Source organism: Promicromonospora sp. MEB111 (genome assembly GCF_030209445.1).
GTDB lineage: Bacteria > Actinomycetota > Actinomycetes > Actinomycetales > Cellulomonadaceae > Promicromonospora.
This window is the reverse complement of record NZ_JARVSD010000012.1, coordinates 113,192-311,840: the sequence shown is the minus strand read 5'-3', so window position 1 is coordinate 311,840 and position 198,649 is coordinate 113,192. Positions and strand designations below refer to the sequence as shown.

Genomic DNA, 198,649 nt, shown 5'->3' with positions numbered 1-198,649 from the left:
CGCCGCAGGTGCAGCCCGTGGCGGGCGCGGTGGTGCGCGGCATGGCCTGCTCGCCCGTGCCCGTGCCCGTGCCCGTGCCCGTGCCCGTGCCCGTGCCCGTGCCCGTGCACTGCGGGGTGACGGTGGTGTCGGGGGCGCAGTCGGGTTGTGGCGGGACGATGATGCGGCCGGTGGTGATCGCGACGAGGGCGTCGGCGCGGGCCTGGGCCAGGGTGCGGGTGTTGCCGGGGGTGCGGCGCAGGGTGTGGGCGGTCTGTTCGATGGTGTCCCAGACGGCGGTGGCGTCGGTGGCGGGCAGGTTCGCGCTGATCCAGGCCATTGAGTTGTCGGCGGGGTCGAGGTAGACGGCGCGGCGGGTGGTGGCGTGCTTGGCGACCTCGTTGGTGCCGTGCAGGTTGGTGGCGTACTGGTTCATCTTGTCGCGTAGCCAGCGGCGGGTGTGGTCGGGGGCCTGGGGCAGGTAGCGGGTGATGGCGTGTTCGCGTTCGGTGGTGGTGAGGGGGTTGCCGGCGTGCAGCAGGATGTCGGCCTTGGCGGTGTCGATCGTGCTGGTGTGTAGGGCGTTCATGACTTGGGGGTGTTGGGTCAGGCTGGTGCCGCGGGCCATGAGCTTGTTCGCGTCGGTCTGGGGGATGCGCAGGCGGGCGCTGATCTCGGCTGCGGCGGTGGTGTGTTCGGTGGTCCAGCCGCGGCGTCGGGCGATCTCGCTGGTGGCGCGGGACTGCATGGCGGTGGCCCAGGAGATGATGTCCTGCCACCGCGCCGCGACATCCAGCAGCTCGGCGTCATCGGCATCCGCCACCTCGACACCGGTCAAGGCGGCGACCAGGCTCGCGCCGACAGGGAGTCGGGTCAGGTCTGTCAGCGCGTCTGGATCGATCGCGTCTGGATCGACCGCGTCTGGGTTGAGTTCGCCTGGGTCGAGTTCGTCTGAGTCGACGGCATCGCGCGCGACGACGTCGACGCCGAGACCATGGGCCGGTCGGTGCCCGCCGGCTCCGTGGCCGGTCCAGGTGACGACGGCCTCGGGCACGGGTCCCTTGTTGTCGAGGCGCGTCGACGGCCAGCCCAGGGAGATCGTCGTGGTGCCCAGGGGCGTGTCCGAGGCGGTGAGGAGCACGGTGTCGAGGGCGTACCGCAGTGACCGTTCCACAACGGTGAGAGGGTTCCGGCCTCCGCCCTGGGACTCGTCCATGTGTTCCTCCTCCGATCTGCCTCGTTCTGCTCAGCATCTCAAACACCATCGAGGCATCGAATATATGTTCGACGGAACGCAAGCGCATCTCCAGATCGGAAGGTGTGGAGAACCCACCTGACCACCCCCACGGATCCGGCGCGAGACACCACCTCACCCGCCAGGACACCGCTGCTAGCATCCCGTCCGTGACTCCGAACCGTTCCGTCCTGCCGCCTCCGGTCGTCTGACCGGAGCGGCACCACGACCGGCCCGTACGGGCCGGGCATGCGGCGTGCTCCGAGACGTCTCCCCATCCTTCCGGACGCCTGACGGAACCCAGGACCTCCTCGCGCGAGCTCCCGTCGGCCCTCCGGACCCCTCGGAACACGCCGGGACCTGCGGTCCCGGTCAGGAGCACACATGCCATCACCTCGAACCGGGCTGCTTCTCGTCTGCCTCGCCGGAGTCCTCTGGGGCACCGGCGGCCTCGCCCTGGAGATCCTGCGCGACCACTCGTCGATGTCCGTCCTCACGGTCAGTGCGTACCGCATGCTCATCGCCGCCCTCGTCCTGGTCGCCTCGTCGTTCGTGCTGCGCAGGGGGCAGCAGCTCGTGGCCCTGGTCCGCGCGCACCCGGCGCGCGCCGCCGTCGTCGGGCTGGGGACGGGCGCCTACCAGGCGCTGTACTTCGGGTCCGTCGCGACAGCGGGCGTCACCGTCGCCACGGTCGTCAGCCTGGGCCTCGCGCCGGTCCTGCTCGCCGCGGTGGACCTCCTCCGGGCCCGACGGCGCACGGCGGTCCGCCCCCGCTCCGCCCTGCGCCTCGGGCTGGTCATCTCCGCCGCGCTGTCCGGCCTCGTGCTGGTCAGCGCGGCGTCCGGGGCGGACGCCGTCGGGTCGCGTCCGGTGCTCGGCCTGCTGCTGGCCGTCGCCTCGGGCTCGGTCTACGCCGCGACGACGACGCTCGGCGGCACCCTGCTGGCGTCACCGGACGTGGACCCGCTCGCGCTGACCACGGTGGCGACGACGGCGGGCGCCGTCGGCCTCGTCCCGGCCGCGCTGGTCGGGGGAGGGCCGCTCGTCACGAGCGACCCGGTCGCACTCGGCACCCTCGCCTACCTCGGTGTGTTCACGATGGCCCTCGCGTACGGGCTGTTCTACGCGGGCCTGCGCACCACCCGCAGCGGCGCGGCCGTGGTCGCGACGCTGCTGGAACCCGTGACGGCGGCGGTCGCGGCCGCTGTCGTGCTGGGTGAGCGGCTCGGGCCGGCCGGGATCGTGGGCTCGGTGCTCATCCTGGCCGCGGTGGCCGGGCTGGACGAGGGGTAGCGCGGGCGGGGGGAGGTTGGCAGACCCCGCTCAGGCGTACGACCAGCGTCCGTCCTGCCGTGGTTTCTGCTGCGCCGGGACGGACGCGTCGTACTCGACGGCGGTCATCTGGCCGGTGTTGTACTGGTCGGCGATGTACTGGCTGAACTGGCCCGAGTCGAGCGTGTGCGCGTTGTCCTCGTAGTCGTACTCGTTGTAGCTGCCCTGGGCGCCGTAACCGCCCGGCGGGGCGGCAGGAGCGGCGGTCGGCGCCGGTGCGTGCAGCCCCGCGGGCGCGGCGTACGCGGTCTGCGCCGCGCCCGCGACGGGACCCGTGGCATGCGCACCCGGGTACGAGCCCGAGCCGTACGCCTGCTGACCTGACCCGTAGTCCAGCTCGGAACCCGCCGCGTACTGCGGCTGGTATCCCGCCCCGTGACCGGGCTGGGCGCCGCTCTGTGCCACGGCATCGGCAGCCGGCTGGTACGACGGGTAGGCGCCCGTGCTCACCTGCTGCGGGGCGGGCTGCCAGAGGTCTGCCGGTGGGTTCGGCGAGTCGAACGACGGCGTCGGCCCGGCGAGGCTGTGGGCCGCCTGGTTCTGTACGACCTGGTTCTGCGCAACCTGGTTCTGTACGACCTGGTTCTGCGTCGCCTGGTGCTGTGCCTGCGCCGCGAACAGCGCGGACGCTCCGGCGTCCGGCTGCACCCCGTTCAGCTCGCCGTGGATCCGGCCGGCGAGGTTCGCGGCGATGGCGAACCGCAGCGGGGCGAGGGAGTCCACCGACATCGTGCCCGTCACCGCGGGCGGGGGGAGGAACGCGAAGACCTCGTCGTCGCCGAGCCGCATCCCTTGGTCGAGCGCCGTGTTGAGCGTCTCCTCGAGGAGGTACTCGGCGCGTCCGTCCTCGCCCTCCAGGTCGGCGAACATGTCGTCCATCGAGTTCCAGCGGCGTTCCAGCGTGCCCTCGACCGTGTCGAGGAACCACCACCCGTCGTGCGACTCGAGGAACATGTCGCCAAAACAGGAGGCGAAGCGTGGCGTCTTGCCACCCGTTCCTATCCACGACCAGGACGACAGCGCGAACTCGTAGGCGTCAGGTGCGAATTCTCGGATCAGGTGCACCTTGCGAATGTTGCCATGCTCACACTCCGAGCAAAAGGGGCGTACTGGATATGTAACGATTCGGCTCCAACGAATCACCCAGTATTTTCCTCCCGGAAACACTTGGCCGTCGCACGCCGGGCATCGCTAGCGTCGGGCCATGGAGCGCACCGAGGGTGATACCAGGAAGAACGGCGGGCGCGGGCCCGGTCACGACCAGCTCGCGCTGGACGCGCGGGTCCAGGCGTACTACGCGGGCCTGACCGGCTGGGACGAGCATGCCCGGCTCACCGCGCGCTCGGCGCAGGGCCCGCTGGAGCACCGCAGGACCCAGGAGCTGGTGCGGCAGCGCCTCGCCCCGGGCGCGCGGGTGCTCGACGTCGGCGGCGCCACGGGCGTGCATGCCGCACCGCTCGCGGCGGACGGTTACGACGTGCTGCTCGTGGATCCCGTCGCCGAACAGGTCGCCCGCGCGGCGGAGCACGGCACCTTCGCCGCGCGCGTCGGTGACGCCCGGGATCTCGCGGCTCCGAGACTGGCGCTGGCGGACGACGCGTTCGACGCCGTCCTGCTGCTCGGCCCGCTCTACCACCTCGCGTCGCGCGTCGACCGGCTGCGGGCGCTGCGGGAGGCCGTGCGCGTGACCCGGCCCGGCGGCACAGTGGTCGCCGCGGGGATCACGCGGCTCGCGGCGCTGGTCGGCGGCGGGTACGAACAGTTCGGTCCGCTCGCCTGGCTGGCGGTCCTGGAGCGCGGCGAGGCGCCGTCGGACCTCGCCTTTCCCGCGGCGCACTTCCACGACGCCGCGGAGCTCGCAGGGGAGGCGGCGGAGGCGGGGCTGTCCGACGTCGTCGTGCACGGTGTCGAGGGACCGGCCGGCGGGGCACTGGAACGGGTGCCGCTTGCCGCCCCGGAGGCGCCAGCGCTGATCGACGCCGCGCTCACGCTCGCCCGCGCCCTGTCCACGACGCCGGGGGTCGCGGACATGAGCCAGCACGTCCTGGCGATCGGTACGGTCGCACCATGAGCACCGCTCCCGACACCCCGGCCGAGATCGCCCCGATCCCCAGGACCGACCCGCCCCTGGCCGCCGACGAGGTCACCATGCTGCGGTCGTTCGTCGACTTCTACCGCGCCACGATCCGGCGCCAGTGCGCGGGCCTGACGGCGGAGCAGCTCCGCACGCCCCACCCGCCGTCGACCATGACGCTCGCCGGGATGCTCAAGCACCTCGCGTACGTCGAGGACGTCTGGTTCTCGGTGCGGCTGCGGGGGAACGATCCCGCGCCGCCGTGGGACACGGTCGACTGGGACGCCGACCGCGACTGGGACTGGAACAGCGCCCTGACCGACTCCCCGGAGAGCCTGGCCACGCTGTTCGACGGCGCGGTGGCCGCCTCCGAGCGGATCCTGGACGAGGTGGTCGGGCAGGGCCTGGACCAGGAGGTCGTGCGCCCGGCCGGCCACGCGGGGCACGGCGGGCGCATCACGCTGCGCTGGATCCTGGTGCACATGGTCGAGGAGTACAGCCGGCACGCGGGGCACGCCGACCTGCTGCGCGAGGCCCTGGACGGCGCGACCGACCTGTAGGCCGGCACTGTAGGCCGGGCACTGTAGGCCGGGCACTGTAGGCCGGGCCCTGTAGGCCGGGCCCTGTAGGCCGGGCCCTGTAGGCCGGGCCCTGTAGAACGAACGCGGAGAACGAATGCGGGGAACGAACGCGGAGAACGCGCTCAGAACAGGAACCACGCGTAGTCGGCGGCCTCGAGCACGATCCAGAAGCGCAGGAACCGCCCGACCAGGCCCGTGCTCAGGAACAGCCACATCCGCACGCGCAGCACGCCCGCGACCACGGACATGACCATGAACGGCGGCAGCCCGGCGAACGCAGAGGCGAACAGCACCACGCCGAGGTAGACCGGGCGCCCGTCGGTGCGGTCGCGCCAGCGCGTCATCGCGGCGGCGGCCTTGGGCGAGTCCAGCTTGCGGCGCAGCCAGGGCAGGTGCGTGGTCCCGGCACCGGCCCAGTACCAGAGCAGCTTGCCGGTGATCTGTCCGACGGCGGCGACGGCGGCCAGCACCACGCTCGGGTACGTCTGGTCGGCGGCGGCGATCGCGAGATAGGCCTCCAGGGCCATGAACGCCGCGACGGCGGCACCCGCCGAGTAGAAGAACGTGGACAGCAGGAGCATCGGGCCGGGTCTGTCCTCAGCAGGAGGGTCGCGAGCCGGAGGGCCGCGAAACGGAGTGTCGCGAGAAGGAGAGGCCCGGCCGAGTGGCCGGGGTCACATCGAGACGGTAGCGCCTACGGCCACGAGCTGCCGAATCAGGGCCTCAGCGGGCGGCGCGGGCGGCCCCACGGTGAGCGCCATCACGCGGCGCAGCGCCCCGGGCAGGGGAGCGGTGGCGATCCCCGGGTGCCGGTGGGCGAGCAGCGTCAGCCCCGGCAGCAGGCTGACACCGGCCCCGGCGGCGACCAGGGCCTGCACGGCCACGTAGTCGTCGGTCTCGAACGCGATGCGGGGCGCGAAGCCGACGGCGGCGCAGCGGGCGACCATGTCCGCGCGGCAGCGCTCGCAGCCGGCGATCCAGTCGGCGTCGTCCAGCGCCCGCAGGTCAGGGGTGACGCCGGGCTCCGGCGCGGCGTCGAGGTCCGCGGCCGTCACGAGGTTGACCGGCTCCTCGAGGATGGTCGTCGACTCGAACCGCGACAGGTCGTCCATGGAGCGGGCGTGGCGCACGTCGACGTGCTCGAACACCAGCGCGACGTCGACCGCCCCGGACTGCAGCGCGGCGACGGCGTCCGGCGGCTCGTGCTCGACCAGGCCCACGGACAGGCCGGGGTGCTCCTGCACGAGCCGGGCGACGGCGTCCGGCACGAGGGTGGCCAGGGCGGAGGGGAAGGCGGCGAGGCGGGCCCGGCCCGCGCGCAGCCCGGCCAGGGCGTCGAGCTCGCGCCGCGCGCCCTCGACGCGCCCGAGGATCTCCTCGGCGCGGTTGGCGAGCAGGCGGCCGGCCTCGGTAAGGCGGACGCCGCGGCCGTGCCGCTGCAGCAGGGGGATGCCGGCGTCGGCCTCCAGGCGGGACAGGTGGTGGCTCACCGACGGCTGGGCGTAGTGCAGCTCCTTTGCCGCGGCCGTGACGGAGCCCGTACGGGCCACCGCCGCGAGCACCCGCAGCCGGGTGAGGTCGAGCTCTGCGGTCATGTCACCAGGCTAGCGCAGAAAGATAGGTGCTATCGATCGAAAGTCCAAGTAACAAGTATTGGACCTATGGGTCATGAGCGGGTCACGCTGGATTCATGATGGTCGCGCCCGCCCCAGACGCCACCCGCACCGACGCCACCCGAGTCGACGGCACCCGCACCGCCGTCTCGATCGCCGACGTGCTGGCCGCGCAGTCGCGCCTGGACGGCACCGTGGTCCGCACCCCGGTGGGCGAGTACCCCGACGTCGACCGGGCGGCCGGCACCACCGTCGTCGTCAAGCACGAGAACCAGCAGCGCACCGGAGCCTTCAAGGCCCGCGGCGCCAGCAACCTCCTGCTGTCCATGTCCGACGCCGAACGGGCCCGCGGCGTCGTCGCCTACTCCACGGGGAACCACGCACAGGGCGTCGCCTACGCCGCCCGCCTGACCGGCACCGCCTGCACCATCGTCATGCCTGACGACCCCAACCCCGTCAAGCTGCGGGCCGTGCTCGACCAGGGCGCCGACGTGCTGCTGCAGGGCGCCACGTTCGACGACGCCCGCGCGCACGCCACGGCGCTCGCGGCCGCCTCGGGGGCGCGCCTCGTGGGCGCCGCGAACGAGCCCGCGATCATCGCCGGCGTCGGCAGCCTCTACCTCGAGCTGTTCCAGCAGGCGCCCGGCCTCGACGTGCTCGTGGTCCCCGTCGGCGGCGGGTCCGGCGCCGCCGCGGCGGGCCTCGTCGCCTCCGCCGTCGCGCCCGGCACCGAGGTGATCGGCGTGCAGTCCGCGGCGTCGCCCGCGGCGCACGACTCCTGGCACGCCGGGACGCTCCTGGAGCGCGCCAACACCACCCGCGCCGAGGGCCTCGCCGTCGGCTGCGGGTTCGAGATCACCCAGGCCCTCATGCGCCGGCACCTGGCCGACTTCGTGCTCGTCACCGACGAGCAGATCAGCGCCGCCCAGCAGCTCTACCTCACCGGCGCGCACACGGTCGCCGAGGGTGCGGGGGCCGCCGCGCTCGCCGCCGTCCTGGCCGACCCGGAACGGTTTGCGGGCCGCCGCGTCGGCGTCGTCTGCACGGGCGGGAACGCGAGCGGGGACGAGCTGCGGCGCGCCCTGGGTCGCGCCGACGCACCCGCCCCCGACTAGGCTCGGCCGCATGGCCCGCTACTTCGACGTCCACCCCGTCGACCCTCAGCCGCGCGCGGTCGCGCAGGTGGTCGCGATGCTGCGCGACGACGCGCTGATCGCCTACCCGACCGACTCCTCCTACGCGTTGGGCTGTCGCATGGAGTACCACGACGGCGCGGACCGCATCCGCGCCATCCGGCGGCTCGACGACAAGCACCACTTCACGCTGGTCTGCTCGGACTTCGCCCAGCTCGGCCAGCTCGTCAGGCTGGACAACTCCGCGTTCCGCGCCATCAAGGCCGCCACGCCCGGGCCGTACACGTTCATCCTGCCCGCCACCGCGGAGGTGCCCCGCCGGCTCGCGCACCCCAAGAAGAAGACCGTGGGCGTGCGCATCCCCGAGTCCGCCGTCACCCAGGCGCTGCTCCGCGAGCTTGGCGAGCCCCTGCTGTCGTCCACCCTGATCCTGCCGGACCACGCCGAGCCCCTGACCGACGGCTGGACCATCAAGGAGGAGCTCGACCACGTGCTCGACGCCGTGGTCGACGGCGGCGACGCCGGGACCGAGCCGACCACCGTCGTCGACTGGTCCGACGGTTATCCACAGGTGGTCCGAGAAGGGGCCGGCGACCCCGCCCGTTTCGAATAGCCTGGGGGTCATGACCGACCCCACCGGGCTCGAGCAGGCCCGCACCAAGATGACCCAGGCAGGCGTGGCACCCGCCGCGATCGAGACGTTCACGCGCTTCTACCACCTGCTGGAGTCCGGCGAGACCGGCCTGATCCGCGAGAACGACGTCGACCCGCTCGTCGACATCCCCAACCGCGCCGAGCTGACCCTCAGCGACGACGACGCGGCCGCCGCCCTGGCGCAGACCGCCATGCTCAAGCTCAACGGCGGGCTCGGCACGTCCATGGGCATGGACCAGGCCAAGTCCCTGCTGCCCGTCCGGGAGGCGCCCGACGGCGCCGGTGAGCTGCTCACCTTCCTCGACATCATCGTCGGCCAGGTCCGCGCCGCCCGGCAGGCCACCGGTGCCCGCCTCCCGCTGCTGTTCATGAACTCCTTCCGCACCCGCGACGACTCGCTCGCCGCCCTGCAGCGGTACGCCGACATCGCCGTCGACGGGCTGCCCGTCGACTTCCTGCAGAACCGCGAGCCCAAGCTCCTCGCCTCGGACCTCACCCCCGTCACCTGGGAGAAGGACCCCGACCTCGAGTGGTGCCCGCCCGGGCACGGCGACCTCTACCCGGCGCTGCACGCCTCCGGCGTCGTCACCGCCCTCCTAGGCGCCGGCTTCCGGTACATGTGCGTCTCCAACTCCGACAACCTCGGCGCCACACCCGACGCCACGATCGCCGGCTGGTTCGCGGCGTCCGGCGCCCCGTACGCAGCCGAGCTCTGCCGCAAGACGGCCGCCGACGTCAAGGGCGGTCAGCTCGTCGTCCGCAAGGCCGACGGCCGCATCGTCCAGCGCGAGACCGCGCAGACCCACCCCGACGACGTCGCCGCCTCCCTGGACGCGACGCGCCACCCCTTCTTCCACACCAACAACCTCTGGTTCGACCTCCAGGCGCTGGCGGCGGAGCTGGAGCGGACGGGCGGCGTGCTCGAGCTGCCGCTGATCCGCAACGACAAGACGGTCGACCCGTCCGACTCGTCGTCGCCCGAGGTCGTGCAGATCGAGTCCGCGATGGGTGCGGCCGTCGCCGTCTTCGAGGGCGCGACCGCCATCGAGGTCGAGCGGTCCCGGTTCCTGCCGGTCAAGACCACGAACGACCTGCTGGTGCTGCGCTCGGACGTCTACACCCTGACGTCGGACTACCGGCTCGAGGCCCAGGCGCCCGCTCCGCTGGTGGACCTCGACAAGGCCCACTACAAGCTGATCGACGGCTTCACGCAGCGGTTCGCCGCGGGCGCACCGTCGCTGCGCGACGCCGACTCCCTCACCGTTCGCGGCGACTGGACCTTCGGGTCGGGCGTGCGCGCCGAGGGCAAGGCGACGCTGTCGGGCGAGGGCGGCACGGTGCCGGACGGCGCGACGGTCGGCGCCGAGGGGTTCTGACGGGCTGCACGGACTGACGCGGCTGCACGGACTGACGCGGCTGCCGGGGCGCACGGCGGGGGCGGTGTCGGATTGCGGTGTCCGCTGCGCCGTGGGCACGGCCGCGTGGTCGGTAGAACGTCCGGTGATCGGCATCTCGAGCTGCCGATCACCTGACGTTCTGCCGATCACGCGCCGTCCTGCCGGTGGTTCGTCGTGGCTGATCGCCAGGTCTCCTCGATGGCGACGATCCGTGCGCGCAGTGCCGTGGGGTCGGCGTCCGGCGGTACCGGACCGGCCGTGGCGGCGTCGGCGAGCCAGTCGGCCCAGGCCCGCCAGCGCGGCAGGTAGAGGTCGCGGACGAGGCCGTGCCAGTGCCGGCCGGAGTAGTCGTGCAGGCCGTTGTGCTGGCCGCCCCAGACGCTGACCAGGCTCCGTGCCTCGCGTTCCATCGCGTCCCGCTCTGCGGTGGTGTCGCCCCAGGCGCGGGCGGCGTCGATCCACGTCGACACCCGGGTCTCCGGACGTTCGGCGGTCAGGGTGTCCAGGGTCAGCAGGTCGGCGCGCAGGCGCCCCATGTGGTCGCGGACGCCGTCGGGGTCTCCGGCCCGCGCCGCCGCGAGGATGCCGCGCACGTGTACCCGCGTGCCCTGTGCCAGGACGTGCCCGGTGAGCTCGGCGATGTCGGCGGCCAGCACGTCGCGGGGTGTGGCCGGACCGTCCGGGTCGGCTCCCGATCGGTCGTCCGAAGGCCCTCGGGACAGCGCCTCGTGAACCGCGGTGAGGTCCTGGACCGCCCCGGCAAGGCGGGGGAGGGCGGCCGCGGTCGCGGGGTCGTTTTCGGCGTCCACGTTGGACGACGGCGTGGGCGGCTGAGGGCCGGAGATCGCCTCGCCGGCGCTGCGTTGGGCGGGGAACGGGAGCCCTGCGCTCCACGGTCGGGCGATGACGGGAGTCGGGATGGAGCGGGTACGCCCGGCACCGTAGAGCGTGGAATAAATAGTGTGCCAAGCGCGGAGCGCTGCTTCGGCAGCTCCCTGCACCGGATCGGGGATCAGCCCTGGCGTCCCAGCTGGTCCGGACATCCCAGCCTGTTCGGACGGTGGAGCCGGTTCCACCCGTTGGGTCGGTCGGGTCGGTTCTGCGGGCAGACCCGCCGGCCCAGCCAAGCCTGACGACCCGGCCAGCCCGTACCTGGTCAGCACGAAGCTCTCCAGCCAGACGTCGAGGTCTGCGGGGGAGCGCGGGGCGTCGTCCCAGGCGAGGTCGGTCGCGAGCTCGTAGAAGACCTCGTTGTTCTCGATCGCCTCGGGGGCGAGGCCCACGCCCCGCAGGTGGGCCACGCCGTCGGGCAGGGCGTGCACGTCCCGGACCAGCCCGGCGAGGTCGCCGAACAGCGCGGGCCGGCCGCCGAAGTTGTGCAGCGCGCACCAGACCCAGGGTCGGCCGGCGAGCGGGCCGCCGTCGGCGAGCAGGGCCGCGTGCAGCGGCACGTGCTCGCCCCAGAGGTCGAGGACGAGCGTCCGGTCGGCGGGAACGTCGTGCAGGTAGGCGGCCACACGGTCCGGCGTCCAGAACGCGCCCTTGTAGTGGAACGGCCAGCCCTGGAGCACCCAGACGGGCCCGGGCTCGGCGGCGGCCCGCGCAGCGGCGGCGAGGGCGCGGTACGTCCCGCGTCCGGCGGCCCGCAGGTAATCGACGTCGCCCGACGGCGGGACCGACTCGATGTACGGGTCCACCGCGTAGAAGCCCGTCCCGGGGCCGAGCAGCTCGCGTTGCACCGCCCCGAATGTCGCGTGCAGCTCCTGGAAGCGTGGGGACTCGGGGTGCAGCAGGGGGATGTGCCAGCCCTGCCACTCGATCTCGTCGACCGGCTGTCCCTGTTCCGGTCCCTGTTCCGATTCCTGCCCCGGCCCGTGCCCCGCACCCTGCCCCGGCCCGGCGAGGGCCCGCGGCACGTGCCCGCCGAACCCGGGCAGCACCGGCGTCATGCCCAGCTCGCGCATCCGCACCAGGATCCGCCGGGCGAGATCCACGCGGCGCTCCGCCCAGCGGGCAGGCAGCGGACCCCCGAACGAGTGCATGCCGCCCATGAACGTCCACGGGAAGTGCGCGGCACCGCCGATCCACTCGGCGGCCTCGGCGTCCGGCAGGCCGGCCCGGCGGAAGGTCTCGGCGAGCACGGCCTCGTGCGCCACCAGCATGAGCGGGTGCGTGACGCCGTGCAGCGCCATCCAGTCGATCTCCCGTTCCCAGCGGTCCCAGCCCCAGAACGGGGTCGAGTACCCGAAGGTCACCACGTTCAGGTAGTACCGCACGGCGTGCGGGGACGAGACTGAGGTGCGCGGGGCGTCGGGAAGGCGCCTCTCGCTCACCCGCGAGCGCGACCACGTGAGCCGCGTGCCCAGGTGCGTGCGCGCGTACCGGCCCAGGGCGACCGACGCCGCCACGGGGTCGGTCGCCCGGAGTGTCAGGCGTCCGCCGTCGGCCCGGAAGTCGGCCGCGCACGCCGGGCGGCCCGGACCGTCCTCGGGAAGTGGCTCCACCGTGATCCGCGCGGGTTCGAGCCCCGCGCGTCCGGCGACGCCGCGGACGGCGTCGGCCCACGGCGGACCCGTCATGCCGGCGCTCCCGGACGTGAGGAACCCGCCGGCCCCGCCGACCCCAACGCCGTCCTCGCCCATGCCGGAAAGTCCACCACGCCCCCACCCGTGCGCGACTCCTCGGCCGCGAACGCCATGAGGTGGCTGTCCAGCGCGGTGGCGTACGACAGCTCGCCCGTCCCGACGGAGCCGTCGGCCACGGCGCGGCAGAACGCGTCCATCAGCCCGTCGTCGCCCCCCGCGTGCCCGCGGTGGTCCGCGGCTGCCGTCTCGGCACGGGCGACCAGCGTCCAGGCCGGGTACCCGAGGGGTCCGGCGCCGCCCGAGGACACCACCTCGACCCCTGTCCCCGGAGCGAGCAGGGTCTCCGGCAGCCTGCCCGACGGCGAGAACAGGTCGACCCGGATCTCGCCCGACCCCATGTGCCCGTGGAGCTGCCCGCGCGTGCCGGTGATCGCGAGGTGGCGGGTGTTCTCGGCGGTGAACGCGCTGGCCGTGAGCGTCGCGGTGAGGCCGGAGGCGAACCGCAGGAGCGTCTGCTGGTGGTCGGCCACGTCGTTGTCGCAGCGGTAGACGCAGCGCCCGTACGGGCCGCGCCGCAGGGCAGCGATCCGGCCGGCGGGGGAGAGGTCGTCGCCCAGCATCGCGACCGGGTGGCTGGTGACGTCGCGCAGGGCGTCCACGTAGTACCGCGGCGCGTGGAACGGGCAGCTCGCCGCCGCGGGGCAGCCGTCGGTGCAGCGCCCGGGCGCGCCGGCGGGCGCGTTCTCCGGCCGGAAGTGCAGCAGCGAGCCCTGGCTGGAGACCGCCTGGGGTGCGGCGCCCGCGAGCCAGCGGATCAGGTCGAGGTCGTGGCACGTCTTCGCCAGCACCATCGGGCTCGACTCGGCGGCGTTGCGCCAGTTCCCGCGCACGAACGAGTGCGCGAAGTGCCAGAACCCGATGTTCTCCCGGACCTCGATCGTCGCGAGGTCGCCCAGCGTGCCGGACGCCACGACGGCGCGGACCGCGCGCCAGAAAGGTGCGAATCGCAGCACGTGCCCGACGGCGACCCGGGCGCCCGTCCGGCGCACCACGCGGGCCAGGTCGGTGAGCCCGGTGAGCGTCGGGGCGGCCGGCTTCTCCAGCAGCATCGGCAGACCGGCCTCCGCCACCGCGGCGGCAGCCTCGACGTGGAGGGCATCCGGCAGGGCGATCAGCACGGCGTCGGGGCGCAGGTGGTCGAGGTCGGCGACCAGGCCGCGCCAGTCGGGGTAGCGGGCCGCCGTCGTGCCTGCCAGCGCGTCCAGCCGGGCGGGCGCCGGGTCGGCGACGCCCACGATCCGGGCGCGGTCCGGGTGCGCCCGCACCCAGCGGCCGTAGGCGTCCGAACCTCGGCCGCCCGCGCCCAGCACGGCCAGGCGCAGGGGGACGCCCGGACGGAGGGGCACAGCCGAACGCGGCGGGACTGTCATCGCTCTGTCCTCATCGGGATCTCCTCATCGTTCTGCCCCCTGGACCAGCCCCGACACGATGTACCGCTGGGCGAGGAAGAACACGATCACCACGGGCACCGTCACCGCGATGGACCCGGCCAGCAGCACCGTGACCGGCACCTGGAAGTCGCCGAGCTGCGCGATGCCGAGCGGGGCCGTCCAGAGGTCACGGTGCTGCACCAGGAACAGCAGGGCGTAGAAGTACTCGTTCCAGGCGATCATGAACACGTAGATGGCGGTGGCCACGACACCCGGGACGGCGATCGGCAGCACGACCCGGACCAGGAGCTGGCTCAGGGTGCAGCCGTCCATGATCGCGGCCTCCTCGACGCTGGCCGGCAGCGCCAGGAAGAAGTTGCGCATCATGTACAGGGCCACGGGCACGGTGGCCGCCACGTACACGATCAGGAGGCCGACCAGGGAGCTCGTCAGCCCCAGCCGGGACAGGATCACGAACTTGGGCACCGCGAGCACGATCCCCGGGAAGAGGTAGACCGCCAGGATGATGCCGTTCGTGACGGCCCGGCCCCGGTACCGCAGGCGGGCGGCGGCGTAGGCGCCGAGCACGCAGACGACGATGCTCAGCACGACCGTCCCCAGGGCGACGCCCAGGGAGTTGAGCACGAACCGGCCGAGCCCGAAACCGCCGTCGGCCTCGTCCCGCATGGCCGTGGCGAACGCGGACAGGTCCAGGGCCGTCGGCAGCCCCAGCGGGTCGCGGGTCACTTCCGCGTACGGGCGCATCGAGAGCACGACGCCGTACGCGACCGGGCCCAGCGACCACAGCAGCGCGATCGCGACGACCACGGCGCGGCCGGCGCGTGCGGCGGGGGTGGGGCGGACGCCGCTCATGACGCTCCTCTCGTCCGGTGCCTCTGACGTGTCCGGTGCCTCATGACTCGTCCGTCCGGCGGGACAGCGCCACGTACCCCACCAGGAGCACGCCCAGGATCAGGCTCATGAGCAGCCCGAACGCGGCCGCGCTGCCGATGTCGGCCTTGGTCACCAGCTCGGTGTAGACCTGGATGGCCATGACCTGGGTGCTCCCGGCGCCCTCGGTGAGCAGGTAGACGTCGTCGAAGCTCTGGAACGACCAGATGAACCGCAGCAGCAGGAGCAGCAGGGCCACGGCCCGCAGCTGCGGCAGCAGGATGAACCGCAGGTTCTGGCGGCGGTTCGCGCCGTCGAGCGCCGCGGCCTCCTCGATCTCCCCGGGCACCGACTGCAGCCGGGCAGTGAGGAACAGGAACGCGAGCGGCGCCGACTTCCAGATGTCGAACAGCACCACCACCAGCAGCGCGACCGGCACGGGGATGCCCCAGACGTCCGCGGTGGTGGTGCTGAGGAAGCCCACCGGCGTGTCCCAGCCCAGGTAGGCCCGCCCGAACGCGTTCACGACGCCGTACTGCGGGTTCAGCATCGTCTTCCAGATGGTCGCCGCGGCCACCACGGGCAGCACGTACGGGACCAGCAGCAGTGCGCGGACGAGCCCGCGGCCGGCGAAGGGCCGCCGCAGCGCGAGCGCGAGCACCAGGCCCACGGCCAGCGACCCGGCCGCCGTCAGGCCCGCGTACAGCACGGTGGTCCACAGGGCGCCCCAGAACGCCTGCGACGCCGCCGCGCGCCGGAAGTTCTCCAGCGACCACTCGATCGGCTCGGTGCCGAGGTACGGGATGTCGACCAGCCGGATCTCGGAGAAGCCGAACACGACCACCAGCGCGAACGGCAGCAGCACCACGAGCCCGACCACCGCGAGGGACGGGGAGACGAGCAGCCAGCCCGAGCGGTTCTCGCGCCGGGCGCGCCCCGTCGAGGTCCGGCGCGGTGCAGCGGGGAACGGCCCCGCGCCGGACCGCTCGGCGCCGGACGCGCGGGCGATCCTCGCGCGGGCCGACGGCGGGCGCCCGGGCGTCACTGGTCCTGCTGCAGTGCCGTGACGTCGGCGGCCATCTGCCCGGTCACGTCGGCGGGGTCCGTGCCGCGGTACAGCGGGTCGAGCTGCTGCGCGAGCGTGCCCTGGGTGGCCACGAGGCCGGCGAGCGTCGCGTCCGGCGTGCCCTGGCCCCAGCGCGCGACGGCAGACATGCCCTCGCCCATGGCGGTGACCAGGTCGTCGCCGTACACCTCGGCGACCGAGGACTCGACCTTGGGCCCGAAGCCCAGGCCGCCCCAGGCGTCCAGGTACTCGGTCGGGTTCTCGGGCGTCCCGGTCCGCAGGGGAAGGCGGCCCTCCGTCGCGACGGCCAGGGTGTCGGCGTAGCCCTCGCCCAGCACGAACTCGACGTACTGCCGGGCCTCGTCGGCGTTCGCGTGGGCCGGGACGGCGTAGGCGAGGGTGGCGCCGAACTGGGCGGGCGTGGCGGAGTCGTCGGCGGAGTTGTCGGCGGAGGACGCCGAGGCACCCGGCGGATCCAGGACCGTGATGAAGCCCGAGTTCTTCGCGAGGAACTCGGGGTCGTCGGTGCACTGCTCGCACGACGGCGGCACCGCCTCGTCGAGGTTCGCGAGCTCGTCCAGGATGTGGGTCGAGAACAGCAGCATGGCGGCGTCGCCCGCGAGGTACGCGGCGCGGGCGGACTCGACGTCGTAGTCGCCCGCGACCGACGAGTCGCGCAGCTCCTTGAACAGCCCGGCGGCCTCGGTGCACTCGGGCGAGTCGATGGTCACCTCGCCGTCGGACACGAGCCGGCAGCCCGCGGACTGGAAGATCGACTCGATCCCCTCCGTGCCCGACGCCGTGCCGGACTGCGTGCCCAGGGCGATGCCGGTGACGTCCAGCTCCTCCTTGACCGTGGTCGCGGCCTGCGCCAGCTCGGCGACCGTGGTGGGTACCTCGACGCCCGCCGCCTCCAGCAGATCGGTGCGGTAGGCGATGAGGTGCACCCAGCCGTCGCTGGGGACGGCGGCGATCGTGCTCTCGCCGGTGTCGGCGTCCTGCACCGTGACCGCGCCGAGCGCGTTCTCGTTGAACGTGGCGGGGTCCAGGGTGTCGAGGGTCTCCTGGACGACGTCGGTGTCCAGGAGGCCCTGGGACTGCCAGGAGGTGACCTGCGAGGCGCCCGCGAGGATCACGTCGGGTACCTCGCCCGAGGCCGCGCCGGTCACCAGGGACTGGTCCTGGTCGGCCGCGGCGAGCGGGACGACGTCGACCTCGATCCCGGTCTCCTGCGTGAAGCGTTCGGCGACCGCCTCCTGGGCGGCGACCCGTTCGGGCGTGGACTGCGGCGTCCAGAAGGTGATGGACCCGGCCTGCTCCTCGGCGGGCGCGCCGCACGCGGCGAGCAGGGCGGCGGTGGTCAGTGCGACGACGGACGGGCGGATGCGACGGTGCATGGTCGGTCCCTCCACGGTGCGGGCCTTGCTTGCGCGGGTCTTGCCTGGCGAGCCTTGCTTGCGGGCACGTGCTGGGTGCCCCAGACAATTCACCCCGCCGTGGGACCAGTCAAGGACGACGCGCCGGGGACGCCGGGACGGGCACGTCGACGACGCGGGCGTCACCGACGACGGGGGAGAGGGTGCCCGCCGAGGCGGCGGCGACGTCGGCGACCAGGGTCTCGACCTGGTCCTGGGGCACGAGGAGCCGCAGCCGGGCGACGGCGTCGTAGGCCGGTTGCTCCATGACCGAACCGTGCGTGGAGGCCCAGTCGCGCAGCATGTTGTCGATCCGGCCGGCGTCGGCGTGGGGGACCGGGACCTCGGTCTCCAGGAGCAGCTCGCGGCGCAGCAGGGCGCCGGTCGCGGCGGCCTCGTCCAGGACGGCGGCGACCGCGCCCGAGTAGGCGCGCACCAGCCCGCCCGCCCCCAGCTTCACGCCGCCGAAGTACCGTGTGACGACGGCGACCAGGTCCGTGAGGCCGCGGTGCCGCAGGACCTCCAGCATCGGGACGCCGGCGGTGCCGCTCGGCTCCCCGTCGTCGGAGGAGCGGGCCTGGTCGGCATGCGTCCCGAGGACAATGGCGACGCAGTGGTGCCGCGCGTCCCAGAGCTCCTTGCGGAGGCGCGCGATGACGGCGTCGGCCTCCGCGACGCTGCGGGCGGGCGCGAGGTGGGCCAGGAACCGGGACTTCTTGATGACCAGCTCGTGGTCGACGGGGCGGGCGATCGTGCCGGGGAGGTCCACCGGAAGAGCCTATGAGACCGCCCGCTCTCTTCGCGCGTCCCCTTGATTAATAGTGTGCCAAGCGTAGATTGACACCCATGACCAGTGACGACGTCGTCTCACCACCAGCACGGACCGGGGAGCCGGGCCGGTACCCGCGGCCGCCGGTGACCCTCGAGGAGGCCGAGTGGGTGTGGCGTGAGCTGTCCACGGAGGCGATGCGGCCGGGGGCCAAGCCGGAGGCGGCGCGCCTGGCGGTGATCACGGGGCTGGTGCGGGCAACCGGCTCCCGGTACGGCGACCTGCTGCGCGTGCGGGTCGAGGACATCGACCTGGGGCCGGCGCGCGCCAAGGCGACCGAGGGCAGCGTGCTGGTGCGGCACGGCAAGCACCGCACGCCGCGGCGGCACCTGCTGCCGGCCGACCTCGTGGTGCTGCTCAAGCACTGGATGGTGGTGCGGGAGGAGCTCGCCGCGGAGCTGGAGGGCTCGGTGCCGCGGGCGCTGCTGCTCACGGTGCACCACACGCACGACAACGGGACCACCGTCGCGTCCGGACTGCCGATCACGCGGCAGGGCCTGGTGCTGTCGTGGCGGAGGTTCGTGCACCGGACCAACGCCCGGTACGGCGCGCTGCGCCCGCCGCTGCCGACCCGCTTCGAGCAGGTCCGCCGCGCCTGGACGGACGCCGCCCAGGAAGGCTGACCCTCGTTGAGTGCTGGGTATTCGCCCTTTTGGCACGCGAAAAAGGGCGAATACCCAGCACTCAACGAGGGGTTCAGGAGGTGGCGATGCCTACGAGCGGGGACCGCGGGGTCGAGGACGGGAGCTCCGTGAAGCCGTACCGGTCGTAGAACTTGGCGGCCGCGGTGTTCTCCGACGCGTAGCCGAGGTGCACGCCCGGCACGCCCCGTTCCGCGAGCGCCGCGCGGAGCGTGTCGATGAGCCGGGAGCCCAGGCCGCGGCGCTGCAGCACGGGCAGCAGGTCGATGTGCAGGTGGGCCGGGTGTGTCGTCAGCTCGCCGTGGCGCAGGCCGCGGACCATGCGCTCGGGGTCCGCTCCGTCGCGCAGGAGCTGGGCCTCGGTGTAGCCGGGGTTGTGCCCGGTGGCCGGGCCGGGTGCGGGGTGGCGCTCGACGAAGCCCGGTGTCCACTCGCGCGCCCACCATGCGGCGAAGGCCTGGGTGTCGGCGACGGCGACGATGTACCCGGCGGCGCGGCCCTCGTGCTCGACGACCCAGGCGAGGTCGGGGGAGTGGTCCACGTAAGGCAAGGCGTAGACGTCGGGCATGATCAGGTCGGACGAGTAGATGCCGCGCGCGTCGGTCCCGGCCGCGGCGGTGCGGACGCAGATGTCGGCGACGTCGGCTCGGTCGGCGACGCGGTACTGACGGATGAATGGCTCGCTCACCGCGTCAGACTAGCGCGCCGGAGTGCACTGGCGGCGTTACCCCGAGTTTGCCGCGCGATCATGCCGGTCACGAGATCGTCACGGGTTCGCAATGTGCAATTATCACCCAAGTTCGTTACGGTCGATTTGTCATGCAGAACCTCGAAGAGGAACTCAAGCACATCCATCCGACCGAGACCACGGTGGCGCTGAGGGAGCCCACCGTCGATGACGGAGCAGCGATGTGGCGCCTGGCGCGCGACAGCAAGACGCTGGACCTCAACTCGTCCTACGCGTACCTCCTCTGGGCACGTGACTTCGCCCGGACGTCGGTCGTCGTGACCGTGGACGGCGAACCCGCGGGGTTCGTCACGGGGTACGTTCGGCCCGACGAGCCGACCACGCTGATGGTCTGGCAGGTGGCCGTGGACCACGCCTACCGCGGACAGCGGCTGGCGTCCCGGATGCTCGCGCACCTCGCGGGGCAGCATCCCGGGTGCACCCACGTCGAGACCACCATCACCTCGGACAACACGGCGTCGATCGCCCTGTTCATGTCCTTCGCGTCGGCCCAGGGTGCGCCCGTCGACGTGCGGACCGTCTTCCCCACGGAGGCGTTCCCGGACGGCCATGACGCGGAGCTCGTGTTCCGCATCGGCCCCCTCTCCTGACCTTGGTCCCGGTCAGCCTCCCCGGCACGACCTGAAGCAGCACCACACCACCGATCAACCCCAGCCGAGTCCGGCCAGCAGGGCCGGACCGCAGAAGGAGCCATGCGCCCGAACACCGCCATGCCCACCGGCCCGTCGACCAGCAGCACCGGCAGCACCAGCAGCACCGGCCCCACGAGCATCTTCGACGACCTCGAGTCCCAGGTGCGCAGCTACTGCCGCAGCTGGCCCACGACCTTCACCACGGCGTCCGGCAGCACGATCCAGGCCGAGGACGGGCGAAGTTATCTCGACTTCTTCGCCGGAGCGGGTGCCCTCAACTACGGGCACAACCACCCGGTGCTGCTGGAGGCGTTGATCGACTACCTGCGCAGCGGCGGGATCGTGCACGCGCTCGACATGCACACGGTGCCCAAACGGGAGTTCCTGACGACGTTCCGGGACCGGATCCTGGCGCCCCGCGACCTCGACTACAAGGTCATGTTCCCCGGCCCGACCGGGACCAACTCGGTGGAGAGCGCCCTCAAGCTGGCCCGCAAGGTGACGGGCCGGCAGCACATCCTGTCGTTCACCAACGCGTTCCACGGCATGACGCTGGGCGCGCTGTCGGTGACTGGCAACTCGATGAAGCGCAACGGCGCGGGCCTGCCGCTGACCAACAGCTCGAAGATCCCGTACGACGACTACTTCTCGGGCGCCACGGAGGACTTCCTCTGGCTCGAACGGGTGCTGAGCGACAGCGGGTCCGGGGTCGACAAGCCCGGGGCGATCATCGTGGAGTCCGTGCAGGGCGAGGGCGGTCTCAGCGCCGCGCGGCCGGAGTGGCTGCGGGCCCTGTCCGAGCTGTGCCGTGCCCACGGGATCCTGCTGATCCTGGACGACGTGCAGGCCGGCTGTGGCCGCACGGGCGAGTTCTTCAGCTTCGAGGAGTCGGGCATCGTGCCCGACATCGTGTGCCTGTCGAAGTCGATCTCCGGCTTCGGGCTGTCGATGGCGCTCACCCTGATCCGCCCCGAGCTGGACCAGTGGGAGCCCGGCGAGCACAACGGCACCTTCCGCGGGCAGAACACCTCGTTCGTCACGGCCACCGCGGCACTGAACCAGTTCTGGGCCAACGACGCCTTCGCCGAGGGGGTCAGGGGCGCGCCGCCGAGCTGCGCGACGGCCTGACCCAGATCGCGAACGGGTACGACGGCGCCGTCGTCAAGGGCCGGGGATTCCTGACCGGCATCAAGTTCCCCGACCCGTCGGCGGCGTCGAAGATCGCCGCGGCGTCCTACGAGCGCGGCCTGCTGGTCGAGACGTCCGGGCCCGAGGACGAGGTGCTCAAGACGATGCCCGCGCTGACCATCGGCCCGGACGAGCTGCGTTCCGGGGTGGACGTCATCGCGGCGGCGACGGCCGAGGTGCTGGGCGCGCCGGCCGTGCACGACAGCGCTGTCCGTCAGACCGACCCCCGAGGAGAGGAAGACAAGTGATCGTGACGCGACTGGCCGACCTGGAGGGCACCGACCGCGACGTGCGGTCCGAGACCTGGCGGAGCCGCCGCCTGGTGCTCGCCAAGGAGGGCGTGGGCTTCTCGTTCCACGAGACCACCATGTACGCCGGCACGGAGACCGAGATGTGGTACGCCAACCACGTCGAGGCGGTGTACTGCGTGGGCGGCACCGGTGAGCTGGAGAACCGGGAGACCGGCGAGCGCCACCAGATCTCGGACGGCACGATGTACCTGCTGGACGGCAACGAGAAGCACACGATGCGGCCGACGGCGGACCTGCGGCTGATCTGCACGTTCAACCCGCCCGTCACGGGGCGGGAGGTGCATGACGCCGACGGCGTGTACCCGCTGGTGACCGAGGAGTAGCTCCCTGCCTGACGCGCGCCGCCGTCGAACGTGTCAGACGCCCAGGTCACCGGAGTGACCTGGGCGTCTGACACGTGTGCGGGGGTCAGGACTCCGTGAGGGCGCCCGACGTCGACTCCAGGTGGGCGCGGACGAACCAGTGGAACTGCTCGAGCTCGTGCAGGTGCCCGATGAGCAGGTCGTTGGTGACGTCGTCGAGCTTCTCGGTGGCGTCGGCGGCGTTGCGGTGCGCGGTGATGACGCCGGCGTAGACGTCGTCGAGCGCCGCGAGGTGCTGGATGGCGGGCGCGCGGCCCAGGGCGTAGTCGTCCCAGGTGCGGGACGCGACGAGCGCCCCGGGGGTGCCCACGGGCACGACGCCGAGGGTGGCGATGCGTTCGGCGATCTGGTCGACCATGGCGCGGACGGCGTCGACCTGCGGGTCGAGCATCTCGTGGACGCCGATGAAGTGCGGCCCTACCACGTTCCAGTGCACGTGCTTGAGGGTCAGGTGCAGGTCGTTCAGCGCGTGCAGGCGCTGCTGGAGGATCTCGGCGACCTCCGCCCCCTGCTCGGGTGTGAGGGACGGGACGGTGTAGCGGGGCAGCTTCGGGGACATCGGGGGTCCTCCTGTTCCGGCCGGCGGTGGGACGCGTCCATCGTCACGCGGTCAGCGGTGAGTCGCCAGCGCGACGAACGCGATGCCGGCCACGCCGAGGGCGGCGAGCAGGACGGCGCCCGGCAGGGTCGCCCCGGAGACGAGCATCGCGAACGCCGCGAGGACTGCGGTGCCGCCCAGGACGACGAGGTCGCGTCGCCAGTCGGTGAGCAGTGCGGCGATCTCCGCGCGGCCGCGGAGCGGGACGTGGGCGGCCCACCAGGTGAGGCGGGCGACGAGGTAGCCCAGGAGCGTGACGAGGAGGGACCAGGGGTCGAACGCCCCGCCGTCGTCCGGGCCCGGGGACGGGCCCCAGAAGAGGACGGCGGCCAGGACGAGCGCGCCGGCTGCCGTCGCGGGGGTGGGGCGTGCCGTCAGGAGGATCGTGAAGAGGGCGGCCAGGGTCCAGACGATCCCGGTCGACAGGTCGGGGGTGCGGGAGGCGGCGGTGAGGAACAGCGCGGGGACGAGCAGGAGGAGGGCGAGGCGGAGGGTCCAGCCACGCAGGGTGGGGCCGGTCTCGACGGTGATCTCGGGCAGGGGTCGCGCGGTGGGGTCGTTGGTCAGGCGCTGGCGGGTCCGCTGCAGGAGGTGGGACCAGTCGGCGGGTCGGGTGGGGTTCATGGGGTGCCCGTCCGTCCGGGGACGTGTCGTTCGGCGGCGCGGGTGAGGGTCTCGAACCTGATGGCGGCCTGGTCGCGTGCGGAGCCGGCCCAGCGGATGACGGGTACGCCCTCTCCGGTGAGGGCGGCGAGCCGGTCGTCGCGTTCCAGGCGGGCGATGCGCCAGGCGATGCGGAGGTGGCTCTCGGTGACGGGGTGGACGTCGGGCAGGGTGTCGATGACGACGACGGGGTGGCCCTTGGTGCGCCAGGTGCGCACGAGGTGCAGGGGTTCGTCGTCGAGCACGGTGGTGAAGAGGTAGACGATGGCGTCGGCGGGGACCTGGGGTGGGCGGACCCGGTGGACGGACGCGCGGTCCTTGGGGTGGGCGAGGGCGAGGCCGTGCACGATGCGGCGCAGGTGGCGGCGCCCGGAGGCGGGCGGCAGGGGGCGGCGTCGGCGGGCGAGGTCTTCCAGGCCGACGCGGTCGCCGCCCTCGACGAGGGCGCGGGCCACGGAGGCGGCGGCGTGCCGGGCGAGGTCGAGGGAGGTGGGTTCGTCGACGCGGAGGGTGCCGTAGCCCCGCCAGGTGTGCAGGTCGGGTCCGACGTCGTCGCGGGAGTCGACGACGAGCACCGCGGTGGCCTCCGCGGTGGCGTAGGTGCGCCGGACGTAGAGGGTGTCGAGGTCGGGGGAGCGGCGGGCGGTGGTGCGCCAGTCGATGCGGCGCAGGCGGTCGCCCGGGGTGAAGGGGTGGATGTCGCGCAGCTCGGCGCCGTCGCCCAGGCGGCGCGAGGAGTGGGGGCCGGTGAGGCCGCGCAGGCGCTGCGGGAGGGGCAGCCTGCCGAGCGGTGCGGCGGCGGGCAGCACGAGGCGGCGCGTGCCGCCGACCTGGACGGGTTCCTGCTCCCAGGTGGCGTGGAGCGAGCCGCGCAGGTCGACGGCGAAGGTGTCCTGCGGGCCGGTGCGTACGGACGACAGGCGCAGCGGGACGTCGCGGGCCGGTGTCGCACGCGCCGCGAGCGTCACCTCGGTGGTGCGGTGGCCGGCCGCCGCGATGCGCAGGTGGACGACGTCGGCGGCGCCGGGGGCGACGTGGAGCGTGGCGGTGAGCTCGCCGGCGGCGGCCGAGCCCTCGGGTTCCCGGAGGGTGCCGCGCGGCTCAGCGGCGGGTCCGGCTTCAGCTTCGGCTCCGGCTTCAGCGACGGAGCCGGGACCGGGACCGGGACCGGGACCGGCGACGGTGCCGGGGCGCCCGGACCGTGCCCAGGCCGCGGCGAGCAGTCCGGGCACGCCGATCAGGGCGAGGTCGGCCCGCCCGGCGAGCACGCCCAGGGCGAGCAGGATGACGCCGGCGACGACGGCGGCGGTGTACGCGGACGTGAGCTGCCAGCCCGGGGCGCCGTCGGGCCGCTCGCCCCGGGAGGAGCGGTCGTCGGGGACGATGACGCCGCCGGCCGTCATCGTGACCGGACCGTGGTGGGGGTCGGCACGGCCCGCAGGAGGTCGGCGACGACGGTCTCGGGGCGGGTCGCGGAGGCCCAGGCGGTCGGGGTGAGCGTGATGCGGTGCGCGAGCACGGGCACCGCGACGCGCTTGACGTCCTCGGGCAGCACGTAGTCGCGCCCGTCCAGGACCGCGATGGCGCGGGCCAGCAGCACGAGGTTCTGCGAACCGCGGGGTGAGGCCCCGACCTCCAGGGCGGTGTGCCCGCGGGTCGACGCGGCCAGGTCGACGCAGTAGCGCACGACGTCGGGGTCCACGGGCACGGCCTCCGTGCCGGCCTGCATGGCGAGCACCGTCGCGGGCTCGACGACCTTGCGCACGTGCGCGGCCTCCTGCCGGCGGGCGAGCCGGCGGGTCAGCACCTCGGCCTCCTGGCCGGCGTCGGGGTAGCCGACGGCGAGCCGCACCATGAACCGGTCGAGCTGCGCCTCGGGCAGGGGGTAGGTGCCCTCGTACTCGACGGGGTTGGAGGTGGCCAGCACGTGGAACGGGCTGGGCAGGGGACGGCTGGTGCCCTCGATGGAGACCTGCCGCTCGGCCATCGCCTCCAGCAGCGCGGACTGGGTCTTGGGGGCGGTGCGGTTGATCTCGTCGGCGAGGAACAGGCCGGTGAACACCGGTCCGGGCCGGAACTCGAACGTGCGGGTGGCCGGGTCGAACACCGACGAGCCGGTGATGTCGGCCGGCAGCAGGTCCGGGGTGCACTGCAGACGGGCGAAGTCGAGGCCCAGCGCGGCGGCCAGCGACCGGGCCGCGAGGGTCTTGCCGAGCCCGGGCACGTCCTCGAACAGCACGTGCCCGCCCGCGAGGATGGTCGCCAGGGCGATCTGGAGCGCGTCCCGCATGCCGACGACGGCGGTGCCGACCTCGGCGAGGACCTGCTCCCCGAGCGCGGCGACGTCGGCGACGGCAAGGGGTTCGGTGGCTTCGTTCAGGTCAGGCACGGTTCTCCTCGGTGGTGGGCGCGGAAGGGGCGGGCCCCAGGCGTTCGATCGCGTCGAGCCAGGACTGCAGGGTCCGGGCCGTCGGCGCCTCGCGGGACGTGAGCTGCCGCACCACACGTGCGCCGAGCAGCCGTTCGACGTCGGGCAGCGCGTCCGGGTCGGTGGGGTCCACGCCGTGGGCGCGGACCCGGTCGGCCGCGAGCGCCCGGACGCGGCGGACGACGCGTTCGGTGACGCGGCCGTCGCGGGTGAAGGTGGACCAGCTCAGGTCGGAGACGTCGTGCCGTCCGCCGGCGCGGGCCTCGGTGACGACGTGGGGCCACTCGGGGTCGGCGACGGCGTTATCGGTCCTGGCCCAGAGGGCGGCCAGGGCGACGGTGACGGCGGTGGCCGCCGCGGCGTGCCAGGGGTCGATGACCTGCCAGAACGCGAGTCCGCCGGCGGCGATCCCGGCGGTGACCGTGATCGCGGTGAGTCGCTGCCAGTTCCAGTGCCGGTTCATCGGGGTCCGGGCTCCTCTCCGGGCTCGGTGTCGGGCCGGTGGACGTCGGGCCGGTCGACGTCGAGCGTGCGCGCGATGTCCGCGAGCGCCGCGCGGGCCTGGGTGACGGCGGTGGTGTCGACGGGTCGGTCGGTGAAGCGGGCGCGCTGGTAGAGGGTGCGCAGCCGGGTGACGGCGTCGGGTGGGGCGGGGGTGGCGGCCAGGACGGTGCTGGTGAACTCGGTGGGGGTCTGGGCGGGGTCGCGGCGGGTGCCGGCGCGGTCTGCCGCTTCTTCGAGGGCTACCCAGGCGGCGACGACGGCGTCGCGGGGGCGGGCGTGTCCTTCGAGGTGGGCGAGGGCCCGGGTGACGGCGTCCTGCAGCTCGGGGAGGTCGATGTCGTCGCCGAGGGTGGTGGTGCCGGTGCCGGCGGCGAGGGTGTCGGGGTCGGTGTCGGTGGGTTCCCGGCGGATGGCGAGGAGCTTGCGGGCGGCGAGGGTGAGCAGGACGGCGATCAGCAGGCCGAGGAGGGTGACGAGGACCAGGACGACCCAGCGGTTGTCTGCCGGTTCGGTCTGCTGGCCGGGGGGTGCTTCGGGGGTGCCGGAGGCGACGGGCTGGGACGGCGGTGCCTGGGAGATCTGGACGGTGGGCAGCCGGGGTGGGCTGGTGGTCCAGGGGGTGGCGGTGGCCGCGCCGAGCACTGCGACGACGACGAGCAAGCAGATCAGCGCGAGGCGTGCTCGGGGTGCTGTGCGTGGTGTCGGCTGTGGCATCCCGTGCTGGTTCCCGTGGGTCATCCGGTGGTGAGCTGGTGGGCGTGGACGCCCGCGACGGCGGCCGCGACGAAGGAGGCGGGGTCGGCGTCGAGGCCGCGGCCCATGGTGCGCAGCCCGGCCGGGGAGGTGCGCAGGGTGTCGAGGAGGGTGGTGTCGGCGGGGACGTCGACGAGGGTGTGTGGTGTGGTGTCGGCCAGGGTGCGGGCCTGGTCGTGGACGCGGCTGGTCAGGGGTGCGCCCCAGGCGGGCAGGTTCTCGACGTCGGCGGTGGGGACGGGTACGGGGAGGTCGGCGGGGGCGAGGGCGACGCGTCCGTAGGCGGTCAGGGAGTGGTGGGAGACGCCGAGGTGGCGGTCGCGGGGGTCGGCGCCGGAGACACGCAGGGAGGCGACGGGGCGGCCGCCGAGGGTGGCGGTGGCGTTGACGGCGTCGCCGGCGGCGACGCCGGAGTAGCCCCAGCGGGTGCCGGTGCCGAGGTTGCCGGGTCCCTGGGTGACGACGGCGACGTCGCACCCGGCGACGTGCCGGGCTGCCAGGAGCCCGGTGTGCACGGTGACGGCCTCGAGGTCGCCGCCGTAGGCCTGGCCGACGGTGACGCAGGTGGTCAGCCAGTCGGTCTCCCGCAGGGCGGCGACGGTGCGGGAGAACGCGGCGGGCAGGGCGCCGCCGTCGGTCATGACGTAGGCGACCTTGAGGTCGCCGGGTGCGCGTCCGGCCGCGGTGGCGGCGTGGCGCAGCCCGGCGACGACGGCGGGCAGGGCGGAGTGCAGGTCGGCGACGACGACGGGCATGCCGTCGAGGCTGTCGGCGTCGGCCAGGGTGGTGTGGTGGGGCGACTCCTGCTCGTCGACGCCGAGCACCATGGTCTGCAGGGGCGTGTACCGGGCCTTGACGAGGTGGCCGGGCCCGACGGCGGGGTCGGCCGGGAGCGTGGTGCCGGGGGCGGCCGGGCCGACGACGAGGGCGTACCCGCCGGTGCCGAGCCCGCGGGCGAGCGCGGACACGTTGAGCAGCAGCGCGTCGCCGGGGGCGGGCTCGCCGACGAGGTCGGTGTAGGCCAGGGCGCGGACCGTCAGCGGTCCGGTCGTGCCGTCATACCCGTCGGACGCACCGCCGGACGCACCGTCGACCGGTCCGTCGGCCGCCCGGCCAGGCAGGGGCCGGTCGAGCGTCACCTGGAGCTCGAGGGCTCCTCGCCACGACTTGCCTGTGGAAATCACGGTCCCGATCCGCCACGTCATCACACGGTGGAGGTTACCGCCCGATACCGTTGTCCTGATGTCCAGCGACCTGCCCCCCACCTCATCTCCCACGGTGCCACCCGGTGCGTCATCCGGCACGCCGTCGGCCCAGCCGCCGAACCAACCGCCGAACCAGCCGGCCGGCCCCGCGCTGAACCCGGCCGAGCGGCTCCTGAATCTCGTCATCGCGCTCGTGAACACGAATGCGGCCATGACCAAGCAGCAGGTGCGCACCGCCGTGGCCGGCTACTCGGACGCGCCCAGCGACGAGGCGTTCGAGCGGATGTTCGAGCGGGACAAGGACATGCTGCGGGCCCTGGGCATCCCCGTGGTCACCGTCGGCACCGGCGGGCACACCGACGAGCTCGGGTACCGGATCGACCAGGACGCCTACGCGCTGCCGTCGATCGACCTGACGCCCGCCGAGCTCGGCGTGCTGTCCCTGGCCGCGCAGTTCTGGCAGGACAAGACGCTGCAGACCGACATCACGCGCGCCATGGTCAAGCTGCGCGCCGCCGGGGCGGGGGACCCGTCGGCCGACGCCCTGGCGGGGCTCGCGCCGTCCGTGCGCGCCGTCGGCGACGCCTACGGCCCCCTGATGGAGGCGATCGAGGCCCGGCGCGTCGTGACGTTCAGCTACCGCGCCGCCTACAACGGGGCCGTGCTGACCCGGCACGTCGAGCCGTGGCGCATCGCCGCGCGCGACGGCGGCTGGTACCTCATGTGCTTCGACCGCGACCGGCAGGCCCCCCGCGTGTTCCGCATGTCGCGCATCGAGTCCCGGGTGCGGGTGATCGGCCCCGCGAACGCCTACGACGTGCCCGAGTTCGACACCGACGCCATGCTGGGCGGCGGGCCGCACGGCGAGATGCGGCAGGCCGTGGTCGCCGTCCGCCCCGAGCGTGCCAGCGCGCTGCGTGCCCGCGCCAAGGCCGTGCCCGACGGCGAGCGCACCGCCTACGACGCCCGCCTGGCCCGCACCACCCGGTCCGGTGCCGGTTCTGGTGCCGGTGAACCCGCCGGCTGGGACATCCTGCAGGTGCCCTACCGGTCGCTGACGGGCATGGCGTCCGAGGCCGCCGGGTACGGTGCCGCGCTGGTCGTCCTGGAACCCGAGTCCGTGCGGGAGGAGACCGTGCGGCGGCTCACCGCCGCCGCGGCGCTGGGCACACGGAACGTCCGTGCGGAGGTGTCCCGTGGCTGAGCGTGCCGACGACAGGCTCCTGCGCCTGCTGGGCATCGTCGCCTACCTCGACGGCGCCGGGCCCGTGTCCGTGGCCGACCTGGCCGGCCGCTTCGGCACCACACCCGCGCAGATCCAGAAGGACGTCGACGCCCTGTGGGTCTCCGGCACCCCCGGGTACTGGCCCGACGACCTCATCGACTTCGACGCCGCCTCCATCGACCGCGGCGTCGTGCACCTGACCGAGGCGCGCGGCATGACCCGGCCCCTGCGGCTCGGCACCCGGGAGGCCGTCGCGCTGGTCGCGGCGCTGCGGGCCATGAAGGCGACCGACGCCGTCCAGGCCGACCCCGCCCGGTCCGCCGTCGTCGAGTCCGCGCTGCGCAAGCTCACCGACGCCACCGGCGAGGCCGCGAGCGCCGTCGACGTACGGCTCGCGCCGGGCGGTGACAAGCAGGTCGTCGCGGCGATCTCGTCGGCGCTGACGAACCGGCACCGGCTGCGGATCCGGTACGTGACGTCCTCGGACGTGGTCAGCGAGCGGGAGGTGGACCCCGTGCGGCTGCACACGCAGGACGAGTTCGCCTACCTCGCGGCCTGGTGCTACCGGGCGCAGGCGCCGCGCACGTTCCGCGTGGACCGCATCCTGGAGGCCACGGAGACGGACGTTCCGGTGCAGGCGCATCCCGGGCAGGAGCCGGAGATAGATTTCGGTGCGCTGTTCGCGGGCGGCTCCTCGCCGCTGGCGACCATCCGGTTCGCACCGCGGGCGCGCTGGTTCGCGGAGGAGGTACCGGTCGAGTCGGTGCGCAACCTGCCCGACGGCGACTTCGAGGTCACGCTGCGGGTCACGAACCCGGGGTGGCTGCGCAGCACGCTGATCCGGCTCGCGCCGCTGGTGCGGTCGGTCTCGCCCGAGATCCTGGCCGACGACGTCGCGGGTGCGGCCACGGCCGCGCTGGCCCTGTACGGGGACGGTGACGGAGCGGGCGACGGAGCGGGTCACGGAGCCGGTGGCGTGCGCGACGCAGCCACATCGGCCGATCAGCACTAGGCTGGGCGACCATGTGGTTCTGGGTATGGACCCTCTTGATCGTGGGCACCCTCGTCGGGGCGTTCTTTCTGGCCCGTTCGCTGTGGCGTTCGGCCAGGGGGCTCCTGGAGGAGCTGGGCCGGGCCTCGGCCCGGTTCGGCGAGTCGGCCGACCGGCTGCAGGAGGCGTCCGACCGGGCGCACGAGGCGGCGGGCACGCAGCACGCCGGACCGAGCCTGTTCGACGACGTGACGATCCACTACGAGCGCGTGCACGCGCAGCGGGTGGCCCGCGCGGGGCGCAGGGACGCGCGCCGGGCGCGGAACGTCGCGACGTGGCAGAAGTGGAAGCACTTCAACGAGTAGGAGCCCGTCCTTCGGGGGTGTTCTTCCCTGTTCTTCCCTGTTCCGCCCAGTGCTGCGGCCGGTTTCGGGTGCCGCGCCACCCGCCGTCCACCGGGGGGCTACCAATTCGCCCCCCAGATCCGCGTAGGATCGGGCATATCCGCACCGCGTATCAGCACCGCACCGTAAGGAGTCACCATGGGCGCCATGCAGCCGTGGCACTGGATCGTCCTGCTCGTCGTCGTCCTGCTGCTCTTCGGGTCCACCCGTCTGCCGGGTCTGGCCAAGAGCGTGGGTCAGTCGATGAAGATCTTCAAGAAGGAGATCAAGGACATGCGCGAGGACCGGTCCGACGCTGACGGCAGTGCTGCCGACAACGCGCCGGGCGCCTCGACCACCACGACCACCGGATCGACCACCGGAACGGGTACCGGTTCGGGCTCGACCCCCGGCTTGATCGACCACAAGGACCGCGACATCCCCAAGGCCTGATCCGTGGCACGAACGAGACGGGCGTCCGACGGCCGGATGCCACTGCTCGAGCACCTGCTCGAGCTGCGCAAGAGGTTTGTCCTGATCGCCGTCGGCCTGGCGGTCGGCGCCATCGCCGGCTGGTTGCTCTACGACCCGCTGCTGGTCCTGCTCCAGCGACCGCTCGTCGTCGCGGAGGAGATGCGGGGCAACGAGATGACCCTGAACTTCGCCGGGCCGATGGCGGCACTGGACCTGAAGATCAAGTCGTCCCTGTTCCTCGCCGTGTTCCTCACCTGCCCCTGGTGGCTCTACCAGGTGTGGGCGTTCATCACGCCGGGCCTGAACAAGAACGAGAAGAAGTACGCGTACGGGTTCGTCGGTGCGGCGTTCCCGCTGTTCCTCGGCGGGGCGTACATGGCCTGGCTCGTGTTCCCGCACGCGATCCAGATCCTGTCCGGGTTCCTGCCCGACGACGCGACCGCGTTCACCAACGCCCAGGAGTACCTGTCGCTGGTGATGCGGCTCCTGATCGCGTTCGGTCTCGCGTTCCTGTCGCCGGTGCTGCTCGTCGGCCTCAACTTCGCCGGCCTGCTGTCGGGCAAGGCACTGCTGGGCGGCTGGCGGTGGGCCATCCTGGTCGCGTTCACGTTCGCGGCGATCATCACGCCGACGCCGGACGCGCTCACGATGATCCTCGTGGCGCTGCCGATCTGCGTGCTCTACTTCGCCGCCGTCGGCGTGTCGTTCCTGCACGACCGGCGCGTCGAGAAGCGGTTCGCCGACGCCGAGGTCTGACGGAACGGGAGCCCTGTGCGGCACCGGGGCGTGACACACGGGTGTCACGCCCCGGTGTCATACCGGTGTGTCACACAGTGACCGTAGGCTGTGCACCATGAACGACCTGAGCCCCGCCGAGCGGTACTCGGCCTTTCGGTCCCAACGTCGTTTGGAAGCAGAGGGCCGTTCGGTGGCCGGACCCGAGCTGACCCTCTTCCGGGAGGTCATCGGCTTCGAGCTCGACGACTTCCAGGTCGCTGCCTGCGAGGCGCTCGAACAGGGGCGTGGCGTGCTCGTCGCGGCCCCGACCGGGGCAGGCAAGACCGTCGTGGGCGAGTTCGCCGTGCACCTGGCCCTCGCGTCGGGCCGCAAGGCCTTCTACACGACACCGATCAAGGCCCTGTCCAACCAGAAGTACGCCGACCTCGTACGCCGGCACGGCCCCGAGAACGTCGGGCTGCTCACCGGCGACTCCACGATCAACGGCGAGGCACCCGTGGTGGTCATGACCACCGAGGTGCTGCGCAACATGCTGTACGCCGGGTCCGCCACCCTGGACGGGCTCGCGTACGTCGTCATGGACGAGGTGCACTACCTGGCCGACCGCTTCCGCGGCCCCGTCTGGGAAGAGGTCATCATCCACCTCTCCGACGACGTGCAGCTCGTCTCCCTGAGCGCCACCGTGTCCAACGCCGAGGAGTTCGGCGACTGGCTGGAGATGGTGCGCGGCGACACCGCCGTCGTCGTCTCCGAGCGGCGGCCCGTGCCCCTGTGGCAGCACGTGCTCATGTCCTCGCCCGAGCCGCGCGGCAAGCCGCGCCTGCTGGACCTGTACGCCGGGCACGTCGACCCGACCGACCCCGGCACCAGCCCGCCCATCAACCCCGACCTGACCGCTGCCTTCCGGTCCGGGCGCGGCGGCAACCGCCCCGGCGACCATGCTGGTGGACCGGGCGGCGGGCGGGGTCGCGGGCGCGGACGGGGCGACCGCGGGTACCGCGGCAACGGACGGCGCGCCGACGACCGCCCCGGCGGCGCCGTCGGGCCCGGACGGCGCACCCCGCCGCGGTTCATCGTCATCGACGCCCTGAACGCGGACGCCCTGCTGCCCGCCATCTACTTCGTGTTCTCCCGTGCGGGCTGCGAGGCCGCCGTCGACCAGTGCCTCAAGGCCGGGCTCCGGCTGACCACACCGCAGGAGGAGGCCACGATCCGCTCGGTCGTGGAGGAGCGCACCGCCGCCATCCCGCCCGAGGACCTGGACGTGCTCGGGTACTGGGCCTGGTCGCAGGCCCTGGCGCGCGGCATCGCCGCGCACCACGCCGGCATGCTGCCCGTGTTCAAGGAGACCGTCGAGGACCTGTTCGAGCGCGGCCTGGTCAAGGTCGTGTTCGCCACCGAGACCCTCGCGCTCGGCATCAACATGCCCGCCCGGTCCGTCGTGCTGGACAAGCTCGTCAAGTGGGACGGCTCCAGCCACGTCCCGGTCACCCCCGGCGAGTTCACCCAGCTCACCGGTCGCGCCGGGCGCCGCGGCATCGACGTCGAGGGGCACGCCGTCGTCGTCGACCACCCGGCCCTGGACCCCGTGGCCCTGGCCGGCCTCGCGTCCAAGCGCCTCTACCCGCTCAAGTCCAGCTTCCGGCCCACCTACAACATGGCCGTCAACCTCGTCGCCCAGGTCGGCCGCGACCGCGCCCGCGAGGTCCTGGAGACCTCGTTCGCGCAGTTCCAGGCCGACCGCGGCGTCGTCGGCCTGGCCAAGCAGGCCCAGGCGCACGCTGAGGCCCTCGACGGGTACGCCAAGGCCATGTCCTGCGACGTCGGTGACTTCGCCGAGTACATGGACCTGCGCCGGGCCATCAAGGACCGCGAGCGCGAGCTGTCCCGTGCGGCCACCGGCGCGCGCCGCGCCGAGGTCGTCGCGTCCCTGGAGAACCTGCGGCGCGGCGACGTCGTCGAGGTGCCCTCCGGGCGCCGGCGCGGGTACGTGCTCGTGCTCGACCCGGGGGAGCCGGGCGGGTTCGACGGGCCGCGGCCCACGGTGCTGACCCAGGAGCGGCAGGTCAAGAAGCTGACCCTGGCCGACGCGCCCGACGGCCTGGAGACCGTCACCACGGTCAAGATCCCCAAGGCGTTCAACCCGCGCAAGCCCGACGCGCGCCGTGACCTGGTCTCGACCATGCGCAACGCCCTGGGTGTGCTGGCGGACGACGTGCCGTCGGCCCACTCCACGACCTCGCCGTCGCGCAGCGCGGCGAGCCGGGCCGCGCGCGGTGGCCGGCCGGTGGTCAGCCGCCGTTCGGACGCCGCGACCGACGCCGAGCTCGCGCGCCTGCGCAAGGCCCTCAAGGCCCACCCGTGCCACGCCTGCCCCGAACGGGACGACCACGCCCGCTGGGCCGAGCGCTGGAACAAGCTCAAGCGCGAGCACGACCAGCTCGTGCGGCGTGTCGAGGGCCGTACCGGGTCGATCGCCCGCACCTTCGACCGCACGCTCGACGTGCTGCTCACCCTCGGGTACCTGCAGCGCACCGGCGGCGACACGAGCGCGGGCACCGGCGCGGGCACCAGTGGGAGCACCGGTGGGAGGATCCGCGTGACCGACGACGGCCGGTGGCTGCGTCGCCTGTACGCGGAGAACGACCTGCTGCTGGCCGAGTGCCTGCGCCGCGGGGTGTGGGACGGGCTCGACGCCGCGGGTCTGGCCGCCGTCGTGTCCACGGTCGTCTACCAGGGGCGGCGCGACGATGCCCCCGACCCGTACATCCCGGGCGGGCCGACGGGCCGGCTCGCGGGCGTCCTGGACGACACGCAGCGGGTGTGGTCCGAGGTGGACGACCTGGAGGAGGCGCACGGCATCGACGCGACCGGGCCGCTCGACCTGGGCCTGGTCGGCGCGATGTACCGGTGGGCGTCGGGCAAGGGCCTGGACAGCGTGCTGCGCGGTTCCGACCTGGCCGCCGGCGACTTCGTGCGGTGGTGCAAGCAGGTCGTGGACGTCCTGGACCAGCTCGGCGGCGCGGCGCCGTCGGACCGGCTGCGCGCCACGGCACGCAAGGCGCAGGACGCCGTCCTGCGCGGCGTGGTGGCCTACTCCAGCCTGTGAGCCGGCCTCCGAAGCCGGCCCCGAGCGGGTGACTGTGCGGGTCCACGCCCTGCTGACCAGGGCGTGGATCCGTCGGATCGCATACAGTTCCCACCGTGAGCCAGCCTGTCCGATCCATCCTGTACCGCAACGGCGTCGTGCACTCCGGGGCAGACCCGTTCGCCGAGGCGATCCTCGTGGACGACGGCGTGGTGGCCTGGCTCGGCGCCGACGACACCGCCGCCGGGCTGGCGGCCCGCGCCGACCGCGTGATCGACCTCGACGGCGCGCTCGTCACCCCCGGGTTCGTCGACGCGCACGCCCACGTGCTGGAGACCGGCCTGTCGGCCGATTCCGTGGACCTCACGCCCGCCGGCGGCGTGCACTCCCTGGCCGACGCGCTGGCCGCCCTCCACCAGGCCTCACGCCGGCTCGCGGCGGCCGACCCGTCCGGCGACCAGGTGCTGCTGGCCTTCGGCTGGGACGAGCAGGCCTGGCCCGAGCGGCGCGCCTTCACACGCCAGGAGCTGGACGCCGTGTGCGGCGGCCGCCCCGTGTACGCGGCGCGGGTCGACGTGCACTCGGCGGTCATCTCGTCCGCGCTGGCCGCCCGTGCGGGCATCGACCACGACCCGGCCTGGACGGGTACGGGCCTGGCCGGCTCCGGCTGGTCCGACGCGCCCGCCGACACCGGCCTGGTCACCGCCGACCTGCACCACACCGTGCGCGACGTCGCGCACGCCCTGTCACCCGAGCGCCGCACCCGCCTGTACCGCGAGACGCTGACGGCCTGGGCCGCCCGCGGCATCGTGTCCGTGCACGAGATGAGCGGCGAGCACCTCGACACCCGCGCGGGCCTGGCCGAGCTGTACGCCATGTCGGCGGAGTCCGTCACCGCCGACGCGCTGGCCGACCCGGACGCACTCGCCCTGCCGCACCTGGCCGCCTACCGCGGCGAGCTGTGCGCCACGCCCGACGACGCCCGCGCCCTCCTGGCGGAGCTGCCCTTCCTGACCGGGATCGGCGGCGACCTCAACGTCGACGGGTCGATCGGGTCGCGCACCGCGGCCATGCGCAGCCCGTACTCCGACCTCCCCGCGGACCCGTCCTCCGCGTCGTTCACCGGCGCCCTGACCAACCCCGACGGCTCGCCGTGGACCGGGAACCTGTACCTGGCCGCCGACCAGATCGCGAGCCACCTGAGCGCCGTGCAGAGCGTCGGACGACCGGCCGCGTTCCACGTCATCGGCGACCGCGCCATGGACGAGATGGTGCTCGGGCTGCAGATCGCCGCCCAGACCAGCGGCGAGAGCGCCCTGCGCGCCGGGCACCACCGCATCGAGCACGCCCTGTTCGTGGACGCCGTCACCCTCGCCGCGCTCCTCGTGCACGGGATCGGCCTGTCGGTGCAGCCCGCGTTCGAGTCCGCGTTCGGCGGCGCCAAGGGCGTCTACGCCTCCCGGCTCGGCGCCATGCGCGCCGGGTCGATCATGCCGTTCGCCGACCTCGCGCAGGCGGGCGTTCCGCTCGCGTTCGGCTCCGACACCCCCGTCACCCCCGTCGACCCCTGGCAGGGCGTGCGCGCCGCGACCCGCCACGAGGACCCCGACCAGCGCATCTCCGCAGGCGCGGCGTTCCGCGCCCACACCCGCGGCGGCTGGCGCCTGGCGGGCCTGGACCACACCGGCGCCGGACAGCTCCGCGTGGGCGCACCGGCGCACCTCGCCGTCTGGCGGGCCGAGCACCTCGGCGTGCAGGCCGCCCCCGGGCGGCTCAGCTCCTGGAGCGAGGAGGCCCGCGCGGGAACACCGCTCCTGCCCGACCTCTCGCCCGACGCCGTCGAGCCCGAGTGCCTGCACACCCTGCGCGACGGCGTGGTCCTGCACGACACGCTCTGAGAGGCCCACGCACGCCGGTAGGCTGCGACCGTGCGCTTGCGTGAGCCGTCCCGGCTGCTGTCCTTGTTCCTCGCGGTGGCCGGTGGCCTCGTCCTCTGGTCCGCGTTCCCCGACGCCGGGGTGTGGCCCGCCGCGTTCGTCGCCGTCGCCGTCCTGTACTGGGCCCTCGGTCGCGACAACGCCTGGTGGAACCTGCTGATCGGGTTCCTGTTCGGCATCTCGTTCTTCCTGCCCCACCTGTGGTGGGCCCACGAGTCCACCGAGACCGCGCCGTGGATCGCGCTGTCCGCGCTGGAGGCGCTGTTCATCGGCGGCTTCGGCGTGCTGTGGACCTGGGTGCGCCGCGCGCGGTTCCTGCGGCGGCGCGGCTGGCGGCTGGCCGCCGCGTTCGCCGTGCTGTTCGTCGCCGTCGAGCAGTGGCGCGCCGAGATCCCGTACGGCGGGTTCCCCTGGGGCCGCCTCGCCTGGACCATGGCCGGCACCCCGACCGGCCGCGCCGCCTGGCTTGGCGGCACCGTCGCTGTCAGCCTCCTGGTCGCCTTCGCCGGCGCGCTGCTCGCGCTGGCCGTGGCGGGCCTGGTCCGAGCCGTCCGTACGGCCCGCGCGGCGCGCGCGACGCGGGTGTCGCCGGCCGGCCAGTCAGGGCAGCCCGCCCGCGTGGCAGGGAACGGCACCGTGACCGTCCGGTCCTCGGTGGGCCGTTCCGTCGGAGCCCTCGCGCTGGGCGTCGCGGTCGCCGTCGTGCCACTGGTGCTGCCGCTGCCGACGTCCGCGAGCGCCGGTCCCGTCGAGACGCCGGAGGGCCAGGAGGTGTACGACGCCGGGAGCGACCTGGCGGAGGACGGGCAGCTGTGGGCGGGCGCGGTGCAGGGCAACGTGGGGGAGCCAGGCCTGGGGGCGTTCGCCAACCGGGCCGAGGTGCTGAACAACCACCTGGAGGGCACGTACGTGCTGGCGGAGGACTTCGCCGGTGAGCTGGACGTGGTGCTGTGGCCGGAGAACGGCAGCGACCTGGACCCGCAGACGACGCCGGACGTGGCGCGCGGGCTGGACGCGGCCTCGACGGCGGTGGGTGCGCCGATCCTGGTGGGGGCGCAGGAGTTCCCGGAGACCGGCGGCCGGTACAACGTGTCGCTGCTGTGGCAGGCGGGTCAGGGGGTGATCGCCCGGTACGCGAAGCAGCACCCGGCGCCGTTCGGTGAGTACATCCCGCTGCGGTCGATCCTGCGGCTGTTCTCGGACCAGGTGGACCGGGTGACCACGGACATGATCCCGGGGGTCAACCCGCCCTACGTGGACGTGCCGAGCCGGCTGGGTCAGGACGCGTACCGGCTGGGCACCATCATCTGCTTCGAGGTGGCGTACGACGAGATCATCCGGGACGCGGTGCAGGAGGGTGCGCAGGTGCTGGTGATCCCGACGAACAACGCGTCGTTCGGGTGGACGGCGGAGTCGACGCAGCAGCTCGCGATGTCGCGGCTGCAGGCGATCACGACGGGGCGAGCCGCGGTGCAGATCTCCACGGTGGGCGTCTCGGGCGTGATCACGCCGGACGGGACCGTGGTGCGGGACACTGAGCTGTTCACGGCCGACCAGTTCGTGGTGAACCTGCCGCTGCGGTCCTCGATCACGCCGGCGGTGGCGGCCGGGTACTGGCCGGGCTGGATCGTCGGCGGGCTCGCGCTCGCCCTCGTGGTGGCGGGCGTCGTGGGCGGGATCGGTGCGCGGCGTCGGGCGCGCGGCTAGGGGTCACCCGCCACGAGACGGGTCCGCGACCCCACACGTCCGGACCCGCACGTACGAAAAAAAGACCGCCGGTCCGAACCCTGAGGTTCGGACCGGCGGTCTCTCTGCTGTCCTGCTTGTGTCGCTGTCCTGCGTGTCTGCTTGCTCGCCGGCTCAGGCCGAGCGGCGGAGCTTGCCGGCGCGCAGCAGCTCGAGGCGCTCGTCGAGCAGGTCCTCGAGCTCCTTCACCGTGCGGCGCTCGAGCAGCATGTCCCAGTGGGTGCGCTGCGGCTTGGTCGCCTTCGGCTCGGGCTTCTCGGCGTCGCGCAGGAGCGCCTCCTCGCCGCAGCGGCACTCCCAGATCGGGGGTACGTCCGCGTCGGTGGCGAAGGGCAGGATGATGGTGTGGCCGTTGGGGCAGTCGTAGTAGGCCTGGAACCGAGGGGCGAAGTCCACGCCCTCGTCGGACTCCATGCTCTTACTACCGATGCTCATACCGCGCAGGGACCGGTCAGGCACGATGTCCTCCAGAGGGTTGTCGGGATAGGTGGCGGAAAAAGGTCCGTATAGCCAACGCAGGGACCCTCTGTGATGTTCCAGCCCATGTTTCAGCGGTCTGACGACCAGCCGTGCCAATCCAGGCTACCGACCGGACGTGCGCTCGCAAGCGCACTCCGGGCAAACTGGGTGTGGATGTGCGCGATCTCACGTACGTCGCGGCAGGTGGGAGCATGTCGGCCGGGAACAATCGGCACGAGCCGCCGGTTAGGACCCATGTTCATGCAGATGCATGAACAGCGTGGGTGGCACACAGCACGTGCGGCAACCAGCTCAGCACCACGATCGAGGAGCACAGCATCATGCAGTTCGGGATCTTCAGTGTCAGCGACGTGACGACGGACCCGACCACCGGGCACACCCCGGACGACACCGAGCGCGTCCGGGCCATGCTCACCATCGCGAAGCACGCGGACGAGGCAGGCCTCGACGTCTTCGCCACCGGTGAGCACCACAACCCGCCGTTCGTGGCCTCGAGCCCGACGACGATGCTCGGCTACCTCGCGGGCGTGACCAAGGACATCACCCTGTCCACGGCCACCACGCTCATCACGACCAACGACCCGGTCCGCATCGCCGAGGAGTACGCGATGCTCCAGGTCATCAGCGACGGTCGCATGGACCTCATGATGGGCCGCGGCAACACCGGCCCCGTCTACCCCTGGTTCGGGCAGGACATCCGCCAGGGCATCCCGCTGGCCATCGAGAACTACGCGCTCGTGCGGCGCCTGTGGACCGAGGACGTCGTGGACTGGGAGGGCAAGTTCCGCACCCCGCTGCAGGGCTTCACCGCCACGCCGCGCCCGCTGGACGGCGTCCCGCCGTTCGTGTGGCACGGGTCGATCCGCAGCCCCGAGATCGCCGAGCAGGCCGCCTACTACGGTGACGGGTTCCTGCACAACAACATCTTCTGGCCGATGAGCCACACCAAGCAGATGGTGCAGTTCTACCGGCAGCGGTTCGAGCACTACGGCCACGGCCGTGCGGACCAGGCGATCGTGGGCCTCGGCGGCCAGGTCTTCATGCGCAAGAACAGCCAGGACGCGATCGCTGAGTTCCGGCCGTACTTCGACAACGCGCCCGTCTACGGGCACGGCCCCACCATGGAGGACTTCACGCGGGACACCCCGCTGACCGTCGGCTCCCCGCAGGAGGTCGTCGACCGGTACGGCTCGTTCATCGACGAGGTCGGCTACTACCAGCGCCAGATGTTCCTCATGGACCACGCCGGGCTGCCGCTCAAGACGGTCCTGGAGCAGATCGACATCCTCGCCTCCGACGTCGTGCCGGAGCTGCGCAAGATCGCCGACGCCAAGCTGCCGCAGGACGTCCCGGCCAACCCGCCGACGCACGCCGAGCGCGTCGCCGCAGCCCGCGCCAAGGGCGAGGCCGGCGCCACGCACGTGGGCGACGGCGGCGACGAGTACACCGGCACGCTGGCCGAGGAGGCACTCTGAGATGACAGACCGTGAGATGACAGACCGCGCGATGACAGACCGCACCGCCTCCCTCGTCCCTCCCGTCGAGGACCGGCCCCGCCGCACGATCGCCGTCGTGCACGCGGGGCTGGGGCAGCCCTCGTCCACGCGACTGCTGGCGGACCGCCTGGCGGACGCCACGGTGCGCGAGCTGGAAGCCCTGGGCCACGAGGTGACCGTCGAGGTCGTCGAGCTGCGCGACCACGGTCACGCGATCATCGACGCGATGCTCACCGGGTTCCCCACGGGCGCCCTGGCCGACGACATCGAGACGATCACCCGGGCCGACGGCGTCATCGCCGTCACGCCGCTGTTCACCACCACCTACTCGGGGCTGTTCAAGTCGTTCGTCGACATCCTCGACAAGGAGGTGCTCACGGGCATGCCCGTGCTGCTCGGCGCGACCGGCGGCACGCCGCGGCACTCGCTCGCGCTGGAGTACTCGATGCGCCCGCTGTTCACCTACCTGCGGGCCGACGTCGTCACGACGTCGGTCTTCGCGGCCACGGACGACTGGGCGCAGGCGGGCGACCGCGCCCGGCACGACGACGGTGCGAGCTCCCTGCCCGAGCGCATCGAGCGGGCGGGCCGGTCGCTGGCCGCGATCGTCTCCGCACGCGGGGAGCACGCCAAGCCGGACGACCCGTTCTCCACGACGCCCAGCTTCCTGGACATGCTGGGCGGGGACTGACGACGGGGTCGGCCTGCACCGGGCGGGCCGGCCTGAGGCGATCGCCCGCCTCGCCGGCTCTGGTGCACCGGGCCGGCGTGCCGGGCCAGTCGCGCGAGGTCTGTCGTGGCAGGTCCGGGGCTTGCACGCTCAGGGCGTGGCAGGGAACATATGGGACAGCCACCGCAACGGGTCGTGGGCAGGTCGATGGTGAGGGAGCGCGGTCATGGCGGACGACACACAGGACCAGGTCTCGAACGACCCGGACAGCACGGACTCACACCCGGCGGCCGATCCGGACGCGGACGCGACGGGCGCGACGGACATGAACGCGACCGACACGAACCCGACGGACACGGGCGCGACCGACACGGACACGGGCGCGAGGGCAGCGGCTGCACCCGAAGCGGGAGCGTCGCCGGCAGACGAGGACGTGCCGTCGTCCCCGGAGAGCACCGTCGCCGCTGGTTCGGCTGACGCGACCGTGCCGCAGGCCGACACCGGGCGGGTCGCCCGGATCGTCGCGGCGCTCCGGAAGGCGCACACCGAGCAGGCAGCCCGTACCGCTGAACCCGCAGACCCTGGTACCGAGACCAGCGAGTCGGAGCCGCCTGCGCCCCGCCGCGCGACCAGCGGGGTGCGGCCCGCGGCACCGCGCACACCGACCCTGCACTGGAACCCCGGTGCCCGCTACCGCGCGTCGCAGCTCGCGAACCAGCCAGCTCCGCTGCCGCCGGCACCGACTCCGCCGGTACCCATGCCGCCGGTACCCGTGCCGCCAGAACCCACACCTGCCGTGCCCCCGCCGCCAGGATCCGCGGCGCACGTGCCCGCTCCTCCGGTCGCGGGACCTCCGGTCGCGGGACCTCCGGCACTGGCCGGACGACTGTTCCGCGGCCCGGCCCGGCGGACCGCCGTCTTCGAGCGGGAGATCTGGCACCCGTCGGCGCGGTCGTCGCGCGTGCCGAGCGACGTGGGCGAGGCGCTCGTCGCCGCCGTCGAGCGGTATCGCAAGGGCTCGATCTCGACGTCAGGCCTCGTGCGGGCGATCGCCAACACCCACGCCGCCTGACGACTGGCTGACACGGGACGTTCCAACACCCGAACTTCAACAACCAACAGTCGAGAGCCAAGAGCTGAACATCTGACCGTCAGGACACCTGACAGCAGGACCGGCTGAGACGGCCGGGTGGCGCCGCAGGTTCGCGGCGCCCCCCGGCCGTCTTTCGTTCGTCTTCCGTCTGCTTCCGCGGTTCTTCGCCGAGTTTCCAGATGGCGGCAAAAAAATGGGCCCCATCCACCTGGGTTCGCCCTGGTGGGGCCTTGTCCCGGGTTCTTGCCACCGGGAGCATTCGTTGCACTGCAGGTGAGTACATGAAGCAGGCGCACCACGCGCCGCGACCTGTCGCTCTCTATCAGTGGGTGCCGACCGGGCATTCGACGGGACCGGCAATCCGACGGGACAGACCCTCCGACGGGACCAGGCATCCGATGACAGGACAAGGGGGCGGGAGCGGCTGATGCGTACGGACACGCGGGCCAGGTTCGGCTTCCTCGTCATGAGCGGGGTCGTCGTGAGCGGCGTCGTCGCCGGCCTGCTCAGCGGCTGCGGCCAGGGCGCGAGCGTCGCCAACTTCACGGTGCCGGAGGAGTACGGGTCGGTCGAGCAGCTCGTCGCGGACGCCGACGTCGTCGCACTGGTGCAGGCGGGCCGCTCCGGGGTCGACGTCGTCGACCGGGTGCCGTACACCCGCACCGAGCTGGAGCTGCGGAAGGTGCTGCTGGGTGCGGTCGGCCAGGACACCGCGCTCGCCGTCACGCAGGTCGGTTCGGCGTCGTCGCCCCCGGGGGCCGAGCTGCCGTCCATCCTGCGCAGTGGTCGCGAGTACGTGGTGGTTCTGCACCTGAACGACGCGGGGGAGTTCGAGGTGGTGGGGCCTGGCGTCTGGCGGGCGGACAGCCTCGGGGCCAGCCTGACGCTGCACACGGGCAAGCCGTCCTGCGTGACGTCCGACATCCCGCACGTGACCACGCCCTGGGAGCTCGAGGTGGCGCTCGGCAAGGCGCGGGCCGTGCTCGGCACGAGCGTCGTCGGAGAGACATGAGCCGACCGTCCCGGAAGGCACAGCACAGCAGAGCAGTCTGAGCTGAGCCGAGAACGTTCCAGGTCAGGGGCCTGGGACGGGCCCTGATCCCCGGTTCGCTGCGCCAGACTGGGCGCATGACGCGCAGCCTCGTCCTCACCGCAGACGACGCCGGGACCGACCCCGACGCAGACCGCGAGATCGCCGCCCTCCTGGTCGGATCGCCGCTGACGGCGGTGGGGGTGATCACCACGGAGCCGGACGACGAGGTTCAACGGAACGACGGGGGCAGACCGGCAAGCCCTGTGCAGAGCGAGATCCAGAGCGAGATCCAGAGTCGGAGTCAGGTCCCGAGCCAGAACCCGAGTGCGGGGGCACTCCGCGCCGTCGAGCTCATCGCCCGGTCCGCGCCCGACGTCGCGCCCGGGGTGCACGTGGTGCTCCCGACGCCGGGTCCGGCGGGCGGCTTCGACGACGTCGTCGACCGCATCACGGCCCAGGTCGACGCGCTCACGCGGGCCACCGCCGCCGTCGGTGCGCCGCGGCCCCGGCGGATCGACTCGCACCAGGGCACCCTGTACGGCCTGCAGGGCCGCTCCTATCTCGGCGAGTCGATCGGGTTCTGCGCGCGGCGCGGGCTGGCCTTCCGCCTGCCCCGCAGCCTGGACCTGTACGGCGACGGCGACCCGGTGCTGGCCACCGCCGACGTCCAGGCGCGGCACGCGACCGCCGTCGCCGGCGCGGACGCGGCGGGGGTGCGCCTGCCCGAGGTGATCGCCACGCATCGCGGCGGTGACGCGGAGGCCCGGGACTACGGTTCGCTGCGGGACCACTACCTGCGCCTGCTGGGGCGGCTGCCCGAGGGGACGAGCGAGATCTTCCTGCACCCGGCGCCCGACACCGCGCGCCTGCGCGAGCAGTCGGCGACGTGGTGGCGCAAGCGGACATGGGAGCTGCGGCTGCTGGGCGACCCGGTTTTCATCCGGGAGATCGAGCGGGAGGGCATCGACCTGGTCGGCGGGTGGTGAGTAGGCTCACCGGCGTGGAGGCCGAGGACGCCGTGGACGCGCCGCAGGCAGGAGCCCCGTCGCGGTCCGCCGGACGGGGTCCGACGCCGGGCGGTGGTGCGGGCAGCGGCGCGGGAAGCGCTGCGGGCGGCGCCGTCGGGAGCGGCGCGGGCCGGACGTCGCCGCTGCGCTACGGCGTCGGCATGTTCGGCACCTCGCTGCCGATCAACCTGGTCAAGGGCTCGATGCTCTACGTGTACGTGGAGCTGCTCGGCCTGGACGCCGTCGTCTACGCGACGGTGTACGCGGTGTACGGGGTGCTGGACGCGCTGGACAACCCTGTGTTCGGTCACCTGTCGGACCGGACGCGCTCGCGCTGGGGGCGGCGTCGGCCGTACCTCGTGGTGGGCGCGCTGGTGCTGACGGCGACGACGATCGCGCTGTTCTCCGTCCCGGGCGCCGTGGCGGACTCCGCGGTGGGACTGGCGGTGTGGTTCGCCGTCTTCGCGATCACCACCGAGATGGCCGACTCCCTGATCAACGCCAGCTACGGGGCGCTGCTGCCGGAGCTGTTCACCGACGAGCGGCGCCGCGCCACGGCGAACGCGGTGCGGCAGGGCGCCCAGCTCGTCGCGCTGGTCATCGCCCTGGCGCTGACGCCAGTCCTGGCGCGGAACGTGCTGGGCACCGAGGGCTCCGCCGTCGGGTACGGGCGGCTCGCGGTGATCTTCGGCGTGGTCGCGGCCGCGGTGATCCTGTGGACCGCGTTCGGCGTGCGGGAGGACCCGGCGCTCGACGCCGAGCCCAAGCCGCAGTTCTTCCGTTCGGTGGGGCAGATCCTGTCGACGGCGCACTTCTGGACGGTCGGCCTGGTCAACGCCTGCTACGGCGCGGCGATGGCGCTGGTGCTGGGCGGGCTGCAGCTGTACGTGGAGCACACGCTGGGCGGCTCGGCGCTGGACGCCAGCATCCTGCAGCTCGTGGTGATCGCCGTCTCGATCGGCATGCTGAGCGTGTGGGCCGCCGTCGTGCGCCGCAGGGGCGCGGCCTGGACGTGGCGGCTCGCACTGCCGGTCGCGGCCGTCGGGTTCGTGCCGCTGTACTTCGCGACCGACCTGCTCACCGGGATTCTTGCCGGGCTCGCGGTCGCCGTCGGGTACTCGGGCGTGCTGGCGACGAACGACCTGGTGATCGCCCGCGTGCTCGACGCCGACGCCGCCCGCCATGGCACGCACCGCAGCGGTCTGTTCCTGGCGGCGTTCGGCGCGCTGGGCCGGCTCAACGGCCTGATCACGGCGGCGGCGCTGGCGTCGCTCGCGCTGTGGTTCGGGTACCGGTCGGGCGCGGACCCCGGCCCCGACCCGGGACAGGCGTTCCGCGTGTACCTGTCCGTGTACCCGTTCGCGCTGCTCGTCGTCGGTACGGCGGTGTCGCGGTTCATCCGACTGCCGGCGGCGCCGGAGGAGGCCGGCGCGGCGTCGGGCGACGCGCCCGTCACGCGCTGATCGCGAGCCTCCTCACGCGCTGATCGCGAGCAGGGTCCGGTCGGCCGCCTCCAGGCGGTAGGGGCCGTGCTCGGGCGGTGCGGAGAACGTCACGCGGTCCCCGCGGACCCGGCGACGACGGTCCGTGCCGCCGTCGGGCACGCCCTCCACCAGCACGGTGCCGTCCGCGTCGACGGCGACCAGGTCGTCGCCGACGCGCACCAGGACGGGCTCGCCCGGTCCGGGGAACCTGCTGAGGGCGGTCCGTCCCCGCCGGACGGCGTCCAGGATCGCCTCCGGAGTGCGGTCCTCGGCGGCGACCCAGGTCGTGGGCGTGCCGGGCGGGTAGCCCTGGTCGGGCGTGTGGAAGTCGCTGCCGCCCAGGAACACGGGAATACCGGCGGCTCCGGCGGCCGACCCTCCCGACAACCGGGCGGCCGACCCGGCCTCCGCTCGATCAGCCGCCGGCCCGCCGACGCCTCGCAGGTAGGCCCACGGTCCCGTCGCGGTCAGGTCGAGGAACCACGAGATGTGCCACAGCTCCAGGAATCCGGTGCGCACGGGGTACTGCCAGCCGCAGTCGTCCTGGAGCGGGTGGTTCACGGACAGCAGGCCGCCGCGCTCCTCGACGTCGGACAACCACAGTGCCGCCGGACGGCGGAAGTCCACCCAGCCGATCTCGCCGAACGCGTTGGCGTGGCCCGCGTGCGTGGTGACCTCCTGTCCGGGCAGGAGGCAGAGGTCGTACGCGGCGCCGACCCCGGGCAGGTGCGCGTGGTGCGAGACCGTGTTGTGGTCGGTCACGGCGAGAAAGTCCAGCCCCCGGCCGACGGCGGCCGCCGCGAGCTGGGCGATGCTCAGCGTCCCGTCCGAGTGCGTCGTGTGTGCGTGCAGGTCGCCCGCGTACCAGGTCAGACCGCCGGGCGCGGGCAGGTCCCGCCCCAGGCGGGTGCCGCCGTGGGCGCCGCCGCCACCCGGACGACTCGGCCCGGTTGTCGGTGAACCGGACCCCGTGCCCGACGGCGGGGGCGGCGCCGGCGGCTCGTCCTCGACCGGGCCGGCGTCGGCCCCGGTGGCGATCGTGACGGTCACGTCGATCGGTTCGGCCGGCAGCCCGTGCAGGCCGAGCACCACCGCCCACCTGCCCGGGACGATCTCGCCCGGCTCGTACCCGGGCGTGGCGGTGCCTCGCCGGTCGCGCCCGGCGGCGCCGGGGCTCGCGTTCGGGGTGATCGCGAACCGCGACCGGGCGCCTCCGGACCAGCCGCGCCACCGCTCAGGGTCGTAGCACCCCAGGTCGATGACGGCGGCGTCCCGGTCGTACGCGAGGGTGACCTCCAGGGCGTCGGTGCCGCGCCCCGTCGGTATCTCGAAGGGCACCTCGAGGTACCGGTTCTCGATCTGGTCGTCGATCGACAGGCGCAGGCGGCGCTCCTCGCGGGTCACGCACCGAGGTTAGCTGCGGGTCCGGGCGAGGCACAGGGCCCGCGCCCGGATCCGCCGAAGCCGGGATGTCCTGGACCCGCGGGGCTCGTGGCGTCACGGCTGCCCCGCTGCCCTGGCGCCCCGTTGCCATGACGCCGTGCTGGCTCATGGCCCGCGGGCCTATGCGCCTGCGGGTCTACGCGTCTGCGGGTCTACGCGTCTGCGGGTCTACGCGTCTGCGGGCCTGCGGGCCTGCGGGCCTGCGGGCCTGCGGGTCAGGCTTCTCAGCGCGCCAGGATCTCCGTGAGGAACTCGATCGCCGCCGGGTAGGCGTCCTTGCGGTTCGCCCGCTTGGCCAGGCCGTGCCCCTCGTCGTGGTAGACCCGCAGCTCGTGCCGGATGCCACGGTCCGCGAGCGCCGCGGCGATCTGCTCCGCCTCGGACAGCGGGACCCGCGGGTCGTTGGCGCCGTGGATCACGAAGAGCGGCGCGCGGAGCTGGTCGAGGTAGGTGATGGGGGACGCGGTGACGAGGAAGTCGCGGTCGTGCGCGAGGCTGCCGTACTCGCGTTCGCGGGCGGCGCGGCGGTACTCGGAGGTGTTCTCGAGGAAGGTCACGAGCGAAGACATGCCGACGATGTCGACTCCGGCGGCCCACAGGTCCGGCTGCATGGTCGTACCGGCGAGCACCATGTAGCCGCCGTAGGAGCCGCCCCAGAGGGCGCTGCGGTCGGCGTCGAGGCCGAGCTCGGGCAGCCAGGCGCGGAGGGTCGCGAGGTCGGCCACGGAGTCGAGGCGCTTTTCGACGTCGTCCAGGCTGACCCAGCGCTTGCCGTAGCCGGCCGAGCCGCGGACGTTCGGGACCAGGACGGTGAACCCGGCGCCGGCGAGCGCCTGGATGACGGGGGAGAACAGCCGGGTCGCCTCGCCCTCGGGTCCGCCGTGCACGAGGACCACGGAGGCGCCCGCGACGGTCGCGCCATTGGCGTACTCGGGGGCGGAGCTCGGGACGTGGTCGTGCTCGTCGCCGGAGTGCTCAGCGCCGGAGTGCTCGTCGCCGGCGTGCTTGTCGGCAGCGTGCTTGTCGGCAGCGTGCTCAGTGCCGGCGTGCTCAGTGCCGGCCGGCCGGTACACGAAGCAGGGGATCTGCTCGCGGTCCGGGGTGGGGACGCGGTGCACCGTGGGCAGCGAGATCGGCAGGCCGTCGGGGATCTGGGCGCGGCCGTCGACCAGGGTGTTGACGGTGCCGGTGGCGGCGTCGACGAGGTGGATCGAGCCGGGGTCGCCGGAGGCGGTCACGTGCACGGCGAACCGTGAGGAGTCCGGGGCCCAGATGACGGTGGGCACGCCGTCGTCCGGAAGCGCGACGTCGCAGCGGTGGGTGCCGTCGTGCTCGTGGACGGCCAGCGTGGTGACGCCGTCCTGGTGGTGGCCCACGACCATCGCGGAGCCGTCGGGGGACAGGACCACCTCGAGGTCGTGGTCGTCGGCCTCGACCAGGGTCTCCCAGACGGTCCCGTCGGCTCCGGCAGGCGCACCATCGAGAGCACCGGCACCGGCACCGGCACCGGTGCCGGGGTCAGGGTTGGGGTCGGCGGAAGCCGGGTGGACGTTGCCGGTACGCACACGAACGACGGCGGCGAACTCCCGCTCGTGGTCCGAGGCCATGACCAGTGCCTCGTCGCCCGCCGTCCAGGCGACGTGGGTGTGGTGGGCGTGCTCGTCGGCCGCAGTGACGGCGACGGGACGGGCTGTTCCGGTATGCGGCTCCGGGGTCTCGCTCGTCGTCCCGTGGGCTGCGGTGGTCGAGCTCGCGGCGATCTCACCTCCGGCGACGAGAACCTGTGTGGAGCGCGGGCGGCTGCTCAGCGTCGTGATCGCCACGGAGTGCCGGTCGTGGGAGGCGACGGCGTCGACGAGGTACCCGCCGCCGTCGTACAGCGTGGTCTCGGTGCCGGTCGCCAGGTCGTGCACCACGACGTCGAAGTCTACGCCGTCGCGCCGGTTGGTCAGGAACACCACGGACTCGGCGGAGACGTCGGCGAGGTCGTGCTTGTACGCGGGGTCGTGGACCAGGGGAGTCAGGTCGGCGAGTGTGGCGGGCAGACGGGCGGGCGGGCCGGAAGGTAGACCGGCACGCGACGCGGTGCGTTCGACGTCCGGCAGGTCGACGGCCAGCAGGTCGACATCCAGCGTCTCGATGTCCAGCAGGCTGAGCTGCATCTGCTCGTCGCCGCCGTTGTCGTGCTGCACCACCACCCGGCGCATGCCCGGCACGTAACGGCCGGAGCAGCGCGAGGGCAGCGCGGTGAGCTGTGTCCGGGTGCCGTCAGACGCGATCTCGACGAGCTGCATGCTGCCCGACTCGTCGTTCCCTGCGAGGATCCGGCCTTCCGGGTCGACGTCGAAGACGGTCCAGGCCGTCAGGTCGAGCAGGGCGCCGATGATCTCTGGCGCGGAGGTCGGAGGCACGGAAGGCGAGGGCACGGACGGCGAGGGCACTGGTGCAGAAGTCACTGACGCAACCTAGCGGGGGACCGCACGCAGCGGTTGTCAGGCAGCCCTGTCACGGGTCCACGGCAACCCGACTCGGCGACCGTGGCGGTTGGTGAACCTCCACCGCCCCGGCTGATCCGGTGTCGCGCTCGGATCCCACGCCATCGTGATCCCGGTGGTGTCCACGAGCGTGTGGTGATGCCAGCACAACAGGGCCGAGTTTGCGACGGACGTCTCCCCGCCGTCGGCCCAGTGCCGTAGCGCATGGTGCACCTCGCACCGGCTGGGCGGCTGGTCGCAGCCGGGGTAGACACAATGCTGGTCCCGAGCGATCACAGCCTTCCGCATCTGCCCGGTCACCGTGCGCTGGGCACGTCCCACGTCGATCGCGGTCCCGTCGGGCCCGAACACGACGCGCGTGACCTCGGCGTCGCACAGGAGCCGCCGCAGGAGGTCACGCGGGACGACGCTCCCCGTCGTGGAGGCCCCCGTGAACGTCGCGGGCTGAGCGGTCAGCGCCGTCAGGTCGCCGGGACGGAGCCCGCCACGGCCTCCGGTGCGACCGCCCACGAGATCCTGCTCGACACCGACACCGACACCGACACCGACGCTGCCCTGCTCCATCCCTGTCGCGTCAGGAATCTGACTCGATCCGACACCGCTTGATCCCGGGCCGGACGACCCGGCACCGCTGAGTCCCGCACCACTCAGTCCGGTGTTTCCGTTGGCCCGACCGCTCCGGACCAGCTCCGTCAGGGAGACAGTGACGTGGACGTGCGGACGCACCGCGGCACCCGAGCCCACGCGGCCGTTGTCCAGGACGTCCCGTGCGAGATCGGCGAGTGCCTGCGCCCGGCGCTGGGTCGGCGTGCGGTCGTCGCCGACGGCCGAAGCGCCCATCATCGAGCCGAGCGCCGTCGAGAGCAGGTGTCCGTGCTCGTCGGTGAGGAATCCGTTGACGTGCCAGCCCCCGAACGTCGGCGAGACCTCCAGGTGCTCCCGTTCGGTCGCCTGCCGGTAGCCGCGGTCGTCCGCGTCGGGATCCGCGACCTGGCCGAACCGCTTCAGCACCCGACGAAAGCGCGCCGGGTCGCAGGCACCGGCCAGCCCGGTCAGGTACTCCTCACCGGTGATCGCCGGGGGAGCAGGACGAGTGTCGCCAGCTGTTTCGAGGTCATCGTCCGCAGCGCCACCGCCGCCGTCCGGCGCATCCAGGGCTGCAGCAGAAGGCTCCGGCAGCTCCTCCGGCTCGATCGGCGCCGCCTGCGCCGCCTTGCGTGCGTCGCTGGTGGGCGCGACGTCCACGAGGGCGCGGACGTGGTCGACGCCGATACCACCCGAGAGCGCCACCGCCCGGGTCGTGGGCAGGTGATCACGCAGCGCCCGGCCCGTACGGGCCTCACGCTTGGCGGTCGTCGTGCTGATGTTCTCGGTCCTCGCCAGCCAGGCCGAGAACGTCCGCGCACCCGTGGCCTGCCAGGGGTGTTCGGCCTCGATCACGGGCAGCCACGTCAGCCGGACCGTATCCAGGCGGGCGCTGAGCGCTCGCAGCCTCGGCGCGGCCGCGACGAGCCGGGGTGCCGCCACGCCGCCGGTGCCGGAGGACTCGCCGACACCGGCGACCGCATCCGGTCCGGCAGACGCCACCAGCTCGTCGGTGAGCACGTCCAGATCGCTCAGCACGGCTTCGAGGGCGCGTGGTCCGCACGCCTGACGGGGCTCGGGTGGAGGCACTGGCATGCAGTCCATCTCGCGTCACCCCCGCCCGGTTCCGTTGCTGTGCCGACCCTCCGATTCTATCGAACATACATTCGATGCGCTTGGCCGGTTTTGAATCTGTGGATAACACTTGACCCGGCGACACGTCCGCTAGCAGGCAGCCTGCTCGCGATCACGACGTCCCGGCTGCCGCGCCGAACTTCTCGACGTAGTGCGGGTTGTACATGACCCCGAGCAGGTTCCCGAACGGGTCCACCACCGAGGCGGTCACGAAGTCGTGCCCGCGCACGGTGACGGGCTCGAACTCGGTGGCGCCGAGGTCGAGCAGCCGGGCCACGGTGCCCTCCAGGTCGTCGACGTGCCAGTACATGAGCGCGCCCCCGGGCTGGTCGGGCAGGCCCGGGGGCGCGAACGCCCGGCTGACGAGGCCGAGCTCGGCCTCGTTGTCACCGATCCGGAACTCGGCGTAGGCCAGCTTGCCGTCCGGCCCGGGGCGCTGGAAGTACGGCTCGACGCCGAGCGCCTCGGCGTACCAGGCAGCGGCCGCGACGACGTCGTCGGCCCAGTAGTTGATGGTGGCGAATCCTCGAAGGCTCATGCCGCCATCTCAGCACCAGCCACTGACACTCGCCGGGCCGGTGCATCTGCATCGGCCCGGCTCCGCCGTCCCGAGAACGGCGGCCCCGAGAACGGCGCGCCCCCTCAGGAGCCCGCCGTCCCCTTGTCCGGCTCGGCGGTCGCGGGAACCGCCGCGGCCAGCGCCTCCCGCAGCCCCGCGGCGGCGCCCTCGGCCTGCGCCTGGCCGGCGATCGCCGCGATGCGCGCCTGCTCGGCCTCCGTCGCCTGCCTGCGCGCGGACTCCAGCGCGTCACGCGACGCGGAGAGCTCACCCTCCAGCCGTGCGACGGAGGCCTCGGCGCCGGCTCGTGCCGCATCGGCGGCGGTGCGGTCCCGGTTGGCCTGCGCGACGTCGCCCCGCGCGGCCTCGAGCGCACCGCGCACGTCCGTCAGGGACTCGCGCAGGCCCACGGCGGCACCGTCCGCCTGTGCGCGGGCCGACTCCGCCTCGGAGCGCGCCCGCTCGGCGGCAGCAGCCCCCGCCCGGGCCTCGGTGAGCTCCTCACGCACCGCCTCGAGCGCTCGCTGCGCGGCGGCGAGCTCGCCCTCCAGCCGGGCGGCCGACGCCGCGGCGTCGGCCCGGGCCTCCTCGGCCGCGTCGCGCTCGTCCTGGACGGACCGTGCATGCTCGCGCGAAGTCTCCAGCAGGGCACGGAACTGGGCGAGCTCGGCGTCGGCCTCGTCCACGCGTGCGGCCAGGGCGTCCGCCTCGCCGACGACGGCGGTCAGCGCCTCGTCCGACGCCGCGGCGCCCGCCTCGTGCTCCGCCCGTGCTGCCTCGACCGCCGCACCCCACAGGGCCTCCAGACCGCGTTCCGCCAGCGCGTTCACCGCGGTGGGCAGCTCGGGGAGCGCGCTGCGCGCGTCGTTCTCGGCTGCCCTCGCGTCGCGCCACTCCCGCAGATACTTCGTGGCCGTGGCGTTCGAGCAGCCGGCGCGCTCGCGCACGTTCGTCACGGTCAGCGCCGCACCCTCGGCCGCCAGCGCGTCTGCCGCCTGGAAGACCCGTTCCTTGTCCCGCACGTCGTTCCCCACGTCGTTGTTTCCGCTGCCCTTGCTTCCGCTCGTAGTAGTACGAGTAGTAGCGCGATACTACTCCTACTTTCACTCCACACAGTGCGCACCCGCTTTCCTGAAGCGGGTGCGCACTGAGAGCAGAATCGGCTAGATAGCAGGCATTCGGGGTGCCATAGGCGTCACTACTCGACCGGCAGAGAGCAGATGGTGAGCATCGATTCCGTGGCGCGCCGGTCTCAGATCCACGCGACCTCGGCCGACGATCCGACAGGACCGACGCTCTGACGCAGGATCAGTCCTCAGGAACGTCCTGGAGAAACACGACCCCGTCCAGGTCGGCGAGCTGGGCCGGGTCCAGCGGCGCGTAACCGAACCAGGGGGACACGCGCGCCACAAGCGGCGCTCCGCTGGAGAGACCTGAAGCGTCGACGACGCACCGGTCCGCACCGAGCGCGGACAGGAGACCCTCGACGCTGTCCGACGGCGGGGCGTCCACGCCCTGGTGCCGGATGGTGCCGACCGCCGAGGCCAGGAACCCGTACCGATCGCCCAGCCGGGCGCTCACCAGCGCGCCGGCGCCCCACCACTCCAGCCGCGGGTGGTCCCACATGCTCATCGTGCTCATGCCGCGCTGCAGGTGGCTGTTGTGGGCATTGACCAGCACGGGGCCCCGCTCCGCGAGGGCGAGCAGGTTGTCGGCCATCATCGCGTCGCGGACCGCGAGCAGCCGCGTCATGCGGGCGGGCGAGGGGTCGGCCATCCAGAAGTGGTAGCGCAGCAGGCCGGTCGCGGTCCGGCCTGCCAGGCGTGCCCGATCCCACTCCTGCGGCGTGGAGGTGGCGATGAGGCGCGGGGCGTGCGTGTCGAGGAGCGTCGCCAGGTCGTCGGCGAGCAGGCGCAGCTCCCGGGCCTCGGCGGACTGCCCCACGGACCGGGCGGGGTCCGTCATGGCGGCGGGTTCGGTCCAGCGGGCGTCCGCGCCGATCAACCGGTCGAGCACGTCCGCGCTGCAGGGCAGCAGCTCCGCGTCCACGCGCGCGGACAGGTACTCGTACAGGGCCGCGAGCGCGGCCCGAGGGCTCGCCGCCGCCGAGATCTCCAGCGGCCCGTCGAAGCCTGCGAACCGGAGCCGGTCGGCGTCGGGCCGGCCCTCCTCGCCGGCACGCACGTTCCAGGCACGCATCCAGCGCACCAGCTCACGGTTGGCCGGGAACGCGCCCCACTCGTGGCTGAACCCGCGCGCCATAACGTCGTCGAGCACGGCATCGTCAAGCACGGCATCGTCAAGCACGGCATCATCGAGCACGGCATCGTCGAGATCGCCGACGCCGGTCGCGACGTAGTCGTCCACGACCTGCCCCGCGAGACAGTCGGTCTCCAGGGCGATCGTGCGGTAGCCCTCCTGCTCGACGAGCTCCCGGAACAGCTCGTTGCGCAGCCTCAGCAGGGCGTCCGCGCCATGAGTGGGCTCGCCCAGGGCGAGGATCCGCGGCCGGCCCGGGAACAGGCGCATGACGGAGGCGGCATCAAGGGGATGAACGGTGTGCTCGAGGTCTCTCACCATTCCCTCAACGGTATCGTTGACGTCCCGGTTGAGACCTGGGCTTCGACGAGCCCAGAATAAGGCCCAGAACAGGCGGATCGATGGGGCACAACCTTCAAAGTGCCGTGCGGCTGCGGCCGGTCGACCTGGCACGCGGGCACGGCCTGTCCACGCAGGCGGTCCGCAACTACGAGGACGCCGGCATCCTCCCGGCCGCCGTCCGCACGCCGTCCGGATATCGCGTCTACACGCCTCGGCACGCGCGCGCCCTGCGCGCTTTCCTCGCCCTGGTCCCCGGGCACGGCCATCGGACGGCGGCCGCGATCATGCGCGCCGTGCACGACGGCGCGACCGGCGAGGCGTTCCGCCTGATCGACGAGAGCCACGCCCAGCTCCTGGACGACCGCAGGACGCTCCGCGCCGTCGAGCAGGCGCTGCGCGACCTCGACTCCACCGGGCCGTCACCGGGCCCCCGGCCCGGCGACACCTTCGTCGGCCCCCTTGCCGCCAGGCTCCGGATCCGGCCCGCGACCCTGCGCACGTGGGAGCGCGCCGGGCTCGTGCGCCCGCGGCGCGATCCGCAGACCGGCTACCGCCTCTACGACGAGGCCGCGCAGCGCGATGCCCAGCTGACCCACCAGCTCCGGCGTGGCGGGTACCTCCTGGAGCAGATCGGCCCGCTGATCGACCGGGTGCGGACTGCGGGCGGGCTGGAGCCACTGGAGGCGACCCTGCAGGAGTGGCACGGGCGCCTGACCGACCGCGGACGGGCCATGCTCGCGGGCGCCGCCGCCCTGGAGGCCTGCCTCCGTGCCGACGAGGGCTCCGGGGACGGGCAGCAACCCTGTCTCAGCGAGCCGCCCGCAGCCGCGCCGCCTGCTTGATGAGGTGCGTGCGCTCGGCCGAGCTGGTGGCCCGGTCGGCCGCGGCGGTGTAGTGGTCGATCGCCGCGGCGGCGTCGTCGGCGCGCTCGTGGAGGTGGGCCGCCACGGCGTCCCACCGGGACAGCCCCGGGTCGATCTCGGCCAGGGCCGCCAGGCCCGCCCGCGGCCCGTCGACCTGCCCGACGGCGACGGCCCGGTTCAGCGCGACGACCGGGTTGTCGGTGAGACCGGCCAGCTCGTCGTACCACTCGAGGATCTGCGGCCAGTCGGTCTCCCCCGCGGTGGGGGCGTCGTCGTGCAGGGCGGCGATGGCGGCCTGCACCTGGTACTGCCCCAGCCGGTCCTGTGCCAGGGCGTCCTGCAGCACCTCCACCCCCTCGCGGATCATCGCGGTGTCCCACCGGGAGCGGTCCTGCTCGTCGAGCGGCACCAGCTCGCCCGAGGCGGTGTAGCGGGCGGCCCGGCGGGCGTGGTGCAGCAGCATGAGGGCCAGCAGCCCGGAGATCTCGGGGTCTGCCCCGTCCGGGCGGCCCGGCCCGGCCGGGGCAGACGGTGCGGACGCGGCGAGCTGCCGGGTCAGCCGGATCGCCTCGTCCGCGAGGGAGATCTCGCCGGTGAACCCCTCGTTGAAGATCAGGTACAGCACGTGCAGCACCGCGCGGGCGTCCCCGGGCCGGTCGAACCGCTGGCCGCTGATGGTGCGCTTGGCACGCGAGATCCGCTGCGCCATCGTCGCCTCGGGGACCAGGAAGGCCCGCGCGATCTGGGCCGTGGTCAGCCCGCCGACGGCCCGGAGTGTCAGTGCGATCGCGGACGCCGGGCTCAGCGCCGGGTGACAGCAGCGGCTCAGCAGGAGCAGCGTGTCGTCCGACTGCTCGGTGGGCCCAGGCGGCGGCTCGTCGTGGACCCGCTCCTCCCGCCGTCGCCGGGTGGCCTCGGACCGCTGGGCATCGATCAGCTTGCGGCCCGCGACGCGCAGGAGCCAGGCCTTCGGGTCGTCCGGCGGGTCGTCGGGCCAGTGGCGGACGGCCTCGATGAGGGCCTCCTGGACGGCGTCCTCGGCCGTCGCGAAGTCTGCTCCGCGACGGACGAGGACGCCGAGGACCTGCGGCGCCAGCGTCCGCATCTGGTCGTTCACCGCGTCGTGGTCCACACCAGGCCCCTCATTCGCCGATGGTCAGTCGCCGACCGTCATACGCCGACGGTCACTCGCTGATGGTCAGGTCCTCGCCGAGGAACGGCCGCACCTCGAGCCACTCGTAGATGGGCCGACCGCCCTTGCCGGGTGCCGCGGACAGCTCGGCCGCCGCCTCGTAGGCCCGCTCCTGGGACTCGACGTCGATGATCATCCAGCCGGCGATGAGGTCCTTGGTCTCCGCGAACGGGCCGTCGGTCACGGGCGGGCGGCCTTCGCCGTCGTACCGGACGAACGTGCCCTCGGGGGACAGCGCGCCCTCGCCGACGAACTCGCCGGACTCGGTGAGCTTGTCGGCGAACCGGCGCATGTAGTCGATGTGCTCCGTGATCTCCTCGGGTGACCACTGGTCCATCGGGACGTCGGTGCCCGGCACCCACTCCGGACCGCCGCGCCGGTAGTGCTTCAGCAGCAGGTACTTCGCCATGGTTCTCTCCCTGGGTCACGGGCCCCGTGGGGCCCTGCGTCGTGGACGCGGTACGGACGCCGTCTTGCGCCCTCGACCCTAGGACGGAGCCCTCTTCCCGTTCTCGACATCAGGATCGCCGATTCCCGAGAAAAAAGTTCGGGACGCCTGGACGCGCAGGTCAGCGGCTTGCGCCGGGTCAGCCCACTCGGCTCCGCACGGCCCGGATCGGCGTGACCGCCGCCGGCCCCTCGGGCGCACCCTCGTCGGCCCTCGGTACGACGGCGGTCGCCTGGAACGCCGCGCTCATCGTCTCACCCAGGGCGTCGAGGTCGTCCTCGAAGAGCCCGGCGTAGGTGGACAGCGTCAGGACCGGCGACTCGTGCCCCAGCATCCGCTGCACCGCCTTGACGGTCGCCCCGCCCGAGATCGCCAGGGAGGCCGCGGTGTGGCGCAGGTCGTGCAGCGTGAGCGTGTCGAAGTCCTCGGCGCCCGGCCCCAGGGTGGTGCGCGACAGCGCCGTCAGCAGCCGGGTGCGGCTCACCTTCTCGCCCCGCGTCATCGTCTCGCGCGCCCGGTCCGCGTCGGCCACCAGCGCCCACGTCGCCGGGTCGCAGATGCCGGTGGCCTCCCGGCCGCCGTCCGACTGGAGCCGGCGCACCGCGGCGACCACACCGGCGTCGTACAGGCCGGTGGCGCGCAGGCCGTCCTCGTACAGTCCCAGTGCCTCGCGCAGGGTGCGGACGGCGCGGCCGGCGGCCAGGACGGCGGGCCGGAACGCCGACCGGTCGAAGCTCTCGCGCCGTAGCGCGGTGCCCCGTGCGCCGGTGAACAGCAGGTCTCCGCGTGCCCGCCCCGCCGCCTGCTCGGCCACGGCCGTGACCAGAGACGACGGCAGGGGCACCTCGCGGCGCGCGTGCGTCTTGGTGTCGCCGAGCAGGAGCGTGCCGTCGTCCAGCCGGGAGTACGCCTTGGTGACGTGCACCCGGCGGCGCAGCGGGTCGACGTCGGCCACCCTCAGCGCGCTGACCTCGCCCCAGCGCAGGCCGGTCAGGGCGGTGAGCAGCACCAGGGTGCGCGTCTGGGCCGACGCGGTCGCGTCCGCGACGCGCCGGAGCTGCTCGTGCGACAGGTAGCGGTGCGGCTTGGTCTTCGGGGCGCGCGGCAGGGCGGGCACCTTGCCCGACGGCGTCCGCGCGGGGTTGGTGCGCAGGCGGCGCGCGTCGACGGCGGCGTCGAGCAGGGCCACCAGGAGGCGGGCCGCGTCCCGGCGCCGGGCGGGCGAGGCGGTCTGTCCGGTGGTGGGTGAGACCATGGTGGCGGCCCAGCGGGCGACGTCCTCGTGGGTGACCTGCCGCAGCGGCCGGTCGCCGAAGGCCGGGGCGACCAGCGAGCGGAAGCGTTCGCGCTCGGCCTCGATGGTGCGGGGCGCACGGTCGACCCGGGCCTCCTGCCAGGTCTCGAACCACTCGGCGACGGTGACCCGGCCGGCGGACGGGTCGATCCACTCGGCGTGCTTGCCCGCCTCCTCCTGCCGGCGCGCCTCCGCGAGCGCCTCGCGCCGCACGGTGAAGCGGCGGGTGCTGCGCAGGCGGCCGTCGACCCGGTATCGGCCGATGTAGCCGGTGCGGCCCTCGGAGTCGGTGCGCTGCTCGGTGTACGCCACGGGGGCAGCGTAGTCGCGGCGTTCGGCCTGGTCGTGGTCGTGCGGGGCGTGTCGACGACGGCGCCCCGGCACGGGTCACGGACGACCGGTCACGCACGCACGACCGGTCACGGTGTGACGGGCTGCGGGACGCTCTCGTGGTCCTCCAGGTTCCGCAGCCGTCGTACGGGGCTCGCCGCGAGGATCGCGGGCCCGGCGAGCATGACGAAGGCCGACCCGAGCAGCACCGCACGGGTCCCGGCGGCCTCCGCGACTGCGCCGGCGATCAGGCCGCCCAGGGGGATGCAGCCCCAGGACACGAAGCGCACGGTGCCCATGACGCGGGACAGGAGCTCGGGCGGGCTCGCGACCTGCCGGTAGGTGCGCGTGACGACGCTGCCGGGGACCACGCTGGCCGCGAAGAGGAGGTTGCCGGCGGCGAAGCAGATCCAGCCCCAGTGGCCGACTCCCGCGGGGATCAGCAGCGCCCCCGCGAACCCGACGAGCCCGTCGAACAGCACGACGCGCGCCGAGCCGAACCGCCGCACGAGCCAGGGTGTGGCCGCCGCGGCGAGCAGCGCCCCGACGCCCTCAGTCGCCAGCAGCAGCCCGACGACGGCGGCCGGAGCGTCCAGCTCCCGGACCAGGTAGATCGCGAACAGGGCGTGCTGGGCGCCGCAGACCGTGTTGACCACGCACGCCCACCAGGTGCACGGCGCCAGGACGGGGTGGGTCGTCACGAACCGCCAGCCCTCGGCGATCCGGCGGCGCAGCGGGGTCGGGTCGTCGTCGCCCGGCTGGCGCCGTTCGGGCAGGGCGCGCAGCAGCACGGCGGAGGCGACGTAGGACACCGCGTCGAGCAGCAGCGCGGGTGCGGCGCCGACGAGCTGGACGACCAGCCCGCCCAGCGAGGGTCCGCCGAGCTCGGTCACGGCGTGCGTCCCGGACATGAGCGAGTTGCGGCTGGTGAGCTGGTCGCGCGGCACCACGGAGGTGATGAACGTGGTGCTGGCGCTGAAGAAGAGCACCTCGGCGAAGTTGAGCGTGAGCGCCACGACGAACAGCTGGGCCAGGGTCAGGTGACCGGTCCACCAGGCGAGGGGCACCGACACGATGGCGGCGGCCCGGACGAGGTCGGTGACGATCTGGGTGGCGCGCAGCGGCCAGCGCTGCACGATCGCGCCGGCGGGCAGCCCGATGACGATCCAGGCCAGGTAGGACGCCGCGGCGAGCAGTCCCGTCTCGAACGGTCCGGCGTCGAGCACGAGCACAGCGGTCAGGGGCAGGGCGATCTTCGTGACCGCCGAGCCCATGTTGCTGGTCGTCGTGGCCGCCCAGAAGGTCCAGAAGGAGCGTGCGGCGGTCGGGGCCGTCGTCGTCATGGGTCTGCCTCCACGGTGAGCCGATGGGTTCGAGAGTGAGTTCCATTGTGGAACTCACTGGCGGTACAGTGGCAGAAGGACGGCGGCGGGCGCAACGCGGCCCGGGTGCCGGGGGGATGGGCAACGGCATGGGCATGGGCTTGGGCGAGGACGTACGAGAGGATGGCGCGCATGCGCAAGGAGGACCTGGCCGACGCCGACTGCGGGATCGCGCAGTCGCTCGGCGTCGTGGGTGACTGGCAGAGCCTGCTGATCGTGCGCGAGGCCGCGGCCGGCGTCTCACGCTTCGACGCGCTCGCCCACGAGCTCGGGTTCAGCAGACGAGCCCTGACCGAGCGGCTCGGCCGGCTCGTGGACGACGGCGTCCTGGAGCGGGTCCCGTACTCGGCGCACCCGCCCCGGTTCGACTACCGGCTCACCCGCCGCGGCGAGGGGCTCGTGCCCGTGCTCGTCGCGCTGCAGGAGTGGGGGACGCGCTACGTGATGGGCGACGGCGCCGTCTCGGGCGCCGTCGGCGACGCCGAGGCGCGGCGCGTGCACGCGCTCGTGGGGACGCGGGTGCCGGACGTGACGCTCACGGCCCACGACGGCACCGCCGTCGGCCTCGTGGACCCCCACCGCTGGACCGTGCTGTTCCTCTTCCCGGGCGCCTACGCCCCCGGCACGGACGGGTACCCCACCGGCTGGAGCGACATCCCCGGCACCCGCGGCTGCACGCTCGAGTGCGTCACGTACGCCGGGCGCACCGCGGCGCTCGCCGACGCCGGCGCCCGGGTGCTCGGCGTGTCCACCCAGCGCCCCGACCAGCTCGCGGCCTTCGCCGCGCACGCCGAGCTGCCCTATGCGCTGGCCTCGGACCAGGACGGCCTGGCGGCGTCGGCCCTGCGCCTGCCGGTGTTCCGGGCCGCCGGGACGGACCGGCTCAAGCGGACCACGCTCCTGATCGCGCCCGACGGCACCGTCCGCCGGGTCCAGGCACCGGTGACCGACCCGGCGGGTTCCGTGGACGACATGCTCGACGCCGTGCGCGCCGAGGCCGGCCGCGCGGAGACCGGGCAGCCCGCGCGCGGCTAGGTCCGTGCTGCGCGGCCAGGTCCGTGCGGAACCGTCAGATCGCCCGGGCCTGCCCTGTCAGCGCGTTCCAGCCGATGCGTCCGCCGAGGGCCAGCAGCACGACGCCGGTCACCCGGTCGGTCACCCGCGCGATCGCGCGCCCGGACAGCCACCGCTTCGCCAGGCCCGCGGCGTTGATCAGCAGCGCGAGCCAGGCCAGCCCGAGCACGTCGTGCTCCACAGCCAGGAGCAGGCCCATCAGGAGGTGCGGCACGCCGTCGGGCAGGAACTGGGGGATCGTGGCCAGGTAGAAGACGCCGACCTTGGGGTTCAGCAGGTTCGTCGTGGCGCCGAGCGCGAAGGAGCGCCAGGTCGAACGCCCGACCCCCGGTACAGCGCCGGGCAGGACGCCAGCCACAGCACCGGGCACAGCACCGGGCAGAGCGCCGTCGACGCCGTCGGGCAGCGCGTCGTACCGCCCGGCGCGGAAGCTCGACCACAGCATCCGGCCGCCGAGCCACGCGAGGTAGGCCGCGCCCGCCAGGGTGAGCGCCCGGTAGGCCGTCTCGGAGGCGGCGAGCACCGCCGTCGCGCCGACGGCGGCCGCGACTCCCCAGGCCAGGACGCCCGCGTTGATGCCGAGCGCCGTGGCGTAGGCGTGCCTGCGGCCGCTGACGACGGCGGTCCGCAGCACCAGCGCGCTGTCCAGGCCCGGCATGATCGTCAGGGGGATCGCGACCAGCGCGAACAGGAGCATCGCCTCAAGGACCGTCACGCGCGCGAACGTACCAGTGCCCGCCCCGCCGTTCCCCGCCCCGCCAGCGTCTGTCCCGCCAGCGTCTGTCCCGCTCCTGCCTGTCTCACCGATGACCGGCACGTGCGGACGAGCCGGTAGTTTGGAGGCATGCGCGTTCTCGTCTCCGGTGGAGCCGGCTACATCGGCTCACACACCGTCCTTGCCCTGGTAGCCGCCGGTCACGACGTCATCGTGGTCGACGACTTCTCGAACTCGAAGCCCTCGGTGCAGGGCCGCCTGGAGGCGCTCGCGGGTCGCGCGATCCCCTTCCACGGGTTCGACCTGACCGACGCCGACAAGACCGAGCGGCTGTTCGCGCACGAGCGGATCGACGCCGTGATCCACTTCGCGGGCTTCAAGGCCGTGGGGGAGTCGGTGACGAAGCCGCTGGAGTACTACCGCAACAACCTCGACTCGACGTTCGCCCTGGCCGCGTCGATGGCGAAGTACGGGGTCACCAAGCTGGTGTTCTCGTCGTCGGCCACGGTGTACGGCGAGAAGGCCCCCGTGCCCTACCGGGAGGACTACGAGCACCTGTCCTCCTCGTCGCCGTACGGGCAGACCAAGGTGATGATCGAGCGGGTCCTGTCGGACATCGCGCAGATCTCCGAGGGCTGGAAGGTCGCGCTGCTGCGCTACTTCAACCCGGTCGGGGCGCACCCGAGCGGTGACATCGGCGAGGACCCGCAGGGCATCCCGAACAACCTGATGCCGTTCATCGCGCAGGTCGCGGTGGGCCGGCGCGAGCGGCTGACCGTCTTCGGGGACGACTACCCGACGGCGGACGGCACGGCCGAGCGCGACTACCTGCACGTCACCGACCTCGCCGCCGGGCACGTCGCCGCCCTGGAGCACCTGGACGACATGGTGGAGCCCGCCCGCGCGTTCAACCTCGGGACCGGTACCGGTACGTCGGTGCTGGAGCTGCTGAAGGCGTTCGAGCGCGCGGTCGGCCGCGAGCTGCCCTACGAGATCGGCCCGCGCCGCGCCGGGGACCTGCCCGCCTTCTGGGCCGACCCGACGCGGGCCAACACCGAGCTGGGCTGGCACGCGACCAAGACCATCGACGACATGTGCGCCGACACCTGGCGCTGGCAGTCCCGGAACCCCGAGGGGTTCCCGGGCAGCTGAGCCCTGCCGTCGCTGGTCGGGTCCCTGGCGACGCTGCCAGGGCACCCGACCGGTTGGGCGTGACCGGACCGGTCAGACCAGCGGGTTGCCGATCGGCGGCGTCTCCAGCCGGTCGAAGTCGAGCTGCGGCACGCCCTCGTCCGGGTCCGGACCGAGCGGCGGCCTGGACCCGGCGCGAGAGTCAGCGCGAGATTCCGTCCGCGGAGCCGGCATCAGGATGGGCCGCAGCTCCGGGCCGAGCGCGGACCGCGAGTCCTGGCGGGAGGTGCGCTCGTTCGCCGCCGGCTCCTCGCGCACCGTCTGGCGCATCGTGCGGTCCACCGGCTCGGCGTGCGCCTCCTCGAAGGCCCGCACGATGGACCAGGGCAGGCGGATGTAGCCCTCGACGTCGAACCCGTTGGCGATGGCCCAGGCGCGCATCTGCGCGGGGGTCGCCCGGCCGCGGCCGTCGGTGGGCTTCTTCGACCCCGACTCGTCCACCAGCTTGGGGAAGTCCACCGGCGTCGCCTCGACGATCGGCTCGATCACCGAGTCCCGGGCGCAGCCGATCGTGTCGGCGACCCGCCACAGCTCCTGACGGGCCTCCAGGTGGTAGCGGTCGGCCTCGATCGCCTGGCGCACCAGCGCGTCGAAGAACGCCTTGCGGGCGGCGGCCGCCGCCTCGGGCGTCAGCCGGTACAGCGGCTCGGCCTCGGCCAGCCCCGCGGCGGTCTCGATCGTCAGCCGGCCGTCCTGGAGCGTCTCGGCCAGGAGCGACAGGTAGCCGTTGGTGCGCACGTCCGCGACGGCGGCGATCGCGTCGGCCAGCGGCTGGCCGCCGAGCGTCGTCAGCACGCCCGGACCGCGACGGCCGGGCCACGGCCGCGGGGCGTCGGCGGCCCGCGTGGGCCCCTCCGGCCACGGGTAGACCCAGGCGCGCAGCGTGACCTGCAGCAGCTCGGGCAGGTCCGGCAGGCCGGTCGCGCTCTGCACGAACCGGGCCAGGAGCCCGGCCACGGCCCGCGCCTCGCTGAGCGGGCTGGAGTTCGGCAGACCGCCCTCGTACGGGACCCCTGCGGCGGTGCAGCAGTCCGACAGCCGGCGGTGCACCAGGCCGGGCAGGTAGTGGTAGCTCGCGTCGATGATCGTGAGCTGGGCGAGCGTGGGCAGCTCCCAGCCCAGGTGGGACAGCTCGTTGCGCAGCACCTCGATGCCGAGCCGGCCGTTGTGGGTGACGATCGCCATCTGCGACAGGCGCTCGCGCAGGGTGGCGGCGACGTCGGCCAGCGCGATCCACGCGCCGTCGGGGTGCAGCACCGCGGACCACTCGTCGACCACCCCGCCGCGCTCGTCGACGCGCACGACGGCTATCTCTCGCAGGCGTGCCCCAGCAAGCTGGATCCCGGTGATCCGGGTCGACACCGCTGCGTACGCGGGCTTGCCCACGCGTTCGTCCCTCGCCATGCGCGTCCTTTCTCGACAGCCGTGCCGCCGTTGGCGCTACGACGCGCCACAGGGTGCCATCTGCGCGAGAGTCCTGAAAGTGGAGATCGTACGAATATGTCGGATTCTGTGAAAATCACTACCAAAGATAGCGGACCGCCCCCCGATTATTAACACTTGCGGTGGGTGTTTGGCCACCGTCCGGGGCAGGGCAAAAGGGGAGGTCATGATGCTGGCGAAGCTTTCGGTCATGGACTGGCGCGCCATCGCGGCGCTCGCGTTCGCTCTTCCGTACGTCGCGCTGACACTGGTCGGTGATCGGTTCGGGTGGCTGCAGCTCTCGACTTCCGACGCTCTGACCAGCCCAGTCACCATTGTGGCACTGGGCTGTCTGCTTGCCGGAGCAGGCCTCGCGCTGACTCCGGTGCTGCAGGGCGGGGCGTACCCGGTGCTGAACATCCTGGTGGGTGGCGCGATGCTGGCGGGCTTCGGCTGGGCCGTGCTGGTGCTGGCCCAGGCGCGGTACGGATGCGACCCGCTGAACGTCTTGCCCGGCTGCGGGTGATCTTTAGAAAGTTAAGACCCTCGCCGCTATCGGGTGATATCGGGCAGGTGTCAGATGGCTTGCCGGACGCTCCGCGGGGAGATTTCCCGTGCCGACGACCGCTCGCCGGGACACAATGCGAGCGTGTTCCAGCGTCCAGCCCACCATCGTGTCTCGAGCCGCGAGCTCGTCGCGCTCGGCACCGCGAGCCAGGTGCCCACCAGGACCCGCAACCACAACGGCTACGTGCTGTTCTGGGACGACGAGGTCATCCTGTTCGACCCGGGCGAGGGGTCCCAGCGCCAGATGCTGCACGCGGGGATCTCCGCGACGGCGCTGACCCGGATCGCGCTCACGCACCTGCACGGCGACCACAGCCTGGGCCTGGCCGGCGTGGTGCAGCGCATCAGCCTGGACGCGGTGCCACAGACGGTGCCGGTGACCTTCCCGGCGTCGGGCCGCCGCTGGGTCGAGCGCCTGTGCGACGCCACCGCCTTCTACCACCAGGAGCGGCTCGCGCTGCAGGGGCTGAGCCGGGACGGCGTCGTGCCCCGCGTGCCGGGGGAGCTGCACGGCCCCGCGGTGCTGCGGGCGGCCCGGCTGGACCACTCGCTGGAGGCGTACGGGTACCGGCTCGACGAGCCGGACGGCCGCCGCATGGTCCCGGAGCGGCTGGCCGCCGCGGGCATCCATGGGCCCGACGTCGGCCGCCTCGCCCAGGAGGGCACGATCGGCACGCCCCACGGCACGGTCCGGCTGGAGGACGTCAGCGAGCCGCGGCCCGGCCAGTCGTTCGCGTTCGTCATGGACACCCGGATGTGCGACGCCGTGCCGAGCCTGGCTGACGGCGTGGACCTGCTCGTCATCGAGTCGACCTACCTGGACCGCGACCGGCACCTCGCGCACGACCACGGGCACCTGACCGCGCTGGAGGCGGCGACGGTGGCCGCGCGGTGCGGGGTCCGGAGCCTGGTGCTGACCCACTTCTCGCAGCGGTACACCGATCCGACCGAGTTCGAGAGGGAGGCACGCACGGTGTTCGACGGCGAGCTCACGGTCGCGTCCGACCTGGACCGGGTGGCGGTACCGCGGCGGCGGTGAAGCGCCGGCAGTGTGTCAGGTAGCGGCACTTCGCATGCCTTGACGCAACCTGTTGCTTCTACGCAACGGCATCTCGATCCCCTTGACCTTCACCCTGGGGGAACCGCCAGTCTCCTGAGCACCGGCGACCCGCGCCGGGGACGAGGATGACGACGTGGAGCACCTGAGCATCGGCGAGTTCGCCCGGACGTCCGGCCTGACGCCCAAGGCGTTGCGCCTGTACGACGAGCTCGACCTGCTGCGGCCGGATCGGGTGGACCCGCTGACCGGCTACCGCTGGTACGCGCCGGCCCAGCTCGACCGGGCCCGCCTGGTCGCACGGCTGCGGCTGATCGGCATGCCCCTGGCCCGCATCCGTGCGGTCGCCTCCGCGCCGGCAGGTGTGGCGGCCGACCAGGTGCGGGCGTACTGGCGTCAGGTCGAGGCCGACACGGCCTCACGCCGCGACATCGTCGCCTCCGTCGTCGAACACCTGCGCACGAAGGAGACGATCATGCAGATCTCAGGCCCCACGCTTACCGCCCGTAGCGCCTGGCGACTCGGCCAGGGCGCCCGCGCGGCCCAGCAGGACGCGCTCTACGCGGGCGGCTCCCTGTTCGTCGTCGCCGACGGGTTCGGGCCGCACGGCAGCCCCGTCCCGGCCGGTCTGGCCGTCGACGCCTTCGCCGCGATGGATGCCCCTGTGGGCACCACCACGGGCACCACGGTGGACGCCCCCTGGACGACGGCGGACGGCGACCCCGCGGCCGCGCTCCTGGCGGCAACGGCCGAGGCGAGCCGGGCGATCACCGCCGAGGCGGCCACCCTGCCCGACCCGCACCACTTCGGCACCACCGTGACCGCCGCGCTGCTGGTCGGCTCGACGCTGTTCAGCGCGCACGTCGGCGACTCGCGCCTGTGGCTCGTGCGGGACAGCCGGGCGGAGCGGCTCACCCGGGATCACACGGTGGTCGCGGCGCTGATCGAGGAGGGCCGGCTGACCGAGGACGAGGCGCGCTCCCACGAGGACCGCAACCTCCTGAACCAGGCGCTCGTCCCGGTCGGGACCGGCGGGCACTCCGACGCAGGGCCCGACCTGGCCACGACCGAGGTACGGGCGGGTGACCGGTTCGTCCTGACCGGCGACGGCGTCCACGCGGTCCTGGCGGCGGACCACCTCGCGGCCCTCCTGACGCGTGAGGGCGACCCCGACGCCGTCGGGCAGGAGATCGCCTGCGCCGTGGAGGCGGCGGGCGCCCCCGACAACTACGCGCTGGTCGTCGTCGACCTCGACGCCTGAGTTGGACGCGCGACCTGGACACCTGACCAGGACGCGCTGTCCACGGGCAGTTCTACCCGTTGACCTGCCCGTGGACCCCCAACCACGATGCCGCACATGAGCAACCCGGTGAACCTCCAGGTCTGGGACGGCGCCGTCAACCTCCGCGATCTCGGTGGCCTCCCGCTGGAGGACGGCGGGACCACCGCCGCAGGGCGCGTCTGGCGCTCGGGCGCTCCCGAACCCATGACGCAGACCGGCTGGGCGGAGGCCGTCGACGTCGGGCTCACGACCGTCGTCGACCTGCGCAACCCCGCCGAGGTCAAGCAGGCGCACGACCTCATGCCCGACGCCGTGCGGCCCCGGGAGCTCGTCACGCACAACACCCCGACCGAGGACCCCGGCGACCCGCACTTCCTGGAGACCTGCGGCCCCTGGCTCGACCACCCGCGCTCCTACGCGCCGAACACCGCGATGTACCCGCACCTGTTCGGCGGCGTGTTCCGGGTGATCGCCGACGCCCCCGGGCCCGTGCTGGTGCACTGCGCGGCCGGCCGCGACCGCACCGGGATGATCACCGCCCTGCTGCTGTCGCTGACGGGTGTCGAGCACGAGGCGATCGCGCAGGACTACGAGCGCGCCTTCCGCGGCACCACGCACCGCGGCGGCGGCGTGGCCTACGACGTCGAACGCGGCGCCTGGGTGCAGCACCGCGGCGAGACGTGGACCGCCCGGCAGCTCGACGAACGCGTCGGCGAGCGCCGTGCGGCACTGCTGGACTGGCTGGCGGAGCTGGACCCGGTGGCCTACCTGCGGTACGCCGGGCTGGACGAGGGCCGCATCACGAGCCTGCGGGGGCTCCTGCGGAAGCAGAGCCGGCAGTCGAGCCTGCCACCGGCAGCCCGGCAGACGGCGCCGCCGGCAGCTCCAGGGTCATGAACACGCTGTGCGGGTCCAGGGTGTAGCTCCCGAACGGCCCGCACTCGACGAACCCGTGCCGGGCGTAGAGGCGGCGGGCGGCCGCGAAGTAGTCCTGCGACCCGGTCTCCAGGCTCACGCGCGCGTACCCGCGTCGCGTGGCCTCGGCCAGGACGGCGTCGAGCAGCGCCGAGGCGACGCCCCGGCCGCGGGCGTGGCCGGCGGTGCGCATGGACTTGATCTCGCCCTCCGGCTTCGCGTCGTCCCCGCCGATCTGGCCGTGCCCGCCGATCTCGCTGAGCGCACCGCACCCCAGCAGCGCACCGTCGTCGTCCCGGGCGGTCCAGAAGGTGATCGTCGGGGCGAGCAGCGCCGTGTGGTCCAGCGCGTGGACGCTCTCGGCCGGGGAGGTGGCGAACATGTCGGTGAGGTGCTCGTCGAGCAGGCGCAGCACGTCGTCGCGGGCGGGGGAGTCGGGGGAGACGTTCACGCTCATATCCTGCACGCCCCATTCCTGCGCGAAGCTCGCCGGTGCGCCGTCCGCATGGCGGGCTCGTGTGGCGCACGTCACGTCGCGGGGGTAGGAATCTCCAGGTGCGCGCACGCCCGCGCGCCGCGTGCCGGCCGATGAGGGCCGGAGGATCGAGGAGAACAACGATGTCGCTGCCCAGCCCGAGCTACACGATCACCCTGCGCGTGGAGGTGGCCGCGTCGCAGCGCGCCACGAGCACGGTGGTAGCGGCGGTAGCCGACGCCGGGGCGGCGGTCATGGGCGTGGACATCGCGCACTCGACGTCGCACGGACTGGTCGTGGACGTCACGTGCGACACGATCGACGCGGAGCATGGGGAGCGGGTCGTGGCAGCGGTCAACGCCGTGGAGGGCGCGGAGGTGCTCAAGTCGAGCGACTCGACGTTCCTGATGCACCTGGGCGGCAAGATCGAGGTCACGAACAAGGTGCCGCTCAAGACGCGCCGCGACCTGTCGCGCGCGTACACGCCCGGGGTGGCGCGGGTGTGCCTGGCGATCGCGGACAAGCCCGAGGACGCGCGCCGGCTGACGATCAAGCGCAACACCGTCGCCGTGGTCACGGACGGCACGGCGGTGCTGGGCCTGGGCGACATCGGCCCGGCCGCCGCGCTGCCTGTGATGGAGGGCAAGGCGGCGCTGTTCAAGGAGTTCGGCGGGGTGGACGCCTGGCCGGTGTGCCTGGACACGACCGACACGGACGAGATCGTGCGCATCGTCAAGGCGATCGCGCCCGTCTACGGGGGCGTCAACCTGGAGGACATCGCCGCGCCGCGGTGCTTCGAGATCGAGGCGCGGCTGCGCGAGGAGCTGGACATCCCGGTGTTCCACGACGACCAGCACGGCACGGCGATCGTGGTGCTGGCGGCGCTGGTCAACGCCCTGAAGGTGGTCGGCAAGGACCTGGGGGACGTGCGGATCGTCGTGTCCGGCGTCGGGGCCGCGGGCAACGCGATCATCCGGCTGCTCAAGGCGCAGGGCGCGCGGCACATCGTGGCGTTCGGCCGGGACGGCGCGCTGCACCCGGGCGTGGTCACCGACGACCCGCACCGGCGCTGGCTGGTCGACAACACCAACGTCGACGGGTTCTCGGGCACGCTGCAGGAGGGCCTCAAGGGCGCGGACGTGTTCATCGGGGTCTCGGCGGGCGGGATCCTGTCCGGTGCGGACGTGGCGCAGATGGCCCAGGACGCGATCGTGTTCGCGCTGGCCAACCCGACCCCGGAGGTGGACCCGCTGGAGGCGGCCGAGTCTGCGGCGGTGGTGGCGACCGGACGCAGCGACTACCCGAACCAGATCAACAACGTGCTGGCGTTCCCGGGCCTGTTCCGGGGGCTGCTCGACACGGGGGCCACGGACATCACCACGGAGCTGCTGCGGGTGGCCGCGGTGGCGATCGCCGAGGTGGTCGCGCCGGACGAGCTGAACAGCGCGTACATCATCCCGGGGGTGTTCGACCACCGGGTCGCGGACGCCGTGGCGGACGCGGTGCGCAAGCAGGTGTGAGCTCCTGCCGGGCCACGCCTGTCGGTGTGGCCCGGCAGGCGTGTCAGCCGATGCTGCCGATCGTCGAGTTCACGATGCCGCTGACGACGGCAGCGGTGCCCAGGACGAGGACGAGCAGCGCGCCGGTGGAGGCCACCAGGGGGATCCACCAGCGCACGGTCTCCGGCTGGGTGCGACCGTAGAAGTGGTCGGGCTGCGCGGAGGTGGTGCGGTCGAGGAAGGCGTCGTTGTTGCTCACACTGATAGAGACGTCCGACGGGCTCGAAACGATGCCCGCGTGCCGATAACGGTTCGGGAACGGTCGTACCGTCCCGGGACGGGACGAGCACCCCGGGAGAGTTGAGGTCAGCGTGAAGAACATCGGGTTCCTGTCCTTCGGTCACTGGACGCCGCATCCGCAGTCGGGCACCCGCTCGGCGTCGGACGCGTTGCTGCAGTCGATCGACCTGGCCGTGGCCGCCGAGGAGCTGGGTGCCGACGGCGCCTACTTCCGGGTGCACCACTTCGCGCGGCAGCTCGCCTCGCCGTTCCCGCTGCTGGCGGCGATCGGTGCGCGCACCAGCCGCATCGAGATCGGCACGGGCGTGATCGACATGCGCTACGAGAACCCGCTGTACATGGCGGAGGACGCCGGTTCGGCGGACCTGATCTCCGGCGGGCGGCTGCAGCTCGGCATCAGCCGTGGGTCACCCGAGCAGGTCATCGAGGGCTACCGGCACTTCGGGTACGAGCCGGCGCCGAAGGACGCCGGCGGCGCGGACCTGGCCCGGGAGCACACCGCCCGGTTCCTGGAGCTGCTCGACGGCGAGGGCTTCGCCGAACCGAACCCGCGCCCCATGTTCCCCAACCCGCCGGGGCTGCTGCGCGTCGAGCCGCACTCCGACGGGCTGCGCCGGCGGATCTGGTGGGGCGCCGGCTCCCGCGCGACGGCCGAGTGGACGGCCGCCCAGGGCATGAACCTCATGTCGTCCACGCTGCTCACCGAGGACACCGGCGTGCCGTTCCACCGGCTGCAGGCCGAGCAGATCAAGCGGTTCCGCGACGCCTGGGCCGAGGCCGGGCACGAGCACGAGCCGCGCGTGTCCGTCAGCCGCAGCATCTTCCCGATCACCGACCAGCGCGACCGGCAGTACTTCGGCATGGAGGTCTACAGCGAGGATCAGGTGGGCCACCTCGACACCGGCCCCGCCCGGTTCGGCAAGACGTATGCGGGCGAGCCCGACGCACTGGTCGAGGACCTGCGCGAGGACGAGGCGGTCGCGGCCGCCGACACGCTGCTGCTGACCGTGCCCAACCAGCTCGGCGTCGACTACAACGCGCACGTCATCGAGAACATCATCAAGCACGTGGCGCCGGCGCTCGGGTGGCGGTGACCCGGCTGCGGCTCTGACGGGGACGCCGGTGGGCGGGCGACGATCTCACCCGCCCACCGGCTGTCGGGCCGACGACGGCGGTGGGACGCTGCAAAGATGACCATCATCAGGACTCCCGAGCCCGCCGAGGCCACCGGCGCCTGCGCCGAGGGGTACGCCGGGGATCTCCGCGAGCTCGGCTACGTGCCGAGCCACACCCGGGTCATGGCCGTCAACCCGCAGGCGCAGCGCGCGTTCGAGGACCTGACCGGCGCGATCGTGCCCAGCATCGGCCTGCGCCTGTACGAGCTGGTCACTCTCGCCGCCGCAGGCGCCCTGCGGTCGCAGGCGTGCCGCCTGGCCCACGGGCGCAAGTCCCGCACCGTGTTCGACGACGCCCAGCTCGAACGCATCGCCCTCGACTACCACGCCGCCGGACTCAGCGAGCTCGAGGTCACCGCCATGGAGCTCGCCGAGCGCATCAGCCGCGACTCAACCGCGCTGACCGAGCAGGACACCCGGCGGCTGCGCGACCTCGGGCTCACCGACCGGCAGATCGTCGACGTCGTGCTGGCCGCCGCCGCCCGGAACTACTTCAGCCGCGCCCTGCACGCCCTCGCCGTGCCACCCGACGTCCCGCCCGACCTGCCCGAAAGCCTCCGGGAGGCGCTCCTGACCGGCACGTGAGCTAGGCCGCGCAGGGGTTGGCGGCCCGGGCGCCGGCCGGCGCCGGCTCCGGGCGGCGCGCAGCCACCACGACCGAACGCCGCCGGACCAGGTCACGTACCTGCCCGAACGCGTCGCACCGCTCCATCAGGTGCACCGCCGACCACGGGCCCCGCGGACCGCCGGCCGCCGCCGCGAGCAGCGAACGCTGCGCCGTCCACCGCTCCCAGTGCCGCACGAACTCGTCCGGCTGCACCACGCGGCCCCGGTCCAGCTGCCCGTCCAGGGCCTCCGCCAGCGACACGTCCACGGCCACCAGCACCGGGTCCCACCCGCACCGCCGCGCCAGCAGGCCCAGCAGCTCCCGACGGCGTTCGCGGGTGGCGGTGTCGTGCACCAGCAGGGGCCGGCCCGAACGCGGCCCGGCCAGGAGGCTCAGCACGGTCGCGACGGCGTGCAGGGTGTGCGCCACCCAGCGGTAGGCGACGTACGGCACCCAGGACGGGAGGCGGGCGGCGATCCGACGCCGGTAGCGGTCGGGGTCGAGCACCACCGCGCGAGGGACGTCCGCGGCGACGTTGGCGAGCAGGGTGCTCTTGCCGGCGCCCGGGACGCCGCCCACGACGATCATCAGCGGGCCGGCGGGGCTGGCGGCGGAGTGTTCGGGAGCGTGGTCAGGAACGGGTTCCGGGGCGCGGCCGCGAGCGCCGTCGGAGGTGTCAGGGGAGTCGGGGACAGGACGCAGGAGTGGGGCGGGTGTTGTCACGTGGTCCTCCATACGTAGGGGGCCGGGTGAGCAGCATCGCGCGAGCCGATCCAGGATCACCGGGAGCGCCCTGAGAGGGTGCTGGACCGGGTTCACGGACCGGGATGTCGAGCCAGGGAGATTCGTGTGCGCCGACGCACGTCAAGGGTTGGGGAGCACCCTGGGTCACAGACATCGGACAGTTGCTCATTGCTGCTTCCATAACGTGCGACGAGGCCCGATTTGTTCCCGGTCGGGCGCTCCGACCTGCGGCGTTCCTACGGAGCTGGTGTGGTGTTCCTGCGTTGACCCTGCTGCGTCCATCCGGCGGAGTTCACCCGGTCCCACGGGCCCGTCCGGGAGCGGCCCGGGCTAACCTCGGCTGGGAAGACCGCCAAGAAAGACCGCCGACAGGACGACGAAGCCCCGAGGAAGGCGAGCCCGGATGCGACGACGAATCGTGGGCGCCCTGGCAGCAGCGCTGGTGCTGGCGGCGACACCCCTGCCCGCGCACGCCGCGCCCGGCGACCCCGCACCCGGCTGGCCCACGCAGCGCAGCGGCGGCACCTGGTCGGCGGCGGTCTCCCAGTCGGGCCGGGTGCACACCGTCGCGCACCCCGTGCCGGGCGAGGGTTACGAGGTCCTCAGCCTGGGCTCGACGTACAACGGGACCTGGCCCGTCCCGACCGAGATCCCCGGGTACGGCGGCAGCGTCCGTGCCGGGTCCGGCGCGTACGGGATCGCCGTCTCCTCCGGGCCCGACTCGTCCCTGGTGTCCCGCGAGTTCGTCGGCGGACGGTGGACCGCGCCCGAGACGATCGGTGAGCTCGACCACGCCACCAGCTTCGTCACCACCACCGACGGCGACGCCGTCGTCGTCTGGCGGGCTCCCGACGGCCTCATGGCGGGCCTGCACCCGCGGGGCGGGACCTGGACGACGCTCCCGGTCACCGGTGTGCCCGAGAACGGGTACTTCGCCGCGACCATCAACGACGCCGGCAAGGTGACCGTCGTCTGGGCCGAGGCCACCGGCACCACCACCCAGGCCGTCCGGCGCACCGTGCTCCGCCCCGGCGCCACCACCTGGACCGCACCACAGACCCTCGGCACCGTCTCGCCCACCGGCGGGGCACCCCGCATCGTGAGCGACGGCCAGGGCCGCGAGACGATCACCGCGGGCGACAAGCTCTGGCGGCAGCAGACCACGAGCTCCACGCCCTCCTACGCCTTCGCCGTGGGCCGGGACGCCGAGCTCGCCGCGGGCACCACCCACACCCGCGTCGTCTGGCCCTACCGGAACGGCCGCTACCTGTCCGTCCGCACCCGCCACTTCACGCAGACCTCCACCACGCAGGGCTGGGGCCCCACCACCACCGTGTGGGCCACGACCTTCCCCACCACCGTGCCCGTGCGCTGCCGGGAGCACATCAACCTCGGCCTCGGCATGGCACCCGCAGGCCGCTCCTACGTCGCCCTCGGTGTCGTCGCCGACTCCAGCAGCACCGCGTGCAGCGGCAACAAGGCCCGCCTGGTGACCCTCGACCGCACCAGCACACCCCTGAACGACGTCGCCATCGGGGGCTACTTCAACGGCACCGGGTTCGGCGTCACGGTCAACGCCCGCGGCCCCGTCGCCGTCAGCCACCAGGCCGACGGCGCGGACAACGGCTGGGGCGACACCAACTACCTGCAGTTCTTCAGCCGCTGAGCCGCTCGGCGAGCTCCCGGGCCCGCCGACGGATACGAGCTGTACCGGCTGGACCGTTGTAGGCCGCGTACGACGGCCACTGGAAGACCAGGATCGCCAGCTCCTCCAACGCCAGGCACCTACGGAACTCGTCGACGTCCTGCGCGCCACCTCGTCGGGCGGTCCGCGCCAGGTACTCCTCGACGAGGGCGGCCGGGACACGAGCACCCGACGGGGTAGCCCGGACACTGAGCAACGCGAGGTCCGACGTCGCCCGCCCGATACCGGCCGCCTGCCAGTCGCAGAACACCGGAGTGTCGTGCCCGCCAGCCTGTTCGTGCACGACGTTCCCGGTATGACAGTCACCGTGGACGAACACCGAAGGCACAGTCCGGAGGCGGTCAACCACCGCGGTCCTGCCTTCGAGCAGGTCATCGAGCTGCGGAAGATGACCGGACCAGAACTCGACGACAGGGCCGAGGTCCGAGACCGCGAGCGCCGACAACAGGTCGTCAGCGCGTCCCCAGTCGCCCGCGGGAAGTGGCATCCCGTGCAGCCGGGCCAGCTCCCGGCCGAGCAATCGCCACCGGTCCCGGGACCAGGCAGTGACGGCCAGCTGTTCGCCGGCGTCCTCGAGAAGGAGCGCGACGCCCTCGTCGAGGATCAGCACGTCCAGCAGCGCAGGCGTGGACACGGGGGCAGCCGGTGCCACGCCGCGGTAGAACCTCAGCTCCCGCTCCGCCTCGGCGCGGGAGCGACCGACGTCGGCGGCGGTGACCTTCAGATACGCCCGGCCACCACCCGTCAGCCCCACACGATGAACGCCCGCACCCGAACGAGCGTCGGCGGGCGATGCGCCATCTGACAGGCGCAGGCCGAACCTCTCGAGGGCCGAGGCCAACACATCCTGCTGCGACCGATCTCGCGACGGGGGAGGCATCCGGTCAACGTACATTGACCCACTGACAAGCCGGGCGGAGCGCTGTCGGCCGCGATCAAGGCGGCACGACATGACAGCATCACGTGCGTGACGAACAACGCCGACGACGCCGAGCACCTGCGCACCCTCGCGCTCCTGCGACGCGTCCGCGACCGCATGGACCGCGAGTACACCCAGCCCCTGGACGTCGCGGCGCTCGCGGCCGGGGTGCACATGTCGGCCGGGCACCTGTCGCGCCAGTTCAAGGCCGCCTACGGTGAGTCCCCGTACAGCTACCTGATGACCCGGCGGATCGAGCGCGCCATGATGCTCCTGCGCCGGGGCGACCTGAGCGTGACCGAGGTCTGCTTCGCGGTGGGCTGCTCGTCGCTGGGGACGTTCAGCACGCGGTTCACCGAGCTGGTCGGGGTGCCGCCGAGCGTGTACCGCGCCGACCCCGTGCTCGCGGGCGCACAGGTCGACACCGGGGGCCTGCCGGCGTGCATCGCCAAGCAGGTGACCAGGCCCGTCAGGAATCGAGAAGCGCGACCCCCGGGTCGGGACCTAGCGTGACCGTCATGAGCACACAGACGAGCAAGAGCACGGGGCTGACGATCCACCAGACCTTCCTGCCGCACACCGACCCGGAGGCGTCCCTGGCGTTCTACCGGGACGCGCTGGGCTTCGAGGTCTTCCTCGACGTCGGGCAGGGTGACATGCGCTGGATCACGGTCGGCCCGGCGGACCAGCCGGACACCTCGATCGTGCTGACGCCGCCGGGGGCCGACCCGGGCGTCACCGAGGACGAGCGCCGCACGGTCGCCGAGATGATGGCCAAGGGCACCTACGCCGCCGTCATCCTGGGCGCCACCGACCTGGAGGCGACGTTCGAGCGGGTGCAGGCCAGCGGTGCGGAGGTCATGCAGGAGCCGGTCGACCAGCCGTACGGGTTCCGCGACTGCGCGTTCCGCGACCCGGCGGGCAACACCGTCCGCATCAAGCAGCTCTGAGCGGGCCGCCATGTGCGTCCCCGGGCTGGCGGCCTACCTCCGGGCGGCCGGGACCCACCTGTCCGACATCGAGCTGACTGACATCGAGCTGACTGACACGGACTTGACCGACACCGCGCCGACGAGCACCGCGCCGGCCGGCACCGGAGCATCCGAGGGACCCCGGCCCGTGCTGGTGTCCGCCTCAGGTACCACTGCCACGGAAGGCCGAGCATGAACACGGCGAGCACTGCCACCAGCACCACCGCCCGCACCGGCACGGACGCACCGTCGTCCGGTGCCCACCCGGCGGACACCCACGACCTGATCCGGGTGCACGGCGCGCGGGAGAACAACCTGCGGGACGTGGACCTGGAGATCCCCAAGCGCCGGCTGACGGTGTTCACCGGGGTCTCGGGCTCGGGCAAGAGCTCGCTGGTGTTCGCGACCATCGCCGCCGAGTCGCAGCGGATGATCAACGAGACCTACAGCGCGTTCGTGCAGGGCCTCATGCCGTCGCTGTCGCGGCCGGACGTGGACCTCCTGGAGGGGCTGACGACGGCGATCGTCGTGGGCCAGGAGCGGCTGGGCGCCAACCCGCGATCCACGCTCGGCACGGTGACCGACACCAACGCGCTGCTGCGGCTGCTGTTCAGCCGCCTGGGTACGCCGTCGGCCGGACCGGCGGTCGCGTACTCGTTCAACATCCCGGCCCGTACGGCGAGCGGGGTGATGACGTCGTCCACGGGCGAGAAGCAGATCGTGCGCGAGGCGACGTACCACGGCGGGATGTGCCCGCGCTGCGAGGGCCGGGGCACGGTGTCGGACATCGACCTGGGCGAGCTCGTCGACGAGGACAAGTCGCTCAACGAGGGCGCGATCACCGTGCCCGGGTACAAGGCGGGCGGCTGGTCGGTGCGGTTCTTCACGGAGTCGGGGTACCTCGACGGTGACAAGCCGGTCCGCGACTACAACGAGACCGAGCGGCACGACTTCCTGTACCGGGACGCGACCAAGCGCAAGATCGGCGGCGCCAACCTGACCTACGAGGGCCTGGTCCCGCAGGTGCGGCGCTCGATGCTCGCCAAGGACCGCGACGCGCTGCAGCCGCACCTGCGCGCCTTCGTGGACCGGGCGGTCACGTTCATCACCTGCCCCGACTGCGGCGGCACCCGCCTGGCCGAGGCCGCGCTGGCATCGAAGATCAAGGGCGTCAACATCGCCGACGCGTGCGCCATGCAGATCGGCGACCTGGCCGACTGGGTGCGCGGCCTGGACGAGCCGTCCGTCGCGCCGCTGCTGGGCAACCTGCAGAACCTGCTGGACAAGTTCGTCGAGATCGGGCTGGGCTACCTGTCGCTGGACCGGCCCTCGGGCACGCTGTCCGGCGGCGAGGCGCAGCGCACCAAGCTGATCAGCCACCTCGGCTCGGCGCTCACGGACATCACCTACGTGTTCGACGAGCCCACGATCGGCCTGCACCCGCACGACATCCAGCGGATGAACGACCTGCTGCTCCAGCTGCGGGACAAGGGCAACACCGTGCTGGTCGTGGAGCACAAGCCGGAGACGATCACGATCGCCGACCACGTCGTCGACCTCGGGCCGGGCGCGGGCAGCGCGGGTGGCACAGTGTGCTTCGAGGGCAGCGTCGAGGAGCTGCTCTCCAGCGGCACGCTGACCGGCCGGCACCTGGAGGACCGGGCCTCGCTCAAGGAGTCCCCGCGCGCCGCCACGGGCGCCCTGGAGATCCGCGGCGCGAACACCCACAACCTGCGCGACGTCGACGTCGACGTGCCGCTGGGCGTGCTGTGCGTCGTGACCGGTGTCGCGGGGTCGGGCAAGAGCTCCCTGATCCACGGCAGCCTCGCGGGACGCGACGGCGTGGTCGTGGTGGACCAGGCCGCGATCAAGGGCTCGCGCCGGTCAAACCCCGCCACGTACACCGGGCTGCTGGAGCCGATCCGCAAGGCGTTCGCCAAGGCCAACGGCGTCAAGCCCGCGCTGTTCAGCGCCAACTCCGAGGGCGCGTGCCCCACCTGCAACGGTGCGGGCGTGGTCTACACCCAGCTCGGCTTCATGGACACCGTGGCCACCACGTGCGAGGAGTGCGAGGGCAAGCGGTTCCAGGCGGCGGTGCTGGAGTACAAGCTGGGCGGCTCGGGCGACGGCCCTGACGGCGACGGCGGGACCGACGGCGGGAAGGACATCGCCGAGGTGCTGGCGATGTCGGTGGCCGAGGCCGAGGAGTTCTTCGGGTCCGGTTCCGCTCGTACCCCGGCGGCGCACAAGATCCTGGAGCGCCTGTCCGACGTCGGGCTGGGGTACCTGAAGATCGGCCAGCCCCTGACCACGCTGTCCGGGGGTGAGCGGCAGCGCCTCAAGCTCGCCACGTACCTGGGCGAGGACGGCGGCGTCTACGTGCTGGACGAGCCCACGGCGGGCCTGCACCTGGCCGACGTCGAGAACCTCCTGGCCCTGCTGGACCGCCTGGTCGCGTCGGGCAAGTCCGTCGTGGTCATCGAGCACCACCAGGCCGTCATGGCGCACGCCGACTGGATCATCGACCTGGGCCCGGGCGCGGGGCACGACGGCGGCCGGGTCGTCTTCGAGGGCACGCCCACCGACCTGGTGGCCCGGGCCAAGGCCGGTGAGCCGACCCTGACCGGTCAGCACCTGGCCGAGTACGTCCGCACCTCCTGACACGCCCTCAGCGGCCGGCGCGCACCAGGCCGGACTCGTAGGCGCAGACCACCATCTGCGTCCGGTCGCGCAGGGCGAGCTTGTTCAGGATGCGCGAGACGTGCGTCTTGACCGTCTGCTCGGCGAGGTGCAGCTCGGTCGCGATCTCGGCGTTGGACCGTCCGGCGGCCACGGCCTTCATGACGTCGAGCTCACGGTCGGTCAGCCCGCCCAGGGTGGCCGCCACCGAGGCGGGCGTGGCCGGGCGCGCGGCATAGTCCGCGATCAGGGCCCGGGTGATCCTGGGGGACAGGAGCGCCTCGCCGGCCGCCACGATCCGGACGGCGTGGGTGAGCTCCTCGGGCGGCGAGTCCTTGAGCAGGAACCCGCTCGCACCCGCGCGCAGCGCCGAGAACACGTACTCGTCGGCGTCGAACGTGGTCAGCATGATCACCTTGGGCGGGGTGCCGGGCATCGCCAGGATCGTGCGGGCGGCGTCCAGGCCGTTGACCTTGGGCATGCGGATGTCCATCAGCACCACGTCGGGCTGCACCCGCCGCACGACGTCGCCGATCCCGGCGCCGTCGTCGCTCGTGCCGACCACCGTGATCCCCTCGTGCGCGTTCAGGAGGGCCTCGAACCCGGCGCGGATCATCGACTGGTCGTCGACGATGAGCACCCGGATGTCGCGCCCGGCGACGTCGGGAGGTGGTGGCATGGGGACAACCTAACCGGAAGGCCGACCACGACCCGAAAGCACGACCCGAAAACGCGGCCCGAAAACGATCCCCGGAGGGCGGGAGACACGGGGTGGCGGACACCCGAAAGTATGACGCCGGGTCCGTCGTACGGGTGACGCGCCGCGGGGCACGACCGCATAGCCTGCGGGTGATGGATCACCCACCCGAGACGCCGCCGCGGCCGCGTTCCCTCAACCGGCTGCGCTCGCTGACCCGCCTGGACGTCAGCGCGGCCTCGATCGCCCGGCGCGAGGTCGTGTGGCTGTGGTCGCTGGTGTCGATCGCGGCCGTCACGCTGGTCGCCGTCGGCTGGCCCGTGACCGCGTCCGGGTACGGCACCCACCCGGCAGCCGCCATGGCCTTCACGCTGGTCAACTGCGCCGCCGCGATCCTGGCGGTGCGGTGGCCGTGGGCCGGGCTAGGCGCCTCGGTCGCGGGCGCCCTGCCCCTGATGATCGTCACCGCCGGCGCCGGCCCCGAGTGGCCCTGGCCGTGGCCGGTCACGGTGCTGCTCGCACACTGCCTGACGGTGTTCGTGCTGGCCTTGCGCCACTCCTGGTACTGGGCGGCCTCCCTGTGGTCGGCCGGGGCGATGCTGACCGTGTGGGCGCCCGCGGTCCTCGACGACGGCGGGCACCCGTCGGCCTTCGCGAACGGCGTCGTGCTGGTCTCCCTGAGCGGCGGCTTCGCGCTGGTCGGTGTGATCGTGCGGCTGTGGAGCCTGAGCGTGCTGCGCATGGAGCAGGCCGAGCGGCTCAGCGCCGCCGAGAAGAGCCGGCGCCGGGAGCTGGAGGAACGCAACCGGATCGCGCGCGAGCTGCACGACGTCGTCGCGCACAGCATGTCGGTCATCACCGTCCAGGCGTCCACGGCGCGCTACCGGCAGCCCGGCCTCGACGAGGCGGTGCAGCGTGAGTTCGAGGAGATCGCCTCCTCCTCCCGGCGTGCGCTGGGGGAGATGCGCGGGCTGCTCGGCATCCTGCGCGGCCACGACACGGCGCCCACCGCGCCCCTGCCGGGCCTGTCCGACGTCACGGGGCTGGTCGAGTCCACCCGCGCCTCCGGCGTGGCGATCACCTACGACGCCGACGACCCGGAGGCACAGGCCGGCACGGAGGTGCCCGAGGTCGTCGGGCTCACGGCGTTCCGCGTGGTCCAGGAGGCGCTGAGCAACGCCCTGCGGCACGCCCCGGGCTCCGCGATCGCCGTGACCATCACCGGCGACGGGCACAAGCTGCGGGTCGCCGTCACCAACACGCCCCCCGACCGCGACGACGAGCCCACCCCGGGTGCCCGCCTGGGCCTGGCCGGTATCCGCGAGCGCGTCGCGGCGCTCGGCGGCACGGTCACGGCCGGCCCCACGCTCGACGGCGGCTTCGAGCTCACCGCGACCCTGCCCGTCGAGGACCCTGACCCACTACCTGCGTAGGGGGTGAGATTGGCTCCTGCGGGGGACGCGCGGTGCACGACCGTGTTCCTAGGTTGACGCCCATGACGACCGAAGCCCCGCCCCGCCCGGCCCGCCAACGACGCACGGCCCGCAACGCGCAGACCAACGACTACTTCGAGCTCGTCGAACGCGCCAACGCCGCGGGCCTGATGGGACGTCGCGTCGGCTGGTACGTCGGCCGCACCCTCGCGTTCACGGCGGCCCTCGCGGTCGCGTTCGTGCTGCTGCTCACCCTGGGCGACACGTGGTGGCAGCTCGCGGTGGCGGCGCTGTTCGGCGTCGTGTTCACCCAGGGTGCCTTCCTCGCCCACGACGGCGGCCACCAGCAGATCTTCAGCTCCGGGCGGCGCAACGAGTGGTTCTCCCGGATCATCGGCAACCTCGGCGTCGGGCTCAGCATCGGCTGGTGGAACCGCAAGCACAACAAGCACCACGGCAACCCCAACGTGATCGGCAAGGACGGCGACATCGCCACGGGAGCGCTCGTGTTCGTACCGGGGGAGGAGGCCGGGCGCACCGGGTTCCTCGGCTGGGTCACCCGGCGGCAGGGCTGGCTGTTCTTCCCGATGCTGGCGCTGTTCGGCCCGGTGCTCCACGCGAACTCGGTCCAGACGCTCGCCACGACCCCGGCGATCAAGCACCGCGCGGCGGAGAGCGTGCTCCTGGGCGTCCGGCTCATCGGGTTCCCCACCCTCGTGCTGCTCACCCTCGGCCCGGTGCTCGGCACGGCCTTCATGCTGGTCCAGCTCGCCACCTTCGGCGTGTACATGGGCGCCACCTTCGCCCCCAACCACAAGGGCATGCCGCTGCTGCCCAAGGACCTCGAGATCGACTTCCTGCGCCGCCAGGTCCTCACATCGCGCAACATCCGCGGCGGACGGTTCGTCGCATGGGCCATGGGCGGCCTGAACTACCAGGTCGAGCACCACGTCTTCCCGCGGATGCCCAGCGTCAACCTCCGCCAGGTCCGCCCCATCGTGCAGGAGTTCTGCGCCGAGCGCGGCATCCCCTACACCGAGACCGGGCTGTTCGAGTCGTACGGGATCATCGTCGAGTACCTCAACCGCGTCGGCCTCGGCCACGCCGACCCCATGGACTGCCCGATCGTCGCGCAGTACCGGTAGCCCGTCGGACAGGTAGCGCCGGGTGGTGCGGACCGGCTCAGGCGGTCGCGCGGACGACGTCGTCCACCGACAACGGCGCCCGGCCCGTGAGCCGCAGCACCTCGTGCGACACCCCGCCCCAGCGGTCCTCACGGATCGAGGCGAACATGCTGCAGTACGCGTATGTCCACCACGGGTCCTCGCCGGCCCTGGCCAGCTCCTCGGCCAGGGCCGGCGGCGGCACGTCGGTGTACCGCACCGGCCGCCCCGCGATCCCGCTCAGCACCTGGGCCACGCCGTCGAGGGTGGACGATTCCGGCCCGGTCAGGTCATGGTGCCGCCCGCTCGGCGGCAGCAGCGCCAGCGCCGCCAGGCAGCGTCCGACGTCCGACCGCGAGACCAGCGACACCCGACCGCCCCCGGCGGGGACCCGCAGCTCACCCGAACGCAGCGCCGGACGCAGGAACGCCGCGAAGAACTCCGTGAACAACGACGCCCGAGCGAACGAGAACGGCAGCCCGCTGCCCTCCAGCAGCCGCTCCGTCCACCCGTTGGTGAACGCGTAGCAGAACGGCGAGACCAGGTCGGCGTCCACCCCGCTCAGGTACACCACGTGCCCCACCCCGGCGTCGACGGCGGCCCGCACCACGTTCCGGTGCTGCACCATCATCCGGGCGGCCTCACCGTCCCCGGACACGAACACCAGCACGTCGACCCCGCCCAGCGCCGCCACCAGCGACCCCGGCTCGTCGTAGTCCGCACGCACCGCGGTCACCACGCCCGACCGCCGCACCCGCTCGGTCAACCTCGCCGGCACCACCTCCGGACGACGCGCCAGCGCCACGACATGGTGCCCGGCGCTCGCGGCCAGGAGATTGACGACCTGACTGCCGAGCGTGCCGGTCGAGCCGGTGACCGCGATCCTCACGGCGGTCACGCTACCCGGCCCCAGGTGCCGGACTAGGCGATCCCGTCCAGCACCGCCAGCTCCTCCCCGGTGAGCCGCAGGGCGCTCGCGGCGACGTTCTCCTCCAGGTGCGCCACGCTGCCCGTGCCGGGAATCGCCAGGACGTGTGGGCCGCGGTGCAGGGTCCAGGCCAGCCGGACCTGCGCCGGGGTGGCACCGTGCGCCGCGGCGACCGCCTCGACCTCTGCCCGGCCCGTGTCGTCGTGGCCACCCGCCGGCGAGGCACCCGGGACCGCCGCCCCGACGGCGAAGAACGGCACGAACGCGATGCCGCGCTCGCCGCAGAGGGTGACCAGGTCGTCGTCCTCCCGGTGCGTGAGGCCGTACTGGTTCTGCACGCACACCACCGGCGCGATGGTCAGCGCCTCGGTGAGCTGCTCGGCCAGGACGTTGGAGACGCCGAGGTGCCGGATCAGACCCGCCTCGCGCAGCTCCGCGAGGGCACCGAAGTGCTCCGCGACCGACTCGACCGCGCGTCCCTCGCCCGCCATCCGCGTGCCCCAGCGCAGGTTCACGACGTCGAGGTGGTCGCGGCCGAGCTGGCGCAGGTTCTCCTCGACCTGGCCACGGAGCTGGTCGGGGCGCGCCATGGGCTCCATCTGCCCGTCACGCGACCGGGCGGGGCCCACCTTCGTGGTGATCACCAGGTCGTCGCCGTAGGGCTGCAGGGCGGTGCTGATCAGCTCGTTCGCCGAGCGGGTGGGCGTGAAGTAGAACGCGGCGGTGTCGATGTGGTTCACGCCGAGCTCCACGGCCCGGCGCAGCACGGCGAGCGCCGAGCCGCGCTCGCGGGGCTTCTCGTCCCAGGGCATGCCCATCAGCCGCATGGCGCCCAGCCCGATCCGGTTGACCGTGCGGTCGCCGAGCTGCCAGGTGGTGGGGGCGGTCGTCTCAGTGGTCATCTCTGTGCTCATGGAGCCAGCCTCACGCCGCGCCCACCCGATCCCGCGGCGATGGCAGGTTGTTGCCGCTCCGGCGTCCGCGCCTGGTGCGGTGCCGCGCCGCCAGGCATGATCGACGTCATGCAGACGGGCGAGGTGGTCACCATCGTGCACGGCGAGCGCGAGCTCATGGAGCGCACCGCGCACCTGATGGCCTCCGCCACCGACGTCGCCTGCGCAGCCAACGACCTCGCCACCTGGGCCAGGGCGCAGGCGTCGGGCGAGCTCGCCGAGGCGATGAGGATCCGCCGACCCGGCGACGTCCGCATCCGCAAGGTGTACCGCTCCGCGCTGCTGCTGGACCCCGTCGCCGCCCAGGGCCTGGCCCGGGACCGCGACCGCCACGGCGCGCAGGTTCGCATCACGAGCGACGAGATCAACGAGACGATCATCCTCGACCGCCGCCTCGTCGTCCTCGCCGGCGACGTCCGCGCCGGGCAGCGCAGCTACAGCGTGATCACCCAGCGCGAGACCGTCCAGGGCGTCACGTCCCTGTTCGAGGCCGCATGGCGGTCCGCCACCGAGCTGGACGTCTACGACAACCGGATCGCCGAGATCCGCCAGCTCGCACCCCAGGTCCTGGACCTGCTCAGCCAGGGGGTCAAGGACGAGACCGCCGCCCGCACGCTCGGACTGGGCGTACGCACCTACCGCCGCCGCGTCGCCGAGCTCATGGACGCCCTCGGCGCCGGGTCCCGCTTCCAGGCCGGGGTCCGCGCCCGGGAGCTCGGGCTCGTCTGACACCCGCCGTCACCGACACCCGCCGCCACTGACACCGCCCTGGCGGGCGTGTCAGTGGCAGGTGCAAGACTCACGCACGTGACCGAACGCGCACCCGTCCCCGTCGACGTCGTCCAGCGGCTCGCCGCGATCCTCGAACGCCTGCCCGAGTGCCACGAGCACGACGCCTGGACGGGCGTCGCCTGGAAGACCAGGGACGCCACCGTCGCCCACGTGTTCGGCGGCGAGGACGGCCTGGTCCGGATCACCCTGCGCGCCGAGCCCGACGAGGTCGCGGCATTCCAGCACCTCGGCCCGCAGTACTTCAAGGCCGACTGGGGCAGCAACGTCGTCGGCCTGATCCTCGACCAGCACACCGACTGGGACGAGCTCACCGAGCTGCTCACCGACTCCTACTGCATCCAGGCCCCACAGCACCTCGCCGACCAGATCGACCGACCCGCACCCCAGCCCACGAACCCGGACCTACCCCAGGCCTCGACCGCACCTGCTGAGTAACCTCGACAGATGACCCGACGCACCACGGTCGAGACGTGGATCCGCGACTACGAACGGCTCTGGCGCACGGCCGGCACCGCCGGCCTCGCCGACCTCTTCACCCCGGACGCCACCTACCAGCCCTCACCCTGGGCACCACCCGTCGTCGGGCTCCCGGCGCTCGCGGAGTTCTGGGAGAGCCACCGCGACGGGCCGGACGAGGAGTTCACGCTGACGGCACAGGTGATCGCCGTCGACGGGCCCACGGCGGTGGTCCGGGTGAACGTGGAGTACCTGGAGCCGGGGGACCGCTGGCGGGACCTGTGGATCCTGGAGCTCGACGACGACGGGCGGTGCAGCGCCTTCGAGGAATGGCCGTTCGCGCCGGGTCAGGACAGCGGGTCCGGTCAGGACGGCCAGTAGCGGCCGTCGGCAGTCCCGTCAGTAGCCGCGGTCCCGGGCGACCGCCGACTCCGGACGCGCACCTGCCCGGATCGCGGTCAGCGCCGCGTCCAGGCCGGCCACGACGTCGGACGGCAGGGTGAGCCCGGAGACATGGGGCGTGATCGTGACGTCGGGCCGCCGCCACAGGGGCGACGACGCCTCCAGCGGCTCCCGCTCGACGACGTCCAGGGTGGCGTGCCGTACCCGGCCGGAGTCGAGTGCGTCCAGGAGCGTGGCGGTGCGGACGGCGGAGCCGCGGCCGATGTTGACCAGGTGCACCCGCTCGAAGGCCCGCAGCAGCCCGGGCGTGATCAGGCCGTCGGTCTGCGGGGTGTGGGGGAGTGCGAGCACCAGGACGTCCGCCTGCGCGGTGTCGAACACCTGTTCGGTGGGCGACGGCGCGCGGGATGTCGTGGGTTCGGGTGATGTCGCGTCGAACGCCTGGGCGAGGGGGAGCACCGCGTCGAAGGCGCGGGCGGGGCGGCCGGTCCGGCTCAGGCCGACGACGCGGTACCCGAGGGTCGCCAGCGTCCCGGCGATCGCCGCGCCCATGGCGCCGGTGCCCACCACGACGGCTGTGCGACGGTCGGGCGACGCGGGTGGCTTCGACGCGTCCCAGGTCGCCGTCGTCGACTGCGCGAGGTAGCGGGCCACCTGCCAGCGTTCGGCGAGGACCCAAGTCAGCACGTACTCGGCGATCCGCCCGGGCATGGTGCCGGTGGTGCGGGTCAGGAGCACGTCGTCCGGCAACGCCGGCGCCAGGTGCTCGACGCCCGCGAAGGGGGAGTGGACCCAGGCAGCGTTCACCACCTGGCCCGGATCCGTCGTGATCGCGAGGGTCGCGTCCCCGTCGGTGACCTCCAGCCCGTGCGAGCGCGCCCATGCGGTGAGCGCGTCGCGCCAGCCCGGGTCGACGTCGTCACCGAGGCGCACGGTGGGACGACGGCGGAGCGTGTCGGCCAGGTCAGGGACGACGGATCGAGAGGTCACCCGGCGATTGTGCCGGTACGGGCAGCCTGGCCGTCGTGGGAACGGTGCCGTCCTGAGAATCGTGGCCCGTGCCGCCGAGGGCTTCGTTATGTCAGCGGGCCTGGTGAACGCCAGGTTCTGGTGCGCGCCACGTACGGGCATCGTCCATGAGCTCGCCGATCAGCGGCGCCTTGCCGGACGGGTGCGACCAGGCGGCCGGCCAGCACGGGCTCGAGCGCGACCCGCCGGGTGTCGAACTCACGCCGCCAGCGGGGGCGTGAGGCTGGCGAGATCGGTGCACGTGCTGAGATCCAGGACCTACCGTGCCAGATCCTCGCTAGATCCGATAATGTACATTATGTCATTTCGGCGCGGAGACAGCCTGGAACCCCCACCTCCAGGCGTGGTGCATCGAGGCACCGACCGGCCCAACGCGACCACCAGCCTCTGAGGCAGCCCACCGAGCCGCGGGCGGACGACCCTTCCCTTTCGAGGCCCGACTTTCTTCGCTTTGAGCCCCGTCAAAGCGAAGAAAGTCGGGCCTCAAAGGTGATCGGGCGACGAGATCAGCGACGAGATCAGCAACCACACCGCGTGCGACCGGCGGTCGGCGGTCGGCGGCGCGTCGATCTCCGATGGGACGTCTCACGCCCAAGCAGAACGCTCCGTCGGCAGGTTCCTCAGCTCACCCAAGGCAGCCCCGCCCCTACCGGCATCCGACGCACAAGAGACTTAAAGCACTGTGTATAGCGCAACACAACTGTCTTCACACAGCAACGAAGATCAACACGGTAGCACCCCGGGAATTAAGCGGCGATCCCCCGCGGCCGAGGCATACGCTCCGAGACGATGAACCTTGCCGGGATACTCGCCGCCTCCACGAGCACCGCCGTGCTCGTGGAGGGCGAGAGCGACCGGGTCGCCGTCGAGACCCTCGCCGCACGGCTGAGCCTCCCCCTCGCCGGCCTCGGCGTGCAGGTCGTCGCCATGGGCGGGATCACCAACATCGGCCACCACCTGGTCGCACTGTCCGGTGAGCACCCGGCGCGCGAGCACGCGGCCGGCCCGCCGGACGTCAGCCCACCCGACACAGATCGCACCGTGCGGGTGGGCGGCCTGTACGACGCCGCCGAGGAGCGCTTCGTGATCAAGGGACTCGACCGCGTCGGCCTCCGCCCTGAGGTCGCGACCACTCCCCTGTCCGAGCACGGATTCTTCCGGTGCGACCGGGACCTCGAGGACGAGCTCATGCAGGCGGTCGGCACCGACGGCTTCCTGGCCCTGATCGAGGCGGAAGGCGAGCTGCGCAGCTTCGAGCGGCTCCGTGGGCAGCCCGCACAGCGCGAGCGCACCACCACCCAGCAGCTGCACCGGTTCATCGGCTCCAAGGGCGGCCGCAAGGAACGCTACGGCCGCCGCCTCGCCGAGGCGCTCCCCCTGGACCGGGTGCCGGCCCCGCTCGACGCGCTGCTGCGCTGGGCCACCTGAGCCGGAGCCGCCTGACGGAGCCCCGCCAGTTGTACGAGCCGCTTGGACGAGCCGCTTGGACGAGCCACGCCAGCCGCGAGCCGCGAGCGCCCCGGTCACGCCCGCCGTGGGTCGAGCACCACCATCCCGGCACGGGGTGCGGAGTCCATCGTCGGCACGAGTGCGGCCGCCTCGGCCATGCCGACGACGCGGTCGAGGAGGTCCTGGGGCCGTAGCGCGCCGGAGGCGACGAGGTCGAGCATCTCCGGGTAGTCGACGGCGGCCATGCCGTGGCTGCCGAGCACGTCGAGCTCCCAGCCGATCACCCGCCCCATCGGTACGCGCGGGCCGCCGTCGACGGGCGGGAAGAGCCCGACCTGGACGTGGCGGCCGCGTCGGCGCAGGCTCAGGATCGCGTCGGCGCAGGTCTGCTCGCTGCCGACGGCGTCGACCGCGACGTGGGCGCCGCCGTCGATCATCTGGTGGACGACGGCGGGGACGTCGAGGCCGTCGGCCAGCACGGTGTGTTCGGCGCCGGCGCGGCGGGCGGCGTCCAGGGCCCCTGCGGAGCGGTCGACGGCGATGACGTGCGCACCGCGGGCCACCGCGATCATGACGGCGCTGAGCCCAACACCGCCCGCGCCGACGACCACCACCCACTCCCCTGCGCGGACCTGTGCGCGCCCGGCCACGGCCCGGTAGGCGGTGGCGAACCGGCAGCCGAGGCTCGCGGCCGCCTCGAACGTGACGTCCTCGGGGATGGCGACGAGGTTGGCGTCGGCCGCGTTGAGCACGACGAGCTCGGCGTACGACCCCCAGTGCGTGAAGCCGGGCTGGGTCTGGTCGGGGCAGACCTGGGCCTGGCCGGTGCGGCACCACTCGCAGGTGCCGCAGCCGCTGACGAACGGCACGGTGACGCGGTCACCCTCGCGCCACCGGGTGACGCCGGCGCCCACCTGGGCGACGGTGCCCGCGAGCTCGTGGCCCGGGACGTGCGGCAGGGCGGGGATGTCGGGGTCGTGGCCGGCCCAGGCGTGCCAGTCGCTCAGGCACAGACCGGTGGCGTGGACGCGGACGACGACGCCGCCGTCGGGGGCCGTCACGTCGGGGACCTCTCGGACGGAGGTGGGGCCCTGGAACTCGTCGAAGAGGATCGCTCGCACGAGCGGATTCAACCACGCGGGGCTGACACGCGACCCGCGTTGCTCACGCCCCCGTCGGCCTCCATCGTGGTGGGGCCGTGCGCCGTGGTGCTGGTGGTGACGCGCCGCCGCGACCTCGCGTGAGGACCGCGGGTCGTGGGGCCTGCTCGGGTCCAGGCCGCGCCGGCTGGCGGCGGTGGTCCCGTCGCAGGTCAGCGGCATATTCCGGCATATCGGGAGTGTCAGTGGTCCCGCTTAGGGTGGCGGTCATGGTCGCTCCTCCGCGCCTCGAGCGCATCACCGTCGACGAAGCCGCCCGCCGCTACCTGGCGGCGGTCGAGGTCGAGACGATCCGCGGTGTCCTGTCCCCCGCCACGGCGCGCAGCTACACGCGTGACGTGACGGAGTTCGGGCGCCTGACGGGCCGCGAGCGGATCCTCGACGACGTCACGGGTGCCGACGTCGACTCCGTGCTGGTGCGGTACCAGTCCGCGCCCGACGCCCGGTACACCGACCCGGACCGCAAGGCCGGGCCCGGGCGCAGCACCGCGACCGTCAACCGGTTCCGGCAGTCGGTCACCCGGTTCTTCGCCTACGCCGCACGGGAGTGCTGGGTGCAGGCCGACCCCATGCAGTGGGCGGCGCCGCCCGCCAAGGTGCGCGGCACCCTGCGCACCGCCCGCACGGCCCTGTCCGCGAGCGCCGCGCGCAGCCTGCTGGCCACCCGCCCGGCGGAGACGCCCGCGCGGACCGACCAGGACCTCGCGCTGCGGGACCGGCTCGTGGTGGCGCTCCTACTGGTCCTGGGGCCGCGCGTGTCGGAGCTGGCCCGCACGGACGTCGACGACGTCGCGCGGGAGCCCGAACGCACGACCTGGCGCATCCGCGGCAAGGGTGGCAACACCCGCACGGTGACCCTGTCCCCGCCGCTGGCGCGCGCCCTGGAGGACTACCTGACGCGCCTGCGGCCCACCCTGGCCGCCAAGCGCCCTCACGACGACGACGCGCAGCGTGCGCTCCTGCTGTCGTGGCGCGGACGGCGCATCGACACCCAGGCCATCCGTGCGCTGCTGGCCCGTGCCGTGAGGCGCATGCCGGCGCCCTACCAGCGCGAGGCCACACCGCACGCCCTGCGGCACACCACCGCGACCCTGCTCGTGGCGGACGGGTGGGACGTGAAGGTGGTCGCCGAGCTGCTCGGGCACGCGTCGATCGCCACCACCGGCGTCTACCTCGACCGCATCGAGGGCGAGCTCGCCGCCGCGATCCGGTCGCATCCCCTGGCGGCCGCCATCGAATGAGGCACGGCACCCTTCCCCGACGCGGTGGTGGGCCGTCATCTGCCCTTCGGCGGAGCGCGGGCACTCACCACCCGTGGCACGATGAGAGCCCGCGAGAAGGACGAACGGCACATGGTGAGGACACTCGGTCCGACGGCATCCGGCACGGCCGCCACGGCGGTCGGGCGTTGAACCGCCGGATACTGGTCGTCGACGACGACGAGGCGATCCGGGACGTCGTGCGTACCGGCCTCGAGGCGGTCGCGGGGTGGTCGGTGCGTGTCGCCTCCAACGGGGCGCAGGCCATCACCCTGTGCAGCGCGGACCCGCCGGACGCCGTCCTGCTGGACGTCATGATGCCCACCATGGACGGACCGACCACGTTCGCCCGGCTGCAGGACGACCCCCGCACGCGCAGCGTCCCCGTGATCCTGCTGACCGCCAAGGTCCAGCCCGTGGAGCGGCGGCAGTACGAGGACCTCGGCGTCGCCGGGGTGCTGGCCAAGCCGTTCGACCCGCTCACGCTGCCCGACCAGATCGCAGACCTCCTCGGCTGGCGCCGCTGACCCGGTCGTCGGGCACCACGCTGATCTGCGGGTTCGGCCTGGGTGAATTACTCTCTGGCACATGGTGTCGCAGCGCGGTGCTGCGCAGTCACGAGACAGGTTTCTGCGCTGGTGCTGGGTCTCCGGCACCGCAGTGGTGCTGCTCGTCCTCGCTCTCCTGAGCCCTCTGGACCAGGCGACGCGCGAGCAGATCTCCATGGTGGCGATCGCCGGCGCCGGTGTCGCCGCGGCCCTCAGCTGCGCGCAGCGCGCGACCCGGTCCACGGGCCGGCGTCGGCGCGCCTGGTTCCTGCTGTCCCTCGGCGCGGTCGTCGGCCTGGCCGGCAACGTCTACTCGGGGCTGGTCGGCGACCCCGAGACCGGCGACGCCGCCTACATCGCGGCCCTGCTGCTCGGCGTCGTCGGCCTCTCGCTCTTCCCCGCCGTCCGCCCGCGCGGCCAGGAGCTCGTCCGCATGCTGCTGGACAGCGTCGTGGTCGGCGGCTCCGTGCTCTACATCGCGCTGTTCGCCCTCGCCCTGCAGGCGGACACACCGCAGGCCGAGCCCGCGCTGACCGCCTACGCGCTCCCCGTGGTCGACGCGCTGCTCGCCACCCTCGCCGTCCAGGTCATGACCCGCTCGAACACCGCGGAACGCGTACCGCTCGTGCTCGTCGGCGGCGGGTTCGTGCTCTACGCCGTCGCCGACGTCGCCTTCGCGCTCCTGTCGGCCGCGGGCGGCTTCACCTTCGGCAGCCCCGTCGACGCCGCCTGGGCCGGCGGCTACATCGCCATCGCGCTCGCCGCCCGCCACCCCGCCGCGTCCGGCAGCCCCGTCGCCGGCCGCGCCGACGCCGGCACGCCCGTGCTCGGCACCGTCGTGACGTTCTGCCTGTTCCTCGCCGCGGCCCTCGTCCGCGTCGTCCAGACCGGCAACCAGGCACTGCCCGCGGTCGCCAACGCACTCTGGGTCGCCGTGCTCGTCGCGGTCGTCGCACGCCAGATCCTCGTCGTCGTGGACAACGAGTCGCTGCGCCACGGCCTCGAACGACGCGTCCGGGAACGCACCACCCAGCTGCGCTCCCTCGCGAGCGAACGAGAACGCACCCTCGAGTCCGTCGCCGACGGCATCTACGGCGTCGACCCGGACGGCCACGTCACCTTCGTCAACACCGCCGCCGCCTACACCCTCGGGGCCTCCGCGGGCGACCTGGTGGGACGCGACGCCCACGCCACCTTCCACGCACCGGCCGACGACGGCAGCCCGCTGCCCGCCGAGGGCTGCTACATCACCGAGGCCCTGCGCGACGGCATCACGGTCACCGCCGAGCAGGACGTCTACCTCCGCCCCGACGGCAAGAAGGTCCCCGTCGAGGTCACCGCCAGCCCGCTGCGCGACGACAAGGCCATCCGCGGCGCCGTCGTCGTCTTCCGCGACGTCACCGAACGCCGCGAGATGGAACGGATCAAGGACGAGTTCGTGTCCGTCGTCAGCCACGAGCTGCGCACCCCGCTCACCGCCATCCGCGGCGCGCTCTCCCTGCTGGACAGCGACGCCCTGGACGACTCGCCCGAACAGGCCGCGCGCATGGTCCGCGTCGCGCTCACCAGCAGCGAACGCCTCGGCCGCCTCGTCGACGACATCCTGGACACCGAACGCCTCGAAGCCGGCACCACCCAGCTCGAGATGGCCGACCACCCCGTCGACGCCCTGGTCGCCGCCGCCGTCGAACAGGTCGCCGTCCTCGCCGACGACGCCGGGATCACGCTCGAACCCATCACCTCCCCCGAGATCGTCCGGGCCGACCCCGAACGCATCGTGCAGACACTGACCAACCTGCTCGGCAACGCCGTCCGGTTCTCCCCGCCCGACAGCACCGTCCGCGTGACCGCCGCCCCCGTCGGCGACCTCGTCGAGATCCGCGTGGACGACGAAGGCCGCGGCATCCCGCCCGACAAGCTCGAAGCCGTCTTCCGGCGCTTCGAGCAGGTCGACGCGTCCGACACCCGCGAACGCGGCGGCTCAGGACTCGGCCTGACCATCGCCCGCAGCATCGTCGAACGCCACGGCGGCCGGCTCTGGGCCGTCAGCCAGGGCGAGGGCACCGGCTCCAGCTTCCGGTTCACCCTGCGGCGCGCCACCCCTCGCCCCGCCCAGGCACCCGGGCGAGCACCCGACGACGCCGCCACCCGCGTCATCGTCGTCGACGACGACCAGTACGTCGTCGACGTCCTGCGCACCGTCCTCGAGGAACGCGGGTACGACGTCATCGGCCTCACCGACGGACGCGCGGCGCTCGCCGCCGTCGAGGCCGAGCACCCCGCCGCGATCGTCCTCGACCTCGCGATGCCCGGCACCAGCGGCGCCGAGGTCCTCAGCCGGCTGCGCCAGTCCGCCGCCACCGCCGACGTCCCCGTCGTCGTCCTGTCCGGCACCCGCCCCCACGACGCCCTGGAGACCGCGGCGCTCGCGGACGACTGGCTCGTCAAGCCCGTGGACCCCGACCGCATCGTGGAGACCGTCCGGGACGTCATCCGGCGCCAGCCGCACCACAGCCGGGTCCTGCTGGTCGAGGACCACGAGGAGCTGCGGACCGTCGTGGCGACCGTCCTGCGCAACGCCGGTCTGGTGGTCACGACCGCGAGCTCCGTGGACGCGGCGCGCGACGCCCTGAGCCAGGGCGCCGACCCGGACCTCGTCGTGCTCGACCTCACGCTGCCCGACGGCAGCGGGCGCGAGCTCGTGGCCGACCTGCGCCGGGACGGACGCCTGCGGCGCGTGCCGCTGGTGGTCTACACGGGCGCGGAGGTCAGCCGGACCGACCGGGCGGACCTCCGCCTGGGCCGCACCGTCTTCCTGACCAAGGGCCGTGCGGCACCCGACGCCGTGCTGCGCTCGGTGCTCGATCTCCTGGACGTCGCGGCGGGCCGGGCCGGCGACGTCGGCCGGCCCGGACAGAACCCCTCGGTGAGGAACACATGACGCAACCCCTGACGATCCGCGTGAGCGCGGGCAGCGGATCGGGGCGCACACCCCTGGCCGCGTTCGACGCCGCCCTGGCGGCAGCGGGCGTGAGCGACTTCAACCTCGTGCGGCTCAGCTCGATCGTCCCGCCCGGCAGCCGGGTCGTGGAGGTCGAGGGCCCCGCGCAGCTGCGCGGCGACCACGGCGACCTCCTGTACTGCGTGTACGCGAGGGCGCACGCGTCGCTGCCGGGGCACGAGGCCTGGGCCGGGGTCGCGTGGTCGCGGCGCGACGACGGCACCGGTGCGGGCCTGTTCGTCGAGCACGAGGGCCCGTCGCACGAACAGGTCTCGGCCGACCTCACGCACAGTCTGGAGGACCTCTCGGCGACGCGCGGCGGCCGGTACCGCGCCGAGGGCCGCCGGGTCACGGGCATCACCTGCGTCACGCTGCCCGTGTGCGCGGTCGTGGTCGCGACGTTCCGGCGCACCGGGTGGCAGGAGACCGACGGTGAGCGCTGACGTCACCTTCGAACAGGTCGTGGAGGGCCACGACGCCGAACGCTTCTGGAACCTCTACCTCGACGCCTTCGAGCCGCTGCGCACCCGGGCCGCTGCCCGCCACGTGCTGTACCGGGAGGAGTTCGACGCGGAGATGGCCGACCCGCGCGTGACCAAGCTCCTCGTGCGCGACGACCAGGGGGACGCGGTCGGGCTGACGACGCTCGCGACGGACCTCGCCGCGGTGCCCTGGGTCAGTCCCGAGTTCTTCGCCGCCCGCTACCCCGAGCACGCCGCGCGCGGCGCGCTGTGGTACATCGGGTTCACGCTCGCGCATCCCGGCCGGCGCGCGACGCGCACGTTCATGGACATGATCGACGCCCTCGTCGGCCACCTCGCAAAGCACCGGGTCGTGTGCGCCTACGACGTGTCGCGGTTCAACGACGACTCGCTGCGGTTCGCCGACAACCTGCGCCGCCACCTCGAGCGCACGCAGGACGTCACCGTCGAGACCGTGGACCGCCAGTCGTACTACGCGACGACGTTCCACTGACCCGTACGCCACCCGCGCGACGCTTCCGTGGCACCCGGGCGGGGCCACCCCGTTCGATATCCCAGGTCCGAGCAGGTGAGACCGGGTACCGTGAGCGGGTGGCCTCACGTAAGATCCCCGGCAACCTTCCGAAGCTCACGCTGGACATCCCGTCCGACTTCATGCAGCGTGCCCGCTCGCTCGCGACCCGCGCGGCGATCGTCGCGGCCGCCGTCCCGGTAGGCGCGGCCGTCGCGCTGACCGTGACCGACATGGTCCGACGGCGCATCCACCCGCTCACGTCGAAGTTCCCCACGGAGAAGCCGCTCACCGAGAACATCGACGAGACGGCCACCACGGTCTACACCTACGGGGCCGACCTGTACGAGGCGATGCTCGACGCCGTCCGCGGGGCCCGCAAGTCCGTGATGCTGGAGTCGTACATCTGGAAGAACGACGAGGTGGGGCAGCAGTTCAAGCAGGAGCTGATCGACGCCGCCGCCCGCGGCGTCGACGTCTACGTCATCGTCGACGGCTTCGCCAACCTGGTGGTCCCCTACTCGTTCTTCCGCTTCCCGCCCAGCGTGCACATGCTGCGCTTCCCCGCGCTGCGCCCCGGCATGGCCTACCTCAACGTCCGCAAGTCCGGGCGTGACCACCGCAAGATCCTCGTGGTCGACGACGAGATCGGGTTCGTCGGCGGGTACAACATCGGCTCCCTGTACGCCACGCAGTGGCGCGACACCCACGTACGGCTGGAGGGCCCGTCGGTGTGGGAGCTGCGCAACGCGTTCGTCGACTTCTGGAACCGGCACCGCAAGCCGCGCCACCCCATCCTGGCCGACATCGGCTCCGGCACCTGGCTGCCGCACCTGAAGGCCGCACGCAACGCGCCGTCCGAGCTCGTGTTCCCGATCCGCGGCATCTACCTCGACGCGATCGACCGCGCCACGCACCACGTCTACATCACCCAGGCCTACTTCATCCCGGACCACGACATCCACGCCGCGCTGCTCGCCGCGGCCGCCCGCGGCGTCGACGTCCGGGTCCTGGTGCCGCACCGCTCCAACCACGTCGTGGCCGACTGGCTCGCCCGCGGCCAGTACGCCTCCCTGCTGCGCGGCGGCGTGCGGATCTTCCTGTACCAGGGCGCCATGGTGCACGCCAAGACCGCCACCATCGACGGCCGCTGGACCACCATCGGCACCGCGAACATCGACCGCCTCAGCCTCACCGGCAACTACGAGGTCAACCTCGAGATCGTCGACCCGGGCCTCGCCTCCCGCATGGAGGACGTGTTCGCGATGGACCTGTCCAACGCGCAGGAACTGACCCTCGCCCAGTGGGAGGAGCGGGGCGCGGTGGCCAAGATCGGCGAGTACCTGCTGATCCCGCTGCGACCCCTGCTGTAAAGCAGTACCCCGCCGCGACAGACCCGCCAGCCCTCGCCCAGGACGCCCGGCACCGATAGCGTGCTCCCGACGTGCACGGGGCGGGTGGACGAGGGGTTGCGGCATGGGGGCAGGGCCGGGCGTGCTGCGCGCTGCGTCTCGTGCACCTTCACGGCGTGAGGCCGTGCAGCACGAACAGGCGCGGGAGTGGTGGCAGCACCTCGCCGAGCGCCGGTCCCGCTGGCTGACGGCGCACCCCCGCCTCGCCCGCACCTGGGCGGTGACCCGCACGGTCGCCCTGGCCGGGTCGCTCCTGTGGCTCGCCGGACTGTGGCTGTTCCTGCCCGAGCTGCGGTCAGGCCTGCGCGCCTACCTCGGCTGCCTCTGGGTCGTCGTCGCCTGGTTCGCCCTGTCCCGCACCACGTCCCTGACCTGGTCCGGGTACCTGGGCTTCTTCACCGCCTGCGTCCCCTGGTCCGTCGGCATCGGCGCGCTGACCACCACGCTCGCCACCCAGGTCGCCCGGCTCGACGTGCTCGGGGTGTCCGAGGCCGGCGCCGAGATCGCCATCGCGGGCATCGTCGAAGAGGTCGGCAAGCTCGTCCCCGTCGTCGTCCTGACCCTGCTCGCACCACGCCGCGCCGCCCGGTTCGCCACCATCGACTGGCTCCTGCTCGGCCTCGCGTCCGGCACCGCGTTCCTCGCCGTCGAGGAGAGCCTGCGCCGCACCGCGCTCGCCACCGGCAACGCCGGCCTCGGCGGCTTCCTCCAGACGTCACCCACCGACGTCGTCCTCCCGCCCGGCTACGCCACCTTCGGCCTTGTGCCGATCCCCAGCACCATGAACGCCGACGGCGCCCTCCTGGCACCCACGACCGCCGCCGAGTTCGGCGGCCACGCCATCATCACCGCCCTGGTCACCGCCCTGTTCGGACTGGCGCTCGCAGCCTGGCAGGCCCGGCGACGCCTGACCGGGATCTGCCTCGGCGTCCTGCCGGTGGTGGCCCTGTGGTCCGCGATCGCCGACCACGCGATGTACAACGCGGGCCAGGACCTGTTCAGCGCCCTGCCCGGCGACGACGGCACCCCCGCCTGGCTCGACCCGGACACCACGACCATCCCGTGGTGGCTCCGCGTGCCCTGGTCGCTCCTGGGCCACGGGCACGGACGGGTCGCGGTCTTCCTCACCCTGGTCGTCCTGTGCCTCCTGGTCGACGCCGCCCGGCTCGCCACCCGTCCTGCAGCCGGCCTCACCGGGCGCCCCGCACCAGGCTGGGTCACCCGGCCCGCCCCGACGGCGCCCGCGGCCGTCCAGGTGGTCCTCGGCGCCGTCACGGCGCTGGTCTGGGTCGTGGTGCGGGACCTGGGGCTAGCGCTCGCGGGCTTCGCGCGGCGGCCTGTGCAGGGGCTTCTCGCGCCGGCAGGCGGCGTACCGGGCGCCCCGGAGCCGCGCCGTGTCGCCGCGGCCCGGGGTGCCGCGCTCGTCTCCGGTCAGCGGGCGCTGCGTGAGCTCGCCTACGAGCACGCCTCCGCGCGCACCCATCCCTGGGCGCGGAGGCTGGCCGCCGCCGTCGTCCTCGCCGGGCTGGGCTGGCTCGTGTTCGCCGCGGCGCCCGCAACCGCCCGCGAGATCGGGACCACGACCAACAACGTCTTCGACCTCGGACCCGGCCCCGGCCCCGGAGAGCTGCCCAGCGACGACCTACCGACGTTCGACCCGGACGGCTTCCCGTCCCTGGACCCGGACTTCGAGTTCCCGAGCCTCGACCCCACCACCGAGCCGGACGCCGCTCCGGACGCCGTCCCCGACAGCGGCGACTGGCTCGCCGGCGTCCTCGACTCCCTGGCCGACTGGTGGCACGACCAGCCCTTGATCACCCAGCTCGCCATCGGTGCGGGCATCGCTGCCCTGGTGGTCCTGTCCGGCGGGTCCCTCGGCCTGGCCCTCGGCATCTCAGGCGTCCTGACCTGGGGCCTGGACAAGTCCGCGGGCATCGCGACCTTCGTCCGGAACCCCAACCAGGCCACCCGCGACTACTTCGCCACCGCGACACCGGCCCAGCTCGCCGCCGACACCGCCGGCGTCGCCCTGACGTTCCTGCCGGGCAACTTCGCGGGCGCCGCCACGGGCCGCATCCTGCGCACCACGGCCGACGACCTGATGGCAGACCCGGCCGCATGGGCGGCCGCCCGGCGCAAGACCTTCACCCCGAATGCGACAACCGACAGGACGGCCGCGGCCGCTCACAGCGGTGGGTACGCGATCACCGGGGCGACCGTGGTGTCAGGGCGGTTCCCTCGCGGAGCCGGGGCCGGAGAAATCCTCGTCAGACGTGGAGCTGACGGTAAGGTCACCAACTATCAGGTGTACGGATCAGACGGGCTTCCGCTCAAGCGGATTGATGTCACCGGAAGACCACACGGCGGCGTCGCAACACCGCACGTCGTCGAGTTCGAGCGCCACATCAATCCAACGACCGGCGAGACATTTGTCCGACCTTCCACGGCCGTTCGACCAGCCACTCCCGAGGAGCTGATGGGTCTTTGAGTGAACTTCGAGCGACGGACCTGCCCGCGTTCCAGCAGTGGAGCAGAAGCTTTGAACCACCAGCGGACGCCGCCGCATACCTGAGCCAGAACCTGAGCGTCACGAGCGCCGCGCTCTTCGCGGATCTCCTCTTCCCCCGCATGGTGGTGGTCCGCCACTGCGTACTCCTTGAGGACCGTTACGACGCCGCCACCTTCGATCAATGGTGGGAGAGCACGGGAGGCGACCCGGTCGCTGTCGAAAGGGCGCTCAACCATCTGCACCTGTGGGATGTTTTCGAGCCCGAGGGCGACCCTGAAGAGCGTGCGTTGGAACAGCTGGCGCACCAAGTGGCGAATGCCTGGACGGCGCATGCCCAACGGCAATTCCCGGACCGGGCCTTTATCAGCGAGGTCACCGACGAATACGGTCCGACCGTCGTACTGACGACGCGGCCCACCGGATCGTCCTCCGAATCTGACCGCTGATGGGCGAGGGCTCGGTTGCTGTGAGTAGACACTGTCGACTCACAGCAACACGCCTCCGTTGAGCAAGCACCGTCCCCGCCTCACGGGCCGGGCCGGCCCGGCACCGTCACACCGTCAGCGACTCCCCCACCGCAAGCCGCGTGTACGTGTAGTCCCCGCCGAGCCGCGCCGTGTCCAGCCACCGCCCCACGGCGCCGTGCCCGATCTCGGACAGGAACACGTCGTGGATCGGCACCGCGACACGCGTCGGTACCGACCGGGCGAAGTCGATGAACTCCCCCGTCTTCAGCCAGGGCGCCGACACAGGCACCAGCAGCACGTCCAGACCGCCGTCGGGCAGCGCCGCAGGCACGTCGAACGAGTCGCCCGGGTGGTACACGCTCCCGCCGTCGACCTCCACCAGGTAGGTCACGTTCACCGCACGCGGGATCTCGGCGTGGATCAGTGCGTGGTCACCACCACCCACCGTGACCCGCGCGCCCGCGGCGTCGAGCACCTGCCCGGGCGTGACCTCGTGGACCCGGTCAGCCGGGGCGCCCGCCTCGCGCAGGGCGCTCGCCGCGGGGCCCGTGGCCCATACCCGGGCGTCGGGCGCGGCGGTCAGGTGGTCGACGACGGCGGGCGCGTCGACGTGGTCGAAGTGGTCATGGGTGATCAGGACCGCCCGGGCGCCCGTGAGCGCGGTGACGCTGTCGCTGAAGGTGCCGGGGTCGATGACGAGCGTGCCTGCGTCGTCGGGTCGATCCCCGGGCAGGTCGAGGGAGACACACGCGTGTCCGTGGAAGGTGAGCTGCATGCTCGCAGGCTACGCCCGCCCGGGTGCGTGAGCAGGCCGCGACGACAGCAGGCCGCCTGGTCGGGGTGCGGTGGCAGCCCCGTGCCAGACGGCAGGGTCAGGAGCGGGTCAGGAAGGGGCGGTTCGGTCGGGTGTCACACGGCGGACCGGGCGGCCCTGCGCTGGGCGAGCTCGTCGCCCTCGACCTCGGGGACCTCGCCGGGCTCGCCCGGGTCCAGGGTCTCGGTCGGCATCTCGGCCAGGGTGCCCTCGATCTCGCGCCAGACGCGCCCGACGGCGATGCCGAAGACGCCTTGTCCGCCGGCGACCAGGTCGACGACCTCGTCCGGTGAGGTGCACTCGTAGACGCTGGCGCCGTCGGACATCAAGGTGATCTGGGCCAGGTCCTCGACGCCGCGTTCCCGGAGGGCCGTGACGGCGGTGCGGATCTGCTGGAGGGAGACGCCGGTGTCGAGGAGGCGTTTGACCACCTTGAGCACGAGGATGTCGCGGAAGCTGTACAACCGGTGGGTGCCGGACCCGGTGGCGGGCTTGATGCTCGGCTCCACGAGTCCGGTGCGTGCCCAGTAGTCGAGCTGCCGGTAGGTGATCCCGGCGATGTGGCACGCGGTGGTGCCCCGGTAGCCGGTCGTGGCGTCCTGTTCCGTCAGGTCCTCACCGAAGAGGAGACCCTGCGCGCCGTGCGGGACCGTAGCGCGTGTGGCTCTCTCACCGCTGGTGTTCACTGTGCCTCCTGGGGTGTCGTGACCACGCTATGGCGCGTCGAAGGTGATTTCAAAGATGCGCGCCGTGAAACGTCTCGGCGTGTCGCGGTGCAGCCGCGTTTCAGCCGGCCCGCCCACCCCCCTGGGACCCGCCGCCGGGTGGGCCGGAGAAGTCCTCGGGTGTGACGTGGTCGAGGAAGTCGCGGAACCGTTCGACCTCCGCCTGCTGGTCGACGTCGACGATCTCGACGCCGGCCAGGGCGACGATCTCCGCCGAGCACAGGACGGGACTGCCGGTGCGGACGGCCAGCGCGATCGCGTCCGAGGCGCGCGAGTCGAGGTGCACGCCGTTGCTCAGGACGAGCTCGGCGAAGTAGATGCCGCCCTCCAGGGCGACGATCTCGACCCGTTCGAGCGCCACGCCGACGGCGCCCAGGACGTCGCGCAGCAGGTCATGGGTCATGGGGCGGGGAGTGGCCAGGCCGGCCTGCGCCATGGCGATGGCGCTGGCCTCGCGCGCCCCGATGACGATCGGGATGGCCAGGTCTGCGGCACTGTCCAGCAGCAGCACGACGATCTCCTGATCGCGTTGCTGCTGTCGAACGCCGAGGATCTCCACGGGGACCATCGGCACGTCGTCCGGCCTCACGCTTTCACCGTACGGCGTCCTGCCACCGCTCGTCGCGCGCTCGGGTCAAGTTCCTGGTCACGGGCGGGTGCGCCGACGGCAAAACTTACGGTCGCGTCGCTCAGCCTCTGCTTGTTGCCGGCTGAGCCTGCGGTTCCGCTCCGGGCGCGTGCCTCGTCCCCCGGCCCGCACGCTGCACTGCGCCTCCGGCTCAGCCGAGGTCTTCGACGCCCTGCCGGACCCACGCGGTGTGCAGGCGGGTGAACAGCTCGGCCATCTCGCCGGCCATGCTCGCGGCGCGGCCGCGGCCCGCGCTGGCCTGCTGGCTGCGCAGCGGGGCGACGACCTGGTCCACGAGGGTGACCTGCCGGTCGGCTGCGGTGCGGAAGGTACGCAGGTGGCGGGGCTCGACGCCGAACTCGGCGAGCGCTCCCGCGATGCGTGCGACCTCGACGGCGCCGGGCCCGAACGTGCTGCCCGACGTGGGCAGGAGCCCGGCCTGGGCCAGGCTCTGCACGAACTCCTCGGTGACGCCCGCTGCCTCGGCCACGGCGGGGGCGGTCCAGCGGCGGCGCGCCGGTGACCCGTTCGCGGCGAGCCGTGGTGCGGGGTGCTCGGCAGAGTCGGGGTCGGCGTCCATCGCCGCCAGGCGCTCCTTGATGACCTTCAGCGGCATGTAGCTGTCGCGCTGCTCGGTCAGGACGAACCGCAGCCGCTCGACGTCGGCCTGGCTGTACTGGCGGTAGCCCGACGGTGTCCGCACGGGCTCGATCAGGCCCTGCTCCTCCAGGAAGCGGAGCTTGGAGTGCGAGACGGAGGGGAACTCCTGGCCCAGGGCACGCAGGACGTCGCTGATCCGCATCGTGGCCTGCCGGGAGATTCCCCGGGGCCAGGGCGCGTCGAGGTCCGCGTCATGACCGTGCGCACGGTCACGGTCATGGTCGCGTGCGGCGCCGGTGGTCACGGGGCGGGCGTTCCCGGGCCCCACTGGGCCGGCGACTGCGGGCTGGCGTGGAAGGTCAGGCGGAACTTGCCGATCTGCACCTCGTCGCCCGTCACGAGTGTCGCGGCGTCGATCCGGCCCCGGTTGACGTAGGTCCCGTTCAGGGAGCCGATGTCACGCACGACGAACGAGTCGCCCTCCCGGACGAACTCGGCGTGCTTGCGCGACACGGTGACGTCGTCGAGGAAGATGTCCGCCTGCTCGCTGCGGCCCGCGACAGAACGGCCGGTGTCCAGCAGGAACCGGGCACCGAACCCGGGGCCGCGCTGCACGATGAGCAGTGCGGAGTGCCGGGGCAGAGCGGCGACCGCTGCCGCCTCCTCCGGGCTCAGGGCCGTGCGCGGCGCCTGCTCGTCGGAGGTCGGGAACGCGATGCGACCCAGGTTGGCCGTGGTATCGGGCCCGACCGGATGGGCGCTGGGGTCCGTCATCAGGTCTCCTCGGGTGCGATGTTGATGGAACTGGGTGACTACGTTGGGACAACGGCCGGGGCATCGTCCGGGTTCCACTCAACCTACCCCGATCGGGGTAGCGGCGAAAACCAATGTCGGGAACCAACCCGGATAAAACTACCTACCTGCGGGCGGTTCCGCATGCCGGTTCAGCAGGTTGGCCCACAGCCGGTGTCCGAGCAGGTCAGGAACGTGGCGGGGGTCACTTTTCGTCGCCCGGCGCCACGGGTTCCGCGTGCTCGGGCTGACCCGGGATGCGGACGGCGTCGACCAGTACCTCGTCGGAGGTGGTGGTGGTCGCCTCGCCGCCCTCCTCACGGATCCGGGGCAGGGCGCCGCCGGGGATCTCCAGGGCGCGGTCGATCGTGTCGGGGTCGCCGATGGCCGTCCACTCGTACGGGGAGGCGATCGCGGCGCCGTCGAGCACGATGCCGCCGCCGGAGTCCACGAAGTAGCTGGTGGTCACCAGGCGGACGCCGTTGACCTGGATCGCCTCGGCCCCGGCGTTGCGCAGCTCCTCGAGCAGGTTGAACAACGCCTGCGCCTCCAGCGGCTTGGCGCCGTCGGCCACGTGGATCTGCACGCCCGGTCCCTGTGCCGGGAGACGACCCGACAGGATGCCCTCCTGCTCCGCGCGCTGCTGCGCGAGATCCCGCGCCGCCTGGTCGCGCCCGTCCTCCGACTGCAGGTCGTCCCGGATCTCCTCCAGGTCCGACACCTCGGCGTCGAGCTGCTCGGCACGCTGCGTGACCTCGTCCAGGAGCCGCACCAGCTCGTCCTGCCGCAGGCTGCTGAGCTGGTCGCCCGTGGACTGCCCCACCTGCACCGCCAGGGCGAACCCCAGGGCCAGGCACAGCAGACCCGTCAGCAGCTCCGAGCGCGTACCGCGCGGGCGCAGGAGCTGCCCCACCCGCTTCCAGCCGGACGCCGGCTCGGGAGCCGAGTCCGAGGTCGAGTCAGGGACTGCCGCGGGTTCGTCGTCCGCGGGGACGTCCGAGACAGGAGCGTCGTCGAGCGGTTCGTCAGCAACAGGACCGTCAGCAACAGGACCGTCAGCAACAGGCTTCGGCCCGGCCGCCGCCGACCCGGAGACCTTCGACCCGGGCTTGTTCGACCCGCTCTTGTCGGGCTTCGCGCCCGCCCCGTTCTTGTCCCGGCCCATGCTCACGCCTTGAAGATGTGCCGACGGATCGAGGCCGCGTTCGAGAAGATCCGGATCCCGAGCACCACCACGACCGCCGTGGAGAGCTGGCTGCCCACGCCGAGCTGGTCGCCGAGGAACACGATGAACGCGGCCACCACCACGTTCGACAGGAACGACACCAGGAACACCTTGTCGTCGAACAGCCCGTCGAGCATCGCGCGCAGCCCGCCGAACAGGGCATCCAGCGCGGCCACCACCGCGATCGGCAGGTAGGGCTGCAGGAACAGCGGAACGGTCGGCTGCAGCACCAACCCCGCAACCACACCGATCACCAGCCCGACGATCGCGATCATCCGTTGTCCTCCTCGGATCGGTCCTGTTCCGTGCCTGCTGGACTACCTGCCGTGCTGCTCGGTGTCGTGCTCGCGTCCGGCTCCGTGCCCGATGGCACCCGCGCCCACCGCAACGTCGGGGAGCCCGCACCCGGCAGGTACATCCCCTCGCTCGTGCGCACGTCGTTCTTGATGTCGTACTCCGCGCTCAGCAGCTGCAGGAACCCCAGCCCGGCCGACCGCGCGAACTCCACCTGCATGTCCTCCGGGTCCCCGATCGCCTCGATCGTGTACGTCGGACCGTTCAACGGCTGCAGGTCCACCAGGATCGCGTCCCCCGCGTTCCGGATCGCCGACAACGACGTCAGCCGCTCGTCGTTGACCGCGATCGCCTCCGCGCCCGCCGCCCACAGCTCGTTGACCACGAACTGCACGTCCGCGTCCCGCACCCGCGACTCCGCCGGCGCGTCACCCGGCTCCACCAGCCCACCACCCGAACCATCGGTCAGCGACACCACCATCCCCGGACCCTCCACCGGCACCGCACCACTGACCAACCGGTCCAGCTCGTTGACCTCCTGCAGCGCCGACGGCAGCAGCCCACTGCTCTGCAACCCGTCCACCTGCACATCCAGCGCCGTCGCCCGCGCCGACAACGCCTCCACCTGCGCACTGCGGTCCTGGATCTGCTCCATCAGCACCGACCGCCCCTTCGTGACCGTCGGCTGCGGCGCTCGCAGGTCACGAACCGCCACCGCTGTCACCGCACCCAGCAGCATCGCCACCAGCAGCATCGTCACCACGCTCCGCACGCTGCGCCCCGCGAACGGGCCGGACGTCTGGCCCGCCTCCGCGCGCCGCCGCGCCATCTCCGCGTACCCCGGGTCGAGCGGCCGCTCGGTGACCTCCCGCAGGAGGGTCATCGACTCGTCCGGACGACGTCGCGCCGTGCGGTCGGTCGCGTCGCCGGCCACCGGGGTCGTCATCCCTGCGCCACCAGCCGGCGCACCTGCGCCACGTACTGCAGACCCGCCAGCCAGTACAGGCCCACACCCCACCAGGTGAACGCCCAGCCCACCACGTGCGCACCGGCACCCACCCAGCCTGGCACCTCGGCGAGCAGCAGCAACGGGAACGCGTACAGCAGCGCGAACGTGGCCACCTTGCCCACCATCGTCACGTTGAGCGTCCCGTACCCCAGGCGGGCCAGGACCGGCACCGTCAGCGCCAGCAGCACGTCACGTGCCACGATCGCCAGCACCAGCCACAGCGGCACCACCTCACGCCAGGCCAGGCCGATCAGGGTCACGAAGATGAAGAGCCGGTCCGCGAAGGGGTCCAGCATCTGCCCCAGCCGCGTGACCTGGTTCAGGCGACGGGCCAGCACACCGTCGAGCCAGTCCGACACACCCGAGACCGCGAGGACCACCAGTGCCCAGCCGTCCTCGCCCACGACGATCAGCACGGCGAAGACCGGCACGAGCGCCAGCCGCACCATGCTGATCACGTTGGGCACGGTCAGGACCCGGGAGCTCATCTCCGCCCCAGTGGACACGCACACCGCCCTTGCTCACGCCGGTTCGTCTCGGCCGCCATCCTACGGCGCGACCGTTGCGTATACGCACGGGCGCGCCGTCCGCACGGCCAGGACCACCCTGCGCACCACCCCGGCCACCACCCGCCAGACACCCCGGCACCAGCCCCCGACACACCCCACCAGCCACGTCCCGGACCCCGCCCGCAACGCCCTCACCACGGACGACATCACCCGGGTGCTGCACGTCACGCCCCCCGCCTCTGTGCTCAGGGCGCCCACAACCGATACAGTGGTGCCACATCCCCTTGGAGTTCGTCGTCTTCCCGTGTGTGCACGCAACGTGCGAGACAGGCCCGCAGCCTCGGCTGCGGGGAAGGTGTGTCGGGAGCGAGCGACGCGAGGGCCCTCACCTCGGCCCTGACTCCCCCACCCGACGACGAACGGTGCAGCACTGCATGTCTATCGACACCCCTGACCTGATCGCGCCTGCCGAGCAGGAGACCGACCAGGTCACCGCCGACTCCGGCGACCGGACGGCCCCCGCGGCCGCCACCACCTCCGAGACCACGAGCTCCAGCGCGGACTCCGAGACCCCGGCTGACCCCACCCCGGCGCAGCCGGCCGAGCCCACCGGCCCCACCTTCGCGAGCCTCGACCTGCCCGCGCCGCTCATGGCCGCCATCGCCGAGCTCGGCTTCGTCACGCCCTCGGCCATCCAGGCCCGCGCGATCCCCGAGCTGCTGGCCGGCCGCGACATCACCGGCGTCGCCCAGACCGGAACCGGCAAGACCGCCGCCTTCGGCCTGCCCCTGCTGGCCGCCGTCGACCCCGCCCTCCGCGCGGTCCAGGCCCTCGTCCTGACCCCCACCCGCGAGCTCGCCATGCAGGTCGCCGACGCGATCGAGTCCTTCGCGAGCAAGCTCGACGACGTCCGCGTCCTGCCCGTCTACGGCGGCGCGCCCTACGTGCCCCAGCAGCGCGCCCTGCGCGACGGCGTCCACGTCGTGGTCGGCACCCCCGGCCGCATCAAGGACCACCTCGAGCGCGGCGCCCTCAAGCTCGACGACATCCGCTTCCTCGTCCTCGACGAGGCCGACGAGATGCTCCGCATGGGCTTCGCCGAGGACGTCGAGGAGATCTTCGGCCAGGCCCCGGTCAAGCGCCAGGTCGCCCTCTTCTCCGCGACCATGCCCCCCGCCATCCGCAAGGTCGCAGACCAGCACCTCACCGACCCGGTCCAGATCGCCGTCACCCGGCAGGCCTCGACCGTCACCGCGGTGCGCCAGACCTACGCCGTCGTGCCCTTCCGCCACAAGGTCGGCTCCCTGGCCCGCGTCCTGGCCACCTCCGACGCCGACGCCGCCATCGTCTTCACCCGCACCCGCGGCGCGGCCGAGGACGTCGGCTCCGCCCTCATCGAGAAGGGCATCTCCGCCGCCACCATCTCCGGCGACGTCGCCCAGAAGGAACGCGAGAAGATCGTCGAGCGCCTCCGCTCCGGCGCCCTCGACGTCCTCGTCGCCACCGACGTCGCCGCCCGCGGCCTCGACGTCGACCGCATCGGACTCGTCGTCAACTTCGACGTCCCCGGCGAGCCCGAGGCCTACGTCCACCGCATCGGCCGCACCGGCCGCGCCGGACGCACCGGCGAGGCCCTCACCTTCGTCACCCCGCACGAGCGCGGCAAGCTCCGCTCCATCGAGCGCACCATCCGCGCCCAGCTCGAAGAGGTCGAGATCCCCTCCCCCCGGGACGTCTCCGCCCACCAGGTCAAGCGCACCCTCGGCAAGGTCGCAGCCCGCCGCGAGGCCGGCCGCCTCGAGCTCTACACCGAGCTCATCCGCGCCTACGCCGACGAGACCGGCACCGACCCCATCGACATCGCAGCCGCCATGGCGGCGCTCGCGGTGGGCGACGACGGCCCGCGTGCCCGCGCCGAGCAGGAGGAGTACGAGCGCGAGCGGGCCGAGGCCAAGGCCGCTGCCGCCCGGCGCAACACCCGCGAGGGCGACCGGCACGACCGGTCCGGCGACCGCTCCGCACGCGGCCGCTCCGAGGGCGACCGCGGCATCCGCCGTCCGGCACGGGGCACGCGGTACCGCATCGCCGTCGGCCACACGCACGGTGTGCAGCCGGGCGGGATCGTCGGCGCCCTGACGGGCGAGGGCGGCATCACCGGGGCCGACGTCGGCAAGATCGACATCTTCGGCAACTTCTCGCTGGTGGACATCATCGCGCCGCTGGACAACGAGGCGCTCGACCGCCTGGCCCGCGCCCGCGTGGCCGGCAAGCCGCTGCGCATCACCCTGGACCGTGGCGCACCGCGCGGCGGCGAGCGGGGTCCGCGCAGCGGTGGCGACCACCGTCGTCCGGACGGCGAGCGCGGCCCCCGCGGCCGCGGCCCGGCCCACTGGGAGGCGCGCAGCAGCCGCTGACGCTCCCTGACCCAAGAGCAGAGCGCCTGTCCGTCGGGACAGGCGCTCTGCTCTTTCTCTTCCCGGGCTCGCGCTTCCCGGGGCTACCGCTGGTCGGGCTCCACGGCCTCGCCCAGCTCCGCGATCAGGGCGACCAGACGCCGCGCCTCGGCCATGCCGTGCTCGCCGTCGGCGCGCTGGATGCCCATGACGGCGAGCACGTCGCCGTCGGCCAGGTCGAGGTGCACCCACGGGTCGTTGGGCCCGAACCGGACCGTCACGATCTCGGGCCAGGTGAGCCGGCGGCTGGTCGCGTAGTTGACCACGGTGAGCCCGGACCGGTCCGGGACCGCGCGCACGGCACCGAACCGCCAGGCGATCAGAGCACCCAGCAGCCCGAACACGATGATCGCTATCCGGTTGGCGGCGTCCGCCCCGGGGCCGCTCGCCGCCAGCGCGACGAACGTGCACCCGCCGGCGAACAGCACCGCGATCCCGTACGCCGTGGGCGTGCCGAAGCGGCCGCGAAAGGTGCGGAAGTGGTCGTCGCGCCGGCCGCGGCCGATCGCGCTGCTCCCCGACCCGGCACCCATCGGTCCTACAGCCGGGAGGCGTGGATGGAGGTCACGATGATGGCGCGCGCCCCGACGTCATACAGCGCGTCCATGATCCGGTTGGTCTCGCTGCGCGGCACCATGACCCGCACCGCGCAGGCATCGCTGTGGTGCTGCGCCGAGACCGTCGGGGACTCCTTGCCCGGCGTGATCGCCACGGCCTCCTCGAGCCGGGCCGCGGGGACCACGTAGTCCATCAGCACGTACTCGCGGGCGGTGATCACGCCCTCCAGGCGGCGGGTCAGCACGTCCAGGCCGGCCGGCGGCTCGGCGTCGGACTGCCGGATCAGCACGGCCTCGGAGCGCAGGATCGGGTCGCCGAAGACCTCCAGGCCCGCGGCCCGCAGGGTCGTGCCGGTCTCCACGACGTCCGCGATCACGTCCGCGACGCCGAGGCGCACGCTCGACTCGACGGCGCCGTCCAGGTGCACGATGGCGGCGGGCTCGACGCCCTGCTTCGCCAGGTGCTGGGCCACGAGCGTGGTGTACGACGACGCCACACGGCGCCCGGCGATGTCGGCGATCTCGGTCACCGGGTCGGTCGCACCGGGCCCGGCGGGGGCGGCGTAGCGGAAGGTCGAGCGGGCGAACCCGAGGCCGAGGTGCTCGACGGCGTCCGCGCCCGAGTCGAGCATCAGGTCGCGGCCGGTGATACCGACGTCGACCGTGCCGGTGCCCACGTAGACCGCGACGTCACGCGGGCGCAGGAAGAAGAACTCGACGTCGTTCTCGGGGTCGGCGAGCACGAGTTCGCGGGTGTCACGGCGCTGGCGGTAGCCCGCCTCGCGCAGCATCTCGGAGGCGGGGCCGGACAGGGCACCCTTGTTGGGGACGGCGATGCGCAGCATGTGGTTGGTTCCTCTCTGGGGTGTACGACGGATCGGTGGACCCGGGTCTCCCGGGAGGGCTCGACCGGTCGTGGTCGAGCCCTCCCGGGGCCGGGTCACAGATGCGTGTACACGTCCTCGAGGGTCAGTCCCTTGGCGACCATCAGGACCTGCAGGTGGTACAGGAGCTGCGAGATCTCCTCCGCGGTCTCGCTGTCCGACTGGTACTCGGCCGCCATCCAGACCTCTGCGGCCTCCTCCACGACCTTCTTGCCGATGGCATGGACTCCCGCATCCAGCTGGGCCACGGTGCCCGAACCCGCGGGACGGGTCTCGGCCTTCTCGGTCAGCTCGGCGAACAGGGTCTCGAAGGTCTTCACCTGCTCAGCGTAGTCGGGCGAGGGGGGCACTACCGCTCGCCGTCCCACGTTGTGGCCAGACTCTCGTTCGGCGCGGGTACCGGAGGGACGCAGGCCAGGTCGCTCACGGGGTCGCGGGCCACTCCGCCGGCAGCGATCCGTCGGCCTCCGGGACCACGACGCCCTGGTACGGCGTGATCAGGTGGAAGCCCACGGGCTCGTCGGTCGACCCGTCGTCCGTCGAACCGGACAGGAGGACGATCACGCTGCCCGTGCCGTTGTCCGTACCCCCGCCGGTCCCGGCGCCGGTGCCGGCGCCCGTGGCCGGGTCGAGCGGGTCGCCACCGGGATACGGGTTGTCCGCTCCCCCGCACGTCTCCGGCGTCGAGACGATCGAGATCTGCTCCCCTGCCGAGACCTCGAGCTCGGGCGGCGGCTCCGCGGCCGGGTTCACGCGCGAGCTCCCGGGGTCGGGCCGCTCCAGCACCTCGTCCACCTCGAACAGCCAGCGGTGCGCCTCGACGCCGAACATCTGCGCCGTGCCGTCCCGCTCCACCACGGTTCCCCGCAGCACGGCGCCGGCGTCGGAGGCCGCCTCGACCGGATCGAGGAAGCGCACCCAGTCGACGCACGCCACGCCGCCCTGGGGCAACCCTTCGAGCAGGTCGTCGGAGGTCTCCTCGGCCGCGGCCTCAGGTGCTTCCTCCGGCGCTCCCCCGGCGGCGCCCTCGGCCGGGGTCGCCGAGCCGCCGGCCGAGCCCGCGTCGGCACAGCCCACGAGCCCGCCCGCCATCGCTCCCGTCAGAGCCGCCGTCATCAGTACTGCTGCTGCCCGCCGGGCACGTGAAGTCCTCATGCCCGGTCAATGTGCCGACCGGGCCGACTCTTTCGCGTGCGCCAGCTCTTTCGTGTGCGCCGACCTCCAGGCCCTTTGTCGGGGCTGGTTGGTTCGGTGTGGTTCCAGGTCCGGGGTGGTCTTCCAGCCGCTTGGCACACTATTAATTCTGGTGGGAACAGCTCGGGAAGAGCTGCGGGCGCCGTCCGACGGGTTCGGCCGGCCCCCGGGCACGTCAGCCGGCCGCGTCGGACGGCGACACCCGAGGGCCGTGCCGGACGACGTCAGACCGCGGTCCCCGCGAGGCTCCGCAGCGTCACCGCCGTCGCGATCGCCGCCTCGACGGCCTCCGCGCCCTTGTCCTCGCCGGACCCCTCCAGCCCGGCCCGGTCCAGCGCCTGCTGCTCCGTGTCGCACGTCAGCACACCGAAGCCCACCGGCACCCCCGTCCGCACGCTCACGTCCGTCAGGCCCGACGTCGCCGCCGAGCACACGTACTCGAAGTGCGGCGTCCCCCCGCGGATCACGACGCCCAGCGCGACGACGGCGTCCGCGGCCGGTCCCCCGCCGACACCGGCCGCCCGCGCCGCTGCCACCGGCAGCTCGAACGAGCCAGGGACCCGCAGCTCCGTCCACTCGGCGCCCGACGCCACCAGCGCGCGACGGGCGCCCGCCAGCAGACCGTCCATCACCTGCTCGTGCCAGCTCGCCGCGACGACGACCACCCGCAGGCCCGTTCCGTCGACCGTCACCTTCGGTGCTCCTGCCCCGCTCATGCGCATGCTCCTTCGTTCTGGTTCTGGCTCTCGTTCTGCTTCTCGTGGCGGTTCTGGTGGTGCTTGTCGCTCAGCTCCGCGACGTCGGCCCCGCCGAGGCGGTGCCCCATCACCAGCCGCTTGGTCTCCAGGTAGCGGTGGTTGTGCGCGCCGTGCCCCACCACGAGCCCGCGCCGCCCGACGACGTCCGTGCCCGCCGCTCGCAGGCCCGTCACCTTCTCCGGGTTGTTCGTCAGCAGCGTCACGCCGTCCAGGCCGAGGTCCGCCAGGATCGCCGACGCCGCGCCGTACTCGCGCGCGTCCACCGGCAGCCCCAGCTCGACGTTTGCCTCCACGGTGTCCAGCCCGGCGTCCTGCAGCGCGTACGCCTGGATCTTGGCCGCCAGGCCGATCCCGCGGCCCTCGTGCCCGCGGAGGTAGACGACGGCGCCGCCCTCGGCGGCCACGGCCCGGAGCGACGCCTCGAGCTGCGGGCCGCAGTCGCAGCGCAGCGAGCCCAGGCCGTCGCCGGTGAGGCACTCGGAGTGCACCCGCACCAGCGGGGCCCGGTCGCCGCCCAGGCCCGGTTCGCCGCGCCGCGCCGCGGACGCCGGGGCCACCGGCGTCAGGGCCAGGTGCTCCGCACCCGACCGCAGGTCGCGGTAGGCCACCACCCGGAAGTCGCCGTACGCCGTCGGCAGGGCGGCCTCCGCGACGCGCTCCACCCAGGGATCCGTGGGCGAGTCCGCGAGCACCGGCTCCTCGGCTGCGGCCGGGGGAACCTCGTCGTGCGCCCGCCGCCAAGCGACCAGGTCGGCGACCGTCAGCACCACGAGCCCGTACTCCTGCGCCAGCTCCTGCGCCTCCGGCAGGCGCATCATGGCGCCGTCGTCCCGGACCAGCTCGGCGATGGCACCCACCTCGCCGGAACCGCCCGCCAGCCGCACCAGGTCCACCGCGGCCTCGGTGTGCCCCGCCCGCTCCAGCACGCCGCCGGGGCGGGCCCGCAGCGGCAGCACGTGCCCGGGCCGGATCAGGTCGCGCGCGCCCGAGCCCGGGTCACCGAGCACCCGCAGCGTCAGCGCCCGGTCGGCCGCCGAGATGCCCGTGGACACGCCCACGGCGTCCACCGACACCGTGTAGGCCGTGCCGCGCGGGTCCTCGCTGCGCTCCACCATGAGCGGGAGCCCCAGGGCGTCGGCCCGGCGCGCCGGCATGGGCGCGCACAGGTAGCCGGACGAGTGCCGCACGGTCCACGCGACCCACTCCGTCGTCGCGACGCCGGCGGCCAGGACGGCGTCCACCTCGTTCTCCCGGCCGGCGTCGTCCGCCACCAGCACGGGGCGCCCGGCGGCGAGCTCGGCGAAGGCCCGCTCCACGAGACCCGTGCCCGCGACGTCAGTGCTGGTGACGTCGGTGCTGGTGACGTCAGCGCCCGCGGGATCCGCCACCCGCACGCCGGTCATCGGGCCGCCCCGCTCGCCAGGAGCCGTTCGACGTACTTCGCGAGCACGTCGACCTCCACGTTGACCGGGTCGCCCGGAGCCAGCCCGCCCAGCGTGGTGGCGGCGAGCGTGGTCGGGATGAGCGAGACGCCGAACCCGTCGTCCGACACCCACGTGACGGTGAGCGAGACCCCGGACAACGCCACCGAGCCCTTCTCCGCGACGTACCGGGTCAGCGCGGCGGGCGCGGAGAACTCGAGGTCGTCCCAGCGCGGGCCGGGCGTGCGCCGCACGAGCGTGGCCACGCCGTCGACGTGCCCCTGGACCACGTGCCCGCCCAGGCGGCCGTTCGCCGGCAGCGCCCGCTCCAGGTTGACCCGGGCGCCGGGCACGAGGCCGCCGAGCGACGTGCGCCGCAGGGTCTCCGGCATCACCTCGGCCACGAACGCGCCGTCGGCCACGGAGGTGACGGTCAGGCACACGCCGTCGACGGCGATCGAGTCGCCGGGACGCGCGTCGGACGTGGCGAGCGGCCCCGCGACGGTCAGGACGGCGTCGGGCGCGACGACGTCGGGGTCGGCGACGGTGTCGGCAGCGGCCGGGCCGTCGGGACGGACGAGCGCGACGACGGAGCCGAGCTCCTCGACGATTCCGGTGAACATCAGATCTCCTCCTGGGCGCGCCGGCCGGGTCGGCCGTCCTGAGTGGAAAGGGCTGCGGTCTGGACTGCTGCTGACGGGCCTGCTGCTGACCGGCCTGCTGCTGACCGGTCCTCGACGGACATGTCTTCGGCGGGCTTGAGGCGACGCGCGACCAGCAGCACGTCGTCGCCCAGCCGGGTCACGTCCTCGGTCGCGAAGCGGGCGGCCTCGCCGATGGTGGTCACGCCGAGGTCGCCGACGGCGGTGGCGCCCGCACCGAGCAGCACCGGGGCGACGTAGGCGTGCAGCTCGTCGACGAGGTCCGCGGCCAACAGCGCGGTCGCCAGCTTGGGGCCGCCCTCCACGAGCACATGGCGTACCTCCCGGCCGCCGAGCTCACGCAGCGCGGCGTCGAGGTCGTGGGTGGGCAGCTGCAGCAGCGGCCCACCGGGCCCGCGCAGGCGGGCGTCGTCGGGCACCTCGCGACGGCCGAGGACCACGCGGAGCGGCTGGTGCTCGAACAGGCCGCCGTCGGCCCGGCGGGCGGTCAGCGACGGGTCGTCGACCAGGGCGGTCCCCGAGCCGACGGCGATCGCGTCGACCTGCGCACGGACCGTGTGGGCGTGCGCGCGGGCCTGGGGGCCGGTGATCCAGCGGCTGGTCCCGTCCACGGCGGCGACCCGGCCGTCCAGGCTGGTGGCGAGCTTGAGGGTCACGTAGGGACGGCCGGTGCGGACGGCGTGCAGCCAGGGCCGCAGGAGCTCCTCGCCGTCGTCGGCGAGGAGGCCGACGGACACCGGGATGCCCGCGTCCCGGAGCCTGGTCGCCCCGCCCGTCGCGACGGGGTTCGGATCGCCGACCGCGACGTGCACGGCGACGACGCCGGCCTCGATCAGGGCGTCCGCGCAGGGGCCGGTGCGGCCGTGGTGCGCGCAAGGCTCCAGGGTCACGACCGCCGTCGTGCCGCGTGGGTCCACGCCGTGGGACCGGGCGTCCGCCAGGGCGGCGGCCTCGGCGTGCGGGGTGCCGGCGCCACGGTGGTAGCCCTCGGCGACGGTGCGGCCGTCGGGGTCCAGGAGCACGCAGCCGACGCGCGGGTTGGGCCCGTGCGCCGGGCCCAGCCGCGCCAGCGCGAGGGCGCGGCGCATCGCTCTCTCACGACCAGCGGCCTGGAGACCGTCTGGCGCGGTCGGTACCTGGTTCATGCCGTCCTCCCCGAGCGTCGGCGCTCCGGGGGTGGACGACGGGTACGCGGGCCGGGAGCCACGAAGGCCCTGCCCGCGCGCACGACGTCACGACGTCGCACGTCCCGAGGGACGGCTCCGCCGCACGTGCTTCCTCCCATCCGGACTTTCACCGTCGGTCCTGGAGTTCCACCAGGTCAACCGGCCCGTCCTTGCGGACGGACGCGGGTCGCGGACTGTCACCGCCGGCTCGGAATTACACCGACCCCGGAGCACGTGTGTGCGTACTGCTGCTCGTCAGCATGCCACAGGTCGCCAGGTCGGCGGCCATGGCCTGCGTCACATCCGCCGCCGGCTCCCCCGCTCTGGGCCCGGTGAGCCGTTCCGCTGTGGTGAGCGGGTTGCGCAACGCGCTTGGCACACTATTTTCAAGTTGAGTGCTGGATATCTGCCCTTCTGGCACACGAAAAAGGGCGAAGATCCAGCACTCAACGAGCGCCGGTCAGTGGGTGTGCTTGGCCGCCAGCTCGCGGAGCGTCGCGATCTCCGCCGGGATGTCCTCGGCCCCGTACACGGCCGAGCCCGCCACGAAGACGTTCGCGCCGGCGTCGGCCGCGCGCTCGATCGTGTCCCGCGACACTCCCCCGTCGACCTGGATCCACACGTCCAGGCCGGACTCGCTCACGGCCTGCCGCGCGCGCCGGATCTTGGGCAGCGTGCCCTCGATGAACGACTGCCCGCCGAACCCCGGCTCGACCGTCATCACGAGGATCATGTCGATCTCGGCCAGCAGGTCGAGGAACGGCTCCACCGGCGTGGCCGGGCGCAGCGCCACCCCGGCGCGCGCGCCGAGCCGGTGCAGCTCGCGGGCCAGGCGGACGGGCGCCTGCGCGGCCTCCGCGTGGAAGGTGACCGACGCCGCCCCCGCCTCCGCGAACGCCGGCGCCCACCGGTCCGGGTTCTCGATCATGAGGTGGGCGTCGAGCGGGATCGGCGACACCTTCGCGAGCCGCTCGAAGATCGGCAGCCCCAGCGTCAGGTTGGGCACGAAGTGGTTGTCCATCACATCGACGTGCGCGTAGTCGGCGGAGGCGATCCGGCCGAGGTCGCGCTCGAGGTTGGCGAAGTCGGCGGACAGGATGCTGGGGGCGATGAGTGCTGCCATGATGCCAGCGTAGAGCCCGGTTCTCCGCGCCACCGAACACGGCACCACACCTTGGCACCAGCCCCTGGCACCGCACCTCGCCACCCCCGACAGACCGGGAGCACCGATGATCCCCGACGTGAACTACTGGGCCGTGATCGTGGCCACGCTGTCCACGCTCGTCGTGGGCTCGATCTGGTACACCCCGCGGGTGTTCGGCACCCGCTGGATGCGGCTGGCGAAGGTGGACCCGAAGGCGGCCGAGGCGGCAGGCATCTGGCCCATCGTCGTGACGGTGATCGTCAGCTTCCTGACGGCGTGGGTGCTGGCCGGCGCCGTCTACATCTCGTGGGTCTTCTACGAGGGCAGCTTCCTCACAGCGTCGGTCGTGACGGCCGTGCTGCTCTGGATCGGCTTCACCGCGGCCCGCTTCATCACCCACGACGCCTTCGAGGGCCGCCCGCCTCAGCTCACCACGCTGAACCTGGCGCACGAGCTGGTCACGATCCTGGTCATGGCCGTGATCCTCGGGGTGTGGCCGCCGGCGGGCGTGTAGAAGTTCACCCGACCGTCCGGCCGGGTCCCGTGGGGCCGGCAGGAATGGGCCGCCACTGCCGTGCTCGTCGCCTCCGGAGCGTTCGGCGCCGTCAGCGTGCCGGTCGCTGTCGTCCGCCTGGGCGCGCGCCGGATTGTCCGTGCGCGCCCGGAGAGCGAGTAGCTCTGCTGCGGGTGTTGCGGAGAGTGGACGCCGTCTACTCTCCGCAACCTGACCCCTGCGCGAGGGCTCGCACCCTGGGGGCCCGACGCACCGCTGCTGCTACGCCGTGCGCCGCAGCAACGTCAGGTGCATCGCATCCGTCCCGTGCACGTGCGGCCAGAGCTGCACGTCGTCGCGGTCTGACAGCGGGATGTCCGCGCCCGGGCGCAGCACGGACCGCACCGCGGCCGGGGCGTCCAGCCGCTCGACGTCGTCGCGCTTCTTCAGCACGTCGGTGACCACGAGCTGCGTCTCGGCCAGGTGCGGCGAGCACGTCACGTACGCCACCACTCCCCCGGGCCGGACGGCGTCCAGCGCCGAGGCGAGCAGCTCGCGCTGCAGCCCGGTCAGGGCAGCGAGGTCCGACGGCGTCCGCCGCCACCGGCTCTCCGGCCGACGGCGCAGTGCGCCCAGTCCGGTGCACGGCGCGTCGACCAGCACGCGGTCGTAGGCCCCGGGCTCCTCCGTGCCGACCTCGCGGCCGTCGCCGGTGCGCACCTCCTCGACCGCGCCGTCGGGCAGCGCGGCCAGGGCGCCCGCGACCAGGCGTGCCCGGTGCGGTGCCACCTCGTTGGCGACCAGGGCCGCACCCCGCTGGGCGGCCAGCGCGCCGAGCAGCGCGGCCTTGCCGCCGGGGCCCGCGCACAGGTCCAGCCAGCGCGCGTCCCGGCCCTCGACCGGAACGCCCGCCAGGGCGAGCGTGACGAGCTGCGAGCCCTCGTCCTGCACGCCCGCGAGACCCTCCCGGATCGCGGGGATGCCGGACGGGTCCGAACCCTCCAGGCGCAGCGCCGTGGGCGCCCAGCGCCCGGCGACCAGGTCGACGTCGCCCCAGGCATCCTCGTCGGATGCCTCGACCAGGCCCGGCCGGGCCACGAGGGTGACGCGCGGGGCGGCGTTGTCGGCGGCCAGCAGGTCGCCCAGCTCGTCGACGCCGCGGCCGTTGCCGGCCAGCGCCTCCCGCAGCGCGCGGACGATCCACAGCGGGTGCGACTCGGTGGTCGCGAGGCCGCTCAGGGCGTCCGGCGCCTCCTTCTCCAGCACCGACAGCCACTCGTCGAGCGGCCGCTCGGAGACCCGGCGCAGCACGGCGTTCACCATCTGCGCGGGCCCGGCGCCCACCCGGTTGCGCGCGAGCCCGACCGTCTCCGAGACCGCGGCGTGCCCGGGCACGCGCATGCCGAGAAGCTGGTGGGTGCCGAGCCGCAGCACGTCGAGCAGCGCCGAGTCGAGGCCCGACAGCGGACGGTCGACGCACGTCGCCAGGATCGCGTCGTACCGGCCGCGCAGCCGCAGCGTGCCGTAGGTGAGCTCGGTCGCGAAGCCGGCGTCGCGACCGCGGATGCGTCGCTCGCGGAGCAGCGGGGGCAGCACCAGGTTCGCGTACGCGTCGGACTCGTCGACCTCGCGCAGCACGTCGAAGGCGGCCATACGGGCCGGGTCGGTGCGCTTGCGGCGCTCCGAGGGCGCCTGCGACGTGCGGGACCGATCACCCCGGGACCGCGACGCGGAGCGCTGCCGGCCCGCGGAGCTGCGGCGCTCGTCGCCGAAGTCGCGGCCTCCGCCGCCTCCACCGCCTCCGCTGGCCCCGCGGCGGTCGCCGTCGTAGCCGCTCATGCGGAGGCTCCCGTCGTGCTCTCCGACGTGCCAGTGGTCGCTGACGTGCCCGCCGTCGTCCCGCCCAGCACGAGCCCCGCCTCGACGAGCGTCCTGCCGCCGCCGCGGGCCCAGTCGGGCGCGGGCATGGCCTTCTTGCCGACCGGCCGCACCTCCCCCAGCGCGACGGCGTGCGTCGCGGTGCCGACCAGCACCTCGTGCTTGAGCGCGCGCACCTCGCCCGCCCGCAGGTCGGTGACGTCGGGGCGCGGCGAGACGGGCCCGAGGCCCAGGCGGGAACCGTCCGGGAGCACGGTCCACGCGCCCGGCGCGGGCGTGCAGCCGCGCACGAGGCGGTCGACCGCGAGCCCCGGGTCCGTCCAGGTCACGCGGGCGTCCTCGGTGGTGAGCTTGGGCGCCACCGAGACGCCGTCGGCAGGCTGCGCCTGGGGCTGGAGCGTGCCGTCCTCCAGGGCGTCGAGCGTCGCCACCAGGAGCTCCGCGCCGGAGACGGCGAGCCGGCCCAGCAGGTCGCCCGAGGTGTCGGTGGGCCGGATCGTCTCGGTGGCCGTGCCGAGCACGGGGCCGGTGTCCATGCCCTCGTCGAGCAGGAAGGTGGTGGCGCCGGTGACCTCGTCGCCGGCGATGAGGGCGCGCTGCACCGGGGCGGCGCCGCGCCAGGCGGGGAGCACGGAGAAGTGCAGGTTGATCCAGCCGAGGCGCGGAACGGCCAGGACGGCCGGGCGCAGGATGTGCCCGTAGGCGACCACGGGGGCGGCGTCGATCTCGAGCTCGGTGAGCATCGCGACGAACTCGTCCCCGCGCGGCACGTCGGTGATGACGCGCAGGCCGGCCTCCTCGGCCCGGGCCCGCACCGGGCTCGGCGTGAGCTTGCGGCCGCGGCCCGACGGCGCGTCGGCGCGGGTCAGGACGGCGACGACCTCGTGGCGCGAGGCGAGCAGGGCCTCCAGGGAGGCGACGGCGGGTTCGGGGGTTCCGGCGAAGAGAAGACGCACCGGGTCAGTCTAGGTGTGCGCCAGACGTGCGGCTCTGTCGGGGCGGCGCAGCCTGCAAGGTCGGCGCTCCTCGGCACACATGCCCGGTACCAGGTGCCGCACCGTTCGGAGGACCCCGATGCGCCGATCCATGCTCGTCCCAGCAGGGCCCCTCAGGACGGTGCTCACAGCAGGGCTCATCGCGGGGCTCACGGCAGGGTGCGCGGCGGGCACACCGGGTGCGAGCCCCGACGACGCCGACCGCGCCCACCCCACCGACCGCACCAACCGGACCGACGGAACAGGCGCCGAATTCGCCGAGGTGCTCGCCCGGCCCGCCCCCACCGCCGACTACGCCTGGTACCCGGAGACGGTCTCAGCGGCCCTGCCGTCGGTCCCGTACCTCGACGGCGGCGAGGCGCACGCCTCCGAGCTGGCCGCGGTCGGACGGTTCACGGGCTGGGCGGCCGGCGAACCAGCAGGTCCGGCAGATTCGGACCACGAGATGATCGACCTGACGTTCGCGGTCGACGAGGTCGTCGACTCGCTCGGCGACCTGACGATGCTCGAGGGCGGCACGGTCACGGTGCACGTCGGCGTCGACGGCTCCGCCGACCGCGACACCGACCGCGACACCGACCGCGACCGGGTGGCCGAGGAGCTGCTCGCGCTGGACGACGTCGTGCTGTTCCTGAACCACGTGGGACCCGAGCCCTGGCCGCCGCCGGAGTGGGTCGTCGTGTTCGACAACGCATTCCTGGGGGACGTGCACGACGACGACGCGATCACCTGGCCCGTGGCGGAGGCGATCGCGGCCAACAACCCCGCCGACTCCCACCCGGAGGCCGACGTGACCACGCTCGACGAGCTGCGAGCGTCGGCGGCGTCGGCGGCGTCGTCGTCGTCCGAAGCTACGGCAACGGCGGGGGGCTAGCCGGCGACCGGGAGCCCCAGGGCGCGGAGGTCGTGGCGCAGGGCCTCGGTGTCCGTGAACACCACGCCGTGGAACCCGACGCCACGCGCCGCGTCCACGTTCACCTGCTTGTCGTCCACGAACACGGCGCGCGACGGGTCGACGCCGAACCGCTCGACCACGAGCTCGAAGATGCGCCGGTCCGGCTTGGCCATGCCCTCTCGGCCCGAGACGATGACGTCCTCCATGAGCCCGATCGCCGGCGCGGCGGGCGCGGCGCTGTGGAAGGTCTCGGCCTGCCAGTTGGTCAGCCCGTACAGGCGCAGCCCCAGGCCCTTCAGCTCCGCGACCAGCTCCGCCGAGCCCTCGATCGGGCCGGTCAGCGACAGCTCGTAGTGCTCGACGTACCGCCGCAGGTCCTCGACGTGGTCGGGGTGGGTGCGCGCCACGCGCTCCAGGAGCACGGAGTACGCGGTCCCGGCGTCGGCGGCGTGGTTGAGGGAGCCGAAGTCCACGGCCTCGAAGAACGCCTCGACCTCGGCCCTCGGGCGCCCCTCGTACGGGCCGAAGGGGTCCCAGCCGATGAGCACGTTGCCGAAGTCGTACACGACCGTGTCGATAGCGGTTTCGTCGGGGCGGTCGGCTGCGGTCACAGCATCTCCTTCGGGTCGAGCTGAACACGGACGGTGCCGCCCTCGCGGCGCGCGGAGCGGACGGCCAGGCTGGCCTTGAGCCTACGGGCGAGCTCGTCGCCCTGGGCGAGCGGTACGCGCAGCACGGTCCGCACGGGCAGGTCGAGCGCCTGGACGCCGCTGTCCCTGCCGCTTCCCGAGCGGCTTCCCGCGCCGGCGCCCCGGCGGGCCGACGGCGCCCCGGTCCCCCGGCCACCCGGCCCCCTCCCGGGTGTTTCCGGGTCGATCTCGACGGGTCCCAGCACGCCCGAGCCCGCACCCAGGTCCTCGCGCAGCCCCACCCGGCCGACGACGGCGTCCACCGCCGTCCGGTCCCCGGTCACGGCGGCGACCCGGACGGCGGGCGGCAGGTGCAGCTCGGCGCGCTCGTCGAGCTCGCGCCCCGCGAAGCCGGCCGGGTCCCAGCGCACCAGCGCCTGGGTGGGTCCGGGGGCGCCGTCGCCCACGAGCAGCACCTGTCCTCCCGGCCCCGGGCGGACCAGCGACGACGCCGCGAGCCAGCGGTGCAGCGCCTCCGTCCCGGCGGCGAGGCCGGTGCCGCCGGTCATCACGGCGGCATCGAGCAGGAGCGCGATGGCGTAGCCGCCGTCCGCGACGGGCTCGGCCCCGGGGGTCGCCACGATCAGCGCGGGGGTGGCCGGGACGGCGTCGATCACGCCCCCCGGGGCCGACGCGGCCGAGAGCCGCACCGGCACCCCCGTGAACGCGCGGCCGAGCTCCTCCGCGGTGCGCGCCGAGCCCACGCGGACCGACCGCAGGCCCGTCCACCCGCACTCCTCGCACCGCCAGCCGCCAGCCAGGCGGCCGCACCACGTGCACTGCGGGGCGCCGTCGGCGTGCGGCAGCCCGAGGGGACCGTGGCAGTGCCCGCAGCGGGCGGCGACGCGGCAGCGTGAGCACGCGACGACCGGCAGGTACCCGGAGCGGGGTACCTGCACCAGCACCGGGCCCCGGTCCAGGGCCTCGCGCGCGGCACGCCACGCGGTGGACGGGAGCCGGGCCGCGGCGGCGGCGCCCTCGCGCGCCAGCTCGACGGACGTCAGCGCCCGCACCCGCGGCGCCCGGGCTCGGACGACGTCCCGGGGCGCCGCCAGCTCGCGCGCCCAGCCGGACGCGAGCATTGCCTGCGCCTGCACCGTGCGCCCGGGCGAGCCCAGCAGGAACGCCGCGTCCTCGCGCTCGGCCCGCAGCGCCAGCACGTCGCGCGCGTGCGGGTACGGGGCGTGCGGCTCGGCCAGCGTCTCCTCGCCGTCGCCCCACAGGACCACCAGGCCGAGGTCGGCCACCGGAGCGAACATCGCGGCCCGGGTCCCCACCACCACCCGCGCGTCGCCCCGCGACGCCCGCAGGAACGCACGGTACCGGGGCGCGGGGCCGTCGTCGGCGAGCAGCCGCACCACGTCGTCGTCGGCGATCCCGGCGCCCTCCAGGGCGGCGGTCACGCGCTCCACGTCCCGCGCGTCCGGCACCACGACGAGCACCCCCCGCCCGCCCGCCGTGCACGCCCGCACGACCTGCGCGACGGCGGCCGCCCAGTGCGGGGTCCGCGTGCCCGAGCCGGAGCCGCCGTGAGAGCCCGCGTCCACGCCCACGCCCGGCAGCGCCGACCACACGGCCCGGGGCGCCTCTCCCGCCAGGATCCGGCGCAGGTAGGCCTCGCCCCCGCGGTACGGGACCCAGGCGGACGACGACGGCGGCGCGAGGGCCGGCTCGTCGGAGACAGGAACGTCAGGTGCAGGACCGTCGACGGCTGCCGGGCCGGAGGCTGCATCCTCGGGGGGTGCTTCTTCGGAGGACACTTCTTCGGAGGACACTTCTTCGGAGGACACGGCGTCCGAGTCGGCCGGACCGGAGCTCGCTCCGACAGAACCTGGCTCCTTCTCCACGCGCGCGTGCCGTGGCGGCAGCGCCAGGCGCAGCACGTCGGCGAGCGTGCCGGCGTACCGGTCGGCCACGGCGCGGCACAGGTCGAGCACCTGCGGGGTCAGCACCCGCTCGCCGGACACCACGCGGCGCAGGGGCACGAGGCGGCCGTCGTGGTCCGAGGTCTCCTGGCGCGCGACGACGTAGCCGGCCACGTCCTGCCGCCCGAACCGCGCCTTGATCCGCACACCGGGCTGGGCGTCGTCGGCCATGGTGGCGGGGACGAGGTAGTCGTACGGCTGGTCGAGGTGCGCGGGCTGCAGGTCCAGCACGACACGCGCGACCGGCAGGGTCTCCGCGATGGGGATGCCGTTGGTCTCGGCGTTGTCGAGCGGGTCCCGGCTCCTGGCCTTGCCCCGGCCGCGCGCGGGCACACCGCCCACCTCGTCCAGCCCGAGCAGCGCCCCGTCGTCCGACGCGCCGTCCTCCACCCTGCCGTCCTCTGCGACACCGCCCTCCGCCGCGCCGTGCTGCACGGCCTGGTCCACGTCCCCGTTCACGTGCCTATCCCATCACGCGCCACCCACACGCCGCGGCGCACGCCGGCCCCGGCCAGCTGCCGCGTGAGGTCGGCACCGCGAGGTCGGCACCGCGAGGTCGGCACTCCGCACTCAGGTCGGCACCCTGCATCGAGATCGGCACAGGCCTGGACCGATCTCGATGCAGAGTGCCGACCTCAAGGCATGCCGGTCAGCGGGCTGCCGACCCCGGCGCCCAGGACACCAGCCCTCAGGACACCAGCCCTCAGAACAGGCTCAGCAGGTCCTCGACCCGGTCCGTCCGCTCCCACGTGAAGTTGGGCAGGTCGCGACCGAAGTGCCCGTAGGTGGAGGTGGCCCGGTAGATGGGGCGCAGCAGGTCGAGGTCGCGCACGATCGCGGCGGGGCGCAGGTCGAACACCTCGTGGATCGCCGCGGTGATCTTCTCGACCGGCACGGTCTCGGTGCCGAACGTCTCGACGTAGAGGCCCACGGGGTGCGCCTTGCCGATCGCGTAGGCGACCTGGACCTCGCAGCGCCGCGCGAGCCCGGCGGCCACGACGTTCTTGGCCACCCAGCGCATGGCGTACGCGCCCGACCGGTCCACCTTCGACGGGTCCTTGCCGGAGAAGGCGCCCCCGCCGTGCCGCGCCATGCCGCCGTAGGTGTCCACGATGATCTTGCGGCCCGTCAGGCCGGCGTCGCCCTGGGGCCCGCCGATGACGAACTTGCCGGTCGGGTTCACGAACTGCCGGGCGCCGGTCCAGTCGAGGCCCGCGGACTCCAGCACGGGGGCGATGACGATCTCGGCCACCTCGACGTGCAGCTTCTCCTGCAGCACGTCGGCGTCGTGCTGGGTGGAGAGCACCACCGTGTCGACGGCGACGGGCCGGTCGCCGTCGTACCCGATGGTGACCTGGGTCTTGCCGTCGGGGCGCAGGCCAAGCAGCTCGCCCGACTTGCGGACGGCGGCCAGTCGCTCCGAGAGCCGGTGCGCGAGCCAGCCGGCCACGGGCATGAAGGCGGGCGTCTCGTCGGACGCGTAGCCGAACATCAGGCCCTGGTCGCCGGCGCCCTGGGCGTCCAGCGGGTCGAGGTCGCTGGTGTCGTCACGCATCTCGAGGGCCTTGTCGACGCCCTGCGCGATGTCGGGCGACTGCTGCCCGATGGAGACGGACACACCGCACGAGTCGCCGTCGAACCCGATGGCCGAGGAGGTGTAGCCGATCCCGCGCACCACGTCGCGCACGATCTGCGGGATCTCGACGTAGGCCTCGGTGGTGACCTCGCCCGCGACATGGACCAGGCCGGTGGTGACCATGGTCTCCACCGCGACGCGCGACGTCGGGTCCTGCTCCAGCAGGGCGTCGAGGATGGCGTCGCTGATCTGATCACAGACCTTGTCCGGATGACCCTCGGTCACGGACTCGGACGTGAAAAGGCGCAGCTCGCTCATGGGTACCAGCCTACGGTCTCGCACAGTGGGAAGTCGATCCTGGCAGGTGAGACGGGGGTCACGGGAGGAGCTTGGCGACGGCATCCCACAGGGCGTCCGCCACCTCACGCTTCGTCCCGGAGGCCAGGCCGACGACGTCGCCGGCCCCGTCCAGGATCGTGACCTCGTTGCTCTCGGTGCCGAACCCGCGCCCCGAACCGACCGCGTTCACCGCGATCAGGTCGGCTCCCTTGCGCCGGGCCTTGGCCCGCCCGTGCTCCAGCACGCTGCCGCCGGCGTCGCCCGTCTCTGCGGCGAAGCCCACCACGACCTGGCCGGGACGCAGCCGGTCGTGCGCGATCTCCGCGAGGATGTCGGGGTTCTCGACGAGCTCGATGGGTGCGGGACCCTGTCCCGGCACCTTCTTGATCTTGGCGTCCGGCGTGACGGCGGGGCGGAAGTCCGCCACGGCGGCGGCCATGACCACGACGTCCGCCTCCGCGCCCACGGCCCGGACGGCGTCACGCAGCTCCGTCGTGGACTCCACCTGCACGACGGAGCAGGCCCGCGGACCGGCCAGCACCTGGTCGGTGACGTCCTGCGCGAGGTTGGCCGCCACGAGCGTCACGTCGGCGCCGCGCGCGGCGGCGGCCTGCGCCAGCGCCACGCCCTGCCGGCCGCTGGACCGGTTGCCGATGAACCGCACCGGGTCGATGGCCTCGCGCGTGCCGCCCGCGGACACGACGACCCGCCGGCCGGCGAGGTCGAGGTTCTCGGCCGGAGGGCCGTCGACCAGCGAGAGCGCCTCGCGTGCGATGTCCTCGGGGTCGGGCAGCCGCCCGGGGCCGGTGTCGGCGCCGGTCAGGCGGCCCGAGGCGGGCTCGATCACGTGCACGCCCCGCTCGCGCAGGGTCGCCACGTTCGCCCGGGTGGCGGGGTGGTCCCACATCTCGGTGTGCATCGCCGGGGCGAGCACCACCGGGCAGCGGGCCGCCAGCAGCGTGGTGGTCAGCAGGTCGTCCGCGAGTCCCGCGGCGGCACGCGCCATGAGGTCAGCGGTGGCCGGCGCGACGATCACGAGGTCGGCGTGCTGCCCCAGCGAGACGTGCTGCACGCCGGGGACGTCGTCGAACACCTCGGTGCTGACCGGCTCGCCCGACAGCGCCTCGAACGTCGGGGCGCCCACGAACTCCAGCGCCGCGCGCGTGGGGATCACGCGCACGGCGTGCCCCTGCTCGCGCAGCAGCCGCAGCAGGAGCACCGCCTTGTACGCGGCGATCCCACCGGAGACGCCGAGGAGGATCCTCATCGGTGGTCGCCCTCCAGGACCAGCGGGCTGCCGGTCACGTCCGGTCAGGCCGGGAACTCGGGCAGCGACTGCTCGGCCTTCGCGGCGGCAGCGGCGTCAGCCTGCGCCTGCACCTCGGCCGGGTCGACCTCCTCGATGGTGAGGAGGCCCTGGGTGATCTCGCGCATCGCGATGGAGAGCGGCTTCTCCTGGTTGCGGGTCTCGACGAGCGGGCCCACGTTCTCCAGGAGGCCCTCGTTGAGCTGCGAGTAGTACGCGTTGATCTGACGGGCGCGCATGGACGCGTACAGCACGAGGCCGTACTTCGAGTCGATGCGCTCGAGCAGCTCGTCGATCGGCGGGTCGGTGATGCCCTCAGGGGCGGCGACGGTTCCGGCCATGGTGAAGCTCCAGAAGTCTTGGGTGACGGGGGAAAGTCCGAGGGACGAGTCTACCTGCTCTGTCACCCGGAGGTGGCAGGCAGCGCGCCGGGTCAGCCGACCGGTGTGGTGGAACCCACACCCATCACGGCGACGAGCGCGTCCGTGGCGCGGTGCACGTCGTCGTTCACGATGGTGACGTCGAACTCCTCCTCGGCGGCGAGCTCGACGCGCGCCGTGGCGAGGCGCCGCTCCCGCTCCTCCGAGTCCTCGGTGCCGCGACCGACAAGCCGCCGGACGAGCTCGTCGAAGCTCGGCGGGGCGAGGAAGACGAACCGGGCCTCCAGGCCCGAGGCCGTCACCGCGTCGCGCACCTGGCGCGCGCCCTGGAGGTCGATCTCCAGGAGCACGGGGACCCCGGCGGCGAGCTTCTGCTCGACCGGTCGCCGTGGCGTCCCGTACCGGTTACGACCGTGCACCACTGCCCACTCGAGCATCTCGTCGGAGGCGACCATGCGGTCGAACTCCTCCGGCGACACGAACAGGTAGTGCACTCCGTCCACCTCGCCCGGGCGCGGCGACCGGGTGGTCGCCGACACGGAGAGCCAGACCTGCGGATAACGGTCCCGCACGTCGGCGGAGACCGTGCCCTTGCCCACCGCGGTGGGTCCTGCGAGCACGGTCAGCCGTGCGGGTTGTGTCGTACTGATCAGCCAAACCTCTCGATGAGCGCCGCCGACTGGTGCGGTCCGAGGCCTCGGACGCGGCGGGTCTCGGCGATCCCGATCTCTTCCATGATCGCCCTGGCCTTAACCTTACCGACCCCGGGCAGCGACTCGAGCAACGAGACGACCTTGAGCTTGCCCACGACGTCGTCCTTCTGGCCCTGCTCGATGACCTCCCTCAGGGAACCTTGCGAGTACTTGAGCTTGTTCTTGATCTCTGCCCGCGCGCGTCGCGCCTCGGCTGCCTTCTCGAGTGCTGCCGCACGCTGCTCGGGTGTGAGGGGTGGTAGTGCCACGCAAGTCACCTACTCGTCTCTCGACCGGTCTTCTGACTCGGGACGTCCGGTCCTCGCTCGGGCCCGATGCCCAAGTCCGTGACCTGGCCCGCAACCGGTCTGGTGTGAACTGCTGCATCGAAAGTAGCCATCGCCTCAGTGGTCGGCAATCGCAGAACGCCACTTCGTGAAAACTCATGCACATGCGCTTTTAGGCATTTAGTGCATTCCACGACAAAGCGCCCACGATCCATAGGGATCGTGGGCGCTTTGTCCAAGACGCGGTTCACGGCGAGAATCAGCCCCGCAACGCCTTCGTGGCCTCCTTCGCGGCCGTGCGCGCGGCGCTCACCAGCGCCTGAGGGTCGGGTCCAGCGGCGAGCACTCCCCGGGACGACGACGCCAGCACGTTCCGCCGGGCGCCGCCGAACGTCGTGGCGAGCTCGCGCTCCCCCGCGCCCTGCGCGCCGACGCCAGGGGCCAGCAGCGGGCCGTTCACGGCCACCAGGTCCGTCCCCGTCGCGGCCACCGCGTCGCCGATCGTGGCGCCCACCACGAGGCCCACCGAGCCCATGGGCTCGGCGCCCGCGTTGAGCACCGCGGCGTGCGCCGCCATGAGGGCGGCGACCGAGGTACCCCGCCCCTCGCCCCCGGCCCCGCCCTGGCCCTCGACGCGCCGGACCGCGTGCTGCACCTCGAAGCCCTCCTTGTTGGAGGTGAGGCACAGCACGAACAGGCCCCGGCCCGTGGCCGTGGCGAGCTCGACGGCGGGCTCCAGGGAGCCGAAGCCGAGGTACGGCGAGACCGTCAGGGCGTCGCCGGCCAGGGGCGAACCGTCCGCCAGGAAGGCGTCGGCGTAGGCGCCCATGGTCGAGCCGATGTCGCCCCGCTTGGCGTCGACGATCGTCAGCGTGCCCGTGCTGCCGGACCCGCTGCCCGACCCCGTCGCCCGGGCCGCCGCGATCACCTCCTCCAGCACCGCGAGGCCGCGCGAGCCGTGCCGCTCGAAGAACGCCGCCTGCGGCTTGAACGCCGCGACCCTGCCCCCGAGCGCGTCGACGACGCGCAGGGAGAACTCCCGCAGGCCGTCGACGTCGTCGGACAGGCCCCAGGCGTGCAGGAGCGACGCGTGCGGGTCGATGCCCACGCAGAGCGGCCCGTGCTCGTCCATGGCGGCGGCCAGGCGCGCCCCGAACGGCACCACGTCGTTCGACGACGCCGTGCCGCTCGCGGACCCGGTGCCGTTCGCGGAGCCCTCCGGCGACCCGCCGCTCACGCGTGCGCCCCCGCCGGGGACGCCACGGCGCCAGCCTGCGCGGCCGCACGGCGCGCCGACGTGGCCGCCGTGTGCTCCTGGAGGCTCGCCACCTCGAACGGGCCCGCCAGCACCGCCTCGATGCCCTGCACCGCTGCCGCGAGCTGGTCCACCGTGGTCGCGATCGGCTTGTCCGCCGCCGTCGTGGCCGCGCGGATCTCGTAGCCGTCGGCGCGGGCGCCCTGGCCGGACGGCGAGTTCACCACCAGGTCGATCTGCCCCTCGGTGATGAGCCCGACGACGGTGAGCTCGCCGTCCGGCCCACGGCCCTCGGTGTGCTTGCGCACCTCGGTGGCCTCGATGCCGTTGCGGCGCAGCACGTTCGCGGTGCCGGCCGTGGCCAGCACCTTGAACCCGAGCTCCACCAGTCGCTTGACCGGGAAGACGACGTGCCGCTTGTCGCTGTCGGCCACGGAGACGAACACCGTGCCCGACGTCGGCAGCCCGCCGAACGCCGCCGCCTGCGACTTGGCGAACGCGTGCGGGAAGTCCTTGTCGAAGCCCATGACCTCGCCCGTGGAGCGCATCTCCGGGCCGAGCACGGAGTCCACGACGAGGCCCTCGCGGGTGCGGAACCGCTTGAACGGCAGCACGGCCTCCTTGACGGCCAGCGGCGCGCCCAGGTCGAGCGTGGCGCCGTCGTGCTCCGGGAGCACGCCCGCCGCACGCAGGTCGGCGATGGACTCGCCCACCATCACGCGCGCCGCGGCCTTGGCCAGCGGCGTGCCCGTCGCCTTGGAGACGAACGGCACGGTGCGCGACGCGCGGGGGTTGGCCTCCAGGACGTACAGGACGTCGCTGACGAGCGCGTACTGGACGTTGAGCAGGCCGCGCACGCCCACGCCCCTGGCGATCGCCTCGGTGGAGCGCCGGATGCGCGCGATCTCGGCCTCGGAGAGCGACACCGGGGGCAGCACGCACGCCGAGTCGCCGGAGTGGATGCCGGCCTCCTCGATGTGCTCCATGACGCCGCCCAGGAACAGCTCCTCGCCGTCGTACAGCGCGTCGACGTCGATCTCCATCGCGTCGTCCAGGAAGCGGTCGATGAGCAGCGGGGCGGCCAGGGTGCCGGTCGCACCCGAGTCCGCGTGCGTCGCCGCGGCCGCCTCGAGGGCGCGCTCGACGTAGCCCGTGAGCTGGTCCTCGCTGTAGACGATCTCCATGCCGCGGCCGCCGAGCACGTAGGACGGGCGCACCAGCACGGGGTAGCCGATGCCCTCGGCGACGTCGCGGGCCTGGGCCAGCGACCGGGCCGTGCCGAACGCGGGGGCCGGCAGACCGGCGTCGAGCAGCACCTGGCCGAAGATGCCGCGGTCCTCCGCGGCGTCGATCGCCTCGGGGCTGGTGCCCAGGATCGGCAGCCCGGCCTCGGCGAGGCGTCGCGCGAGGCTCAGCGGCGTCTGCCCGCCGAGCTGGACGATGATGCCCTTGACGGGACCGGCCGCGAGCTCGGCCTGGTAGACCTCCAGGACGTCCTCGAAGGTCAGCGGCTCGAAGTACAGGCGGTCGGACGTGTCGTAGTCCGTCGAGACCGTCTCCGGGTTGCAGTTGACCATGACGGTCTCGTACTTGTCCGCCAGCGCCAGGGTGGCGTGCACGCACGAGTAGTCGAACTCGATGCCCTGGCCGATGCGGTTGGGCCCGGAGCCGAGGATGATCACGGCCTCCCGCTCGCGGGGCGCGACCTCGGTCTCGGAGTCGTAGCTCGAGTAGTGGTACGGGGTCTTGGCCGCGAACTCGGCCGCGCAGGTGTCCACGGTCTTGTAGACCGGGCGGACGCCCAGGGCGTGCCGGATCTCGCGCACCGTGGCCTCGCCGGAGGTGCCCATGCCGCGCAGGCGCGCGACCTGGGCGTCGGACAGGCCGTGCCGCTTGGCGTGGCGCAGCAGGTCCTCGGTGACCGTGGGCGACGCCGCGACGTCGGCGGCGACCTCGTTGACGAGCTGGATCTGGTCGAGGAACCAGGGGTCGATCTTGGTGGCGTCGAAGACCTGCTCGAGCGTGGTGCCGCCGGGCGTGCCGACCGAGCGCAGGGCCTGCTGGACCTGGACCAGGCGCTGCTCGGTGGGCCGCTCGATCTCCTTGAGCAGCGTGGCGAGCGCGTCGCCCGTCGGGGCGTCGCCGTCCCAGTGGAACTGCACGCCGCCCTTGTCGATGGAGCGCAGGGCCTTGCCGAGCGCCTCGGTGAAGTTGCGGCCCAGCGCCATGGCCTCGCCCACCGACTTCATGGTGGTGGTCAGGGTGTCGTCGGCGGCGGGGAACTTCTCGAACGCGAACCGCGGGACCTTGACCACCACGTAGTCGAGCGTGGGCTCGAAGCTCGCGGGGGTCACCTTGGTGATGTCGTTCGGGATCTCGTCCAGCGTGTAGCCGACGGCGAGCTTGGCCGCGATCTTCGCGATCGGGAAGCCGGTCGCCTTGGAGGCCAGCGCCGAGGAGCGGGAGACGCGGGGGTTCATCTCGATGACGATGATGCGCCCGTCGGCCGGGTCGATGGCGAACTGGATGTTGCAGCCACCCGTGTCGACGCCGACCTCGCGGATCACGGCGATCCCGATGTCGCGCAGCTTCTGGTACTCGCGGTCGGTGAGCGTCAGCGCGGGCGCGACGGTCACCGAGTCGCCGGTGTGCACGCCCACGGGGTCCACGTTCTCGATGGAGCAGACGACCACGACGTTGTCGTCCTTGTCGCGCATGAGCTCCAGCTCGTACTCCTTCCACCCCAGGATGGACTCCTCCAGGAGCACCTCCGTGGTGGGCGAGTAGTGCAGGCCCTGCCCGACGATGCGGTGCAGGTCCGCCTCGTCGTAGGCCAGGCCGGAGCCGAGGCCACCCATGGTGAACGACGGGCGCACGACCATGGGGTAACCGAGGATCTCGGCCGCCTTGAGGGCCTCGTCGATCGTGTGCACGATCTCCGAGCGCGCCGACTCGCCACCGCACTTCTCGACGACGTCCTTGAACTGCTGGCGGTCCTCGCCCTTCTGGATGGCGGGGATGTTGGCGCCGATGAGCTCGACGCCGTACTTCTCCAGCACGCCGGCCTCGTCGAGCGCGATGGCGGCGTTCAGCGCCGTCTGCCCGCCCAGGGTGGGCAGCAGGGCGTCGGGGCGCTCCTTGGCGATGATGGTGGTCAGCACCTCGGTGGTGATGGGCTCCACGTAGGTCGCGTCGGCGAACTCGGGGTCCGTCATGATCGTGGCCGGGTTCGAGTTGACCAGGATGACCCGCAGGCCCTCCTCCTTGAGCACCCGGCAGGCCTGGGTGCCGGAGTAGTCGAACTCGCACGCCTGGCCGATGACGATCGGGCCGGACCCGATGACCAGGACCGAGGAGAGGTCGTTACGGCGAGGCATCAGTGGTTCTCCTCGGTGTCGTTCTGGATCGTGTTCTGGGTCTTGTTCTGGGTCTTGAGGGCCGGCGGCCACGCCGCCGGGTTCGTCAGCAGGCCGACGAACCGGTCGAACAGGTACGCGGCGTCGTGCGGGCCGGCGGCTGCCTCGGGGTGGTACTGCACCGAGAAGGCGGGCAGGTCGAGGCAGGTCAGCCCCTCCACGACCTGGTCGTTGAGGCCCACGTGGGAGACCACGACGCGGCCGTAGCGGCCGCCGTCGTGCGGCGCCTGCGAGACGGCGGGGGCGCCGGCGCCGTCCACCACGGGCGCGTCGACCGCGAAGCCGTGGTTGTGCGCGGTGACCTCGACCTTGCCGGTCGTCCGGTCGAGCACGGGCTGGTTGATGCCCCGGTGCCCGTAGCCGAGCTTGTACGTGCCGTAGCCGAGCGCCCGGCCGAGGAGCTGGTTGCCGAAGCAGATGCCGAAGAACGGGATGCGCCGGTCCAGGACGGCGCGCAGCAGCTCGACCTCGTGGCCGGCGGCGCCGGGGTCGCCCGGGCCGTTGGAGAAGAACACGCCGCGGGGCGCGTCGTCGGGCAGGTCCGCGAAGGCGCCCAGGACGTCGTCGATCGTCGAGGACTGGGGCACGACGACGACCCGCACGCCGCGCTCGGCCAGCCGCGCCGGCGTCATGGACTTGATGCCGAGGTCCACGGCGACGACGGTCGCGACCGGGGTGCGCCCGGCGTGCTCGCCGGCCGGCTCCACCGTGTAGGCCTCCTTCGTGGAGACCTCCGGGGCGAGGTTCGCGCCCGCCATCTGCGGCGAGGCCTGCACCTCGGCCACGAGCTCCTCGACGGGGCGCGGGTAGCCGCCGCGCACCAGGTCGTCGCCGGAGAAGATCCCGGCGCGCATCACGCCCTCCTCGCGCAGGCGGCGCGTCAGGGCGCGGGTGTCGATGTCGGAGATGCCGACGACGCCCTGCGCGGCGAGCTCCTCACCGAGCGAGCGCTGCGCGCGCCAGTTCGAGACCCGGCGCGCGGGGTCGCGCACCACGTAGCCGGAGACCCAGATCCGGCCCGACTCGGGGTCCTCGTCGTTGACGCCGGTGTTGCCGACGTGCGGCGCCGTCATGACGACGATCTGGCGGTGGTAGGACGGGTCGGTCAGCGTCTCCTGGTAACCGGTCATGCCGGTGGAGAAGACGATCTCGCCGAACGTCGTGCCGGTGGCGCCGTAGGCGCGGCCGCGGTAGGTGGTGCCGTCCTCGAGGACCAGCGCTGCGGTAGTTACGGACGGCTGTGCTGCCGCCTCTGCGGACATCTCTGCGGACGTCGTCGGGATGGTCACCGGGCCTCCTGCTGGTGCGGGTACTGCTGGTGCGGGTACTGCTGTTCGGGATGCTGCTGGGCCTGCGGGTGCTGAGCCTGGTGGCCGGTCTGCTGCTGGTCCTGCTGACCCGGCTGCTGCCGGTCGGCGAGCAGGTGGCGGACGGCGTCCACCAGGCCGCCGCGGTCCTGCGCGCGACGCGGGCGCAGCCCCGTGTCGACCAGGGCCGCCGGGACGCCGTCGGCCTCCGGGACGGCCCAGGTGAGGACGACGAGGCCGTCTGCGCCGACGTACTTGCCCGCCATGCCCGGGGCCAGGCCCGCGCTGCGGATGGTGCTCACGGGGAGCCACAGGTCGTCGGTGCCGTCGCGCTCGATGAGAACGCCCGTCCGGTGCACCGTGACGACCGCGTGCGAGCGGTCGCCCAGCCCGTGTGCGCCCACCCGGGCGAGCCAGTCGCCGTGCAGGGTCGTGGAGACGTAGATCGCCTCCACGGGTCCGAAGCGCACGGCGCCCGGGGAATCCGCGGGCGGCGACGGCGGCACCGGCACGACCGTGGTGGTGCGCTGCGCGAGCCGGCGCCGGCCGATGAGCGTCACGTACAGCACGAGGAAGATCGCCAGTGCGACCAGCACGGCGACGGACAGGGCCGTCATCGGGTGGCTCCTTCGAGAGTGCCGCCGACAGGAGTGCCGTCGACGGGCGCGCCGTCCAGGACCGTCGCGCGGCCCCGGAGGAACGTGGCGACCACGCGGCCGGGGAGCTCCATGCCCTGGAACGGGGTGTTGTCGCTCGCGGTGACCTGGCTGCGGCCGTCGATCGCGCGGGTCGCGGCGGGGTCCACCAGGACCAGGTTGGCGGGCTCGCCGACGGCGATCGGGCGGCCCTGGGTCTCGCCGATCCGGCCGATCCGCGCGGGGTTCTCCGAGAGCACGCGGGCGACGTCGGCCCAGGTCAGGCGGCCGGTGTCGACCATGGTCTGCTGCACCACGGACAGCGCCGTCTCCAGGCCGGTCATGCCGAAAGCGGCCGAGGACCACTCGCAGTCCTTGTCCTCGACCGGGTGCGGCGCGTGGTCCGTGGCGACGATGTCGATCGTGCCGTCGGCCAGGCCCTCGCGGACCGCCTCGACGTCCTTGGCCGTGCGCAGCGGCGGGTTCACCTTGAACACCGGGTCGTAGTCACGGGCCAGCTCGTCCGTGAGCACGAGGTGGTGCGGCGTCACCTCGGCGGTGACGTCGATGCCCCGGCCCTTGGCCCAGCGGATGATCTCCACGGAGCCCGCGGTGGACAGGTGGCAGACGTGCAGGCGCGAGCCCACGTGCTCCGCCAGCAACACGTCGCGGGCGATGATCGACTCCTCGGCCACGGCGGGCCAGCCGGTCAGCCCGATCTGCGCGGAGACGACGCCCTCGTTCATCTGCGCGCCCTCGGTCAGGCGCGGCTCCTGCGCGTGCTGGGCCACGACGCCGTCGAACGCCTTGACGTACTCCAGCGCGCGGCGCATCAGGACCGGGTCGTGCACGCACTTGCCGTCGTCGGAGAAGACGCGCACGCGGGCGGCGGAGTCGGCCATGGCGCCCAGCTCGGCGAGCCTCTCGCCGCCCAGGCCCACGGTGACGGCGCCCACGGGGTGCACGTCCACCCAGCCGGCCTGCTCGCCCAGCCGGTGCACCTGCTCGACGACGCCCGCGGTGTCCTGCGTCGGTGTCGTGTTGGCCATGGCGTGCACGGCCGTGAACCCGCCCGCGGCGGCGGCGCGGGTGCCGGAGAACACCGTCTCGGCGTCCTCCCGGCCCGGCTCGCGCAGGTGGGTGTGCAGGTCGACGAGGCCAGGAAGAAGGACCAGGCCGTCCTCGTCCGTACCCGTCGAGGTGATCTCGTGCGCGCCGTCCGGCACCTCGACCGTGCCGGGCGCCCCGAGGGCGGCGATCACGCCGTCCGCCAGCACGACGTCGACCGGGTCCGTGCCGTAGGGACGGACCCCTCGCAGGACAAAGGTCTGCGGTCTCGCGGTGCTCACAGGACGTTCCTCTCGTCGGTGCTGGTCTGCTGGGTGCTGGCACCCGAGTCGCCGCTGTCGGTGCCGGACAGCAGCAGGTACAGGGCGGCCATCCGGACGGCGACGCCGTTGGCCACCTGCTCCACGATCACGGAGCGGGGGTGGTCCGCGGCGGCCGCCGAGATCTCCAGGCCGCGGTTCATCGGCCCGGGGTGCATCACGATCGCGTGGTCCGGCAGGACCGCGAGGCGGCGGGCGTCGAACCCGAACTTGCGGCTGTACTCCATCGGGCTCGGGAAGAACGCCCCCGAACCGCCCGACATCCGCTCACGCTGCACCCGAAGCATCATGACCGCATCCGGCTGCCACCGCTCGAGCGTCTCGTCCAGGTGGTAGGAGACGCGGCACGGCCAGGTCTCCACGCCCACCGGCACGAGCGTGGGCGGCGCGACCAGGGTCACCTCGGCGCCCAGCGTGTGCAGCAGGTAGACGTTCGAGCGCGCGACCCGGGAGTGCAGGACGTCGCCGACGATCGCGATGCGCAGGCCGGCCAGGTCGGCGCCGACGGAGGTGTCGGTGCCGCGACCGTCATCACCCACATGGCCCACCAGGTGCCTGCGGATCGTGAACGCGTCCAGCAGGGCCTGCGTGGGGTGCTGGTGCATGCCGTCGCCCGCGTTGAGCACGCCCGCGTCGAGCCAGCCGGCGTGCGCGAGCTGGTGCGCCGCGCCGGAGGCCGAGTGCCGCACGACCACGGCGTCGGCCCCCATGGCGTGCAGCGTCAGCGCGGTGTCCTTGAGCGACTCGCCCTTGGACACGCTCGACCCCTTGGCCGAGAAGTTGATGACGTCCGCCGACAGGCGCTTGGCCGCGGTCTCGAAGGAGATCCGGGTGCGCGTGGAGTCCTCGTAGAACAGGTTCACGACGGTGCGGCCGCGCAGCGTGGGCAGCTTCTTGTTCTCGCGCGACTGGGTCGCGGCCATCTGCGCGGAGGTGTCCAGGAGCAGGATCGCGTCGTCCTTGGACATGTCCTGGGTGGTCAGGAGGTGCTTCATCGGGCGCCCCTCTCAGTGCTCGCGGGGGCAGGGCTGGTGGTCGGGGCGCTGGTGGTCGGGGCCGCCTCGCTGATCACCACGGCGTCCGCCCCGCCGTCGACGTCGGCCAGCCGGACCCGGACACGCTCGCTGCGCGACGTGGGCAGGTTCTTGCCCACGTAGTCCGCGCGGATCGGGAGCTCACGGTGCCCGCGGTCCACGAGGGCGGCGAGCTGCACCACGCGGGGGCGGCCGAGGTCGTTCAGGGCGTCGAGCGCGGCGCGGATGGTGCGGCCGGAGAAGAGGACGTCGTCCACGAGGACGACCACCTTGTCGTCGATCGTGCCGTCCAGGCTGCCCGGGAGCACCGTCTGCCCGACGGCGCGCGTGGGCTGACGACGCAGGTCGTCGCGGTACATGGTCACGTCGAGCGTGCCGTGCTCGCCGCTGAAGGTGGGCTCGATCTGCGCGAGGCGCTCGGCGAGCCGGCGGGCGAGCTGCACGCCGCGCGTCGGGATGCCGAGCAGGAGCAGGTCGGCGGCGCCCTTGTTGCGCTCCACGATCTCGTGGGCGATGCGGGTCAGCGCCCGGGCGATGTCGGCCTCGCCGAGCACCGTCCTCTCGGCGGCGGTGCCGGGGGTGCTGTTCGGGGACTCGCTGGATTCGGGCATGCGGGTGCCAGGGTTCATCTGGCGACCTCCTTCTCCGCCTCACTGGACGGGATTAAAGGGAGTCTGACAGCCACCACCATAACGCGCCGTACCTGTGCCGGATGCCGACGTCCGCGCCCGCCGGGAGGGGCGTTGCTCACATCCCGGGCGGGCGCGGCGCGGGTGCCCGTCGTCAGCCGCGCGCCATGCGTCAGCCGCGTGCGAGGCGTCAGCCGCGCTCCAGGCGTTCCGCGATCCCGGCGATGCGACCCAGCCGTGCCTCCCACGCGTCCCCGATGCGCTCGAGCCGACGCCCCAGCGCCGTCAGCTCCGCGCCGAGCGCGCGATACCGGCGCTCACGACCGACGACCCAGGACTCCACCAGCCCCGCGGCCTCCAGCACCGCGAGGTGCTTGGCGATCGCCTGCCGCGTCACCGGCAGTCGTGCGGCGAGGGCGGAGGCGGTCAGGCCCGACGCGGGGTCGAAGGCGCCTTCGGCGGCACGCTGCTCCAGGTGCTGCTCCAGGTGCTGCTCCGGGTGCTCACCTGAGTGCTCGCCGCCCGACAGCGCCTGGAGCACGGCCCAGCGGGTCTCGTCGCCGAGCGCCGCGAACGCGGCGACCGGCGAGGCTGCCGACGTCACCACGTGCGGGACTCGACGTACTCGACGAGCTCGTCCAGCTCGCCGTCCCAGCCCTCGCGGTTGCCGTCCAGCGCGGCGCGCACCGCGTCGTCGGTGTCGCCGGTGAAGCCGGTCTCGTGCACCGTGAGGTAGGTGCCGGCACCGTCGGGCTCCAGGGTGAACGTGGCCTCGGTCATGCGCTCGGGCTCGTCGGCCGACTGGCCCCAGCGGTAGGCGAGCAGGCGGCCGGCCTCCGCCCGGGTGACCTCGAAGGCGAACCAGCCGTAGCCCTCGAAGTGCAGCCGGCCCCGGGTGCCGACGGCGAGCGGGCCGCCGTCGTCGGTCTCGCAGCCGTCGCCGAACCAGCCGGCGACGTGCTCGGGCTCGGAGAGGGCGCGCCAGACCGCGTCGGGTCCGGCGGCGACCCGGACGGTGCGTGTGACCGAGCGTGCGGCGAGGTCGATGCTGGCACGGGGCTGGGTGGTGGTCATGGTTCCTCCGGGAGCGGCTCGATCGGCTGGCGAACGCAACCATCTGGTTGCACTTCTACGATGCACCCAGACCCGCCAATGCGCAACCCTTTGGTTGCATTGTGTTCCGGGGCAGCACCGGTCCCCCGACTTCGCTCGATCCGCGCCTAGTCCCGCAGCACCGCCGCCGCCAGTCCTGCCGCGACCGCGACCAGCGCGAGCACCATCCCGACCGTCCCGGGCCAGCCCGCCAGCGCGAACCCGATCCCGCCGAGCCAGCCGAACAGGCTGGATCCCGCGTAGTAGGCCAGGTTGTACACGGCGGCGGCCTGGGTCCGGGCCTGGGGCGCCGCGACCGGCGTCCACCCGCTCGCCACGGCGTGCGCGCCGAAGAAGCCGGCGGTCAGCACGATGAGCCCGGCCAGCACCAGCGGCAGCCAGCCCGACAGCGTGGCCGTCACCCCGAGCGCCATCACGCCGGCCGACACGATCAGCACCCGGCGCCGGCCGTGCCGGAGCACGAGCCGTCCCGTCCGCGCCGACGACCAGGTCCCGGCCAGGTAGGCGAGGAACACGAGGCTCACCACGCCGGGCGAGAGGTCGAAGGGCGCGGCCGCGAGGCGGAAGCCCAGGTAGTTGTAGACGGCGACGAACCCGCCCATGAGCAGCAGCCCCTGCGCGTCGAGCACGAGCAGGCGCGGGTTCAGCAGCGCGCGGAACCGCCCGAGCCGGCCGCGGGGAGCCCTGCGGTCGGGGGCGGCGGCGGGCGCGGGGTCGGGGGCCGCGTCACCGCCGTCGGGCAAACCCGCGGGCTCGGCCACGGACGCGGCGCGCGGCCCTCGGTCGCGGGGGGCGAGCCAGATGAACGCGCCCGTGGCGACCAGGCACGCCACGGCGACGGCGCCCACGCCCGCGCGCCAGCCGAACAGCTCGGCGACGCCGCCGGACACGAGCCGCCCCAGCAGCCCGCCCATCGATGTGCCCGCCACGTACGTCCCGGCGGCGCGCGGGACCGCGGCCGCGGCGCCCGACTCGATCAGCATCTCCGTCAGGTAGGCCATCGCGACGGCGGGCACGCCCGCGACGAACAGCCCCTGGACGGCGCGCCCGGCCACGAGCAGCTCGAAGGACGGCGCGAACGGGACCGCGAGGCCGACGGCGGTGGCGCCGAGCATCGCGACGGTCATCGCCCGTACCCGCCCGACGCGGTCGGCCACCCACGCCCAGGGCAGCACCCCCACGGCCAGGCCGAGGGTGGCGGCGGAGACGAGGAGCGAGGTCGCGGACGCCGACGTCGCGAGCTCGCGGGCGGCGTCGGGCAGGACGGACTGCGGTGCGTAGAGCTGGGCGAACGCAGCGGTCCCGGCGCCGAACAGGGCGACGAGCAGACGTCGCTCGTCGAACCGTCCAGCGCCGGGACCGGTGCTCACAGTGCGTGCCGGCTTGCGTGCCGGCTCAGGCCAGCAGGGTCGGCTTCAGGTCCTTGACCCGGCCGAGCAGGCCGTTCACGAAGGCCGGGGAGTCGTCAGTGGACAGGTCGCCGGCGAGGTCGACCGCCTCGTCCAGCGCGACGGCGTCGGGCACGTCGTCGTTGAAGAGGACCTCCCACGAGCCGATCCGCAGCAGCGCGCGGTCGACGGCGGGCATGCGGTCGAGCGTCCAGCCCTGCGAGTAGGTCTCCAGCACCTCGTCGATGCGGTCGCGGTGGGCGACCACGCCCTCCACGATGTCGACGGCGTACTGCGGAACTGCCGCCTCGGTGTGCGGCACGGCCACGCGGTCGGCGAGGAGCGTCAGCGGGTCGATGCCGCGCTGCTCCGCCTCGAAGAGGATGTCGGCGGCGCGCTTGCGCGCCTTGGTGCGTGCGCCCATGGTCTCTCTCTGTTGCGGAAAACTCGGCGGATAGCTCGGTTGGGTTGCTCAGCCAGGAACCCAGCTGGGGAACTCGTGTCGCGCGGCTCGGCCACGAGCCGCGCGACACGAACTGCGGCCGACCCGGTACGGGCCGGCCGCCGGTGGGTCACTCGGTGACGCGACCGAGGTAGTCGCCCGTGCGGGTGTCGACCTTGACCTTGACGCCCTGCTCGAGGAACAGCGGGACCTGGATCTCGGCGCCCGTCTCGAGCGTCGCCGGCTTGGTACCACCGGTGGAGCGGTCGCCCTGCAGGCCCGGCTCCGTGTAGGTGATCTCCAGCACGACGGACGCCGGCAGCTCGATGTACAGCGGGGTGCCGTCGTTCGAGGCGAGCATGACGCTCATGCCCTCGAGCATGTAGTCCTTCGCGTCGCCGACGGTCGCGGCCGACACGTTGATCTGGTCGTACGTGTCGTTGTCCATGAAGACGAAGTCCTCGCCGTCCATGTACAGGTACTGGAAGTCGCGACGGTCCACGTTGGCCGTCTCGACCTTGATGCCCGCGTTGAACGTCTTGTCGACGACCTTGCCGGACAGCACGTTCTTCATCTTCGTGCGGACGAACGCTCCACCCTTGCCCGGCTTGACATGCTGGAACTCGATGACGGACCAGAGGTTGCCGTCGATGCGGAGCACGGTGCCGTTCTTGATGTCGTTGGAGGTAGCCACGTTCGTCTTCCTGTGTCGGGTGAAGGGTGTACCCCGGGGCACGCCGACGAGAGGCCGGCGGCTGGGGTGATCAAGCGAGGTGTCGAGCAGCAGCGGTCAAGTCTACCGGACTACGGCGACGACATCGCTTAACCACCCGCACTGCGTACCACGATACCGATCGCGGCAGAGACGATCATCAGGGCGACGGACACCGGGTAGTAAGTTAGCGCACGCCGGATGTGGGCATGCTTCTGGGCCGAGATGTCAGCAAGGTTCTTGACCTGGACCCAGGCCTCACGCCGATCATCCTCCGGAGTCGTCGATACCAGCTCGTCGACCGAAGCCTTGGCGATGTCCGGCAAGGAGTACCTGGAGAACTCGCGCTGCTTCATCCTGGGTCGAAGAGACAGCACCAAGTGCATGCCCGCGGTTCCGCAATACACGATGGCGACGACGCCCACCACCGCACCGGTCAAGGCGAGCCACGCGCCGGGTACGAGGGCCTGGTAGAACGGGATGGCGGTCGTTCCGACGCCGAACGTCAGCGCAATGGCCGCCACCAGGACGCTCGTCTTGACGTCGGCATTCGTGATCGTGAGCTGGAGCATTGACTGGACGAACTGTGCGTCCGTCGCGCTGCCCTCCTGGTCAGGCATGCGCGTCAGCCGACTCGCGTCACGCTGCACCCGCCCCGCACCCCACCAGCTCATCCAGCCCCCTGACCTCGGCCAATACCGCCCTGAGGAACCCTACCTGCGTGTGCGGACCCTAGCTATTGGTTAAGCGGATAACTGAACTGATGTGAAATTCAGCCTTACACTTAACCCATGTATACCGTCATCGGGGACATCGTCGGGTCGAGGAACCTCACCGATCGAGCCCGAGCCCAGCAGGCGATCGTCGCCACACTCGGACGCGTCAGCATGGCGATTCCACTGGCGCAGCGCCTTGAGCCGACGTTCGGTGACGAGGTTCAAGGCGGGTTCAAGACCATCGGGGACGCTTCGCTCGCGACGCTGCTGATCAGGCTCGAACTCAACCAACTAGCCAACCCTTCGCCCGCGGGTCGGCCCTCGGCCGGTCCACTACCCGATCTGATCGTCATGAGATTTGGTATCGGGCAAGGGGACGTTGGGGTCTTCGATCTCGAATCTCAGCCGATTCGCCAGGATGGTCCCGGCTGGCACGCCGCCCGCGACGCCATCGACTCACTCGGCAAGAGGGCTGGCGCACGATACGTCGGCCCGGTGGGCGCCGGGTGGCCGGAACCTGAGGTCGTGAACGCATTCCTCGTTGCGCGCGACGGGCTCGTCGATACACTCAACCACCGCCAACAGCGGATGCTCCTCTCCGCACTTCACGGTGAGTCCCAGAAATCCATCGCCGAGCAGGAAGGCATCTCCGAGTCGGCGGTAAGCCAAGCGTTCGCGAGGGGCGTCAGCGCCGCGCGAGACGCACAGTTCTTGTTCGGAAAGGCGTGATGCACGGATGGCGGTACTTGGTGCGTTTCTCGCAGCGCTGGGCGTGGCAGATGCGTTCAGGGACACGACCTCCGCGGGCGTCTCCCCTGCCCGCCGCTACGCCGCACTCGCTGCCGGCCTGCTCACTCTCGTTGCTCTGTTGGCCGCTACCGGCACGGGTACCCCCACGTCGATCGGCATCGGGATAACGCTTGCAGCACTGCTCGCGGTCTGGACCCTCTTCGACGTGATTGCACGCATAGTCGGCAAGGTGGCAGCACGCAGCGCTGCGTTCCTGGCAATCAGCGTGGGCATCACGATCACGCTTCTCTTTGCGGACAGCGGAACAACCGTGTGGCCGGCCTGGGTTCCGGGCCCACTGTCAGAGTTCCCCCCTGCACGCGTGATTCTCATCGGTGGCATCGCACTCGCCCAGGTCACCACCGCCAACGTGCTGGTCCGACTCATCCTGGATGCGGTCAACGTCCCCACAAAGGAAGGCTCCGACCGACTGCGGAGCGGACGCGTGCTCGGGCCGATGGAGCGACTGTTCATCGTTGGGCTGGGACTGGCAGGCAACCTGACTGCCGCGGCGGTCGTCGTCGGAGCGAAGGGACTACTTCGCTTTCCGGAACTGGCCGCAAGCGAGTCGAGCTCGAGGGCAGCATCGCCGATCATTATCCAGACCGCCTCAAGTGGTGACCCGAGCAACGTCATCGAGCCGGGGAAGGCCGCACCGGCCCACCAGGGGCCAAATCCGGTCACCGAGTATTTCCTCATCGGCAGCTTCGCCAGTTGGCTCATTGCACTCGGAGGGCTAGGACTGGCGATGCTCGTCCTGGCTTAATGCCCCGGCTTAAGAGCTGGCGAGTTAAGTTCGGCGATTAAACCTCAAGTCGCTCCGCGATCGCCGAGAGGGCGAGCCGGTACGAGTCGAACCCGAATCCCGCGACCGTCCCGGTCGCGATGCCGGCGACGACCGAGTAGTGCCGGAACGACTCCCGCGTCGCGGGGTTCGACAGGTGCACCTCGACCAGGAGCAGCCCCGCCGTGGTGACCTGCGCGGCGGCGTCGCGCAGCGCGTACGAGTAGTGCGTGAACGCGGCGGGGTTGAGCACGACGTGGGCACCGGCGTCCACGGCCTCGTGCAGCCAGCCCACGATCTCGGACTCGCCGTCGGTCTGCCGCACCTCGACTGCCAGGCCGAGCTCGTCGCCCCACCTCGCCGCAGCGACCTTGAGGTCCGCCATCGAGGCGTGCCCGTAGATCTCGGGCTCGCGGACGCCGAGCCGGCCGAGGTTGGGACCGTTGAGCACCAGGACGCTGGGCAGTGCAGAAGCCATGGCCGCGAGCCTAGTGGCCCGCCACGGCTGACGTCGCCGGATCTCAGACGCGCCGGTCTCGGACTCACCGGCCTCGGACGCGGGACCTCACACCTTGCCGCTGCCGTGCACGATCCGGTGACCACCCGTCGCCTCGGCGATCCAGTCGGTCACCTCCGGGCGCAGCTCGCCCCAGCTCCAGAAGGTGAAGCCGAGGCAGGCCAGCGCAGCGTCGTCGGCCGACCACTGCGTGACCGGGGACGCGGCGCCGCACTCCCGGCACACCAGGTCGACTGCTCCGTCACCGTCACCGTCACCATCACCGTCACCGAGGTCACCGCCGCCGACGCCGCCCTCGCGCCAGGAGGCCGCCGCGTCGTAGAACCAGCGCAGCCCGTCCTCGTCGGAGCAGGTGGGGCCGAACTCCTCGGGCGGCCCGAAGAACGACCTGCGGACCGAGCACCGGGGACAGGTCACCGCGTCGACGCCGCCCCGCCCTCCGTCGTACACCTCACGCCCCACCCCGACCGCCATGCCCCACGGGGCCTCCCCGGAGACGGCCCCGGCCACAGACACGGCCAGGGTGTCCGCCCACGCCGGACCCGGCGGGTGCCCGACGCCGCCCAGTGCCGCGTCCTGGGATACCTCCGGCAACAGCACTCCGCGCGCGACGAGCGCGTCCACGACCCGTTGCCCCAGCTCACGAGCGTCGGCCTCGGTCGCGTCCAGATCGGCGACCCACTCGAAGTACGTACCCACGGCATCCCCCTCGCCTGACTGTTGTCCATACCGCCGGCACCCGATCTCAGTGCCCGGCGTCGCGCACGCTACCCCCGACCACTGACACGCCCTGCCGGGCTCACGCCCCGTCAGGCCCCAGCCCGTCGACCAGCAGCGTCCGCGGGCCGGGCCCGGCCTCGGCGAGGGCGTCGTGCGGGTTGGTCAGCGCGCACCGGCGCAGCGAGAGACAGCCGCAGCCGATGCAGTCGGTGAGGTGGTCGCGCAGCCGGGAGAGCTGCTCGATCCGCGCGTCGAGGTCGTCGTGCCAGGCCTGCGAGATGCGGCGCCAGTCCTTCGCCGTGGGCGTCCGGTCCCCCGGCAGGGTGTCGAGCGCCGCGCCGATGTCGGCGAGCGGGATCCCGACCCGCTGGGACACCCGGATGAACGCGACCCGGCGCAGTGTCTCGCGCCGGTAGCGCCGCTGGTTGCCCGACGTCCGCCGGCTCGTGATCAGGCCCTTGCGCTCGTAGAAGTGCAGCGCGGACACCGCCACACCGCTGCGGGCGGCGAGATCGCCGACGGTAAGCTCGTCACGATCCCAGGGGACGGCGGGGTTGGGCGCTTCCATGCGTGGCCTCCAACGACTCACGAGAAACTCGGGAACTCCGGTCAGAGGGACTCTGCCAGCCGACTCGGACCGATATTGACCTCAACTTTGGTTCAGGTTAAAGGATGAGCGCATGGACGCGATCAGACACCACTCCTTCGGACCTCCTGAGGTCCTCGTGCTCGAGCAGGTCCCGGACCCCGTTCCCGGCCCCGGCGACGTGCTCGTGGACGCCGTCGCGCACGGGGTGCACCTCCTGGACACCAGCCTCCGGCGCGGCGAGGCCGGCCCGCCGCTCCCGCTGCCCAGCCTGCCGACGGTGCCGGGCCGCGAGATCGCGGGCACCGTGGCCGCCGTCGGGCCCGGCGTCGACCCCTCGTGGATCGGACGGCCCGTGGCGGCACACCTCGGCCCGGTGCCCGACGGCGGTGGGTACGCCCGGCGCGTCGTCGTCGGCGCGGAGAAGCTGCACGCCGTACCCGACGGCGCTGACGGCGCCCCGCTCGACCCGGCGGACGCGATCACCATGATCGGCACCGGCCGGATGGCCGTGTACACCCTCGACCTCGCCGGGGTGACGGCAGACGACGTCGTCGTCGTGACGGGCGCGGCCGGCGGGCTCGGCACGCTCTTCGTCCAGGAGGCGCTGCATGCAGGGGCGCACGTCGTCGCGCTCGCCGGCGGCGCCGCGAAGCTGCAGGTCCTGCGCGACCTTCTGCCGGACACGGACCGGCTCGCCCTGGTGGACTACTCGGTCCCCGGCTGGCCCGACGCGGCACGCGCGGCGCTCGGCGGCTCCCCCGCGACCCTCGTGCTCGACGGCGTGGGTGGCGATCTCGGCACGGCCGCCACGGGTCTCCTGCGCGGAGCGGGCGGCGAACCGTTCGACGGCGCGGGCCAGAGCGGCGGAGCGGACGACGGCGCCCTGGCCGCCGAGCCGGGCAACACCAATCTGCCCGGCCGGCTCGTCGCGTACGGCTGGGCGTCCGGGACGGCCAACCGCTACACGTCGTGGGCGGAGGCCGACCGGATCGAGTCGACGATCGAGGTGCGCTACGCCGTCGGACCGGAGGCTCCCCCGATGGGCGACCAGCGGCCGTACCAGGAGCGCGCGCTGGCGCACGCGGCGTCGGGCCGCTGGCGGGTGGCCACGCACCGCGTGCCGTTCGCGGAGGCCGCACGCGCTCACCGCGAGCTCGAGGAGCGCCGCACGACCGGCAAGGTGGTGCTGGTGTGACCGCGGCAGTCTCCACCCAACCGACGGTCGCCGCCCCCGGTGCCCTGAGCCCCGGTGCGCAGCGCCTCGTCCTGATCGGGATGGTCGCGCTCTGCTCGCTCGGGGCGTTCGAGGCCCTCGCCGTGGCGACCGCGATGCCCACCATCGCCGTGGACCTGGACGGGCTGCGGCACTACACGTTCGCCTTCGCGGTGGTATTTGCCACCAGCGTGGTGGGCATGCTCACGGCGGGACGCTGGTGCGACCGCACCGGTCCGGCACCGGCGATGTGGACCGGCGTGGCGCTCTTCGTGATCGGTCTCGTGGTCGCGGGGACCGCCACCGGGATGGGCGCGCTCATCGCGGGGCGCGCGGTCCAGGGAGTGGGCAGCGGGCTCTTCGGCGTCGCGCTGTACGTCCTGGTGGCGCGTGTCTTCGTCGCGGAACGGCGTCCGGCGGTCTTCTCGGCGTTCGCCGCCGCATGGGTGGTGCCCGCGATCGTGGGGCCGGGGCTGGCCGGTCTCGTCGTGGACCACGTGGGCTGGCGCTGGGTCTTCCTCGGCGCGGCCGCACTCACCGTCCCGGCAGCGATCCTGATGCGCCCCGGCCTGACGGCGGCCCAGGGCGCGGGGCAGGAGCCGGACGACGGGCGGGAGCCGGACGACAACTCCGTGGAGGCAGTCGTGTCGGACGACGGCCTCGACGTCGGCCTGCTCGGCGACGCCGGCGAGGGCGCCGCCCGGGGACACACGTCCGACGTCGGACAACCCGATCGACCGCTGATGCACGCGCTGCGCCTGGCCCTGTCCGTGCTGCGTGCGGGACGCGGGCTGCCCGCCGTCGTGTCGGTGCGCGCACTGGTCTCGGCGGCGTTCACGGGTGCCGAGGTGCTGCTGCCGCTGCTCCTGGTGCACGAGCGGCACCTGAGCCCCGGCGGTGCCGGGCTGATCCTGACGGTCGGGGCGCTGGGCTGGTCCGCGGCGTCCTGGGTGCGGGGGCGCAACCTGCTGCACCTGAGCCACGCCGGGTACGTGCGGCTGGGCGGCGGTCTGCTCGCCCTCGGGATGGTCGGCGCGGCGATGCTCGTGCTCCCGGACGTGCCGGCCGGGGTCGGGATGGCGTTCTGGGTGCTCTCGGGCAGCGGGATGGGCCTGGTCTACCCGACGCTGTCGGTCCTCACGCTGGAGCTGGCACCACCGCACGAGCACGGTTCGGCGTCGTCCACCCTCCAGGTGGCCGACGCCGTCGCGGCCGCGATCGCGTCGTCCGTGACCGGCGCCCTGCTCTGGGCCTTGTACGACGTCGCCGGGCTGCCCGCCTACGCCGTCGTGCTGGGACTCACGGGACTGCTGGCGGCGGCCGCGCTCGCGCTCGCGGGGAGGACCCGCGCCGCGGTTCCGCAGGGTGCGGCGTGATCGTGGGAGGGCCACGGGGTACAGCCGAGGTGGGCGAACTCGGCCAGCGGCAACCCGCCTCCGGTCTCTGGCGCGCTTGATCGGGCCACGGCTGCTGTTGACAGGAGCAGCCGTGGCCCGTGAGCCGGCAGATCGCCCGGCCGGGCGTGGCGGTGCCCGGCAAGCATGCCCATGGAGGACCAAAGCTGTCGGACCAGGTCCGCCGGATCTCATCCGTCATGCCGCCGTTGCGGGTGGCATGGCGGACGGGTCGTCGGGGTCGGCAGCCTCGACGGGTGCAGGTGCTGGGTCGACCGTCCGCCGTCCGCCGCCCCAGCCCTCGCGGAACGCACCGGACCTCGCGAGGCTGTGCTCATGGGCGAGTTCACCGAGTACATCGCCGGCTTGGACGGGCCGGCCAAGGACGCCGTCGAACACGTGCGGTTACGGGCGCTGGAGCTCGTGCCCGACGCCGAGGAGGGCATGAGCTACGGCATGGCCGCACTGCGCTACCGGGGCAGCCCGCTGGTCTCGGCGCGCGCGACCGCGAAGCACATCGGGCTGTACCCGTTCAGCCCACCCGCGATCGACGCGCTCGCACCCGACCTGGCGGACTTCTCGACGTCCAAGGGCACCGTGCGGTTCACGCCGGACCGGCCGTTGCCCGACGACGTCCTGGACCGCCTCGTCCTGTTTCGCCGCGACGAGATCGACGCCATGCGGTCACGCTGACCAGTCACGCCGGCCTGTCACGCCGGCCTGTCACGCCGGCCTGTCACGCCGTCGCGCCGAGCGATCACGCCAAGCAGTCACGCCGCCTCACCGCGGCCCGGTGCCGCGCTCGGGCTCGAGGACACTGGGCCGGTCTCGGGTCAGCCACAGCACCAGGCGGTCGACCGCCCACACCGCCGCGAGCGCCACGCCGGCGGCGGGGGCTCCCGCGCGCCAGCACAGGTATCCGATGCCGCCGAAGAGGGCCGCTTCCGTGGCGACCTGCGCCCAGGCCGGGACGGCCACTGGTGCCTTCGGCGAGAGGAACGTCGCCCAGAGCGCGATCACGACGGCCGGCGCGAGCAGGACGGCGGCGAGGCGCCATCCGCCGTCGGCGAGGTTCCAGGCGGCGTAGCCCGCGCCCGCGGCGAGTGCGAGCTCGAGCAGGAAGCGCAGGACGAGGGCGGTTGTTCTCACGCGCGCAAGACTATGACCACGAAAGCAGAGCTCACGCACCATTTCCAGGTTCCCTGGGAGTCGGGCTGCGAGCTGCGGGAGCGCCCTTCGATCCGGACCAGTTCTCGCGGAAGTGTCACGTCTGCCGTCCCTGTCCCGTCGTAGGGGTATGACGCGAGAGCATGTCCGCATGACCGAGTCCCCGACCTCGCCGTCCGGCACCGCCCCCACCGCCGGCGCCTTCCTGGACGACGCCGCGCTCGGCCGGCTGCGCCCGCTCTCGTTCGCGGTCGCCTACCGGATGCTGGGCAGCGTGGCCGAGGCGGAGGACGTGGTGCAGGAGGCGTTGACGCGCGTCTCGCAGTCGCCTGACGTGCGCAATCCCGACGCGTTCGTCACCACGGTCACGACGCGCATCGCCATCGACGTGCTGCGCTCGGCGCGGGTCCGGCGGGAGCAGTACGTGGGCGAGTGGCTGCCGGAGCCGCTGGTCGGCCCCGGCTCGTCGTTGCCGGTCGCGATGGCCGCGCCGTCGCCCGACGTCGCGCGGCACGCCGAGCTGGCCGACGATCTCTCCACCGCGTTCCTGGTGCTCCTGGAGACCCTCACCCCGACCGAGCGCGCGGCGTTCCTGCTGCACGACGTGCTCGGCTTTCCGCACAGCGAGGCCGCCGACGTGATCGGCACCAGCGAGGTGGCGGCCCGGCAGCTGGCCTCCCGCGCCCGACGGCGGATCGCCCGGCACGTAGCGCCGCAGCAGGTAGCAACACAAGACGAAGCACCCCAGCATGCAGCGCCCCGGCCCCCAGGGCAGGATGACCCCGCGCCCGACGCCCTGACCTCCCGGCCGCGCACCGCGAGCGACCGGGCCCGCGCCGAGGAGCTCGTGTCCCGCTTCCTCGCCGCGTGCGAGGAGGGTGCGGTCGACTCGTTCCTGGAGCTGCTGGCCGAGGACGTGGTGCTCGCGGGCGACGGCGGTGGGAAGGTGCCGCTGGGCATGTCGATCGCCCGGCCGGTCGCGGGCCGGGTGACGGTCGCCCGGATGCTGGCGTCCTTCGTCGGCCGGGGCGCGCCGCTCCACTTCGAGCGTGCGCTCGTGGGCGGCGAGCCGGGCCTGCTCATCGTGGCGGACGACGTCGTGGGCGGCGGCCTGATCGGCACCTGGTCGTTCGAGGTCTCCGATGGTCTGCTCGCGGGTATCCGCGGCGTGATCAACCCGGAGAAGCTCGGGCACCTGGGGCAGCTCGCGGATCTCGACCGGCTCCAGGCCGCCCTCCGGAGCGCCCTGGAGGCGCGGACGGCGGCCCGGCGCACCGCAGCGCGCCAGACCGCCGACCAGGAACCCACCGAAAACTAGGCCACCGACCGGTCGCCTGTCGGTTCCGCCGTGGTACCGGCGTCGGCCAGGGGTGCCTCCCGCACGAACCACATCATCACGAGGCCGATGAGCACCACCGCGACGATGCCGAGGGTGCCCCAGATGGTCGCGCCCGTCGCGGCGATGGTGATCGTCCACAGGGCGCTCGACATCCAGGACGTGGCGCGGCCGGTTGTGGCGTAGAGGCCGAAGATCTCCGACTCCTTGCCCGCCGGCGCCACCCGGGCCAGGTAGGACCGAGACGCGGCCTGTGCCGGGCCGACGCAGGCCGAGAGGATCAGGCCGCCCACCCAGTAGACGACGGGGCCGAGGTCGCGCAGGAACACGACGGCGAGCCCGGCCACGACGATGACGCTGAGCGTGCTGAGGATGACGGAGCGCGGGCCGAAGCGGTCGTCGGCGAAGCCCACGAGCACCGTGCTCGCCCCGGCCACGAGGTTGGCGGCGATGCCGAAGATGATGACCTGGTCGGCGGAGAACCCGAAGCTGACGCCGCCGATGATCGCGCCGAAGGCGAAGACGCCGCTCAGGCCGTCGCGGAAGACGGCGCTGGCCAGCAGGAACCAGAAGGTGCGGCGCGAGGTGTGCCACAGGCCCTTGATGTCGTGGAACAGCACCACGTAGCTGGCGAAGAACCCGACCGTGGCGCGGCCCTTGGTGGGCGGAAGCTCCGGCACGAAGGCCAGGATCGGCCAGGCGAACGCCAGCGCCCAGAGCGCACAGCCCACGGCGATCACCCGGAAGGCGAGGCCGTTGTCGGTGGGCATGCCCCACCACTCCGCCCCGTTCGCGATCACCACGAACAGGAGTGCCAGGATGCCGCCGACGTAGCCGAGTCCCCAGCCGAGCCCGGACACCTTGCCGACCGTCCTCGGCGTGGCGACCGACACCATCATGGCGTTGTAGTTCACGCCCGCGATCTCGTTGAGCACGCTGCCCAGGCCGATGAGCGCGGCACCGAGCACGAAGTAGGCCGGGTCGGCCTCGACGAACCACAGCGCGAGCATGCACAGCACCATGCCGGCCGTCCCGCCGGCGAGCCACGCCTTGCGCCGCCCGGTGGCGTCGGCGCGCTGCCCGAGCACGGGTGCGAGGAAGAGGATGAGCAGACCCGCGAGGGTGTTCCACAGACCCACGCCGCTGCTCAGCTCGGCGAGGCCGTGCTGGTAGGCGGGGTCGTCCTTGCCCAGCGCCGCGACGGCCGGGTCCAGGAACGCCTCCGTGGTCAGGTACAGCGCGGTGAACACGAACGTGAGGATCACCGTGTTGAAGGGTTGGGTACCCCAGTCCCACAGCGCCCAGGAGAACACCTGACGGCGCGGGACCCGCACCCCCTCCTGCAGCTCGAGGCCCATCTTCGGGGGCGTCGGTGTCTCGCCGGCAGAGCGCGCCTGCGAGTCGGGTCCGGGTACGGCGTCGGTCATGGCCGCAGTCTGCCCGCGTCGCATGAATCGTGGGTGCTGGAGCGGTCACGATCTCATACCGACCCACCTGTCAGGCGTCGGCCCACCTGTCAGACGTACAGGTCAGGCGTGCAGGTCAGAGCGCCAGGTTGTGCCGGCCGATCTGCTCCGTGCCGGAGACACCCGCGAGCGCCATGGTGAGGTCGAGCTCGGCCAGGACGTGCTCGGCGACGGCGCGGACGCCGTCGGACCCGGCGAGCGCGAGGCCGTAGACCCAGGGGCGGCCCAGGAGGACGGCGTCGGCGCCGAGGGCGAGCGCGGTGAAGACGTCGGCCCCGGTACGGACGCCGGAGTCGAACAGCACGGGGACGAAGGCAGCGCCGGCGCCGTCCGCACGAGCGCCCGCTCCCGAACCGGACGCCCCGGACCACGTGCGCACGGCGTCGACCACGGGCCCGAGGGCGTCGATCGAGGCGACGGCGTTGTCGATCTGCCGGCCGCCGTGGTTGGAGACCACGATGCCGTCGGCGCCGTGGTCGAGGGCGGCGCGGGCGTCGTCGGGGTGCTGGATGCCCTTGACGAGGATCGGCAGGGTGGTGCGCTCGCGCAGCCAGGCGAGGTCGGCCCAGGTGAGGGTCGAGCGGGAGAACACCTCCAGGAAGGTCTCCACGGCGGCGCGGGCGTGGGGCTGGGTCAGGTTGCGCAGGGTGGGGCCCGGGTGGTGGCGCGCCATGGACAGCAGCGAGCGGACGGCGGCGGCGGTGGGCCGGTTGGACGACGGCGCGCCGCCTCCGGAGCCGGACGACGCTGTCGCCTGGACCCGGGCCTCGACGAGAGCGCGGAACACGGGGTCGCTCAGGTACTGGGCGATGCCCTCGGCACGGGCGAACGGGAGGTAGCCCAGGTCGAGGTCGGCGGTGCGCCAGCCGAGCACGTGGGTGTCCAGGGTGACGACGATTGCCTCGCAGCCGCTCGCCTCGGCGCGGGAGACGAAGGACTCGACCAGGGCGTCGTCGGACGACCAGTAGAGCTGGAACCAGCGTGGGCTGTCGCCGAGGACGGCGGCCGTGTCCTCCATGGGGGTGGACGCCTGGGACGAGATGACGACGGGCAGGCCGAGGTCCCGGGCGGCGCGGGCCAGGGCGGGCTCGGCGTTGCGTGGTGCGGCGGCCCGGCCCCCGCGCTGGTGCTGCACGGCGAGCTCCAGCGCCCCGATCGGCCCGAACAGCACGGGGGCGGGCAGCTCGCGACCGAGCAGGGTCGTGGCCGGCGACCGCTCGCCGACGTCGACCATCTGGCGGGGCACGATCCGGTACCCGCCGAACGCCTCGCGGTTGGCCGCCACGGTGCGCTGCGCGCCGGCGCCGCCGGCCACGTAGGACCAGCCGGTGCGGGTCATGCGGCGGCGGGCGGCGGCGGCGAGCGCGTCGGGGTCGGTGGGCACCGTGGGCCGGTGGCCGTAGACACCGTTGCGGTAGATCGCCGACTGCACCGTCCGGCCGATACTGATCCCGCCATTGGTAGGCATGCCGGACATCTTGCCATGTCGTTATCGGCTGGGTCGTTGTCGGCCGGGCCGCTGTCGGCCGGGCCGACAACGGCGAGCACCTACCCCCGAGCCTGCTTCTCGCCTGCTCCGGCGGGAATCCGCAGCGCCGTCCCCGCGAGCTCCTCGACCTGGTCCCACACGCGCGCCGCGAGGTCGCCCTCGGGCGACGCCGTCCGGGCGGTCGGGTCCACGCGCACCGGGACGCCGCGCAGGCGTCCGGCCGGGGCGTAGTAGTCGCCGTTGCGCGCCTGCGGGTCGGTCAGGGCGCGCACCGCCGACCAGGCGGCGGCGTCCTTGCCCTGGGCCCAGAGCGTGTAGGGGTTGCGCTGGTACGGCGTGGTCGCGTCGCGGATCCCGGGGCGGTGCGGCGTCCGGGCGTCCACGCCCACACCAGGGCGCGTGACCAGCGAGACGACCGGCGTCCCGGCGGCCTCCAGCCGGCGGGCCAGCTCGAACGCGAGCACCTCGGTCACGGTCTTCGCCTTCGTGTAGGCGCCGACGGCGACGCGCGGCACCCGCCGGACGTCGTCGACGGCCACCGGGAACTGCGTGACGAACCCCGTGGAGGTGTGCACAACCCGCGACGGCGTACCGGTCCGCTCGCCCGTGGCCGCGAGCGCCGGGAGCACGCCCGCCAGGAGCGCGGCGTTCGCGACCACGTGGGTGCCGAGCAGCAGGGGCAGCCCGTCGGCGGTCGTCGCGCTCCCCTTCAGGGCCATGGCCCCGCCGTTGAGCAGCAGCCCGTCGACGCGGGGCAGGGCGGCGATGCGCGCGGCGGCGTCGGCCACGGACGCCAGGGAGGCGAGGTCCACGACGACGGTGTCGAGGCGCGCGCCGGGCACCTCCCGCCCGATCGAGGCAACGGCGGTCTCGAGCTTGGACGCGGAGCGAGAGGCGAGCACGACGTGCGCACCGGCCGCGGCGAGCTGCTCGGCGGCGAAGTAGCCGATGCCGGCGGTCGCGCCGGTCACGACGAGCGTGCGGCCGGTCTGGTCGGGGAGGTGGGCGGGGTCCCAGGTCGGGTCGGCGGTCGAGCTGGTGGCGTGCTCGGCGGCGTCGCCGCGGGCGTGGTTACGGGCGGAGCTGCAGGCGGACTTGGCGGTCATGACGGCCCTCATGTCTCTGGGCATGCCTCGGGGGCACACATCCGGATGATGTATCCGTTTGAGCGTAGCACCAGAAACGGATCATCCATCCGCTTCTGCGGTAGGCTCACCCCATGCCCGCTCTCCGGTCCGACGCCGCCCGCAGCCGCGCGCGGATCCTCGAGGTCGCCCGGCGCCACGATCCCGGCGCGCTCCGGCTCAACGACCTGGCGCGCGAGGCCGGCGTGGGGGTCGGCACCGTCTACCGGCACTTCCCCACCACGCACGCGCTCGTGGAGGCGCTCACCCTCGACACGCTGGAACGGCTGCGCGTCCTGGTCCGCGAGGCCGTCGCGGAGCCCGACCCCACCACGGCGATCAGGAACCTCCTGCACGCCGCGCTGGACCTCCAGCTCGAGGAGGGCGGCCTGCAGCCCGTGCTCCTGTCCGCCGAGGACGAGGACGACGAGGTGCGCGCCGCCAAGCAGGAGATCGGCACGGGCTTCGAGCAGATCCTGGTCCGGGCCCGCGCCGCCGGCGTCGTCCGGCCGGACCTGTCCACCGAGCAGGTGGAGCACCTGGTGTGCGGGATGGAGCACGCGGTGCGGCTGGGAGCGGCGTCGGACCGCGGGCCGTACCTGGAGATCCTGCTGGCGGGGCTGCGTCCCGCCTGAGCACGGCCGCCCGACCAGGGCGAGCCCGAGCGCGTGCGACCCGCGACCTGCGACCTGCGACCTGCGACAGGTGCCGTCCAGGACATACGATCCCCAGGTGCCTGGTTCCACGGAAGACGCGCTCGACTGGCGCACCGACCACCTGCTCGGCGAGCCGTTCCAGGAGGCTCCGCTCGGCCCCGCGACCCTGGTGCGTTACCCGTACCCGGCCGACCGGCCGGCGCCCCGGGCGGCCGTGATCCACGTGCACGGCTACAACGACTACTTCTTCCAGGAGCACCTGGCCCGCACGTTCACGGCGGCCGGCTACGCGTTCTACGCCGTCGACCTCCGGGCCGCCGGACGGTCCCTGCGGCCCGACCAGATCCCCCACTTCGTGCTCGACCTGCGTGAACAGGCGAGCGACATCGCGGCAGCGGCCCGGGCGGTGCGCGGCCTGGAGCCGGGGCTGCCGCTCGTGGTGCACGCCCACTCGACCGGCGGGCTCACCGCCTCCCTGTGGGCGCACGCGCACCGCAACGCCACGGGTGCCGACGCCGGGCCCGACTCCCTGGTGCTGAACTCGCCGTTCCTCGACCTGCGCGCCCCGCACTGGCAGCGCACCGTCGGGACCCGCGTGCTGGACACGGTGGGGCGGCTCGCGAGCACCGCGATCATCAGCGACGGCCCGTCCCGGTACGCCGAGCACCTGCTCGCCGCGAACGGCGGGCGCTGGGAGTTCGACACGACCCTCAAGCGTCCCGAGGGCCAGCCCGGCCGCGTGGGATGGTTCGTCGCGATCCGGCGCGGGCAGGCGCGCGTCGCCGCCGGGCTGGAGATCGCGTGCCCCGTGCTGCTCGCCCGGTCCGACTCGTCCGGACCGGACTCGCTCGACAACCCGCTGCTCGACGCCCAGGACACCGTGCTCGACGTCCGGCAGATGGCCGCGCTCGCGCCCGGCCTGGGGCTGGACGTCACCGAGCTGGTCGTGCCGGGCGGCGTGCACGACCTGTCGCTGTCGGCCCGCGACCCGCGTGAGGCCTACCTCGACGGCATGTTGAAATGGACCGACAGCAGCATCGATGCTTGAGACCCGATGCATGAGGTTCGTGAGGTTCGATTCGTGAGGGACTGCCAGTGACCTACTTCGAGGGGGCCTTCCAGGCCCTCGCCCACCGCGGGTTCGCGCACGCGTCAGCCGGCACCGAGGGGCTGGAGAACTCCCTGGCGGCGTTCGGCGCCGCCGTCGACCTCGGCTACCGCTACGTGGAGACGGACGCGCACGGGACGGTGGACGGCGTCGCCGTCGCGCTGCACGACGAGTCGCTCGACCGCACCACGGACGGCACGGGCCTGGTCGCCGAGCTGCCGTGGTCCGAGGTGAGCGAGGCCCGCATCGGCGGCGTGGAGCCCGTGCCGCTGCTGGAGGACCTGCTGGGCGGGTGGCCCGACCTGCGCGTGAACATCGACGTCAAGCACTCCTCCAGCGTCGGGCCGGTCGCCCGGGCGATCGAGCGGACCTCCGCGTGGGACCGCGTGTGCGTCACCTCCTTCGAGGTGGCCCGACGGCGGGCGACGCTCACCAAGCTGTCCCGCCCGGTCGCGACGTCGGCCGGACGCAAGGAGATCGCGAGCTTCCTGACCGGGGTGCGCGTCCACGTCCCGGCCCTGTCCCGGCGGGCGCTGCGCGACGTCGACGCCTTGCAGGTCCCGGTGCGGGAAGGCTCGATCACGGTCGTGGATCCCGCGTCGATCGCCGCGGCGCACGCATCGGGCAAGAAGGTGCACGTCTGGACCATCGACGACCCGGACGAGATGCGGCAGCTCATCGACGACGGCGTGGACGGCCTGATCACCGACCGCGCCGACCTGCTCAAGGACGTGCTGATCGAGCGGGGGCTCTGGCAGTAGCGCGAACGGCAGGCGGCATCGAGATCGACACACTGCTGTGCCGATCTCGATGCCAACGACGTCTCGCGCTATTCGCAGCCGACCCCGTCGCCGTCCCGGTCCAGGTGGGAGCCGTAGCCAGGGTCGCCGCTGTACACCGGCGCGGCACCTGCGGCCCGCGCAGCGTCGCAGTTCTCGTAGTAGGTCGTGCCCCCGGAGTCGGCCGGCCCGGTGTCACCGCCCACCAGCCCGGCTGCCTCGGAGGCCTCGACGGCCGCCTCGCGCTCGGCCACGTCGGACTCTCGCGTGCCGACCTCGGCCTCGGCCGCCTTGACGTCGGACTCTCGCGTCCGGAGCTTCTTCTCCTTCTTCGCCACCTCGTCGGCACGGCTGTCCAGGCTCTTCCGGTCGTCGGCCAGCGCGGCCTCGCCGGTCTCGAGAGCCGCCTGGGCCTCGGCGAGGTCGGCCTGCTCGCTCTCGAGTTGCGCGCGCTCCTCGTCCACGGCCGCGAAGGCCGCTGCCGCGGAGGCGGACGCCGAGGCCTCGGCCTCCGCGACCGCGGTGTCGTCCTGACCCCCACCTGCGCTGCCGATACCGACGCCCACGAAGAAGATCAGAACGGCCGCTGCCGCCCAGCCGGCCACGATCCAACGCCTCCGGTTTCGCGCTGCATCCGTCTGCTCGTCCGGCACGTCCACGGCGACCGCGTCAGTGCCGATCAGAGCCGTGTCCGGGACGTCGACCCACAGCTGCCAGCCGGCAGGGGTCGACCACTCGGGATTCGGTTGCCACTCAGGATCCGGGCTCCAGCCCGCGGGCGGGACCGGCCAGCCTGGTGGAAGGTTGTAGACCTTGCGCATGACGGGGCACCTCTCGGTCGGCACGCGGCCGTACCACGCGCGCTCATCTCCCCTGCTCTTCGGACGCTAGGCGCCCGAGCCGCGCATTGCACAGAAAACAGGACAAGATCACCCAAGGTTCGCCCGCCACGCCGAGGCCGGCAGAACGGACGACGCCGGGAGCGCCGGCGTCAGGAACCGCCGCCCGAGTCGCCACCGCCGCCGCCGGAGTCGCCCCCGGACCAGCCGCCCGAGTCGCCGCCGCCGAACCACCCGCCACCGTCACCGCCGCCCCCGGCGTGACCGGAGCCGCCGCCGTCCGAGCCCGTCCAGGTCGAGTCTCCGCCCCAGGTGCTGCCGCCGGTCCAGCCGTCGCCGCCGGACCATGTCGCGTTCGCCGACGGGTCCGGCGAGGGCACGGCGTCACCGAGCCCCTCGCCAAATCCGTCACCGACTCCGTCGTCGCCCCGTCCACGGTCGCCAGGCGCGGCCGGCCCGAACGTCCCGGGCACCAGCAGGGCCGCGCTCCCGTCGGACGCGGTGCCGGTCGTCGTGGCGGACGTCGCGCCGGACGACCGGGTCGCTCGGGGCTTCGGTTGTGCCCGCGTCCCGAGCTGCGAGGTGAAGGCCCACAGCGTCCGGCCGTCGGCCAGCAGCAGCCGCGCCGGGCCCTCGACGGTGTCCCCGGCGAAGAACTCGACCGTCACCCGACCCGGAACCATGGTGTCGGCCGACGCGTCCTTCGGGAACAGCAGGTGCAGGTACTGCTGGTGCCCGCGGTGCTCGACCACCACCGTCCGCATCGGCCGGCCGGACACCTCACGCTGCGCGGCCACCGCCTCGCCGTTCAGGGTCAGGGAGACCGCACCCCGCGCGGCCCCGGACCAGGCGGCACGGTTGCGGGCCCAGCGCCGGACCCCCTTGACGAAGATCCACAGCACGATCAGGGCCGCGATCCCGGCGACCACGAGGAACGGCGGCGGCGCGCCGAAACCGTCGGCGGACGAGAACGGACCCGCGAGCGAGAACGGACCCGCGAGGAGGACCAGCAAGCCCAGGAACACCAGCGGGAAGAGCAACCCGAACATGCCGGGTGAGCCGGCCTTGCGCGCGGCTCGGAAACCAGGATCGAAGCTCATGCCCTGAGGCTAATGTCCGCTTCGCACCGAGCGCTGGCAAAGTAGCCCTTTTCGAGGCCCGGTGTTTCTTCGCTTTGAGGGGGCTCAAAGCGAAGAAACACAGGCCTCAAAGGTGAGAGTTCAGCCCAGCGTCAGCGTGACCGGGGTGCCCGGGCCCTTCGTCGGCGGCTCCTTGGCCACCTCGGCGTAGGCGGCGGCCAGCAGCGTCGGGTCGGGACCCTCCAGCCGCACCGGCTTGGCGACGTCGTCCAGCACCACGAACCGCAACAGGTCGCCGCGAGCCTTCTTGTCGCGGCGCATCGCGGCGAGCAACTGGTCCCAGCGGTCGCCCCGGTAGTGCACCGGCAGCCCCAGCGAGTCCAGCAGCGAGCGGTGCCGGTCGGCGACGTCGTCGGGCAGCTTGCCGGCCATCCGGGCGAGCTCGGCGGCGAAGATCATGCCCACGCTCACCGCGGCGCCGTGGCGCCACTGGTAGCGCTCGACCAGCTCGATCGCGTGCCCCAGCGTGTGCCCGTAGTTGAGGATCTCGCGCAGGCCGGCCTCCTTGAGGTCCTCTCCCACCACCTCGGCCTTGACCCGCACCGACCGCTCCACGAGCTCGGCGATCACGGCCCAGGTCTCGTCCGTGGCATCGGCGCCGGCCCAGTTCCGCAGCTCGTCGACGTGCGCCTCGACCAGGTCGAGGATCACCGGGTCGGCGATGAAGCCCGTCTTGACCACCTCGGCCATGCCCGCGACGAGGTCCCACTTGTCCAACGAGCCGAGCGCCGCGAGGTCGCACAGCACGCCTGCCGGCGGGTGGAACGCGCCCACGAGGTTCTTGCCCTCGGCCGTGTTGATACCAGTCTTGCCGCCCACGGCCGCGTCGACCATCGCGAGCAGCGTCGTCGGCACGTGCACCACGCGGATGCCGCGCAGCCAGGTCGCCGCCACGAAGCCGGCGAGGTCGGTGGTCGCTCCCCCGCCGACGCCGACGATCGCGTCCGAGCGCGTGAAGTCCAGCTGCCCGAGCAGACCCCAGAGGAACGCGGCCACCTGCGGCGTCTTGGCCGACTCGGCGTCCGGCACCTCCGCGACGAACGCCTCGTAGCCCGCCGCCTTGAGGTCCTCGGCGATCGCGTCCGCCGTCGCCGACAGCGCGGCGGGGTGGATCACCATCACCTTGGCGGCCTTGCCCACCAGCCCCGGCAGCTCACCCAGCAGGTGCCGGCCGATGACGACGTCGTAGGGGGCGTCTCCCCGGACGGTGATCCGGGTGGGGGCGCTGTCGGTGCTCACGTGACGTTCTCCTCCGTCTTGTTCTCCTCGGCGGTGTTCTGCGCCGCGGCGTTCTGCTCGGCCTCGGCCCGCTTGGGGTCCGTCAGCTCCGGCACGCGCAGCTCCAGGCCGAGGGCCTCGATGATCTCCGCCGCGACCTGCTCGCCCGGCCGGTCGCTCGACACGATCGTCAGGGTCGCCAGGCGCTCGTACGTGGGACGCCGCTCGGTCATCAGCTTCTGCCACTGCGCGCGCGGGTTGCCGAGCAGCAGCGGGCGGGCCTGGTTCATGCCGACCCGCTGGGCCGCGATCGCCAGCGGCACGTCGAGGAAGACGACGTGCCCGCCGTCGGCCGCGTACCGGGTCAGGGCCGCCTGGGTGGCCAGGCTCATGACGGCGCCGCCGCCGAGCGACAGCACGCCGTCGTGCTCCGCGAGCGCGGCGAGCACGGCCGCCGACTCCAGCTCGCGGAAGTGGGGCTCGCCGTCGTCCACGAAGATCTCGCTGACAGGCTTGCCGGCCCGCTCCTCGATGTCCGCGTCGGTGTCCCGGATCGTGACGCCCAGGCCCGCGGCGAGCGTGCGGCCCACCTTCGACTTGCCGGAGCCGGGCGGTCCGATCATGACGGCGACCGGACGGGTCGCGTCGGCGGAGCGCGTCACTGCAGCAGCTCCGGGATGGCGGCCACGTAGGACTCGAGGTTGCGCCGCACCTCGGCCACGGAGTCCCCGCCGAACTTCTCGACGGCGGCCTCGGCCAGGGTGAGGGCCACCATCGCCTCGGCGACGACGGCGGCGGGCGGCACCGCGCAGACGTCGGACCGCTGGTGGTGGGCCGTGACGGGCTCGCCCGTGGCGGTGTCCACGGTCGGCAGCGCCCGCGGGACGGTCGAGATGGGCTTCATCGCGGCGCGCACGCGCACGATCTCGCCGTTCGACATGCCGCCCTCGATGCCGCCGGCACGGTTGGTGGTGCGCTCGATACCGGGGCGGCCGTCGGGGGCGGTTCCCCGGACGATCTCGTCGTGCGCGGCGCTGCCGCGACGACGGGCGGTACGGAAGCCGTCGCCGACCTCGACGCCCTTGATCGCCTGGATGCCCATGAGGGCGGCGGCCAGCCGCGCGTCGAGCCGGCGGTCGCCCTGCACGTAGGTGCCCAGGCCGGAGGGCACGCCGTAGGCGAGCACCTCGACGACGCCGCCCAGCGTGTCGCCGTCCTTCTTGGCGAGGTCGATCTCCTCGACCATGAGCTTGGAGGAGGCGGCGTCGAAGCAGCGCACCGGGTCGGCGTCGAGCGCCGCGACGTCGTCCGGGGTCGGCAGCGCGGCGTCGTCGGGCGCCTCGGCCTCGCCGATGGCGACCACGTGCGACACGAGGCGGATGCCGAGCGCCTGCTCGAGGAACTTCGCGGCGGCCACGCCGAGCGCCACACGCGCCGCGGTCTCGCGGGCGGAGGCGCGCTCCAGCACGGGCCGGGCGTCCTCGAAGCCGTACTTGCGCATGCCGATGAGGTCGGCGTGCCCGGGACGCGGGCGGGTCAGCGGCCGGTTGCGGGCCACCTCGCGCTCGTCGCCGGTGCCGGCGTCGACGAGGAGCGCCTCGGCGGGCACCGGGTCGGCCGACATGACGTCGGTCCACTTGGGCCACTCCGTGTTGGCGATCTCGATCGCGAGCGGCCCGCCCTGCGTGAGGCCGTGGCGCAGCCCGCCGAGGACGCGCACCTGGTCCTGCTCGAACTTCATCCGGGCGCCGCGGCCGTAGCCGAGGCGGCGGCGCGCCAGGGCGCCCTGGATGTCCGACGTCGTCAGCTCCACCCCGGCGGGCAGACCCTCCATCATGCCCACGAGTGCGGGACCGTGCGACTCACCCGATGTCAACCAACGCAGCATGGTCGGATTGTTTCACGCGCGTGACGGGGTCCGCGCACCGGTCCGGTGGGCGACACACCGACGGTCGCGAGGATCTGGCGTCGGCGTGTCGCTCCCGACGGGCCAGGGGGCAGTCGAGGTCAGGCCGGGACGGCCAGGGCCGCGCGGAGTGCCTCGTCCATGGCCGCCAGCGGCGCCACCTGCCCTGTCATCAGGCGCACCTGCTCCGCGGCCTGGTGCAGCAGCATGCGCTCGCCGCCCACCGCGCGGGCGCCGAGCGCCGTCCACGCGGACTGCAGGGCGGTCGGCCGGGGGTCGTAGACGACGTCGAGCAGGACGCCGCGGGGCGCGGCGCTGCCGCCGCCCTCATCGCCTCCGCCCGCGCCACCGTCGCGCGCGGCGCCGCGCGCGCCGTCGGTCAGCAGCTTCGCCCAGGTGTCGGCGGCGTACTTCGGCGTCGTGGAGACGACGGCGTCCGCGCTCGCCAGGGCCGACGTCGTCGCCTTGTCGTCGAACACCTCGAACGACGGGGTCACGCCCATCCGGGCCACGGCCTCGCGCAGCGGACCGATGCGGTCCAGGGAGCGCACGAAGACCTGCGCCGACGCGCAGCCCAGCTCGGCCAGCGCCGCCAGGGCGGACGCCGCTGTGGCGCCCCCGCCCAGAACCACGGCCTCGGCGACCGGACGGTTACCGGGACCCGCGGCCACGCCCGCGCCCAGCCCCTCGCGTAGCGCCGCGACGATGCCGTGCACGTCGGTGTTGGTGCCGGTCGTGCTGGTCACGCCGCCGACCGCCGTGAACAGCACCGTGTTCACGGCGCCGACCGCCTCGGCGAGCGGCTCGACGTGGTCGAGCAGCGGGATGACCGCCTGCTTCAGCGGCATCGTCAGGCTCAGCCCGGCCCAGGCCTGCGCCGGGTCCCGCTCGGTGTCGTCCAGGAAGCCCGCCAGGGCGTCCTCGGTGACGTCGTGCACGCCGTAGTCCCAGCCGGCCAGGCCGAGGGCCCGGTAGGCGGCGGTGTGCAGCACCGGGGACAGGGAGTGCGCGACGGGGTGGCCGAGCACGGCCGCCCGGCGCGAGGGGGTGGCGCTCATGTCAGTAGCCGTTCTCCGCTGCCCAGGCCTGGTACTCGTCCTTGAAGACGAGGAACTCGTCGTAGTTGTCGGTGAACTTGGTCTCCTGCGTCTCGAGGTTCACCGTCACGTACCACCGCCAGGGACCCTCGGGCGGGTTCATGACCGCCTCCAGGGAGGCGTTGCTGGGCGCGCCGATCGCGGTCGGCGGCAGCCCTGCGACCACGCGCGAGGCGTACGGGAACGACTTGTCCTGGAACTCCTCGGAGGTGATCAGGTGCGACGGCTTCTTGCGCCCGTAGGAGTCGATGGCGTCCAGGCCGAGCGGCTCGTTCGCGGCGAGCCGGTTGTCGATCACCCGGGCCACCTCGCCCCGGTAGTTGTCCGGCGCCTCGCGCTCGACCAGGGAGGCCTTGATGATCAGGTCGTTGCGCTGGTCGGCCGGCACCTTGAGCGCGCCGAGCTCCTGCACGGTCAGGGCGACCATCTGCCCCAGCACGTCCGCCGCGCTCACCGTGTCGGGCTTGGCGTCGTACGTGCTCGCCGCCAGCCAGCCCTCCAGCTCTCCCCCGGCCTCCGTCGGCAGGCCGAGTGCCGCCGGGTCCGCGAGGGCCGCGTCCACGTCCGCCTCGGGCCAGCCCTGCTCGACCATCGTGTCCTTGATCTGCGCCACGGTGTGGCCCTCGACGACGGTCAGCCCGCCGCGGTCGACCTTGTTCTCCGCGAGCAGAGCCACGGCCGACTCCGCGCTCATCTGCAGCTTCATCTGGTGCGTGCCCGGCTGGATCCCCCCGGCGTCCGGGTTGGCGTTGAACGCCCGGACGAACGCCTCGGCGCTCGCCACCACGTCCTTCGCCTCGAGCTCCGCGCCGATCGTGTAGCCGTTGGCCGCCTCGGGGATGTCGACGGCGACCGGATCGCCGCCGGTGCCCTCGTAGTCGGCGGCGGCTAACGGCGTCTCGATCCCGAAGAGGTAGCCGTCGTTCTTCACCGTCCACGCGCCCAGGGCGCCCACGACGACCACCGCGGCGACGACGGCGATCAGCACCGGGCGCAGCGGGCCGCGCCCGCCGCCGCCCCGGCTCCCGCTCCGACGTCCTTGGCGGTGGCTGCCGTCGCGGTCCCCCCGGCCACCGCGCGAGCCGCTGGCGTGCCTCGGTGGCCCCTGATAATTCACTCCCGGAAGGGCCTGGGTCACGCGCTCGCTCCATCCTCTACGGTGCGCGGATCACTGGACGAACCACGCTGGTCACCAACCGGGAACACGACACTGCAACCGCACGTCACGATCGCATCACAGCCCGGGTGCCGCGAACGCTACCCCGATCGGTACATTCCCGGCCAACTCCGGGGATTCGTCACCCTCAGCCGTTGGCCGCCTGCCAGTCGCGAAGCTCCTGCTGGTAGGCGAGGTGCTGCTCGTAGGTCTCCGAGAACTTGGTCTCGCCCGTGTCCAGGTTGACCGTGATCCAGTACTTCCAGTCGCCCGGCGTGGGGTGGAGCACGGCGTCGATCGAGGTCTCCCCCGGGCTCGCGATCGGACCCGGCGGCAGCCCCGTGTGCTCGTACGTGTTGTACGGGTTCTTCTCGTTGCGCAGGTCCTCCTTGGTCAGCTCGGTACCGGGCTTGCCGGCGCCGTAGGCGACCGCGGCGTCGATCTGGAGGATCATGCCGTCCTCGAGCCGGTTCTCGATCGCGCGGGCGATCTTCGGCTTGTCCTCGGCGTGCAGGCCCTCCCGCTCCACCAGCGAGGCCTTGGTCAGCACGTCCTCCCAGTCGCCGCCCGGGATGTCCTTCTTCCGCAGGGCCTGCTCGGTGCGGTCGACCATCTGCGTCAGCAGCCCGGCAGCGGTGTCCTTGTCGGGCTTGAGCGCGTAGGTGCCGGCGTAGAGCCACCCCTCGGCGTCGCCGTCGGCCTGCTTCGGCAGGCCGAACGTGGCCGGCTTCTTCAGCGCGGCCTCGAAGTCCTCGGCGGGCAGGCCCGTGACCTGCACCGCGCGCTCCACGATCTGGTCCACCGTGTAGCCCTCGGGGATGGTGAGCTGCAGGTCCACCATCTCGTTCTTCACGAGCAGGGCGACGGCGTCCCGCGCGGGCATCTCCTCGAGCATGGCGTGCGTACCGGGGCGGATCGACACCGAGTCCGGGTTGGCCTCGAAGGCAGCGGTGAACGCCGACACGCTGGCGACCACACCGGCCTTGTACAGCTCCTGGCCCATGACCGTGCCCGTCGCGCCCTCGGGGATCTCGACGTCGACCTGCTCGCCGCCCGGACCCGGGAAGTCCTTGGACTCCAGCGGGTTGGTCAGCCCCATCAGGGAATCGAGGTTGCTCCAGATCGCGTAGCCCGATCCGCCGACCAGCACGAGGGCCACGAGCAGCACGATCACCGCGCGGCCGCGCTTGTTGCGCCGACGCCGCCGCTGGGCTCTCCGGCCTGATCTCGGCCCGGGGAACGAGGGATCTGCCTGGGAGCGCGGGGGCGCCGTGAAGAGGTCCGTCACCGGAGACTCACTGTCCTTCGTCGGGGGGTGTCCATGGGGGGTGGCGCTGAGCTCATTCGTGCGTGTCGTGCACGGTCCGCACCTCGACGAGCTCGCCGGCGCGCTCCCCCTTCGCCCGCTCCGCGTCTAGTGCAGATTGCAGAATGATAACGGCTGCGGCCTGATCGATCACGGACCTGTGCTTCTTTGTTTTTCTGCCCGCCGCGTGGAGCGCCTGGTGCGCCGACACGGTCGTCATCCGCTCGTCCACGAGGCGTACCTCAGCGCGCTCGCCGACGGCGGCCAGGGCCACGGTCAGCCGGGCCGCGAACCTGCGGGCGTCGGCGGTGGCCGCGCCCTCCTTGCCGGACAGGTGCCGGGGCAGCCCCACGTAGACGACGGCGGCGAACCGCTCGACCACCTCGGCCACGATCCGCTTCACGTCGGCCGTGGTGCCCTCCGCGCTCGGTGACCCCTGCTTCCCCGAGCCCGCCAGCACCCGCGGCACGGTCTCCACGGGGGTGGCGACCAGCCCGTCGGGGTCGCTCGCGGCCAGCCCGATCCGGGCCATGCCGACGTCGACCCCGAGCCGGGCCCCCCGCGGGAGGCCCGGCTCGGTACCGGTGTCCGTCACGACGTCAGGCACCCACTGCGGCCAGGCGCACGCCCTCGGCGATGCCCGCCAGGGCCTCGCCCAGCTTGGCCGGGTCGGTGCCGCCGCCCTGGGCCATGTCCGGCTTGCCGCCGCCACCGCCACCGAGGGTCTGGGCGGCGGAGCGCACCAGGTCACCGGCTTTGTAGCCGGCGGCACGGGCGGCGGCGTTGGTCACGACGACCACGACGGGGCGTCCGCCCGACACACCGCCGGCGGCGGCCACGACGGGCTCGGCCTCGCCGAGACGGCCGCGCACGTCGAGCACAAGGGCGCGCAGGTCGTCGGCCTGGGCCTCGCCGGCGTCGTGCGTGACGACGCGGACGTCGCCCACGCGCGGGGCCTCGGCGGCGAGCTTGCCGGCGACGGCCAGGAGCTGGCCCTGCCGCAGCGTGGCGAGCTCCTTCTCGGCCTCCTTGAGACGCGCGACGAGCGAGCCGACCCGCTCGTGCAGGTCCTCGGGGCGCGTGTTGAGCAGGCCGGTGAGCTGGCCCACCAGCGCGTGCTCCTTGGCCTGGAAACCGTAGGCGCCGTCACCCACCAGGGCGTCGACGCGGCGCACGCCGGAGCCGATCGACGACTCGCCCAGCAGCGTGACCCGGCCGAGCTGACCGGTCTGCTTGACGTGCGTGCCGGCGCACAGCTCGCGCGACCAGTCGTCGCCGATCGAGACCACGCGGACGACGTCGCCGTACTTCTCGCCGAACAGCGCCATGGCGCCGGCCTCGCGGGCCTTCGCGATCGGCATGAGCTGGTCGGTCACCTCGAGGTTGTCGGCGAGGCGCACGTTGACGCGCTCCTCGATCTCCGTCAGGGCCGAGGCCGAGACGGCGGACGGCGAGCGGAAGTCGAACCGGATCCGGCTCGGGGCGTTCTCCGAGCCGGCCTGGGTGCGGTCCGGGCCGACGAGCTCGTGCAGGGCCTTGTGGATCATGTGCGTGGCCGAGTGGGCCCGGCTGATGGCCTTGCGGCGGGCCGTGTCGATCTGCGCGGTGCCCGGGTCGCCGAGCGCCACCGTGCCCTCGATCAGGCGGCCGCGGTGCACGTTCAGGCCCTTGATGGGGCGCTGCACGTCGTCCACCTCGATGGTGGCGCCGCCGTCGAGCACGATCGTGCCGTGGTCGGCGAGCTGGCCGCCGGCCTCGGCGTAGAACGGGGTGCGGTCCAGGACGACCTCGATCTCGGCCGGGGCCGTGACGGCCGGGGCGGGCACGCCGCCGGTGAGCAGGCCGGCGACGCGGACCGAGGCGTCCGTCTGCGTGTACCCGAGGAACTCGACCGGGGCCGTGAGCTCCTTCTCCAGGGCCTCGTAGGCGGCGACGTCGGCCCCGCCGGTGCGCTTGGCCAGCGCGTCGGCACGGGCGCGGGTGCGCTGCTCCTGCATGAGCGAGCGAAAGGCCTGCTCGTCCACCTGCACACCCTGCTCGGCGGCCATCTCGAGGGTGAGGTCGATCGGGAAGCCGTAGGTGTCGTGCAGCTGGAAGGCGGCCTCGCCCGGCAGCACCAGGTGCTCGCCGCCCTGCTTCTTGAGGCCGGCCACGGCACTGTCGAGGATCGTGGTGCCCGAGGCGAGCGTGCGCCGGAAGGCCTCCTCCTCGGCGTAGGCGACGGCCGAGATCTGCTCGAAGTTGGTGCCCAGCTCCGGGTAGGAGGGGGCCATGGCGTCCTTCGAGACCGGCAGCAGCGACGGCAGGGCGACGCCGTCGACGCCGAGCAGGCGCATCGCGCGCACGGAGCGGCGCAGCAGCCGGCGCAGCACGTAGCCGCGGCCCTCGTTCGAGGGGCGCACGCCGTCGCCGATGATCATCAGGGCCGAGCGGACGTGGTCGGCCACGACGCGCATCCGCACGTCGTCGTCGTGGTTCTCGCCGTACTTCTTGCCGCTGAGCTTCTCGGCGGCCTCGATGACGGGGAACACCTCGTCGATCTCGTACATGTTGTCCTTGCCCTGCAGCAGGAAGGCAACACGCTCCAGACCCATGCCGGTGTCGATGTTCTTCTTGGCCAGCTCGCCGACGATGCGGAAGTCCTCCTTGGACTTCACGTCGTCGATGGCGTACTGCATGAACACGAGGTTCCAGATCTCGACGAAGCGGTCGCCGCCCTCGTCGACCAGGGGGCCGCCGTCCGGGCCGTAGGCGGCGCCCCGGTCGTAGAAGATCTCCGAGCAGGGGCCGGCCGGGCCGGGCTGGCCGGTGGACCAGTAGTTGTCCTTCTTGCCGAGGCCCTGGATGCGCTCGTCGGGCAGGCCGACGATGTCCTTCCAGAGCTGGCGGGCCTCGTCGTCCTCGTAGTAGACGGTGACCCACAGCTTGTCCGGGTCGATGCCCAGCTTGCCGTCCTCCAGCGAGCCCGTGAGGAAGTCCCAGGCCATGCGGATGGCGTCGGCCTTGAAGTAGTCGCCGAACGAGAAGTTGCCGTTCATCTGGAAGAACGTGCCGTGCCGCGTGGTCTTGCCGACGTCGTCGATGTCGAGCGTGCGCACGCACTTCTGCACGCTCGTGGCGCGCGTCCACGGCGGGGTCTGCTGGGCCGTCATGTAGGGGATGAACGGCACCATGCCCGCGATGGTGAACAGCGTCGACGGGTCCGGCGAGATCAGCGACGCCGACGGCACCACCGCGTGGCCCTGAGCTTCGAAGTAGTCGAGCCAACGCTTGCGGATCTCGGCGGTGCGCATGAGGTCAGTGGTCCTTCTTCTCGGTCGTACTGATGGGTCGAACTGGAGGGTGCACAAATTCTGGTGCGGGACGCTTGTCCGGGCACGTACCTATTCTGCCGCTGGTAGCGCGGCAGACGGAAACTGAATGATCGGGCGGCCGCCGGCGTCGTCGTCTGTCGCCGACGCCTACCGCTGGTGGTTCTGCAGCTCGCCGCGGAGGGAGGCCATCAGCTCGGCCTCGCGCTCGGCGCGCGCCGTGGTGAACTCCGACCGGAACGTGCGCGCCATCTGGCCCAGGCGCACACCGGCGTCGTCCACCGCGGCCGCGGCGCGCTCGCTGACGGCCTCGGGCGTGTACCGCGCGACCACCTGGCGGCCCTTGCGGATCACGACGACGGTGACGGCCACACCGACGCCCACCCAGAACAGCCGGCGGATCATGCGCCGGCCCCGCTCGCGCCGGCGCTCGTGTCGCCGTCGGTGTGCCGGCCGCCGCCACCCTTGGCCTGCCCGAAGGCCTGCCGCACGCCGTAGGAGAAGGCCGCGACCTTGACGAGCGGCTTGCCCAGCGTCGCCGCGTACAGGCCCGTCAGCGCGGACACGTTCTCGCTGACCGACGCCGCGGACGTGGTGATCGTGTCGACCTTGACGAGCTGCGTGTTCGCGGAGGCGACGGTGCTGGCGGCCTCATCGAGGATCGGCACCGAGTGCTCGGTGACGTCACGGACGCTCAGCCGCGCCTCGTCCAGGAGCTTTCCCAGCTTCCACAACGGAACGGCGAGAAAGCCCACGAGGAGCACGAACGCGATCGCCGCGATCAGTCCCGCCACGTCTCCGATGTCGCCGAGGGTCATGCGCCAGCTCCTGCCTGAAGGTTCGCAGATGTCCGGCACGCTCTCTGCCGGGGGACGACGATCACCCTATCCCGCCCCCGGCCACCCTCGCCCGTCGCCCCGTTGTGCCCGTGTCGTGCCCGGCCCGGCGTCGAACGTCACCCGGGCCCAGAGCGCGGACGGCCCCGTCCGCGCCGAGGCGCGGACGGGGCCGTCCGGTACTGCTGGGTGCGATCAGCGAGCGTAGAACTCGACGACCATCTGCACGTCGCAGGTCACGGGGACCTCGGCGCGCTTCGGTGCACGGGTCAGCGTGGCGGTCAGCTTCTCGAGCTGCACGTCCAGGTAGCCCGGGAGCGTCGGCAGCACGTCGCGGTGCGCGCCCGCGGCGGCGACCTGGAACGGCACCGTGGTCTGGCTCTTCGGCTTCACCTGGATGGTCTGGCCGGGCTTCACGCGGAACGACGGGCGGTCCACGATCTTGCCGTCCACCAGGATGTGACGGTGGGTCACGTGCTGGCGGGCCTGCAGGATGGTGCGGCCGAAGCCGGCACGCAGCACCACGGAGTCCAGACGGGTCTCCAGGTCCTCGACCATGACCTCACCGGTCAGGCCGGCCTGCTTGCGGGCGTTCTCGTAGACCTTGAGCAGCTGCTTCTCGCGAAGCATGTACTGCGCACGCAGACGCTGCTTCTCGCGCAGACGCACCGCGTAGTCCGACTCGGTCCGGCGGCGGGCACGACCGTGCTCACCGGGCGGGTACGGACGCTTCTCGAAGTGCTTGACGGCCTTGGGCGTGAGCGCGAGGCCCAGCTTGCGGCTCAGGCGCACCTGACGGCGCGCACGGGTCACAGAAGTCACTGTGATGTCCTGTCCTGTTGATATTGAAGGTCACACCCGGACACGGCTCCCCCACGAGGGGAACCACACCGGGTGCGGGACCAGCCGATGGAGCGGGGTGTTTGAGCACCATGCTCGCGGGGCCGAGGTCCCAGGGCGTTGCCATGGGCAACCTGAAGATCTTACCGCACGTCGGCGTTCCGGCTCGCCGTGGGGCTGCTCACGTCCCTGCCGCTTCCCGGCCCGGTCGCATCCCGGTGCCGCCGCTGCCGCCGTCGCTCCCGAGGATCCCCCGGATGCGCTCCAGACGTTCCGCCACCTGCCGTTCGTACCCGCGGTCGCTCGGGTCGTAGTAGCGCGAGCCCGCGAGCACGTCCGGCAGGTACTGCTGCGGCGCGACGCCGTGCGGCCAGTCGTGCGCGTACCGGTACCCGTCGCCGTGCCCCATCTGCTTGGCGCCCGCGTAGTGCGCGTCGCGCAGGTGCGGCGGCACCGTGCCGACCTTGCCCGCGCGCACGTCCGCGAGCGCGGCGTCGACGCCGAGGTAGGCGGCGTTCGACTTGGGGGCGGTGGCCAGGTGCACCACGGCCTCGGCGAGCACGATGCGCCCCTCGGGCATGCCGATGAGCTGCACCGCCTGGGCCGCGGCGACGGCGGTCTGCAGGGCGGAGGGGTCGGCCATGCCGACGTCCTCGGCCGCGGAGATGACCAGGCGCCGCGCGATGAACCGCGGGTCCTCCCCCGCGGCGACCATGCGGGCCAGGTAGTGCAGGGCGGCGTCGACGTCCGAGCCGCGGATGGACTTGATGAACGCGGAGATGACGTCGTAGTGCTGGTCGCCGTCGCGGTCGTAGCGGACGGCGGCGACGTCGACGGCGCGCTCGACGTCGGCCAGGCCGATGCGCGGGGTGGTGCCGTCGGCACCGGTCGCCGGGTCGTCGTCCGAGAGCACCGCGCCGGCGGCCGCCTCCAGGATGGTGAGCGCCTTGCGTGCGTCCCCGCCCGCGAGCCGCAGCAGGTGCTCGGTGGCCTCCTCGTCGAGCTCGACGGATCCGTCCAGGCCGCGCTCGTCGGTGACCGCGCGCAGCACGAGCGCGCGCACGTCGTCGGTCTCCAGCGGCTTGAGCGTGAGCAGCAGCGAGCGGGACAGCAGCGGGGAGTTGACGGAGAAGCTGGGGTTCTCGGTGGTCGCGGCCACCAGGGTGACCCAGCGGTTCTCGACGCTGGGCAGCAGGGCGTCCTGCTGCGACTTGGAGAAGCGGTGCACCTCGTCGACGAACAGCACCGTCTCGTCGCCGCCGGTGGCGAGCCGGCGTCGCGCGTCCTCGACCACCTGGCGCACGTCCTTGACGCCCGCGGTGACGGCGCTCAGCTCCACGAAGCGACGCCCCGACACGGTGGCCACGAGGTAGGCGAGCGTCGTCTTGCCCGTACCGGGCGGCCCCCAGAGAATGACCGACGACGGCGCGGATCGGGTGGAGCCGGCGCCCTCTGCTGGTTCTATGAGCCGCCGCAGCGGCGACCCGGGGACCAGGAGATGCTCCTGCCCCGCTATCTCGTCGATCGAGGCCGGGCGCATCCGCACGGCGAGGGGAGACGACGCCCGCGCGGTCGGGGTACCCGCGCTGTCGGTCGTCACCGTACTGAACAAGTCGTCGAACACCGCCCCAGCCTACGGATGCTCACTGACACTCACGTGCTCACCGACACCCCGGTGCCGGGCCGGCGCCCGGGCGGGCCACGGCTCGTTGGGCTCGCGGGGGTCCTCGGGCAGGATCGTGCCGACCCAGGCGTCCCGGCGCACGCCGCGCTGCAGCCCGTGCCGGCGCAGGGTCGCCTCGTGCCGGAAGCCGAGGCGCCAGGCGACGCGGCGGGAGGCCCAGTTGCCGACGTAGGCGACCCAGGTCACCACGGACAGGCCGAGCCCGTCAGGGTCCAGCGCCCAGTCGAGCACCAGGCGGGACGCCTCGGTGCACAGCCCCCTCCCGCGCGCGTCCGGCGTCATCCAGAAGCCGAGCTCCCCCGCGCGCTCCTCGGCCGGGGTGCCCTCACAGGTGAGGCCGACCATGCCGATCAGCGGTCCGTCGGCGTCGCCCGGCGCGCGCACCGCCCACGTGCAGACGGAGCCCTTGGCCCACCCTTCGGCCACGTGGTAGCGCACGAAGCTCTCGGCGTGCCTGCGCTCGTACGGGACCGGCACCACCGTCCACTCGGCGACGGCGGGGTCCTGGCAGGCCGCGGTGATCGCGTCCACGTCCGCGTACGTCGGGACGGACAGGCGGACGTGCTCCGAGGCCAGGACGAACGGTTCCATCCGTCGATGGTGCCACAAAAATAGGCCCCCACCTGCAGGTTTACAGTTCCCGACCCGGCCTCACGAGGGTCGGGCGCGTGACGTCGGTCATTACTCGCCGACGTCGTCGTCCGCGTCGTGGGCCGCGCCGGCGGGCGCGTCACCGGCCTCGTCGACGCCGTCGTCGACCGGCTTGCGCAGCGTGCTGTAGACCGCCCAGGCCACGGCGATGAGCGGGACGGCGACGATCGCACCCAGGATGCCACCGACCACCGTGCCGCTCGTGACACCCAGGGCGACCACGACGGGGTGCAGCGAGACCTGCTTGCCCATGATCAGCGGCTGCAGCACGTGCCCCTCGAGCTGGCCGATGCCGGCGATGCCGATCACGACGATCAGGGCGGTCAGCAGCCCGTCGGCCGCGAGCGCGACCACGGCCGCGATGATCATGGCCAGCGGGGCGCCGATGAGCGGGATGAACGTGCCGATGAAGACCAGCACCGCCAGGGGTGCCGAGAGCGGCACGCCGAGGATGGTCAGGAAGATGCCCGCGAGGATGCCGTTGGTGATCGCGACGAGCACCGTGCCGCGGGTGTAGCCGGAGAAGGTGTACCAGCCGGCGCCCGCGGCGTCGTTCCAGCGACCGCGGGTGCGGGCGGGGACCTGCTGCATGAACCAGCGCCACATGGCGCCGCCGGAGGCGAGGAAGAAGACCGTGCAGAAGATCGCGAGCGCCAGCACGGCGATGCCCTCGACGATCGAGCCGGCGCTCTCGGCCGCCCGGCCCACGAGGGTCTGGGCGTTCTCCTGGATCCAGCTCGCGGCGTCGTCGAGCCACTGGTCGCGCGTGTCCAGCTCGACGTCGACCGGGAACGGGCTGTTCTCGATCAGGCTGACGATCTGGTCGATGCCGGTGTTGAACTCCCCCGCGAGCCGTTCCCACTGGCCGGCGACGGACACGACGACGTAGGTCACGAGGCCGCCGACCACGAGCACGCCGGACAGGATGGCCGCCGCGGTCGCCAGGGCCCGGGGCATGACCCGGGCGTAGAGGTCGGTGAGCGGGTTGAGCACCGCGGTGAACACCAGGGCCAGGAACACCGCCACGAAGACGAGCAGCACCTGGGTGACCGCCCAGAACACCAGGGCGATCCCTGCGACGACCAGGATCAGGCGCCACGACCAGCCTGCGGAGGTGCGCAGCCACGGCGGCGGCGCGGAGTCGCGCCGCGCCGGGTCCCGGTATGGGACGCCGGCCTGCGGCGCGGCAGGTCGTGGGGCGGGTCGTGGTGCGGGGTCGGGCACCGAGTCAGTCTGCCTCATGGGGGGCCGCCGTGCCGGGTGCGGGGTCGGGGACGGCCTCCGGCGCGGTCCCCCGCGTCACCCCGTGCGCCGCCGCGGGCGCCGCCTCCTGTGCCGTCCGGCGCAGCGTGCTGAACACCGCCCAGGTCACGCCGGCGAGCGGCACGGCGACGACGGCGCCCAGCAGGCCGCCGAGGACCGAGCCGGCGGCCACCACGAGCGCCATCACCACGGGGTGCAGCGAGACCTGCTTGCCGGTGATCAGCGGCTGGAGCACGTTGGCGTCGATCTGGGCGACCACGACCATGCCGATCAGCACGACCAGGGCGAGCACCGGGCCCTTGGCGGCCAGCGCGACGAGCACGCTGATCACGATGGCGGCGACGGGGCCGATCATGGGGATGAACGCGCCGAGGAACACCACGACGGACAGCGGGAGCGCCAGCGGCACCCCGACGACGGACAGGAAGATCCCGGCCAGGATGCCGTCGGACAGCGCGACGAAGAACATGCCGCGGGTGAAGCCGGAGAAGGCGGTCCAGCCCGCGGTGGCGGCGGCCTCCCAGCGGTCGTGCCGGTCCGCGGGGACGAAGTCGAGCGCCCAGCGCCACATGCGGCTGCCCTGGGTCAGGAAGAACACCGTGCAGAAGATCGCGAGGACGACGGCGGTCGCGCCCTCCGCGATCGATCCGGCGCTCTCGGCGGCGGTACCCGCGTAGTCGCCGGCGTTGGCCTGGAGCCAGGCGCCGCCGTCGGCCAGCCACTCGCCGGGGGTGCCGAGCCCCGCCAGCATCGGGATGCCGGTGAGCAGCCCGGCGAGGTCGGTCAGGCCGCTGCCGAACTCGGTGGCGAGGTCCTCCCACCGGCTCACCACGGACGTGACCACGTAGGTCACGAGCGCGCCGACGGCGAGCACCGCCGTGAGCAGGGAGGCCGCCATGGCCAGGCCGCGCGGCATGACGCGGTCGTAGAGGTCGCCGAGCGGGAGCAGCACGGTGGTGAAGACCAGCGCGAGGAACAGGGCGACGAACACGACCTGGACCAGGCCCACCACGTAGAACACGATGGCCACGGCCGCCACGATGCCGACCAGCTTCCAGGCCAGCTCGCCGGTGGTCCGGATCCACGGTGCGCCGAAGGTGGCGGGGGGCGGGGTCTGCTCCGGGGCCTGCCCTGCGACCTGCGCCGGGACCTGTTCCGGAGCGGCGGGCCGCGGGGTGGTCGGCGGCTCCGCCGCTGTCGTCGGCGCTACCGTCGGCGCGTCAGCCGTCATCGCCATGCTCCCAATTTTGTTATGGGCGAATTGTCCAGGGCGGACCCTAGCGGCGTGGTGCTTCTCTCGACAACTCCCCCTCACTCCGCGAGCGGCCGCCCGGTGAGCGCGGCGGCGTCGCGAGCGGCGGCCTGCGCTGTGACACGGGAGGCGACGGCGTCGCGCCGGTCGTCCTGCCCGGTGGCGCCGGGCGGCAGCAGGGCTGCGACGGCGCGCACCACGGCCGGGTCGGCCGCCGCGTCGGCGAGGACGCCCGTGCGGCCGAGGGCGAGGTTCGCGGCGGCCGCCGTACCGGCGTCGGCCGAGGCGGCCAGCAGCTCCAGCGACGGCGCCGCGGCGCCGATGACGCCGGCGCCGAGCAGGGACTGCAGCACGTCGCGGTCGCCGAGCCGGGCGGCCAGCGCCGCGTCATCGGGTGCGGTACGCACGAGGGCGACGGGTCGCGCCGCGACGCTCTCACCCCGGCGCGCGGCGAACCGTGCCGTCAGCTCGTACCTGCCCGGTGCGGCGAACAGCGGCACGCTCCCGGACGAGATCAGCGGCACCGCGGCGACCAGGCGCCCGCCGGCGGGCAGGTCGACGGATCTCGGCGCCGAGTCGACGGGCCACGGCCACGTGGCCCGCACCGGTGTGCGCCCGGCGCCGGCGACCTCGATCTCCAGGTCGCCCTCGACCAGGTTCAGCCGGGCGCTGACGGTGGCGGGGCCGCCCGTCGCGACCAGCTCGACGTCGGCGAACACGACGCGGTCGAGGGGGACGGAGGCCGCGGCGGGCCGGAGCCGGAGCTCCAGCCCGCCGCCCCGCACGGTGTCTGCCGCTGTGTCTGTCACGGTGTCGATCCTTCCCCCGTGCGGTCCTCCTGTCGCCCGTTCACCGCCCCTGCGGCTCGGTGAAGTCCGCCGCGACGCGCTGCGCGGCCGCGAAGTCCTTCCCCGCGGCCGAGCGGGCGCCGCCCTTCGCGCGCGGCTTCAGTGCCGCGATCGTGCCGGCCACGACCGGGGCGTCCTTCTCGGTCGGGCTCGCGACGGTGACCGCGAGCTCTGCCGCGCGCTGCGCCGACCGCCCCGACAGCGCCAGGTCGAGGAAGTGCGCCGCCTCGTCCGGCGCCGCCGCCCGCACGTCCTGGGCACGGACGTCCGAGAACGTACGGGTGAGCGCGTTCGCGAGAACGAGCGCCCCCGCCGCGCCGGTGTCGGTGTCGCTGTGCTGCTCGGCCAGGTCGGTGAGGACCGCCCGGGCCGAGACGTCCGTGGCGAAGTCGCCCAGGGCCATGGCACGGCCGACGCCCGGCGTCAGCGTCTTCGCGCTGATGTCGACCTCGGCGTCGCTGGCCGGGCCGCGGACGTCGACCGTGACGGGCGCGGAACGCACCGTGGTCAGCGGGTCCACCTCGAGCTGCGCGGCGACCGTGTGGCGGCCCGGTTCCGTGAACGTGACGCCCTGGTTCGTGAAGAACACCTGGACGTGGTTGCGGACCGACTCCCCCGGCTGCAGCACGACCGTCGGACGCGGGCCGCAGCCGATCGCGACGTCCACGAGGTGCTGCAGCGAGTGGTCGGGGGGCGTGTGCAGGAAGACGAGGTCGCCCTCCGACAGGTTGATCAGCGTCGTGACCGTGCGCGGCTGGTCCGACACGTTGGTCAGCGCGACCTCGGCCGTGACGTACTCCCCCACGAATGCCTGGGCCGGCATCGCGACCGTGAGCTCCAGGCCCTCGTCGCCCGTGTCGCCGCCGAGCCCGGCGACGTCGACCGGCGCCGGGAGTCCCGCCGACAGGTCGCCGTGCCCCCACCCGAAGTTCTTCCAGCCCGGGCGCACCTGCGGGTCGGGCGAGTGGATGAGCGAGGTGCGGTCGTGGTCCGAGAACACGAACCCCGCGTTGCCCGGGTACGGGTTGGCCGCGGTGGCGAAGCCCATGACGTCGCCGGTCTGGTTCATGATCTCGATGCCGATGCCCGGGTTGTGCACGTCGTGCTTCGGGTGCCACAGGTTGAACGCGTGCCCCGCCTCGTGCACGAGCGTGCGCAGGAACGCCGCGGGCACCTCGTCGAGGGGCCGGCCGCGCGCCGCCGCCGCGATGAAGGAGTCGTTGCCGAGCCGCACGTCGGCGAAGCCGGCAGCACCCTCGCGTGGCACGGTGTCGTCGTCGAACATGATCCCGAACAGGCCGCCCTGGGACGAGCCGACGAAGAGCCACAGCCGCCATCCCTCGCCCGGGACCGCCTGGCGGTGCCCCGTCATGAGGGTCGCGAGCTCGGCGTTGGTGAGATCGGCGTCGTTCGGCACGTTGATCTCGTCCGTGACGACCGTGACGTCCCAGCCCGCGGTCGCGTAGACCGAGCGCACCGTCGCGGTCGCGCCCGAGCCGATGGTGGCGGACGCCGGGAACACGCGGTTGACCATGGCGTCGACCTCGATGCGGCAGCCGCGGTACATCGGCGACGTCTTGCGGGCCGTGACGTCGGTGACGGTGCCGCCGATCGACAGCGTGCCCGTCATCTGCTGCGACGGGCCGAGGACCGTGGCGGCCGCCGCCACGACGAGCGGCCGACGGCACCTCAGCGTCAGCGTGCCCGTGTCGGTCGAGACGAACTCCTGCGTGCTGCGGTTCCAGAGGTGTCGCACGATCTGCACGGTCAGGGTGCCGCCGGCATAGGTGGCGCCGTTCGACCGGAAGTACCACGAGTACTCCGAGGTGGGGAAGGCGGGGTACCAGCGGAACCCGAGCAGCGGGAAGGCCAGGGCCGCCGCGTCGTCGCCCGCGGCGCCGGCCTCGCCGGCCTCGGCGCCGTGCTCGACGGTGTCGGCGTCCGGCCCTCCGGCGACAGGTCGCACTCCTCCGGCGACGGCGCCCGCGAGGGGCCCCGGGTCGGGGATCGGGAACGGGCTCGGGATCGGCAGGCGGGGCTCGAGGACCGGCGGGAAGACCCGTCGGGAGTACATGTCGCCCGAGACGCGCAGCGACGAGTTGCCGACCTCGATGCGCATCGCACCGCGCACCTCGGGGCCGAACACCGTGCGACGCTCCAGCTCGAGCAGCCACGAACCGTCCAGCGTGCCGATGGGACACGGCCGGGTGAGCAGCTCCGGCCGGATGACGGGACCGACGACGAGCTGGCCGTCGGCGTCGAACGTGAGGGGCGCGGTGTGGTGCCCGGTTCCGTGCCCGGTGTGGTGCGCAGCTGGGGCCTCGTTGCCGCAGCCGCAGTCGTGGTCCATGGTCGTGCTCACTCTCCCGACCGCGGACGCGGCCGCCGACAGGAAAGAGAGACGGCGGGACGGCGCTGATGGCCCGGCACCTGAGAACACCCGAAGATCACCCGGGAGCCGGGGATCGTGCCCGGGATGCGGCCCCCACGGTCCAGGACCCCGCGGTGTGCGGGCCGAGTCGAGGACACCACGACAGGTGACGGGCGATTTCGGGTGAAATATTGCCGCCGCTCGCGGGGTTGGCCTCCGGGTGAGGTGCCCGCGGACGTGCTCGTACGCGATCGCGAGGGCGCGGCCGACAACGAGAGGTGAGCAGTGACCGACATCGTGCAGAACCCGTTCGCGATCCAGCCGGGAACGGTCCAGCAGGGGCTGACCCGGATCCGGGCCCTGAGCGAGGGCGAGGTGGTCGCCGACGCCGCCGCACCCCTGCTGGTGTGGGAGTACTCGTACGCGCCCCGGTACTTCTTCGCGCCCGAGGACCTCCGGGCGGAGCTCCGTCCGGCCGGACAGGGCGAGCGGTCACGCGCGCTCGGGCCGAGCGAGCAGTTCGACGTCGTGCTCGGCGACCGCGTCGTCCAGCGCGCCGCCCAGCGGTTTCCCGAGGCGCCGACCGAAGGCATGCGCAGCGCGTACACGCTGACCTGGACGGCCATGGACACCTGGCTCGAGGAGGACGAGGTGATCCACTTCCATGCCCGCAGCCCGTACGTCCGGGTCGACACCCTGCACTCCAGCCGCCACGTGCGGGTGGTGCTGAACGGCGAGGTCGTCGCCGAGTCGCACCGGCCCGTGATCCTGACCGAGACCGGGCTGACGCCCCGGTACTACCTGCCGCGGGTCGACGTCCGCATGGACCTCCTGAGCCCGACCGACGCCGTGAGCTACTGCCCGTACAAGGGAACCGCGCGGTACTGGTCCGTGACCGCGGGCGACCTCAAGGTGCACGACGCCGTCTGGGGGTACGAGACCCCGCTGCGCGAGGCGGCGGGAATCGCCGGGCTGGTCTGCTTCTGGCCCGAGAAGAGCGCCGACCTGGAGGTCTGGGTGGACGGGGAGCGGATCGGCCAGCCGTAGGTCCCCGGGGCCGTGCGCCGAGGTCATGCCGGGGCGCTCCGGCGACCGAGCCTCGGTCCCGGGGCACGCCGGCGGCGCGCCTTCAGTCGAGGCTGTCCGCCGCCGCTCGGAGCGCCGCCAGCTCGTCCGGGCTCGACAAGCGGGCCAGGGCGGCGATGTCACAGATGAACCGGCGGCGGTCGGCCGGGACGGCCTCGGCGATCCTTGCCGGGTCGTCCCGCAGGACCCGATAGATCTCCAGGCCGGCGGCATAGAACAGGTCGACCAGCTTCGGTTCCCCGGCGGGGTTCTGCAGCACGTTGCCCGGGTTGTGGTCCAGCCCGCCCCAGAACGGGATCGACCGGCCTGCCTCGGCGTCGAGCCGCTCGGCCTCCCGGCGAATCACCGTGATCGGGTCACCGTCCGCTGCTGCAGCCCAGCGCACCACGACGGCGTCCGCCACGGCCGGCTCGACCGGCATCAGGAACTCCATCACGGTGAGGCGGCCCCCACCCATCAGAGGGGCGTCGAACTCGATGCGTGGCAGCAGCGGATGGCCGTCCAGGGTTCGGCACAGCTCGACGAAGACCTCGTAGGCCGGCTCGAACGGACTGACCCTGGCGACCAGAGCGCCGTCGGGCGAACGCCAGACCGTGGCCCAGTCCCCCAGGCCGCACACGTTCCACCCGTCGGCGAGGAGCCGGCCGGCCGCTTCGCGGTGCGACAGGTCGCGCAGGGACTCGAACCAGTTCACGTGCCGCAGCGTAGACACAGCGAGAGCCCGCGGACGCCACATTTTCGGGATGGTCGAGGCCGATCGTGGGTGGCGCTACGACCAGCGCCCACGACCGGGCGGATCCTCACGCACGCCGAATCGCCGAGTCAGTTACTTGGTCTGACCAACTAGCTGACTCGGCAACGCGAGGACGCCAGGTCAGCCGGGTGGTGCAGTGGCTCGCGGTCAGGAGCCTCCGCCTGCCAAGTGATCGCCAGCCGTCAACCGGCGGAGATCGGTGGCCAACTACTGACCGAACTTGAAGTATTCATTTGCCAGATATTGTGTAAGTTGGGTGAAATCTCCTATAAAGGTAGCGATCGAGCCACAACTGGCGTGGCTCGACGGACCTTCGGGGGAGCTGCCCAATGAAGCAACGTCTCTTGCGCGTCCTCGCCGCCCTGGCGGCGACGAGTCTTGTCACGGTCGGGCTGGTGACGACGCCGGCCCTGCCGTCGTACGCCGCCGGCGAGTCCTACGTCGCCCTGGGCGACTCCTACTCCTCGGGCACCGGCACCAGGACCTACATCAACGACGGCACCGAGTGCCTGCGCTCGACCTACGCCTACGCCAGCCTGACCGCGGCGGCCAAGGGCTACACGCTCAACTTCCGGGCCTGCTCGGGAGCGGTCGTGGCCGACGTGACGAGCAGCCAGATCAGTGCACTGGGCACAGGCACGAGGTATGTCACCATCTCGGTCGGCGGCAACGACGCCGGGTTCGCCGACGTGCTCACGGAGTGCGCCCTCCCGGCGTGGGCCAGCGACTGCGCCGGTACGGTCGCCGCGGCGCGGGCGTTCATCTCCGGCACCCTGCCGGGCCGGCTCAACACCCTCTATGCCGCGATCAGGACGAGGGCACCGAACGCGAAGGTGGTCGTCGTCGGCTACCCGAAGATCTTCATGGGCGAGGACTGCAACGTGGCGACCTTCTTCAGCCCGGAGGACGAGACGGCGCTCAACAACGCCGTCGTGCTCATCAACTCGGTCACCTCGACGGCCGCCTCCGCCAAGGGATACACCTTCGTCAACCCGGTCAGCCGGTTCACGGGCCACGCCGTGTGCGACTCGACCGAGTGGATCAACGGCTTCTCCAACCCCGTGCAGGAGTCCTACCACCCCAACCGCCTCGGTCACGCCAACGGCTACCTGCCGCTGGTCAGTGGCGTCCTGACCGGCACGAGCGTCGCGGCGACCAGCGCGGTGCTGGCCGAGGCTGAGGCGGGGGCCGCGGAGCAGGCGAAGCTCCAGCAGAAGTACGCCGCGGCCGACCGCAGGATCAAGCCGAAGCTCTTCCAGCCGCCGACCAAGGCCAGGCTGGAAGAGCTGGCGAAGGAGAGGGGCGTCGACTTCGACACGTGGTGGGCCGAGGTCCGGCGTTCGGACCGGGCCACCGACCTGACGCACTGAGAGAAGGCGACTGACCGTCCGCAGCCCGCAGGAGGGCGGCCGCACCCCGTGGCCGGCCGCCCTCCTGCGGATCCGTATGCTCAGCGCGTGAACGGCGCGCGCACCAGACCTCGTCCGAGCACGTGGATCGTTCTGGTGATGGTCGTCGTCGCGGCCGCCTGCGTGCTGAGCGGCCTGCTGCCCGCGCAGGACGCCCGGGCCGTCGGCGCGCGTACCGCCCCCGTGCTCGGGTTCGTGGTCGCCATCACGATCGTCGCCGAGCTCGCGCGCGACGCCTCGGTGTTCGAGGTGCTCGCGCAGCTCCTCGGCCGCTGGGGCCGGCGACGGATGGTGGTGCTGTGGGTGTGGGTGGTGCTGCTGGCCGTGGTCAGCACCGTGTTCCTCTCGCTCGACACCACCGCGGTCATCCTGACGCCGCTCGTCGTGCTGCTCGCGCAGAGCGTCGGGATCTCACCCCTGCCGTTCGCGCTGGCGACCATCTGGCTGGCGAACACGGCCTCGCTGCTGCTGCCGGTCTCCAACCTGACCAACCTGCTCGCCGCACCGGCGTTCGGCGACCACCCCTCCGCGTTCGTGGCGCTGAGCTGGGCACCGGCCCTCGTGGGCGTCGTCGTGCCCGTCGCGATCCTCACGGTCCGGTACCGGGGCGTCCTGTTCTCGACCTACCGGGTCCCCGCGCAGCGCGTCCCCGCCGACCCCGTGCTGTTCTGGGGCGCGGCGCTGGTGCTCCTGGTGCTGCTGCCGCTGCTCGCGCTCACGCCGCACGTGTGGGTCCCCGCGACGGCGGCCGCCGTCGTGCTCGCCGTCCTGTTCCTCGTCCGACGGCGGAGCGCGCTGCGGCCCGCGCTGGTGCCGTGGCAGGCCCTCGGGATCGCCGCGTCGCTGTTCGTCCTGGTCGAGACGGCGCACGCCCACGGCCTCACAGCTCTGCTGACCTCGGTGACCGGCGCCGGCCACGGCCCGGGCGAGCTGCTGCGCGTCGCGACGCTCGGCGCGCTGGCCGCCAACGGCATCAACAACCTGCCCGCCTACCTGGTGCTCGAGCCGGTCGCCGCCGGCGACCCCGTCGTGCTGATGGCGCTGCTGATCGGCGTGAACCTCGGCCCGCTGGTCACGCCGTGGGCGTCGCTGGCGACGCTGTTGTGGCACCAGCGCGTCGCCGCACTCGGTGTCACGTTCCCGTGGCGCCGCTTCGCCGCCTGGGGCCTGGTCGCGGCGGTGCCGACCGTGGGTCTGGCCGCCCTGGCGCTGGCCGTCGTCGGCGGATAGGGACTTCGCCGCCACCGGCCGGTCATGGTTGATAGGTTCCTCGGCGTGACCTCGGAGAACGCACGCCCGGAGCCGCGGACCGGCATGTTCCTCTCCGCCGAGTGGCGCCGGCTGGTGATGCTCAGCCACGAGATCGACCCGGACGTGCTGCGCCCGCTCGTCCCGCGCGGCGTCGAGCTCGACACGTGGGACGGCCGGCACCTCGTGAGCATGGTCGGCTTCCAGTTCCTCGACACGCGCCTGCTCGGCGTCCCGGTCCCCTTCCACCGCGACTTCGACGAGATCAACCTGCGGTTCTACGTGCGCCGCCGGGCGGACGACGGCTGGCGGCGCGGCGTGGTCTTCGTCAAGGAGATCGTGCCCCGGTGGGCCCTGGCCACGGTCGCCCGCGTGGTCTACGGCGAGAAGTACGTCGCACGCCCGATGCGGCACCGCATCGACCTGCACGACGACGAGGTCACCCCGGGCGGCCTGGTCGAGTACTCGTGGCACGACGCCGGGGACTGGCACCGCCTGCGCGCCACGACCGACGGCCCCGCGCGCCCGCTCGTCGAGGGCTCGCAGGAGGAGTTCGTCACCGAGCACTACTGGGGGTACGCCGCCCAGCGCGGCGGCGGCACCGTCGAGTACCGCGTGGAGCACCCGAGCTGGCAGGTCCGGCAGGCCCGCGACGCCGCCCTGGAGTGCGACGTCGAGCGGGTGTACGGCCGGCCGTTCGCCGAGAGCCTGGCCGCCGAACCGTTCTCGGCCTTCGTCGCGGACGGCTCGCCCGTCGTCGTCCGGCGGGGCGCCGTCCTCTGAGGTACCGGCGCCCCGCGCCCCGCCCCGACCATTCCGAGACCACTGAACCCTGGAGCCGACATGACCGACCTGACCGCGCCCGACCTCGCCACGCGAGACGTCGTCGCGATCTTCGAGCGCGAGCGAACCCGGCTGTTCGCACGTCTCGAGGGCCTGACCGACGCCGAGTACCACTGGGAGCCGGTCAGCGACTGCTTCAGCATCCGCCCCGGCGACGACGGCGTCTTCCGCGTCGCCACCCTGTTCCCGGAGTCAGGTCCGGACGAGCCGGACCCCGTCACGACGATCGCCTGGCGCATCTGGCACATCGGCAGCCTCTGCCTGCGCGGCTACGTGATCCACTTCTTCGACGACGCCCCCGGGTTCGGCGACCGCCACGAGTGGCCGGGCACCGCGAAAGAGGGCATCCAGGCGCTCGCCGACGACTGGGAGCACTTCATCTCCCGCATCGCCGCCCTCGACGACGAGCGCCTGCTGGCACCGATCGGCCGGGGCCCCGGCGGCTGGGCCGACGAGACCTACCTGAAGCTCGCGCTGCACGCACTGGTCGAGGTCTCGCACCACGGCGGCGAGATCGGCCTGCTGCGCGACCTGTACCTGCGCGAAGGCGTCTGAGCGACACCCACCGGAGGTCGGCCCCGATCACAGGCCTCGTCGCTGTCGCGGGCCTCGTCGCTCAGACCTGGTTGGCGCCGCCGTCGACGAAGAGGTTGTTGCCGACGACGTAGCTGCTCTGATCCGAGGCGAGGAACACCACGGCCGCGGCGGCCTCCTCGGGCTGCCCCATCCGGCCCTTGGGCACGGTCGCGGCCACCTGCTCCTTGATGGCCCGGGCGGTCTCCTCGTCACCGAAGGCGGCGGTACCGCCGGGCGTCTCGATCCAGGCCGGCGAGACGACGTTGACCCGGATGCCGCGGCCCTTGAGCTCGTTGGACCAGGTCCGCGCGAACGACCGGACCGCGGCCTTCGACGCCGAGTACGCGCCGAACGCCTCCATCCCCCGGTCGGCGGCCGTGGATCCGGTCAGGATCACCGAGGCGCCCTCGTTGAGCAGCGGCAGCGCCTTCCGCACCGTGAACAGCGTGCCCCGGACGTTGACCGCGAAGGTCTGGTCGAAGTGCTCCTCGGTGGTCTCCTCCAGCGTCACGAACGCGGCGACCGCCGCGTTCGCCACGAGCACGTCCAGCCCCTTGCCCCGGGCCCGGACCGCGGCGTAGAGCCGGTCCAGGTCCCCCGGCACCGAGATGTCGCCGACGACCGCTGTGGCCCGGTCCTCCCCGATGGTCTTGACGGCCGCCTCCAGCTCGGCCTCGCGCCGCCCCGTGACGAACACGTACGCGCCCTCCTCCGCCAGCCGCACCGCGGTCGCCAGGCCGATGCCGGAGCTACCGCCGGTCACGACCGCCGTCCTGCCCTCGAGCTGTCCCATGTGGATCTCTCCCTACCTTCCGTCGCGGATCTGTTCCGGCATCGATCCTGCGGGACCGCAGAGGTATCATCCATAACGGATAGTCCAGAATTCGTTACCGATAGTCCAGGAGTTGGGTTTGCTCGGTTTCAGCGATCCGGTGGCTGACGCGATCAGCCTGCTCCGGCCCCGCACGGTGGTCGGACCGAGCCTGCACGCCGCAGGCGAGTGGGCGTTGCGCTTCGACCGGTTCCCGCACGTGCGGATCGGCGGCCTCGTGCGCGGCACGTGCTGGCTGATCCTCGACGGGCACGAGCCGGTGCTCCTGCAGGAGGGCGACACCTTCATGCTGGGCGACCCGCCGCCCTACGTGCTGGCCAGCACGCCCGGCGCCCGGACGCGTCCCGCGGAAGAGGTGTGGGCCCGTGCCGAGGACGGGTCCGTGCGGATCGGCCCGGAGGCCGAGGAGAACCTCTACCTCTGCGTCGGGCACATCGGGTTCGACGACGGCAACGCGTCCCTCCTGACCGATCTCCTGCCGCCGCTCGTGATCGTCCGCGCGGCCGACCCGCGCGGCCTGGAGCTGGGCCAGCTCATCACGCTCCTGGCCACCGAGGTCGAGGCCACCGCCGCCGGCGGCCCGCTGGTGGAGAACCACCTCGCGCAGATCCTGCTCGTGCACATGCTGCGTGCGCACGCCGGCCGGACGGACCGGCCCACCGGCTGGCTGGGCGCCCTGAACGAGGACGGCATCGGCGCCGCCCTGCGCGCCGTGCACGCCGACGTCGCACGCTCCTGGACGCTCCAGGAGCTCGCCGACATCAGCCACATGTCGCGGTCCGCGTTCGCCCAGGCCTTCAAGAGCCACGTCGGCGTCCCGCCCCTGGACTACCTGATCCGATGGCGCATGAACCTCGCGCGCAACGCCCTCGCCCGCGACACGCTGTCGATCTCCCAGCTCGCGCGGGCCACGGGCTACCAGTCCGAGAGCGCGTTCAGCACGGCGTTCCGCCGCGTCGTCGGGTCGTCACCCTCCACGTTCCGCGACCAGGCTCGGAAGCCGGACGAGATGCCCCTGTCGCCTGAGCCTGCCCCCTGAGCCTCTCGCCGAGCCCGCCTCGCGAGGCAGACGCGGGAGGCACGGTGCGAGCGGCAACCTCCGGACGGCGACCTGGTCCCTGATCCTTCTCGCCGGCGACGGCGGCGGTGGACAGGAGCGTCGCAGCGGCCAGGCCGCCCCAGAGTGCCGCCGGGCCGTGGGATGGGAGAGCGGTGATGACGGCCGGGGAGACGGCGAGGCCGAAGCCCGTGGAGAGCTGGAACCGCGCGAGGGCGCGTCCCAGGAGATGGGGCGGGGCAAGGACGGTGACGAGCGCGGTGGCGCTGCCCGCATGGACGATCTCGCCGACGGTGCAGACCACGGACACGGCGACGACGGCGGGGGCGCCCCAGCCGTGTCCCAGCGAGGTGGCCCCGAGGAAGCCGAGGTACGAGGCGGTCAGCACCACGCCGGCGAGCGCCAGCACGGTGCGCCGGGAGAAGCGGGACATCAGGACGGTGACCGGAACCTGCAGGGTGACCACCAGCACGGTGTTCGCCACGAAGATGGCTCCCGACCACACCGGGGACGCGTCCAGCTGGGTCACCAGGACCAGCGGGAGCGCGATCTCGCTCGCCGCCGACCTGCGCCTGAAGAACGACCTGCTGAGGCGCCAGGGCACCGCGGCGGCACTCGCCTCGGTCTCCGACGCGGTGACCCTGGCACCGGACGGCGACAGCATCGTCGTGGACAAGCTGCAGGACAACGCGACCGCCGCCCACGGCGCCGGGCCCACCTTCCTCCCCAGCGTCTTCGGCCGACCGCACCTGATGGTGGTCCACGCGCCCGGGTGGCAGCCGGTGGTGCAGTACCCGGTCGCCGAGGCGAGCCCTGCGGAGCCGGTCTCGCTGGAGACGGTCACGTTCCGGCTGGAGGCGCTCGCCCACCCGGTGCGGCTGCGGCTGCTGCGCACCCTGGCCCGCGGCCCGCACACCACCGGCGAGCTGGCCCACGCCTGGGAGCTCTCACCCCCGGAGGTGTCCCGTCACCTCGCCGTCCTGCGCTGAGCCGCTCCGGTCTGCCATCCCCGCCTGACCTGCCGGACGCCCGGTGCGGCCGGCACTTTTGTACCGATCGGAATATAACTTGTCGGCCCCCGGTTCACATGCACTGCAAGCTCCACTGCACAGCCCCGGAACGGGGAGAGAGAAGGGAACACCATGTCCGAGTCCGAGGTACGCGAGGTCTTCGAGCGCTACATCGAGGCGCTCAACGCCCACGACTTCGACCGCATGACCGAGTTCGTCCACGACGAGCTGGTCGAGAACGGCAAGCCGGTCACGCGCGACCACATCATCGCCGAGCTGAAGGCCCACGGTGACTCCGTGCCGGACTTCACCTGGCGTGTCCAGGACGTAGCCGTCGACGGAGACCGCGTCGCGGCCCGCCTGTACAACAAGGGGACCCACACCAAGGAGTGGCTCGGCGTGGCACCGACCGGCGCCACCCTGGAGTTCGCCGAGTACTCCTTCCACAGGGTCCGCGACGGGCGGTTCTACGAGATGAACTACCTCATCGACGCCCAGGCCGTCCAGGCACAGCTCCAGGACTGACGTCCGGTGGTGCGGTGACCTGGCGGGACCCGACGGTCGACAGCGAGTCCCGTGCTCGACGTCAGCCGGTCAGCACCTGGCGCAGGCGGTCGAGCCGGAGCCCGGCGACGCCCTGGTAGGCCGGCCGGAGGGCCGCGGCGAGCGGACCCTGGTGCGTGAAGTCGTGTCGCACGAGGGTGCGCTCGCCCTCGGCGTCGAGCCACCAGTCGGCGGTCTCGGCGAATCCCGGCACCCGCCATGCCATCCGCACGAGTCCAGGCTCGATGGTCTCGTAGGTGAAGGCACCCGACAGCCCGGGACGGACGGTGATCCGGTACCGCGCCGCGAGCCCTGCCTCGGACGGGCCGGCCATCCTGAGGAACGCGGGGTTCCACGCGGGCAGCGAGAGCGGGTCGAGCAGGACGGCGCGCACCGACGGGCGTGGAGCGTCGACGAGCAGGCTCGCGCTGCCGGTGGCACTCATGGTGCGGCCCCCGGCTCGCCACCCCGGCGGACGACCGCCTGACCCGAGGGAAACGCCCCGGCGAAGGCCCGCAGAAGGGTGAGCGCCTCGGGCACCGGCGTGCCCCGGGTGAGGTCGTCGATCGACCCGTACAGCCGCTCCTCGACCTCGGCGATCCGTGCCGCGAGCCGGGAGCCGTCGTCGGTCAGGGCGAGGGTGACCCGCCGGCGGTCGTTCTCGCCCGCGCCGCGGTCGACCAGACCCATGGTGACCAGGCGATCCACGAGCCGGCTCGGGCTGCCGCCCGTCTCGCAGACGAGCAGCTCGCCCAGCCCTGCCATGGTCAGGGGCTGATGGTCGGCGAGAACCCGCAACACCTCGGCCTGTGACGGGGTGACTCCCAGCGGACGCAGGTCCGCGGCAAGCATCCGGTTGCCCTCACGCTGAACGGCCAGGATCAGGTAGCGCAGCTCCTCGGCGGGCCTCATGAGCGCGCGGCCGTCTCCGCGAGCGCCTCGGCGAGGAGGTCCGCCGCGCGAGGGTCGTGTGCTGCCAGGATCACGAGGCCGGGCTGGGTCTCGCGCAGTGCGTCGACCTTGGCCACGGTGTCGCGGAGCCGGCCCTTGTCGCCGATACCCGGGAGCTTGCCCGCGGCGAGCAGTCGGGCGTCATAGGTGAGGTCGCCCACGAGCAGCAGCGGTGCGTGGCCCGGGCGTCGGACCAGGAGGGACTGCGAGCCCGGCGTGTGGCCGGGGGTGGGCAGCAGCACGAGGCTGCCGTCGTCGAACAGGTCGTGTCCGTGGGTGAACGGCGCGAGCGCGGGGTCGGTCAGCGGTTCCGGGGCGACCCGGTTCCAGCGCAGCCCGTGCAGGTCGATGTGGGAGCGCAGCAGGCCGCGCGCCTCAGGTAGTGGTTCGCTCAGGCTGTCCCATTCCTGGTCGCTCACGAGGATCTCGGCCCCGCCCAGGACGGGTAGTCCGCCGATGTGGTCCTGGTGCAGGTGTGAGATCACTGCCTTGTCCACGTCCTCCAGGCGGTGCCCGAGTCCTGACAGGCCCGCCTCGAGAGTGTCGGTGGGCCCGATCTCGAACTTCGCGAGCCGGGAGTAGATCAGCCCGTTGAGGCCCCGGGGAAAGTAGTCGGGGTCGGTCACGGAGGCCCGGTCCTGTCCGGTGTCGAAGAGCACGAGGCCGTCACGGTGCTCGATCACGTAGACGTTGATCGGCCGGGGCGCGGTCCATCGGGTCGAGGTGAAGAGCCACACGTAGGTGTTCTTCCGCGTGGGGCCGACGTGCTCCGGTCGGATCGACACGGATCCCGTGCTGATCACCGAGACACGCGCGATGGGGTCGGTCATGGACATGGCTGACTCCTCAGTAGATGACACGTCATCAGATTACACATCATCTATCAGGGTGCCAAGCCCCGAGCCTCGTGCAGGCGGGACGGTTGCCGCGATACTGCGATGACGACACGTGCGACCGGCGCCGTGTGGGCTCGGGTGTCAGGCGCCAGGGCGGTCGCGGGGCAGGGGTGTCGACGTGTCGAGCGGGACGGCCGTCGACCGGACGAGCCCGAGCTGGACCGACTGCCGGCCCAGCACGGCGTCGAGCAGCCAGTCGACGGCGGTGCGTACCCGGTTGCCCGGCATGGAGATCAGGTGGTACCCGCGGGTCACGACCTTCGCCAGGAGCCCGGACATCGGGATCTGCAACGGGTTCGCCGCCGCCTGGAGCCCGCCGAGGTCCACGACGAACCCGAGGTCGTGGTGCTCGTACCCGCGGACGCTGCCGTAGCCGAGCGACGCCGCGACGTTCCGGCCGGCGAGCGTGCCCTGACGGCTCGCGTGCTGGGCCGTCATCGCCGTGACCTCGCCGGGCCGCGTCACGTCCGGCACGGCCGCGGCGTCCCCGCACGCGAACATGTACGGCCGACCGGGCACGCTCAGCGTCGTGTCGACGACGAGCCGGCCCCTCTGCGTCTCCAGCCCGGTGTCGCTGACGAGCGGGTCGGGCCGCACGCCGACGCACCACACCAGCGTGCGCGCCGGGACGAGCTCGCCGGTGGTCAGCCGGACGCCGTCGGTCATCGCCTCCGCCACGGAGGTGCCGGTCAGCACCTTGACGTACCGGCCCCGCAGCACCCGGTCCGCCGTGCGGGACAGGCGTGGGTCGAGCTCGGGCAGCACCTTCGGCGCGAGGTCCAGCAACATCCAGCGCATCTTCTGGTCCGCCAGCACGGGGTGCCGGCGCCGGAGCGCCTCGGTGAGCAGCGGTCCCTGCGCCGCGACCTCCGTCCCGGTGTAGCCCGCGCCGACGACGACGAACGTGCAGCGCGCATCCCGCTCGGCCGGGTCGTCGGTCGCGGCCGCCAGCTCCACCTGGCGGATGACGTGGTCACGCAGGTAGAGGGCCTCGGCGACCCCGCGGAAGCCATGCGCGTGCTCGGCCACGCCCGGGACCGGCAGCAGCCGGGTGACGCTGCCCGCGGCCAGGATCAGCCGGTCGTAGCGCAGGGTGTGCATCCCGCCCTCCGGGTCGGTGTACTCGACGCTGTCCTCGTCCGGGTCGATCGCCGTCACGTCGCCGAGCGCGAGCCGCACCCCGCGCAGCGTGGCCGGGATCGAGACGGTGACCCGCCGAGGATCGATCACGGCGGCCGCGACCTCCGGCAGCAGCGGCAGGTAGAGGAAGTAGTCGGTGCGGTTCACCAGCACGATCTCGACGTCGGCCGTGCGCGGCAGCGCGCGACGCAGGGCCCGGGCCGCGTTGTAGCCGGCGAAACCGCCCCCCACGATCACGACCCTGGTGGGACTCTCGCTCATGGGGTACCTCGCTTCGTCTCGTCGTCGACACGCGTCCGGGGAGGCCGATCAGAATCCCTCCCCCTTGACTGTGCTGTGACCACCGCCGGTTCGCACGCCCGCGGCGCACCATGGACGGCAGGGAGACGAGGCCAGATCCTCGGCGGAATGCATGGCGTCGTTCGTCTGCCGGCTCCTCTCGGTACGGTTCCGCGACCGTCGTCGCGTCTGATTGGTGTCAGATGCGACGCACCGTCTTACCGACCGCGTCGAGACGAAGCCGGGTGGTCAGGCCTCGGTCCGGGTCGCGACGGACGCCGCGAGAGCGGCACCGACGACACCGGCCCGGTTCCTGAGGACGGCGGGCACGATCGGGGTCCGCAGGTCCAGGAGCGGCAGAAAGTGGGCGGACTGCTCGGAGATGGCTCCGCCGACCACCAGCAGGTCCGGCGAGAAGAGCTTCTCGACGTGCGAGTAGTAGCGCTGCAGCCGCGCCGCCCATTGCTCCCAGGACAGGTTCTCGATGTTCTTCTGTCGCGCGGACGCGCGCGTCTCCGCGTCGAACGAGTCGATCTCGAGATGTCCCAGCTCGACGTTCGGCACGAGCCGTCCGTCCACGACGACACCCGAACCGATCCCGGTCCCCAAGGTCGTGACGATCACGGTCCCGGCCACGCCCTGGGCGGCGCCGAAACCCACCTCCCCGAGCGCCGCCGCGTCCGCGTCGTTGACGACGGTCACGGAATGCCCGAGGCGCGCCTCCATCAGGGTCGACACGTCGATGCCGGTCCACTTCTGGTCGAGGTTCGCCATGTACGGGACGACTCCGTGCACGACCGGGGCCGGGATCGAGACGCCGACCGGCATCCCGCTCGACACACCGTGCAGGTCGAGCAGCCTGTCGATGGCCGCGATGACGGCCTCCGGTGTTGACGGCATCGGCGTCGCAACGTGCGACAGCTTTGTCTGCACGCTCCCGGAGCTGAGGTCGACCCGGCCGGCCTTGATGGCGGAGCCACCGATGTCGATCCCAAATGCCAGGTCCGCCATGATCTCGTCCTATCCGTTGTTCGCCCATGCATCACGAGCACAGGTACCTGCTGCTCCGTGTCGTTCCACAACACCCGGTTGAGCCAGCGATGTTCCATCGCGACGACCTCGGGGTTGCGCTCGCCAGTCGTCGTCGAGGCTCTCGTCCCAGCGGCGGGCCGTGCTGAGGCGCGGCTAGGACGCGGCGCGGTCCGGTGCGGCGAGGGTTTCCAGGTGGGCGATGGCGACGTCGATCGCGATCGCCATGGGCTCGACGTCGCGGGCGGTCTGCGCGAGGAGGTAGCCGCCCTGGAGGGAGGCGAGAAATCCGACCGCGAGGCGAGCGGTGTCGATCGAGTCGTCCAGCACACCGGCGCGCTTCATCCGGCCGAGGGCGTCGTCGATCAGGCTCTGCCAGGCACGGAACAACTCGTCCAGCATCTCCCGGGCGACGGCGTCGTGGTCGGAGACCTCGCCGGCCAGGGAGCCGAGCGCACAGCCGTACATCCCGTGGCGCAACGCGTTGGCCTTGATCAACGAGTCCCGCCAACGCCGCAGCCCGGCCAGGGTCGAGACGCTCCCGAGCATGTTCGTCTCGCGAGCGATGACGAACTCGCCCACGTTCGTGATCACGGCCCTGACGAGTGCATCCTTGTCCTCGAAGTGCCGGTAGAGCTGGGACTTGCTCACGCCGCTCGCGACCATGACGTCGTCCAGGGTGGTTCCACCGATCCCCTGCACGCGCATCAGGTCTGCGGCTGCGGCGACGATCCGGGTCCTCGTCTTCATCCCTCGTGCCGTCAGCCGGATCGCCGGGCTCTCGTCCGAGTTCGCGTTCACAGCGACATCGTACTGAGAGGGCTAACCAGATCGTTGGTCACCACGGCCGTCCGGCTCCTCGAGCGCGAGCACGGGCGTCAGCACGATGTCGAGCGCGGCTTCGAGCGACCGGGCGTCCTGTGCCAGCCAGCTCAGCGTGGCGCCACCGTGCAGCGAGGCGAGGATCGCGACGGCCAGGCTCTCGGGGTGTCCAGATGCCGCGGACGTGGCCGTCGGCAGCGCACAGGTATCGCGGCCCGGTGCGATCCGTTGCACCGTCTCCGCGATCAGGGCCTGCCAGCTCTGCAGGAACTCGGCCTGCCGACCGGCTCCGTGAGCGCGGCGCAGCGCCATCGCATAGGGAGACCGGCGGTCCATGACCTCACGGACCACGCGCGATCGCCAGACGGTGAAGTCGCCGGCGCGCGAGACTGCGCCCAGCCAGCGTTCCTCCGCGTCGAGAACTGCTCGAAACTGCGTCGCGGCGTCCGCGGCGGCCCCTCCCGTGGTCTCCGACCACACAGACTCACCGCCCGTGGCTGCGCTTGTCACCGCGTAGTCCGCCTCCTCGTCCGTGCACCGGCCGTCGGTCGCCCCTGACAACTCCCGCAGAAGCCTAACTGGACGAAACAGTCCCGTTCAACCGGCCTCGGCGCGTGCGGTCCCGGGCGACCCCAAGGAGAGCAGCGGCGTCCACGTCATGGCGCGAGCAGGTAACCCTCCGAGATGAGCGCGGCGCGCAGCTTCCTGCGGGCGTCGAACAGCACCTTGTACAGCGCGTTCCTCGTCGAGCCGAGCTCGTCCGCGAGAGCGTCCATGGGCACCTCGTTCACCACGGTCGCCACGAGGACGAGTCGCTGCCGGTCCGTGAGGCTGCTCTTGATGGCGTGCGACACGGCATCGACGAACTCGGCCGCCTCGACCTCCTGGCCCGGCGTGACCTCGAACCTGGATGCCAGGCGCGACCAGTCCTCGTAGTCGTACGGCACGTCGCGATGACGCCAGTAGTGTCTGTTCATCTTCGTCGCGACGTCGAAGATGACGAACTTGAATGCCCACGTCGTGAACCGTGACTCGCCCCGGAAGGTGTCGAGCCGCCGGCTGATCGCCATCAGGGCGTCCGCTGCCGCCTGGTAGGCGATGTCGTCCAGCTCCGGCCCGTACATGCGCAGGGACGAGGCGCGACGCGTCGCCTCGCGCCTCGCGACCCGGTGCAGCAGCCGATAGAGCTCCTTGCAGGCTGCTTCGCGAACCGATCCGGTGGCGCCGAGGTCTCGCACCCACCTGCGGTTGTCCTGAGTGATCTGCAGGTCGTCCATCGCGTCCCACCCTCCTGGCCCGCGCGTGAAGAGAAACCGGCGTCGGCCATGTCCGTGCACGCCTCGAACCGAGGACGTCGCCACACGGTAAACCGGACCCTAAGGTCCAGACAAGGCACAGGAGTGTTGCCATGGCCGCTCGCTCCGGACTTCTACGTCCAGTCCAGCGAGCCAGGTCCGGCCCGCCCGTCTTGCGATCGCGGACGCCCGTCCCGCATGTGCCAGAACGTCACGCCCGAGGGACTACCGGAGGTGAGTGGTTCGTTGCCATAGGCCCGGACGTCTTACCTGACGCCATACGGAGGCACCTTCGAAAGCTGTCTGGTCATGCGACGTAAGACGGCGGCGACGGAAGTCCACTCACCTCGTGACCAGACATCAACCCCACGTCACGGAGCGCCGGGTCGGCGTCGCCGAGGCGGACTACTTTCGAAGGAGCGCACGAGGACACCAGCCGTCTGGCACCCGGTTGATGGCTTCCAGCTGGATGCCCACCGCCGCGGGGGACGGCAGGCCACACCTGGCATGGGAGAAAAGTGGGAAACGGTCCCGTGGACACCGCTGATGAGCACTGGACGAGGCTGGACACCTACCTCCGGACCAGTTCCAGCGATCCTGGCTGCGACGTGTGCCGGCTGAACCTCGACTCCTACGCCGAACTCACCACCGATGGCAGCGGCGCCGCGGAGCTCCTTCCCCGTGTCGCAGCCCATCTGGAGTCTTGCCCTGACTGCCGGGAGGACCTCAGGGGTCTGGTCGACGCGATCTCGCACCAGACGCGGTGACAAGATCGGTCGACAAGTGGCCCGTGCTCGGCGCCGGACCGACGCCGCAGGTCGAGACCGAAGGCTGGGTCGTGCGACCACGTCCTCGTCGTCGTGGTCACCGCGGGCGAACGCCTGGTCCTCAGCCTCGCGGGACTGGACATCATCGACCTGCGCGCCACCGGCAGCGGCGACGGCTGACACCACTGTGCGGAGCACTGCCGATGCCGTGCTCCGCACGGTCGCACACCGGGCGGCCGACGGCGCCCACCCGTTCAACCACGGATACGGACGACCGTCTTCCCGCTCGTCGGTTCGGTGGAGCGGAAGGCGGCGACGGCGTCCTCGAAGCTCACCGTCCGGCCGATGTTCGGCCGTAGCAGACCCTGGCGGACCCGCCGGGCGATCTCGTTCAGCTGTGCCCGCTCGGACACCACCACGAAGTCGACCGTCCGCCCCTCGGTCGGTCGCACCTGCGGGCTGCCGGCGATGCTCACCAGCGTCCCTCCAGCCCGCACGAGACCTGCGGAGCGGTGACCGATCTCTCCGCCGAAGACGTCGAACACGAGGTCGACCTTCCCGATCTCTTCCAACGTCTCGTTCTCGAGGTCGACGAACTCGTGTGCGCCGAAGTCGAACGCCGCCTGACGATGAGTGGCGCGCCCTGTCCCGACGACATGCGCTCCGCACCCGCGCGCGAGCTGGACCGCCATCGACCCCACCGCTCCGGCAACGCCGTGCACCAGGACACTCTGCCCCGTGGCGAGGTGTCCGTGCTCGAACAACCCCTGCCAGGCGGTCAGTCCTGTCATCGCGACGCCGGCACCCGTCACGAAGTCGACGTCACCCGGCAGCGGCGCCAGGTTGCGCGCCTCGACGACCACGTACTCCGCCAGAGTGCCGTCCCGGGTCCAGTCCGTCAGACCGAAGACCCGCTGCCCCACCGACAGCCCCGCCGCTCCGTAGCTCAGCGAGGTGACCACTCCGGCGACCTCGTGGCCGGGAATCGAGGGTGTCCGGTCGCGGCCGAGCCGGTCGACCCACGTCGAGGGCCACTCCAGCTCGTTGCCGGTGAAGCCCGAAGCGTGAACCTCCACGACCACGTCGCCGTAGTTGGCGCCGTCGAGGCCGGCCAGCCGTGCCGCATCCGGATCTGGGCGGTCGACCAACCTCATTCCGGCTCGGCCTGCTCCTGGGTCTGTCACCACGATCGCTCTCATGCGAAAGTCTCCTTCATTGCTTTCTCTCGATCTAGCGCGTCCACCAACGGACCGTGCCACCGCGGTGCGAAGTCCTTCCGTGGTGCCAGGTCGCCGGTGGCGCCCTTGCCCGGGTAGTAGAAGTCCATCGGCAGCAGCGCGAACAGATCGGGATCCGCGGCGATGGCGGCCCGGATGCCTTCGAAGCTCGGACCATCAGCTCCCGGAGGTGCTGTCACCGCGGCGCCACCTTCACGACGCCCGGGTGCTCCCGGTCGACGACGTCCTGGTACTCGGCATGCTTGTCGATGAAGGTCCGCACGATCGGGCACAGGACCGTAGCCTTCCTGCCCTGGGTCCGAAGGTCGTCCAGGACGTGCCGGATCAGCTTGGTGGCTGCCCCCTGGTTGCGGAACTGCGGGAGTATGGAGACGGCGACGAGCACGACCCGGTCGCCGTCGTCGTTGTAGGTCAGCCCGCCGACCTGCTGACCGCCCACGCTCGCGTCATAGAGGCCGATTGTGTCGTCCTTGGTGATCATCAGCTCAAGAGGCTGGCCGTCATCACCAGCGACCTCGCCCATCAGGACCTTCTGGTCTTCGTCCGGGGCAATGGGTGCGGCCTGGTTCGGATCAGTCATGAGCGTCGTCCTTCTTCACAGGTTCGTCCACGCGGTTGTCATGGCGGGGCGCTCTGTCGATACGCCCATCATCATTAGTGGCACGCGACGCGCATTCCATACGGCTGCGCGCGAAGCGTGCACGAGTGCGCGATGCGCGGTGGAATGTCATTCCGAGGCGTCGTCGGCGTCAACGACCGGAACTGGACGGGATCGTCCAGTTCGCGTACGGTCACGCCAGTCGCAGCCGGCACGTTGTCCGGCGCCCGCGGACCCTCATGTCCTGACACACCCAGGAGGAGAAATGAGCCATCGAGTCACGATCGACGGCACCACGATCGAGACGCAACACCTTCGCCTGCGGCCCTGGCAGGTGGATGACTCTGTCTGGGCGCTGGCGATCTACGGGGAGGCCGACGTCGCGCGATGGCTGGCTCCCGCGATGGACAGGATCGACGAGCCCGAGCGGATGCGGGCGATCATCGAACGCTGGGTCACCGAACAGACCGGGACGGGACGGCCCACGGGCCGCTGGGCGATCGACGACCTCGACAGCGGGAAGCTGATCGGTTCCGGGCAGATCCTCGGCCTGCCCCCGGAAGCGGAGGACCTCGAGCTCGGCTACCAGTTCGCACCGACGGCCTGGGGCCGTGGGCTGGGATCCGAGGCCGGTCACGCGCTCGCGCACTACGCGTTCTCCCACGACGAGGAGGAGGTGTTCGCCGTCGTCCGCACCGGCAATCAGCACGGGATCAGGACCGCGCGCGAGATCGGCAT

At 72.8% G+C, this 198,649-nt stretch carries 193 protein-coding genes, 1 pseudogene and 1 riboswitch (1 of these 195 only partly in view); of the genes and pseudogenes, 73 read left to right on the top strand and 121 right to left on the bottom strand.

Annotated features, from left to right (window positions below; translation table 11 throughout):
* Positions 1-1,195 (bottom strand): 13E12 repeat family protein (locus QRN56_RS16040; protein ID WP_502928809.1); only part of this gene is annotated, 1,195 nt, incomplete at its 3' end.
* Between the two features lie 402 nt (positions 1,196-1,597).
* On the opposite strand from QRN56_RS16040, the gene QRN56_RS16035 reads away from it, so the two are divergent.
* Positions 1,598-2,506, top strand: a complete 909-nt coding sequence (locus QRN56_RS16035) for a DMT family transporter (protein ID WP_285104852.1) — start codon at positions 1,598-1,600, stop codon at positions 2,504-2,506.
* Between the two features lie 30 nt (positions 2,507-2,536).
* Here QRN56_RS16035 and QRN56_RS16030 read toward each other — a convergent pair whose 3' ends face one another.
* Positions 2,537-3,610 carry a hypothetical protein gene (locus QRN56_RS16030; RefSeq protein ID WP_285104851.1) on the bottom strand — a complete coding sequence of 358 codons (1,074 nt, stop codon included), beginning with the start codon at positions 3,608-3,610 and terminating at the stop codon, positions 2,537-2,539.
* A 139-nt stretch (positions 3,611-3,749) separates the two neighbouring features.
* On the opposite strand from QRN56_RS16030, the gene QRN56_RS16025 reads away from it, so the two are divergent.
* Both QRN56_RS16025 and QRN56_RS16020 read left to right on the top strand, forming a co-directional pair.
* The gene (locus QRN56_RS16025; protein WP_285104850.1) at positions 3,750-4,616 is read left to right on the top strand and encodes a class I SAM-dependent methyltransferase; all 867 of its coding nucleotides are present in this window, start codon (positions 3,750-3,752) and stop codon (positions 4,614-4,616) included.
* Positions 4,613-5,179 carry a DinB family protein gene (locus QRN56_RS16020; protein ID WP_285104848.1) on the top strand — a complete coding sequence of 189 codons (567 nt, stop codon included), beginning with the start codon at positions 4,613-4,615 and terminating at the stop codon, positions 5,177-5,179. The genes QRN56_RS16025 and QRN56_RS16020 overlap by 4 nt, the downstream gene beginning before the upstream one ends.
* A 143-nt stretch (positions 5,180-5,322) precedes the next feature.
* On the opposite strand, the gene QRN56_RS16015 is transcribed toward QRN56_RS16020, so the two are convergent.
* Positions 5,323-5,781 (bottom strand): hypothetical protein, encoded by a 459-nt coding sequence (locus tag QRN56_RS16015; RefSeq protein WP_285104847.1) that lies wholly within the window; start codon positions 5,779-5,781, stop codon positions 5,323-5,325.
* Positions 5,782-5,874: 93 nt separating this feature from the next.
* Positions 5,875-6,795 carry a LysR family transcriptional regulator gene (locus tag QRN56_RS16010; RefSeq protein WP_285104846.1) on the bottom strand — a complete coding sequence of 307 codons (921 nt, stop codon included), beginning with the start codon at positions 6,793-6,795 and terminating at the stop codon, positions 5,875-5,877.
* Between the two features lie 95 nt (positions 6,796-6,890).
* Here QRN56_RS16010 and QRN56_RS16005 point away from each other — a divergent pair, with 95 nt between their 5' ends.
* Genes QRN56_RS16005 through QRN56_RS15995 form a run of 3 tightly spaced genes read left to right on the top strand, consistent with a single transcriptional unit; the run spans position 6,891 to position 9,976 of the window.
* Positions 6,891-7,928, top strand: coding sequence for a threonine ammonia-lyase (locus QRN56_RS16005; protein ID WP_285104845.1), 1,038 nt, complete (start codon positions 6,891-6,893; stop codon positions 7,926-7,928).
* Between the two features lie 10 nt (positions 7,929-7,938).
* Positions 7,939-8,559, top strand: coding sequence for an L-threonylcarbamoyladenylate synthase (locus QRN56_RS16000; RefSeq protein ID WP_285104844.1), 621 nt, complete (start codon positions 7,939-7,941; stop codon positions 8,557-8,559).
* Between the two features lie 10 nt (positions 8,560-8,569).
* The gene (locus QRN56_RS15995; protein WP_285104843.1) at positions 8,570-9,976 is read left to right on the top strand and encodes a UTP--glucose-1-phosphate uridylyltransferase; all 1,407 of its coding nucleotides are present in this window, start codon (positions 8,570-8,572) and stop codon (positions 9,974-9,976) included.
* Between the two features lie 167 nt (positions 9,977-10,143).
* On the opposite strand, the gene QRN56_RS15990 is transcribed toward QRN56_RS15995, so the two are convergent.
* From QRN56_RS15990 to QRN56_RS15965, 6 genes are all read right to left on the bottom strand, one after another.
* Positions 10,144-12,639, bottom strand: coding sequence for an alpha-N-acetylglucosaminidase TIM-barrel domain-containing protein (locus tag QRN56_RS15990; RefSeq protein WP_285104842.1), 2,496 nt, complete (start codon positions 12,637-12,639; stop codon positions 10,144-10,146).
* Positions 12,573-13,988 (bottom strand): Gfo/Idh/MocA family protein, encoded by a 1,416-nt coding sequence (locus QRN56_RS15985; protein ID WP_285104841.1) that lies wholly within the window; start codon positions 13,986-13,988, stop codon positions 12,573-12,575. The genes QRN56_RS15990 and QRN56_RS15985 overlap by 67 nt, the downstream gene beginning before the upstream one ends.
* Before the next feature lie 48 nt (positions 13,989-14,036).
* Positions 14,037-14,885, bottom strand: a complete 849-nt coding sequence (locus QRN56_RS15980; RefSeq protein WP_285104840.1) for a carbohydrate ABC transporter permease — start codon at positions 14,883-14,885, stop codon at positions 14,037-14,039.
* A gap of 40 nt (positions 14,886-14,925) precedes the next feature.
* The gene (locus QRN56_RS15975; RefSeq protein ID WP_285104839.1) at positions 14,926-15,948 is read right to left on the bottom strand and encodes a carbohydrate ABC transporter permease; all 1,023 of its coding nucleotides are present in this window, start codon (positions 15,946-15,948) and stop codon (positions 14,926-14,928) included.
* Positions 15,945-17,366, bottom strand: coding sequence for an ABC transporter substrate-binding protein (locus tag QRN56_RS15970; protein WP_285104838.1), 1,422 nt, complete (start codon positions 17,364-17,366; stop codon positions 15,945-15,947). Before QRN56_RS15970 ends, QRN56_RS15975 begins: the two co-directional genes overlap by 4 nt.
* A 109-nt stretch (positions 17,367-17,475) precedes the next feature.
* Positions 17,476-18,153 (bottom strand): IMPACT family protein, encoded by a 678-nt coding sequence (locus tag QRN56_RS15965; RefSeq protein WP_285104837.1) that lies wholly within the window; start codon positions 18,151-18,153, stop codon positions 17,476-17,478.
* 77 nt (positions 18,154-18,230) lie between these two features.
* Between QRN56_RS15965 and QRN56_RS15960 the strand changes: the two genes are divergently transcribed.
* Positions 18,231-18,836 carry a tyrosine-type recombinase/integrase gene (locus QRN56_RS15960; RefSeq protein WP_285104835.1) on the top strand — a complete coding sequence of 202 codons (606 nt, stop codon included), beginning with the start codon at positions 18,231-18,233 and terminating at the stop codon, positions 18,834-18,836.
* 73 nt (positions 18,837-18,909) lie between these two features.
* Here the strand turns inward: QRN56_RS15960 and QRN56_RS15955 are convergent, their stop codons facing one another.
* Positions 18,910-19,542, bottom strand: coding sequence for a GNAT family N-acetyltransferase (locus tag QRN56_RS15955; RefSeq protein WP_285104834.1), 633 nt, complete (start codon positions 19,540-19,542; stop codon positions 18,910-18,912).
* Positions 19,543-19,673: 131 nt separating this feature from the next.
* Between QRN56_RS15955 and ectA the strand changes: the two genes are divergently transcribed.
* The 3 genes and pseudogenes from ectA (at position 19,674) to QRN56_RS15940 (ending at position 22,056) form a co-directional block, all read left to right on the top strand.
* Positions 19,674-20,192 carry a diaminobutyrate acetyltransferase gene (gene ectA, locus QRN56_RS15950; RefSeq protein WP_285104833.1) on the top strand — a complete coding sequence of 173 codons (519 nt, stop codon included), beginning with the start codon at positions 19,674-19,676 and terminating at the stop codon, positions 20,190-20,192.
* A 120-nt stretch (positions 20,193-20,312) separates the two neighbouring features.
* Positions 20,313-21,670, top strand: a pseudogene (ectB, locus tag QRN56_RS15945) (diaminobutyrate--2-oxoglutarate transaminase).
* Positions 21,667-22,056 (top strand): ectoine synthase, encoded by a 390-nt coding sequence (locus tag QRN56_RS15940; RefSeq protein WP_285104832.1) that lies wholly within the window; start codon positions 21,667-21,669, stop codon positions 22,054-22,056. The pseudogene ectB and the gene QRN56_RS15940 overlap by 4 nt, the downstream one beginning before the upstream one ends.
* 85 nt (positions 22,057-22,141) lie before the next feature.
* On the opposite strand, the gene QRN56_RS15935 is transcribed toward QRN56_RS15940, so the two are convergent.
* The 7 genes from QRN56_RS15935 to QRN56_RS15905 all read right to left on the bottom strand — a co-directional run bounded on the left by QRN56_RS15935 (position 22,142) and on the right by QRN56_RS15905 (position 28,249).
* Positions 22,142-22,654: a Dps family protein gene (locus tag QRN56_RS15935; protein ID WP_285104831.1), complete on the bottom strand. Its 513-nt coding sequence runs from the start codon at positions 22,652-22,654 to the stop codon at positions 22,142-22,144.
* Between the two features lie 51 nt (positions 22,655-22,705).
* A complete protein-coding gene (locus QRN56_RS15930) occupies positions 22,706-23,317 on the bottom strand; it encodes a hypothetical protein (protein ID WP_285104830.1) in 612 nt (203 codons plus the stop codon).
* The gene (locus QRN56_RS15925) at positions 23,314-24,759 is read right to left on the bottom strand and encodes a DUF58 domain-containing protein (protein ID WP_285104828.1); all 1,446 of its coding nucleotides are present in this window, start codon (positions 24,757-24,759) and stop codon (positions 23,314-23,316) included. Before QRN56_RS15925 ends, QRN56_RS15930 begins: the two co-directional genes overlap by 4 nt.
* Complete coding sequence (locus QRN56_RS15920) at positions 24,756-25,745, bottom strand: AAA family ATPase (RefSeq protein WP_285104827.1); 990 nt, start codon at positions 25,743-25,745, stop codon at positions 24,756-24,758. The genes QRN56_RS15925 and QRN56_RS15920 overlap by 4 nt, the downstream gene beginning before the upstream one ends.
* Complete coding sequence (locus QRN56_RS15915; RefSeq protein WP_285104826.1) at positions 25,738-26,247, bottom strand: hypothetical protein; 510 nt, start codon at positions 26,245-26,247, stop codon at positions 25,738-25,740. Before QRN56_RS15915 ends, QRN56_RS15920 begins: the two co-directional genes overlap by 8 nt.
* Positions 26,244-26,948, bottom strand: coding sequence for a DUF4129 domain-containing protein (locus QRN56_RS15910; RefSeq protein WP_285104825.1), 705 nt, complete (start codon positions 26,946-26,948; stop codon positions 26,244-26,246). The genes QRN56_RS15915 and QRN56_RS15910 overlap by 4 nt, the downstream gene beginning before the upstream one ends.
* 74 nt (positions 26,949-27,022) lie before the next feature.
* Positions 27,023-28,249, bottom strand: coding sequence for a DUF3866 family protein (locus QRN56_RS15905; RefSeq protein WP_285104824.1), 1,227 nt, complete (start codon positions 28,247-28,249; stop codon positions 27,023-27,025).
* Between the two features lie 34 nt (positions 28,250-28,283).
* On the opposite strand from QRN56_RS15905, the gene QRN56_RS15900 reads away from it, so the two are divergent.
* The 8 genes from QRN56_RS15900 (at position 28,284) to lnt (ending at position 38,789) form a co-directional block, all read left to right on the top strand.
* Positions 28,284-29,450 carry a helix-turn-helix transcriptional regulator gene (locus QRN56_RS15900; protein ID WP_285104823.1) on the top strand — a complete coding sequence of 389 codons (1,167 nt, stop codon included), beginning with the start codon at positions 28,284-28,286 and terminating at the stop codon, positions 29,448-29,450.
* The gene (locus QRN56_RS15895) at positions 29,443-30,483 is read left to right on the top strand and encodes a helix-turn-helix transcriptional regulator (protein ID WP_285104822.1); all 1,041 of its coding nucleotides are present in this window, start codon (positions 29,443-29,445) and stop codon (positions 30,481-30,483) included. Before QRN56_RS15900 ends, QRN56_RS15895 begins: the two co-directional genes overlap by 8 nt.
* A gap of 11 nt (positions 30,484-30,494) precedes the next feature.
* Complete coding sequence (locus tag QRN56_RS15890; protein ID WP_285104821.1) at positions 30,495-30,827, top strand: hypothetical protein; 333 nt, start codon at positions 30,495-30,497, stop codon at positions 30,825-30,827.
* 177 nt (positions 30,828-31,004) lie between these two features.
* Positions 31,005-31,298 (top strand): Sec-independent protein translocase subunit TatA, encoded by a 294-nt coding sequence (gene tatA, locus QRN56_RS15885; RefSeq protein ID WP_285104820.1) that lies wholly within the window; start codon positions 31,005-31,007, stop codon positions 31,296-31,298.
* 3 nt (positions 31,299-31,301) lie between these two features.
* Positions 31,302-32,075: a twin-arginine translocase subunit TatC gene (gene tatC / locus QRN56_RS15880; protein WP_350224576.1), complete on the top strand. Its 774-nt coding sequence runs from the start codon at positions 31,302-31,304 to the stop codon at positions 32,073-32,075.
* Positions 32,076-32,172: 97 nt separating this feature from the next.
* Positions 32,173-35,166, top strand: coding sequence for a DEAD/DEAH box helicase (locus tag QRN56_RS15875; RefSeq protein WP_285104819.1), 2,994 nt, complete (start codon positions 32,173-32,175; stop codon positions 35,164-35,166).
* Positions 35,167-35,261: 95 nt separating this feature from the next.
* On the top strand, positions 35,262-37,043 hold the full coding sequence (locus QRN56_RS15870) for an amidohydrolase (RefSeq protein WP_285104818.1): 1,782 nt from the start codon (positions 35,262-35,264) through the stop codon (positions 37,041-37,043).
* A gap of 30 nt (positions 37,044-37,073) precedes the next feature.
* The gene (gene lnt, locus QRN56_RS15865; protein ID WP_285104817.1) at positions 37,074-38,789 is read left to right on the top strand and encodes an apolipoprotein N-acyltransferase; all 1,716 of its coding nucleotides are present in this window, start codon (positions 37,074-37,076) and stop codon (positions 38,787-38,789) included.
* Between the two features lie 153 nt (positions 38,790-38,942).
* On the opposite strand, the gene QRN56_RS15860 is transcribed toward lnt, so the two are convergent.
* Entirely contained in the window at positions 38,943-39,287 is a 345-nt protein-coding gene (locus QRN56_RS15860; protein ID WP_026365682.1) for an RNA polymerase-binding protein RbpA, read from the bottom strand.
* A gap of 341 nt (positions 39,288-39,628) precedes the next feature.
* Between QRN56_RS15860 and QRN56_RS15855 the strand changes: the two genes are divergently transcribed.
* The 6 genes from QRN56_RS15855 (at position 39,629) to QRN56_RS15830 (ending at position 46,070) form a co-directional block, all read left to right on the top strand.
* The gene (locus QRN56_RS15855; protein ID WP_285104870.1) at positions 39,629-40,783 is read left to right on the top strand and encodes an LLM class flavin-dependent oxidoreductase; all 1,155 of its coding nucleotides are present in this window, start codon (positions 39,629-39,631) and stop codon (positions 40,781-40,783) included.
* Between the two features lie 31 nt (positions 40,784-40,814).
* Positions 40,815-41,495, top strand: a complete 681-nt coding sequence (locus QRN56_RS15850; protein ID WP_285104816.1) for an FMN reductase — start codon at positions 40,815-40,817, stop codon at positions 41,493-41,495.
* A 205-nt stretch (positions 41,496-41,700) separates the two neighbouring features.
* A complete protein-coding gene (locus QRN56_RS15845) occupies positions 41,701-42,546 on the top strand; it encodes a hypothetical protein (protein ID WP_285104815.1) in 846 nt (281 codons plus the stop codon).
* 448 nt (positions 42,547-42,994) lie between these two features.
* Positions 42,995-43,579: a hypothetical protein gene (locus QRN56_RS15840; protein WP_285104814.1), complete on the top strand. Its 585-nt coding sequence runs from the start codon at positions 42,995-42,997 to the stop codon at positions 43,577-43,579.
* Positions 43,580-43,695: 116 nt separating this feature from the next.
* The gene (locus tag QRN56_RS15835; RefSeq protein WP_285104813.1) at positions 43,696-44,586 is read left to right on the top strand and encodes a ChbG/HpnK family deacetylase; all 891 of its coding nucleotides are present in this window, start codon (positions 43,696-43,698) and stop codon (positions 44,584-44,586) included.
* Between the two features lie 14 nt (positions 44,587-44,600).
* The gene (locus tag QRN56_RS15830) at positions 44,601-46,070 is read left to right on the top strand and encodes an MFS transporter (RefSeq protein ID WP_285104811.1); all 1,470 of its coding nucleotides are present in this window, start codon (positions 44,601-44,603) and stop codon (positions 46,068-46,070) included.
* A 12-nt stretch (positions 46,071-46,082) separates the two neighbouring features.
* On the opposite strand, the gene QRN56_RS15825 is transcribed toward QRN56_RS15830, so the two are convergent.
* The 6 genes from QRN56_RS15825 to QRN56_RS15800 all read right to left on the bottom strand — a co-directional run bounded on the left by QRN56_RS15825 (position 46,083) and on the right by QRN56_RS15800 (position 54,887).
* On the bottom strand, positions 46,083-47,495 hold the full coding sequence (locus QRN56_RS15825; protein WP_285104810.1) for a CehA/McbA family metallohydrolase: 1,413 nt from the start codon (positions 47,493-47,495) through the stop codon (positions 46,083-46,085).
* Between the two features lie 263 nt (positions 47,496-47,758).
* Positions 47,759-49,945: a S9 family peptidase gene (locus QRN56_RS15820; protein WP_285104808.1), complete on the bottom strand. Its 2,187-nt coding sequence runs from the start codon at positions 49,943-49,945 to the stop codon at positions 47,759-47,761.
* A gap of 81 nt (positions 49,946-50,026) precedes the next feature.
* The gene (locus QRN56_RS15815) at positions 50,027-51,652 is read right to left on the bottom strand and encodes an HNH endonuclease signature motif containing protein (RefSeq protein ID WP_285104806.1); all 1,626 of its coding nucleotides are present in this window, start codon (positions 51,650-51,652) and stop codon (positions 50,027-50,029) included.
* A gap of 208 nt (positions 51,653-51,860) precedes the next feature.
* Positions 51,861-52,286, bottom strand: coding sequence for a VOC family protein (locus QRN56_RS15810; protein WP_285104805.1), 426 nt, complete (start codon positions 52,284-52,286; stop codon positions 51,861-51,863).
* Between the two features lie 104 nt (positions 52,287-52,390).
* Positions 52,391-53,341 carry a DNA-binding protein gene (locus QRN56_RS15805; protein WP_285104803.1) on the bottom strand — a complete coding sequence of 317 codons (951 nt, stop codon included), beginning with the start codon at positions 53,339-53,341 and terminating at the stop codon, positions 52,391-52,393.
* 274 nt (positions 53,342-53,615) lie between these two features.
* Complete coding sequence (locus QRN56_RS15800) at positions 53,616-54,887, bottom strand: erythromycin esterase family protein (protein WP_285104801.1); 1,272 nt, start codon at positions 54,885-54,887, stop codon at positions 53,616-53,618.
* An 80-nt stretch (positions 54,888-54,967) separates the two neighbouring features.
* Here QRN56_RS15800 and QRN56_RS15795 point away from each other — a divergent pair, with 80 nt between their 5' ends.
* Positions 54,968-55,750 (top strand): TioE family transcriptional regulator, encoded by a 783-nt coding sequence (locus QRN56_RS15795; protein WP_285104799.1) that lies wholly within the window; start codon positions 54,968-54,970, stop codon positions 55,748-55,750.
* Here QRN56_RS15795 and QRN56_RS15790 read toward each other — a convergent pair.
* From QRN56_RS15790 to QRN56_RS15775, 4 genes are all read right to left on the bottom strand, one after another.
* Entirely contained in the window at positions 55,716-56,903 is a 1,188-nt protein-coding gene (locus tag QRN56_RS15790) for an RNA polymerase sigma factor (protein WP_285104798.1), read from the bottom strand. The two genes, QRN56_RS15795 and QRN56_RS15790, sit on opposite strands and share 35 nt — an antisense overlap.
* Before the next feature lie 52 nt (positions 56,904-56,955).
* Positions 56,956-57,372, bottom strand: coding sequence for a YciI family protein (locus QRN56_RS15785; RefSeq protein ID WP_285104796.1), 417 nt, complete (start codon positions 57,370-57,372; stop codon positions 56,956-56,958).
* A 178-nt stretch (positions 57,373-57,550) separates the two neighbouring features.
* On the bottom strand, positions 57,551-59,017 hold the full coding sequence (locus tag QRN56_RS15780) for a tyrosine-type recombinase/integrase (RefSeq protein ID WP_285104794.1): 1,467 nt from the start codon (positions 59,015-59,017) through the stop codon (positions 57,551-57,553).
* Between the two features lie 107 nt (positions 59,018-59,124).
* Positions 59,125-60,378, bottom strand: coding sequence for an MFS transporter (locus QRN56_RS15775; RefSeq protein ID WP_285104792.1), 1,254 nt, complete (start codon positions 60,376-60,378; stop codon positions 59,125-59,127).
* A gap of 171 nt (positions 60,379-60,549) precedes the next feature.
* Here QRN56_RS15775 and QRN56_RS15770 point away from each other — a divergent pair, with 171 nt between their 5' ends.
* Positions 60,550-61,452: a winged helix-turn-helix transcriptional regulator gene (locus QRN56_RS15770; protein WP_285104790.1), complete on the top strand. Its 903-nt coding sequence runs from the start codon at positions 60,550-60,552 to the stop codon at positions 61,450-61,452.
* Positions 61,453-61,486: 34 nt separating this feature from the next.
* Here QRN56_RS15770 and QRN56_RS15765 read toward each other — a convergent pair whose 3' ends face one another.
* A complete protein-coding gene (locus QRN56_RS15765) occupies positions 61,487-62,206 on the bottom strand; it encodes a LysE family translocator (protein WP_285104788.1) in 720 nt (239 codons plus the stop codon).
* Between the two features lie 129 nt (positions 62,207-62,335).
* Between QRN56_RS15765 and galE the strand changes: the two genes are divergently transcribed.
* Positions 62,336-63,358: a UDP-glucose 4-epimerase GalE gene (galE, locus tag QRN56_RS15760; protein WP_285104786.1), complete on the top strand. Its 1,023-nt coding sequence runs from the start codon at positions 62,336-62,338 to the stop codon at positions 63,356-63,358.
* 72 nt (positions 63,359-63,430) lie between these two features.
* On the opposite strand, the gene QRN56_RS15755 is transcribed toward galE, so the two are convergent.
* Entirely contained in the window at positions 63,431-64,801 is a 1,371-nt protein-coding gene (locus QRN56_RS15755; RefSeq protein ID WP_285104784.1) for a 3'-5' exonuclease, read from the bottom strand.
* 205 nt (positions 64,802-65,006) lie between these two features.
* On the opposite strand from QRN56_RS15755, the gene QRN56_RS15750 reads away from it, so the two are divergent.
* The 4 genes from QRN56_RS15750 (at position 65,007) to QRN56_RS15735 (ending at position 68,622) form a co-directional block, all read left to right on the top strand.
* Positions 65,007-65,345, top strand: coding sequence for a hypothetical protein (locus QRN56_RS15750; RefSeq protein ID WP_285104782.1), 339 nt, complete (start codon positions 65,007-65,009; stop codon positions 65,343-65,345).
* 123 nt (positions 65,346-65,468) lie between these two features.
* On the top strand, positions 65,469-66,425 hold the full coding sequence (locus QRN56_RS15745) for a ribonuclease Z (protein ID WP_285104780.1): 957 nt from the start codon (positions 65,469-65,471) through the stop codon (positions 66,423-66,425).
* A gap of 154 nt (positions 66,426-66,579) precedes the next feature.
* Positions 66,580-67,704 (top strand): MerR family transcriptional regulator, encoded by a 1,125-nt coding sequence (locus QRN56_RS15740; protein WP_285104778.1) that lies wholly within the window; start codon positions 66,580-66,582, stop codon positions 67,702-67,704.
* A gap of 96 nt (positions 67,705-67,800) precedes the next feature.
* Positions 67,801-68,622 carry a tyrosine-protein phosphatase gene (locus QRN56_RS15735; RefSeq protein WP_285104776.1) on the top strand — a complete coding sequence of 274 codons (822 nt, stop codon included), beginning with the start codon at positions 67,801-67,803 and terminating at the stop codon, positions 68,620-68,622.
* On the opposite strand, the gene QRN56_RS15730 is transcribed toward QRN56_RS15735, so the two are convergent.
* Positions 68,525-69,097 (bottom strand): GNAT family N-acetyltransferase, encoded by a 573-nt coding sequence (locus QRN56_RS15730; RefSeq protein ID WP_285104868.1) that lies wholly within the window; start codon positions 69,095-69,097, stop codon positions 68,525-68,527. The genes QRN56_RS15735 and QRN56_RS15730 overlap by 98 nt on opposite strands.
* A gap of 161 nt (positions 69,098-69,258) precedes the next feature.
* On the opposite strand from QRN56_RS15730, the gene QRN56_RS15725 reads away from it, so the two are divergent.
* The gene (locus tag QRN56_RS15725) at positions 69,259-70,635 is read left to right on the top strand and encodes an NAD-dependent malic enzyme (protein ID WP_285104774.1); all 1,377 of its coding nucleotides are present in this window, start codon (positions 69,259-69,261) and stop codon (positions 70,633-70,635) included.
* A 43-nt stretch (positions 70,636-70,678) separates the two neighbouring features.
* On the opposite strand, the gene QRN56_RS15720 is transcribed toward QRN56_RS15725, so the two are convergent.
* Positions 70,679-70,873 carry a hypothetical protein gene (locus QRN56_RS15720; protein WP_285104773.1) on the bottom strand — a complete coding sequence of 65 codons (195 nt, stop codon included), beginning with the start codon at positions 70,871-70,873 and terminating at the stop codon, positions 70,679-70,681.
* 112 nt (positions 70,874-70,985) lie between these two features.
* On the opposite strand from QRN56_RS15720, the gene QRN56_RS15715 reads away from it, so the two are divergent.
* Positions 70,986-72,008: an LLM class flavin-dependent oxidoreductase gene (locus QRN56_RS15715; protein WP_285104771.1), complete on the top strand. Its 1,023-nt coding sequence runs from the start codon at positions 70,986-70,988 to the stop codon at positions 72,006-72,008.
* Between the two features lie 96 nt (positions 72,009-72,104).
* Positions 72,105-72,674, top strand: coding sequence for a carboxymuconolactone decarboxylase family protein (locus QRN56_RS15710; RefSeq protein ID WP_285104768.1), 570 nt, complete (start codon positions 72,105-72,107; stop codon positions 72,672-72,674).
* Position 72,675: 1 nt separating this feature from the next.
* Here QRN56_RS15710 and QRN56_RS15705 read toward each other — a convergent pair whose 3' ends face one another.
* Positions 72,676-73,419 (bottom strand): AAA family ATPase, encoded by a 744-nt coding sequence (locus QRN56_RS15705; protein WP_285104766.1) that lies wholly within the window; start codon positions 73,417-73,419, stop codon positions 72,676-72,678.
* A gap of 424 nt (positions 73,420-73,843) precedes the next feature.
* Between QRN56_RS15705 and QRN56_RS15700 the strand changes: the two genes are divergently transcribed.
* On the top strand, positions 73,844-75,106 hold the full coding sequence (locus QRN56_RS15700; protein ID WP_285104764.1) for a hypothetical protein: 1,263 nt from the start codon (positions 73,844-73,846) through the stop codon (positions 75,104-75,106).
* Here the strand turns inward: QRN56_RS15700 and QRN56_RS15695 are convergent.
* Complete coding sequence (locus QRN56_RS15695) at positions 75,096-76,025, bottom strand: aminoglycoside phosphotransferase family protein (RefSeq protein WP_285104762.1); 930 nt, start codon at positions 76,023-76,025, stop codon at positions 75,096-75,098. The two genes, QRN56_RS15700 and QRN56_RS15695, sit on opposite strands and share 11 nt — an antisense overlap.
* A gap of 87 nt (positions 76,026-76,112) precedes the next feature.
* Between QRN56_RS15695 and QRN56_RS15690 the strand changes: the two genes are divergently transcribed.
* From QRN56_RS15690 to QRN56_RS15680, 3 genes are all read left to right on the top strand, one after another.
* On the top strand, positions 76,113-76,577 hold the full coding sequence (locus QRN56_RS15690; protein WP_285104760.1) for a helix-turn-helix transcriptional regulator: 465 nt from the start codon (positions 76,113-76,115) through the stop codon (positions 76,575-76,577).
* Positions 76,578-76,582: 5 nt separating this feature from the next.
* A complete protein-coding gene (locus QRN56_RS15685) occupies positions 76,583-77,014 on the top strand; it encodes a VOC family protein (RefSeq protein WP_285104758.1) in 432 nt (143 codons plus the stop codon).
* Positions 77,015-77,227: 213 nt separating this feature from the next.
* Positions 77,228-79,696 (top strand): ATP-binding cassette domain-containing protein, encoded by a 2,469-nt coding sequence (locus QRN56_RS15680; RefSeq protein ID WP_285104756.1) that lies wholly within the window; start codon positions 77,228-77,230, stop codon positions 79,694-79,696.
* Positions 79,697-79,703: 7 nt separating this feature from the next.
* Here the strand turns inward: QRN56_RS15680 and QRN56_RS15675 are convergent, their stop codons facing one another.
* Positions 79,704-80,393: a response regulator gene (locus QRN56_RS15675; RefSeq protein ID WP_285104754.1), complete on the bottom strand. Its 690-nt coding sequence runs from the start codon at positions 80,391-80,393 to the stop codon at positions 79,704-79,706.
* 173 nt (positions 80,394-80,566) lie between these two features.
* Between QRN56_RS15675 and QRN56_RS15670 the strand changes: the two genes are divergently transcribed.
* Complete coding sequence (locus QRN56_RS15670; protein ID WP_285104753.1) at positions 80,567-81,844, top strand: sensor histidine kinase; 1,278 nt, start codon at positions 80,567-80,569, stop codon at positions 81,842-81,844.
* On the opposite strand, the gene QRN56_RS27695 is transcribed toward QRN56_RS15670, so the two are convergent.
* Positions 81,798-81,908, bottom strand: a complete 111-nt coding sequence (locus QRN56_RS27695) for a hypothetical protein (RefSeq protein ID WP_502928808.1) — start codon at positions 81,906-81,908, stop codon at positions 81,798-81,800. The genes QRN56_RS15670 and QRN56_RS27695 overlap by 47 nt on opposite strands.
* Here QRN56_RS27695 and QRN56_RS15665 point away from each other — a divergent pair.
* Positions 81,907-82,989, top strand: coding sequence for a fatty acid desaturase family protein (locus QRN56_RS15665; RefSeq protein WP_285104751.1), 1,083 nt, complete (start codon positions 81,907-81,909; stop codon positions 82,987-82,989). The two genes, QRN56_RS27695 and QRN56_RS15665, sit on opposite strands and share 2 nt — an antisense overlap.
* Positions 82,990-83,026: 37 nt before the next feature.
* Here the strand turns inward: QRN56_RS15665 and QRN56_RS15660 are convergent, their stop codons facing one another.
* Together QRN56_RS15660 and QRN56_RS15655 are read right to left on the bottom strand one after the other, a co-directional pair.
* Complete coding sequence (locus tag QRN56_RS15660) at positions 83,027-83,896, bottom strand: NmrA family NAD(P)-binding protein (protein WP_285104749.1); 870 nt, start codon at positions 83,894-83,896, stop codon at positions 83,027-83,029.
* Between the two features lie 32 nt (positions 83,897-83,928).
* On the bottom strand, positions 83,929-84,837 hold the full coding sequence (locus tag QRN56_RS15655) for an oxidoreductase (protein WP_285104748.1): 909 nt from the start codon (positions 84,835-84,837) through the stop codon (positions 83,929-83,931).
* Between the two features lie 120 nt (positions 84,838-84,957).
* Between QRN56_RS15655 and QRN56_RS15650 the strand changes: the two genes are divergently transcribed.
* The 3 genes from QRN56_RS15650 to QRN56_RS15640 all read left to right on the top strand — a co-directional run bounded on the left by QRN56_RS15650 (position 84,958) and on the right by QRN56_RS15640 (position 86,517).
* A complete protein-coding gene (locus QRN56_RS15650; protein WP_285104746.1) occupies positions 84,958-85,617 on the top strand; it encodes a helix-turn-helix domain-containing protein in 660 nt (219 codons plus the stop codon).
* 78 nt (positions 85,618-85,695) lie between these two features.
* Entirely contained in the window at positions 85,696-86,115 is a 420-nt protein-coding gene (locus QRN56_RS15645) for an MmcQ/YjbR family DNA-binding protein (RefSeq protein ID WP_285104744.1), read from the top strand.
* Positions 86,116-86,124: 9 nt separating this feature from the next.
* Entirely contained in the window at positions 86,125-86,517 is a 393-nt protein-coding gene (locus tag QRN56_RS15640) for a YybH family protein (RefSeq protein WP_285104742.1), read from the top strand.
* Positions 86,518-86,535: 18 nt separating this feature from the next.
* Here the strand turns inward: QRN56_RS15640 and QRN56_RS15635 are convergent, their stop codons facing one another.
* Positions 86,536-87,528, bottom strand: a complete 993-nt coding sequence (locus QRN56_RS15635) for an NAD(P)-dependent oxidoreductase (RefSeq protein ID WP_285104741.1) — start codon at positions 87,526-87,528, stop codon at positions 86,536-86,538.
* An 828-nt stretch (positions 87,529-88,356) separates the two neighbouring features.
* On the opposite strand from QRN56_RS15635, the gene QRN56_RS15630 reads away from it, so the two are divergent.
* On the top strand, positions 88,357-88,995 hold the full coding sequence (locus QRN56_RS15630) for a TOPRIM nucleotidyl transferase/hydrolase domain-containing protein (RefSeq protein ID WP_285104739.1): 639 nt from the start codon (positions 88,357-88,359) through the stop codon (positions 88,993-88,995).
* A gap of 95 nt (positions 88,996-89,090) precedes the next feature.
* Here the strand turns inward: QRN56_RS15630 and QRN56_RS15625 are convergent, their stop codons facing one another.
* The gene (locus tag QRN56_RS15625) at positions 89,091-90,137 is read right to left on the bottom strand and encodes an alcohol dehydrogenase catalytic domain-containing protein (RefSeq protein WP_285104738.1); all 1,047 of its coding nucleotides are present in this window, start codon (positions 90,135-90,137) and stop codon (positions 89,091-89,093) included.
* Between the two features lie 248 nt (positions 90,138-90,385).
* Between QRN56_RS15625 and QRN56_RS15620 the strand changes: the two genes are divergently transcribed.
* The 8 genes from QRN56_RS15620 (at position 90,386) to QRN56_RS15585 (ending at position 100,344) form a co-directional block, all read left to right on the top strand.
* Positions 90,386-91,417, top strand: coding sequence for a tyrosine-type recombinase/integrase (locus QRN56_RS15620; protein ID WP_285104736.1), 1,032 nt, complete (start codon positions 90,386-90,388; stop codon positions 91,415-91,417).
* Between the two features lie 167 nt (positions 91,418-91,584).
* Complete coding sequence (locus QRN56_RS15615; protein ID WP_285104734.1) at positions 91,585-91,962, top strand: response regulator; 378 nt, start codon at positions 91,585-91,587, stop codon at positions 91,960-91,962.
* Positions 91,963-92,023: 61 nt separating this feature from the next.
* Complete coding sequence (locus QRN56_RS15610; protein WP_285104732.1) at positions 92,024-94,924, top strand: response regulator; 2,901 nt, start codon at positions 92,024-92,026, stop codon at positions 94,922-94,924.
* Complete coding sequence (locus QRN56_RS15605) at positions 94,921-95,427, top strand: pyruvoyl-dependent arginine decarboxylase (RefSeq protein WP_285104730.1); 507 nt, start codon at positions 94,921-94,923, stop codon at positions 95,425-95,427. The genes QRN56_RS15610 and QRN56_RS15605 overlap by 4 nt, the downstream gene beginning before the upstream one ends.
* Positions 95,417-95,959: a hypothetical protein gene (locus QRN56_RS15600; RefSeq protein WP_285104728.1), complete on the top strand. Its 543-nt coding sequence runs from the start codon at positions 95,417-95,419 to the stop codon at positions 95,957-95,959. Before QRN56_RS15605 ends, QRN56_RS15600 begins: the two co-directional genes overlap by 11 nt.
* 161 nt (positions 95,960-96,120) lie before the next feature.
* Positions 96,121-97,350 carry a phospholipase D-like domain-containing protein gene (locus QRN56_RS15595; RefSeq protein WP_502928812.1) on the top strand — a complete coding sequence of 410 codons (1,230 nt, stop codon included), beginning with the start codon at positions 96,121-96,123 and terminating at the stop codon, positions 97,348-97,350.
* Positions 97,351-97,513: 163 nt separating this feature from the next.
* Entirely contained in the window at positions 97,514-99,877 is a 2,364-nt protein-coding gene (locus QRN56_RS15590; RefSeq protein WP_285104726.1) for a polymorphic toxin type 24 domain-containing protein, read from the top strand.
* A complete protein-coding gene (locus QRN56_RS15585; protein ID WP_285104725.1) occupies positions 99,874-100,344 on the top strand; it encodes a hypothetical protein in 471 nt (156 codons plus the stop codon). Before QRN56_RS15590 ends, QRN56_RS15585 begins: the two co-directional genes overlap by 4 nt.
* A 106-nt stretch (positions 100,345-100,450) precedes the next feature.
* Here QRN56_RS15585 and QRN56_RS15580 read toward each other — a convergent pair whose 3' ends face one another.
* The 9 genes from QRN56_RS15580 to clsA all read right to left on the bottom strand — a co-directional run bounded on the left by QRN56_RS15580 (position 100,451) and on the right by clsA (position 106,958).
* Positions 100,451-101,140 carry an MBL fold metallo-hydrolase gene (locus QRN56_RS15580; RefSeq protein ID WP_285104723.1) on the bottom strand — a complete coding sequence of 230 codons (690 nt, stop codon included), beginning with the start codon at positions 101,138-101,140 and terminating at the stop codon, positions 100,451-100,453.
* 134 nt (positions 101,141-101,274) lie between these two features.
* The gene (locus QRN56_RS15575) at positions 101,275-101,865 is read right to left on the bottom strand and encodes a MerR family transcriptional regulator (RefSeq protein WP_285104722.1); all 591 of its coding nucleotides are present in this window, start codon (positions 101,863-101,865) and stop codon (positions 101,275-101,277) included.
* 100 nt (positions 101,866-101,965) lie between these two features.
* Positions 101,966-102,472, bottom strand: coding sequence for a bifunctional nuclease family protein (locus QRN56_RS15570; RefSeq protein ID WP_285104865.1), 507 nt, complete (start codon positions 102,470-102,472; stop codon positions 101,966-101,968).
* 211 nt (positions 102,473-102,683) lie between these two features.
* Positions 102,684-103,334 (bottom strand): transcriptional regulator FtsR, encoded by a 651-nt coding sequence (gene ftsR, locus QRN56_RS15565; protein ID WP_285104720.1) that lies wholly within the window; start codon positions 103,332-103,334, stop codon positions 102,684-102,686.
* 98 nt (positions 103,335-103,432) lie between these two features.
* Entirely contained in the window at positions 103,433-103,906 is a 474-nt protein-coding gene (locus QRN56_RS15560) for an FHA domain-containing protein (protein ID WP_020015374.1), read from the bottom strand.
* 223 nt (positions 103,907-104,129) lie between these two features.
* A complete protein-coding gene (locus tag QRN56_RS15555) occupies positions 104,130-105,089 on the bottom strand; it encodes a DUF881 domain-containing protein (protein ID WP_285104864.1) in 960 nt (319 codons plus the stop codon).
* A 2-nt stretch (positions 105,090-105,091) separates the two neighbouring features.
* Positions 105,092-105,424 carry a small basic family protein gene (locus QRN56_RS15550; protein ID WP_285104718.1) on the bottom strand — a complete coding sequence of 111 codons (333 nt, stop codon included), beginning with the start codon at positions 105,422-105,424 and terminating at the stop codon, positions 105,092-105,094.
* Positions 105,421-106,389 carry a DUF881 domain-containing protein gene (locus tag QRN56_RS15545; RefSeq protein ID WP_285104716.1) on the bottom strand — a complete coding sequence of 323 codons (969 nt, stop codon included), beginning with the start codon at positions 106,387-106,389 and terminating at the stop codon, positions 105,421-105,423. Before QRN56_RS15545 ends, QRN56_RS15550 begins: the two co-directional genes overlap by 4 nt.
* Positions 106,386-106,958, bottom strand: a complete 573-nt coding sequence (gene clsA / locus QRN56_RS15540; RefSeq protein WP_285104715.1) for a cardiolipin synthase ClsA — start codon at positions 106,956-106,958, stop codon at positions 106,386-106,388. Before clsA ends, QRN56_RS15545 begins: the two co-directional genes overlap by 4 nt.
* A gap of 437 nt (positions 106,959-107,395) precedes the next feature.
* On the opposite strand from clsA, the gene QRN56_RS15535 reads away from it, so the two are divergent.
* Complete coding sequence (locus tag QRN56_RS15535) at positions 107,396-109,375, top strand: DEAD/DEAH box helicase (protein ID WP_285104713.1); 1,980 nt, start codon at positions 107,396-107,398, stop codon at positions 109,373-109,375.
* A gap of 83 nt (positions 109,376-109,458) precedes the next feature.
* On the opposite strand, the gene QRN56_RS15530 is transcribed toward QRN56_RS15535, so the two are convergent.
* From QRN56_RS15530 to rpe, 9 genes are all read right to left on the bottom strand, one after another.
* Positions 109,459-109,947 (bottom strand): PH domain-containing protein, encoded by a 489-nt coding sequence (locus QRN56_RS15530; RefSeq protein ID WP_285104711.1) that lies wholly within the window; start codon positions 109,945-109,947, stop codon positions 109,459-109,461.
* A gap of 5 nt (positions 109,948-109,952) precedes the next feature.
* Entirely contained in the window at positions 109,953-110,816 is an 864-nt protein-coding gene (gene hisG / locus QRN56_RS15525) for an ATP phosphoribosyltransferase (RefSeq protein ID WP_285104710.1), read from the bottom strand.
* A gap of 95 nt (positions 110,817-110,911) precedes the next feature.
* Positions 110,912-111,175: a phosphoribosyl-ATP diphosphatase gene (locus tag QRN56_RS15520; protein ID WP_108494143.1), complete on the bottom strand. Its 264-nt coding sequence runs from the start codon at positions 111,173-111,175 to the stop codon at positions 110,912-110,914.
* Positions 111,176-111,278: 103 nt separating this feature from the next.
* A complete protein-coding gene (locus QRN56_RS15515; RefSeq protein ID WP_285104709.1) occupies positions 111,279-111,971 on the bottom strand; it encodes a hypothetical protein in 693 nt (230 codons plus the stop codon).
* A gap of 302 nt (positions 111,972-112,273) precedes the next feature.
* The gene (ribH, locus tag QRN56_RS15510; protein WP_285104708.1) at positions 112,274-112,765 is read right to left on the bottom strand and encodes a 6,7-dimethyl-8-ribityllumazine synthase; all 492 of its coding nucleotides are present in this window, start codon (positions 112,763-112,765) and stop codon (positions 112,274-112,276) included.
* Positions 112,762-114,210 carry a GTP cyclohydrolase II gene (gene ribA / locus QRN56_RS15505; protein ID WP_285104707.1) on the bottom strand — a complete coding sequence of 483 codons (1,449 nt, stop codon included), beginning with the start codon at positions 114,208-114,210 and terminating at the stop codon, positions 112,762-112,764. The genes ribH and ribA overlap by 4 nt, the downstream gene beginning before the upstream one ends.
* Complete coding sequence (locus QRN56_RS15500; RefSeq protein ID WP_285104706.1) at positions 114,207-114,851, bottom strand: riboflavin synthase; 645 nt, start codon at positions 114,849-114,851, stop codon at positions 114,207-114,209. The genes ribA and QRN56_RS15500 overlap by 4 nt, the downstream gene beginning before the upstream one ends.
* Positions 114,851-116,035 (bottom strand): bifunctional diaminohydroxyphosphoribosylaminopyrimidine deaminase/5-amino-6-(5-phosphoribosylamino)uracil reductase RibD, encoded by a 1,185-nt coding sequence (gene ribD, locus QRN56_RS15495; RefSeq protein ID WP_285104704.1) that lies wholly within the window; start codon positions 116,033-116,035, stop codon positions 114,851-114,853. The genes QRN56_RS15500 and ribD overlap by 1 nt, the downstream gene beginning before the upstream one ends.
* Positions 116,036-116,157: 122 nt before the next feature.
* Positions 116,158-116,294: riboswitch (FMN riboswitch) on the bottom strand.
* Positions 116,295-116,516: 222 nt separating this feature from the next.
* Positions 116,517-117,179, bottom strand: a complete 663-nt coding sequence (rpe, locus tag QRN56_RS15490) for a ribulose-phosphate 3-epimerase (RefSeq protein ID WP_285104703.1) — start codon at positions 117,177-117,179, stop codon at positions 116,517-116,519.
* A 106-nt stretch (positions 117,180-117,285) separates the two neighbouring features.
* Between rpe and QRN56_RS15485 the strand changes: the two genes are divergently transcribed.
* Positions 117,286-117,714, top strand: a complete 429-nt coding sequence (locus QRN56_RS15485) for a DUF1761 domain-containing protein (RefSeq protein WP_285104701.1) — start codon at positions 117,286-117,288, stop codon at positions 117,712-117,714.
* 261 nt (positions 117,715-117,975) lie between these two features.
* Here the strand turns inward: QRN56_RS15485 and QRN56_RS15480 are convergent, their stop codons facing one another.
* Together QRN56_RS15480 and fmt are read right to left on the bottom strand one after the other, a co-directional pair.
* Positions 117,976-119,532 (bottom strand): RsmB/NOP family class I SAM-dependent RNA methyltransferase, encoded by a 1,557-nt coding sequence (locus QRN56_RS15480; protein WP_285104699.1) that lies wholly within the window; start codon positions 119,530-119,532, stop codon positions 117,976-117,978.
* Positions 119,529-120,527, bottom strand: a complete 999-nt coding sequence (gene fmt / locus QRN56_RS15475; protein ID WP_285104696.1) for a methionyl-tRNA formyltransferase — start codon at positions 120,525-120,527, stop codon at positions 119,529-119,531. The genes QRN56_RS15480 and fmt overlap by 4 nt, the downstream gene beginning before the upstream one ends.
* 130 nt (positions 120,528-120,657) lie before the next feature.
* On the opposite strand from fmt, the gene QRN56_RS15470 reads away from it, so the two are divergent.
* Entirely contained in the window at positions 120,658-121,440 is a 783-nt protein-coding gene (locus QRN56_RS15470; protein ID WP_285104695.1) for a hypothetical protein, read from the top strand.
* Here QRN56_RS15470 and QRN56_RS15465 read toward each other — a convergent pair.
* The 20 genes from QRN56_RS15465 to QRN56_RS15370 form a co-directional block, all read right to left on the bottom strand.
* Positions 121,437-122,072 (bottom strand): HAD family hydrolase, encoded by a 636-nt coding sequence (locus QRN56_RS15465; protein WP_285104693.1) that lies wholly within the window; start codon positions 122,070-122,072, stop codon positions 121,437-121,439. The two genes, QRN56_RS15470 and QRN56_RS15465, sit on opposite strands and share 4 nt — an antisense overlap.
* Entirely contained in the window at positions 122,069-124,534 is a 2,466-nt protein-coding gene (locus QRN56_RS15460; RefSeq protein WP_285104691.1) for a primosomal protein N', read from the bottom strand. Before QRN56_RS15460 ends, QRN56_RS15465 begins: the two co-directional genes overlap by 4 nt.
* 244 nt (positions 124,535-124,778) lie before the next feature.
* A complete protein-coding gene (gene metK, locus QRN56_RS15455; protein ID WP_285104689.1) occupies positions 124,779-125,969 on the bottom strand; it encodes a methionine adenosyltransferase in 1,191 nt (396 codons plus the stop codon).
* Between the two features lie 58 nt (positions 125,970-126,027).
* Entirely contained in the window at positions 126,028-127,257 is a 1,230-nt protein-coding gene (gene coaBC, locus QRN56_RS15450; RefSeq protein ID WP_285104687.1) for a bifunctional phosphopantothenoylcysteine decarboxylase/phosphopantothenate--cysteine ligase CoaBC, read from the bottom strand.
* Positions 127,258-127,301: 44 nt separating this feature from the next.
* The gene (gene rpoZ / locus QRN56_RS15445) at positions 127,302-127,637 is read right to left on the bottom strand and encodes a DNA-directed RNA polymerase subunit omega (protein ID WP_020015401.1); all 336 of its coding nucleotides are present in this window, start codon (positions 127,635-127,637) and stop codon (positions 127,302-127,304) included.
* Positions 127,638-127,729: 92 nt separating this feature from the next.
* Complete coding sequence (gene gmk, locus QRN56_RS15440) at positions 127,730-128,296, bottom strand: guanylate kinase (RefSeq protein WP_285104685.1); 567 nt, start codon at positions 128,294-128,296, stop codon at positions 127,730-127,732.
* Between the two features lie 29 nt (positions 128,297-128,325).
* Entirely contained in the window at positions 128,326-128,637 is a 312-nt protein-coding gene (gene mihF, locus QRN56_RS15435) for an integration host factor, actinobacterial type (protein ID WP_020015403.1), read from the bottom strand.
* 277 nt (positions 128,638-128,914) lie between these two features.
* Positions 128,915-129,787 (bottom strand): orotidine-5'-phosphate decarboxylase, encoded by an 873-nt coding sequence (pyrF, locus tag QRN56_RS15430; RefSeq protein ID WP_502928811.1) that lies wholly within the window; start codon positions 129,785-129,787, stop codon positions 128,915-128,917.
* Positions 129,788-129,888: 101 nt separating this feature from the next.
* On the bottom strand, positions 129,889-133,287 hold the full coding sequence (gene carB, locus QRN56_RS15425) for a carbamoyl-phosphate synthase large subunit (protein ID WP_285104683.1): 3,399 nt from the start codon (positions 133,285-133,287) through the stop codon (positions 129,889-129,891).
* Positions 133,287-134,588: a glutamine-hydrolyzing carbamoyl-phosphate synthase small subunit gene (gene carA, locus QRN56_RS15420; RefSeq protein WP_285104861.1), complete on the bottom strand. Its 1,302-nt coding sequence runs from the start codon at positions 134,586-134,588 to the stop codon at positions 133,287-133,289. The genes carB and carA overlap by 1 nt, the downstream gene beginning before the upstream one ends.
* Before the next feature lie 23 nt (positions 134,589-134,611).
* On the bottom strand, positions 134,612-135,250 hold the full coding sequence (locus tag QRN56_RS15415) for a PH-like domain-containing protein (protein WP_285104682.1): 639 nt from the start codon (positions 135,248-135,250) through the stop codon (positions 134,612-134,614).
* Positions 135,247-136,587: a dihydroorotase gene (locus tag QRN56_RS15410; protein ID WP_502928810.1), complete on the bottom strand. Its 1,341-nt coding sequence runs from the start codon at positions 136,585-136,587 to the stop codon at positions 135,247-135,249. Before QRN56_RS15410 ends, QRN56_RS15415 begins: the two co-directional genes overlap by 4 nt.
* A 26-nt stretch (positions 136,588-136,613) precedes the next feature.
* Positions 136,614-137,651 carry an aspartate carbamoyltransferase catalytic subunit gene (locus QRN56_RS15405; RefSeq protein WP_285104679.1) on the bottom strand — a complete coding sequence of 346 codons (1,038 nt, stop codon included), beginning with the start codon at positions 137,649-137,651 and terminating at the stop codon, positions 136,614-136,616.
* Positions 137,648-138,319, bottom strand: coding sequence for a bifunctional pyr operon transcriptional regulator/uracil phosphoribosyltransferase PyrR (gene pyrR, locus QRN56_RS15400; RefSeq protein WP_502928807.1), 672 nt, complete (start codon positions 138,317-138,319; stop codon positions 137,648-137,650). Before pyrR ends, QRN56_RS15405 begins: the two co-directional genes overlap by 4 nt.
* Before the next feature lie 190 nt (positions 138,320-138,509).
* Positions 138,510-138,926, bottom strand: coding sequence for an ArsR/SmtB family transcription factor (locus tag QRN56_RS15395; protein WP_285104677.1), 417 nt, complete (start codon positions 138,924-138,926; stop codon positions 138,510-138,512).
* Entirely contained in the window at positions 138,920-139,393 is a 474-nt protein-coding gene (locus tag QRN56_RS15390) for an SRPBCC domain-containing protein (RefSeq protein ID WP_285104675.1), read from the bottom strand. Before QRN56_RS15390 ends, QRN56_RS15395 begins: the two co-directional genes overlap by 7 nt.
* 146 nt (positions 139,394-139,539) lie before the next feature.
* Positions 139,540-140,802 (bottom strand): MFS transporter, encoded by a 1,263-nt coding sequence (locus QRN56_RS15385; protein WP_285104673.1) that lies wholly within the window; start codon positions 140,800-140,802, stop codon positions 139,540-139,542.
* A gap of 25 nt (positions 140,803-140,827) precedes the next feature.
* Positions 140,828-141,244 (bottom strand): transcription antitermination factor NusB, encoded by a 417-nt coding sequence (nusB, locus tag QRN56_RS15380; RefSeq protein ID WP_285104672.1) that lies wholly within the window; start codon positions 141,242-141,244, stop codon positions 140,828-140,830.
* Positions 141,245-141,392: 148 nt separating this feature from the next.
* Positions 141,393-141,956 (bottom strand): elongation factor P, encoded by a 564-nt coding sequence (gene efp, locus QRN56_RS15375; RefSeq protein WP_285104671.1) that lies wholly within the window; start codon positions 141,954-141,956, stop codon positions 141,393-141,395.
* A gap of 128 nt (positions 141,957-142,084) precedes the next feature.
* Positions 142,085-142,594 (bottom strand): Pycsar system effector family protein, encoded by a 510-nt coding sequence (locus tag QRN56_RS15370; RefSeq protein ID WP_285104669.1) that lies wholly within the window; start codon positions 142,592-142,594, stop codon positions 142,085-142,087.
* A gap of 171 nt (positions 142,595-142,765) precedes the next feature.
* Between QRN56_RS15370 and QRN56_RS15365 the strand changes: the two genes are divergently transcribed.
* Together QRN56_RS15365 and QRN56_RS15360 are read left to right on the top strand one after the other, a co-directional pair.
* Positions 142,766-143,419, top strand: coding sequence for a hypothetical protein (locus QRN56_RS15365; RefSeq protein ID WP_285104667.1), 654 nt, complete (start codon positions 142,766-142,768; stop codon positions 143,417-143,419).
* Positions 143,420-143,426: 7 nt separating this feature from the next.
* On the top strand, positions 143,427-144,245 hold the full coding sequence (locus QRN56_RS15360) for a hypothetical protein (RefSeq protein ID WP_285104666.1): 819 nt from the start codon (positions 143,427-143,429) through the stop codon (positions 144,243-144,245).
* A gap of 37 nt (positions 144,246-144,282) precedes the next feature.
* On the opposite strand, the gene QRN56_RS15355 is transcribed toward QRN56_RS15360, so the two are convergent.
* The 3 genes from QRN56_RS15355 to soxR all read right to left on the bottom strand — a co-directional run bounded on the left by QRN56_RS15355 (position 144,283) and on the right by soxR (position 146,068).
* The gene (locus QRN56_RS15355; protein WP_350224574.1) at positions 144,283-144,741 is read right to left on the bottom strand and encodes a type II 3-dehydroquinate dehydratase; all 459 of its coding nucleotides are present in this window, start codon (positions 144,739-144,741) and stop codon (positions 144,283-144,285) included.
* 87 nt (positions 144,742-144,828) lie between these two features.
* Positions 144,829-145,479 carry a hypothetical protein gene (locus tag QRN56_RS15350; RefSeq protein WP_285104665.1) on the bottom strand — a complete coding sequence of 217 codons (651 nt, stop codon included), beginning with the start codon at positions 145,477-145,479 and terminating at the stop codon, positions 144,829-144,831.
* A 100-nt stretch (positions 145,480-145,579) separates the two neighbouring features.
* A complete protein-coding gene (gene soxR / locus QRN56_RS15345) occupies positions 145,580-146,068 on the bottom strand; it encodes a redox-sensitive transcriptional activator SoxR (protein ID WP_285104663.1) in 489 nt (162 codons plus the stop codon).
* 112 nt (positions 146,069-146,180) lie between these two features.
* Here soxR and QRN56_RS15340 point away from each other — a divergent pair, with 112 nt between their 5' ends.
* The 3 genes from QRN56_RS15340 (at position 146,181) to QRN56_RS15330 (ending at position 149,389) form a co-directional block, all read left to right on the top strand.
* Positions 146,181-147,284, top strand: a complete 1,104-nt coding sequence (locus QRN56_RS15340; protein ID WP_285104662.1) for an alcohol dehydrogenase catalytic domain-containing protein — start codon at positions 146,181-146,183, stop codon at positions 147,282-147,284.
* The gene (locus QRN56_RS15335) at positions 147,281-148,678 is read left to right on the top strand and encodes an MFS transporter (protein WP_285104661.1); all 1,398 of its coding nucleotides are present in this window, start codon (positions 147,281-147,283) and stop codon (positions 148,676-148,678) included. The genes QRN56_RS15340 and QRN56_RS15335 overlap by 4 nt, the downstream gene beginning before the upstream one ends.
* A 354-nt stretch (positions 148,679-149,032) precedes the next feature.
* Complete coding sequence (locus QRN56_RS15330) at positions 149,033-149,389, top strand: iron chaperone (RefSeq protein ID WP_285104660.1); 357 nt, start codon at positions 149,033-149,035, stop codon at positions 149,387-149,389.
* A gap of 87 nt (positions 149,390-149,476) precedes the next feature.
* Here the strand turns inward: QRN56_RS15330 and QRN56_RS15325 are convergent, their stop codons facing one another.
* Positions 149,477-149,845, bottom strand: a complete 369-nt coding sequence (locus tag QRN56_RS15325) for a DUF2568 domain-containing protein (protein ID WP_285104658.1) — start codon at positions 149,843-149,845, stop codon at positions 149,477-149,479.
* Between the two features lie 169 nt (positions 149,846-150,014).
* Here QRN56_RS15325 and QRN56_RS15320 point away from each other — a divergent pair, with 169 nt between their 5' ends.
* Entirely contained in the window at positions 150,015-151,181 is a 1,167-nt protein-coding gene (locus tag QRN56_RS15320) for a sigma-70 family RNA polymerase sigma factor (RefSeq protein ID WP_285104656.1), read from the top strand.
* Here the strand turns inward: QRN56_RS15320 and QRN56_RS15315 are convergent.
* The 3 genes from QRN56_RS15315 to QRN56_RS15305 all read right to left on the bottom strand — a co-directional run bounded on the left by QRN56_RS15315 (position 151,178) and on the right by QRN56_RS15305 (position 155,260).
* Entirely contained in the window at positions 151,178-152,626 is a 1,449-nt protein-coding gene (locus QRN56_RS15315) for an MFS transporter (protein ID WP_285104655.1), read from the bottom strand. The genes QRN56_RS15320 and QRN56_RS15315 overlap by 4 nt on opposite strands.
* A 115-nt stretch (positions 152,627-152,741) precedes the next feature.
* Complete coding sequence (locus tag QRN56_RS15310; RefSeq protein ID WP_285104654.1) at positions 152,742-154,133, bottom strand: alpha-hydroxy-acid oxidizing protein; 1,392 nt, start codon at positions 154,131-154,133, stop codon at positions 152,742-152,744.
* Positions 154,134-154,213: 80 nt separating this feature from the next.
* The gene (locus QRN56_RS15305; protein ID WP_285104652.1) at positions 154,214-155,260 is read right to left on the bottom strand and encodes an SDR family NAD(P)-dependent oxidoreductase; all 1,047 of its coding nucleotides are present in this window, start codon (positions 155,258-155,260) and stop codon (positions 154,214-154,216) included.
* Between the two features lie 113 nt (positions 155,261-155,373).
* Here QRN56_RS15305 and QRN56_RS15300 point away from each other — a divergent pair, with 113 nt between their 5' ends.
* The 3 genes from QRN56_RS15300 (at position 155,374) to QRN56_RS15290 (ending at position 157,803) form a co-directional block, all read left to right on the top strand.
* The gene (locus QRN56_RS15300; protein WP_285104650.1) at positions 155,374-155,913 is read left to right on the top strand and encodes a TetR/AcrR family transcriptional regulator; all 540 of its coding nucleotides are present in this window, start codon (positions 155,374-155,376) and stop codon (positions 155,911-155,913) included.
* Positions 155,914-156,010: 97 nt separating this feature from the next.
* The gene (locus tag QRN56_RS15295; protein WP_285104648.1) at positions 156,011-156,982 is read left to right on the top strand and encodes an alpha/beta hydrolase; all 972 of its coding nucleotides are present in this window, start codon (positions 156,011-156,013) and stop codon (positions 156,980-156,982) included.
* A gap of 47 nt (positions 156,983-157,029) precedes the next feature.
* Positions 157,030-157,803 (top strand): glycerophosphodiester phosphodiesterase family protein, encoded by a 774-nt coding sequence (locus QRN56_RS15290; RefSeq protein WP_285104646.1) that lies wholly within the window; start codon positions 157,030-157,032, stop codon positions 157,801-157,803.
* A gap of 68 nt (positions 157,804-157,871) precedes the next feature.
* Here the strand turns inward: QRN56_RS15290 and QRN56_RS15285 are convergent, their stop codons facing one another.
* The 19 genes from QRN56_RS15285 to QRN56_RS15195 form a co-directional block, all read right to left on the bottom strand.
* Positions 157,872-158,642, bottom strand: coding sequence for an excalibur calcium-binding domain-containing protein (locus tag QRN56_RS15285; protein ID WP_285104644.1), 771 nt, complete (start codon positions 158,640-158,642; stop codon positions 157,872-157,874).
* Positions 158,643-158,812: 170 nt separating this feature from the next.
* Positions 158,813-159,760, bottom strand: a complete 948-nt coding sequence (locus tag QRN56_RS15280) for a hypothetical protein (RefSeq protein ID WP_285104642.1) — start codon at positions 159,758-159,760, stop codon at positions 158,813-158,815.
* A gap of 120 nt (positions 159,761-159,880) precedes the next feature.
* Positions 159,881-161,038 carry a 3-dehydroquinate synthase gene (gene aroB, locus QRN56_RS15275; RefSeq protein WP_285104640.1) on the bottom strand — a complete coding sequence of 386 codons (1,158 nt, stop codon included), beginning with the start codon at positions 161,036-161,038 and terminating at the stop codon, positions 159,881-159,883.
* Positions 161,035-161,679 (bottom strand): shikimate kinase, encoded by a 645-nt coding sequence (locus QRN56_RS15270; RefSeq protein ID WP_350224573.1) that lies wholly within the window; start codon positions 161,677-161,679, stop codon positions 161,035-161,037. The genes aroB and QRN56_RS15270 overlap by 4 nt, the downstream gene beginning before the upstream one ends.
* Positions 161,676-162,905, bottom strand: a complete 1,230-nt coding sequence (gene aroC, locus QRN56_RS15265) for a chorismate synthase (protein ID WP_285104638.1) — start codon at positions 162,903-162,905, stop codon at positions 161,676-161,678. The genes QRN56_RS15270 and aroC overlap by 4 nt, the downstream gene beginning before the upstream one ends.
* 119 nt (positions 162,906-163,024) lie before the next feature.
* The gene (locus tag QRN56_RS15260; protein ID WP_285104636.1) at positions 163,025-163,981 is read right to left on the bottom strand and encodes a shikimate dehydrogenase; all 957 of its coding nucleotides are present in this window, start codon (positions 163,979-163,981) and stop codon (positions 163,025-163,027) included.
* 1 nt (position 163,982) lies between these two features.
* Positions 163,983-165,008 (bottom strand): endolytic transglycosylase MltG, encoded by a 1,026-nt coding sequence (locus QRN56_RS15255; RefSeq protein ID WP_285104634.1) that lies wholly within the window; start codon positions 165,006-165,008, stop codon positions 163,983-163,985.
* Positions 165,009-165,324: 316 nt separating this feature from the next.
* On the bottom strand, positions 165,325-166,464 hold the full coding sequence (mltG, locus tag QRN56_RS15250; protein ID WP_285104632.1) for an endolytic transglycosylase MltG: 1,140 nt from the start codon (positions 166,462-166,464) through the stop codon (positions 165,325-165,327).
* 52 nt (positions 166,465-166,516) lie between these two features.
* Positions 166,517-167,077, bottom strand: coding sequence for a Holliday junction resolvase RuvX (gene ruvX / locus QRN56_RS15245; RefSeq protein WP_285104630.1), 561 nt, complete (start codon positions 167,075-167,077; stop codon positions 166,517-166,519).
* 4 nt (positions 167,078-167,081) lie between these two features.
* On the bottom strand, positions 167,082-169,775 hold the full coding sequence (alaS, locus tag QRN56_RS15240) for an alanine--tRNA ligase (RefSeq protein WP_285104628.1): 2,694 nt from the start codon (positions 169,773-169,775) through the stop codon (positions 167,082-167,084).
* A gap of 168 nt (positions 169,776-169,943) precedes the next feature.
* On the bottom strand, positions 169,944-170,198 hold the full coding sequence (locus QRN56_RS15235; protein WP_285104626.1) for a hypothetical protein: 255 nt from the start codon (positions 170,196-170,198) through the stop codon (positions 169,944-169,946).
* Positions 170,195-170,611: a DUF948 domain-containing protein gene (locus QRN56_RS15230; RefSeq protein WP_285104624.1), complete on the bottom strand. Its 417-nt coding sequence runs from the start codon at positions 170,609-170,611 to the stop codon at positions 170,195-170,197. Before QRN56_RS15230 ends, QRN56_RS15235 begins: the two co-directional genes overlap by 4 nt.
* Before the next feature lie 213 nt (positions 170,612-170,824).
* A complete protein-coding gene (gene rpsD, locus QRN56_RS15225; protein WP_182615637.1) occupies positions 170,825-171,451 on the bottom strand; it encodes a 30S ribosomal protein S4 in 627 nt (208 codons plus the stop codon).
* Between the two features lie 199 nt (positions 171,452-171,650).
* Positions 171,651-173,093, bottom strand: a complete 1,443-nt coding sequence (locus QRN56_RS15220) for a replication-associated recombination protein A (RefSeq protein WP_285104622.1) — start codon at positions 173,091-173,093, stop codon at positions 171,651-171,653.
* A 9-nt stretch (positions 173,094-173,102) separates the two neighbouring features.
* A complete protein-coding gene (locus tag QRN56_RS15215; RefSeq protein ID WP_285104620.1) occupies positions 173,103-173,744 on the bottom strand; it encodes a GNAT family N-acetyltransferase in 642 nt (213 codons plus the stop codon).
* Positions 173,745-173,834: 90 nt separating this feature from the next.
* Complete coding sequence (locus tag QRN56_RS15210) at positions 173,835-175,046, bottom strand: AI-2E family transporter (RefSeq protein WP_285104618.1); 1,212 nt, start codon at positions 175,044-175,046, stop codon at positions 173,835-173,837.
* A complete protein-coding gene (locus QRN56_RS15205; RefSeq protein WP_285104616.1) occupies positions 175,033-176,304 on the bottom strand; it encodes an AI-2E family transporter in 1,272 nt (423 codons plus the stop codon). Before QRN56_RS15205 ends, QRN56_RS15210 begins: the two co-directional genes overlap by 14 nt.
* 74 nt (positions 176,305-176,378) lie before the next feature.
* Complete coding sequence (locus QRN56_RS15200) at positions 176,379-177,128, bottom strand: hypothetical protein (protein ID WP_285104614.1); 750 nt, start codon at positions 177,126-177,128, stop codon at positions 176,379-176,381.
* A gap of 40 nt (positions 177,129-177,168) precedes the next feature.
* Positions 177,169-179,529, bottom strand: a complete 2,361-nt coding sequence (locus tag QRN56_RS15195; protein WP_285104613.1) for a hypothetical protein — start codon at positions 179,527-179,529, stop codon at positions 177,169-177,171.
* Between the two features lie 294 nt (positions 179,530-179,823).
* On the opposite strand from QRN56_RS15195, the gene QRN56_RS15190 reads away from it, so the two are divergent.
* On the top strand, positions 179,824-180,585 hold the full coding sequence (locus tag QRN56_RS15190) for a DUF427 domain-containing protein (RefSeq protein ID WP_285104611.1): 762 nt from the start codon (positions 179,824-179,826) through the stop codon (positions 180,583-180,585).
* A gap of 82 nt (positions 180,586-180,667) precedes the next feature.
* Here QRN56_RS15190 and QRN56_RS15185 read toward each other — a convergent pair whose 3' ends face one another.
* The gene (locus tag QRN56_RS15185; protein WP_285104609.1) at positions 180,668-181,318 is read right to left on the bottom strand and encodes a hypothetical protein; all 651 of its coding nucleotides are present in this window, start codon (positions 181,316-181,318) and stop codon (positions 180,668-180,670) included.
* 389 nt (positions 181,319-181,707) lie between these two features.
* On the opposite strand from QRN56_RS15185, the gene QRN56_RS15180 reads away from it, so the two are divergent.
* The 4 genes from QRN56_RS15180 (at position 181,708) to QRN56_RS15165 (ending at position 185,433) form a co-directional block, all read left to right on the top strand.
* Positions 181,708-182,748 carry an SGNH/GDSL hydrolase family protein gene (locus tag QRN56_RS15180; protein WP_285104607.1) on the top strand — a complete coding sequence of 347 codons (1,041 nt, stop codon included), beginning with the start codon at positions 181,708-181,710 and terminating at the stop codon, positions 182,746-182,748.
* A gap of 138 nt (positions 182,749-182,886) precedes the next feature.
* Positions 182,887-184,017, top strand: a complete 1,131-nt coding sequence (locus QRN56_RS15175; protein WP_285104855.1) for an SLC13 family permease — start codon at positions 182,887-182,889, stop codon at positions 184,015-184,017.
* A 45-nt stretch (positions 184,018-184,062) separates the two neighbouring features.
* A complete protein-coding gene (locus tag QRN56_RS15170; protein WP_285104605.1) occupies positions 184,063-184,818 on the top strand; it encodes a YqjF family protein in 756 nt (251 codons plus the stop codon).
* Positions 184,819-184,878: 60 nt separating this feature from the next.
* Positions 184,879-185,433, top strand: a complete 555-nt coding sequence (locus QRN56_RS15165; RefSeq protein WP_285104603.1) for a DinB family protein — start codon at positions 184,879-184,881, stop codon at positions 185,431-185,433.
* Between the two features lie 61 nt (positions 185,434-185,494).
* Here the strand turns inward: QRN56_RS15165 and QRN56_RS15160 are convergent, their stop codons facing one another.
* Positions 185,495-186,247 (bottom strand): SDR family NAD(P)-dependent oxidoreductase, encoded by a 753-nt coding sequence (locus QRN56_RS15160; RefSeq protein ID WP_285104601.1) that lies wholly within the window; start codon positions 186,245-186,247, stop codon positions 185,495-185,497.
* Positions 186,248-186,386: 139 nt separating this feature from the next.
* Here QRN56_RS15160 and QRN56_RS15155 point away from each other — a divergent pair, with 139 nt between their 5' ends.
* Positions 186,387-187,325: an AraC family transcriptional regulator gene (locus QRN56_RS15155; RefSeq protein ID WP_285104599.1), complete on the top strand. Its 939-nt coding sequence runs from the start codon at positions 186,387-186,389 to the stop codon at positions 187,323-187,325.
* On the opposite strand, the gene QRN56_RS27640 is transcribed toward QRN56_RS15155, so the two are convergent.
* Positions 187,222-187,848, bottom strand: coding sequence for an MFS transporter (locus QRN56_RS27640; protein WP_350224577.1), 627 nt, complete (start codon positions 187,846-187,848; stop codon positions 187,222-187,224). The genes QRN56_RS15155 and QRN56_RS27640 overlap by 104 nt on opposite strands.
* Here QRN56_RS27640 and QRN56_RS15150 point away from each other — a divergent pair.
* Both QRN56_RS15150 and QRN56_RS15145 read left to right on the top strand, forming a co-directional pair.
* Positions 187,832-188,332 carry a DUF5937 family protein gene (locus QRN56_RS15150; protein WP_350224572.1) on the top strand — a complete coding sequence of 167 codons (501 nt, stop codon included), beginning with the start codon at positions 187,832-187,834 and terminating at the stop codon, positions 188,330-188,332. The two genes, QRN56_RS27640 and QRN56_RS15150, sit on opposite strands and share 17 nt — an antisense overlap.
* Positions 188,333-188,485: 153 nt before the next feature.
* Entirely contained in the window at positions 188,486-188,878 is a 393-nt protein-coding gene (locus QRN56_RS15145; RefSeq protein ID WP_285104595.1) for an ester cyclase, read from the top strand.
* A 61-nt stretch (positions 188,879-188,939) separates the two neighbouring features.
* Here QRN56_RS15145 and QRN56_RS15140 read toward each other — a convergent pair whose 3' ends face one another.
* The 11 genes from QRN56_RS15140 to QRN56_RS15090 all read right to left on the bottom strand — a co-directional run bounded on the left by QRN56_RS15140 (position 188,940) and on the right by QRN56_RS15090 (position 197,893).
* Positions 188,940-189,341 (bottom strand): SRPBCC family protein, encoded by a 402-nt coding sequence (locus QRN56_RS15140; RefSeq protein WP_285104593.1) that lies wholly within the window; start codon positions 189,339-189,341, stop codon positions 188,940-188,942.
* Complete coding sequence (locus QRN56_RS15135) at positions 189,338-189,808, bottom strand: MarR family winged helix-turn-helix transcriptional regulator (protein WP_285104591.1); 471 nt, start codon at positions 189,806-189,808, stop codon at positions 189,338-189,340. Before QRN56_RS15135 ends, QRN56_RS15140 begins: the two co-directional genes overlap by 4 nt.
* The gene (locus QRN56_RS15130; RefSeq protein WP_285104590.1) at positions 189,805-190,683 is read right to left on the bottom strand and encodes an N-acyl homoserine lactonase family protein; all 879 of its coding nucleotides are present in this window, start codon (positions 190,681-190,683) and stop codon (positions 189,805-189,807) included. Before QRN56_RS15130 ends, QRN56_RS15135 begins: the two co-directional genes overlap by 4 nt.
* Positions 190,684-190,824: 141 nt before the next feature.
* Positions 190,825-192,144, bottom strand: a complete 1,320-nt coding sequence (locus QRN56_RS15125) for an NAD(P)/FAD-dependent oxidoreductase (protein ID WP_285104588.1) — start codon at positions 192,142-192,144, stop codon at positions 190,825-190,827.
* 267 nt (positions 192,145-192,411) lie between these two features.
* Positions 192,412-193,173, bottom strand: a complete 762-nt coding sequence (gene ppgK / locus QRN56_RS15120; protein ID WP_285104586.1) for a polyphosphate--glucose phosphotransferase — start codon at positions 193,171-193,173, stop codon at positions 192,412-192,414.
* Positions 193,174-193,347: 174 nt separating this feature from the next.
* Positions 193,348-193,992 (bottom strand): TetR/AcrR family transcriptional regulator, encoded by a 645-nt coding sequence (locus QRN56_RS15115; protein ID WP_285104584.1) that lies wholly within the window; start codon positions 193,990-193,992, stop codon positions 193,348-193,350.
* 21 nt (positions 193,993-194,013) lie between these two features.
* The gene (locus QRN56_RS15110; RefSeq protein WP_285104582.1) at positions 194,014-194,523 is read right to left on the bottom strand and encodes a hypothetical protein; all 510 of its coding nucleotides are present in this window, start codon (positions 194,521-194,523) and stop codon (positions 194,014-194,016) included.
* A 146-nt stretch (positions 194,524-194,669) separates the two neighbouring features.
* Positions 194,670-195,290 (bottom strand): sigma-70 family RNA polymerase sigma factor, encoded by a 621-nt coding sequence (locus QRN56_RS15105; protein ID WP_285104580.1) that lies wholly within the window; start codon positions 195,288-195,290, stop codon positions 194,670-194,672.
* A gap of 1,039 nt (positions 195,291-196,329) precedes the next feature.
* Positions 196,330-197,229, bottom strand: a complete 900-nt coding sequence (locus tag QRN56_RS15100) for an NADP-dependent oxidoreductase (RefSeq protein WP_285104578.1) — start codon at positions 197,227-197,229, stop codon at positions 196,330-196,332.
* A gap of 41 nt (positions 197,230-197,270) precedes the next feature.
* The gene (locus QRN56_RS15095; RefSeq protein ID WP_285104576.1) at positions 197,271-197,492 is read right to left on the bottom strand and encodes a uracil-DNA glycosylase family protein; all 222 of its coding nucleotides are present in this window, start codon (positions 197,490-197,492) and stop codon (positions 197,271-197,273) included.
* Positions 197,489-197,893, bottom strand: coding sequence for a GNAT family N-acetyltransferase (locus QRN56_RS15090; RefSeq protein ID WP_285104574.1), 405 nt, complete (start codon positions 197,891-197,893; stop codon positions 197,489-197,491). Before QRN56_RS15090 ends, QRN56_RS15095 begins: the two co-directional genes overlap by 4 nt.
* A 283-nt stretch (positions 197,894-198,176) precedes the next feature.
* On the opposite strand from QRN56_RS15090, the gene QRN56_RS15085 reads away from it, so the two are divergent.
* On the top strand, positions 198,177-198,649 hold the 5' portion of the coding sequence (locus QRN56_RS15085) for a GNAT family N-acetyltransferase (protein ID WP_285104572.1). 91 nt of this gene lie beyond the right edge of the window; the window shows 473 of its 564 coding nt (coding positions 1-473); its start codon is at positions 198,177-198,179; its stop codon lies off the right edge, out of view.

What these genes read in the sequence shown, in the direction of transcription:
- QRN56_RS16035 (WP_285104852.1), top strand. Translation starts at nt 1,598, where the DNA reads ATGCCATCACCTCGAACCGGGCTGCTTCTCGTCTGCCTCGCCGGAGTC.
- QRN56_RS16025 (WP_285104850.1), top strand. Translation starts at nt 3,750, where the DNA reads ATGGAGCGCACCGAGGGTGATACCAGGAAGAACGGCGGGCGCGGGCCC.
- QRN56_RS16020 (WP_285104848.1), top strand. Translation starts at nt 4,613, where the DNA reads ATGAGCACCGCTCCCGACACCCCGGCCGAGATCGCCCCGATCCCCAGG.
- QRN56_RS16015 (WP_285104847.1), bottom strand. Translation starts at nt 5,781, where the DNA reads ATGCTCCTGCTGTCCACGTTCTTCTACTCGGCGGGTGCCGCCGTCGCG.
- QRN56_RS16010 (WP_285104846.1), bottom strand. Translation starts at nt 6,795, where the DNA reads ATGACCGCAGAGCTCGACCTCACCCGGCTGCGGGTGCTCGCGGCGGTG.
- QRN56_RS16005 (WP_285104845.1), top strand. Translation starts at nt 6,891, where the DNA reads ATGATGGTCGCGCCCGCCCCAGACGCCACCCGCACCGACGCCACCCGA.
- QRN56_RS16000 (WP_285104844.1), top strand. Translation starts at nt 7,939, where the DNA reads ATGGCCCGCTACTTCGACGTCCACCCCGTCGACCCTCAGCCGCGCGCG.
- QRN56_RS15995 (WP_285104843.1), top strand. Translation starts at nt 8,570, where the DNA reads ATGACCGACCCCACCGGGCTCGAGCAGGCCCGCACCAAGATGACCCAG.
- QRN56_RS15990 (WP_285104842.1), bottom strand. Translation starts at nt 12,639, where the DNA reads ATGGGCGAGGACGGCGTTGGGGTCGGCGGGGCCGGCGGGTTCCTCACG.
- QRN56_RS15980 (WP_285104840.1), bottom strand. Translation starts at nt 14,885, where the DNA reads ATGAGCGGCGTCCGCCCCACCCCCGCCGCACGCGCCGGCCGCGCCGTG.
- QRN56_RS15970 (WP_285104838.1), bottom strand. Translation starts at nt 17,366, where the DNA reads ATGCACCGTCGCATCCGCCCGTCCGTCGTCGCACTGACCACCGCCGCC.
- QRN56_RS15960 (WP_285104835.1), top strand. Translation starts at nt 18,231, where the DNA reads ATGACCAGTGACGACGTCGTCTCACCACCAGCACGGACCGGGGAGCCG.
- ectA (WP_285104833.1), top strand. Translation starts at nt 19,674, where the DNA reads ATGCAGAACCTCGAAGAGGAACTCAAGCACATCCATCCGACCGAGACC.
- QRN56_RS15935 (WP_285104831.1), bottom strand. Translation starts at nt 22,654, where the DNA reads ATGTCCCCGAAGCTGCCCCGCTACACCGTCCCGTCCCTCACACCCGAG.
- QRN56_RS15930 (WP_285104830.1), bottom strand. Translation starts at nt 23,317, where the DNA reads ATGAACCCCACCCGACCCGCCGACTGGTCCCACCTCCTGCAGCGGACC.
- QRN56_RS15925 (WP_285104828.1), bottom strand. Translation starts at nt 24,759, where the DNA reads ATGACGGCCGGCGGCGTCATCGTCCCCGACGACCGCTCCTCCCGGGGC.
- QRN56_RS15915 (WP_285104826.1), bottom strand. Translation starts at nt 26,247, where the DNA reads ATGAACCGGCACTGGAACTGGCAGCGACTCACCGCGATCACGGTCACC.
- QRN56_RS15900 (WP_285104823.1), top strand. Translation starts at nt 28,284, where the DNA reads ATGTCCAGCGACCTGCCCCCCACCTCATCTCCCACGGTGCCACCCGGT.
- QRN56_RS15890 (WP_285104821.1), top strand. Translation starts at nt 30,495, where the DNA reads ATGTGGTTCTGGGTATGGACCCTCTTGATCGTGGGCACCCTCGTCGGG.
- tatA (WP_285104820.1), top strand. Translation starts at nt 31,005, where the DNA reads ATGGGCGCCATGCAGCCGTGGCACTGGATCGTCCTGCTCGTCGTCGTC.
- QRN56_RS15875 (WP_285104819.1), top strand. Translation starts at nt 32,173, where the DNA reads ATGAACGACCTGAGCCCCGCCGAGCGGTACTCGGCCTTTCGGTCCCAA.
- QRN56_RS15855 (WP_285104870.1), top strand. Translation starts at nt 39,629, where the DNA reads ATGCAGTTCGGGATCTTCAGTGTCAGCGACGTGACGACGGACCCGACC.
- QRN56_RS15850 (WP_285104816.1), top strand. Translation starts at nt 40,815, where the DNA reads ATGACAGACCGCACCGCCTCCCTCGTCCCTCCCGTCGAGGACCGGCCC.
- QRN56_RS15845 (WP_285104815.1), top strand. Translation starts at nt 41,701, where the DNA reads ATGGCGGACGACACACAGGACCAGGTCTCGAACGACCCGGACAGCACG.
- QRN56_RS15840 (WP_285104814.1), top strand. Translation starts at nt 42,995, where the DNA reads ATGCGTACGGACACGCGGGCCAGGTTCGGCTTCCTCGTCATGAGCGGG.
- QRN56_RS15835 (WP_285104813.1), top strand. Translation starts at nt 43,696, where the DNA reads ATGACGCGCAGCCTCGTCCTCACCGCAGACGACGCCGGGACCGACCCC.
- QRN56_RS15810 (WP_285104805.1), bottom strand. Translation starts at nt 52,286, where the DNA reads ATGAGCCTTCGAGGATTCGCCACCATCAACTACTGGGCCGACGACGTC.
- QRN56_RS15800 (WP_285104801.1), bottom strand. Translation starts at nt 54,887, where the DNA reads ATGGTGAGAGACCTCGAGCACACCGTTCATCCCCTTGATGCCGCCTCC.
- QRN56_RS15795 (WP_285104799.1), top strand. Translation starts at nt 54,968, where the DNA reads ATGGGGCACAACCTTCAAAGTGCCGTGCGGCTGCGGCCGGTCGACCTG.
- QRN56_RS15785 (WP_285104796.1), bottom strand. Translation starts at nt 57,372, where the DNA reads ATGGCGAAGTACCTGCTGCTGAAGCACTACCGGCGCGGCGGTCCGGAG.
- QRN56_RS15775 (WP_285104792.1), bottom strand. Translation starts at nt 60,378, where the DNA reads ATGACGACGACGGCCCCGACCGCCGCACGCTCCTTCTGGACCTTCTGG.
- QRN56_RS15770 (WP_285104790.1), top strand. Translation starts at nt 60,550, where the DNA reads ATGCGCAAGGAGGACCTGGCCGACGCCGACTGCGGGATCGCGCAGTCG.
- galE (WP_285104786.1), top strand. Translation starts at nt 62,336, where the DNA reads ATGCGCGTTCTCGTCTCCGGTGGAGCCGGCTACATCGGCTCACACACC.
- QRN56_RS15755 (WP_285104784.1), bottom strand. Translation starts at nt 64,801, where the DNA reads ATGGCGAGGGACGAACGCGTGGGCAAGCCCGCGTACGCAGCGGTGTCG.
- QRN56_RS15750 (WP_285104782.1), top strand. Translation starts at nt 65,007, where the DNA reads ATGATGCTGGCGAAGCTTTCGGTCATGGACTGGCGCGCCATCGCGGCG.
- QRN56_RS15735 (WP_285104776.1), top strand. Translation starts at nt 67,801, where the DNA reads ATGAGCAACCCGGTGAACCTCCAGGTCTGGGACGGCGCCGTCAACCTC.
- QRN56_RS15730 (WP_285104868.1), bottom strand. Translation starts at nt 69,097, where the DNA reads ATGAGCGTGAACGTCTCCCCCGACTCCCCCGCCCGCGACGACGTGCTG.
- QRN56_RS15725 (WP_285104774.1), top strand. Translation starts at nt 69,259, where the DNA reads ATGTCGCTGCCCAGCCCGAGCTACACGATCACCCTGCGCGTGGAGGTG.
- QRN56_RS15710 (WP_285104768.1), top strand. Translation starts at nt 72,105, where the DNA reads ATGACCATCATCAGGACTCCCGAGCCCGCCGAGGCCACCGGCGCCTGC.
- QRN56_RS15700 (WP_285104764.1), top strand. Translation starts at nt 73,844, where the DNA reads ATGCGACGACGAATCGTGGGCGCCCTGGCAGCAGCGCTGGTGCTGGCG.
- QRN56_RS15695 (WP_285104762.1), bottom strand. Translation starts at nt 76,025, where the DNA reads ATGCCTCCCCCGTCGCGAGATCGGTCGCAGCAGGATGTGTTGGCCTCG.
- QRN56_RS15685 (WP_285104758.1), top strand. Translation starts at nt 76,583, where the DNA reads ATGAGCACACAGACGAGCAAGAGCACGGGGCTGACGATCCACCAGACC.
- QRN56_RS15680 (WP_285104756.1), top strand. Translation starts at nt 77,228, where the DNA reads ATGAACACGGCGAGCACTGCCACCAGCACCACCGCCCGCACCGGCACG.
- QRN56_RS15675 (WP_285104754.1), bottom strand. Translation starts at nt 80,393, where the DNA reads ATGCCACCACCTCCCGACGTCGCCGGGCGCGACATCCGGGTGCTCATC.
- QRN56_RS15670 (WP_285104753.1), top strand. Translation starts at nt 80,567, where the DNA reads ATGGATCACCCACCCGAGACGCCGCCGCGGCCGCGTTCCCTCAACCGG.
- QRN56_RS15665 (WP_285104751.1), top strand. Translation starts at nt 81,907, where the DNA reads ATGACGACCGAAGCCCCGCCCCGCCCGGCCCGCCAACGACGCACGGCC.
- QRN56_RS27695 (WP_502928808.1), bottom strand. Translation starts at nt 81,908, where the DNA reads ATGGGCGTCAACCTAGGAACACGGTCGTGCACCGCGCGTCCCCCGCAG.
- QRN56_RS15655 (WP_285104748.1), bottom strand. Translation starts at nt 84,837, where the DNA reads ATGACCACTGAGACGACCGCCCCCACCACCTGGCAGCTCGGCGACCGC.
- QRN56_RS15650 (WP_285104746.1), top strand. Translation starts at nt 84,958, where the DNA reads ATGCAGACGGGCGAGGTGGTCACCATCGTGCACGGCGAGCGCGAGCTC.
- QRN56_RS15640 (WP_285104742.1), top strand. Translation starts at nt 86,125, where the DNA reads ATGACCCGACGCACCACGGTCGAGACGTGGATCCGCGACTACGAACGG.
- QRN56_RS15630 (WP_285104739.1), top strand. Translation starts at nt 88,357, where the DNA reads ATGAACCTTGCCGGGATACTCGCCGCCTCCACGAGCACCGCCGTGCTC.
- QRN56_RS15620 (WP_285104736.1), top strand. Translation starts at nt 90,386, where the DNA reads ATGGTCGCTCCTCCGCGCCTCGAGCGCATCACCGTCGACGAAGCCGCC.
- QRN56_RS15610 (WP_285104732.1), top strand. Translation starts at nt 92,024, where the DNA reads ATGGTGTCGCAGCGCGGTGCTGCGCAGTCACGAGACAGGTTTCTGCGC.
- QRN56_RS15605 (WP_285104730.1), top strand. Translation starts at nt 94,921, where the DNA reads ATGACGCAACCCCTGACGATCCGCGTGAGCGCGGGCAGCGGATCGGGG.
- QRN56_RS15595 (WP_502928812.1), top strand. Translation starts at nt 96,121, where the DNA reads ATGCAGCGTGCCCGCTCGCTCGCGACCCGCGCGGCGATCGTCGCGGCC.
- QRN56_RS15580 (WP_285104723.1), bottom strand. Translation starts at nt 101,140, where the DNA reads ATGCAGCTCACCTTCCACGGACACGCGTGTGTCTCCCTCGACCTGCCC.
- QRN56_RS15570 (WP_285104865.1), bottom strand. Translation starts at nt 102,472, where the DNA reads ATGGTCCCCGTGGAGATCCTCGGCGTTCGACAGCAGCAACGCGATCAG.
- ftsR (WP_285104720.1), bottom strand. Translation starts at nt 103,334, where the DNA reads ATGCGGATCAGCGACGTCCTGCGTGCCCTGGGCCAGGAGTTCCCCTCC.
- QRN56_RS15560 (WP_020015374.1), bottom strand. Translation starts at nt 103,906, where the DNA reads ATGACGGACCCCAGCGCCCATCCGGTCGGGCCCGATACCACGGCCAAC.
- QRN56_RS15555 (WP_285104864.1), bottom strand. Translation starts at nt 105,089, where the DNA reads ATGGGCCGGGACAAGAACGGGGCGGGCGCGAAGCCCGACAAGAGCGGG.
- QRN56_RS15550 (WP_285104718.1), bottom strand. Translation starts at nt 105,424, where the DNA reads ATGATCGCGATCGTCGGGCTGGTGATCGGTGTGGTTGCGGGGTTGGTG.
- QRN56_RS15545 (WP_285104716.1), bottom strand. Translation starts at nt 106,389, where the DNA reads ATGACGACCCCGGTGGCCGGCGACGCGACCGACCGCACGGCGCGACGT.
- QRN56_RS15535 (WP_285104713.1), top strand. Translation starts at nt 107,396, where the DNA reads ATGTCTATCGACACCCCTGACCTGATCGCGCCTGCCGAGCAGGAGACC.
- QRN56_RS15530 (WP_285104711.1), bottom strand. Translation starts at nt 109,947, where the DNA reads ATGGGTGCCGGGTCGGGGAGCAGCGCGATCGGCCGCGGCCGGCGCGAC.
- hisG (WP_285104710.1), bottom strand. Translation starts at nt 110,816, where the DNA reads ATGCTGCGCATCGCCGTCCCCAACAAGGGTGCCCTGTCCGGCCCCGCC.
- QRN56_RS15515 (WP_285104709.1), bottom strand. Translation starts at nt 111,971, where the DNA reads ATGACGGCGGCTCTGACGGGAGCGATGGCGGGCGGGCTCGTGGGCTGT.
- ribH (WP_285104708.1), bottom strand. Translation starts at nt 112,765, where the DNA reads ATGAGCGGGGCAGGAGCACCGAAGGTGACGGTCGACGGAACGGGCCTG.
- ribA (WP_285104707.1), bottom strand. Translation starts at nt 114,210, where the DNA reads ATGACCGGCGTGCGGGTGGCGGATCCCGCGGGCGCTGACGTCACCAGC.
- QRN56_RS15500 (WP_285104706.1), bottom strand. Translation starts at nt 114,851, where the DNA reads ATGTTCACCGGAATCGTCGAGGAGCTCGGCTCCGTCGTCGCGCTCGTC.
- ribD (WP_285104704.1), bottom strand. Translation starts at nt 116,035, where the DNA reads ATGAACCAGGTACCGACCGCGCCAGACGGTCTCCAGGCCGCTGGTCGT.
- rpe (WP_285104703.1), bottom strand. Translation starts at nt 117,179, where the DNA reads ATGGCAGCACTCATCGCCCCCAGCATCCTGTCCGCCGACTTCGCCAAC.
- QRN56_RS15485 (WP_285104701.1), top strand. Translation starts at nt 117,286, where the DNA reads ATGATCCCCGACGTGAACTACTGGGCCGTGATCGTGGCCACGCTGTCC.
- QRN56_RS15480 (WP_285104699.1), bottom strand. Translation starts at nt 119,532, where the DNA reads ATGAGCGGCTACGACGGCGACCGCCGCGGGGCCAGCGGAGGCGGTGGA.
- QRN56_RS15470 (WP_285104695.1), top strand. Translation starts at nt 120,658, where the DNA reads ATGCTCGTCCCAGCAGGGCCCCTCAGGACGGTGCTCACAGCAGGGCTC.
- metK (WP_285104689.1), bottom strand. Translation starts at nt 125,969, where the DNA reads ATGAGCGAGCTGCGCCTTTTCACGTCCGAGTCCGTGACCGAGGGTCAT.
- coaBC (WP_285104687.1), bottom strand. Translation starts at nt 127,257, where the DNA reads ATGAGGATCCTCCTCGGCGTCTCCGGTGGGATCGCCGCGTACAAGGCG.
- rpoZ (WP_020015401.1), bottom strand. Translation starts at nt 127,637, where the DNA reads ATGGCCGGAACCGTCGCCGCCCCTGAGGGCATCACCGACCCGCCGATC.
- pyrF (WP_502928811.1), bottom strand. Translation starts at nt 129,787, where the DNA reads ATGGACGAGCACGGGCCGCTCTGCGTGGGCATCGACCCGCACGCGTCG.
- carB (WP_285104683.1), bottom strand. Translation starts at nt 133,287, where the DNA reads ATGCCTCGCCGTAACGACCTCTCCTCGGTCCTGGTCATCGGGTCCGGC.
- carA (WP_285104861.1), bottom strand. Translation starts at nt 134,588, where the DNA reads ATGTCCGCAGAGGCGGCAGCACAGCCGTCCGTAACTACCGCAGCGCTG.
- QRN56_RS15415 (WP_285104682.1), bottom strand. Translation starts at nt 135,250, where the DNA reads ATGACGGCCCTGTCCGTCGCCGTGCTGGTCGCACTGGCGATCTTCCTC.
- QRN56_RS15405 (WP_285104679.1), bottom strand. Translation starts at nt 137,651, where the DNA reads ATGAAGCACCTCCTGACCACCCAGGACATGTCCAAGGACGACGCGATC.
- pyrR (WP_502928807.1), bottom strand. Translation starts at nt 138,319, where the DNA reads ATGAACCCTGGCACCCGCATGCCCGAATCCAGCGAGTCCCCGAACAGC.
- QRN56_RS15390 (WP_285104675.1), bottom strand. Translation starts at nt 139,393, where the DNA reads ATGACCACCACCCAGCCCCGTGCCAGCATCGACCTCGCCGCACGCTCG.
- nusB (WP_285104672.1), bottom strand. Translation starts at nt 141,244, where the DNA reads ATGGGCGCACGCACCAAGGCGCGCAAGCGCGCCGCCGACATCCTCTTC.
- QRN56_RS15370 (WP_285104669.1), bottom strand. Translation starts at nt 142,594, where the DNA reads ATGCCTGACCAGGAGGGCAGCGCGACGGACGCACAGTTCGTCCAGTCA.
- QRN56_RS15365 (WP_285104667.1), top strand. Translation starts at nt 142,766, where the DNA reads ATGTATACCGTCATCGGGGACATCGTCGGGTCGAGGAACCTCACCGAT.
- QRN56_RS15360 (WP_285104666.1), top strand. Translation starts at nt 143,427, where the DNA reads ATGGCGGTACTTGGTGCGTTTCTCGCAGCGCTGGGCGTGGCAGATGCG.
- QRN56_RS15355 (WP_350224574.1), bottom strand. Translation starts at nt 144,741, where the DNA reads ATGGCTTCTGCACTGCCCAGCGTCCTGGTGCTCAACGGTCCCAACCTC.
- soxR (WP_285104663.1), bottom strand. Translation starts at nt 146,068, where the DNA reads ATGGAAGCGCCCAACCCCGCCGTCCCCTGGGATCGTGACGAGCTTACC.
- QRN56_RS15340 (WP_285104662.1), top strand. Translation starts at nt 146,181, where the DNA reads ATGGACGCGATCAGACACCACTCCTTCGGACCTCCTGAGGTCCTCGTG.
- QRN56_RS15330 (WP_285104660.1), top strand. Translation starts at nt 149,033, where the DNA reads ATGGGCGAGTTCACCGAGTACATCGCCGGCTTGGACGGGCCGGCCAAG.
- QRN56_RS15320 (WP_285104656.1), top strand. Translation starts at nt 150,015, where the DNA reads ATGACCGAGTCCCCGACCTCGCCGTCCGGCACCGCCCCCACCGCCGGC.
- QRN56_RS15315 (WP_285104655.1), bottom strand. Translation starts at nt 152,626, where the DNA reads ATGACCGACGCCGTACCCGGACCCGACTCGCAGGCGCGCTCTGCCGGC.
- QRN56_RS15310 (WP_285104654.1), bottom strand. Translation starts at nt 154,133, where the DNA reads ATGCCTACCAATGGCGGGATCAGTATCGGCCGGACGGTGCAGTCGGCG.
- QRN56_RS15305 (WP_285104652.1), bottom strand. Translation starts at nt 155,260, where the DNA reads ATGACCGCCAAGTCCGCCTGCAGCTCCGCCCGTAACCACGCCCGCGGC.
- QRN56_RS15300 (WP_285104650.1), top strand. Translation starts at nt 155,374, where the DNA reads ATGCCCGCTCTCCGGTCCGACGCCGCCCGCAGCCGCGCGCGGATCCTC.
- QRN56_RS15285 (WP_285104644.1), bottom strand. Translation starts at nt 158,642, where the DNA reads ATGCGCAAGGTCTACAACCTTCCACCAGGCTGGCCGGTCCCGCCCGCG.
- QRN56_RS15280 (WP_285104642.1), bottom strand. Translation starts at nt 159,760, where the DNA reads ATGAGCTTCGATCCTGGTTTCCGAGCCGCGCGCAAGGCCGGCTCACCC.
- aroC (WP_285104638.1), bottom strand. Translation starts at nt 162,905, where the DNA reads ATGCTGCGTTGGTTGACATCGGGTGAGTCGCACGGTCCCGCACTCGTG.
- QRN56_RS15260 (WP_285104636.1), bottom strand. Translation starts at nt 163,981, where the DNA reads ATGAGCGCCACCCCCTCGCGCCGGGCGGCCGTGCTCGGCCACCCCGTC.
- alaS (WP_285104628.1), bottom strand. Translation starts at nt 169,775, where the DNA reads ATGCGCACCGCCGAGATCCGCAAGCGTTGGCTCGACTACTTCGAAGCT.
- QRN56_RS15235 (WP_285104626.1), bottom strand. Translation starts at nt 170,198, where the DNA reads ATGATCCGCCGGCTGTTCTGGGTGGGCGTCGGTGTGGCCGTCACCGTC.
- QRN56_RS15230 (WP_285104624.1), bottom strand. Translation starts at nt 170,611, where the DNA reads ATGACCCTCGGCGACATCGGAGACGTGGCGGGACTGATCGCGGCGATC.
- QRN56_RS15215 (WP_285104620.1), bottom strand. Translation starts at nt 173,744, where the DNA reads ATGGAACCGTTCGTCCTGGCCTCGGAGCACGTCCGCCTGTCCGTCCCG.
- QRN56_RS15210 (WP_285104618.1), bottom strand. Translation starts at nt 175,046, where the DNA reads ATGAGGCAGACTGACTCGGTGCCCGACCCCGCACCACGACCCGCCCCA.
- QRN56_RS15205 (WP_285104616.1), bottom strand. Translation starts at nt 176,304, where the DNA reads ATGGCGATGACGGCTGACGCGCCGACGGTAGCGCCGACGACAGCGGCG.
- QRN56_RS15180 (WP_285104607.1), top strand. Translation starts at nt 181,708, where the DNA reads ATGAAGCAACGTCTCTTGCGCGTCCTCGCCGCCCTGGCGGCGACGAGT.
- QRN56_RS15175 (WP_285104855.1), top strand. Translation starts at nt 182,887, where the DNA reads ATGGTCGTCGTCGCGGCCGCCTGCGTGCTGAGCGGCCTGCTGCCCGCG.
- QRN56_RS15165 (WP_285104603.1), top strand. Translation starts at nt 184,879, where the DNA reads ATGACCGACCTGACCGCGCCCGACCTCGCCACGCGAGACGTCGTCGCG.
- QRN56_RS15160 (WP_285104601.1), bottom strand. Translation starts at nt 186,247, where the DNA reads ATGGGACAGCTCGAGGGCAGGACGGCGGTCGTGACCGGCGGTAGCTCC.
- QRN56_RS15150 (WP_350224572.1), top strand. Translation starts at nt 187,832, where the DNA reads ATGGCTCCCGACCACACCGGGGACGCGTCCAGCTGGGTCACCAGGACC.
- QRN56_RS15145 (WP_285104595.1), top strand. Translation starts at nt 188,486, where the DNA reads ATGTCCGAGTCCGAGGTACGCGAGGTCTTCGAGCGCTACATCGAGGCG.
- QRN56_RS15140 (WP_285104593.1), bottom strand. Translation starts at nt 189,341, where the DNA reads ATGAGTGCCACCGGCAGCGCGAGCCTGCTCGTCGACGCTCCACGCCCG.
- QRN56_RS15135 (WP_285104591.1), bottom strand. Translation starts at nt 189,808, where the DNA reads ATGAGGCCCGCCGAGGAGCTGCGCTACCTGATCCTGGCCGTTCAGCGT.
- QRN56_RS15130 (WP_285104590.1), bottom strand. Translation starts at nt 190,683, where the DNA reads ATGTCCATGACCGACCCCATCGCGCGTGTCTCGGTGATCAGCACGGGA.
- QRN56_RS15125 (WP_285104588.1), bottom strand. Translation starts at nt 192,144, where the DNA reads ATGAGCGAGAGTCCCACCAGGGTCGTGATCGTGGGGGGCGGTTTCGCC.
- ppgK (WP_285104586.1), bottom strand. Translation starts at nt 193,173, where the DNA reads ATGGCGGACCTGGCATTTGGGATCGACATCGGTGGCTCCGCCATCAAG.
- QRN56_RS15105 (WP_285104580.1), bottom strand. Translation starts at nt 195,290, where the DNA reads ATGGACGACCTGCAGATCACTCAGGACAACCGCAGGTGGGTGCGAGAC.
- QRN56_RS15100 (WP_285104578.1), bottom strand. Translation starts at nt 197,229, where the DNA reads ATGAGGTTGGTCGACCGCCCAGATCCGGATGCGGCACGGCTGGCCGGC.
- QRN56_RS15090 (WP_285104574.1), bottom strand. Translation starts at nt 197,893, where the DNA reads ATGACTGATCCGAACCAGGCCGCACCCATTGCCCCGGACGAAGACCAG.